Source organism: Ulvibacter sp. 2210JD10-4 (assembly GCF_058148525.1).
Genome location: NZ_JBYVJZ010000001.1, coordinates 978,760 through 1,148,703 on the forward strand (window position 1 = coordinate 978,760; position 169,944 = coordinate 1,148,703).

Genomic DNA, 169,944 nt, shown 5'->3' on the forward strand with positions numbered 1-169,944 from the left:
CAACAGCGGAGCAAAAGCGAATGCAGTACGAAACAGGCAAGCAAATGCTTTTGGAAGCAGGCTATATTGAGATTGGAATGGATCATTTTGCTCTACAAACAGATAGTTTATACCAAGCACTGGAGAACAAAACAATTCACCGTAACTTCATGGGATATACAGATTCAAAAACGCAGGTGATGATTGGATTGGGAGCTTCTGCAATAAGTGATAGTTGGTATAGCTTTGCACAAAACGAAAAAGGAGTAGAAGCATATCAAAGTTTAGTAGAGAACAATATTATCCCCGTATATCGGGGCCATATTTTAACAGAGGAGGATCTCGTTATACGAAAGCATATTCTTAACCTTATGTGTAAATTGAAAACATCCTGGAAGGATAAAAAGTTATATTTTAAGGAAATATCCGGCGTGCTGTCAAATCTTAAAGAATTGGAAAAAGACGGATTGTTAGAAGTTCATCCCGAAGCAATAAAAGTAACAGAAAAAGGGCGGCCTTTTGTTCGTAATATCTGTATGGCTTTCGACCTGCTTTTACAACAAAAGAAGCCAGAAACCCAGTTGTTTTCCATGACAATTTAATTATTTTCATATAATATGATTAATATCATATTTTATAGCGAACGGTAATGCTTATTTTGTTATTTTAAAAGATAAAAAGGTCTTTTTATATTATAAAAAATTATGAGGATAGTCAACCCTAAACAAGTAATCTTATTAATAGTAGTAACCCTTTTTTTTAATGCGACAATAGAAGCACAGCTTACAGTAGATGCACAACTGCGCCCAAGGCTGGAATACAGACATGGTTACAAAACTCTTTTTCCTGACAATACAGATGCTGCCACTTTTATATCGCAACGTACACGACTAAATACACAATATAAAAATGAAAAACTAAACTTTTATCTAAGCCTTCAAGATGTAAGAGTCTGGGGTGATGTACCTCAATTAAATACATCCGATAAGAATGGCTTTAGTGTTCATCAAGCATGGGGAAAGGTCTTATTGAGCTCACAATTTTCATTTAAAATAGGAAGGCAGGAAATTATTTATGACGATCATAGAATTTTTGGAAATGTTGGTTGGGCACAACAAGCACGTAGTCATGACGCGGCACTTTTAAAGTATCGTAAAAACAAATTTAAAATCGATCTGGGATATGCATTTAACCAAGATGGCGAAGCATTGACAGAACATATATTGACTACCAATACATATAAAAGCCTTTTCTATGCCTGGTTGCATAAGGATTGGGAAAATGTTGGTGCTAGTTTTTTATACCTGAACAACGGATTGCAGTTTATAGATGAAGATATACCTGCCAATAATGAAACCCGCTATAGTCATACGGCTGGGTCACATGTCTACTACAAAAAAGGGAAGCTGGGTTTTACTGCTAATCTTTATTACCAGTATGGAAAAGATAAAGCAGATAATGATCTAAATGCCTACCTGTTAGGGCTTGACGCCAATTACATCTTTTCAAAAAATGTTACATCGGGATTAGGTGTAGAATTACAAAGTGGTAATGACAACGGAGCTCCAAATAATGGTGAAAACAATGCTTTTACACCATTTTATGGTACCAATCATAAATTTAATGGACTTATAGATTATTTCTATGTTGGCAATCACATTAACAATGTTGGCCTGATAGACCTAAATGCCCATACAAAAATTAAGATCAATACAAAGAACAATTTAAATATAGCTGTACATAATTTTTTGGCTGCTGCAGATATAACAGGTAGTGATTCAAAGCAGTTAGGAACGGAAGTAGACCTGGTATACACATATGTTTTTTCTAAAGATATCAATTTCAAAGCCGGATATAGTCAAATGTTCGCTTCGGAAGGGATGGAAATTATAAAGAACAATATTGATAATAATACCAATAATTGGGGATGGGTTATGGTAACCATAAGCCCCACCCTATTTCAAACAGAATCTAAATCAAATCAACTATAAATTTAATACTATGAAAACAACTTTCAGAAAAAAAATGTACGCCGGAATATGTATTTTGGGCATCCTCATTATGTTCTCATCTTGCGTGAGCAATACAGAAGGAAAGACGTATGATGATGCTTCCGATATTCCTGTTTCCAGAGAAATGATAGCCGAATTAACTTCTCCTCCTAATGTACCAACTCCCGTTGGAAAAAGAAAAGCTAAAAAGCTCATTATAAATATGGAGATTTTAGAACAAGAAGGAGAAATGACCGATGGTGTAAAATATGTGTATTGGACCTTTGGTGGTTCAGTTCCGGGAAGCTTTATAAGAACCCGTGTTGGAGATGAAGTAGAGTTTCACCTTAAAAATCACCCTGATAATAAATTACCCCATAATATTGATCTGCATGCGGTAACCGGACCTGGTGGAGGTGCTACTTCTTCGTTTGTTGCTCCCGGCCACGAAGCAACATTTTCTTTTAAAGTAATAAATCCCGGATTATATGTTTATCACTGTGCTACCGCTCCTGTGGGAATGCACGTCGCTAATGGTATGTATGGTCTGATTTTGGTTGAACCGGAAGGTGGTTTGCCCGAAGTTGATAAAGAGTATTATATAATGCAAGGCGATTTTTATACTAAAGGAGAGAATGGAGACAGAGGCTTACAGCCTTTCGACATGCAAAAAGCTGTTGATGAAGATGCCGATTATGTTGTATTTAATGGAAAAGTAGGTTCTTTGACGGGAGATAACGCTATTACAGCAAATGTGGGCGAAACCGTACGTCTTTATGTTGGAAATGGAGGACCAAACCTAGTGTCTTCTTTCCACGTTATTGGAGAAATATTTGACAAAGTGCATGTTGAAGGCGGTGACTTTATAAATGAAAATGTACAAACTACCTTAGTTCCTGCAGGTGGTGCTGCCATTGTAGAATTTAGAGTTGACGTTCCGGGAACTTTTATTCTTGTTGATCACTCGATCTTCAGAGCATTTAATAAAGGTGCGTTGGGAATGCTCAAAGTACAAGGTGAAGAAAACAAAACTATCTATTCAGGAAAACAGGAAGAAGGTATTTATCAGCCTGAAGGAGGTGGTATTCAGGAAATGCCATCTGACAATGGAATAGCAGAATCTGAAATTCCGGCAAAATCGTTTGAAGAAATGATGGAATTTGGAAAAGTAACTTATATGCAAACTTGTTTTGCTTGCCACCAGGCAGAAGGCCAGGGTATTCCAAATGTATTTCCTCCTTTGGCAAAGGCAGATTACCTGAATGCAGATGTAAATAGAGCCATAGATATCATATTAAATGGTAAAACCGGAGAAATAACGGTAAACGGGCAAAAGTACAATAGTGTCATGACCCGGCAAGATCTTAATGATGATGAAGTTGCCAATGTACTAACCTATATTTATAATAGTTGGGGGAACTCTAAAAAACAAGTGACTCCGGCAATGGTAAAAAGCAGAAGAAATTCTCACTAATAAACTTAAAATGCCTCCATTAACCAAATTTATATTTCTTGTAAGTTTTTGTATTGGTTCTTTTGGTTTTGCGCAAGAAACACAAATGGTCATGGTTAGTGGAGGTTCTTTTCTACCTCTTTATGGAGTTGACAGCTTAACGGTTAAAGTGGACTCTTTCTATATGGATGTATATCCGGTAACTAATAGTGAATATTTAGTTTTTCTGGAAAAATTTCCAAAATGGAAACGCAGTAAAATAAAACGGCTCTTCGCTGATAAGAATTACTTGATGAATTGGGAAGGTGACGATAATTATGGTTCCCACCTTCTTCCCAATGCCCCGGCAACAAATATTTCCTGGTTTGCCGCCAAAAAATACTGTGAATGCCAGGGCAAAAGATTGCCCACTGTAGACGAATGGGAATATGCAGCTATGGCAGATGAGAATCTGCCGGATGCCAGAAAAAATGAAACATACAATCAATATATCTTGGAATGGTATGAAACTTCAAAATCATATAACAAAGAAGTAGGCTCCACTTTTAAAAATTACTGGGGTGTTTTTGACCTGCATGGTCTGGTCTGGGAATGGACAATGGATTTCAATTCGGTTCTTATCTCCGGTGAGTCCCGTAAGGATGTAGATAAGGATAGTAATCTCTTTTGTGGAAGTGCCGCTGTGGGGGCTTCAGATTTAATGAATTATGCTGCTTTTATGCGCTATGCCTTTAGAGGTAGTATGAAAGCAAATTATTCGGTTAAGAATTTAGGTTTCAGATGTGTAAAAGACATCAAAAACTAATACTAATTTCTTCGGAAAAAAATAGAATATATGCTTAGAACAATCCTTTTAATTTCAAGTATTTCATTGCTTTTTGTATCCTGCAATAACAAAAATACAGAGGCAGTAGCTAAAGTGGTTGAAAATGATGCTGTCATTTCAGAGTTATCAATATACAATCTACCTTCTGTATGGACCACACAAAACAATACAGAAATCGAACTAAAAGACCTTAAAGGAGATGTCCTGGTAATGGTCATGATCTATACTTCATGTAAAGCAGCTTGCCCGAGGTTGGTTGCAGACATGCGGGCAATTGAAGCTCAAATACCCCAAGTAAAAAAGGACAATGTAAAACTGGTTCTGGTCAGTATAGATCCCGAAACAGATACGCCACAGCGATTAAAGTCTTTTTCTATTGAAAACGATATGAAAGGAGAACAATGGGTTTTTCTAAGAGGTTCTGAAGAAGACACCAGAGAATTTGCTGCAGTTTTGGCCGTAAACTATAAAAAAATATCTCCTATGGATTTTTCCCATTCAAATATTATAAGTGTCTTTGACCAAAAAGGGGAACTGGCGCACCAACAAGAAGGTCTGGGTGTAAACAATAAAGAGACCGTTGCAAAAATAATTGAATTGGCACATTAATTTAAGTGCTCTAAAACTATATTCATGAATATTACAAAAGATAGAACAGTCGCAGAAGTAGTAACCGAAAATATTAAAGTTTCTCATATTTTTAAAAAATACAATATAGACTTCTGTTGCGGAGGTGGTGTGACAATAGAGAAAGTTTGTTTGAAAAAGGGAATTGATTATGAGCTTTTAGAAAAAGAGATTCTTGAAATAGATGCTAAGGCTGAAGATTCGAATGATTATAATAATTGGGAGTTGCCTTTTTTAATGGATTATATTGTCAATGTACATCATAAATTTGTTGCTGAGAATATCCCTTTACTAAGTATGTATGCTACAAAAGTGGCAAAAGTACACGGACATTATTACAAAGAAGTTGTTACAATAAATAATCTGTTTCAGGAAGCAGCAAAAGACCTTTCTGCCCACATGATGAAAGAAGAACTTGTCCTCTTTCCGTTCATAAAGCAATTGGCCAGGGCAAAAAAGGAAGGAATAGTCCCTCCACGACCTCATTTTTCTTCTGTCACAAATCCAATTAACATGATGGAAAGTGAACATGAGAATGCTGGAGATATATTTAAGGAAATTTCGAGATTATCCAATAAATATACCCCGCCTGAAGGAGCCTGTAATACCTTTAGAGCTCTTTACGATAAGTTAGAAGAATTTGAAGAGGATTTACACAAACACATCCATCTGGAAAATAACATTTTGCACCCAAAAGCTTTAAACTTAGAAGAAGAAGTGAGGTCATAATTTTGTATTTTAGTTTTGTGGTCGATCTAAAAAAACATATTAAAATAGCCCTTGGTTATTTTTTTATCATTGCGCTTTTAGGGTTTCTTCTTCGGTTAGACCACACAAGCGATTTCTTATCGAATTATAAATATATTGTACATACGCATTCACATATAGCTTTACTGGGATGGGTATATACTGCATTAACGACACTTATTTACCAATTATATTTACACAAAAAAGAGCTTTCAAAAAAGTATGGCATACTATTTCTCTTTACGCAGATCACAATAATTGGTATGTTGATAACATTTCCCATACAAGGGTATGGGTTATTTTCAATTATTTTTTCAACCCTGTTTATTTTTGCTTCATATGGGTTTATGTGGTTTTTCATTAGACACACTTCCAAAGATCAAAAACAAAGCTTTTCATATAAATTAATTCGTGCAGGATTATGGTACTTGGTAATTTCCAGTATAGGTCCCTGGGCTCTGGGAATTATTATGAATACACTTGGTAGTTCATCAAACTGGTATAGAAGCTCTATATACTTTTTTCTTCACTTTCAATACAATGGATGGTTTATAGCAACTCTTTTTGGGGTGTTATTCTATGTACTTGAGAAAAATGAGATATCTATATCTAAAAAGAAATTTCAGCTCTTTTTCCGGCTTTTAAATTTAGGTATCATCTTTTCGTTCTTCACATCTGTTTTATGGTTGGAGCCTCATTCCTTTTTTTATGCAATAGCCCTTTTCGCGGTACTATTGCACGGAATTGCGTTCTATATTTTGTTTAAGAAGGTACGTAACGTCTGGAAAGAACTAAGTGCCAAACTTGAAAACACTACACTGTTACTTTTAAAAACTGCTGGATTATTACTGGTGATCAAATTACTTTTTCAATTTTGTGGGTCACTCCCTTACTTTGCCAATCAGATATCGCAAAATATTGATCTTATAATTGCTTTTTTACATTGGGTCTTTTTAGGTGTAGTAAGCATTTCTATATTTGCTTTTTTAGATCACTTCAAACTACTGATCTATTCTAAGAAAGCCTTTCTTTTGTATATCACAGGGTTTGTATTAACTGAAATACTTTTATTCTATAAAGGAGCAGTTGCCTGGTTGGGATTAGCTTTTTTTGACAATCTGCCAATGCTAATAACAATTTCCAGTGGAGTTCTTCTAATGGCAATAGGAATGCTGTTTCTAAAACAATTTAACTACAGAGGAAACTAAACTGTTTTCTCCGCTACTAATTTCAGGCTATCTATAATAGCTGAAATTTCTTCAATAATAGCTTTCCCCTTATTTTTGTTATACCACATTTGTAGCTCTTTTCTAAATTTGTCATCTATCTTCCCATGAACAGTTTTATAATCCATTACTAGTTTTGTAGCAGCTTTGGATCTTGCCCCCCACAAAGCCAGAACATTATAATTTTCATCAACAATAATGACTTTTGGAATTGATCTTGCTCCATTGGTAAGAAAATTATCCATCAATTCGGGATTTTCATCACGGAGTACTATTTTAAGTTCTATGTTTTCTGAGGTCTGAGCCATCTTGTTTAAATAAGGAAGTGTTTGTGCAGCATCGCCACACCATGCTTCGGTTAAAACAAGCCATATTTGTTTAGAATTAAGTGTTTTGAAGGGTTGAGCTTCAGTTTCAGTAAGAAAAGCCGTTTTGTCTAAACGTTTCATTCTACTTAAATTAAGTTTCGTGAAATTTACTTTGTCCGGACTTTGCTCATTGCCGGTAGTTTTTTGTTCCGAAACCATTTGTTTTACCAGTACGCTATATTCATAATAGCTCATACCTGCTTTACTACTTTCTTTTATTAAGCTTTTCATATTTTTTAATTTTGAGAGGTTGTTAAAACATTGTCATAGTTTAAAAAAACACCTCTGTTTTCTTTTCTTTTAAGTGATTGTTCTATAATCAAATACGCCACGGCAATCATATTCCTCACCTCACAAAGAGATGTAGATATCTCTGCTTTGTTGTATAATTCTTCGATATTTTTACTCATTGCGGTCAAATCCTTCATAGCATCCACTAAATTTGTATTGGCACGTATAATTCCTGCATTATCTCTCATTAATACTTGTAATTGACTTAGGTTTTGCTGGATAAAATTTGGTTCTATTGAGACACGCGTAGTTTCATCAAACCATTCGGGAATTGCAATTTTAGGAGTTTCTACTTCGTGTTCGCTAAGGTATTTATATATGTTATGAGCATAAACCAGTGCTTCTAATAAAGAGTTTGACGCCAGCCTGTTAGCACCATGCAATCCTGTTCTGGAAGATTCTCCACAAGCAAAAAGGTTTTCAACAGATGTTTTTCCATTTTTATCAACCACAATTCCACCACATGAATAATGTGCGGCGGGTACGACAGGAATCCAATCCTTAGTGATATCTATATTATTCTTTACACATTCTTTATAGATGTTTGGGAAGTGAGTTAAAAACCTTCCCTTATCCAAATGTGTACAATCTAAATAAACACAGGAATCTCCGGATTTTTTAAGTTCACTGATAATACTTTGTGAAACAACGTCCCGTGGAGCCAATTCTGCCATTTCATTGTAATCCGGCATAAAGCGGCACCCGTTTTTAGTTCGAAGATATGCTCCAAAACCTCTGACTGCTTCCGAAATTAAAAACGAGACACTCTCTTTATCATCATATAAAACCGTAGGATGAAATTGCACAAACTCCATGTCTTTTATTTGAGCTTTCGCCCTGTATGCCATAGCTATACCATCACCAGTAGCAATAACAGGGTTGGTAGTATGTCCGTATACAACTCCAATCCCACCAGATGCCAGTATGGTGTGGTCTGCTTGTATGGTAAAAATATTTCCTGTTCTCTCATTAAGTACATGTGCTCCATAACAGAGTTTATTTTTTACATGATTACTTTCCAAAAGATGGTCTGTAATTAAATCTATTGCAAAATGATATTGCAAAATCGTAATATTGGAAAGTTCATTTACTTTTCGAAGCAATGCTCTTTCTATTTCATACCCTGTTATATCTTTATAATGAATCACACGATATTCTGAATGCCCCCCTTCTTTTCCCAAATCCAGTTTTCCATCAATATCTGTATCAAAATTAGCACCCCATCGCATAAGTTCTTTCAAGTGGTCAGGGCCTTCTTTTATGACCATCTTTACCACCTCTTCATCACATAATCCGTCTCCGGCCGATAAAGTATCCTGAATATGCTTTTGAAAAGAATCTTCTTCTGAATCTAATACTGCTGCCACTCCTCCTTGGGCATATTTGGTATTGGACTCATCTTCACTAGCTTTCGTAATAATAATACTCTCTTTATGTGGAAACTTTTCGGCAATTTTAATGGCAAAAGTCAGTCCTGCAACACCTGAGCCTATTATAAGAAAGTTTGTATCCTTCATATTATTTTGATAATTCTAACATCCGTTCTATTGGCTGTAGTGCTTGTTTCCTAATATTTTCGGGGATTTCAATTTGTGGAGTTTCATTATAAAGGCAGTCGTATAATTTTTGTAGTGTGTTCACCTTCATAAAACTACATTCACTACATGCACAAGTATTATCTGCTTCTGCCGGCGCAGGAACTAGCATGGTATTGGGAGCTTCCTGTTGCATTTTATGTAATATACCCGCTTCGGTAGCTACAATATACTTTTCTAAAGGATTTTGTTTTACATACTTAATCATACCGGCTGTTGACCCTATATAGGTAGCCGTATTTAAAATATGTTCTTCAGATTCCGGATGTGCTATTATTTTAGAACCCGGATTCTCTTGGTACAATGCAAGTAACTTTTCAATGGAAAATGCTTCATGGACAATACACGACCCATCCCACAATAACATATTTTTTCCGGTTTTTTTATTAATATATTTTCCCAGGTTTTTATCCGGAGCAAATAATATGGGAACTTTTTTTGGAATAGATTTTACAATTTTCAGAGCGTTGGAAGAAGTACATACAATATCACTTAAAGCTTTGATCTCTGCAGAGCAATTAATATAGGTAATAACCACATGTTTTGGATGTTCTTCTATAACTTCACGGAATAATTCCGGTGGGCATGAATCTGCCAGTGAACAACCTGCATTTAGGTCAGGGAGTACTACTTTTTTTGAAGGGTTAAGTATTTTTGCTGTTTCCGCCATAAAATGTACCCCCGCAAAAACAATAATATCGGCATTGGTATCAGATACTTTTTGAGATAGGCCTAAGCTGTCACCTACAAAATCTGCTATTTCCTGTATTTCAGGTTGTTGATAGTAATGTGCAAGAATAATAGCATTTTTATCCTTTTTGAGTTGCAATATTTTGCTAGCTAAACTCATTTGATTACTACAATTATATTTTGATTGCAAAATTATGGGTATATGAAATCAATAAATATGATAAAAATCACTTATAAGACAATATATAGCAGCCTTTTGGCAGTATTTGTTACTGGTCTTTGACAGATGATGACTGAGTACCGGAATATTTTTGTTGGATTCCTGCTAAAAACACTCTTAAAATAGGTATTGAAATCATTACAATAGCTATAAAAATGCCTACTCCAAAAATAAAAAATGAGATAAAAACCAAAGTCAATCCTTCTTGCATTTCTGAAAACAGCCCTTCCTTTACAAAATACATCCAATAACTTTTTTTAATACCAGCTATAAGCAAGGAACACCAAAAAAAGAATAGGGAAATATTGAATATAAGAAACCCCTTTTTTATCAAGAACTGGTCTGTAACAAAGTGTTTATTCACTTTCGATGTAATAAACAACAATGCAGAAAGTAAAATGGTGGTATTTATTCCAATGGTTGTACCCATAGAGTGTGCAACAGTTATATGAGTACCGTGGGTAAAAAAGTTAATTGCCGGAATTGAAAGTAATAAGGCAAGTATTAAATTTAAAAATATCCAAAAGTCTGTGGCTAATAAAAAGCGGTATGCCATAGGGTGATTATCTTTCTCAACCTTTAATAAAGACCGTTTCCAGTTAAAAATAATAGTTCCCAAAACTATCCATTCTGTCATACTAACACCATAAGCTACAAATCGTATCCAGGGATACGTAGGTAATATATAAGTATGATGTGCCCATCCAAACATAAGATTAGTGAGGCCTAGAAAATAAAAGAAAAATGCCATCTTGTTCTTAGCAAAAGAATCGTCTCCTTTAATTTTGGTCATCAAATACATAGAGATTCCATATACCAGCATATTCCATGATCCGGTAAAAGAGCCATAAGACTTCCATTGTACAGACATGTCTTTTATAAAGTGTAGCCTGAAAAAATCAAAAAGCCATAGATGTGCTTCACATAAGTGAAAAATCATAAAGACAATTCCTGTTCCCCACATCCAATAATATACCGGCCAATTTTTAACATTTTTATATAGTGTTTTAAAATAATTGATGCCAAACAGTGCCCAACCTATAAGTATTGGAATAATTAGAACAGGTGTAAAAGACAAATACTCACGCCCTTCTGTCTTGCCAAATAAAAAAGATATGTATATAGCGATACCTGTAAGAAAAAATATCCCCAAATGAATTTTCATCAACGATGTAGAATAGAACTTAAGTTTTTCCACATATATCATAAAAAAATAAATACATCCTGAAGCAGAGAGAATGATCCATGAGATCACTGAAGTAACATGAAAAGGACGTAATATTGAAAATGGAAAATGTTCCTTTAGAAAATCCGGAAGAAGATATTGTATCGACGTACATAATCCAAAAAATACTCCCAGAAGTAATGCGATAATAGAAAAAATTAAAAAATAAAGAGGTGTTTTATTTCTCATTCTTATATTTTATTTTCACCCAACCGTTAGCTTCTATATTTGCCTCGTAGTTTGGATAATAACCTGTACTGTCTACAAATTTTAAGTATTCAACAATTGCTTCTTTTTCCGTTTCAGAAAAGTTAAATTTTGGCATAGCTTTCACACCACTATTTAAAAAGGCTTTTATATATGAAGGTCCTTTATCTTGATGAGAAAAAACATTTGTAAGATCCGGACCCAAATAACCTCCAAGCCCATATATCTGGTGACAGGTCCAACAGTTATTTGTCTGCCATAATCGCTGTCCTTCAATTGCTTTAGGAGTTAATACAACAGATGTAGTATAGCGTTCAGAATTATAAATTACATAATTATAAACTGAAAAAATTACAATCAGTATGGCAAGGATAAGAATGTACTTTTTTGTAATTCCTGACATTATTCAATAGGTGATTGGTGCTTAAATATATTTATATACTTAGTTGTGTAATATGATTTATCTCAGGTTTTAAAATTATCTACCTATAAAAAATTAGTTCACAATCTTTGTAACATCAGACCTTTGAAATTTATCTTTTGCTATCACCTTAACTCTATAAGTTGACAGATTATTTGTAAACTGTTTTTTGTGGTAATGTCTCAAACGATGCTCATTTTGGCGTCCGCTGCTAAAACTTGATACCCGCTTAAGGTATCCTATAACACGTGTAGCATGATCCACATTTGCAGAATCACAATTACTGCATTTGTATAAAGTTTTCTTGTCTATGTATTCACATTCGTTGCATATTGTAATTCTTATATTGAAGCAAAAATAGTTACATCCTGCAGCAGCTGTTGCATGAATTAATTTAACAAAGCCTTCCTGATTTGGTATTTCCTCAAGGTTGAGATGTAAAGCTGAACCTCCATCCAGATATTTTATGATTTCATTTCCATGCAAAATTATCTTATCCAGTGAATTTGTTTCTTCATCTTCTACTATATAGAAGTAAGAATTATAGCATTCTCTGGGTACTAACAATCCATCTGCTCTATCCCATTTTGCATTTTTTACTCCCAGATTTTCAGCCGGAACAAATTCTGTATTGAACATATACCCGTATTTCTGTTTTGCCAACTTGTTTTCATCATAAATGGCTTTGAGATATATGTTTATGAATTTTTTATAGGTTGAATTATTTCCTACTTTAATCCCCAGACTTTCTGCTGCTTCTACCATTCCATTGATCCCAATAGTTAAAAATTGTTTGTCTAATGAAATAAAGTTTGCATCGTAAACAGGCAACAGGCCAGCTTCTTTATACTCCTCAACCAATTTTCTATACGCTACCTGATATTGGTGTATCTTCCTAACCTCTTCAACAATATTTACTCCTTTTTGTATCAACCTGTTCATATTAAGGGTTATTACATTAATGGAACCTGTTGCTACCCCTCCTGCCCCTAAAGAATAACTAAAAGTATTATCGCTGATCTCATTTCTTAAACGACAGCAGGAAGCAAGGCTATCTGCATTTTCAGATTGATATATAAAAAATGAATTTCCTTCGCTTAGTTCCTGTGCGCACATATTTGTAAAATCCATATCGACAGGTTTTCCTTCTTTTACCAGCATAGCTGCTGTTACTACCGGAAATGTTAGTATTGCTTTACTTCGTTCTGTATTGAACCATTTCATGAAATATTTCTGAAGCTTTTTAACACTCTCCCACTGTGGTTTGGTCATATCCGGAAATACAAACGCTCCAAACATACTGTTGAAGTAGGACTCATCATACAAAGAGATATTCCAAAAAACTGACTGATAGCCTCTCGCTGCCGCCGGCTGATTGATAGCATAAACAACGTGTTGTAAATGATTGGCTATCATTTTTTCATTCGTTTTCAAATACTCTTTCCCATAATCTTTACTTGCAAAATGATCAAAGTATAATAAGAATTCGACTGTTGCCAATGCACCTGCAAATTGGGAACTTACCGCAAATACAAGATTGACAAACTCACCACAAAAACTTTCCAAATGTTTAGGGGCTCGACTTTCCCCACCAATTTTAGTAAGTCCGTCAAGTAAAAAAGGGTACATGCTTATAGAAACACAATAAGGTTTTAATGAGGTTTCATCGTGTACATAGATTTCATGTGCTTCAATTTGCCTTATATACTCGTTAGCTGTCTTTTCACCAAACAACAGTTCTATTTTCCGCTTTATCAAAGCTCTGTTCACTTGTATATTGACATCTTTATTAAGTTCTGCTTCCATAGTGGCAATATTCTTTGAAGTAACATTTGCATTGGCATCTACCTTTGAACCATCTGCAGCATTGGTAGATTGAATATAACCATCTATAAATTCAATTTTCTTGGCAACCTGAGTGTCTGTTAGTCTTATCATAAATGTTCGGTTTTTATAAATAAATGATTGAGTATTTTATTTGTTTTTACTTCTATAAATCTTTGATTGGTCTTTTGAGAGTCCAGCCCTCCCAATGATAATTGCCAACGACCCGTTTTGATCCAGTTAAGCTGATCTAAAATTTCCTTATCTACATTTTCTTCGCCTGTGTACAAACATGTTTTATAATTCTCTTTTCTGGATATTTTAAGTAGCTCAATAAGTTTCTTTTTATGCCACTCACCTCCCATAAAAACTATACAACTAGCCAGTCCTTTATAGCGACAAATCATTTGGCAAAAACTCTTTCTGGTCAACTTCTTTCCTTTTCTTTTTTTCCACAAATGTGCTGAATGGCATCCCTCACATCTTAAGGGACAACCAGAAATAGAAAAGCATAAACTTACTTCTCCGGGTACTTCCTGAAGTACTATTTGAAAATCCTGATAATACATTTGATATTAAAAGACCTTTTTATCTTTTATAAAAATATGAAGTAATAGAATTAGTATTTAGGCTCTGACATATGAGTTATTAATAATGTTATGAACACTCATACAAATTCTATTTCGGGAAGGAATTGAAGCTATAACTTGGCATTAAAGAAATTTGACTGATTATACATCGGTATCCGGGCAGTAAACTCTTGTTATTTTATTATTAAAATTACAATTATGAATAGTGTCAAAAAGCTTAGCAAAGCCACTTTCCATAGTATATGAGCTTTCCTGAGTTCCATGAAATAAAAGGATATCCCTACGAATTTAAAAAAGGAAAGTATTAAAATAACGGTCGCCATATATTCAAAGTTTGCCTTGGTAATAAGTGCCGTTGTAATAGTTAATACTACTAATACTACCCAAACTATAAAAAACAGGTCTTTTTTCATTTAAAAAAACAAATAGATTATTGGAAATAAAAGGATCCATATTAGATCACACATATGCCAGAAAGCAGCACTGGTCTCTACGTCTTCCATTTTCAATGAAGGTTTCTTTTTAAGAAGGCTGATCATTAGAGAACCTAAAATAACCAGGCCTACGAGTACATGGATCACATGAAACAATGTAAGCATCCAATAAAACGTAAAGAAGCTATTGTACCCTATTGTCAGGCCCGCATCTATTTTATCACTGTACTCCATAACTTTCAAGAGCAAAAATGCAATCCCACCTAACATTGTCAATACCAGAAATAACTTTGATCTTTTAAAATCTAATCCTCTTTGAAACTTTATAAACTGTGTCATAAAGAATCCACTTGTTAATAAAAACACAGTATTTAATGCTCCATAAGTTGTATTTAGTAAAAGACGGGACTCATGAAATAAAACCGGTTCTTCTTTAGCAGAATAAACCATTATGATCAATGCAATGCCAAAGGTTAGCAGCTCAAGAAAAATTATGATCCACATAAGTAGCCCACCCGGGGGGTAGTATAAATGTTTATATTCGTTCTTTTTTACTTCAATACCGGGATTATCCATTATGCTTAATTTTCTCATACAGCTTTACCAGGGATTGAAGCAATTCTACAGGAGTAGTTAAAATTTGGTAATGATTTTGTCCAAACATTTGTGGCAAATAATATTTAGCCTGAGCTTCAATAGCCAATGCATAAGAATTAATTTGACGTTGATTTAATTCTCTAAGTGCCTGCTTCACATCATTGATACCATATTTTCCTTCATATTTGTCATAATCATTAGGTTTTCCGTCAGATAAGAGAATAACCCATTTATTCTTACTATCCCGTTCATCCAGTAACGCTCCCGAATGCCTCAATGCCGCTCCTATTCGGGTATAGCCGGATGGTTCTACGGCTCCAATTCTGTGTTTTGCTTTATTCCAATCTTCTCCAAAAGATTTTAAACTTAAATACGTTGTGTAATTTCTGGTTTTTGAATAAAAACAATCAATAGAAAAATCCACATTGAACTCTGTCAATATTTCACCGAAAATGATGGAAACCTGCTTCTCTACATCAATTACTCTGTTTCCGGCAGCATAACCGTCACTGGACAGGCTAATATCCAAAAGGATCAATATAGAAAGGTCTTTTTCTTTTTTCCGTTTGGATAAGTATATCTTTTCTGAAGGGGTATGATTGGAATGTATGTCAACATATTGATCTGTAATAGCATCCAGATCAAACTCATCTCCCTGTATTTGCCTTCTCTTTTGTTGGTATTTATTATTAACTGAAGTAAGCATCTTACGCAATCCCATGAGTGTAGAGGCATTTTTTAACAAGGTACTTTTATAGTATGCAATATCTTTTTCTAGTTGCACCTTAGGGTATACTTTGCAAAAATCTGCCTTATAGGTTCGTTTTGAAAAATCCCATTCATCATAAGAAAAATGAAATTCGTGTGTATCGAGTTCGGTACTTTCAGAAATAGTTGTATTCTCCATAAAATCTGCCTGATAGACCGAATGCACAGGATCATCCACTCGTACCGTATGCTTCATATTTAGGTCTTCCAAAGCATTAGAATGATCATTTAAATCATCATCTCCATCAAAATCACGCCATCCTCCCTCCCATTCTTCTGCTGTTTCAACTTTTTCAAAATTATGAGTGAGCACATAATCTTCCTGTGCTTTCTGATCGATCTCCAGTGTTTTAATTTCCTCAACAGCATTGGCCTTTAATATGGTATTAATTTCTTTCTGAATGGCTTTCTGGGCTTTTTCTGAAATATTATTTAACACTTTATCAGAATCTAGTTCAGGATTGTTTCGCATCCATTTTCCATATATAAATGAAAAGTCAGGTTGCTTGTTCTTGCCGGGGTTGGAACTATAGTAATCTTTAAGTTCATTATGAATCTTTTGAGTCACCGGAAACTCATAGAACATCCTTTTTAACACCTTATCTGAATGATCTAAGGCCATGGATCTCGCTTCTTCTATTGAATGCTCCTGATTTCCACTATAGTTAAATTGAAGGTTTTTTTGAACAGAAAGGTATATAATCCTGAATAAATAAAATGATAAATTCTTCTCTTTGGAAATAAATTCTGAATAGCGTTTTGGAAGAAAAAAACTACTGTTTTTATAACCTCCTTCCCGTTCAGCTTCAAATATCTCGATAGGTGAACCAGTGATCGCTCTGGCAAAAATGGTTAATCGAGGTTTAATATCATTTAGTTTTACTGCATGTACCAGTGCTTCCTGAGAGTTTTTTTTACGCCGTTTTAAAAAACCAGCAACTTTACTAAAAAGAAATTCATCCGGCTCGAACATAATTAATATAAGATTTAGATCATTAGATCACACAGGTCTGTCAATGCATCAATTATTTCAAGATCATCGGTTAGTGGTTCTACAACCGCAACTTTTACAGCTAATCGTTTGGGCAATCCCGAATGGATCAGTTTAGCAGCATCAACAAGTAATCGTGTTGACACAGTTTCGGTAAGTCCAAGATCTGTTAAGTTTCTAATTTTATTGGCAATTGTGACCAGTTTTTTAGATACGTTTACATCTAATTGAGTCTCTTTTGAAATGATTTCTGCTTCATCTTTTGACTTAGGATAATGAAATGATAACGCAACAAATCGTTGTCTGGTAGAAGGTTTTAACTCTTTGAATCCCTTTTGGTATCCGGGATTAAATGAAGCTACTAATATAAAATTTTCATGTGCCTTAATACTTTCGCCCAGCTTATCAATATAAAGTTCCTTCCGGTGATCTGTAAGCGAATGAATCGCCACAACAACATCCGGCCTTGCTTCGGCAATCTCATCTAAATATAATATAGCTCCCTCTTTTACTGCTTTTGTTAAGGGTCCGTCCATCCATACTGTTTCGGCTCCTTTAATTATAAAACGACCAATTAAATCTGTAGATGAAGTTTCCTCATGGCATGAGATAGTAATAAGAGGAATACCAAGTTGATAAGATACATACTCTACAAATCTTGTTTTACCGGTTCCGGTAGGTCCTTTTAATAATACAGGTATTTTATTGGAATACGCATGATTAAAGACCTCAACTTCTTTCCCAGTAGGTTTATAAAATGGACAGCTTTGAGAAATGGTCTCAGGTTCATTCTCTATTTTAGATGTGATTTGCTCCAATGATTTCATACGAATAGTAAAAAAAGGTCTAAAAAAGTAAAGGCAGGTAAGCTATGATTATATATTACAAAAATATATAAGCCCTTTTCTAGACCTTATGATTGATTATTATAAAGGTGTTAATTCTCTATTTGTTCCAGCGCCTCGTCATTAGGGCGTCCGTGTTTAATAAAGTCAACTATATAGAATATAATTCCTGCCGTAAATAACGTTGCAAAAATTATCAATACTACAAAATGAATGCTTATCTCATTCTGGACTTCCATGAAATCCATTTTAAATTTACGTTCTAAATAGACCTGAGCAACTCCGGCAACGCCAAAAGCAACTGTCATACCAATCATCCCGATATTTGAAGTCCAAAAAGCAGCCCTGCCCCTAACTCCATCATACAATTTCCTTCCTGTTAAATTGGGTAAGGAATAGCTAATAATAGCTAGAACGATCATGGCATATGCCCCCCAAAATGCTAAGTGACCATGCATTGCCGTAACGAGTGTACCATGAGTATATAAATTGGTTTGCGGCAAAGTGTGGGCAAACCCTAAGAGTCCTGCACCAACAAACGAAACAATTGCAGATCCCAAAGTCCAGAACAAGGCTATTTTATTTGGGTGTCTTTTTTCTCCTTTTCTATACATATTCACAGCAAATAAGGCCATTGCCAAAAATGCAAGCGGTTCTAAAGCAGAGAATATGCCTCCTACAACTAACCAGATTTTATTAACTCCTATGTAGTAATAGTGGTGACCTGTCCCTAAAACACCTGATAAAAATGTGAGTCCTACAATAACATAAAGCCATTTCTCAATAACTTCTCTATCTACACCGGTAAGCTTGATCAATAGAAATGAGAGAATACCTCCCATAATTAATTCCCAAACACCTTCTACCCATAAGTGTACAACCCACCATCTAAAGAAAGAATCCTTTACCTGGCTATCAAAAGGAAGCATTCCCGGCAAGTATAATAATGCTGCAAAGAGTAAACCCATCGAAAGTACTAAAGCGGTTGTAGTTTTCCTTTTGCCCTTAAAAAGGGTAGCTAGTATTAAACCCAGGAACAGTAATACATTTGCCACCACTAAAAAGTCTAATTGTCTTGGTATTTCTAAAAACTTACGTCCTTCCCACCAGTTAAAGTGATAGCCAATTACTGCAGCTACACCCACCAGTGCGAGTGAAATTAATTGTACGTAAGCGAGTTTAACACTTACAAGCTCTCTTTGAGCTTCTTCAGGTATAATATAGTATGCAGCGCCCATAAACCCGGATAACAACCAGACTACCAATAAATTTGTATGAACTGCTCTCGCTGTGTTAAAAGGAATAAATTCATGTAATCCGTCCAGGCCTACTCTGGCAAAGCCCATAATAAACCCGTATGTTAATTGTAAAACTAATAGTAGCATTGAAAGTGCAAAAAACCAATAAGCTACTTTTTGAGATTTGTATTTCATAATAGTAATAGGTTAGTTATTCATTATCTTTTGATAATGGAGATACAACAGTATCAAAGCCATTAAGGTCTATATCGTCTATCCAGTCAAAAAAGGCTATTAAATCAGCCGCTTCTTCATCAGAAAAACCATAAGCCACCATTTTTCTTCCGTTTGGCGCCCAGGGAACAGGTGTTGTCAAAACAGCCTTTACATATCCTTCACCCCTACGGTCCAAAACCTTTGTTAATTCGGGAGCATAATAGGCTCCTTCCCCTAAAATTGTATGACACCCCATACAGTTATTGGTTTCCCATAAATGTTTACCACGAACAACTTGTTCGGTAATGGCTTCATAATTTGATTGATCTTGTTCTGCGCCAAATGAATAAATAGTCAAACCAATAAATACTAAAAAAGTGACTAAGGTACCGCCCAGAAAGAAATTTCGTGCTTGCTTTTTTGATAACATAGTTAGTTAAATTAAATATTAATATTTTAAGACCTTTTTATCTTAAATAACAAAATAAACAATAACTCCTGTATAATAATATGACAAAAATCATATTTTACTACCCATATAAATAAGACCAATAATGAATATTCAGATACATATATACCAGAAAGTGTTTCTCGTATATTTAATTACTTAATAAAGTTACTCACTTTACTTCTTTTTGTCACTTTTCATAAGATTCAAAACAACCAAAATTATAATAACACACACAACACCAAATACGGCTATAAGTGCAGTTCCCATTCCCCAATCTACTAAAGGTATATTATTTAAAATCATAAGTCATAAATTTTACAGTTAGTTAAAATCATTCTAAAATCACAGAAGCAGTATTGTTACAATTGTAATTAGCTTCTACTTTATCCACCATAGGTTTAGGGGATACGTAAGGTATTCCCAATCCCATTCCCCGCATTACAAATAAGCAGCCCATAAGTACTACAAACACAGGGATTGTTTTTCTTATATGTTGTCTTACTTTTCCACTTAAAAAATTTCCGAAGTAAATAGCGGTGGTCATTAAAGGAACAGTCCCCAATCCAAAAATTGCCATATACAAACTTCCTTCCAGTGCATTGCCTGAAGCTATTGCCCCAAATACAGCCATATAAACCAGTCCACAAGGTAAAAACCCATTTAAGAACCCGATCGTAAGGAAAGTATCGGGGGTTTTCTTCTTCAAAGCAGCTCCCAAAGAACTCTTTACCTTTGAAATAAGTTTAAAAATTGGTTTTGAAAAATTATATTTATTGAATGTCTTATACGGAATCAGAACCACTAGAATCATTAAAATTCCAACAACAATGGAAAGCTGTTGTTGCATTCCGAAGAGATAAAATCCTTTCCCCAGTAAACCAAACAACAAACCAATAATACTATATGCAAACAACCTCCCAAAATGGTATAGAAATATTTGCCCTGTTTTTTTTAAATTATTAGTACGGTCTACCGGCAATATAAAGGCTATGGGGCCACACATGCCCACACAGTGGAAACTTCCTAAAAGGCCAAATATGAAAGCCGATATTAACATCTTTAATACGTAATCGATTTTTTATAGAGATACTTTTTCTTTTCGTATTCCCACTCTATGGTAATGTTCCATCGACCGTCTAACAAACGTTTGTCAGGTATGAGCAAATTTGATCCGGATAAGACAATAGGGAAATCAAAATCCAGTTGCTTATTAGACGGTCTGTATAGGAACACTGTTCCTTTAACCTTTGAAGGGTCAATTTCTTCAGGGAACTTTAGCAGCCATCCTTCGGCTATTTTTTTCCCGGTAATGCTTTCAGAAAAATCCTTAAGGTTTTCCTCTGCGTCAATTTCTTCCTGATAAGCCAGTTCCTTTTTGTAATATTCTTCAGTTACCAGATCGTGTCTAAAGTCCTTATTGGCGCTCATTTTTATCACAAAAAACATAATAAACCCAATAAAAAATATCATTCCTATAACCAATCCTGTTCCCCAGTTTATTTTCATCATTCTGTTATTTATAACTACGAGGCCCTAAAAAAGCTGCTGTAGTTGTTTCTATTAATTTGTCTCCGCTATAGACGCCAATCTCCACCCTGTCTTTGTCTCCACTAAGTCCGCTGGCATTAATTTCAATAAATATTGTGCCTTCGGAGATGCCTTGTTTTGGTACAACAAAGTCATCATGCGCTACTAATTTGATCTCTCCTCTATGAGATAATAATTTGAAGTTTACATCATCAATTGCTTTCGTGGTTTTATTAACCAATTTAAATGTATATACGTTACTAATAATATTATCTGCCTTATGTTCATACAATTGACCCGGTAATCTAAGAACTCTGGCTTCTATATCATTTCGTAAAAAGAGCATTCCAATAAATACAGAAGTCAAAATAAATAATACAACCGTATATCCTTTTAATCTTGGGCTAAACGTAAATTTTGCTTTCTTCTCTATATTATCTTCACTAGCATAGCGAATCAACCCTTTTGGAAGGTTTACAGATTCCATCATATGATCACATGCATCGATACAAGCGGTACAGTTTACACATTCCAACTGCGTTCCATTACGAATATCTATTCCTGTTGGACAAACATGAACACATTGAAAACAATCAATGCAGTCTCCTTTTCCTGTTGTTGCCCTGTCTTCATTCTTTCTGAACTTTGCACGTCCAGCTTCTTTTTCACCTCTTTTATGATCATAGGCCACAACGATCGATTTATTATCAAGCAATACACCTTGAAGTCGTCCATAAGGGCAGGCAATAATGCAAACCTGTTCTCTAAACCAGGCAAAGACAAAGTAAAACACCCCTGTAAAGATCAACAAGGAAATTAGAGTACTTATATGATTTAGCGGGCCATCAAGTATATATTGTATAAGCCTGTCACTTCCTATTAAGTAAGCCAGAAAAACATTTGCAATTAGAAATGAGATAATAAAGAAGATGAACCATTTTAAAACTCGCTTTCTAATTTTTTCGGCATTCCAAGGCATTTTATCAAGCCTGATCTGTTTCCCTCTGTCTCCATCGATCCAATACTCAATTCTTCGGAAAACCATTTCCATAAAAATGGTCTGGGGACACATCCACCCGCAAAAAATCCTTCCGAATGCTACTGTAAAAAAGATGACAAAGACCACACCAATTAACATCATTATGACAAACAGGTGAAAATCCTGTGGCCAAAACGGAAATCCAAAAATATTAAATCGACGTTCCAGTACATTGAACATCAAAAACTGGTTTCCTCCAACCTTTATAAATGGTGCCGAAAACAAGATTGCCAGTAATACATAGCTTACATATTTTCGATACTTATAAAACTTTCCCGAAGGTTTCTTAGGAAATAACCATGCCCTTTTTCCTTCCTTATTAATGGTCGCAATACTATCTCTAAAACGCTCGTTATCGGGTGCTTCCAATTTTATTTGATCTTTATACTTTATTGATTCATGCTGATTTTAGCAGCAGTAGAATCTGTAACCTCTTCTTTTACCTCTTCAATAGTTTCACTTTCCGGAGCATCCGGGTCTACCCATATCTCACCTTCGGCTTCTTTAGGCTCTTCAGGTGTTGTTCCTTGGAACGTTAGCAAATAACTGGCAACTTGTGCCATTTCTGCCGGTTTTAAGTCATTCTTCCAGGACACCATTCCTTTTCCGTCCCGACCTCCTTCAGAAATTGTATTAAAAATATTTTTAATACCACCTCCCAAGATCCAATATTCATCTGTTAAATTGGGGCCTATTCCGCCACCGCCATCAGCTTTATGACATGCAATACAATTTACCTCATAAATTACTTTCCCTGCATTTAGGTCTGAAGCATCTGTAAGTAATTCAACTGTGTTTACATCAACCAGATCTTTAGCTGTTCTTTTGTATTCTTCAATGGCAGCTTTGGCTTCGGCAACTTCTATTTCATACTCCTCAGCTTGATTTACATCATCAAATACTTCATAACGAACCAGGTAAACTACAGCAAAAATAATTGTAATATAAAATCCATACACCCACCATGGTGGTAATTTATTGTCCAGCTCCTTTATACCATCATAATTATGATCGAGTATAATTTCACCTTCCTTTTCGATAGGCTTACTACCCAATAACTTTTTATATGCCTTTTTAAACCAACTAAAACGCTTCTCTTTTCTTGTCCCTTCAGCTTGTAAATAACGTTCTTGTGCTTCAGGAGCCAGTCCTCTAAAAAGAATACGTTTTAATGTTTCTGAAACTACTTCAATAGCAATAGCAAATAAAAATAGCATTGCTAATACGGCCCAAATAATGGGGTATTTTTCTATAGCCATTTGTTCTCCGGAATCTATGGTAAGCTCCAGCAGAAAAAATGCAAGGACCATAAATGCTATAACACGTAAATAGGATGCTCCTGTTCTCATAATAAATCTTCGTTTTGGTTGTTGTTTTCTAATGGAATGTTGCTTACTTCAGCAATGTGGTCTTTTTTAGCTGTAAATACCCACCAAAAAAGCACTACAAAAAAGATGAAGAATATCAATAACGATATAATAGGATAGACTTCCACTCCATCTATGTTTTCTAAATTTCCTTTGATAAATCGTAACATAATTATTCGTTTTTGGCTGAAGCATCAGCGTTATTCTCCACTTTAATATCTGTTCCAAGACGTTGCAAATAGGCAATAATAGCAACTACTTCACGGTTTTTCATTTCAATGAAATCCTCTCCGTTTTCCTGTGCATATTTTTTATCTGCTTCATATGTCTTTACAAAATCCGGGTCACTGTATAGGTTTTGTTCAATTTGTGTTCCCTGCTCGGTCATCCACTCTTGTGCCCGTGCTATTTCTTCTTCAGTATAAGGAACACCCAAACTAACCATAGTCTCCATTTTCTTTTCGGTCATAGACTTATCAAGCTCTCTAGTTATCAACCATTTATAAGATGGCATGATAGATCCTGATGAAGTACTTTGTGGGTCATAAAAGTGGTTTAAGTGCCAGTTATCAGTATATTTTCCACCAATACGGTGTAAATCTGGTCCGGTACGTTTACTTCCCCATAGGAATGGGTGGTCATATACATATTCTCCGGCTTTAGAATATTCGCCATAGCGTTCAACTTCACTTCTAAAAGGCCGAATCATTTGTGAGTGACAAGAAACACAACCTTCTCTAATATAGATATCACGTCCTTCCAATTCTAAAGGAGTGTAAGGTTTCACACTTGTAATAGCCGGAACATAATCATCCACCATTAATGACGGTATAATTTGTACCATTCCTCCTATTAGAATAGCTACCGTTGCATATAAGGTGAGTTTTACCGGTCTTCTTTCCAACCAGGTATGGTATCCTTCTTTTGAAGTACGTCTTTTCGTAACACGTTGTAATGGCGCAGCTTCAGCCAGTTCATCGGTTACTTTACTACCTTGTTGAACTGTTTTTACTATATTATACAGTAATATAAATGCTCCTATAATGTAAAGAGTTCCTCCTATAGCTCTCATCCAATACATAGGAATGATCTCACTTACTGTCTCCAGGAAGTTTCCATACATTAAAGTACCGTCCGGGTTAAATTGTTTCCACATAATGGCTTGTGTAAAACCTGCCACATACATGGGCAATGCATACATGATGATACCCAACGTACCAATCCAAAAATGAGCATTTGCCAGCTTGATGGACCACAATCTTGTTTTAAACAATTTTGGCACTAACCAATAGATCATACCAAAGGTTAAGAAACCATTCCATGCAAGTGCTCCTACGTGAACATGCGCAATAATCCAGTCACTAAAGTGTGCAATTGCGTTTACGTTTTTGAGGGAAAGCATTGGTCCTTCAAAAGTTGCCATACCATAACCGGTAATCGCAACCACCATAAATTTTAAAACAGGGTCTGTACGTACTTTATCCCAGGCTCCACGAAGGGTCAATAATCCGTTAATCATACCTCCCCAAGAGGGTGCAATTAACATTACCGAAAATGCAACACCTAAGTTTTGAGCCCAGTCCGGTAGAGCAGAATATAATAAATGGTGAGGTCCTGCCCAGATATAAATAAAGATCAAAGACCAGAAATGGACAATGGACAACCGATAAGAATATACAGGTCTGTTTGCAGCTTTAGGCACAAAATAGTACATCAGCCCCAGAAATGGAGTAGTTAAGAAAAACGCCACCGCATTGTGACCGTACCACCATTGTACCAATGCATCCTGAACACCGGCAAAAGCCGAATAACTTTTTAAAGCACTAACCGGAAGCTCCATACTATTTACAATATGCAGTACTGCAACCGTAACAAATGTTGCCAAGTAGAACCAGATTGCAACATATAAATGTCGTTGCCTTCTTTTGATCATGGTTCCAATTAAGTTAGCTCCAAAAACTACCCAGATAAGTGCAATTGCAATATCAAAGGGCCATTCTAGTTCGGCGTATTCTTTCGAAGTTGTATACCCTAATGGAAGAGTGATAGCAGCTCCCACAATTAATAATTGCCATCCCCAAAAATTGATATTACTTAAAAGGTCACTCCACATCCTCGCTTTTAGCAGGCGTTGTGTAGAATAATATACCCCGGCAAAAATTGCATTCCCCACAAAAGCGAATATAACTGCATTGGTATGCAATGGACGTAACCTTCCAAAGCTCAACCATGAAATTCCATCTGTGATGTTAGGGAATAAAAACATAAAGGCCAATAGCAGCCCGACGGCCATACCTACTATACCCCAAATAATGGTGGCCCAGACAAACTTTTTAACGATCTTGTTATCGTAATAAAACTGCTCTACTTCCATAGTGATTATTGTTTCTCTTGATTATTGATTGGTTTTTTTTCTGAAATTTCTTGTGATGAGGTACTGCTTTCTTTTACAAGTTCATCTTCAAAAAGCATACGTACCGAAGGTGTGTAAGTATCATCATACTGGCCTCTTTTTACTGAAAGAATAAATGCTGCAAAGAAAACTAAAGCCACAATGACACTTATTGTTAGTAATACATAAATAATGCTCATACCTACCTAAATTAAGGTGTAAAAATATTGCTGACAGGTTTTCTAAAATATGACATTAGTCAGCTTTTCTCTATTTAGTTTCATTTTAAATTCCTACTTAGATACTGTGTTGCCAGAGTTGTAAAAACAACGATACTTATCGAGCTCAACGGCATCAAAATAGCAGCTATCACAGGCTTTAAATGTCCGGTCACAGCAAAAGACAACCCAATTAAATTATAGGCCAGCGAAAGGATGAAGCTCCATTTAATCACTTTAATCCCTTTTTTAGAGAGTTTAAAAAACCGAATAAGATCTTTAAATCTTGAAGCATCAAAAATTCCATCACAAGCTGGTGAAAACACATTGATATTTTCTGAAATTGCAATTCCAACATTACTCTGTTTCAAGGCACCGGCATCATTCAAGCCATCCCCTACCATCATCACTGTTCTCTCTCTTTGCTGAAGAGATCTTATAAATTCAAGTTTGTCTTCCGGTTTCTGGTTAAAGTATAATTCTGTGTCCTCCGGAAGCAGTGCTTCCAATCGTTTTCTTTCCCCATCATTATCTCCCGAAAGTACAATTACCTCCCTGTCATCTCCCAGTTCTTCAAATAGAGTAGCAACCCCCTCACGGTATTCATTGTGAAAAATATAGCAACCCTTATATATATTATTACTACTTACATGAACTGTGGTCTTGATAAGGTTTTCTGAAAATTTATTTGTCGATGCAGTAGTTGAGTCTCCAACAAAAGCATAAGACCCGATCTTGATACTATTTTCATTAAGTTTTGCTGAAATTCCTTTTCCGGTCTCTTCTTCAAATTCATCTAATGTTTGAATATTATTCTTATCCAAAATAGCATACAAAGCTCTACTTAAAGGATGATTAGAAGATCGGAGTGTACTGGTTAATAATACTTTTTCTTCAGTAGAAAGAGCCACTCCTTCGTAGGTGATTATATTTTTTTTATTAGTGGTAAGCGTTCCTGTTTTATCAAAGACAACAGTATCTACTTTTGCTATTTGTTCAATAACCGAGGCTTCTTTTAAATACAGTTTATTTCTTCCAAAAATACGTAGCAAATTACCCAGTGTAAAGGGTGAGGCCAATGCAATGGCACAAGGACATGCCACAATAAGCACGGCAGTAAAAACATTAAAAGCTTTAGTGGGGTCATATACCAACCAAAATAATGTAGCAATAAAAGCAATGGAAAGTACAGCAATGGTAAATCGCTTGCTAATACTATCGGTCAATGATTGAAAGATATTTGGTTTTTCTTTGCTAAAAACCTCATTGCTCCAAAGTTGAGTTAAATAACTTTGCGCCACAGGTTTTAGTACTTCCACTTCAAGCACACCTGCTTGTTGCTTTCCTCCAGCAAAGAGCTTATCACCGCTTTTTTTAATAACCGGTTCAGCTTCACCGGTAACAAAACTGTAATCTATAAGCGCATTCCCTTTAATGAGAATTGCATCAACAGGAATTAACTCATTATTACGAATAAGCAATCTATCTCCTTTTTTTATCTTAAAGACCTCAGCTTGTTCTTCAGTTATTTTTTCTTCGGAATAACGAATTAAGCGGGTGACTGCAATTGGAAAATACGATTTGTAATCTCGCTCAAATGATAAGAATGCATAGGTTTTTTGCTGAAAAAATTTCCCGAGTAGCAAAAAGAAGATCAATCCCGTAAGGCTATCAAAAAAACCTGTCCCCCAGTCAAAAACAATATCGATTGTACTTCGTATAAACAATACAGCAATTCCAATGGCTATTGGGACATCGATATTTAAAATACCGCTTCGCAAGCCCTTGTAAGCCGAAGTAAAATAATCACGTCCGGAGTAGAACACTACCGGTAAGGAAAATGTGAACATCAACCAACGAAATACAGATTTAAACTGATCAAGCCAAAATTCCTGGCCTCCTGTTTCGTTTACAGGTAAGTCAAAATATTCCGGAAAGGAAAGGAACATTACATTTCCAAAAGCAAAACCGGCAACACCTAATTTATAGATAAGACTCCTGTTGTAATTTTTTTTCTTCTTTTTTGAATCTTCCAGTGAAATGTATGGTTCGTAGCCTATTCTACTTAAAAGAATCACTAGTTCTTTTAAAGAAATCTCTTCGCCGGAAAATGTTATTCTAACGGTCTTTTCGGGAAAATTAACTTGTGAAGTTTTTACAGCCAGGTTCAATTTATTGAGATTCTCCAGCACCCAAATACAGGAACTACAATGTATAGAAGGAATTAAAAAAGAGACGATACGGGTGGCTTGATCATTAAATTCCAGCAGTTTTTCAACAATGGAAGTATTATCGAGAAAGTCAAATTTTCCGGCAATATTTACCGGTGTGATCCCTGGGTTTTGTTCTAAGGTATAATAATAGCCCAAGTCGTTATCATGTAGAATATCGAAAACCGTCTTACAACCATTACAACAAAAGGATTTTTCTTTATGTTCAATTATAGTCTCTAAGCAGTCGTCTCCGCAATGAAAACACTTTGCCATACAATTTAATTTGCTCATTATACCTTTGGCAAAGGTTGAAATTGTGTTCTGTTTAAAATATGATAAATATCAGTTTACGCCTTTTTAAACCGTTTGAATGCTTCCTCTTCCAGTACAGCTCTATGATCGGGATGCGCAATGGAAATGAGTTCTTTGGCTCGTTGTTCTAAGCTTTTTCCGAATAAGTTTACCACACCATATTCGGTCACAACATAATGTACATGTGCTCTGGTAGTAGTTACACTTGCACCTTGTTTTAAAAAAGGAGTGATCTTAGAAATGCCTTTTGTAGTAACAGAGGGCATCGCTATAATGGGTTTGCCATTTTCAGAAAGGGAAGCACCACGAATAAAGTCCATCTGGCCCCCAACTCCCGAATACTGATAGGCGCCTATAGAGTCTGCACAGACCTGCCCAGTTAGGTCGATTTCAATAGCACTGTTTATAGCAGTTACTTTAGGGTTTTGTCTAATGATTGCAGTATCGTTGGTATAGCCGGCCTCTTTGAAATGTACGATTGGGTTATCGTCCACAAAATCATATAATTCTTTGGTTCCCATTGCAAAACAGGTCACAATTTTACCGGTTTTAATTTCTTTTTCTTCACCGGTAATAATGCCTTGTTCTACTAATGGTAAAAGGCCATCACTGAACATTTCGGTGTGGATACCCAAGCGTTTATGGTTTGTTAGGTTGCTAAGAACTGCATTTGGGATATTTCCAATTCCCATTTGTAATGTAGCACCATCCTCAACCAATCCCGCAACGTTTTTCCCAATTGTAGATTCAATTTGAGAAGGTACTCCTAAAGGAGATTCATGAATAGGTTTATCTACTTCTACTGCATAATCAATACGGCCAATGTGAATAATCCCATCACCATGCGTTCTTGGTACTTGAGGGTTTATTAATGCAACAACTGTTTTTGCTGTTTGTATTGCGGGTAGTGTAATATCTACTGAAACACCTAAAGAACAATAGCCGTGTTTATCTGGTGGAGAAACTTGTATAAATGCTACATCCAGAGGAATAATATTTCTTCTGAAAAGCCAGTGAATCTCACTTAAAAAAACCGGAATATAATCTCCTCTGTTTGTATCTACTCCTGCTCTCACATTATTGCCAACAAAACAACTATATAGCCTAAATGAATTTGAATAAGGAAGCTTTGTATACTTTGCTTCTCCATTGGTATGTATTTCAAATATTTCTACATTACTTAAATCTTCATAGCGTTCGCATAAAGTATCTATTAATAAATTAGGAGTCATGGATGCTCCTTGAAAAAAAACACGGTCATTGGACTTTACAACTGATACGGCTTCTGATGCTGAAACAATTTTTAATCCTGGATTCATAACTACATTCATTGTAAGTTTATTTGTGGCAAAGGTTCGGCTTAATCCATTTTAATCATATGACAATAATCATATATTAAAAATCCTTTTTACCAGCTTTTATTTTAATAAGTAGTGTCGGGATCAAGACCCAAAGTAAGAGCATTGCCGAAGATACTATGATTCCAAAATTAGTTCCAAAGAATTTCTGGAACAGTGCTCCTGTATAACCCAGTAATGCTGAAATATCAAGTTTCAATAAAATTAAAACCCGGGAGAGGTCTATTGGGTTCGCCATCGTACCTACCAATGAAAAAGTATCTAAAGGATACTCTTCAAAAGCTATTAAAGACATTAAAAAAATACCGTCATAAATTACAGCCATAAAGAGCCAAAGTAGAATAGCATATCCAAAGCCTTTAATTTTATTTTCGTTATAAAGTGCAATATTGAAAGCCAGTGCTGTAAAAATGAGTGTTAAAAAAGTCCCGGTAATAAGCAAAAGGGAAAAGTCCCATATTGCTGAAGATTTAAAAATTCCATAGAAGAGAAAAGGGACTCCCAGACCAATAATAAGACTCATAGAAAGCGACAAGGCTACTCCCAGATATTGTCCTAAAAAAATAGAAGACCGTTTAACAGGTTGTGCTAAAAGGAGCTCTGTAAATTCTTTTGAATTATAATAGTACATCACACCAAAAATGGTACCTATGAGCGGTACTAAAATAATAATGACGTTCATTAAAGTAATAACTGCTTTGGAGAGGTCATTATTGAGGAACAGCAAAACGATCCCCAGTAATAGATAGAACGCAAAGTAGACATAACTCCATCTGCTTCGCAATAAGTCGTAACAACTATATTTTAGGATCTTAATCATAACTATTAGATAAAATGGATGCTATGGCATGTTCGAAATCGGGTTGCCCTGTTTTGGATTTTAATTCTAAAATACTTCCTTTAAAATAGATCTTTCCTTCCAGCAGAAAAACAATATTGTTGGTAACTTCTTCTACAAAACTCATAATGTGTGAAGTTATTAAAATGGTTTTCCCCTTTTCTTTTTCTGCCGTTATCAATTCTTTTAACCTAATTAATGAAATTGGGTCTAAGCCAGATGTTGGCTCGTCCAGAATAATAAGAGGACTATCAAACATAAAAGCAAGTACAATGTTTACTTTTTGCTTTGTACCACCAGAGAGATTACCCAGCTTTTTGGTTAAAAACGGTTCCAATTTAAAGAGTTCAATAAGCCTTTCATCATCTGCAGACTTATTAGCCCTAAGGTCTTTGATCATTCGCATCAATTCCTTTACGGTAAGGTTTGCCGGAAAGTTTGCTATTTGCGGTAGGTAGTCAATTTTATTACGGTATTTCCAATCCTTTTTAATTTCTTTTCCTTCGATCTCTATAGTACCGGAATTGGGAATTACCATTCCTAAAATACTTTTTATCAAGGTTGTCTTTCCAGAGCCGTTAGGCCCTAAAATGGCAAATATTCCACCTTGTTCAATTTCCAGATCAACGCCCTTTAGCACATGGTTCTTACCAAATTTTTTATGTAAATCCCTGAGACTAATCATGAGTTATCATTTTCATTTTTGGTTTTCCGTCCAACAAGTTATCAGGTGTAAAGACCGGTGAAACTTTTTCGGAAAAATCGATAATATCTATAAATAAGCTTCTCAATAGAATTATGGCTTCCGGAGTACGGTTCACCACATACGAAAACAATTTTACCGGACGATATGGAATATCTCCCACACCATCTTTATCCAGATCGTAACCTGTGTAATTACTCCAATAATTACTTTCAAATTTATTATCGTTAAGTTTACTGTTATATGCCAGATCAAAAGAATTATACATAAAATTATTGTTTATAAAATGATTGGCATAACATGCTCCACGTGATTTTATGGCCCATCCATTGTTTATGAAATCGTTATTCTTATAATTGATGCGGTTAGAGCCTTCTATGTTGATGCCAATTGTATTGCTTTCAAAAACGTTCCCAATTATTTCAGAATCATTGATCTCTTTCAGTAAAACTCCAAATGAAGCCGAACCCCAATTATCTTTAAAGATATTGTGATACATTTCTATCTTTTTTGAAAACATTACTGCTACTCCAGCACCATTGTTCTGAAATGTATTCCTTTCGTACAAATCGTCATTCGAAAACATAAAATGAAGTCCGTAGCGAATATTATGTGAGCTTATATTATTAGTAATCTTACAGAAATTTGAAAACTCCAAATAGATTCCATCACGTACATGGGTCACTATATTTTTATCGACTTCAATATTTTGACTGTACCATAATTGAATGCCATTACCCGAATTATATTCTTCTTCCGCATCACCGATTATCTTGTTATGGTATACCCTTCCGTCGCTTGCTTTTTCAAGGTAAATTCCGAAGAAAAGTTTTTCCAAAACCAAATTCTGAATCAAAAAATTCTTACTTCTGGTCACCCGTACAGCAGCATAATCCTCAGTATAACTGGTTCCTACATTTATAATGAACAATCCATCTAAGGTTACATTATCTGCAATGACCTTTATTATTTCACCTTTAAATTCGCCATCAATAACAGGGAAATCCTCTCCAAGTATTGTAAGAGGTTTATCAACAATTATATTAAATTCTTTATAAGTGCCTTTTTTAATAAGCAGTGTATCGTGATCTTCTGCCTGGAGTATTCCTTCCTTAATTGAGCTTATATCACAACTTTTACATACCTCCATAACCTGCGAATCAACAGTTGTGCTCAACAAAAATACAATCAAGAAGATACTATGTAGGCGGAAAATTTTCAAATTATCTATTTACGTTTATTACAATACTTCGTACTTAACACCTAAATTTAGTGAAAAGTCTTCATCCATCTGGATTCCATTATAGTTTTCATATACAGGTATCCCTGCTTCAATTCCAAATCGGATTTTTTTCAAGCCCGATGATTCCGGAAATGATATATTCATCCCCAAAAAGGATTTTAGCTTGTCACTACCATAATTATCTGTATTTGCAGTTGTAACCATCATTGGGTTCAACTGAAGGTCCATACCTTCTATTTTGTCCTCGATCACTCCAAGTAATCGTGCAGAAAAACTAAAGTTATGTGACACACTATAAGCACCCCAAACATTTAATTGATATTGGTTCCCAAAACGATAGTCCTGACCATTCTCTCCTATTCTGAAAGTTCCCAGAAACTGTGTCCCCCAAGATGTATTTTGATACATTTCCTTATAGGTTCCTCCTAATGTAATATCAAAAGTTCCACTTCCCAGCTGCATAGCGTAAGGTAATTTTGCATTTTCCATCATTGGTGTGTCGTCTCTTTGCTCTATATCGCCTACAGGAATGTTAAGTCCTCCGTTTAAATGAAGAGAGGACTTTTGGTTATCAAAAATCCCATATAAAGCGTTCACCTTTAAGTCCCCCAAGCCTGAACTATTGGTTGAAAAATCCCGGAACATTACCATTTCATTCATCATCATCCGGGCGGTCAGATCCATATTCTTTGAAACGATGTTTTGCATTGCCATTAAAGTGAGTTTATCCGTTGGTGCATACATGATCCCGATCATGTACATATTCATAACCATTTCTTGCGGTGCTACCATGAAGCTATTGAATATTGCATCATTATTTATATCATCTGTACCAGATCTGTTTCCATCCATTGCCATATTCATATAACGAAAAGAAAGCATTAGTCCTCCTTTTGGGTGTAAATGATCCCCCATAACTCCAATGGGTGCATGTGAATCCGACCTATAATGATTTGCGTGATTATGATGGTCTATAACTCCAAACTTAGGGTTCTTAAAAGCTGCGACCAATTCGGTCCAGTTATACACCTCATCATCTTTTAAAGATTTCTTTGCCAGCACTTCTTTTTTTGTTTTAAAGGCTGAAAGATTTGCTCCCATAGGGCTGGGGATTGCCTTACTTATTAAATAATATGCCTTTTTTGCATCGATCATTTCTCCGGTATTATAATCGCTTACCTTAAGTGAAGAAAAATCATCCGTATTTTCATTTTTAAGATAATTGACAAGACATTCTATTGAACCAAAATAAAGTACATCCTTCTTATTTTCTGCAGTTGCCCGGTGGAGTTCATCTTGCATATTCATATTACAATGTACACATTGCTTCCCTTTTTGTGCCATGGTATTGCTAAAAATTAGGCATAGAAAGAGTGTAAAAAGTATTAAAATACGTTTCATAACAGTTGACTTTTATCTGATGATTAAAAATTTTGAATTTTCTCTAGCAAAGACTTTATGCTTTTTTTCGGCAGGAAATGTAAAGGTTTGGTGCTTTTGTAATGAGTAATCTTTATTGTTTATAGTAAAACTGATGTCACCTTCCAATAGTACCAATAAAGTATCTCTTGGAGAAGTATGTTCGGGAAAAGTATGTGCTTTCTCCAAAACAATTAATAATGTTTCACATCCGTCTTTAGAAGCTAGTTTATCAACTTTCAGGCCTTTGAATTTGCTGGCTTTTATTGTATTCCCTATTTGATACATAACTATTTATTGTTTAGGTGGCTTAATAATTCTTCCCAGGTAAACAACTCCCCACCTTTTTCTTCTTGTAATGAAATGGCATCTTCTCTTGAAGCTAAAGCCGAGAGGTTTGCTTTCATTGGGCTGGGAATATTAGGTGAAATAATGAATGTGGCTTTTTCTGCATCGACCAATGATTCCGGGGTATTATAATCTGTAACCAAATAAATAGCTACTGGTGTTGTGATTTCAGCAAGATGATGGACCATGCATTCTGCTGCATCAAATTTATACACTTTACCTTTATCCGTAACCAATTGTGCTGCGTGTTGCCTGTCTACAATTGTCATACTACAATAATGACAAGTGTCTTCACCGTAATTTATTTCCTGTGGTTTTATATTACACGAAATAAAGAGCATTGAAAAAATAAAAAGAGTGATTAGCTTTTTCATGGTTTCTATTTTAATTTGTAGCTCTTTTTTCTTTTCTTCCTATGAAGAAGGCCAAAAGAGATAGCCCCATTCCCCCTGCCATCAGGTATGCTCCCAATTGTGGGTAGGAGTGCGCTGTAAAGTTTAAAATGTCCTTTGAACCAAATAAAGGAGGCTGAAACCCCATAATACTACCATCCGGATTGGTAAATTTCATAATGGCTTTTGGATCCAGATTATGACCATAATCATACTCCCATAAGTAAAAATCATATATTCCTGCTGCAGCTAATACTGCCATTATAATAAACCATACCAAGAACCATTTATAACCTGCTTTTATTCCTATTAAAAGCCCCAGAATTGACATCGCTATAATTACTATGGGAAAAATTTTAAACTCAGGAATGCTTTCCGGAATGTATTTCATCCCTACGTAATGATTCATTAAGTTGATATTTTTAATATCGTGTGGATGTGTATCTGCAAAATCATTGATATAAATATCCATCCCAAGTGGAATAGGATATTGTGGAGCTTCCAAAGTAATATTCCAAAGAGGAAAAACAAACAACCCTAAAATTAGTAAGGCTCCTAAACTCATTATGATGCGTGACTTTTTCATGATAATTATGCTTTAATTAAAGACGGGAGTAGTCGATAACTCCCGTCTTTTGTGGAAATACTACTAATCACTACTCTACGGTATTTCCAATATTAAAAAATATTAATCTTCTCCTAACGACCAGCTAAGCTCTATATTAGACGACGCTGGAGAAACTCTTACATATCCCTGCATTTCCTGGTGTAATGCTGAACAGAAATCTGTACAATAGAATGGCCATACACCAACCTGCTTTGGTTCCCAGACAAATGTTTCAGTTTGTCCGGGCATAATCAATAATTCTGAGGTATTTGCACCTATTATACTCACACCGTGAGGTACATCGTAATCCTGTTCCAGATTAGTAACGTGGAAATACACTTTATCTCCTACTTTAATACCTTCAATATTATCCGGGTTAAAGTGGCTGCGGATCATGGACATATAAATATGTACTTCTTTTCCGTTTCGTTCTACTCTGGCATCTGCTTCTGTTTTTATAGCATACTTATGTTTGTTCTCTTCAAGTTTGAAGATCTTTTTGGAATTCTTCATTACAATATCCGCTCTAATTCCAGCAGCATAATGGGGTTCTCCCACTGTTGGAAAATCTAATAACAGTTCCATTTTATCGCCTGAGATATCATATAGCTGAGCCGATTGTGTTACTTCAGGGCCTGTAGGTAAATAACGGTCCTTTGTAATCTTATTCATCGCCAATACATAATCTCCGAAAGGTTCTCTTGAATTACCACCAGGAATCATTAAGTGACCTACAGAATAATAACATGGCTGTCTGTCCACTACTTCCCAAGTACCTAATTTCCATTTTACAACTTCTGAAGAAATAAAGAAGGTAGTATACCCGTTTCCTTTTCCGTCAAATTCTGTATGCAAAGGCCCTAATCCTGCTTGTTCTACAACACCGGCCAACACGTCTTCAAATTTTAAGATAGGAATCCCGTACGCATCGCCATCAAAGTTTTCGGCTTCAATTGCTGCAAGCATTTTGGTAAATGAATGAATTGTTAAGTTAGCTGAAAGTTTTCCATTCCCAACAATATATTCTCCGGAAGGATCAACATCACAGCCGTGAGGTGATTTAGGTGTTGGTAACAGATATACCAATCCCGGTAACTCTGATGCGTCCAACATCAATACTTCTTTTTTCATTGTTGAAGTAGCAGTATGTGTTTCTTCATCATACACATTATGTGCATAGTTGGCAGGCATTTTTTTCCCTCTTCCTTCCTTAATATACTCTTCTGCTTTCTTCCAATTTACAGCAGCGATAAAATCTTTATCATTCTGGGAAGCGTTTACTTCAAGAAGTGTGCTGGCTTCTTCAGAATTATATGTAGAGAAGAAGAACCATCCATGAGAGGCACCTCTACCCGGGTGAGCGAGGTCATAATCAAAACCTGGCATCATGATCTGAAAACTCAGGTCCATCCCACCGTCTTCCGGGTCAACACTTATAAAGGATAAAGAACCCTTAAAGTTTCCTTTATACTCCTTTATAGGCATATCCCTTTGTGGAATTGGCACTGAGAAACGCGTACCTGCAACTACATACTCTGTATTTTCAGTAACAAAAGAAGAACTGTGATTTCCTGCACTATTAGGAATCTCAATAATCTCTGTTGTTTCGAATGTAGTAAGGTCGATTTTTGCAATACGCGGCGTATTATTACCATTTATAAATACCCATCTTCCATCTACTACCCCATTGGTTTGTGAAATATCCGGGTGGTGAGAATCATCCCAAGGCACAAAACCGTGAGAGGTATTTAACATAGGCTTGGTTTCTTCGTTATAGCCCCAGGCCTTTTCGGCATCCTGTGAAAATACCGGAATCACTTTAAACAATCTTCCTGATGGTAAACCGTACACAGATAATTGCCCACTAAATCCACCTGAAATAAAAGCATAATACTCGTCATATTCTCCAGGAGCAACATATACTTTTTCGGCAGCATTAGAACCAAGTGCCCCTTTGCTTTGTTTACTGGAAGACTCACTATTGTTACAACTCATCAATCCAATGAGGACTAAGAGTGATAACATAAAATTTAATTGTTTTTTCATGGTTATATTTATTAAGTTGTTTTTTTAATTTTCAGGTAAGATCACTTTATCAACTACGTGAACAATACCATTACCTGCAGGAACACTTCCCAATATCTTGGCACCACCTACATATACATCGTCACCATCTACTTCTACAGTAATGTTTTCATTACTTGCCTGTCCCAATGTTTTAAACTTCTTTAAAAAGTCTTTGCTATAATTTCCGGGAGTTACATGGTGCTTCAGTATAAAAGCCAGTTGTTCTTTGTTTTCCGGTTTTAGCAAATTTTCCACAGTACCTTCCGGAAGTGCTTCAAATGCTGCATTTGTAGGACCAAAGACCATTAAAGGGCCGGCATTTACCAATGCGTTCTCCAATTCGGCTGCTTGTACAGCCGCTACCAAAGTAGTGTGATCTTTAGAGCCAATTGCTATGTGCAAAACTGTTGGTTTGGCTTCATCGTCTTTAAGAAAAGCTTGTCCTTGTTTTTCAGAAGAAGTAGCTTCTTGTACAGTGTCTTCAGATGCAGTTGCTGCATCATTTTTTGTTTCAGATTTACAACTACTAAAGAGTATTAATAATGAAACAAATAGTAGTTTGATCATTGTTTTCATAATTTTGCTTTTTTAGCCATCAACAATTATATATTTATAATGTTGTAGTGGCAATTTTGGTTAATTAAAGTGAACACAAATAGGTATCATTCTTTATAGAGTTCTGAAATATTCCAGAATACTTCGTGCTTCGGGCTCAGTAAGACTTTGATTTGCCATAGGCGAACCATTATATTCTATTAAAAGCTGCTTGGCAACTGGATCGTTCTTTACCATTCCTTCAGGATCCAAGATCATATTCATAACCCATTCCGGGGAACGTCTCTCCAAAACACCTACGGGAGCAGGGCCAATGAATTTTTTCGTTGGCTTGTGACAAGCAGAACATTTTGTTCTAAATAACTCCTCCCCTTCTGCTGCCATAGCTTGATCTATGGTTTCGGGTAGTTCCAGATTTTTTACAGGGCCAACTCCTTTGTTAGAAAGGTCAATTGTTTCTGTATTAGTAGTAGTGCTCTCTGAAGTTTTTTTGGTTTCAGCTTTTTTATAGCTGCCAATTTTAACTTGCTCTTTTTCTTTTTTTTCATCTTTGCCGCCACAACTAATAAGTAATGCAACAAATATGAGAGCCAGCGTTTTAATTAAATATTTCATAGTGTAATTGATTAATATTTTCTAGGTCAAAAATACCAGTGAAAGAGCTCATAAAATATGATAATTATCATAAAAAGATTTTTTTATCTTTTATTATAAATAATTGAATGTATATTTGATGTGTTAAAAAAAAAGCTAGTAAAAAATGTTATCAAATTCTTCAAAATATGCTATTAAAGCTTTGGCATATATTGTAACGGCTTCTTCAGAAGAACATAAATTACTTGTAAAGAATATTGCTGAAGAGACTGATGTCCCAAAACCTTTTTTATCTAAGATCTTACAACAATTGTCTACCAAAAAATACTTGTCCTCTACGAAAGGCCCCAATGGGGGCTTTTTTGTAACCGAAGAACAATTGAAGAACTCTGTATTAGATATCATTATCGAAATTGAAGGGAAAGACAGATTACAGCTATGCGCTCTGAATTTTGAGAACTGCGATGCGGAAAACCCTTGCCCAATTCACAATTTTATTGCACCTGCAAAGGAGGCCCTCAGAAAAAGTTTTGAGACTATTACGCTGGAAGATCTTAAAGGAAAAGGAACTCTTGAAAATTTTGATATGACATAAATCATAGTTATACAAAGCCGTTCCATCTAATTTTGAGTAGTAAAGTAAATGAAAATGAAGAATATTCTCTTACCCACAGACTTTTCTAAAAATTCTATCAATGCCATAACATATGCTCTGGCTTTTTTTAAAAATACTGAAGCGAATTTCTTTGTATTGAATATTCAGAAAACATCTAATTATACAACAAGTGATTTGATGTCCACTTCTGAAACTTCTTCTGTTTATGAAGCTGTTTTGGATGATAATAAAAAAAAGCTTCAGGAATTGACAGACAGGTTGAGAAAAGAGAATGCTTCAGAAAAATATAGTTTTAAGGCATTATTGGATTTTGATGTTTTTACAGATGCCGTGAGACAAGCGGTAAGTTCAAATAAGATAGACCTTATTATTATGGGAACCAATGGTGCCACAGGAGCAGAAGAAGTGATCTTTGGCAGCAATACCCTAAAAGTAATTCGGCAAGTAGATTGTCCGTTGATTACAGTTCCCGAAGGTTATCAATTTAAAAAAATTAAGTCCGTTTTATTCTCGACCAATCATAAAAAATTTCCTTTCAAAAAGTTAAAGCCACTTACAGAGGCTTTAGTAATCCATAATGCTGTTTTAAAAGTTTTGGATATTGAAGAAAAGAGTTCTGAGGTATCTACAACCGAAATTGAATCTTTTTTGGAAAATATTCCCAAAAGTATCGACTATACTATAAATACTATAGTTGGAATAACGCCTATTGATGCTATTAATGCTTTTGAACAACTCTTCCCGGTAGAATTACACGCTATGTTTGTAGAAAAGCAGAGTTTTTTGGATCGGTTCATATTTGGTTCCAAAACTTCTAAAATCAACTACAGTAGTAATGTCCCAATGCTCATAATGCACTACTAATATCTTTAGCAGCTAGTGAATGAGTTCATTTATAGGAGTTGTATTTTGTTTCCAGCATTCAATATTGTAAAAAGTCGTTTCGGCAATTTTCGTTAAAGCGTCCTCTGTTACAAATGCCTGGTGTGGTGTCAATACAATTTTAGGATGACCTATTACTTCCTGAAGCACCTCGTCATTTATTTTATTTTCAGAATGGTCATAGAAAAAAATACCGCTTTCATTTTCATAGACGTCTGTTGCATAACCTTCTATCTTTTTAGAATTTAGTCCTTCCAAAATATCCTTGGTATTTACAATAGCACCTCTGGCAATATTTACCAAAATAGCTTTTGGTTTCATTGTGTCTATTAACTGTTTGTTGATCAGGTAATGTGTTTCAGAAGTTAAAGGGACACATACAAATAGGATATCTGCCTGTTTACAGAGCTCTTTAAGTGTTGTGTATTGAATACTGAATGATGTTTCAAGTTTGGAGTCCTTTTTTAGATCATTTGCCAAAATATTGCATCCAAAACCATGGAGGATTTTTACCAGCACACTTCCTATTTTACCGGTTCCTATTATTCCGGCTGTCTTTTTGTGTACGTTAAAGCCAACCAGATTGTCTAAGGTAAAGTCATATTCTTTTATTTGCTTGTTGGCAAGAATTAGCTTTCTATTTAATGCAAGCATTAATGCTATAGCATGCTCGGCAATTGCATTTGGGGAATATCCCGGGGCATTTGCAACCTTAAACTTTAATTTTTTTGCAATTTTAAGATTGACATTATCATATCCTGCAGAGCGCAACGTAATATATTTTACTCCAAAATCTCTTAACTTTTGAAGTACAACCGGAGAAGCATCATCTGCAGAAAAAATTGAAATAACTTCAAAACCTACTGATAGCATAGCCGTTTTTGAAGTAAGCCTTTCCGAGGTATATGTAATGTCAAATCTGTTTTCATTTGCATTGTCCAGGAAAGGTATTTCAAAATTCTTGGCGCTATAGACCAGTACCTTGTTTTTCATTATTGAACTACTAAAAGCTGTTGATCTTCAAACTCTTTTATTAAAACTTTTACATAATCTGAAATGGACTTTTGAGTCTTTTGCGGGTCAACAATATCAATAGATCCTTTCCATAGCAATTCTCGCTCTTTACCGGGACAGATACAGTATAGTGATGTTTCAGAATGGTATACCTGATAAAATTCCCTTTTTTGCTCTTTGTAATAAACATTTTGATTTTCATAAAAATAGTCTCTGAAACTATCAATGTTATTGCTAAAACTATTGAAAGAATTTACTAAGTTGGTTTTACTTACCGAACCTGTAATCTTTGAAAACAATACTGCATCAAAACCTGCATCAAGTAATTGATTTTCAATTTCATTGAGCTCTTCTTCAGATTTTTCGGCATTTGTAAAAGATTGGTCAAAAAAGTCAATACTTCGTACAGCAATGATGTCTTTCTTTTCTAATTGCGAAGTGAGTGTTTCTTCAAACATTCTTCTTGTATCTTCATTTGCAGACATTCCAATAACCAGCACTTTATTGGCTTCAAAGACCGGAGTATCCGGACTTTTCCATTGATTTACCAACTTAGTGGATGAGCAGCTAAATAGGCTGAATGCAAGGAACAGAAATATAAATTTGATCTTCATAATATGTGGTTTTAAAGTTTTTTGATAAATGAACTGTTTATTTTAATAATCTTCTTTGTTTTCCCTCTTTCATGATTTGTTTGATGAGGTTGAATATTTTTAGTTTTATTTTTTTAAATTTTGAATAGTAGGCTACTACTTCAAACATTAATTTATAGTGGTCTTCTTTATATCCTTCCAGCTCTCCGGGAACCTCTTCTTCATCTAAAAGGATTTGAAGGTTATTACCATGAGCCATTGTTTTTTTAAGCAAGGGTTTTAACTTCTTTTTATGCTGCGATAACATACCGATGGCCACTTTACTTTTTTCAAATACATTACCGGAGATAAGGCCTAAGGTGTGATTTTTAATAAGATCTTCTAAAAATTGCTGTTCATCTTTTATGAAGCGTAATTCCGAAATGCTATTCAATATATCTTCATGCAGGTCTTCTGTACTTCGCCACTCTATCATATTTAATATTTGATTTATTGATTTCCATAATCTTATATTTTAAAAAGCAGAGAATAACTTTTCACTTATTCTCTGCTTCCCGTGACAGGTTAATCTATTTCAATAACTTTCTTTGGAATCATTTTAGCCTCCTCTTTTTTTAGAAGGTTTAGTTTTAATATTCCATTATTGTAAACAGCTTTCACTTTTTCTTTTGGGTCTACACTTTTTGGAAGTTGTAATTTTCTTTCAAATTCATTATAACTAAATTCTTTTCGGTTATATCCTTCTTCAGTGTCCTCTTTTTCTTCGCTCTTTTGAGCGCTTACTTGTAGTAGGTCGTTTTCTAAAACAACTTCTATTTCATTTTTTGAAAAGCCTGGGATGGCTAATTCAATTTCAAAATTGTTTTCGTTTTCTTTCACGTTCATTGCAGGGATATTTCTTTCTTTTAGAAAGAAATCATCAGAAAGAAACTCATCTGCATCAAGCCAGGATGGTGCTCCATCGCTTAGCCACGGAAATCGTCTTCGGTTTAATTTAATTAGTGACATAGCATTTTAGTTTATTGTTATTAACTCCGTTAATTAACATTAAATTTAAGAGTATAATGCTTCATAAAAAATGACTATTATCACTTTTGAGTCTTTTTTAAAAAATAAAAAACTAAACTATAACTTCATGAATATCATATAGTTTAGGAATAGAAATACGCCATTTATATTTGTCCTGAATTTTCATCCGCAAAGCATCCGAAGCAGTGGGTTCTCCATGAATTAAAAAAACATTTTCAGGAATATTCTTAATATCTCCTATCCAATTCAATATACCTTGCTGGTCTGCATGTGCCGACAAACTTTCTATGTGACAGACCTCTGCTTTGACCGGATAATACTTACCAAAAAATTTAATTTCGTGTGCTCCTTCCAGTAATTGCCTTCCCCTGGTTCCTTCGGCCTGATATCCAACTAATAGAATGGTGGTTGTTTCCTCATCAATTAATTGCTTAAGATATGTAAGAACTCTGCCCCCGGTTACCATTCCACTTCCGGCAATTACTACTTTTGGCCTTGGATTGTCTATAGTCTCCCAGGTTTCTTTATACGAAGTAATGATCTGCATTCTGTTGCTCATAGCCCTGAATTGTGATGGAGATAATTTGTGCCATTTTGAAAAGCGTTCGAATACAGAAAGGACATTATTCCCCATAGGGCTGTCAATAAATATTGGAACATTAGGGATTCTGTTTTCATGATACAGTTTCCATAGGATGAACATAAGTGTCTGCAACCGTTCCACGGCAAAAGACGGGATAATCAATGTTCCTCTTTCGTTAATGGTTTTTTTAATGAGTTCAATTAATTTCTCCGAAACACTTTCAGTGGGATGTAATTTATTGCCATAGGTACTTTCTAAGAACAAATAATCTGCCCAACGAGGTTTTTCGGGTGGAAATAGTAACAGGTCATGTTCCTTGCCTATATCTCCCGAAAACACGAATATTTTTCCGAAGATATCTAATTCGATATAGGTGGATCCAATGATATGGCCATTGTAACAAAACCTGTACTTTATATTTTCTGTTAGCTCTATCCAGCTGTCTTTTTCTTTTGGTTGAAAATATTTGATCGTTGTTTCTGCATCTTTTGTAGTGTAAAAAGGAATTGCCGGTTTATGTTTTGAATAGCCTTCCTTATTTGCTTTTTCAGCTTCTTCTTCATGAATTTTAGCACTATCCATTAAAATTATTTCAGTAATCGCTAAAGTAGGTGCAGTTCCAATTATTTTTCCGCGAAAACCCTGTTGTACAAGGCGAGGTAAATAGCCTGTGTGATCCAAATGACCATGTGTAAGTAATATGGTACTAATTGCTGAAGCATCAAAAGGAAAATCTTCCCAATTGCGCTCCCGAAGTTCCTTCAGGCCTTGAAACATTCCACAATCAATCAAGATATTCTGCTCAGGTGTTTCCAATAAAAATTTAGAACCTGTTACCGTTCCCGAAGCTCCCAGAAAATGAATCTTAGTTTTTCGCATGTGTATGGTTTGAACTTTGACACAGCATGTTGATCTCGTCCAGAATATTCTTCTTCCGTTTTTCTGAAATGCCTAAATGGTCTAAATAAAAAACATCATTGATCAGTTCTCTGCATAATACAACATCGCGGCTTAATAAAAACTGTTTTTCCCGTTGTGTAAGCAAAGTAGATACAGTGATTGGATATAGGCCTAACCGGTCTATTCTTTCCTTGAGTCCATTATTTTGCGGATAATCCCAACTTAACAAAAACAGTCCGGAGCAATTACCATATTGCAATGCATCTGCAGTAAAGCGTGTATTTGTTACCACCCAGCCTTGATTGGGAATTTCTTCCTTGGTTTTTGATTTTTCATAGTGGTTGAGGATGTCCCGGTACCGGGAATGGATATATAAAGGGACTTTAACATCACAATTTCTACCTTCTTCGTTATGAAATTTGCATTCTGCAACGATATATTGCCCATTCTTATATGCAATAACATCTACTTCATGTGAAACACATTTGCCATTTAGGAATTGCCCTATTTTTATTTCATATCCTGAATAGTATAAAATTGCTCCTACAAATTTTTCAAATGGAAAACCTGTAGGACCCAATTCATAGATCGCCTTTTTTAATTTGTATTTTGATGCATAAACCCGTTTCTTCTTTTTTAGCAATGCAAAAGCACGATTGTAAATCTCTTTAGTAGAGATCCCTTGATATAGTTCATCTCGGACTATATCTACAATATTTTGCACAACAGAGGCTTCTGCTCCACTACGGTGTAAGGAATTTTTCAGTTTTTCAATAGAAAAATTGGTTTTATGCCCTGATGATTTTATAATTTCAACTTCTTGATCTTCTCGCTTTTTCATATCTGAAAATTAATTTCTGAAGTCATGCAATGCCAATACCGGAACTTTGGAATGCTCACCTAATGTTTTTACCATGGGACGAGAAAATATACTTGCAAAAAAATTGTGCTTTTTGTTGATAAAAGCTATCATATCTATATCCCTGCTCTGTACAAAACAATCCAGCCCGGTTTGTACGTCTGTGTTTCGAAGAGTGTGAAAACTAAACTCTGAACCATCAAAGATTTCTTGAAGCAGTTGCTTATTATCAAGTTGGTCTTGGGATAACTCTTCTGTTTCTGAAACATGAAGGATACGAATGGGGGCATTTGTAATTTTGGAGATCTCAACCAAATAATTCAGTTCTCTTCGTTTGTAATGTGTTTTAAAACTAGTGGGAAACACAATTTCTCTGGGTTCCAGGTAAATAACATCCGGAGGAATAGCTAAAACAGGGCAGTTCCGTACTTTTTCCATTACTGAAACCGTATTGCTGCCAAATACAATATCTATTGCATTGGTAGCTCCTTTGGTTCCCATAACAATTAATTCGATATCCTTTTTTGCGACTATCTCTTTAATGGTTTCAATAAGTGACCCAAATGCAGAAATTGTTTCGTATGTATGTCTGGAATATTCATCCCTAAATGATAGCTTTTTCAATAGTTTATCCAATCCCTCCTGAGAAGCTTTTTTCGAAGCTTCGTACATCATCTCACCGGGCTCTGGCACCATCATATTGTCTGTGACATAACTACTCACCGAGTATACATTAAGCAAGTAGAAATTACAATCTTCATCTTTATAGAGCTCAATCGCATAGCTTAAAGCACTCCAGGCATTTTTGGAAAAGTCCGTAGGTATTAAAATTTTCTTTTTCATGTCTACATCGTATTTTATTTATTTCAAATATAGCTTTGGTAAACAACGACTACCACGATAAAAATCAATTATTATGGGGGATCACTAAATATGGAACCGAGGTATATTTCCCTATTTTTTTCACTACGGATTCTCTAAATATTCTCTGAATGATGTTGTATCTATAATAGATCATTGCCAATAAGTTGATCTCGTGCTGTTTTACAAATTGGTTGATCATTTTAGATTTAGAACCCTTTTCTTCTATAAAATGAACCTCTGTATTAACTCCTTCAAATTTGCGCTCAATCTGTTGTAAATGCTTTAATTGAACATCATTTAATTCATTCTTAGTGCCAAAATGGATAATCTCAATTTGTGCATGATTACGGTTTGCCACAGACAATAAAAAATCTAGTTCCTGATCTTTCACCGTGTGTTTAAGACTTGTTGGATATGCAATCTTATCGAGCTTGGTATAATTAACTTCTTCGGGAATAATAAGTAATGGGCTATTCTTTAATTTTTTTAGGATTTGTATTGTAGTATTGCCTAGAATGACTTCTTCGGCAGCAGTTTTACCTTTTGTACCCATAACAATTAGTTCTGCACCCTCCTTTTTTATCAATCTATTTAAGGCATTAGGCAATCGTTGCGAAGTTATTACCAAAGAATAGGTATGTCCCAATGTTTTGGTATCTGCCGTAATTTTCTTAATCAATGCATCTCCTTCTTTTTGAGATTGGGTATTTAAATCAGCAACTATTTTTTCAGACTTTCCAACGTCAACTCTGCTTGTCAACCCGGAAACCTGTCTTTCAAAAGAATGCAAAATATAAAAAGTGCAGGGTTCAGCACTATATAAGAATGTAGCATACTTTAGAGCTTTGTAAGCGTTCTCTGAAAAATCTGATGGAACTATTATTTTTCTCATTATAATTTTGGATTTATGATTGGATTCGTTCTTTGGAAGGAATTACCAAAAAAGGAATATTGGTATGATACGCCACTTGATTGATTACAGGTTTAAAGAGCATGTTCTCAAAGAATGAATGCTTGTTGTGGATCATTATTAAAAGGTTGATCTTTTTCTTTACCTGAAATTTTTCAATAGCTCCTAATACATCTGTATTTTCAGCTATATGAAATAGGTGGGCGTTCCCTTTAAAATATATATCCAAAAAGTCTTTCATTTCAATTTGGTCTTTGCTCAACGGTTCACCATAATACGCATTAAGAATATTTAACCTGGAAATATGACCGTCACATATTTCCTTGATAAGCGAAAGGTATTTATTGTTTTTATCCAAATGATAATCTGTAGGGAACAGAATTTCCTTGGGTGCTTCATAACTAAATCCGGAGGGAACTGCTATTACAGGACATTTTGCCTTTTTAATTGTAAATGTAGTATGTGTACCTAAAAAAACTTCTTTGGCACCGGTAGCTCCTTTTGTTCCCATAATAATAAGATCGATTCCCTGTGTTTCCACCAAATCAATTATTTCCATCACTAACAAGTTAAAGCTGGCTATTTTTTCAAAGCTGTGCTTTGGATTGTTGAACTCTTTTTTGAGCGATGCTTCGATCTTATCCAGGCTTTCTTCTGAATTGGTCCTAACAATTTCCTGTAGTCGTAATGCAGAATAGCTATCTGCCATTGCTCCAACATTGTAAGCAGCCGGAGTAAAGGTATTTAACAAATAAAATTTACATTCTTCCTTTTCAAAAAGCTTCATTCCATATTGAATGGCATTGTATGCATTCTCTGAAAAATCCGTAGGTACTAATATCTTTTTCATGAGGTATTATTTTAAAATTAATAGCGAGGTAAATTTTGAAGTACCAAAAATGGTATTTGAATGTGCAGCCCTATTTTTTGAATCGTTGACACGTACAAAACATTTTCCAGATAGGAGTGTCTTGAATTTATCATAACCAACATGTCAATTTTGTTTTTTTCAATAGAATCATTGATTGCCGCTGCAATGTCTTTTCCCGATATATTTAAAAAAGTTGTTTTATTTTCAACCATATAACATTCTAATAAAGATTTGTTATCCTGTTGCCTGAAGGAGATGTTTTCGAACTTAGACACATATAAAAAATTGATTTTAGCAACAAAATTTTTGGCGATAGTGCTCAAAAGTTTTAACTCTCTACGTTGATACGGCAATTGATAATCTGTTGGAAAAAGTATCTCTTGCGGATGCACGTCATTATATTTTGACGGAATAGCCAATACAGGGCATTTTACATATTTAATCACCTGTAATGCATTACTACCAAAAGTGATATCCCTGTCATCTGTTTTCCCTCTTGTCCCCATGACTAGGACATCAATATTTTGTTTATCGACAATATCGTTGGCTTCATCGACCAGGCTACCAAAAACAGACAAAAAACTATAATCATGTCTGGGGTTTGGGGAAATCTTCAACATTTCATCCAGTACTTTTTGCAATTCTCCGTCTGATCTTCTTCTTACTTTTTCTTTATACTCTTCAAACAAAGCACGAGACATTTCTATATTGTTTTCATAAACCTCATCTGCAAAAGCATGCATAATAATAAACTCACTTCGCTGATACTTAAAAAGCTCCATGGCATATTTAATAGCATTCATTGCATTTTCAGAAAAATCTGTTGGAATTAGTACTTTTCTCATCACTTTGCTTTCTTTTGGTTGTATTCAAAACTATTATTTCTAAGTGAAAAAAAATATGATAATTGTCAGCTAGCCATTGGTTTTTAAGATAGTTACATTGTTGAGGTACTATAATGGAAATAATTATTCATGCAATACCAAAAAGGGAATTTTGGTATGGTAACTTATTTTTTCAACTGTAGGTTTGAATAATATTCGCTGGAAAAAATTGAGGTTTTTTGCAACCATAGCTATCATATCTACCTGATTCTTTTTTGAAAAACTCTCTACAGCGCTGTCAATATTTTCATCTGTAATATAATAGAAGTTGTGTGGTTTATCCTCCAAATGTTCCTGCAAAAAAGCTCTATTCTTTTTTTGAAGAGGGCTTAGATCGTGAATTTTTTTTGAAATGTATAGAATACTTAAAACCGTTTTTTCAATTTTGAGTATTTCGGAAAGGGTATTTAATATTTTGTTTTTATAAAAAATATTGAAATCTGTAGGAAACACTATATTTTTCAGAGGTCTGTATGCTGCATTTTCAGGAATAACAAAAATCGGGCATTTTACCTTGGTTATCACATCACTTGTATGACTACCTATTGTGGCATTATTATATTGCGATGCGCCTTTTGTACCCATAACTATATAATCGATCTCCTTCTCGATCACATGATTTCTTATTGCCTCGATAAATTGTATATACTCATGAATAGTATAAAAGCTATGATCTTTATTTTTAGAAAAGGTTTTAATTTTTTTTAACTCGGTTTGTAATTTTTCGGAAGGGTCATATACAACTTTTTCATTTAGTGCTGTATCCGAAAATTTATAAAAGCATTCCTGTTCATTTAGCTCATCTACTAATGAAACATGTAATAAATAGAAAGTTGCCACAGTATCTTTAAAAAAAGACACTGCATATTTAATGGCATTTTCGGCATTATCAGAAAAATCTGTTGGGATTAAAATCCTCTTCATTTCAATACATTGTATTAAACAAATGTATCCTGATGATCTTTTCTAAAGAATGACAATAGTCAGTTTTTAAAAAAACTTGCTTAATCTATTAATTGAAGCCTTTGCAGGTCGAGGATTTTTATGTTGCGGCCTTCTATATCAATAAGTCCTTCTTTCTTAAAGCCGGAAAGAGTTCTTATTAAGCTTTCTGTAGCAATACCGGCAACACTTGCGAGATCATTACGAGAAATTTTAATGGTATCCTCTGGCTTTTTATTGAGTATTTCTGCAAATTGAAGTATGGTCTGAGCTGTTTTTTTACGTACCGAACTATATGCCATTTGCAGAAGCTGCTCTTTAACTTCAGAGAGGTTGTCGGTTAAAACATTCATTAGTTCCAGAGATACGTTATTACTTTTCCCAAGTACTTCTTTTAATTCCATTTTCGAAATTGCTGCCAGCTCGACATCTCCTACAGCTGTGGAGGATTCCTGGTAAGGAATGTTTTCTTCAAAAGAAGTAAAACCTAAAAAATCATCTTCTTTATGCAGTGCAGTAGTTAATTCTTTACCGCTCTCATCCATTTTATGGCTTTTTACAACTCCTTTAAGAATAAGAAAAATATTATTAGAATGATCTCCGATCTTATAAATAGTTTCTCCTTTTTTATAAGTAGAAATGATGCCATTATCATCAAAAAAGTTTTTAAGCTCGTTTAGATTTCTCAAGCTATTTCCATCTTCCTCACTTATTGGGATTTGAGGTTGATCCATCATAATTCTTGATAGAATACTGGCTTTAGCTAAACGACTTTCAAGAGCACTCAATAATTCTTCTTCTTCAAAAGGCTTGGTAAGGTAATCATCAGCACCGAGATCCATTCCCTTACGAATCTCTTTATGTTCTGTTTTTGCTGAAAGGAATATAAAAGGAATCTGGTTTACAGAAGGATCATCAGCAAGTGATTCTAAAACACCATATCCATCTACTACAGGCATCATAATATCACATACTATAATATTCGGTTTTTCTTTTTTTGCCTTTTCAATTCCCAATTTTCCGTTAGGAGCAGTAATCACCTTATAATTATTAAGCTCCAGTAATTCAGCGGTGTTTTCACGTAGGGCAGTATCGTCTTCAATTATAAGGACAGTTTTCATGATAATTTGTGGTTCTAAATGAGAGGAAATTCGACTGTAAAAGTACTCCCTTTGTTTTCTTCACTTGTAAAGGTAATTGTCCCGCCCACATTTTCCAAATGACTTTTTACGATATTGAGACCAATACCCGTTCCTTGGTCCAACAGTGCATTTTCTGCCCTGAAATATCGATTGAAGATAAATTTTTGTTCTTTTTTAGGGATACCCATTCCTTCATCTTGTAAACTAATGGAAAGTTTATCTCCTTTTGATGTAACACTTACATCTATAGTGCTATTTTCCGGAGAGTATTTAATTGCATTGTTAATTAGATTGGTAAGAATAAGTTCTAAAATCTTTTCATCAAAATTAACTATTATATCATCTATATCCTGAGGGTAATTAATTTTCTGACCGTCTTTAAGTAGCATATTAGCGTCATAAATAACTTCATTTATAACTTTACTAAGTGGAAATGTACTAAACTTATAGGTTGCCTTACCAGACTCAATACGCTCAATAGATAGAAAATCATTTAAGATATTGTTCAAATACTTAACTTTACTTTGAATGGTTTTAAGATGTTTTTCTCTTTTATCCTGTTGTTCTGTTTGAGTATATTTTCCTGCTAATGTAACTGAGGTTAGAATTCCGCTTAAAGGTGTTTTAAATTCATGAGAAACTAAAGAAAGAAATTTAGTTTTAAGTTCATTAAGCTCCCGTTCTTTCTGCAATGATTCCTTTATTTTATTTTCTGCTTCTTTACGCTTTATCACTTCTTCTTTTAATTCCAGGATAGTACTGTGGAGTTCTTTGGTACGTTTTTCGATCTTCTGTTCCAAGCTCTCATTAAATTCCCTGATTTCCCTTTCCTGATTCTTTCTAACGGTTATATCACTAACCAACGCCATCACGTATTGGGTTTTATAGATCATGAAAGGATTTAACCCGGCCTCTACCGGAAAGACAACTCCATCTTTTCGCAAACCAAAGATATCCCGTCCATGGCCCATTTGCCTTACTCCACTGTGATCGATAAACTCTTCAAAATGCCCTTCATGCTTTTTATGGTATTCCTGTGGAATCAGAAGATTGAGCTGTTTCCCTAATAGTTCATCATTTTTATAACCAAACATTTCATTGGCTGCTCCGTTAGACGCTACAATCACTTGCTTATCATTAACAATAATAATGCCTTCTGAGATCGCTTCAGAAAGTAATTTAAAAATATTTCCTTGTTTTTCTTCAAAAACATTCATGTCCTCAAAAATAGTAATTAATAATAGTTTACCGAACTGATTTTTATCATAAAATAAGGTATTGAAGTTTTCTACTTTTATAAAGTCTTTTTAAAGAAATGCAACTATGAACATGTCGCAAAAACCCGAAATAATATTTTATCAAAAAATAGGAAAACTATTCTATGCGATTGCTGCTGCTGATAAAACTGTACATGAGAAAGAATACGAGGTCCTATTGCAAATTGTAAAATCCCATTGGACAAAGCTTGATGCTTATGAAGATGAATTCCATTCAGATGCTGCATTTCAAATTGAAATTGTGTTTGGCTGGTCAGACTATAAAGAACTTAAAGCCGATGCGTGTTTTGAAGAATTCAAAGATTTTAAAAAAGAGCACGAAAAATTGTTTGGAGCTAAAAAAAAAGAGCTTATCTGGAAAACTGCTAATACAATTGCCAGTGCTTTTGCCGGCAAAAACAAATCGGAATTAATAATGCTCACAAAGCTTAAACTATTATTAGATCAGTAAACCCTTTTCCTATGAAAATTATAGAAAAAAATTTTATCATTTTATTATTTATAGCCCTTGTAGGCTGCAAAAGTGATACAGATAAAAAATCTGTCGAAAAGATTACCAATGACTCCTTAGAAATTGTTGAAGATAGTTTGATCGTTTCAGAAAAAGATATTGAATTAAAAAAACAGCAAACTATTACCATAAAAAGGGAAGAACTCATTAAAAAGGAAGATGAAAGAATAGAATTACAGGACCTGGTAATCTCAAAATCCTTTTTTAAAGAAGAAGACCTGTACGTTCTGGACTTTAAATATCCCTATCTGAATGAAGTAATAAAACCTTCTTATAGTAATTTTAATGAATATCTTCATAAGTATTATATAGATGTTAAAGGGGTAGAAGCTCAGATCTTAGAAGATAAAGAATTGTACTGTGACACCTTAAGAACAAATAGCTACAGAGAAAAAAGAAAAGTAGATTATAAGATCTACAATGTCAATGAGCAGCTTATAAGTGTGCTGTTCTATAAAGAAAATTACTATTCCGGAGCAATGCATCCCTCTTATACTTTTGATTGTCTCAACTTCGATCTTAACAGATCTGTTTTTATGAACTATGAAGACTTTTTTATTGAAGGTTCCGAAGAGGAATTAAGAACTATTTTAAATGAATTACTTTCAGAAAAAATTTCCTCAGGAGAGTTGTTTTACGATTGTTGGGAAATATCGGCAGATGATTTTTTTGAATACAAGAACAATTTTGTAGTGGATGACACTATGGTAGAATATTATTTTGATGATTGTGTTATATGTCCATCATACACAGGAACATATTCTATTAAGATACCTTTAGAAATGTTGCTTCCAGTATTAAAGAAATATAATTTGAATCCATTAACGGGTTAAAGTTCTTTTACAAATTAGCATCTTAGGTTATAAAAACTTAACTTAAACATGAAAAGTAATTTTAGTGCTATTATTAACTCATACAATTAATGGACTTGAACAACTATATAGACCATACCTTATTAAAACCTACTGCAACACCCGCAGATATTGTTAAACTTTGTGATGAAGCTAAAAAGCACAAATTTTATAGTGTGTGTGTTAATAGTTGTTACGTTTTTCTGGCAAGTAATGAGTTGCTTAATTCTAAAGTAAAAATAGTTGCTACTATAGGCTTTCCATTAGGTGCTTCTTCTTCCAAAGCTAAGCGGTCCGAAGCAAAAAGATGCATAAAAGATGGTGCAAATGAAATTGATATGGTTATCAATATTGGTTTTTTAAAACATAATCTTTACAAAAGTGTTCGCGAAGAAATTTCTGCTATCAAAGATATTACAGGCGACAAAATCCTAAAAGTAATTATTGAAACGTGTTATCTCACAGATGAAGAAAAACGTATTGCCTGCCATATTGCAGCGAAATCCGGTGCAGATTATGTAAAAACATCTACAGGTTTTGGTACTGGTGGTGCTACTTTTGAAGATGTAAAATTAATGTTGGAGGAAGTTGGAGACCAATTAAAAGTAAAAGCTTCAGGAGGTATTAAAGATACTGCAACCGCGCAACAGTATATTGATCTGGGGGTAAGCAGAATTGGAACCTCATCCGGAATAACTATAGTTACTTCTACATAATAAAAACAGCTGGCATGAGTATACACATAGAAGCAAAGAAAGGAGAAATTGCAGAGTCTATTTTATTACCCGGTGACCCTATGCGTGCCAAATGGATTGCAGAAACCTTTTTAGAAAACCCTTTTTGTTATAATGATGTTCGTGGAATGTTAGGCTACACCGGCACCTTTAATGGAAAGCCAATTTCGGTGCAGGGAACCGGGATGGGAATTCCATCTGCATTGATCTATTGTCATGAATTGATAAACAATTATGGAGTAAAAAACCTGATCCGGGTGGGTACTGCCGGTTCCTACCAAGCAGATGTAAAATTGAGAGATATCGTAATTGCTATGGCGGCTTCTTCTACCTCAGGAATTAATAATACCAGATTCATTAATGCCGATTATTCTCCTACTGCAAATTTTGAATTATTTATGAAGGCTGCTCAATATGCGCAGCAGCAAAACATCCCAATTAAAGCAGGGAATGTACTTTCTGCAGACGAATTTTACGGAGATGATTCGGAATCATATAAAAAATGGGCGAAATTTGGTGTGCTTTGTGTTGAAATGGAAGCTGCCGGATTATATACAATAGCCGCAAAATTTAATGTAAAAGCCTTAGCTATTTTAACTATTTCTGATTCTTTGGTTACAAAAAAGGAAACATCTGCAGATGAAAGAGAAAGTACTTTTAGAGCCATGATAGATATAGCACTTAACACACTTTCATAAAATAAAAAGGGTTTCAAAATATGAAACCCTTTTTATTCTTATCAACCTTTACTCTTTAAACTGTATTCATTATATTTTGAAAGTAAGCACCGGTATATCCGAATGATTTGCGAGGTCTTCCCCTACACTTCCGAAGAAGAAATGTGCTAATCCACGGCGACCATGCGTAGAGATCGCTATTGCATCTGCATTTATCTTATTGCTATAAGTGAAGACCCCGTCTTCAACTGAATAATCGGATACATATACTACTTTTTCTAAGCTATCCATACTTCCGGAATCTGCTTTATGAATAAACTCACGAACCTTTTCTTCTATTTGTCCAGTACTTCTAAATTTTTCATTTGGAAGGTTTACATACAATAAGTGAACATCTGCATCGAAAATATCAAACAGCTTCTTTGCTTTTTGATATGACGGAATGCTTTCTATTTCAAAATCGCAGGCAAACACAATATTTTTAAAACTGAAACCATTAATTGGGTTCTTAATGACCAGTACCGGAATTTCTGAAGTCCTTACAACTTTCTCTGTATTAGAACCTACAAAAACTTCACTTAAACCACTACTTCCGTGAGATCCCATTACTATAAGGTCTGCTCCCCGATCTTTGGCTACTTCATTAATCTCATTGAAGTGCTTATAGTTATAAACAGAATCTGTTACTTTAATTCCTTCCAGGTACTCTTTGTCCAGGAATTCTTCGAATCTCTTTTCTGCCAATTTTAAATAATACATAGCTTCAAAAGCTTCTTTGGATTCATTTTTATTAATGACTGCTTCAGATAGGCCCATCATATGCAGGGCTATGATTTCGGCGTTTTGCTTTTTTGCAATGATTGCAGCTGCTTTTAAAGCATATTCAGAATGTTCTGAAAAGTCAATAGGTACTAATATCTTTTTCATGTTTTGGTTTTTAATGTGAAGTGAAATTTGCTTTACGCTTTTTTAATTGTTTGTCTAGGTCGGAAATTGTTTCTTTTACTGCCATTTCAAAATTCTTTTCTTTTGAAGTAGCAAACAATCTTGGGCCCGGTGCACTTAATTCAATTTCACAAATCTTTCCTTTTCCAGCAGGGTCCTTTTCAAATTTAAAAAACACCTGTGCCCTAACTAACCAGTCGTATTTTTTTGCCATCTTTTCAAGCTTTTCTGTCACATAAACAGACATGGTCTCACTCGTTGGCATTTTTACATATTGGATTTCTATATTCATAACTCTTTATTTTACTTTATCAAACTTACTGGGGAATTCTCACAAAAAAAATGATATATGTCATTTGCAACTAGCGAAAGTATCTCATTTTTTATTCTGAAAATACAATAATGTGCAACATAATAATTATATGGAAAATATCCTGCCAACTAATATTATAAAAACGTAATTTTAGGATAAATTTAGCAGTTATGGTCATTCACAATTTTGAAGAAGAAGATTCTGTTTTAAATCAATTTATAGCAGAGTTGCGAGATGTTGATATACAAAAAGACATGATGCGTTTTAGAAAGAATATTCAACGCATTGGAGAAATTTTAAGTTATGAGTTAAGTAAGACCTTACAGTATCAACCAAGAGAAATAGAAACTCCTTTAGGAACTAAAAGTATTTCATCTCCTAAAAATGAACTTGTTCTGTGTTCTGTCTTGAGAGCTGGGTTGCCACTACATCAAGGGCTCCTAAACTATTTTGACAAAGCCGAAAATGCCTTTATTTCTGCTTATAGACACCATCCGGAAGGTAATGATGATTTTGATGTTATTGTAAACTACTTGGCCTCTCCGGGTATTGATAATAAAACTTTAATATTGACAGACCCAATGCTGGCTACTGGAAAAACACTGGAGAATGTTTTAAAAGCTTTTAAAGATCATGGCGAACCCGGACAGATCCATATTGTTTCAGTAATTGGTTCAAAAAAAGGGGTTGATCATGTAAATAGTATTTTTCCTGAAGATACGCACCTATGGATTGCCGCAATAGATGATGACCTAAATAGTAAAGGATATATCATCCCCGGATTAGGAGATGCGGGAGATCTGTCTTTCGGGTCTAAACTTTAGCCCTTTCTTTTGCCTCGTCCTTGTCTAAAATGAGCCTCAAACCATTCTGGTTGCTCTATATCATTTTCAAAGATATATTCTGAAATTTTGATAATATCTTCCTCCGAAAACTTCTGAAAAGACATTACTCCAAAACGTTTTACCGCACCCGGCATTTTAGACTTTTCCTCGGAAGGTTCCTTGATCCAGTCCAGCATATCTTTAATAAATTCTTTCTTTGTAGTACCTTCAGTTATATAATGCCTTTTTATTGCGATCATTGGAGGTGCCAGTCTATTCTCCATAGATGCCGAAGGGTCATAACAGGCATTACATTTAGATTCCATTAATCTCTTTCCGGGATGTTCCTGTTCATTTATATAACTAGCACTTTCAGAATTCCCGGAAATCATTTCATAACTACTTTCCGGAACATCATTACATCCAAATGATATCAAAGCAATGCCCAATATGAGTATATTTTTCATAGAAAATACTTATTTCAGTAATAAAAACTTGATATCGGTTTCCGGATATACTCCATGATCTATATCCTTTGGAAGGTTTATCATGTCACCTTTGGTAACAAAGTATTCATTACTACCTATTGTAATCTTAGCACTACCCTCCAAAATTACCAAAGGAGCATCCATTGGGGCTGAATGCGGTTCTAATATCTGGTCTTTCTTTATAGCAAACAGTATCATCTTATAGTTTTCACTTTCAAAAACCACTTTATTTACAATTTTGTCCCCATATTCAACTTTAGAGGCAAGGTCCATTTCACCTGGAGTTTCCATTTTTTCCTGATTAGTACAACTTAAAGTCAGCAAACCGGCCATCACAATCACTAGTATTTTTTCCATCATCTTAGATTTTTAATTTATTTCCAGGCCATATAGCCACCTTTCAGGTCATATATCATTGTAAAGCCCATATCTATAAGTTTTCCGGCAGCTTTCCTGCTCCTGGCGCCGGAACGACAATATAAATAAACAGGTTGACCTCTGTCAAGTTTACTAACTTTTTCGCGAAAAATTGATTGCTGAAAAAAGTCTATGTTAATGGCTTTTTTTATGTGGCCAGATTTGTATTCATTAGGAGTACGAACATCAACTAATTGTACTTTACCGATACTAATGGCTTCTTTAAAATTAGCTGTGTTTAATATTTTAATATTTTCTGAATTCTGAGCTGTAGCGCTAAAAAGTGAACTTAAAAAGGACATAATTACAATTATTTTTTTCATCGTTTTTTAAAAGGAAGCAGTCTGTTAACAGACTGCTTCCTCAATCTAATCAACCAAAACAACTCTCAGGTAAACCTTTAACCTGCCAGAGTTTAATTTTATATTTTTTATAGCATTGTTGTTGGGCAAACATATTCAGACCTTGGCACCTCTGTTTTGGAAATATCTCTGAAGCCTCCAATAACATCTGTAACAGTATTCCAGCCTCTTTGTTTCAGAATGGATGCCGCTATCATACTCCTGTAACCACCTAAACAATGTAGTATAAATGACGTGTTCTTTGGAAACTGAGCCAAATGTGTATTTATTTCATTTAAAGGAATATTTACTGCCCCTATAACATGTTCCGAATCAAATTCGCTCTTCTTTCGTATATCAAATACCAACGAATTATTTAGTTTGTATTCTTTTTCAAAATCCTCAGCAGTAATTCTTTTTATAGTTTCAGTATCTTTTCCTGAATTTTTCCAGGACTCATAACCGTCCTTTAAATATCCTATGGTATGGTCATATCCAACTCTGGATAAACGCGTCATTGCTTCTTCTTCTTTGCCCGGATAGGTAATTAATAGTATTTCTTGTTTTACATCCGGGATCATTTCTCCAACCCACATGGCAAAATTGCCATTGAGTCCAATATTGATGGAATTTGGGATATATCCTTTTGCAAAATCTTCAGGGTCCCGGGTATCGAGCATTAACGCCTGAGTTTCGTTAGCTACTATTTCAAAAGCTTCCGGTGACAAAGGTTTCCCTCCTCTTTCCAAGATAGTATCTAAACTTTCATACCCTTTTATATTCAACAAAACATTTTGAGGAAAATATCCGGGGGGTGGGGTAAGGCCAGTTAATAGTTCTGTAATGAATTCTTCTTTGGTCATGTCAGGTCTCAAAGCATAATTTACTTTTTTCTGATGCCCTAAGGTATCTGTTGTTTCTTTACTCATCATTTTCCCACAAGCAGATCCTGCCCCGTGATTTGGATATACAATCAGGTCGTCGCTCAAAGGCATTATCTTATTTCTAAGAGAATCGTACAAATGTCCGGCCAGTTTTTCTTCTGTAAGTTCAGATATAACATGCTGTGCCAAATCCGGTCTTCCCACATCGCCTATAAATAAGGTATCTCCGGTAATAATGCCATGCTCTTCACCATTTTCATCTATTAGAAGGTATGTAGTACTCTCCATTGTATGGCCGGGTGTATGGATCGCTTTTATTTTATAGTTACCAACTTCAAATAACTGGTTGTCTTTGGCTATAATGGCATCATAACCAGGCTTTGCAGTAGGGCCAAATACAATTTTTGCACCTGTCTTTTTTTGAAGGTCCAAGTGGCCACTTACAAAGTCTGCATGAAAATGAGTTTCAAAAACATATTTGATCTTTGCATTGTCCTTTTGGGCACGGTCTATATAAGGCTGTACTTCTCTAAGAGGATCGAAAATTGCTGCTTCTCCATTATTTTCAATATAATATGCCGCGTGAGCTAAGCAACCGGTATATATTTGTTCTATCTTCATATCAAATCTATTATGATCAATTATGAGAACAAAAATACAACAGTCTCAAGAAGTTTTCAGTAACTTTAGTTACATTAATTTTATTTTGTGAATTCTCTAATAATAATGTAGATACCCATAACTAAAACAAACCATCCAAAGCCTTTTTTCAGCTTTTTCCCATTGATAAATTTGTTTAACCAAACACCTATAAAAATACCCGCTACCGATAAGGAAGAAAAACTTAGAAGGAAAGCCCAGTCAATATCCATATTCTCTATGTCACCAATAAATCCAATTAAAGATTTAATTGCTATAATAAGCAAAGAGGTAGCAATAGCTTTTTTGATAGGTAGTTTTGCCAGGAGAACCAAAGCAGGAATGATTAAAAAGCCTCCTCCCGCACCAACAATACCGGTAAGTAAGCCCACACCCAATCCTTCTATAATAATTAATGGATAGTTGTACGTTACAGCAACTGTTTCTTCAGGGTCCTTAGATTTTGACCAGATCATGGATAAAGAAGCTAAGAGCATAATGATACCAAAAAACACCATAATCCCAACGTTCTTTGTAACCAAATTATCTCCTATAAAAAATAATTCTTCTGGAATTGCAGGAACAATAAATTTTCTGGTAGCATATACTGCGATGAAAGCAGGAATTGAAAATACAATGGCTGTTTTAAAATCTACCAGCCCTTTTTTCATATTCTGAAAGGCACCTACCAAGGCAGAAACACCTACAACAAATAGTGAATATGCAGTTGCCGTTACAGGATTAATATATAAAAGATATACAAAGATTGGTACAGTTAATATGGAACCTCCACCGCCTATAAGTCCTAAAATGACACCTATTATCAAGGCTGCAACGTACCCTAATACTTCTGTTATTTCCACTATCTATTGTTTGCTTTTTCTTTGACAAAAATATTTGGCAAGATACTATAAAGATGTAACTAATGTTACAAAAAAAGAATTATAGAGAAATAATTTTGATATTATTTCTGTGAAGCTCTATTTTTCCTAGTAGTTCAAGTCTTTTCAATAATCGCGAAATCACAACTCTCGAAGTGTGAAGCTCGTATGCGATTTCCTGATGTGTGCTATGAACGGTTGTACTTTTTGTAACATTTACTTTATCGCGAAGGTATTTTAACAGTCGTTCGTCCATATTTAAAAAAGCGATACTGTCTATGATCTCCAACAATTCATTAAAACGATTGTGATAGCTTTCAAAAACAAAGTTTCTCCAACTCTTGTATTTCCCGGTCCATTCTTCCATTTTTTGCACCGGGATCATTATAAGTTCGGTATCTAATTCTGCAACAGCTCTTATCTCACTTTTAGTTTGTCCCATGCAACAAGTCATTGTCATGGCACAAGTATCTCCGCGTTCCAGAAAATAAAGCAGTAATTCATCACCATCATTATCTTCTCTTAATATTTTTATGGCGCCAGAAATTAATAAAGGTACAGACCTCACGTAATCCCCAATTTCTATGAATTTATAGCCTTCAGCAACATTTTTAAAAATACCAACATGGTTTATTTCCTGAAGTAATTCCTCTTCAAAAAGATCTCCGTAGTTTTCCCTAAGTTCTTTAAGCATTAGTGTTATTTGTATAATTCAATTGTGTTATACTTCAAATCCGTTATTTCTACCTTTAGCCAGTTAAAATCTCCTTCTGCCAACTTCCAGGTAACATTACATTTATATGGTAAATTAAAATTTTCAAATTCTTTAAATCCTTTAGCCTCAATGTACCATTTTTCGAGCTTTGCATCTTCACCTCCTCCATAGTAACGATCTGCTTCAAAAGCAATAAATTTTCCTCCTTCAGAAAAAGTATAAACTCCCGAAACACTTTTATCGTTTATCGTTAGTGTTGCCTTTGCTGAAGTTGCATCCAGTTGTTCCCAAACTACATATTCATTTAATGCCGCTGAGGGAAACCAACACATCTCACCTAAAAACCGAAGCATAGTTCCCGAATTTACCTTTTCATTTGGTTTTTCATCAGCCACTGGAATTACCGAAGCCAATTTAATAAGCATTTCTCCTTCTCCACCTTTAAATTTATCACGCCCTTTTAATTTAAACAACAGATTAGAACTGACAGTAGTACTCCAAACAAAGGAAGGAGCATTAATATCAAAATACTGTTGTGCGGTAAAAGACATCCATGTACTTTCCGGCTTGGTTCTCATTTCTCCTTTTTGTTTCAACCGGGCCGAAACCACTTTATTATTGCCAACTACATTTGAATATAGCATCCATTTCTGAATTATTATTGGTAAACCGGAAATATCTTCCATTTCTAAAGTTTCAAAATCTTCAATTCTTATCTGGTGCAACAATTCACTGGATTCTTCTTGGATTATTTTAGTAAATCTATGATCTGCAAAGGCCTGTATTGCAACTACTAAGATAATTATATTTGCAAAAGTTCCATATTTTGCATCTTGCCAAAACAGCGTTATCAATACTTGCGAAATAATCACCGAAATTACTGCAAGCAAAGGCCATTTTTCCACTTTTAAAAGAAACAGAAGAATAGTAACCAGAAATAGAAGTGTTGCAAACAACCAAACCAACCCCAAAGGTTTTGTAATATTCTTTGTAAGCTGGCTTATCTGGGTTATTTTAAACGCTTTTACAAAACCCATCAAATGGATCGATCCATGAAATAATAGTAAAAGGACAAATAGGTATTTCATTTTTGTAATATCTAGAACCTGACAGATAGTCCAACCCCAAAACCAATATAGCTAAGTGATATCTTTTTATTAATATTTTCTATTTCTATATCCGTTGAAAGATATCTGTAACGAACTTCCGGGCGTAAATTCCAATTATCTACAAACTCATAGGATATACCTCCTCCCAATTGCCAGCCAAAACCGTGATCTGTGTCTAAAACTGTGCTATTGGCGTTATTTTCTAACTCTATATGATTATAAACAGCTCCGACATTTAAGAAATAGGATATTGGAGGTTCACTTATTGGTAGTTTAAGCTCGGCACCAAAAGTGTAACCTGCTTCCTGAACATCAATTTTAGGGTCATTTGGAGATATTTCTTTTATGTTGAATTGATTCCAACTCCAACCTGCATAAGCAGAAAGGTGTGGCATCACATAATAAGATACCTTCACTTCAAAGCCAAATCCAGCTGTTAGGTCTGAACCGTCTATAGCTTTGGTTGGAAAATTAATTCCGGGTCTGAATTCTGCAGACCATTTCTCCTGGGAAAACATAGTTGTAGTGAATAATATAGCAACTAAAAGCCTTGTAGTCATCTTAAGTGTTTTCATAATAAGAGTTTAGCAAACACCTAAAGTATTGAAGAATTACGCAGATAAAAATGATAATCATCAGCTTTCAGAAAGATCTCAAAATATGATAAATCTCATTTTACATTTAATCTTTAAATAGTACTTTCCAGCCTAATCAAAATATGTTCTTTATGTAACATAAGTTGCTGAAAAAGAATAGAATTACAGTTAGTTTTGCTGAGAAATAAACAATAAAACAAAAGTTATGGAAACTATAGATAATGAGATGAATATAATGCCGAGAATTGGCGATGATGCTCCGGACTTTACTGCAGTCACTACACATGGTAAACTAAATTTTTCTGAATTTGCCAATGGAAAGTGGGTTGTTCTGTTTTCACATCCGGCAGACTTTACACCTGTATGCACTACCGAGTTAAGTGGTTTTGCTGAAAGAAAAAATGAGTTTGAAATACTTAATACAAAGCTAATGGGCTTGAGTATTGATAGTATACATTCACATTTGGCCTGGGTAAATAATGTAAAAGAAAAGACCAATGTATATCTGGACTTTCCCATCATAGCGGATATAGATATGAAGGTTGCCAAATTATATGGTATGTTGCAACCTAATGAAAGTGAAACTACAGCCGTAAGAGCTGTGTTTTTTATAGATCCTTTTTTAAAAATCAGGTTGATCATGTATTACCCGCTAAATGTTGGGCGTAATATGGATGAAATCCTTAGAGCTTTAGAAGCACTGCAAACCTCAGATAAGCATAAGGTGGCATTACCTCTAAATTGGAAAAAAGGAAATAAAGTAATTGTACCTCCTCCTAAAACTTTAACCGAAATGGAGGACATAATAGAAAATACTACTTATGAGAAGGTAGATTTCTACCTCGCTAAAAAAGAACTGGAATTAGATTAATTCCAGCTTATATTAGTTGTTTTTTAGTGGCTGGCAGTTATTAAATAGCTGCCAGCTTTCTATTTTAGTAAGGAACTACCTGATAACCAATATTCAGCAAGAAGACTCCTACTAAAAACAAAAGAACATAAATAACTTGTACCAGTTTTATATTGATAAACTCAAGCCACTTGGTTATTAGTTTGGGGAATGTAAACAACATCAACCCCTCACCTAATGCCATCCAGCCAATGAGCGTTATAATGAGCCTCCAATCTGATTCCCAGACATTATGAAAAAGAATGTTGAGTAATCCTATGATAATAGCCATAAAAGCTGCCAGTATCACAAATTTTTGATCTTTTAAATCTTCAAAAATTTGTTTGATGCGATTTGGGTTATAACTTAATATGAAAAAAAAGATCAGTAAGTACCAGCCCCAGAACTTAGCTAAAAAAATAGAGATGTCCATTCTATAAATGTTTTTAGGATTTACCTCTCAAATTTAAAGGTGTTAAGCTTCTATAAATATGATATTTATCATTAAACGAGATTCGATTTTAGCAGAAATTTGAATCAAAAGAAAAACGATGTATAAGATTATCATTTTTGTGTTTCTTTTTTTCATTTTAGTTTCTTGTAACAATAATGAAGAAAAAATACAGCCTAATATTACTTCTATTACAGAATCTGTCTATTCTTCAGTAACTATACAACCAGATAGTTTGTATCAAGCATTCGCTGGTGTAAATGGTATTTTGGATAAAAATCTTGTGGAAGAAGGTGATCTAGTTTCTAAGGAAGAGCCATTATTACAAATTATTAACAGCAACCCAAAACTAAATGCAGAAAACGCAAGGCTTGCATATGAGCTTGCACAAAAAAACTATGCAGGAAGTGCAACCATTCTGGGAAATATTAAAGAGGAGATCAATGCGGCAAAGCTTAAATCAATAAACGATTCCATTAATTATTTTCGACAAAAAAGTCTTTGGGAGCAACAAATTGGGTCTGAAGTAGCATATGATACCAAAAAACTTACTTACGAGCTTTCTTTAAATACATTAAACCTCTTAGAAAGTAAATACACGCTAACCAAAAACGAGTTGCAGACTCAATTACAACAAGCTGAAAATAATTATAAAACCTCAATAATTACTACAAAAGATTTTACTGTTAACAGTAAGATCAATGGCAAAGTATATGCATTATTAAAAAACCCGGGAGAGGTCGTCAATACTATAGAACCTTTAGCTTCTGTAGGAAGCGCAAATGTTTTTATAGTTGAAATGCTTGTAGATGAAGTGGATATTGTAAAAATTAAGGTGGGGCAAGAAGTTGTTATTCATCTGGATGCTTACAATGGCCAAATTTTTACAGCCAATGTAAGTAAGATTTATCCAAAAAAAGATGAAAGAAATCAAACTTTCAAAGTAGAAGCTCTTTTTTATAAAAGCCCGGAAATTTTATATCCGGGATTATCAGGTGAAGCAAATATTGTCGTCCAAACTAAAAATGAAGCACTTACAATTCCGAAACAATATTTAATTGATGATACCAAAATTCGGACTGACGAAGGTATCATTGAGATCGTCATTGGCCTTCAAAGTATGGATACAGTAGAAGTACTTTCGGGAATTACCAAAGAAACCTGGATTTATAAGCCTGAAGAATGATCAACTGGAAAGTCATATTAAGCATAGCAAAAACACATTTGCTTACTAAAATCAAACAAACTTCTATTGCAGCTTTAGGAGTTACCTTTGGTATTGGGTCTTATATTACTCTGGTGGGATTCATGACAGGGCTAAATGGCATGTTGGATGATCTTATCCTAAACCAAACACCTCACGTACATATTTTCAATGAGATTGAACCGTCAAAAGAGCAACCTGTCGATCTATATAAAGAATTTGAAAACTCTATCAATATTGTTCAATCTGTCAAACCAAAACAAAGTCAGAAAAGAATTCACAATGCACTTCCAATCATAAAGTATTTAAATGAAGATGAAACGGTGCGCGGTGCTATTCCACAAATAAAAGCACAAATTTTTTATATCGCCGGCTCCATAGAATTGGGTGGTAATTTAACAGGAATTGACATTTTAAAGGAGGTAGAATTCTTCAATTTTAAAGATTATATAGTTGAAGGAACTCCGCAAGCACTTCAAAATAACGATAATGGAATCTTGTTAGGTGCAGGAGTTGCCAAAAAGATGTCGCTACACATAGGTGACAGAGTACAAATAAGTACTATAAAAGGAGATATATTCCCACTTAAGATCGTGGGAATCTACCAAAGCGGAATTGCAGATCTGGACAATATTCAAAGTTTTGCCAATATCAAGACAGTACAACGTATTCTTGGCGAAGCCGAAAATTATATTACAGATATTAATTTGAAATTATATGACATAGATAATGCACTTCCTCTATCGCAAAAAATTGAACAACAGTTTAAGCTGAAAGCCATAGATATTAATACCGCCAATGCCCAGTTTGAAACAGGAACCACCATTAGAAATCTCATTACATATGCTGTTTCCATAACATTGTTAATAGTTGCTGGTTTTGGCATCTACAACATTTTAAATATGCTCATCTACGAAAAGATGAATGATATAGCAATTTTAAAAGCCACCGGATTTTCCGGAAAAGACGTGCAAATGATCTTTATGAGTCAGGCAATTATCATAGGTATTGTAGGAGGGATTTTGGGGTTGGTCATCGGATATGCACTATCATCTGCCATAGATAGAATTCCTTTTGAAACCGAGGCATTACCAACTATAACCACCTACCCTATAAATTATAACCCATGGTTCTACCTTATAGGAATTATGTTTGCAATGGTTTCAACATTTTTGGCTGGTTATTTGCCATCACTTAAAGCAAAAAAAATTGACCCGATTCGTATTATTAGAGGACAATAACAAAAAATATGAAAACAGTTCTCGAAGCAAAAAATATTAACAAATACTTTAAAGAACCTGTTCTTTTTCATGTACTTAAAGACATTAATTTTAAAGTACAACAGGGAGAATTTGTCTCTATCATGGGGAAATCGGGCTGTGGAAAGTCTACTTTGCTATATATCTTATCCACTATGGACACCGACTATGAAGGTGGGTTGTATTTAAATAATGAATTGATCACCGGGCAAGACCGGGACAAATTATCATACATAAGAAACAAACACATTGGTTTTGTATTTCAGTTTCATTATTTACTTTCAGAATTTTCAGTGTTGGAAAATGTAATGCTTCCGGCAAAGAAATTGGCTGAAAAATCGCTTCAGGAAATTGAACATGATGCCATTGAAAAACTTCGTATCCTGGGAATTGATCAGCTTGCAAAAAAAAGAGCTGCTCGTATTTCAGGAGGCGAAAAACAGCGTGTCGCCATTGCCAGATCATTAATTAATGAGCCCTCAATAATAATGGGGGACGAACCAACAGGAAATCTGGATAGCTACAATGCAGAAAATGTTTTTAATATCTTCAAACAATTGAGTGATGAACAAGGATTATCATTTCTGGTAGTTACTCACGATAAAGATTTTGCCAATAAAACAGATAGGATCATTGAAATGGGAGATGGAAGAATTATACGGTAATTACTTTTCAAAAAAATGAAATAGCTGACAATTATCATTTTCCATTTTATAACAATCCGGTAAATTAATCCTTCATTATTCCTAGCTTATTTACAATGAATATCGGTCTTACTTTATCGGGTGGTGGTATAAGGGGCGTTGCTCACATTGGAGTTATAAAAGCGCTGGAAGAGCACGGCATTTTTCCAACACATATTTCAGGAACAAGTTCTGGTGCTGTAGTCGGTGCATTGTACGCTGGAGGCTATTCATGGCAGGAAATACTTACATTTTTTAAAGATATCCCCATATTTCATATAAAAAGATACGCCTATAACAAACCGGGGTTTATAGATACCACTAAGTTTTATGACGACCTTAAAGAATTTTTTCCGGAAGATGATTTTAGCGCTTTAAAGAAACATCTCTTCATCACCGCAACCAATGTCTTAGATGGAAGGTTAACGATTTTTCACGAAGGTCAATTAATTAAACCCATACTGGCATCAGCTTCTTTCCCGGGAGTATTCACTCCTGTAGAAATTGAAAATACTCATTATATCGACGGAGGTCTAATCAATGATTTTCCAACAGATCTTTTAAAAAAAGATTGTGACAAAATTATTGGCGTATACGTCAATCCTCTTAAAAAAATAAAGATCGAACAGTTAAAACATTCATATCAGGTTGCCAACAGGGCGTATCAAATAGGAATGATCCGTGAAGCTCTTTCAAAATTCAAGGATTGTGACCTGTTGATCGTACCAAACAAGCTGGTAGATTATGGAACTTTTAGCATGAATCACATCGATACTATTTTTAATATAGGATATAATGCTGCCATCATTGCTTTAAAAAAGCAAAAAAATGTCTTGGAACAAGGTATGTTATTCTCATAAATTCTTCATAGAATCTTTTTCCCGCTTTTGTTTCTCTCTTTCCAATTTTCTGAAATACCCTCTAAATAAGAAGTTATGTTTCAGGGCTTCCATATTTTCATTTAATCGGTATGTTGACTCCTTAATATTGATCATCGTTGTATCCAGATTCTTAACAAAGATTGTATCCGTTGTTAAATAGTTCAATGCACCCTTTCCACTTTTGATCTCTTTTAAATAATCATCTAAGCTCTTAGTAACAGTCCCTATTTGATCACTGGATCTTTCCAAATTATCAATAATAGTTTTCATTTTTTGGCCCGAAATACTATCACTCAACAATACGCCGGCTACACTTTCATTGTAGTTCACAGCAGAAATGATCTCATTGAGCTCTCCTATGGCTTTTGAAGCACCTGTACTCGTTCTCTTTAGCTGAAAAATACTTTGTTTCAGGTCTTGTGCCATAACTGAGTCATTAATAAGCATTCCCAACGTCCCCTTTCCTTCAAGTACCTGAGTAGTGATTCTTAGCAGGTCCGAAGTCAATAAGGCAGCATTCTCATTGGTAACATTAAGAGTTGTTAGTATATCATCCGTGCCTATTTTACTGTACGAACTAATAGTATCTCCTGAAACAATGGGCAAAAAATCGCCTTCTTGCGGAAGAATATTAACGATCATGCTACCCACCAGGCCATCTGACCCAATGGTAGCTACAGCATTTTTTTTAATGCGGGTTCCGATCTTTTCTTCGATGACCATTTCAACAATTATTTCTGATTCGCCAATCATTTCAATACCACTAACTGTTCCTACGTTGATTCCTGAATAACGGACATTATTTCCAAGCTGCAATCCATTCACATTTGTAAATTGCGCATTCAACTTTATGTTTTTCCCAAAAAGGTTTTGCCTGTTGCCTATAAAATAGAGAGCAGAAACAAGAAGGGCTGTTCCCAAGATAACAAAGACTCCTAATCTTATTTTTTGTGATGTGGATTGTTGCATAACATTAATGTTTAAAAAAGGCTTTTACTTTTGGATCTTCAGATTGTATCAATTCCTGATAGGTCCCTTCTATGTAATTGATCCCATCGACCAGTAAAATAATTCGGTTTGATATTACCCGGGCACAATCTACATCGTGTGTAATAATAAGAGACGAGGTTCCGTATTTTTTCTGAATGCTCCTCATTAGCTGAATGATTTCTTTGGATGTAATAGGATCAAGGCCTGTTGTTGGTTCATCATACAAAATGATCTTTGGTTTTAGAATAAGTGCTCTGGCAAGAGCCACTCTTCTTTTCATTCCGCCTGAAAGTTCTGCCGGCATCAGATCGATAGCATCTGCCAAGCCTACATTCTCTAAGGCTTCTTGTACCAAAGTTTCATTGCTTTCTTTTATCTTCAGTTTTACTTTATGTCTCCGCAAGGGAAATTCCAGATTCTCACGAACCGTCATAGAATCGTACAAGGCACTCCCCTGAAATAAGAAACCTATTTCGGTACGCAATATATCTAATTCATTCTGTCCCAGCACCGTAATATCCTGCTCCTTAATGCGGATGCTTCCGCTGTCGGCCTGCATTAAACCTACCAGGCATTTTATCATTACCGATTTTCCCGAACCCGATTTTCCCATCACGACCAGATTTTCACCTTCAAACAATTGCAGGTTGAAACCTCTGAGTACATGATTTTCACCAAAACTTTTTTTAAGCTCTTTTAACTCCAGAACAGGTCTTATTTCTTTTTCAGAATTCATTATACTTCAAAAAATATATCGGTTACAAAAACAGCTATAAAATCAATTATAAATAACAACATGGAAGTATATACAACGGCAGCGTTGGATGCTTCCCCAACACCAACGGTTCCTTTTTTACAATGGTATCCTTTGTAACAACCTACAAGTCCGATAACGAAACCAAAAAAGAAGGATTTTACTGTTGCAGGAATGATATCGCTATACTCTAAAGCGTCAAACACCTGATTAAAATATAATTGATAAGAAACTTCTCCTTTTAAATTTTCAACGATAGCCGAACCCACCAATGCAATGGTATCTCCAAATACAATAAGTAAAGGAAGCATTAAGGTAGTAGCGACGATACGAGTAACCACTAGATATTTAAATGGATTGGTCCCTGAAACTTCCATAGCGTCAATTTGTTCGGTTACACGCATGGAACCCAGTTCTGCACCTATCCCCGATCCTATCCTTCCTGCACAGATAAGGGCAATGATCACCGGCCCTATCTCTCTTACTATCGAAATACTTACCATGGAAGGCATCCAGGATTCTGCGCCAAATTCCATTAAAGTGGGACGGGATTGTAAGGTAAACACCAATCCCAGAATAAAGCCGGTAACACCTACCAGTAATAAGGATCTGTTGCCCATGTTAAAACACTGCCGCAGTAATTCTTTAAATTCAAAAGGCCTCGTAAAGACTTCTTTAAAAAAACGAATGGCGAAAAAAGACATATCCCCCATTTCAATAAAGAATGCCTTTACTTTTCTTAGTATAAGTGGTGATCCTTCCATAAAGTATCCTTCAACATATACTACCAAAGATAGACGTGAGATCTTCCATTAAAAATGATATAAATCAGATAAAATCTTTGGATCACACATTATAGATTAAAGACAATACTATCTATCCAAATTTTTCCAGAAGGATTTTATTTATTTTTCTTTGGCAAGGTGCTACACAATTTATAGCTTTGCTACATAAAATGTAGTAAATTTAAAATTATGTCACAACCTATACCGGGAAAACCCGTAAGAGGCTCAAAATCAGGCCAACCCATAATGGCGCTCTTCGATCTGCTGGGCAGAAGTTGGGCTATGGGAATTATCTGGCACTTGAATAACGGCCCCAGTACCTTTAGAAAATTACAGGAGTACTGTGAAACTATTTCCCCTACCAGCCTGAATAAAAGATTAAAAGAACTAACTGCAGCATGTTTAATTGAGCGGACACTAAATGGTTATACGCTTACCGAACAAGGAAAAGAACTCTTTGAGTTACTATTACCACTTGGGACATGGGCAAAGGAATGGTCACTGAACTTCAATGAAAAGTAATATGAGATATATAGGAAAACCCAAACCAGATGAATACCCTCCATATTCACACATTTATATGGACCTGTTGGAAGATGATGGAAAAATACTCGAACATTTAAAGCAGAACCTGAAAGACATAAAAGAATTTGTTTACAGTCTGCCTGAAGAAAAATTATATTATAGATATGATAAAGGAAAATGGACCATTAAGGAGATATTGGTTCACAACATTGATGACGAACGTATTTTTTCGTACAGGGCACTTCGGTATGCGCGTAATGATGCTAGCCCTTTACACGGGTTTGAACAAGATGATTATGCTTTTTATTCTAAAGCAAATGAAAGAAGTCTGGACAGTATTTTTAGTGAATATGAAGCCGTTAGAAATGCAACGATAGCTCTTTTTGAAAACCTTCCTGAGGAAGCCTTGATGAGGAGCGGAATGGCAGTAGGCAATATCAACAACCGAACTGTCAGGGCCCTGGCTTACCATTTAGCAGGCCATGAATTGAGACATTTCAATATTATTAAAGAAAGATATTTATAATATAGCACTTCCAGGAAACTCCGGAAAAATATATCTCCAACTCTGTTTCTTCTATTCTTTTGTTTTCTGAATTAAAAAACCTGCAATAAAAATTACAGGTTTTGTAAAAGTGACAGAAGAGGTTTTACACCTCAATAGTTATCGTGTTAATATTCAATGTTTTTATGCTTCATTCTTTAGGCAATGTTGCTTTTAACAATTGGATCTTTTCTTCTATCTCATCAACCAATACCCTTGATGTTGATCCTCTAACATAATCCCCCGGATCCTCAGAAACTTCTGTAACTGTCTCTCGTAACAACCAATTAAGGTCCAGCTTCGGAAAATATAATGCTACATTCCTCAGCATTTCATAAGAAGGGGATCTATCTTCGTTTAGAACTTTATTTAATTGAGATGGGTTTACGCCGATAGATTCAGCAAATTCCAATTGCTTCAACCGATTTTCCCTAAGATATAATTTTAGTTTCTTTCCAAAACCCATATTAGAATCAATATAAATAATACTTATATGACAATTTTATTTGTAATTATGACTTATAAGTCAATATATTTGTATACAATAAAATATGTAATACTTGGAAACAAATTTAAACAAAAAACAGAAGCAAAAGGATAGTCATTCCTATAATAAACGATTAAAGGCCTTTCAAACCAATTACAACCTTACCGAAGAAGAAGCTTTATCTGCAATAACCCTGCTGGATGAATATCTTCCTTATGGATATACAAAGGACATTGTCATTATGGCGTTAAAAAATAAAATAACCATTACCAAACAGGTGGTACGATTGGTAAAATTTGGAAAAACCAAGAACACCATAATCTTTAATTACCTCATTAGACTCGCATCCGAAAACAAAGCAAATGAAATGACAGTCCGCAGGAAAATAAAAGAAGACTTGGCAGGCTAATCTAACTGCATAGCCTAAAAACAAAAGAATCCAAAATTTCACAATAAAAGAAAAGGGTAATGTACTCCTCGATAAAAGTTGAGCGAAGAATGGGATAGGATTCCTCAGCTGTCAAGGGAAATCTGTCTGTAGGGCACCACTGCTCCTTATTGGGGTAAATGTCCTGCAGTAGATCTCCTGACCTAATTACAAAGAGTCTACATGAGAAACCAGCTGTATCAGGTCCTTCTCCTTATTGAGGTTCAATTTATTTTCTTTGGTATAATTTTTCACCTCTTTGTTCAAAGCTCCAAAGGCTTTTATTTTCTTGCTTTTAGATGATGACAATTCTGTAAATACATCATTATCATTCACAAGATATAGAACTTCCTTTTCGCGGTACATGGCTTCAATATCTTTACCCATCGAATTGACCGCTTTTTGAGATGGTATGTACTTTTTAGTTATTTTCTTGAACAAGGAATAATTTTCACCCTTAAACAAAGTAATGAAATATCCTCTAAGACTATTCTTTGAAGAAGAGATATATTCAAAAGTGAGGTCTCCAATTTTTATTTCAAAATCCTTACTTCTGATCAATGTCTTTACAATTTTACTTTGCTTATTAGTTGGATCCTTAATTTCGAACTCTTCTTTACTTACATTATATCTTAGCTCTTGATTAAAGACAATAGTTTTACCGTTCATTAAAATACTCCCTTTTAAAAAGTCTTTATTATAATACGGTGACCCTGTATAATCGTTGGGGTCGTCCATTAAATTGACTGTTCTACCCGAAATGTATTCTACTGTAGTTGATTCCTGAGCTGCCGGTTGTGCAATCGTGATTGAAGAAACTAATAATGCTAAAAAAACGTAATAAATAGTGTTGAAATTTTTCATATAAATAAATTGCTTAATGTTGTAGAACAGTTCAATTCTCAATTACCCTACGCTTCTTTCTTAAATAATGTTCTTTTAATATGAAATAACCTTTTACAAAGTTCAAAAAGGAACTCTTTTTTCTTTGAAGGAATATTTGTCATCGATCCCAACTGCACTCCCTTTGCAAATACAAACCCGCATTGCCCAACAATACTATTTGTTGTTTTCAAAAAAAACGAAGTGAGACTTCAGGATTTTTTGAAAACAACAAACCCTGCAATTTTATTGCAGGGTTTGTGCTTGTAGTGACCGCGGAGGGATTCAAACCCCCAACCCTCAGAGCCGAAATCTGATGCGCTATTCAGTTGCGCCACGCGGCCTCAAATCTCTGCGAAAACAGAGATCTATATCATCTAACTTGACAGTCTCTGTTTCACTATTGTCGATATGGTCTTCCCATCTGCTTTTCCGGCTAATTTGCTATTTGCCATTCCCATGACCTTTCCCATATCTTTCATAGAAGAAGCTCCGGTCTGAGCAATAATTTCGTCAACCACTTTTGCCACTTCCTCTTCGCCTAATTGTTCCGGTAAAAATTGTTCTATCACAGCCGCTTCTGCCAATTCAGGTTCTGCCAGGTCACTACGTCCCTGTTGATTGAAAATAGCGGCACTATCCTTTCGTTGTTTTACCAACTTTTGCAATAGCTTTATTTCTTCAGCCTCTGCTAATTCTTCTTTGGCCCCACTCTCGGTTTGAGCCAATAGAATTGCCGATTTTACCGCACGTAAAGATTGTAATGCTACAGCATTCTTTTCTTTCATCGCCACTTTCATGGCATCCATGACCAGCTTTTGTAAGCTCATAACTCAATTTTTAAAATAGATTGCGAAGATAGGCAATATACTATAATTGAAAAAGAGGTTATCGCGTAAAAAAAATCCGAATGCCTTTCAGAAAAGCATCCGGATTAAAAAAGTGTTACAGTTAGGATTTAATCTACATTATCGTGTAAAAAAGAGTTGTTGGAACGCAGTTCAATATCATCATCGTCTGTATTTACAGAAGTACGTGAAATATTAGTTTCATCTTCTGTAGTGTCATCCAAGTCAATTCCCATACGTTTATAAGCAGGCTGTTTTTCAATATCATCTATTTTTGAAGCACTGTTCCTGAATTTATAATTAAACTCTTTCATTTTCTTTTTACGTTCTTCTGACCGATCACGTAAAATTTTTGATATGGGTGAGTTCAAAGGATCTGCAGGTTCGCTTGCATCTTTCTCAGGAGCTTCCGGAGCATCAATAGTCTTTTTCTCAAAAACTATTTCCTCATCAGTAACTTCCTTTTCGGTTGTAGTAGGTTTTGCTTCGTTCAACATTGTTTCCATTTCCTGATAGTCATCCAAACTGTAGCGTTTCACTCCTTCACCAGAGACTTCTGTAATAGGAACTACTTCAATATGATCTTTAACTTCGATCTCTTCAATATTAGAAGTCAGTATTTCTGGCGCTTCTTCAACTTTCTTCTGCTGTACTTTTTCTTCTGAAGTATCATGAACTACTGGCAGGTCAAACATCAGTATTTGTTCCTCGCTTTCTGAAAGTGCCTCAGAATCTGCTTCTATCTCTTTTCCCTCTACTTCCTCTGCTTCAGAAATAACAAACGTCTCCTCTTTAGCTTCAGCTTGAGGTTTTACAACAACAAAATCATTTACATCAATCTCATTAATGAAGACTTGTTCAAATTCGGCCAAATGATGAATGTCTATCTCTTCAAATGAAACATCCATATTTTTGATTAGTTGTGAAGTTTCAACATATCCTTCAAATGGTAATTTCATTTGCGGTGGTTGCTCTTCGTCTTCAAACAAATTGTGCCGTATAACTGGCCCTTCAGCTTCTTCTTTGGTGGCATCTTCTATTTCCTGTACAGGTAGTTCTACCGGTGTTGCTGTAGGCTCTGTAGTTAAAATTTGCTCCGCACGTTGTTCTTCTTCCAGAGTATGGATAATCTTCTTGGATTCGGTATTCACAATTTCATGCTGCTGCTCCGCATTGAATCCGGTTGCAATAACAGTGATCGAAATAGCTCCTTCCAACGTTTCATCTTCTCCCACACCCATGATGATATTAGCACTATGTCCTGCTTCATCCTGAATGTAATCACTAATTTCTCCTATTTCATCGATGGTGATCTCTTCACTACCCGAAACAATTAACAGCAATACATTCTTTGCACCCCGAATTTTATTATCGTTTAACAATGGTGAGTCCAAAGCTTTACTAATAGCTTCCTGCGCCCTATGGGCTCCTGATGCATTTGCACTTCCCATGATCGCAGTTCCACTATTGGACAATACCGTTTTGGCATCGCGTAAATCAATATTTTGCGTGTAGTGATGTGTAATTACTTCTGCAATTCCACGCGCAGCAGTTGCCAGAACTTCGTCTGCTTTAGAAAATCCGGCTTTAAAGCCAAGATTACCATATACTTCACGTAGTTTATTATTGTTAATGACAACCAAAGAATCTACATTCTGGCGCAGGTTTTCAACTCCTATATGCGCCTGGTCATTGCGTATTTTTCCTTCAAACTGAAACGGAATGGTCACAATACCCACCGTTAGGATATCCATCTCTTTGGCCATTTTTGCAATGATAGGTGCTGCTCCCGTACCTGTACCGCCACCCATACCTGCCGTAATAAATATCATTTTGGTATTGGTAGACAGCATGGATTTAATTTCTTCAAAACTTTCTACCGCAGATTGTTCTCCAATTTTTGGGTTTGCACCTGCTCCCAGTCCTTCGGTAAGGGAAACTCCTAATTGGATCTTAATAGGTACCGGACTATTTTCCAAAGCCTGGGCATCGGTATTGCATATAACAAAGTCAACCCCTTTTATTCCCTGGCTGAACATGTGGTTAATAGCATTGCTACCTCCCCCTCCAACGCCTATGACCTTGATCACGTTGGATTGATTTTTTGGCAGATCGAAAGAAATGTTGTCAAATTCTGTGTTGCTGCTCATATGATTAGTTTTGTGAGATTTTATAATTATTCTTTACTATGTTTTAGCCACAAATTCTTTACAAAATTTATGGGTCAGCCCGCTTCAGGCCTATTCTGCGTTATCTAAAAATTCTTTGAACTTTTCAGCCCATTTATCAAAAAAGCGTTTACGCTCCTTTGGTGTTTCATCTGTTTCATCTTCAACTTCAGAAATAGTTTCATTTTCTCCTTCAGAAGCTTCCATATCTGCGAACGATTTTGTGGTTGAAAAACTTGCTCTGCTTTGCAAACTATTCAACACCAAACCAACTGCTGTGGCATACATAGGGCTGGTTGTTTCAGCATCGGTATCTCCTGCTAAATGTTCATTAGGATACCCAATACGAGTATCCATCCCGGTAATATATTCCACTAATTGCTTTAAATGCTGCAACTGCGCACCACCTCCGGTTAATACAATTCCGGCAATTAATTTTTTCTTTTGTTCTTCGTGGCCGTAATTCTTAATCTCCAAATATACCTGCTCAACAATTTCGACTACCCGTGCATGAATTATCTTTGAAAGGTTTTTCAAAGTGATTTCTTTGGGCTCTCTTCCACGTAATCCGGGAATAGATACAATCTCATTATCCTTATTTTCTCCGGGCCAGGCTGAACCAAATTTTATTTTCAATAATTCTGCCTGCTTTTCAATGATTGAACATCCTTCCTTGATGTCTTCGGTTATTACATTTCCTCCAAACGGAATAACTGCTGTATGCCTGATGATGCCGTCCTTAAAAATTGCCAAATCCGTAGTACCTCCTCCTATATCTATCAAAGCAACTCCTGCTTCCTTCTCTTCCTGACTTAAAACCGCATTCGCTGAAGCCAATGGTTCCAGGGTGATTCCGGAAAGTTCCAAACCGGCACTTTTCACACATCTGCCAATATTTCTTATTGAAGAGACCTGTCCTACCACTACATGGAAGTTCGCCTCTAATCTTCCGCCATACATTCCAATAGGTTCTTTTATCTCTGCCTGCCCGTCCACCTTGAAATCCTGAGGTAGCACGTGGATTATTTCTTCTCCCGGAAGCATTACAAGTTTATGAACTTGATTACATAAACGGTCAATATCTTCTTCATCTATCACCTCATCACTGTTATTCCGGGTAATATAATCACTATGCTGAAGGCTTCTAATGTGTTGTCCCGCAATACCTACCACCACATCTTTAATCTTTAAACCCGAAGACGTTTCAGCATCCTGAACCGCTTGTTGGATAGACTGGATGGTTTGCGTAATATTATTTACCACACCCCGGTGAACTCCCAGACTTTTGGATTTACCAATACCCAAAATTTCCATTTTGCCATATTCGTTCTCTTTACCGATCATGGCAACAATTTTGGTAGTTCCAATATCTAATCCTACAGCAATGTTGTCGTTTTCCATTCCCTTATTTTTTTGTGGCTACTACCTGATCGTCAAATTGTAAATTCACCAAGCTGTATCCTGTAAGCGTATTGTCTTGTTTTGTTCTTTTGTAAAAAGCTTTAAAATTTTGAAACTTTTTATTTATCATTTCCGGTTTCCCAAACCGAATTCTAAAATCGTGTTTTCGCAATTTTAGATCTATAGTACCATCCCTTCCCACATGTAATCCCACAACACTGCTTTTCATAAAAGCATCTTCATTAATTTTTAAAAGTAGGGGCGTTACTTCTTTAAAATTGGCAGCCGATGTTCCGGTGATCAAAGGCACTCTTGCTGAGTAAACTGATGACAAAGGCATTTTTTTTCCGTCGTCATCAAGATAATAATTGGGTGAAGCCGCAATCCTGGCGATAGGATTACGTTGTTCTATTTTTGCGCCCAATATACCGTCAACCGTTACAAACACTTCTGCATCGCGGATCATAGGATTTTTCAAGAGCCTATCCTCCATCTCTTTCAAAACTAAAGTTTCTTTATCGATGCTCGTAACCTTATCATTATTTTGTATTAACAATTTATTAACCGTATTCAACGTAATAAACGGATCATTCTCATCTAAAAATTCGACCTCGATCTTAGTTAGTTTTCGTTTTTCATTTCGCTCTTTTGTAAAGCCAAAAAGAAACACGATTAACCCGCTTAGTGTTAAAAATTTTATGAATCCCCAATTAATCTTCATGACCCAAAAATTTAGTTATTGTATGTACTTCTGCTCCAATGTCTCCGGCTCCTACTATCAATTTAATACGACAATCGGAATTTTTTATGGCAACAGCTAATTCGCTTTTTGAAACTAATTTCTTTTTGTCTTCTGAGACCTGGCCCAATAACCACTGTGAAGTGATTCCTTCAATAGGTTCCTCTCTCGCGGGATAAATATCCAATAATAACACTTCATCAAAACGAGACAGGCTTTCAGCAAACCCTTTTCCAAAGTCCCTTGTTCTACTAAATAAATGGGGTTGGAAAACGATCAATTTCTCATCATTTGGGTACATTTCACTCACTGCTTGATATAATGCGTTTATTTCGGTGGGGTGGTGCGCATAATCATCGATCAAAATCAGGTCATTTCGTCTAATTCTGTATGAAAATCGCCTTTGAACACCTTTAAAAGTTTGTAAAGCTTTGGGCAGGTCGGGTGTTGGGATACCGGAAAGAATAGCCATGCCCAAAGCAGTTACAGCATTATGTAGGTTATGATGTCCAGGGAGATGAAAAACAAGGTCTTTTATAGTTTCATGAGGTGTTTTTAAGTCAAATAAATAACTGCCGTCTTCTATACGTACGTTTTGCGCTTCAAAATCTGCAACTTCTTCCACTGCAACGGTCTGCCCTTCCAAAGGCAATCCTTTTTTAAAAAGTAAGTTTTCTTTATTTGGAAGCAGTTTTGAAAAACTTCTGAAAGCATCTTCAATTGTAGACGTATCGCCATAAATATCCAAATGGTCAGCATCCATGGAGGTTACACAGGCAATGTCCGGACTTAGTGTTAGAAACGAACGATCAAACTCGTCTGCTTCTACTACAGTGATCTCGGTACCTTTGCTAATAAAATTGGAATTATAGTTCTCTGCTATTCCCCCCAGGAAAGCAGTAACCGGCATATTACATTCAGACAGCAAGTGGCCTAAAATTGCCGAAGTAGTTGTCTTCCCATGTGTTCCCGCAACAGCAAGACAGGTAGTGTTTTTTGTAACTTCACCCAATAAAGTGGCTCGTTTTACCACTACATAGTTTTCAGAGAAGAAATAAGACAAGATCGTATTTGACTTTGGAATTGCCGGAGTATAAACAACTAATGAGTTTTCTTTATCATGAACAGCTTCAGGTAATGCTGAAACTGCATCTGTATAAGTAACTTCAATTCCTTCGTTTTTTAAGGTTTCTGTCAATTCACTTGGCGTCTTATCGTAACCAAAAACATCTTTTCCTAATAGCTTACAATAACGCGCTAATGCACTCATACCTATTCCACCAATACCGATGAAATAAAAAGTTTGTATGTTCTTTATTTGTTCCATTAACTTACTTTCAACAACTTTTCGATCTCCATTACAATGTCTCTGGTAGCGTTAGGCTTCGCCAGTTTTTTTATATTTTCTGAAAGTGTTTGTTGCTGTTCTTGAGAAGCTAATAATGCTGAAAAATCAGTTTCAAACTTTGCTTCCAGTTCACTCTCCTTGATTAATAACGCTGCATTTTTTTCTGAAATTGCCAAAGCGTTCTTTGTTTGATGATCTTCGGTCACATTGGGCGAGGGAATAAAAATCACAGGTTTACCCACCAAACATAACTCTGAAACGGACAATGCGCCTGCCCTCGAAATGATAATATCCGCTGCTGCATAGGCAAGATCCATCCGGTTTAAAAAGGTGTGTACCTGTACCAGATCAGTTCCCATATTGCTATAGGTTTCTTCATAATATTTTCCACATTGCCAAATCACTTGCAGTTCTTTTTCAGTAAAAAACGGAAGGGACCTTTTAATTAGTTCATTGATCTTTTCGGCACCAAGACTTCCTCCTAAAACCAAAAGTGTTTTTTTGTTATCTTTTAAATTAAAGAACTGAAGTGCTTGTCCTTTTTTTGAAGCTATTTCCAGTAAGTCCTGCCGTACGGGATTCCCCGTTAATATTATTTTTGCAGATGGAAAAAAGCGTTCCATCTTCTCATATGCCACACAGATCTTCTGCACTTTGTTAGCAAGCCATTTATTGGTAATTCCTGCGTGGCTATTTTGTTCCTGAATCAAGCATGGAATACCTTTATTTGAAGCAACTTTTAATAAAGGGGCGCTTGCATATCCGCCTGTACCTATAGCGGCATCCGGTTTAAACTTTTTAATGATATTTCGTGAACGCATTAAACTCGAAACCAGTTTAAAAGGAAACATTAAATTTTTAAAACTCAAACTACGTTGCAATCCTGAAATCCAAAGGCCTTCGATCTTGTATCCGGCTTGAGGGATTTTTTCCATTTCCATTCGGTCTTTTGCCCCTACAAAAAGAAATTTGGCATCGGGATAGCGAAGTTTTAATTCATTTGCAATCGCTACTGCCGGGTAAATATGACCTCCGGTTCCTCCTCCTGATATGATAAATCTATAAGGCTTCACTTAAAATATCTAATGGGTTTTCTTCTTTATCTTCATTCTTTATCACTTCTCTTTTAGCACTTACACTTAACACCATTCCCAATGCTAAACACGTCATCCAGATAGAGGTTCCTCCACTGCTAATTAAGGGTAATGTCTGCCCTGTGACCGGAAATAGTTCCACTGCTACTGCCATATTTATGAGTGCCTGAAATACAATTGGGAGTCCCACCCCAATGACCAGTAATTTACCAAATACCGAAGTTGATTTATGCGCTACGATTATCAAACGAAACAACAGAAATAAGTACAGGAACATTAAGGTTAAAGCTCCCAGCAATCCAAATTCTTCTACAATAATTGCATAAATAAAATCTGAAGAAGATTGTGGTAAAAAGTTTTTCTGAATACTTTTCCCGGGGCCCAGTCCTGTTACGCTACCGGAAGCAATCGCAATTTTAGCTTTTTCAATTTGATAATCAGCCTCCGTATCTTCATTATTGGTAAAATTTTCAATACGACTCATCCATGTATCTACACGGTTGGGAAATACACCGGGAAATGCTTTTGCTGTTAACACAAAAAGAGTCAACATTATAAGGCCGGCTCCTAATATAACCATCAAGTATTTCCATGGGTAACCTCCTACAAACACTACCATTATAACCATTGCAAAAATGATCGCTGTCGTTGAGAAATTAGCAGGTAAGATCAAAGCCAATACCAGAAAGACCGGTACCCAAAGCGGCAATAAGGTTTCCTTAAAGGTTACTGTTTTATCCTTGATTCTGGAGAGGTATCTCGCTACATAAGTTAACAACACTACTGCTGCCAAAGTTGAAGTTTGAAAGGTCACGCCAACAAAAGGTACACGGATCCAGCGACTCGCATTAGCACCATCAATTGTAGTCCCTTCGGCTAAGGTAACCAACAATAGAATAATAATGACCGGTAATGCAATAATGGACAATCCTCTAAAATAGTGATAGGGAATTTTATGAACTCCGTACAAAATGGCAAAGCCTAGTAACAAGTGTGCAAAATGTTTCAACAAAAAGGGAAGTGTACTTCCATCTCCATACAAATATGCCAAATTACTACTGGCACTGTATACAGGTAAAAAAGAGAATAACGCCAACAACCCGGCTACTGCCCAGATTGCTTTGTCTCCTTTTATATGTTGAAAAACACTACGCATTGATCATTTACATTTTTATAATTTTCTCACTGCAGCTTTAAATTGGCGGCCTCGGTCTTCATAGTTTTCAAAAAGGTCGAAACTTGCGCAAGCCGGTGACAGCAACACATTATCTCCACGGTCTGCCAATCTATATGCAACTTGCACAGCATCCTGCATCGATTGAGTTTCTACCATAATATCTACCACATTGCCAAAAGCATTAATTATTTTTTGGTTATCAACTCCCAGACAAATAATAGCTTTTACTTTTTCATTGACCAGTGGAAGCAATTCGCTATAGTCGTTGCCCTTATCTTCTCCACCAACAATCCAAACTGTGGATGACTCCATACTATCCAAGGCATAGAACGTTGCATTAACATTGGTGGCTTTCGAGTCGTTGATGTACATCACCTTGTTGATCTTTAGAACTTTTTCTAGCCGATGTTCCACCCCTTGAAAATTCTCTAAGCATTCTCGAATGGTCGATTTTCTAATTTTTAATAATGTGGCTACCGTAGAAGCGGCCATTGCATTTTTTAAATTGTGTTGTCCTTGTAATCCTAGTGTTGCTATTGGCATGGTGAGGTTTGTGTTATCTATTGTTAGTACTATGTTTTTATCTTTTATATATGCTCCTTTTTTAAGTTCTTTTTTTACTGAAAAAGGCAGTAATTGAGGTTTGATAGGGTGTTGTTGAAGCCATCTGGAAATTTCCATGTCATCCGCGTCATAAATAAAAAAATCGTCTTTGGTCTGATTCATTACGATCCTGAATTTTGAAGCTATATAGTTTTCATATTTGTTATCGTATCGATCCAGGTGATCCGGACTTAAATTTGTTAAAACCGAAATATACGGTCTAAACGTTTCTATCCCATCCAGCTGAAAACTACTAAGTTCCAATACATAGTTCTCATAAGGTGCTTCAGATATCTGTTCAGCAAAACTTTTCCCTATGTTTCCACCTAAGGCCACATTCAATCCACCTTGCTTAAGTAACTCATAGGTAAGAGTTGCTGTGGTGGTCTTTCCATTGCTTCCGGTAATTCCCACAATAGTTGCTTCAGTATATTTAGAAGCGAATTCTATTTCAGAGATCACCTTTACACCGGTTGCTTTTAGCTGTTGCACAATAGGTGCTTTTTCACTAATTCCCGGGCTTTTCATTACTACAGTTGCTGTAAGTATCTTCGCTTCGGTATGACCAGCTTCTTCCCAATCTATCTCATGATGTATAAGAACTTGTTTGTATTTTTCTTTTATTTTTCCGAAGTCTGAAACAAACACTTCAAACCCCTTCTGTTTTCCTAATATGGCCGTTCCCACTCCACTTTCTCCAGCTCCTAATATGACCAGTTGTCCTGCCACCTTTATCTAATTTTTAAGGTCACAATGGTTAGAATAGCGAGGAATATCCCCACGATCCAAAACCGTGTTACTATCTTGCTTTCATGAAATCCTTTTATTTGATAATGATGGTGTAGCGGTGACATTCTAAAAATTCTACGCCCCTCTCCAAACTTCTTCTTGGTATACTTAAACCAACTTACCTGCATCACTACTGAAAGGTTTTCCATTAAGAAAATTCCACATAGAATTGGTATGAGCCATTCTTTTCTGATTGCTATAGCAATAACAGCAATGAGTCCTCCAATAGTAAGACTTCCTGTATCTCCCATGAACACCTGTGCAGGATAGGCATTGTACCACAAAAATCCTATGAGTGCTCCTGTAAAAGCTGTAATAAAAATGGTCATCTCACCTGTATTTGGGATGTACATTATATTGAGGTAATCTGAAAAGATCACATTACCGGATACCCAAGCGAATATGGCTAAAGTGATGGCTATTATTGCAGAAGTTCCGGCAGCAAGGCCGTCAATACCATCTGTGAGATTTGCACCATTAGAAACTGCCGTAATTATAAATATCACTATTGGGATGAAAATTAGCCAGGCATATTTTTTATAGTCATCACCGGCCCAAGAGATCAATCTTTCATAATTAAATTCATTTTCTTTTACAAAAGGAATAGTAGTTAAAAGGGTTTTCTCTTCGGGGTAAAATTCTTTAGCAGAGTTCTGTGTAATAAGCTCGGTTCCGTTCGCGGGATTTAATTTTTCTCGTTTTACCGTAATATCAGGATGAAAAAACATGGTAGCTCCAACAATAATCCCCAATCCTACTTGCCCAACGACTTTATATCTGCCTGCTAAACCTCCTTTATCGTTTTTAAACTTTTTTATGTAGTCGTCGATAAAACCAATCGTCCCCATCCAAATTGTGGTTACTAATAATAGAATCACATAGATGTTGTCCAACTTTGCGAAGAGCAGAACCGGAATAACAGTCGCCAGAATAATAATAACACCTCCCATTGTTGGCGTTCCGGCTTTTTCTTTCTGTCCTTCCAGACCTAAATCCCGAATGGTCTCTCCTAACTGTTTCTTTTGTAAGAACCTGATGATCTTTTTTCCGTATACAGTTGCAATGAAGAGCGACAGTATCACTGCCAACGAAGCTCTAAAAGTTATAAACTGAAAGAGACTTGCTCCCGGCAATTGATATGTCTTTTCTAAATATTCAAATAAATAATACAGCATATGCTATTTATTTAGTGTATTTAAAAATTGATTCACAATTTTAAAGTCATCAAAGTCAAACCGTTTTCCATTAATTTCTTGATAATTTTCATGGCCTTTTCCGGCTACCAGAATAATATCACCTCCATCTGCAATTTGACAGGCGGTTTTTATGGCTTGTTTTCTATTGGTTACGGACAAGGTCTTTTTAAAATGTTCCGGCGATACACCTGCTTCAATCTGCTCAATGATGACTTCAGGGTCTTCATTTCGCGGATTGTCACTGGTAAAAATCACTTTTGTACTAAGTGCTGCCGCTATGTTTCCCATTTTTGGGCGTTTTTTAACATCACGATCTCCTCCGCACCCCACTACAGTTATTAATTCCTCATTTCCCGTACGGATGCTATTGATTGTTTCCAGTACATTTTTAAGAGCATCGGGAGTATGTGCATAATCTACAATTGCAGTGATATTTGTAGCAGAAACAAAATATTGAAACCTTCCATCTACACTTTCCAAAGTGCTCATTAGTTGAAGGGTTTCCAATATTTCAAGCCCAAACAATTCTGCAGTTGCATAAATTGCCAATAGGTTATAAGCGTTAAAACTACCTATAAGCTTTACCCATAACTCATTGTTATTAATTTTAAGCAGTAAACCGGTAAATTGATTTTCAAGGATCTGTGCCTTATAATCTGCGAAAGATTTCAGTGCATATGTATATTTTTTGGCAGCTGTGTTTTGAAGCATGACCTGTCCATTCTTGTCATCAATATTTACTAAAGCAAAAGCTGTCTTCGGCAATTGATCAAAAAATACTTTTTTCACATCCCGATATGTTGCAAAGTCTTTGTGGTAATCTAAATGGTCATGTGATAAATTGGTGAAAATTCCTCCCGCAAATTTCAGCCCTTCCGTACGTTTTTGATGAATTCCATGCGAGCTTACCTCCATAAAACAAAACTCAACTCCAGCTGTTACCATTTCCCGTAAATATTTATTGATCGTAAGAGAATCCGGAGTAGTATGTGTGGCTTCGTATTGAGTATCTCCTACCATTACTTTTACGGTAGACAATAACCCGGCTTCATAGCCTGCAGACTTAAATAAATTATACAACAATGAAGTAACTGTAGTTTTTCCGTTAGTTCCGGTAACACCTACCAGTTTTATTTCTTCGGAAGGATTCTCATAATAGTTAGCAGCCATAAATGCCAGCGCTCTATGCGAATCTTCTACCTGTATATAAGTAATCCCATTGATGATGATTTCCGGCAATGTTTCACAAATAATAGCTATTGCTCCTTTGTCACATGCCATTTTTATATATTCATGCCCATCTGAAACTGCCCCCTTAATTGCTACAAAAGCATCATTTAAACTCACTTTCCGAGAGTCAAATTTTAAATTTGTTATAGCTACAGAAGTATTTCCTATCACTTTTTCGATAGTTACTTTGTATAGTATGTCTTTTAATAAGTTCACAATAAATTCAAAACAATTCGGGTTCCTTCTTTAAGTAGCTCACCAGGTTCAATGGATTGATCTTTAACAGTTCCATTTCCTACTACTTTTACCTTCAATCCTAAGTTTTCCAGTAATGAAACAGCATCCATCCCCGCCATTCCTTTTACGTTCGGTATTTTTTCAAAATGAGTTTGCGCTTTAGCATAATAGTCTTCAAAATCTTTTTTAACGGAAGGGTCTTCAGCATCTACATTGGCAACTTCAGCTATCAAAGGAGAATCTGTAAATATTTTTTGTGCGATGCGCTTAAATACCGGACCGGTTACATCGGCTCCATAGTATCCTTTCTTTGTACTTGGTTTGTGGATTACCACGATGCAGGAAAATTTTGGATTCTCGGCAGGAAAATAACCGGCAAATGAAGAAATATACTTTTTATCTTCTTCCCATCCTGCAGTACCATACTCTGTTCGTGCTGTCCCTGTTTTCCCCGCCATGGAAAAATATTCAGAATACAAGGTCTTACCTGTACCTCTCTTTACAACGTTCTTTAAAATTTCCTGAATTTGATCTATGGTCGCTTTCGAAGCTATTTTACTGTTGGTAACTTCGGTCTTATAAGTTTCTACTATTCGGTTCCAGGCTCTTATCTCTTTAATGAACCGGGGCTTCACCATCACACCATTATTTGCTATGGCATTATAAAAAGTGAGTGTTTGCAAAGGTGTTAACTGTAAATTATAGCCATAGGCCATAGACGGTAATGCATTTCGGCTCCATATATCATCTCCCGGCTCCGGGATAATTGGCTTGCCTTCTCCTTTGATAGGAATACCTATAGTTTTGTGTAGATCCCAGGACCTAAGACGTTCTATAAATTTCTTTGGATTGGCAGAATAATTATCATCAATTAAGGACGCCAGGCCAATATTAGATGAAACTTCCAGTGCTTTTGCTGCTGAAATTTCTCCATAACCACCTCTTTTAGAATCGTGTATTTTTCTTCCATAGAAAAATTTCGAACCCTTCTTAGTATCGACCACCGTGGCAGTATCAATCACCTTGTCTTCAAGTGCTGCCATAAAAGCCATCACTTTAAAAGTAGATCCGGGTTCATGAGATTCACCTACCGCATAATTAAGTCTTTCGTAATAAGTTCCGTTTTTGGTTCGTCCCAAATTTGAAACTGCTTTTATTTCACCCGTTTTTACTTCCATTACGATCACAGAACCGTGATCTGCTTCGTAATACTCCATTTGTTTTAACAGAGCGTGATGAGCAATGTCCTGAATATTTACATTAATAGTAGATATAACATCGTAGCCATCCTGCGGTTCTACTTCATTATCATCGTACACAGGCTTCCATTGGCCTTTGGCAATTTTTTGTTTTAACCTGCGCCCTTCTTTTCCACGTAAAAACTCATCAAAAGCACCTTCCAGTCCCACCGAATAATATCCGGGCTTATCTTTGCGCTGATTACCAACGGTACGCTCTGCAATACTACCCATTGGATGCTCACGTACCGTACGTTGCGTAACAATGATACCGCCTTTATAAGGCCCTAAATTAAAGAGCGGCATGTTTTTTACTTTTATATAATCCGAATAGCCAAGGTTTTTAACCACCAACATATAGCGATTCTTGTTTGCCCGGGCTTTTCTAAATATATTTTGATAGTACGAGGTAGACTTACCAAACATTTTGGAGAGTTCTTTGGAAAGTGGAACTAGATGTTCCTTGAAATTTTCTGAAGAAACAGTCACCGCATCAAAACGAATGTCGTATTTAGGCACTGAAGTTGCCAATAGGCTTCCATCATCCGCATAAAGATTACCACGATTCGCAGGAATCACAAAATTTTTAGTAGTGTTTTTAAGGGCAAGATCACGGTACTTTTCACCTTCAACAAACTGGATATTGATTAATTGAACGGTAACAGCAATCGCGAAGATGAACATACATCCGGCGACAAAATACAAGCGGTTTAATATGTTCTTTTCTTCTATGGCCACCGCGCTAGTCTTTTATTGTTATTTTAATTTTTTGGGGTGGCATAACCGAAGGTTGCAATCCCCGCTTAGCCATTGCCGTAATTATTTTACTTTCCATTTTAGTTTGCATGAGACGCATCCGTACATCTACATATTCGCTTTTCAGCTCTTTTACATCATTACTTAATTGAGCGATGCGATGTACTTTTTTATCTGCACTATGTGAGCTTGCAATCATTATTAGGGCGAGTACAGAAAGAAAAATGATAAATCGCCAGTTTTTAAAAGCATCATCACTTACTAAAAACTTCCCTTTTACTATATTGTAAAAATTCTTCTTCATTATAATTTTTCGGCTACCCTTAATTTTGCACTTCGTGCCCTGTTGTTTGTAATTATTTCATCTTCAGAAGGAATTATAAATTTTCCTACCGGTTTAAAAGGAACTTCAACTCTGCCAAAAACATCTTTTTCGGGTTCGCCTTCAAACAATCCATTTCGCATAAAACGTTTTACCAACCTATCTTCCAAAGAGTGATAGGATATTAAACTCAGCCTTCCGCCTGGTTTTAAAACTTCCTGTGTTTGCAATAAAAATTCTTTCAGGGCTTCCAGTTCCTGGTTCACTTCAATACGAATGGCCTGATATACCTGTGCCAGTATTTTATTCTCTTTATGTCTGGGAAGAAACCTCCCTAATGCTTTTTTTAATTGTTCGCTTGACTTGATAAGTTCGTTAGTACGTGCTTCAACAATTACCCGGGCCATTCCGGCTGCCGCACGTAATTCACCATACTGAAACAACACATTTCGTAATTGTGATTCTTCATATTTGTTTACCACATCGAAAGCAGAAAATGAACTGTTTTGGTTCATTCGCATATCCAGATCAGCTTCAAAACGAGTTGAAAAACCTCGTTCTGCCACATCAAATTGATGTGATGATACCCCAAAGTCTCCCAAAATACCATCTACTTCTTTATATCCGTAAAAACGCAAGAAGCGCTTAAGAAATCTGAAGTTTTCACTAACCAATAAAAACCTAGAGTCGTCGATAGTATTCCTAAGCGCATCTTTATCCTGGTCAAAGGCAATCAATTTTCCATTTTCACCAAGCCGTTTTAAAATTTCCCGGGAGTGGCCTCCTCCGCCAAAAGTTACATCCACATAAACCCCATCAGGCTTAATGTTTAAACCGTCCACCGTTTCTTTTAATAATACCGGATTATGATATTCCATTAGCTGCATTGCTTGCATCTCCCATTACTTCTTCAGCCAGATCTGCAAAATCATTGGCAGCATCATTAATGGCTTGTTCATATTTAGTTTTATCCCATATCTCTACAATATTTATTGCTGAAGAGATCACAATTTCTTTAGTAATTCCTGCAAAGGATATCAAGTCTTTTGGAATGAGCAACCTCCCTGTTGTATCTAATTCTACAGTCTTCACCCCGGCCGTAAACCGTCTAATGAAATCGTTGTTCTTTCTATTAAAACGGTTGAGTTGCCCCATCTTTTGCATGAGGGTCTTCCACTCCTCCATTGGGTACATTTCTAAACATGGTTGAAATACCGCACGCTTAACCACAAAACCTTCGGTTGTTACCGGACTCAATTGTTTCTTTAAAGGAGCAGGCATCATTAGCCTTCCTTTAACATCTGCTTTACACTCGTATGTCCCTATTAAATTGAGCATGTGGGTATTTTCTACTGGTAAATCTTAAATTCAAATATATAGAATATTTACCACATTTTACCACATTTTACCACATTGTTAATAAGTTTTACAGCTCGATTTATCTTTTGTCATTCGTTTTGAATTTTTTGAAGCATATTATAAATTGAGTCCGTGAAATAAATTTATGTACTTTTGCGGTTGTTAATTGCATTGACCATAATGACAAATCAACTTAAGAAAGAAGGAAAATTTAGTTATCTGGAATTAGGTGAAGGCACTCCAATTATTGTACTTCACGGGCTTATGGGTGGCTTAAGCAATTTTGATGGTGTCACGGAGTTTTTTCCTCCAAAGGGTTACAAAATCTTAATTCCCGAATTACCTATTTACACAATGACATTGTTAAAAACCAATGTTAAGAATTTCGCCAAATATGTTTCGGAATTCATTGACCATAAAGGCTTTAAAGATGTTATTCTCTTAGGAAATTCTCTAGGGGGGCATATCGGTTTGTTATGCACAAAATTATATCCTGAAAAAATAAAAGCATTGGTCATTACAGGAAGTTCCGGTTTATATGAAAGCGCCATGGGTGAAAGTTATCCCAAACGTGGTGACCGTGATTATATTCAGAAAAAGGCAGAAAATGTTTTTTACGATCCAAAAGTAGCTACCAAAGAGATTGTAGATGAAGTATATGCTACCGTTAACGACCGTAATAAATTGATACGTACTTTGGCTATTGCCAAAAGTGCCATTAGGCATAATATGTCTAAGGATCTCCCAAATATGAATACTCCTATCTGTATTATTTGGGGTGAAGATGATAATGTTACACCACCGGAAGTTGCTAAAGAATTCCACGAATTACTTCCGGATTCGGACTTGTTTTGGATCAAGGAATGTGGTCACGCCGCTATGATGGAACACCCGGACGAGTTTAATGACCTTCTCTACGCCTGGTTGCAAAAAAGAAACTTTTAATTTTATTCGATGTTGATCAAATCGGCAGAATTTGTAATGAGCAACAGCGATGTTGCTAAATGTCCTAAGGATAGATTTCCGGAGTATGCTTTTATTGGGCGTTCTAACGTTGGAAAATCCTCCCTCATCAATATGTTGATGCAACGTAAAAGTTTAGCTAAAACCAGTGGAAGACCGGGAAAAACACAATTGATCAATCATTTCATAGTTAATAAAAAATGGTATCTGGTAGATTTGCCGGGCTATGGCTATGCACGTGTTTCAAAAAGTGCAAAAAAGACCTTTCAAAAATTTATAACAAATTATTTCAGTAAAAGAGAACAATTGGTTCTGGCTTTTGTTTTGGTAGATTGCAGGCATGAGCCTCAACCTATTGACCTTGAATTTATGCAGTGGATGGGCGAAAACCAAATTCCGTTTTCCATTATTTTTACGAAAGCAGATAAATTGAAACCAAATGCCCTTTCACGAAATATTGAGGCCTATACTCAAAAAATGTTGGAAACTTGGGAAGAAATGCCTACCCACTTTGTGACTTCGGCCAGTAATAGCAGTGGCCGCGATGATGTCTTAAATTACATTGACAGCATTAATCAAGAGTTGAACGCTTGATGATTGCTGCTATCAATTCTTCAGAAGAAGAGAGTTTATTTAGTTCTTCGGCAGAAAGGAATAGTTCCAATTCCCCTTTATTTTTAGAAAGAATTACCGGAAAACTATAATCTGGAAGCCATTTGGATTTAAATGATTTTAAGAATTCATCTTTGTGATAAAATTCCATTTCATTATCTGAATTTTCCCGAAATGTCTTCCATAATTCATCTTCGGTAAAAACACCATATGTAATAGCACATAAGTTGCAATTGTAGGTTGATGGATTTGTTATTTTATGAAAGCTATCTAAAATTGCATTTACTTTTCCCGAGCTTGCATTGTATACAAATATGAGGTGCTTCATTACTTTCTTAACTCTAATTTTTCAGCAAAATAGTCACAAAAGTCGCGCATGGTTGCACTCATTTTTTCATCACTGGTAGCGCGTTGAAAAGTATCTGCCATTGCACTCAGTGTTTGATGAAAAAAGATTTTCATTTCATCGAGTGGCATATCTTTTGTCCAAAGATCGATACGCAAAGCTTCTTTATTGTTGTGGTCCCAGACTGAAAGAAAAATTGCTTTTGCTTCTTCATTTGAAATTCCTCCATCTTGGGCAGACCACTTTAATTTTTCAGGGATCTTATTTTCATCAAGATCCACTTTTATATTAATATCTGAAGTATGTTTTGCCATTATTTTTTGTTTGGTTTGTATTTTGAGTTCTTAAAAATTTCGTCTGCATCCATAAGCATCAATTGCCGGACATTTATCGGATTGTTTTCCATATAAGCGCGTACAATTTGCCATCCTAAATAGCGTCCTGTCATTCCCGGAGATTCGTTATCGATTTCCAAATAAAATTTAGAGAACGGGGCCGCATTAATAAAACGCGGAGGTAATTTGGGGTCTGTGCTAAAAAGTAATTCGTTTTCCACAAAATAACGCCACATTTCCACTTCATTTTCCTGAGTCCAAGTATATTCGGCTTCGGTATAGCCCATTTTTTCGGCATCTGTAGTTTCGGGCAACCACAGTTCTTTTAAATACATTTCCTTTCCGAAATAGATCATTTGGGCTAAGAGTGAACGGTTTCGTGGTTTTGGAATAAGCTGTTTTGTGTATGCTACAGCCACATCCTGAGTAATTTGTGAGGGTTTTAAATTTTTAACAATATACTTTTGAATACCTTGATAAAAGGGATGTTCGGCACCTAAATAGGTGTCTAAAGCAATTACCAGTAAACTATCTGTGAGGATTACTTTGTTTTTGTAGTCAACATCTGATGTCGTTGTAAACACTTTAGGCGTTTTGAATTGCGGAAAATAATATTTTATATGCCGAAAAAGGCTGGAAAGATCATCTTCCAAAATGCTTTCGTCCGAAAATTGTTTAATTACTTCGCGATGTAACTGTTGCTGAAGCGTATCCTGAATTCGTTGCACCCAAATACTATCTGCATATTGTTGAGGGAAAAAAATGGGATACTGCCTTTTAAGCTCAGGTAAATCTTTAACCGTGGCTTCAGCAAAAGTTTTGTCGAATCTTTCAATAGTAATATCGACAGAGATTGCCTCAATTTTTTTTTCGGTCTTATTCTTAGAATCACACCCAAAAAGCATTAAAACAATAACCAATAAATAGCAATACCTCATAACTACAATTGTTTGGCAAGTGTTTAACGCCATTCTCTTTTTTAAATTTTACTTTTAGCTTACTTTTGTTTTGCAAAGGTATGAGTATAAAAGTTTAAAAAATATAAAATGCAGACTGAAAAAGTTATTGATCATATAGTAAATTGGTTAAAAGAATATGCTGTAAATGCAAAAATGGAAGGTTTTGTTATAGGTATTAGTGGGGGAATTGATTCAGCTGTAACCTCAACGCTATGTGCCAAAACCGGATTGAAGTTATTGTGTCTGGAGATGCCTATTCATCAAGCAAAATCTCAAGTAAGTCGTGCATTAAACCATATTGATTGGCTTAAAGATAATTTTTCGGGGGTTTCAATGACGCAAGTAAACTTGACATCGGTATTTGACAGTTTTATAGAAACGCTTCCCAGTGTTGAAAATGAAGAATCAAGGTTTATGTCTCTGGCAAATACAAGAGCCCGTTTTAGAATGACAACACTCTATTATTTTGCGGCCTTACATAAATATTTAGTAGCCGGAACCGGTAATAAGGTGGAAGATTTTGGAGTAGGGTTTTATACAAAATATGGAGATGGAGGTGTAGATTTAAGTCCTATTGCCGACTTATTGAAGAGTGAAGTGTATGAAATTGCCCGTTATTTGGGTATAAATCAAGAAATTATTGATGCTGCTCCAACAGATGGCCTTTGGGGAGATAATAGAACTGATGAAGATCAGATTGGTGCTAGCTACGACGAACTGGAATGGGCCATGCAAATGCAGGCAGAAGGTAGGGAAAGCAGTGATTTTTTTGGAAGGGAAAAGGCAGTATTCGATATCTACATCAGGTTAAATCGTGCCAATCAGCATAAAATGAATCCTATCCCCGTTTGCGAAATTCCCCAGTCTATTAAAGAATAACCGTTATTTAACGAGTTTTCTTGAATTTGGACGAAATTAATCTTAAGTGATTTATCTTTTTTTTAGATTTGATTTGTAGTATTAATATTACAAAAACCTCACACTTTTAGCATTTGGTTTGTTTTAAGTGTCTTTTGTAAAGAAAAAGACTATAGAATGAAGAAAATCTTTATTGCAGATCATCATCCGGTTACCCGCAAAGGTATTGCCTGTATGCTGAAAAAAAATAACAATTATACCATTATTGGAAAAGCTAATAATGGAGATGAACTATATAAAAGTTTACAAGAGGACGAACCCGATATTCTTATCATGGAAATTGATATGCCTCATATAAACGGCATAAATGCTTTACGAAGTATTAAAACCGAGTTTCCACAAATGCGTGTACTGATTTTTTCTACACATCCGGAAGAAATTTATGCGTTGCGTTCCATTAAATCCGGTGCGGCAGGATATGTTCCTAAAACCGCATCCACTAAGGTCTTCCTTAAGGCATTAAAACAAATTGCAAAAGGAGGTATTTTCCTGAACGAAGAACTAACTTCTACATTCACAAGCCGTAATGTTGGAGAAACCAGTGCAATTAGCCGTTATAAAAAGCTTTCTTCCAGAGAGATTGAAGTATTGAACTTATTATCCAGCGGAAAACGCAATAAGGATATTGCAAATGCACTCAACATTAATGAAAAAACAGTGAGCACCTACAAAACCAGACTGCTTAAAAAACTAAAAGTAGATAATCTGGCAGATCTCATTCACCAGTCCAGAATGTTTCAGTTTGGGTAATTAAAGAACTCTGTTTAATTTCTCTGAAAGTACTTTTTTAAGTGAAATATAATCTACGATGTTTTGCAGATTATTTTCTTCATTTATATTATTCTTTTCTTTCATTTCATCAGACAATTCATTGATTTTTTGAGCTACCAAATGACGTCGAAGATTTAAAATTGTTTCGCTTACCACTTGAGCAATGGTAACCTTTTTATCTTTTACATATATATCTTTTCCTTCCCAATTGTGTAGATGGTACTTCTCTTCTTCCATTAAAATATGGGTAATCGTTGAAGCTTTTTCAGGATCTAATTCGTTAACCAGATTATTTATTTGAAAGTCTTGTTCCTGATTTAATTTATTAATGATCTCATAATAAACTTCTTTAAAATCTTTATTCGCAAACTCAATTTCATCTTCCTGTAAATCGAGATAAATTTTTTCGAAAACCTTCGCCTTGACAACTTCTGGCTTAAATGCAACTTCTCCTTTTTCGTCTGCTTCCAAAATTAGTTCTTCAAACTCTTCTTCTTTATTTCCGTAAAGCAGAAGCAATTCAATGATCTTTCGTTCCAGTTCAAATTGAACATCTACTTTTTTGACCGACTGCTTTTCCGAAGGAATCACTTCAAGATCCTTCGTGGTTTTTTGAGGTTTCCTTGAAGCATCTCTCCTGTCTTTCTGAAGAATTTGCGCCAATGTATTGAACAAAACTTCTTCGCTTATATCCATGATGCGAGAGCATTCCTGAATATAGACCTCGCGTTTAATTACATCCGGAATCTTAGAAATACTTACTACCATATCACGAATAGTATCCGCCTTTTTTACCGGATCATTTTTAGCTTCATCTGCTAATAAAGACGCTTTATAATTGATGAAATCATGGGCATTCTCTTCCAAATAAAGGGTTACTTCTTCCAGAGAATTATTCTTCGCAAAACTATCAGGATCCTCGCCTTCCGGAAAAGTACATATCTTTACATTCATCCCTTGTTCCAGAATAAGATCCACCCCTCGTAATGAAGCACGGACCCCGGCCGCATCTCCATCAAAAAGCAAGGTTATATTCTTTGTTAACCTGTTGATCAGCCTAATTTGCTCCGGTGTTAATGCCGTTCCGGAAGAAGAAACCACATTGTGAATTCCCGCCTGGTAAAATTGTATCACATCTGTATAGCCTTCTACCAAATAACAATTATCCTCTTTTGCAATACTTTGCTTAGCATGATAAATACCATAAAGTACTTTACTTTTATGATAAATATCACTCTCCGGAGAATTGAGATATTTCGCCGCTTTTTTGTCACTGGTCAAAATACGGCCTCCAAAGCCCAGTGTGCGACCACTTAGACTTAAAATAGGAAATAGTACACGCCCTTTAAATCTGTCAAATTGCTTTTCCTCTTTAACAATGGTAAGTCCGGTCTTTTCTAAAAACTCAATTTTGTAACCCTTTTTAATTGCGTGACTTGTAAAAGCATCCCATGAATTTGGGGAATATCCAAGTTCAAATTTTTGAATGGTTTCTTCCGTGAAACCACGCTCTTTGAAATAAGAGAGCCCGATAGCTTTGCCCTCTTCTGTCTTTAGAAGTGTTGTATGGAAATATTCTTTGGCAAACTCACTTACCAGATATAAACTTTCACGTTCGTTGGCTTGCTCTTTTTGTTCATTGGTCTGTTCGGTCTCTTCAACTTCAATACCATATTTTTTCGCGAGGTATTTAATTGCTTCAGGATAGGTGAAATGTTCGTGTTCCATTAAAAAAGCAACGACATTACCTCCCTTTCCACTGGAAAAATCTTTCCATATTTGTTTGACCGGAGACACCATAAAACTGGGAGTTCGTTCATCACTAAAAGGGCTAAGTCCCTTAAAATTACTCCCTGCTTTCTTCAATTGTACAAAATCCCCTATCACCTCCTCTACGCGAGCAGTTTCAAATACATTATCTATGGTGGTTTTTGAAATCAAGCTGAATATTTTTCAGAAAAAAAAGATACACAAATTTAAGGGTTTACCTATTCAGAAAACAAAAAAAGGCTTCATTTCTGAAACCTTTTTAATATGAAACAAATGAAAGGGCATTAATCCATATCAAATCGTAGTCCCAGGGAAATATTACGCATATCCACAGGATTGTCTTTAAATATTGGGTTGAGGTCATATTTAACATATAATGCAGCTTCACGCCAACCTATGTAACCGCTAAGGCCATATATAAAACTATTGACATTGTAATTTCCTTTCAGTTTTTGTTTTACATCTTCGCCTTCTTCGGTAAATTTTAACTTTTGGCGTGCTCCCAGATTAAACCCTGCATACCCCCCTAAACCAATCTTTATTTGGTTCTTGGTAGAATATCTGAAATATTCTTCTTTTTCAATCTTTTTTGAAGGGCCAAATTCAAAATGAACCGGAAATACTAAATTGTCCATTCTAAATTTAGATTTGTCCAGATCCATAGGAAACTCCATAAGTTCTGTCTCCTTACCGGTATCAACGAAGTAACGATTGTCTGTAGGTTTTAATCCATTGAACTGAAATGAAAGTCCGTATTTTATACGCAGCCAGTTAGTTTCCTTAAATACTCGTGTTTTCCATGCCCAGCCAATTTCGGCAAAACGGCTTCCTCCAACCTTAAAATCGCTGTCGTTTAACGACTGTCCGTCAACTATCACATTGTTTAGCCCAAATGCCAGTACAAAGTCACTATATGTCCGGCGGTCGTATTTTGGGGTATGGTCATCATCAAAAATGATATTAAAAATATCTCCGTTTCCAAAAAAAGAGATCGTTAATCTGTCGTTTTGGTCTATTAGTGTATCATTCTGGTTTCGTTCCAATAAAGCTACTTTATTGTCTATAATCGCTATCCTGTTTTCAATATTTAAAGCCCGTTTTTCTGCGACTTCTTTTTTTAATTGTTCAGCTTCGGCACTGGTGATCTGGTTGCTCTCCAAGCGTTCATTAATTGCTTCAACTTCTTTCCTTAGGGCCTCTTTCTCTTCATTGATGATTTGTTCTTTGGAGGTTTCTAGAACTTCAATTTTACTGTCTTGGCACGTTTCCTGAGCCATTCCAAAAGACATAGCGATAGCCCATAGCACCACTGCGATGCAAAACGTAAATATTTTCATAGTGTTCGTGATTTTTGAGATTCCTGCTTTAACAGGAACTAATTGATGAATGATTAAACTTTATATGGATGAGCTTCCCGTTTTTACAGGAATTAATTATTTCTTTCCGTGATTGCTGTATGTATTACTTTATAACCGTCTCCTAAAGCGTCAAAGACTTTATCTCTAAAACTTCGCTCCAATGCCTGTTCTACATCCATGAGCAATGCAGCAGCATCAACTTTTTGAGAGCTTTCATTTAAGATTCTTTGTGTTTGAATTTCGAGCTGTGCTTTTTCCAGTAGGGCGTCTACTTCTTCTGCAGTTATGGTCGTTTTTGTTTTTTCCAGTTCTTTTACCTGAGCGACCACTTCTTCTACTTTTGTATTAAGAAATGAAGACTCATCGTCAATTTCTACTTTAGTTACTGTAGTTTGTTCTTCTACTTTTTGTATTTCCACAGCCGAAATAGCATCAGCATTCGTGCTTTTCTGTATATTAATTCGTGAAATTGTTTCTTTCTTAGGTTCTATTGCTTCGGTTTTAATTGGTTTTTCTGAAATGATTTCTTTAACAGTAATCTCATCTTCATTTATTTCCTGTAGAACAAATTCAGGTTTCTTTTCGATCGTATTCTTTTCCTGAGTGTTTTTTTCAACAACAACTTCATTTGGTACATTTTCTGAAGGTTTAAAAAGCAACGACCCTATAATTAAAATTGCTGCAATGCTAGCCGCAATTGAAAACCAAAATGTTTTGTTGCTTGTTTTTTCATCTTTTTCAGTAAGCCGGGCTTCCAGTTTACCCCAGGCTTCTTTTGAAGGTTGCAGCTCTCTTTCCTGCAGCTTCTCCCTAATATTTTCTTCTAACTTAATGGGTGCCATAACTAATATTATTTTGTTTCACTTTTGATTGCAGTATTTTACGTGCTTTGAACAATTGGGACTTTGAAGTACTCTCACTAATTTGTAATAGCTCTGCAATCTCACTGTGTTTATAGCCCTCTACGGCATATAAAATAAAAACCGTTTTGTAGCCATCAGAAAGAGAATCGATCATTTTTTGGATCTCTTCTACTTCCAATTCTGTTTCTATATAGGCAACATGTTCTATAGAATTTTCAATCTCTTTTTCGTCTTTAAAGTCAAGTTTTTTGTCTCTTCGTAATTGTGAGATTGATTCGTTGATCATGATCCTACGCATCCATCCTTCAAAACTTCCTTGAGCTTTATAAGATTGTAAATGAGTAAAGACTTTTAAAAACCCTGTGAGCATTACCTCTTCAGCGATATCATTGTTTTTTATGTATTGACGACAAATACTTTGCATTTTAGGCGAGAACAGTTCAAAAAGATCGTGCTGTGCCCTTCGGTTGCCTTTGCTTGCCTTTGCAATTAGTTTTGAGTAATTTTTATGTAATGATATAATTTTCAAAATACGTTACGCTTTTCAAAAGCTTCTATTTACAAAGACGCAAGATCTTTTAAAAAGGTTGCCTGTGAATTAATGTTCAATAATAAAAATCCGGCAATGAATCCATCCGGCAGATATTCAGGACCTATTACTTTTTTCTATCGATCACGTAATTTACCATTAACTCTAAGGATTCTTTATAAGGAGATGGAGGATACTGCTGAAGTAATTCTAAGGCTTGCGTCTGATATTCTTTCATTTTAGAAATTGCATATTCTAAACCTCCAATTTCTTTTACAAATTTAATGACTTCTTTGACGCGTCTTTTGTCTTTATTGTGATTCTTGACCGAATTGATTAGCCAACGGTTGTCCTTTTCGGATGCGTGTGTTAATGCATAGATTAAAGGCAGTGTCATTTTCTGTTCTTTGATATCTATTCCGGTAGGTTTGCCAATTTGTTCTTCACCATAATCGAAAAGATCGTCCTTAATCTGGAAAGCGGTTCCAATCAATTCTCCAAATCTGCGCATGGTCTCAACTTCGGCCTTAGGTGCGTTAACAGATTGCGCTCCCATGGCACAACAGGCGGCGATAAGTGTCGCCGTTTTTTGACGGATGATCTCAAAATAGACTTCTTCGGTTATATCGAGTTTTCGCGCTTTTTCAATCTGTAATAATTCTCCTTCACTCATTTCACGTACCGCAACCGAAATAATCTTGAGCAGGTCAAAATCATTATTATCAATAGAGAGTAAGAGTCCTTTTGACAGCAAATAATCTCCTACAAGTACTGCAATCTTATTTTTCCACAAGGCGTTTATACTAAAAAAGCCACGGCGCCTGTTACTATCATCCACAACATCATCGTGTACCAATGTAGCGGTATGTATCAACTCAATCACTGATGCCCCACGATATGTACGTTCATTAAGCTCTCCATTATTGGTCATTTTAGCAATAAGAAAAACAAACATAGGCCGCATTTGTTTTCCTTTTCGGTTTACGACATAATGAGTAATTCTATTGAGAAGAGATACTTTTGAAGACATCGCCACGGAAAATTTTTTTTCAAAAAGTTCCATTTCGTACTCAATAGGCAATTTTATTTGAGATACTATCTTCATGTGTTGTTCTCAAAAATACATTATTTTAATCTATCGATCCACAAATGTTTTTCATTAAAAAAAATCTTAATGTATTGAAGAAATTTCCTATATTTTAATTTGAAATTAATCTAATATTAAATTTTTCTAACATTATATTTAAGATGTATAAAACTTATTTAATAGGCGATTTTTTGGATATTGATTCAATTCGGTTTCTGTAAAGAGATTTGTCTACACAACTTTCCATATCCTTAATATTTAATTCTTTGCCAATAAAAGCCGCCACTTTTTTAGAAACTTCGCTTGTATTATTTAGGACATCCTTATAATCAATATAAATTAATTCAACTCCTGGTTCCTTCTCTTTCCATATTTCTATGTTGTTTAATTGATCTTTATATGCATTTAATAAAGAAATGGGCAGTACATCAGTGCTTTTGCCAATCATTTTTTGTTGTGACTTTATTACTTCATCAATATCTCTTTTCATAAAAATAATTTTATAGCGAAACTGAGGATCAATGTGCTTTAATAGGGGAGCTACAATTTTTATTGATTTATTTTGAGCTCTTTCCATCCAAGAATTATCTTTATGTAAAGACATAACAGGTTCATACTCATAATACCCTTTTGGATTAGACTCATCTGCCTTTCTTTTTCCATCAATTAAAGATTTAAGCCCTCCTTTATCCAGCATTTGCATCATTACAGAAGTTCCTGACCTTGGCAATCCTGATACTAATACAATTTGATTTTCTTTATACTTATTTGTTGATTTATCGTTTAACTCTAAAGAACTTGAAATTTTTTCTTCAATATTCTCGATTGCTTTTTCCGCTCTATGATATGTTTTTGGCTTAAGCATTTTTGCCGTCTCGTAGGCTTTCTTAGCATTCTCTAAATCCCCCAATTTTTCTAGTGCTTCTCCCAAGGTATAGTGTGCTGTGGGATAATACTTCACAAGTTCAATCGCTGTTAGAGCAGTTTCTGCAGCTTCCTCATACTCACCAAGTCTCAATAAAACTTCTGCCAAAGCACTATGGTACTTTGCCTTATCGGTCTCTATTTCAATTGCTTTTTCAAATGCATTTCTAGCCTCTTTAAATTGACTTATTCTTCTATGAACTTTACCAATCTGAAAACAAATCTCAGGACTGTGTTTTCGCTTCAAAGCAGCATTTAAAATTCCTAATGCTTTATTATAATCACCTTTCCCTAATGCTATTTGAGACTCTGCAAAGTAAGCAGTTGATTTAAACTCATCATCAAGGCTAACAAGTTTACCTAAATATTCCTGTGCTTTTTCAAAATTTGAAAATTTTAGCTCGATTGTTAATAAGTCCATATAAAATGGAATAGGGTCAATAGGCTCTCTTTCTTCAATGAGTTCTAATAAAATTTCTTTTGCTTTATCGTAATCTTTTTTACCTAAATAAACTCTTGCCAAATTATGTTTTAAATCACAGCTTGTTTTTTTAATAGCATCTTCAACCTTTTCCTCTGGCCTTTCGATATAACCTAATTCAATGAGCTGCTCCATGGTTTCATTATCTGTAAACTGATCCGCTTTTTGATCTTTATTTAATTCCCCAAAATCGCCTTCAACTTTATCCCAGCTTTCTATATATTCTACTTCCTGAGATTTTACAAAAATATCCAGTGCAACTTTACCATCCATATCTTTTCCTACAGGCAGGCCAAATGAATGCAAAATTGTGGGAGCAATATCAATAAGTCCAAGTCCAAAAACCTTTTGGTTTTTTTTAATATTAGGACCATAGGCAGCGAACATACCAAACTGTCTATGTTCTAATGCAGGTGCCGCCGGATACTTTGGCATTTTAATAATTCTATTTACATCAGATTCATACCCGTGATCCGACATTATAATTACGGTTGTATCATCATCCACCAAGTCCAAAGCTCTTTCTAGCATCATATCCTGAAATTTATAAGCTCCTTTTACTACGTCCTTATATACTTCATAATGCCATTGCGGTATACCTTTCATTTTTGGAGGATGATATTTCATAAAGGCATGGCAGAAATGATCGATAAGATCATAATATATTGCCATAAAATCCCATTCGGTGTTCCTCATAGTGTATGTTGAGGCAGCGTGAACAGAAACATTTTCAGCAAATAATTTAGCAAAAGTTGAAAGTGCTTGATCTTTGTCCTGATTTACTTCTTTTGCCCGTGGAATAAATGGTAAAACATGTTGACCCGTCACCTCATATGGTCGCATTCTTAAATCTAATACTTTTCCAAGAAAATTCTTAGGATGAACTGTTCCTACCTGAACAGGGTTCGCCTTTTTAGGGTCTTTATGGATTTTTTGAAATTTTTCTGAAATAACAACTCCATTTATTGGCTCTGCTGGAAAGCTAGGCCACCACCCTACAAGATTACTCTTATATCCCTGATTATGTAATATATTCCATATTGCTCTTGTTTTTCTTGAATTTGTAGTGACCGGCCTAACGCCCTTTAAATCTGGTGCAAGTTCAATAAACCCTAATACACCATGCTTATCCGGAGTTTTTCCGGTTGCAACTGACGTCCACAACATCGGGGAGTAAGGAGGGTTCATTGTTGCCATATTACCATAAACTCCTTTATCAATTACCCTTTTTAATGCAGGCATCTCACCCTTCGCTAATAATGGTCCTATTATTTTCCAGTCTGCCGCATCCCAACCTATTAACAGAATCTTATTCTTCTTCATTTACAATCGTTTTTGTGTATTCATTTCTTACTTTTCTCCATTCTCTTAATCCAATATCTCCAAAAGCTAGCAATCCTAGGGAACCTTCTTGAGTTATTTTAAAAGAAACAATCTTTTTTTCTTTTTTATTTTTCTTCATTATTCTTGCATGATATTTTATAAATCATTAGTTTTAACAAACATAAGCTTATAATCTTGCAATTAAAAGCTAACAATTTAACATTTTAATTATTTTATTCATGAAAAAGAAAATTACTTCAAAGAAATTAAATACCAGGCTAACGCAATATGGCGCGCTTGCTGTTGCAATTGCCGGTGTTTCTGATGCTACTGGGCAGATTCTATATACCGATGTAGATCCAGACGAAACAATTACGAACGCACTTTATATGTTAGATCTTAATGGAGATAGCATTGATGATTTCACGATTAGTAATACTGGAAGTCAAGGTACACCTCCACCTGGCACAACTGTTCGAGTATATACAGACAACTCGAATTCAATATTAGGGTTTAATGCAGGTGGAAATTATAATTACCCTTATGCTTTAAGTTCTGGAGCACCCATAGATGATGCCCAAGCTACTTGGATCACCGCACCTGTTTTTCAAACACTAAATTGGCAAGGATGCGCATACACTAATAGTCAATGGTGTGACGGACAAGTAGATAAATATCTTGGTTTAAGAATTAATGTTGGAACTGATGTACATTACGGATGGGTAAGACTTGATATTCCTGCTGATGCAACAAGTTTTACTGTTAAAGACTATGCACTTAATCTTACTCCTGGAGAAGGTCTTGAAGCAGGTCAAACCGCTATCTTAGGTCTTGAAGATGAAACTTTCAATGGATTTAGTCATTTTGTAAATGCTGAAGGTTTGAACCTAAAAGCAAACAGTCCACTACAAAATGTAGATCTTTACAATATACTAGGTCAGCAAGTTATTTCTCAAAAACTTTCTAGTATAAACGAAACAGTAGACATTTCTCGTTTGAACGCTGGTGTGTATATTGCTGCTGTTACTATTGAAGGACAAACAAAGTCATTCAAAATCGTTAAAAAATAATTATTTACAGAGAAACATCAATAATCAAAAAGCGGCTTTCGAGTCGCTTTTTTAGTTGCATATTAGTCAGCTGCTTTTAAGTAGCATCTATATTTTTCCAGGGAGTGACTACCACACACTGTTACCAGCATTACGATCATCCTTAAAGCACACAAACAGTTAAACCATTAGCATAAGTCTATAACTATCAGTGACTTAATAGAAAATAGTGTTTTTCGAACAGTTTTTTTATTTTAAATACTGTTGTACTTCTTCCCTATTTAATAGCATTTCATACGATTGGTTGCAACAAACCTGAATTGTTTAACCTAATATTTATATTATGAAAAATGTATTTATAATTATTGCTATGCTGATTGTGGGGATGGCAACGTATCGTTTTGCCACAAAAGACAAATGCCCAGACACAATATTTTGAGAAAGTAATTGCTATTTATAAGGCAGATTACTTAAAAATCACTTAATTATTTAATATTTTTCCTCCTCTTTTACTATCTTTGGAGCTTACTAATTTTAATTAAAAAATAGATCATGAAAAAAATTACTTTATTAGCAGTTCTTTTTGCTGCTTTTGTTATGAATGCACAAACTGTTCTTTGGGAAGAGAACTTCGAAACCCAAGCTGTCGGGGATAATGTTGGTGAAGATACCGATATTCCTGCTACATTTCTATCGTATGATGTAGATGGAGACGGGTTCAACTGGGGATTAACAAATCCTGTAAACTATACACAGCCTTTTGGAGATATTTATGTAGGCAATAACTTTATTATTTCTGCTTCATTTATCACTACTGGTGCTGGAGGTAATGGAGGTAATGGAGCTTTATCTCCTAATAATATTCTTGTAACGCCAATGGTTAGTATCCCTGCTGGTGCTTCCGGAGTAGATTTAACTTATTTTGTTGGTTCTGGTACAGACCCTAACTTCTTTAGCGAAACTTATTCTGTAACTGTAACAACTTCAAGTGACCAAGCTGATATTTTAGCAGCTACTCCAGTATATACCACAACTCTATCTTTTCAAGGTGGAGAAGTAAATACTGTAAACCTTGATGCTTTTGCCGGACAAGATGTGTATATTGCTTTCAGACACCATGACACTACAGATCAGTGGGTTATAGGTATTGATGACCTTAAAGTAGAAGCTGCTACATTAAGTGTTGGTGATAATGTATTTGAAGGTTTCAAATATTTTGTTGATGCTGATAGCCAATTGCGTTTAAGCGCTAACCTTCCTTTGGAAAGCCTAAAATTATACAACGTTCTTGGTCAGGAAGTTATCTCTCAAAAATTATCTGATATCAACGAAACTATTAGTCTTTCATCGCTTAATACCGGTGTTTATATAGCTTCTGTTGCAATCAATGGAGTTAACAAAACTTTCAAAATCGTAAAAAAATAAAAAAATATTTTTTGAAGTAAAAAAAGAGCGGCTTATAGTCGCTCTTTTTTGTTAATGCTTATTTGCCAATTGCCCGCAGGCAGCATCAATATCTTTCCCCCGGCTTCGTCTTACCGTAACCGGAATCCTGTTCTTTTCTAACGCTTCTATATATTGATTGATTGCAGTATCTGAAGCTTGTTGAAATTCGCCATCGTCAATAGGATTGTACTCAATGATATTTACTTTTGAAGGTGCATATTTACAAAAACGCACTAAGGCATCAATATCTTCCTTACTGTCATTGATACCTTCCCAAACCACATACTCATACGTAATTCTTCGATTGGTTTTGGCATACCAATATTCAAGGGATTCCTGTAGGTCTTCCAAATTAAAACTTTTTGCAAAGGGCATAATTTGTTCTCGTGTTTCCTGTATTCCGGAATGCAGGGAAACTGCCAGATTGAACTTCACTTCATCATCTGCCAGCTTCTTGATCATTTTTGGAACTCCTGAGGTAGAAAGTGTAATTCGCTTGGGAGACATACCCAGGCCTTCATTAGAAGTTATTTTATCTATTGCTTCCAGTACATTCTTATAATTCATCAAAGGCTCTCCCATTCCCATAAAAACAATATTAGATAAGGGCCTGTCATGATATAACCTACTTTCTTTATCAATGGCAACCACTTGATCATAAATTTCATCAGGATTGAGGTTTCTCATTCTTTTTAAGCGGGCAGTAGCACAAAATTTACAATCCAGGCTACATCCCACCTGAGAAGAAACACAAGCTGTCGTTCTTTTTTCAGTAGGAATTAAAACAGATTCCACAATAAGGCCATCGTGTAATTTCACGGCATTTTTTACCGTACCGTCGTTACTTTTCTGAAGGCTATCAACCTCAATATGGTTGATAACAAAATTAGCTTCTAAATGAGCTCGTGTTTCTTTGGAAATATTGGTCATATCCTCAAAACTGTGGATCCCTTTACTCCAAAGCCATTCGTATACTTGATTGCCACGAAAAGCCTTCTCGCCAATACTCTCAAAAAAACTCCGTAGTTCTTCTTTGGATAATGCGCGTATGTCCTTTTTTTCTGAAACCATTTGGTTGCAAAAATACTGTTTACTTAGCAGTCGGCATTACCTCTTTACAGTTTTTTAAAGTCTTTCCGGAAAATGATAAGAAGAAGTGTGATTACCGTCTAATGATAATCTTTTTGGTAATTTCAGAACTGCTCTCTCCATCAACAAGTCGCAGAAAATAAATTCCTTCAGAAAAACGATCTATAAGTATGGTATTCATCGTATTTGATACAGAACCTGAAATTAATTGCTGGCCAATAACATTGTATAGGCTATAGGACAAGCTTGGGTAGCGGCTATTCATAACAGTAATGTAGGTACTAGCGGGATTTGGATATATCTCTAAAGTACCGTTTATTTGAATATCCGGAACATTTAAGATGTTTTGCAATGTTTCTACTGTGGACTGCCCCGTATTCAAAGGATCTAACCAGTCTTTTAACCGGGTTTCCGGGGTAATACCGGCGTCCCAGGAAATACCAAACCTTCCATAGATATCATAATCGCCATTATTACTTGTTCCATCGCAAAAGGATTGCCCCGCATATAGTTGGCCTATTATTCTTCCATCCTGATTAAATAGCGGAGATCCAGAGGAACCGCTTTCGGTAGTACCAATTTCCCAGCCATTACCAGTTCCGACAGAAGTACCTCCAATGAGCCAAACATCTGTACCGGACGCAATCTCTTTAACAGCTCCACTATCATCACGGCATATCTTCATTATATCTCCATTAGGGTGATGGATACCTACTTCAAATTCCGGTAATGCATCAGAATTATCCCAACCAGCAAAGGCGATATCCCATGAATCCGGTATTCTGTTAAATAACTCTACCAATGCAAAATCACTTTGTGCATTATTGGCACGTACTTCTGCACCGCTCATTGTGAAATTGGTTTGCAGGTCCGCACTTTCTTCTTCTATGGCACATACAGGATTAGGACTAATCCAATTAAAACGAATTGACCAAAATGCAGGATCACTATTCTCCAAACAGTGATTTGCCGTTAAGAGGTAAGGTGTTTTATCTCCAGCTGTATTATTTATCAAAGAAGCAGAGCATAAAAATCCGTTTCCAAGATTGAGTATGTTCACAGCTTTTTTTACAATATCTTTTTTATCATCGAAATCTTCACCAATGGAGCAATTAACATCATAATTACAATCTCCTGAGTCATTCAATCCTCTTATAGAATCTACCAATGTGTCTACTTTACCCATACGATATCCATGGATAATACTTCCTATTTCCAATTCTACATCCTCTGAAACCGATGAAGGTTCATAATACTCCAGCCAAATAATCTCTCCGTTTATAAACCAAGACCCTAATTGATTGCTGGCCCTGTTATTACTTTTGGTGTATGGCTTAGAAGTTTCAGTACGTTCATCATTATACAAAAAGAATCGTGCTCCATCCGGCAGATAAAAATCGTTAAAATTTACACTTATGTTAATGGCATCAGTAGATTTAATAGCAACCTGCCATAACCTACCTGCATTATGAGGTAAAGTAGTCCAAATCCCATCTTCATTCACATCCAATCTAAGAGGTCTGCTAATTCCGTAACGCCAGGGAAGGCTTTTATCAAGGTCATTGATACTATCTTCTGCATGAATAGCTTCCAAATCCAAAGGCGGTAGCTCAACAGTTGGTGCCATTCTGTTATTTATATTAAGTGCCCAGCTCACAGGAATATCATTATCGAACTCCTGAGAATAAGACGCAAATAAAAATGCGAATAAAAAAAAGAAAAGTAGTGTTCTTTTCATTTAATCACCTAACTGGTTAGACTATAAGTATACTAAGGTACTTCTTTATTTTGATATTTGAAAACCAAATCATTAGAAAACCAAAAGTCCTGATATTTTATCAGGACTTTTGGCAACTAGATTTTAATGTAAAAAGCTATATTATTAACATTGCATCGCCATAAGTATAAAAGCGGTATTTTTCTTTAATAGCTTCTGCATATGCTTCTTTAATGAATTCATGACCTGCAAAGGCTGAAACCATCATTAACAGGGTCGATTTTGGTGTATGGAAATTAGTTACCATCGTATTGGCAATACTGAAATCATAAGGAGGAAAGATAAACTTATTGGTCCATCCTGTATAATCGTTCAAGGTTCTGTCTGAAGATACCGAACTTTCCAAAGCGCGCATTACTGTAGTTCCCACAGCACAAATACGTCTTTTCTGCTCAATCCCGTTGTTTATAATTTTAACAGCTTCTTTGCTAATAATGATCTCTTCTGAATCCATTTTATGTTTAGAAAGATCTTCTACCTCAACAGGGCTAAATGTACCTAAGCCTACATGCAATGTAACTTCAGCAAAATCTACTCCTTTAATTTCAAGCCGCTTTAAAAGGTGTTTTGAAAAGTGTAACCCGGCGGTTGGTGCAGCAACAGCTCCTTCTGTTTTAGCAAAAATTGTTTGATAACGTTCTGCATCTTCGGGTTCAACATCTCTTTTAATATACTTTGGAAGTGGGGTCTCTCCTAATTCTGTCAATTTATTTCGGAACTCTTCATACGAACCATCAAATAAGAACCGAAGTGTTCTCCCACGAGAAGTAGTATTGTCAATAACTTCAGCAACTAAAGATTCATCATCACCGAAATATAACTTATTTCCAATTCTAATTTTACGTGCAGGATCTACCAAAACGTCCCATAGGCGAGTTTCAGAATTTAGTTCACGCAATAAAAACACTTCAATACGGGCACCTGTTTTTTCTTTATTACCAAACAATCTGGCAGGAAAAACCTTGGTGTTGTTAAGTACCAATACATCATCTTCCTGAAAGTAATCAATAAGATCTTTAAACATCTTGTGTTCAATGGTCTTATCTTTACGGTTTAACACCATTAAACGTGCTTCATCCCTATTTGCTGCAGGATATTCAGCTAATAATTCTTGTGGAAGGTTAAAGTTAAAATTGGATAATTTCATTCCCATAGCAGAAAGTGGTTTTGTATTTAAAAAGTGGCAAATATACAACCTCAACATAGGGGTTGTCAAGTAAAAGCTGATTTATTATTGATAATTGACTGTTACACCCATTTTTTGAAGGGAGGACCAAAAAGCAGGAAAAGATTTTGAAACTACCTCCGGGTCATTAATCTGTATCGGAATTTTTAATGCCAAAGGAGCAAAAGCCATAGCCATACGGTGATCATTATACGTATTAATAGTTATATTTTCTTTTATTTTTTTTAAAGGAAGTAGTTCTAAGCTATCCTCTTTAATGTTAACTTTGGCTCCCAGTTTTTCCAATTCGGTTTTTAATGCTAAAAGGCGATCGGTTTCTTTGATCTTTAAGGTGTGAAGCCCTGTTAATTTACAGCTTATGTTTAAGCCAAAACAAGTTACGGCTATGGTTTGTGCAATATCCGGTGTATTTACCAAATACAATTCTATATGCTTTGGCAACTCCATATTATTTTTTGAAAGTGTAATAGATGCTTCAAAAGGGTCAAAAGCTGTGGAAACTCCAAAAGATTTGAAGAATGAAACTAATTCTGAATCTCCTTGCAAACTATCCTTGTGGAAGCTTTTTAAAGTGACCGAAAGACCTTCAGACAAAGCAATCAAGCTATAAAAATAAGAAGCAGAGCTCCAATCCGATTCTACAACAATTGTTGTGTCTTTTATTTTTTTTAGAGGTTTTATTTCAATTCTATTTTCAGAAAACCAGCACAAAACACCTATTTTCTTCAGCAAAGAGAGTGTCATTTTTATATAAGGAACTGAAGTTGCTTTGCCTTCCAGATAAATTGTCAATCCATCAGGAAGTGATGGTGCTATAAGCATTAATGCAGAAATATACTGACTGCTAATGGTGGCTTCTACTGTAACTGTTTTTTTGGTAAGCTCTTTCCCTGCAATACTTAGTGGCGGAAAACCTTTTTCATTGAGATACGTTATATCTGCTCCCAGGCTGCGAAGGGCCTCCACTAAAACAGCAATTGGCCTTTGTTTCATTCGTTCACTCCCTGTAAGCAGTATCTTTTTCCCTTTTTGTGATGCAAAATAAGCAGTAAGAAAACGCATTGCCGTACCGGCATGTCCAATATCGATTGTTCCGTCATCTACTTTGAGGCCTCTTTTTAGAACTTTGGTATCGTTACTTTCCGAAAGGTTTTCAAGTATAAGGTTTGGATAAATCGCTTTTAATATAAGCAGCCTGTTGGATTCACTTTTGGAGCCGGTAATTTCATCTTTTGGCTTTTTTTCAAAGCTTCGACCATTTTGCAGTAAGACCTTCATTCCAGAGGTTCTTTATTTTTAAGCTTTTTTCTAAACTTTCCGTAAGTAACAAAAAACCCATAAACAAAACCGGCAGCAGTTATCCCCAATAAGAAAAGAAGTGGATCCTGCTCTGTAAAAAACGCCGTATCAAATCCTTCTATAGCCCATTTTATAAGTATGAAAAGTAGAATAAAAGCTAATCCTAATGACAGGACAGATTTCCAAAATCCTTTATGTGACACAATTTGTTTGAACATCTATTTAAGTTTTTTGTTTCCATGATGGCGATCGTGATCTCTTTTGGTTTTCAATTCTAGTTTTTTATCAAAAGCCTTCTGCAGGTCAACTCCCGTCTGATTTGCTAAGCACAAAATTACAAAAACTACATCTGCCAGTTCTTCACCAAGGTTTTTATTTTTGTCGCTATCTTTTTCACTTTGTTCTCCATAGCGTCTTGCAATAATACGGGCCACCTCACCTACTTCTTCGGTGAGTTGTGCCATATTGGTTAGTTCATTGAAGTAACGCACTCCGTGTTCTTTAATCCAATTATCTACTGCGATTTGAGCGTTTTGAATATTCATTTTCTAGATTTTTGATAGTACCACTTTTTCATTTTCTTTATCAATTAAAAGCTGGTAGAATTTTTTAATATCTTTATACAAAGTTGGGAAAATTACAGGCTCATTTATAGCAAATTCAACAGATAATTGAATTTTATCCGATGTATTTGAAACCGAATAACGAAAACTTCCTATATTTTTTTCTGTTACTAATTGTATTTTTTCCGGTAAGGATTCAACCTGATAACCTTCCGGAATATCGATCGAAACAAGAATTCGGTCCTTGACTGAATAACCATAGTCAATTGGATATTGCCTGTCTTCCATTTTAAATGGATTCTCATTGATTGCTAAAAATAATAGTGGCGAGAAATATAGTTTGCCATTAATATCTTCTACCAGATCATATGCTTCAAAATTATACTTAAGTTTTATAGGTTTGTATAGTTTATCAAGATTTTCAAATTCAATTTCAGAAACTTCAACTTCTCCAATTTCTTGTTCAATATTTTTGCGTTTGTCATCATCGGTTAGATTAACAAATGTATTTCTATATCTCAATGAATAATGCCCGGTATATCTATTTTGAGAGGTGCCTTTCACCGAAAAATCTTCAGAAATGGAAGCTTTTATCATAGTATTGGTTACTGCCGGATTTTTTGGATTAAGAGGCACCCAGGTGGAGTTACCTTCTTTACTAATAATTCTCCCTTGCCAGTTTAACAGTTTTGATTCGAGGATATCCATTTCACCATTTTTATTGGTAGCATCAAATAAATGAACCGTGTTTTCTCCTTCTATAACACTTGCAATTACATAATTAAACCCATTAATTGTTGGATATACAGGAATTCCATGAGACTTTGTACTTACCAATACCGGATTTGCATTCAAGCCGGCATACCTAAACATGGCTGTTAACATCAGGTTAATATCTGCAACATTCCCTTCTCCTTCTTTATATGCACTTCTAGCTCCTTGATCGACAAACATTCCATTTACAGAGTTCCATGTCATCTTTGATTTTACGAAATCAAAAATTTGTATCATTTTCTCATTTTCATTACTTATCCCTTCCAACAATTTGTCTATGTCCTTTTCAAAATAACCTGTCTTTTTTAATTCGGCACCAAATGAAGGAGAGTCGAAAACGGTTCTTGATACATCATCCCAGGTAGCAGTATATGTATTATATGCTGAGCCGGGATATTTTGTATATGATAGTTCAAATTTAAGCGCTGAAATATAATTTTCAATGTTCCCAGAATAACTTTCTTCTTTGATTGCCGGAACATTAACCATTGTAACTTCAGAAATATCCTCTCTAAAAGTAATATCTGTACTTATGGTTTTATCTACCACAACATTTCTTGTTGTACCTGCAGACTGAGTATACTTGTAATTCATGGTCCGTTCTCTGCCATCTTTATTGATCTTAATAGGAAGCCAACCTTTTTGATGGGTCTTATAAGCCAAATACTCTGGAGCTGAAAATCTTAGATAAGCATTATCAACCGGTATGGCCTCTTGAAATCTGTATTCATCTATATTGCTTCTAAAAGGTGATGTAATTTTATACTTATATTCAATTATGGCACCTTCTTTTAAAGCAGGCATCGTAAACTTTTTTATATGTCTGTATTTACTGCTCTTTTCATTAAATATCCCGTCGCTTTTAAGTTTGACATCTTCAATTTTACCATCGTCTCCCAAGTAATAGGTATAGCCTTTAAGCCCTGACAATTGTTCTTTTCTACCTCCATTCCCCTGGTATAAACTTATCATTTTTGTTGCCCATTCAAAACCTTCTTTATTATAGATCTTGATCCTTTCAAATACTTCAGTAACTACATAAAAACCGTCTTCTTGAGAATGTTCGAAATGAGTCTTATGTTCTCGGTACAAAATAGCTGCATTTGCAGAAGGCTCTGAAGGATGGTTCTCCTGAGTTATTTCTTCTTTTGAAACTTTCCCGAATTTGTAGTTCTGAGAAAATGAAAATTGAAATACTAATAATGTAATTAGTATAGTGATGGTTTTGGTATTCATGATTTATTCAATAAGATGGTTACTATAATTTTCGCTTTAAGAGGATTTTTGTTTTATCCAGTTTAGCTATTTTTCTTCTAAAGCTTCGGTAATTATCATATTCTGAAGCTGGAAAAATTCCCTTTTTAATACTTAGGTTTCGTTTATATCGAATGGTATTTTCTGAAGTCTTCTCAAACTCAATACTATAATTTCCAAACTTACTTACAATATTTTTATTTTCCGGAAGTACTTCAAGGTTATATCCTTCAGGCAAGGTAATTTCTAAAGTATCAAAATCTTCAAACCCCTCTCTTAAATGCAGTTTTTGCTTCCGTTCTTTTATACGTGGAGGAATGTATTGTAATTGATTAAAAACATTAGGGCAGAATAATAGGTCTTCACCAACTTTAGACATATAATTTTGAATGACAAGCGATAATTTTTCAGAGAAAATGATCTCTTCTTTGTTATTCTCCAGCTTAATATCATCAATGCTAAAACCGTTAATATAATCCCATCTTTCTTTATAATGTTCTTCTAAACCGTCTTTCTCTTTGTTCTTCAGAAGATATTTATCATCGTATTGAAGACCTTTTGATGTCCCTTCAAAATTGGCTCTAAGTGTTCCGGAAGATTCTATAAAAATAGTTGCTTTGTTTTCCTGTAAATTCTCTTCATAAGGATATATCTTTGTATGTACTATTTCCCCACCTTCTGGGGTAATTATTAATACATCCCTATCATCTGTAAAATTACCTCCAAAACCAAAAGGCTTATCTTGACTAGTACATTCCAGCCATACAATATCATCTTCATGTGGAATGCCTAAAATAACATGATTTCCTTGCATCGCTACAAAATCTTTTGAAATGTTTAGTTCTTCGTTTCCAGCATACAAGACTGTATAATAGGAAGGGACATTTACTGCTTCCAACAAAGCTTTAGTGTAATTAGTGAGTGCCTTACAATCACCGTAACTCAACTTATCAACGTCTTTAGCCAACATGGGTTTCCAACCTCCAACTCCTATTTGGATACTTATGTACCTAACTTTATTCTGGAGATATTCATATATTTTTTTAGCCTTTGAAAGATTATCCTCTTCATTATTTACCAGATTTCTTACAGTTGCAATAGTCCCTTCTGGCAGATCGCTTACATTGGTTAGCAGGTTTCTATTATACCAATCACCAAATTCTTTCCAGTTTCTACCATATCCCTCAACTCCTTTCAGATAGAATCTATCTAAAGCAAAAGAAACTCGAGGTGCTATATCTTGAAAAGACAAACTATGTTCTTCCCATCTTATCGCTTCTACATTTTTGGCCCTACAAATAATTTCTGTAGGATTTTCAGAAATTGAAATATCAAAACCATCCAAATTCAATAATTTAAACCTGGGTTTATTGGATGGGTCAAATTTTAAAGTATAAGTACTCTGCATAGTACTTCTCGAATAATTTCTTATAGGAAGCCAGTGTGGGATAAATGCAGTGGTCTTACTTTCAATTTTATATGTAAACTCAATAATATAAGGATACTCTGAAGGTGTATAATTAATATACTTTGCCCTGTCATCTTCATACAAAGAACTTCCTGCCGCACTAACATCATGAAAATCTCTTTTTTTAAAATGTTTCAATTCATTACCATTACCATCGTACACAAATGCCTCCAAATTGGTAACTTTAGTGTCTTCATCATAATTCACATAGGTTTTTACATGATTGTTCCCTTTTTTATTCAATACTGCTCTTACAGTATGGTGGGAATACTTTAAGGTCTCTTCTTTTGAAACATCTATTTCAATAACTTCATCCATCAGCACACTATTGGTATTAGTGATTAAGCCTTTAGGAATATCGGAAATTGTATAATTAGATTGGGAAAATAGAGAACTTGAAATTAATAATAGAAGTGCTGTGAAGTAAGAATGCATACAATAATTTTCATGGGGAGTTTTATGGCTTTCAAGATAACAAGATATTTTAACACACAATAATATTGTAACTAATTTTTACTTTCAAAACTTAAGGTCTCAAACAAAGCCTATTATTCTTTTTTATATTTTTTTTGAAAGAACAATCTTTGATTTTGAAATTTTAAAGTGCTCTGCATATAATGCTTTTAATCCTTTGTAGTAACTGGCTGGAATTAAAGCATGGTTAATTTGAATTGTAAATGATATTTGAATCATATTATCAGCAGAAAGGACATTATATTTTAAGAACCCAATGTTATTTTCAATAACAATATTTTTTGCTTCGGGTAAATTTTTTACAGTATATCCCTCAGGTATTTGATAATTGATTATATAATTTTTTGAGAAAGGATATTCATAATCTATTGTGAATTTTCTATCCTCTTCTTTAAAAATGTTCTCGGTAACACCAAAGTACAATAAAGGTTCAAAATAAAGATCACCGTTTATTACTTCAATGGAATCATCAAGTTCAAAACTATATGAGTAACTAATTGGCTTTTCGACATCTTCAAAATTCTTTTTTTCTAAACCTGAAACCGTCAAAAGCTTATAGGTTTTCTCTAATGTTTCTTTATAAGATTTTCCTCCGGAAACATCATATTTATTTCTAAAATTCCATGCAAAATGATTATTAATTCTAGTAGCTACATCTCCGTTTACTGATAACTCATCTGCATTAATCGATGCTTTAACTATAGTAGTATTCTTCGAAGTTGGCATCTCGTTTGTCAACACTATTTTAAAAGTATCATCCTTATAGACAATCAATCCATTTCCACTAATTAGATTTTCAGGTAACAATCCAAATGGAGCCTTTTTCTGAGAAGCATCCAATAAATAAATTTTGTCATCTATCTCTACAGTTGCTATAAGATTATTAAATCCCTTAATGGTAGGAAACAAAATATATCCCCGGTTTTTTGAAGCAATTAATGCCGGGTTTGCTTTTAAACCAGCTTTTCGTAACATAGAAGTAAGCAAAAGGTTAATATCTCCTGTATCTCCTTCTTTATCAATATATATTTTTCGCATATTATTACAACCTCTGCTATAATAATTATCCCAGGTCATTCGTTTTTGCACGAAGTAATATATTCTTTTTGAAATTTCTAAGGGGTCAGTTTCTACTCCTATAAGGTTTTTTAAGTCTTTTTTGTAAATACCTCCGTCTTTTTTAAGTTCACCTCCAAACCAACTATAATCATTATAGCTTTTGGCTACATCTGCCCATGTATTTAGCCATCTGTCACTACTTAACCAAACTTTTTCAATAAAGATTCTACCTCTATAATTGTTTATATTACTAACATATTTTTCATTTTTTAAAGGTTCAATGTTCTTCCCAAGAAATATAAACTCAGAGTTTTTCTCATTTCTAGTTAAGAAAACCTTACTTAAAGGATTCTCTGTAACCTTAAGTCGAAAATGATTTGGATTCCTAATCGAAATTTTCAACCTCTTTGTAGGGATAAAAGCTTGAGTATTAATGTAACGCATCCCAATATACTCTACCTTATAACGAAGTTCTAAAATTGAGCCTTCTTTTACATTAGGAAAAGCAATTTTTGTGATCTCGGTATCATTATCTACTTTTTCTTTAAAAATATTTTCTTTGCCAACTCTGGTCTGAACCACTTGTCCATTTTCAAGATTATAGATATAAGCCCGCAAAGATTCTATATCATCAAACTGAGTTTCCCAATTAGAATATTCAAAGCCTTCCTTATTGTATATTTTAATCCGTTCTGAAACATATAAAACTTTGCCATATTCAAACGTAATATCTCTATGTAAGATTGCTGCAGGTGCATCTGGAAAGTCATCATCTTGAGTTTTTGAGAGTTCTTGAACGGTCACATCGTCAAATTTATAATGCTGCCCATAGAATTCAGAAATAAATAATAACAGTAAAAGCGTGATTGTGTATTTCATAATTTTTAGAGTTCCATAAATTTATACTATAAAAGTATTACTCCTTGTTTTTTGAATCGATCATAATAGTAACAGGGCCATCATTTATAACGGTTACACTCATCAAAGCACCAAAGACTCCTGTTTGTATTTTTTTATTTAGCTCCTTCTCTAACCGGGTTACAAATGCTTCGTATAATGGGACTGCAATTTCCGGACGAGCAGCTTTTATAAAAGAAGGTCTATTTCCCTTTTTGGTACTTGCATGCAAGGTAAACTGGCTTACAACGATCACGTCTCCGTTAATTTCCAATATTGAATTATTCATCGCCCCGTTTTCGTCTGAGAAAACACGAAGGCGGGCAATTTTCCCTGCCAGCCAATTAATATCTTCTTGTAGATCTTCTGCTTCTATACCTAATAGAATGAGAAAGCCCTTTTCAATCTTAGATACAATTTCGCCTTCAACAGCAACCGAAGCCTCTTTTACTCTTTGTACTACAGCTCTCATTGATTATAAGTATCTTTTCGATAGTTTTCTTCTTTACCTTCCATGATCTGAAGATAACTTTTGTAACGTGACCAAGCAATTTCTTCTTTTTCCAAAGCTTCTTTAATCGCACATTTTGGTTCTTCCAAGTGTAAGCAATTGTTGAATTTGCAGTATCCCTTTAGTTTAAAAAACTCGGGGAAATAATCTCCCAATTCTTCTTTTTCCATCTCCACAATTCCGAATCCTTTAATACCCGGTGTATCAATTATTTGAGCTCCAAAAGAAAGGTCGAACATTTCTGCAAAAGTGGTGGTATGCTGTCCTTGTTGGTGTTGTTCGGAAATTTCAGAAGTTTTTAAATTCAGTTCTTTTTCTATATGATTGATCAAAGTAGATTTACCAACACCACTGTGCCCCGAAAACATTGAAACTTTATTAGCCATTAAGGCTTTTACTTTATCAATATTCTTTCCTGTTTTTGCAGAAATACCTATACATTCATATCCTATATTTCGATACAAGGCTGCTAAAAATTTAATTTCCTGTAATTCATCCTCATTATAGGTGTCTATTTTATTAAAAAGTAAAACAGCTTCAATATGATAGGCTTCCGCAGTCACTAAAAATCGATCAATGAAAGTTGTGAATGTAGTCGGGTTATTTAAAGTGATTAACAAAAAAGCAATATCGATATTTGCAGCTATAATATGGGTCTGTTTCGAAAGGTTTACAGATTTCCGGATAATATAATTCTCTCGTTCTTCAATTCTCGAAATGATCCCGATGGTTTCATCTCCTTTTGTCTCCACTTGAAATTCTACTATATCTCCTACGGCCACAGGGTTAGTACTTTTTATGCCTCCAATACGAAATTTTCCCTTGATACGACATTCATAAAAATCACCTTGTTTCGATTTTACCGTATACCAACTTCCCGTAGATTTATAGACAACACCTTTCATTACTGCAAAATTCAGAAAATAAAAACAAATGGCACCATAATTGGTTACTTTTACGGTAGAAAAAACTTTAAATTTTATAATTATGAAAAAAATAGTGGCAGTATTTGTATTGCTTGCTGTATTCACTTTTGATATGAATGCGCAACAGTATGAAGTAAAAGTAATTACGAGTGTAGAATCAATTGTTCCTAACGGACTGGGCAGGTCCAGAATTATATCTGCTAATGCAGAAAGGGACTATACAGAATTCACTTCAGAACAAACTGAAGATGATAATACCCGTAATAAGTCAAAAAGAAAAAATATTCGTGTAAAAGATTTCGAAGAAACCAAACTTTTAAATTTCTATAACTTGGGCGGAATCCGTTTTCAAAATATTGCTGCTAATGATGCTTTAATCACTTCAAAAATAAATACAATGCTTGCTGAAGGATGGGATTTAGCATTTGTAGCGAGTGCTGTTGAGAGTGATGCAGGTAAAGAAGACAATCAAGGGATCTTCATTACAAGATATATTTTTAAAAGAATAAAACAGTAGTTTACGATATTCTTAAAAAAAGGCCCTCTTTCAAGGGCCTTTTTTAACTACATTTATTTATTTATTTGTAATTACTTTCTTTTGGTGATTTATAGATTCCTGATGAATTGCTTTATAGATTCTTAAAATAAACTCTTCACTTAGATTATTGTTTTCTCCTTCTAAGATCATTTTTCCTAAAATTTCATTCCATCTTTTGGTCTGAAGGATCGCAACATTATTTTTCTTCTTTAAGCCTCCGATCTCATCTGCAATTTTCATTCGTTTTCCCAAAATTTCCAGAAGTTTATGGTCTACTACATCGATCTTAGTACGCAGTGTTGCCAACTTATTTTTAAACTCGATCGCATCTCCTTCTTCCTTTCTAATACGAAGATCGATCGTCATTTGATGCAAGGTTTCGGGTGTAATCTGTTGCTTGGCATCACTCCATGCATTATCCGGGTCGTGATGCGTTTCAATCATTAATCCGTCATAATTTAGGTCTAATGCTGTTTGACACAGGTCGAAAATAATCTCTCTTCGTCCAGCAATATGTGAAGGATCCAAAATAAGTGGTAAGTCCGGAAAACGATTTTGCAGATCTATGGGGATTTGCCATTCGGGATTATTTCTGTAACGTGTTTTTTCGTAGGTAGAGAAACCTCTATGAATTACTCCCAGTCTCTTTACATTAGCTTCATGAAAACGCTCTACAGCTCCCAGCCAAAGGGCCAAATCCGGATTAACAGGGTTTTTTATTAAAACAACTTTATCTGTCCCTTCTAATGCCTCTGCAATTTCCTGAACAATAAAAGGAGACACTGTTGTACGGGCACCAACCCATAAAATATCGATATCGTGTTTTAATGCCAGATCTACGTGATCTGCATTGGCGACTTCGGTAGCCGTTAGCATTCCCGTTTCTTCTTTAGCTTGTTGCAACCATTTTAATCCCAATGCACCCACTCCTTCAAAATTTCCCGGGCGGGTACGTGGTTTCCAGATACCGGCTCGTAATACGGTTGCGTCAGTATCTTTTAACTGATGCGCAATTTTAAGTACTTGTTCTTCAGTCTCTGCACTGCAAGGACCAGCAATTACAAGAGGATGCTCTAATCCAAAAGCATTTAACCAATTTTTTAAATTTTTACTATTCTCCATTTACTGTTACATTAGTTAAGGCGCTGGGCATCCTATTTAGGTTTTGCCTGTATGTCCCCAGAATCTTTAATTCTTTCACTGCTTTTTCAAGTATTGCTGTTACCTCGCTAAATAATGCGTAATCTGCAAACAGCACATCAACAAAAAATGCATATTGCCAAGGTTTCCCTATGATTGGTAATGATTGTATTTTAGTTAAATTGATGTCAAAGGTACTTAACAATTGTAAAACATTTGACAAACTTCCTACGTGGTGATTCAACTCAAATTTTAAGGTAGCTTTGTTCGCTTCAACAACACCTGTCTGAGTTTTCCTGCCAATAACAATGAAACGTGTTTGGTTTTTCTTTATATTCTGAATTTTACTATCCAAAATTTTCAATCCGAATTTTTCTGCTACCTGTTTCCCGGCAATGGCGGCAACCCCTTTTAAATTTTTCTCTTTAATTCGTCTTGCTTCCGAAGCAGTATCTCTTCCTTCAATTATCTTGCAATGTGGGGGAAATCTTTGCAAATAATCCTTGCATTGTAGCAATGCCACAGGATGCGAATGAATTTCTTCAATATCATGTATAGATTCACTTTCCAGAGCCATCACATACATATCAATATTTAAAAAAGTTTCGTCAACAATCTTGAAGTTCCCCGAATCAATTAAATTGTAATTGGGCAATATAGAACCCGCTATGGAATTTTCTATAGCAAGAACTCCTAGATCTGCGTTAAAGTTTGATACTTCCTGTGTTACCTTTTCAAAGGAGTCGCACATAATTAATTGTACATCGGTATTCGGGAAAAGTTGTTGCACTGCCATATCATGAAAAGAACTTTCTATTCCCTGTATTGCAATTTTCATACTCATAATTTTTAATTTTAGTGTATAAAAAAAGTCCCGGAAAAAATTCCGAGACTTTCATAATAATTAATATGTTTATTAACTACATAACAATCCCGGATCTTTCCGTAAAATAGAAAAACCAAAAATTGAAATATGTACTTAATCTGTTCATTGTTCGTTTATGTATAGCTAAAGTAGCTAAAACTTTAAAAGGACAAAATCTTTTTTCAACTTTTTTATTTGTGTAGCTTTGAAAAACTAATTTCATGTCGATAAGTGTACAAAATATTACTAAAGACTACAATGGCCAAAAAGCATTAAGCAATGTCTCTTTTTCAATTGAAAAAGGAGAGATTGTAGGTTTTTTGGGGCCTAATGGTGCCGGAAAGTCTACAATGATGAAGATTCTTACTACCTTTTTGAATGCAACGGAAGGAACTGCAACTGTAAATAATTTTACAGTTTCTGAAGAAGCCCTTAACGTACAAAAGAGCGTTGGCTATTTAGCAGAGCACAATCCATTATACTTAGATATGTACGTTCGGGAATACCTGTGTTTTAATGCAGAAATTTATGGTACTTCCAAAACTGAAGTTGAAAAAATAATCGAGCGTACCGGACTCACTCCCGAAGCACATAAAAAAATCGGGCAACTTTCCAAAGGGTATCGGCAACGTGTAGGACTTGCTAATGCGCTATTGCACGATCCGGAGGTATTAATACTTGACGAACCCACAACAGGACTGGACCCAAATCAATTAATTGAAATTCGTGAACTTATTAAAAGTATTGGCAAAGAAAAAACGGTATTACTTTCCACACATATCATGCAAGAAGTGGAAGCTATTTGTGACCGGGTAATCATCATCAATAAAGGAGAAATAGTACTTGACAAAAAATTAAGCAACCTCAAAAACAGTAATGAACAAATTATTGAAGTTGAATTTGATTATCGTGTAGAAGAAGTAGCTTTACAACAGCTGCCTAAAATTTCAAAAGTAGATAACATATCGGGTTTTGTATATCAGCTTCATTTTAATACAGATCAGGATATGCGCGGTAAGGTCTTTGATTATGCGCACGATAATGGATTGAAAATACTTCAATTGCATCAAAAGAATACTACTCTCGAAAAATTATTTATTGAGTTAACTACTCAAAAATAAGTTGCCCTTGAAAAAATTCTTCTACTTCTACAATTGGGGGGTGGTTTTTAGATATTACATCACCTAAGCCCCATATTTTTCCCCGAATGGCTTCTTGTGGGTTAACAATCATTTTGTTAGTACTTCTATGAAAGAACCTGAGTTGTTGAATTTCTAATTCAGCAGCTTCTACTCTCACATCACCATCATATAATCCAAAAAAACCACCCCAAGCCTTACCTTCTAAATAAAATTTTGAAAGACCATTTGCATTGATATTCAACCAATCAACATCTAGATTTAATCTAAAATCACCATCAATGTGATACACATCTTCAATTACTCGATCTTCAGATACCAGATCCAAAAAAGGAAACCGAAGAACACCTATGCTTTCTACTGTTAGCCCGGAACTATTTCTAATTTGTTTTATGTTTGGAGAGGTCACAAATACCTTAGTAACATCATAACCTCTAACAAAGTTGCAACTGTTTCTATTGCTTACTGTAAGTAAACTATCTTCTACTTTTACTTTTATCTCATTCAAAAGGTTCTTCCCTGTTTCCACCCGAACGGTTTGTACATCTCCTTGAGATATTATTAATTGTACCCGCTCCCATACTTGTATTCTGTTAAATTCTTCTACAACAAATTCTTGTTCTACAATTTCTCCAGGGGCTTGTATGCAATCTAGCGCATATTCAGAATCACAGCCTAAAAGAATAACCAAACTTAATATGTATATTACTTTTTTCATTTCAAAAACTATAATCGGGTTCCTATACTAAATTCAACGGCTTCGGCCTTAGCCCAATGAGCTTTTACTGTTATTCCTGCAAATAGTTTGTCTTTATAAAAATACCTTTTTAAACCCAATCTATTATAAACTTGATTCTCAAATTCATAAGGCCAATATACATAATATCCTAATTGAGATACAAAGGCGACCCTGTTAAATCGTAATTCGTGGCCGATAAAAACACCTATTCGCCTGTAATCTTCATCGCCGGTTAATCCATCTTCAGGGAAAGCTATTGAACGATACCTGATAAGTTCCTCCAAGAATCCGGAAAAATAAAAATCTACTCCAGCTTGAAACGTACTTTTGTAATTTATACGCTTATCTGCAAAAACCGAAACTGTGAGAAAAGGGAATTGGCCAAGACCATTTACATCGGCTTCATTTACACCTGTTCGAAGAGCTGCGTTAAATTTTATTCGTTCAGCATAATTAGAACTTCGCCACGACCCCAAAGGGATACGATTTGGAAAACTTAAGGGGTCAAATTGGTAGCTCATTCCGGCATTGAAAAACAATGTATTTGTACTATTATTTGGTGCTTTAAAATTTGCATTTGAATAATGTATAATCCCAAATCCTGCATGAAAGCCCAATCCTTTATAAAGGTTCTCTTTCACATAATTTACCTTCAAAAAACTAGAGCTTAAAAAACGACTTCCATATGCATTATTCTGAAAGTTCGTCTCAGGATGATAAGGATTTGTAGTATAGGCAATTCCCTGACCCATTCTAATAGTTAGGTTTCGGTTCAAAAAATACCAGTTAAAGTGACCATATACAGAATAATTTTCTCCTAAATAAATATTCTGCATATCCTGATAGGCAAATGTAAAACCCCAATCCGGAAAGTTATAACGGCTCTCCCATTCATTAAATCCATATGTTTTACGATTATAACTAAGAATTATCCCTGTTGGATGATCTGTTATTAAATGTGAAATATCCGGATTATGCTCCATGATACTTCCATAAAAATAATCGGCTTCGATGGAATGAAATTTTAATTCATTCTGTTGAGCAATGGTAAATTGAAGAGAAAGAATTACGGTTAACAAGTAAAAAGTATTCTTCATGTCTTTTAAAGAGCCGTAAATATACACTAATCCTAAAAATTGGAAAGAGAAATAAAATTCATTTTAAACTCAAAATGGCAGGCAAGAAACATCCACATTACCCCCAGAGACAATAATACCAATCTTTTTGTCTTTAAATCTTTCTTTTTCACAAAGTAATGCTGCAAATGGAACGGCACTCGAAGGTTCAACAATAATTTTTACTCGCTCCCATATATAACGCATTGCCAAAATGATTTCTTCTTCATTAACCCTGATAATATCATTTACCAATTGCTTAATAATAGGAAAGTTAATAGTCCCCAAATTGGTTTTTAACCCATCCGCAATGGTATTAACAGATCTATTGATTTCAATTTTTCCGCTTTTTAGAGATCGGTAGGCATCATCCGCCTCAAGTGGTTCTCCTCCAATAGTCTTACAATTATTCCCAAAATGGTGAACAGCCAATGAGGTTCCTGCTATCAATCCCCCGCCTCCTATTGGTGTAAAAACAAAATCCAGATCCGGGTACTCTTCCAGTAATTCTACAGTAGCTGTTGCATTTCCCAATATTACATCGATATTATCGGAAGGGTGTAAAAAAGTTGCCCCTTTTTCTTCCTGTATTTTTTTTGCTTCAGTTTCACGAGCTGCCAAGCTCGCTTCAGATTCGGTAATTATCCCTCCATACCCCTCCACAGCATCCTTTTTAACCTGTGGTGCATTAAAAGGCATTACTACATAAGCTTTTACCCCAAGATTTTTTGCTGCTAAAGAGATCGCTTGTCCAAAGTTTCCTGAAGAATGTGTTACTACCCCAGCCTTCTTCTGCTTTTCGGTTAATTGAAGAATGGCATTTGCGGCACCACGCATTTTAAAAGCACCCATTTTTTGAAAATTCTCACATTTAAAGTAAACATCTGCTCCAGAGAGTTCGTTTAAAAATAACGAAGTAAAAACCGGAGTTCTATGTAAATAAGGTCTGGTAATTCTAGATACGTGAGTAAGGGTCTCCTTTGATGGAAGTGCATTGTTCATATTGTAAAAATAGCAAAATTGCACTACAGTTAAATCGTAGATTTTCTAGACTTCAGACGACTTATAGTAATTGAATTTTGAAAGAAGTTATCTTCTCTGAAGATATAGTATGGGTTATCAATTAATCTTTTATGAGATCGGCTAAACTTGTATTCTCAAAAATTTGTAATGTATTATCCCGTACGCGTAGCATTAGATTATGAACACTACATTTTTCTTCATCCGGACAATCATCACATTTCTTATAAAAATTTAGACTTACGCACGGCACCATTGCTATGGGGCCTTCTAAAACTCTATAGACTCCTGAAATTGGAATATCTTTAGCCTCTTTCAATAGGTAATAACCTCCTCCCTTTCCTTTTTTAGATTCAAGATAACCGGCTTTGCGAAGTAGCAATAATATGCTTTCCAAAAATTTTTGAGAGATGTTTTCAGATTCAGAAATCACAGAAATCTGTACAGGATCTTGCACCTTTTGTTTTGCAAGAAAGGTCAATGCTTTAAGTCCGTATTTTGTTTTTCGAGATAACATGCTAACAAAAATATTAATTAAACATACAATATTTTAAAATAATTGCGATGCAATTGCTTTAATATTGTCACTTTTACCCATAGAATAGTAATGTAAAAAAGGAATATCCTTTGTCATTAACTCCTTACTCTGCATTGTACACCAAGTAATTCCCACTTCTCGAACTTCTTCGTTATTTTTACACTTTAAAACTTCTTTAATCAGATCTTCCGGCAGGTCTGCATTAAATCGTTGCGGAATAATATTCAACTGTTTTTTTGAAGACAAAGGTTTAAGCCCCGGGATTATTGGGACTGTAATTCCCGCTTCCCTGCATTTAGCCACAAAACGAAAAAACTTTTCGTTATCAAAGAACATTTGTGTTACAATATAAGATGCTCCATTTTTAATTTTCCTTTTTAAAAAATGAATATCACTTTCCAGATTAGGGGCCTCCACATGTTTTTCGGGATAGCCAGCTACACCAATACAAAAATCTGTTTGTGCCTGATTTAATATTTCAGCATCCAGATATTTTCCTTTGTTAAGCGCTTCTACTTGTTTTACTAATTCTTCAGCATAGGTATGCCCTTCTTTTTCCGGGGAGAAATAAGTTTCATTTTTAACAGCATCTCCTCGTAAAGTCATTACGTTATCAATTCCTAAAAAGTCCAGATCAATTAGAAAATTCTCTGTGTCTTCTTTTGTAAAACCTCCACATAAAATATGAGGAATCGCATCTACTTGATATTTATTTTGAATAGCCGCACAAATTCCCACAGTACCCGGTCTTTTTCTCACAATTTTCTTTTCCAAAAGTCCATTTTCACGTTCCTTATACACATATTCTTCCCTATGGTACGTTACATCGATAAAAGGAGGGTTGAATTCCATTAAAGGATCTATACTATCAAAAATAGACTGAATATTCTGTCCCTTTAAAGGAGGTAAAATCTCAAAAGAGAATTGTGTTTTCCCATTGGCATTTTTTATGTGTTCTATTACTTTCATTAATCTGCGATGTTAGTTTTTAGCCATTTTTCAGCTATTTTAAAATCAATTTTTTTTCGTTTTGCAAAATCTGCTACCTGATCTTCCTTTATTTTACCTACTCCAAAATAACGTGCTTCCGGATTACCAAAATAGTACCCGGAAACTGATGCTGCCGGCCACATCGCTAAACTTTCTGTAAGCTCTACCTCAATGTGTTCTTTTACTTGCAATATTTCCCAAATAGTCTCTTTTTCAAGATGATCCGGACAAGCCGGATACCCTGGAGCCGGGCGAATTCCTTTGTAATTTTCTTCGATTAATTCCCGATTCGAAAGACCTTCCTGAGATGCATAACCCCAATGAATCTTACGCACTCTTTCATGTAAATATTCAGCAAAAGCTTCGGCCAAACGGTCTGCCAGAGCTTTTACCATAATGGCATTATAATCATCATGCTGAGCTTCATAGATTGAAGCCAACTCTTTGCACCCAAATCCTGTAGAAACACAAAAACAGCCTATATAATCTTGAATTCCTGATGCTCTGGGGGCTATAAAATCGGACAACGCAATGTTGGGCCTCCCTTCTGCTTTTTTACTTTGTTGACGCAGAGTTCTGAAATATTTTTTTTCTGATTCTCCTTCAGAAGCAACTGTCACTTCAATATCATCATCATTAACCGTATTTGCTTCAAATAATCCAAAGACTGCTTTTGCTTCAAGTAATTTTTCAGAAATAATTTTATGAAGCATCTCTTGCGCATCTCTAAATAATTCTGAAGCCTGCACACCGACCACTTCATCTTTCAATATTTTGGGATATTTGCCATGTAGGTCCCAGCTTCTAAAAAAAGGACTCCAATCAATATAACTTTCTAAGATTTTCAAATCAAAATCTTTCAGTACCTGAATCCCAATTTCCTTAGGTTTTATAACTTCTGAAGCCTTCCAATCTATGTTATACTTATTTGCACGGGCTAGTTCAATTGAAAGGTAGTTTTTAGCAGTTTGACGTTCTAAAAAACGATTCCGAAATACCGCATAATCATCTTTTAAACTTTCCTTGAAATATTGTGAGTTTTCCTTTTGCAATAAATCCCCAACAATTGTCACTGCTCTTGAGGCATCATTGACATGAACTACAGCATTTTCATATTGAGGGTCGATCTTTACAGCTGTATGTGCTTTACTGGTAGTAGCACCCCCAATTAATAGAGGGACCTTGAAGTCTTGCCGCTGCATTTCCTTGGCCAAAAAGACCATCTCGTCCAAAGAGGGAGTGATCAATCCGCTAAGGCCAATAATATCTACTTTTTGTTGTTTTGCTTCTTCTATAATTTTTTCCGGTGGAACCATCACGCCCAAGTCAATGATATCATAATTATTACACCCCAAAACAACTCCTACAATGTTTTTTCCTATATCGTGAACATCCCCTTTAACGGTTGCCATTAATATTTTTCCATTCGAAGAGGTTTCTCCATCTTTTTCCGCTTCAATAAAAGGCAATAAATAGGCAACCGCTTTTTTCATAACCCGAGCCGATTTAACTACTTGCGGCAAAAACATCTTTCCACTTCCAAAAAGATCTCCTACTACATTCATCCCAATCATTAAATGTCCTTCAATTACTTCAATTGGTTTGGTTACATTCTGTCGTGCTTCTTCTACGTCTTCTATTATAAATTCATCTATTCCTTTTACCAAAGCCCTGGTAATTCTATTTTGAAGTGGTTCTTTTCGCCATGAATCGTCAACTGTTTTCTCTCTGGTTGTTTGTTTGACAGATTCGGCAAAATCAAGTAAACGTTCTGTTGCATCGTCCCTTCGGTCCAACATTACATCTTCCACATATTCCAACAGGTCTTTTGGAATATCATCGTATACTTCCAGCATTGTCGGGTTTACAATACCCATATTCATGCCCGCCTGAATAGCATGATATAAAAAAACAGAATGCATGGCTTCACGTACGGTATCATTACCTCTAAAACTAAAAGAAACATTACTCACACCACCACTTACACTACAGTAAGGTAGGTTTTTACGTACCCAGCGAGTGGCTTCAATAAAATCGACAGCATTTTTACGGTGTTCTTCCATTCCTGTAGCGACAGGAAATATATTCAGGTCGAAGATGATGTCCTCTGGAGGAAAATTAACCTGATTTACTAAAATATCGTAACTGCGTTTTGCTATTTCAATACGGCGTTCATAATTATCTGCTTGTCCTACTTCATCAAACGCCATAATGATAACAGCAGCGCCATAGCGTTTAATAAGTTTTGCCTGACGTATAAATTCTGGTTCACCTTCCTTTAAACTGATAGAATTTACAACACACTTTCCTTGTACTACCTGCAATCCTGCTTCAATAATATCCCACTTAGAACTATCGATCATGATGGGAACTCTTGCAATATCCGGCTCGGCAATAACCAGATTTAAGAATTTAACCATGGCTTCTTTTCCATCTATCAAACCATCATCCATATTAATGTCAATGATCTGTGCTCCGCCTTCTACCTGATGCCGTGCAATGGATAGTGCTTCTTCAAAATTTCCCTCTTTAATGAGTCTTAAAAATTTTCTGGAACCTGCAACATTGGTTCGCTCCCCTACATTTATGAAGTTACTCTCCGGAGTAATTATTAAAGGTTCTAATCCGGAAAGTTTCAGGTATCTGTTATTCTCAATATGTGCCGGGATTTGTTCTACCATTATGCGGTGATTGATTGTTCATTAATTTGAAAAGCCCTCGGTTTATATTCCGAAGCAATCTTAGCTATAGCCTTAATATGTTCAGGGGTGGTTCCGCAACAACCTCCGATAATATTAATTAGCTTTTTATCCAGATATTCCTTGATCTGTGAAGCCATTTGCTCCGGGGTTTCATCATATGCTCCAAATGCATTTGGTAGTCCGGCGTTTGGATAGGCAGAAACTGCCAATTGGGTTCGCCTTGAAATGACTTCCAGATGAGGAGTTAGTTGTTTAGCCCCAAGCGCACAATTAAAACCCACACTCAATAATGGAATGTGCGAAATTGAAATCAAAAATGCTTCTGCCGTTTGTCCGGAAAGAGTTCTCCCCGAAGCATCAGTGATCGTACCGCTAATCATTACCGGGATATCTAAACTTCTTTCCTCTTTAATCTCTTCAATAGCAAACAAAGCTGCTTTTGCATTGAGAGTATCAAATACTGTTTCTACTAGTAAAATATCAACCCCTCCGTCAATAAGTGCTTCAGCTTGCTGTTTATATGCAATTCGTAATTGGTCAAAGGAAATTGCTCTAAACCCCGGGTCATTTACATCCGGAGACATACTGGCCGTTTTATTGGTAGGCCCCATTGCCCCAGCAACAAATCTTGGTTTATTAGGTTCTTTTTGGGTAAACTCTAAAGCGACTTGTTTTGCGATTCTGGCAGATTCAAAATTCAATTCATACACCAGGTCCTCCATATCATAATCTGCCATTGCTATGGTTGTTCCGGAAAATGTATTGGTTTCCACAATATCTGCCCCAGCTTCAAAATACTTATAATGTACCTCGCCAATTGCCTGTGGCTGGGTAATGGATAGCAGATCGTTATTCCCTTTCACATCGGTATGAAAATCTTTAAAACGATCTCCTCTGAAATCTTCCTCAGAAAAATTATAGCGCTGCAACATGGTACCCATGGCTCCATCGAGAATGAGAATTCTTTCTTGCAACGCTTTTTTTAATACACTCATATTGTCTTTCCGTTTAACACTATTTGATATGTAACTTCAACAGATCCCTCTAAGGTGATGGATACCGAACAATATTTTTCAAAGCTCAAAGCAGCAGCCCGCTTCGCTTTTTCTTCTGCAATGACACCTTCCAACTCAATAATTACGTGAATAGCTTCAAAAGGTTTAGCTTCTTTCACTTCTTTGCGTTTCCCCGCTACTTCTATTTTATAAGAAGTGACCTCTTGCCTTTGTTTTTTAAGGATCGAAATAATATCAATGGCATTACAACCGCCAACTGCCATGAGTAATAGTTCCATGGGGCTGGCACCCTTTACGGTATCTTCAGTTTTATTATCAATAAAAACTGAAACATCATTGGGACCTTTGGCTTCAAAAAGGTAATCTTCGTTAATTCTGTTTAGGGTTACATTCATATACTTTTAATTTAATTTATCACTTAAGCGTAAAATATCTCCAAAAACACCTCTTGCAGTTACCGCGGCTCCGGCTCCGGCTCCCTGAATTACAATAGGGTTTTCGCCATAGCTTTCTGTATATATTTCGAAGATAGAGTCGCTACCTTTTACCTGACCTAACATACTGTTTTTTGGGACTGAAACCAACTTAACCTCCAAAATAGCCCCATTATTATTTGAAAGGTCTCCGCGTAGATCACCAACATACCTCAATACATAACCAGGTTTTTGACTGGCTTTGATATCATGATATAAGCTATCTAATTGCTGGAGATTACCTAAAAACACATCATCACTAACATATTGAAGGTTTTTTGGAATCAGGTTTTCAATTTGAACATCTTTAAACTCATTATGTAAATCCAACTCTCTGGCCAGTATCAGCAATTTTCTTCCCACATCGTTTCCACATAGATCTTCACGGGGATCAGGTTCGGTATAGCCTTCATTGATAGCTTCCTGAAGTATACAGCTAAATGGTTTTTCTTTTTCTGAAAAATGATTAAACAAATAACTCAGAGAGCCGGAAAAGATCCCTTTTATTCTCGTAATGTTTTCACCGGAAAGGTGTAATAGCTTAATAGTATCTATTAAGGGTAATCCTGCTCCAACATTGGTCTCATATAAATACTCTTTATTGTTTTCTGAAAGCAATCCTCTCAATTCATTATAAAAATTAAAATCCAGAGTATTGCCGATCTTATTTGAAGAAACCAAACTAAAACCCTGTTCTATCAGAGATTTGTAATTAGAAACAAAATTCTGGTTTGCGGTATTATCTATTGCTATAAGGTTTTCCAGATTATTGGCTTTTGCAAAAGCAATAACATCTTCTACAGCATAAGAAACTCCTTTTCTGTTTTTTGTTTCATTCCAATTAGAGGCAGCTCCGTTTTTTTCTAACAAAACAGAAGTGGAATTAGCAATCGCAAAGATCTTTAGTTCAATATCCCTTCTTTTGGAAATATCTTTACTTGATGCGATTATTTGATCAATTAAAATACTTCCAACATTTCCATGTCCAAAAATGGCAAGGTTGACCTTTTTCTTTTTTATCTGTTCCAAATCTATCAAGGATTTAGATTTATCTTTTAATAAAACACTCATAGGTTTAGGTTTTAGACAAAAAGGATATCTCTTGTATTATTAATCTTTTTAAAAACCTGAGACAGGTCAGATATAAGGTCCTCTGCCTTTTCAATACCACATGAAAGACGTATTAAAGAATCCTTAATTCCGGATTTCAATCGCACCTCTCTTGGAATAGAAGCATGTGTCATTTGTGCAGGATGGCACAACAAACTTTTAACCCCTCCAAGGCTTTCGGCCAATTTGAAATATTTTGTGCTCGTTACAAATTGATTGGCAGCTTCTTGAGTATCATTAGATAAGCTAAAGGAAACAATCCCTCCAAATAAGCCGTTTTGTTGAGCTTTTGCGATTTCATGATTTTTGTGAGTCTCTAAGCCCGGGTAATATACCTCCTGAACAGCTTCCTGATCTTTCAGAAAAGCTGCAACTTTATAGGCATTTTCGCATTGTTTTTTGTACCGAATATCAAGTGTTTCTATTCCTCTGATCGTTAAAAAACAATCCCATGGACCCAAGATCCCTCCTGAAGCATTTTGGATAAACTTTAGTTTTTCTGAAAGTGATTGGGTTTTTGTAACAACCAGGCCAGCTACCAGATCCGAGTGTCCGCCAATGTATTTTGTTCCACTATGAATTATAATATCTGCACCCAGAGAAATAGGTTTTTGCGCAATAGGGGAAGCAAATGTATTATCGACTACCAAAAGAGCATTCACACTTTTTGCAATATTTGCAATCGTTGCAATATCTGAAACCTTTAACGTGGGATTTGTAGGAGACTCGATCCAGATTAACTTTGTTTTACTTGTTACAGCTTCGGCTACATTGTCAACTTCTGTAGTATCTACATAGTTTACAGTAATTCCAAGTTTTTGGTACACATGTGTAAAGAGGCGATATGCCCCACCGTAAATATCATCTACCGCTACTATTTCATCTCCTTTAGATAGTAGTTTTAGAACAGCATCAATAGCTGCCAATCCGGTTGAAAATGCAAAACCGGAATGGCCATTTTCCAGTTTAGCAACAACGTCTTCCAGTGTTTTTCTGGTTGGATTATTGCTTCTGGCATAATCAAAGCCTTTGTTAACACCGGGAGCCTCCTGTATAAAGGTTGATGTTTGGTAAACAGGCACGGAAATGGCACCTGTCAACGGATCGCTTGGGATCGAATGGATAATTTTTGTTGCACTCATTTTTCTTTCTTTTTGAGTTAATAAATAATTAAAACAAAAGTCAAAATGCACCCTAAGGTGTACTTTACCAGAAAAATGTTAAAAAGAATGATTAGACAATATAAAAAAATGTCGTGTCGTTATCTATCACTAATTTTCCTATATCCGGAAAATTATTGTAGAATGTAGCACCTTCTTTCAAGAGAAAGGGTTGCTAAGGTTTCACAGGGTCTAATCCCTCCACCTTTCTTGATAACATTTCAATAAAGTTTTGAACTTTGTGAACACAAATATTCAGTTAGAAAAAGTTATAAACCAAATTTTTTTTAAACTTTTTTCATTCTACAAGCTATTGTTTTTCTTTTTGAGCCAAATATTTATCTCTAATAACTTGATTCACAGGCTTATTTTCAATTTTACTTTCTAACCAGGAAATTATATCCAGATATAGAAAAGCTCTACGTTCATAGGGGTGGTCCTCAAAAGGTTTCAGTTTTTCATGTAAATTTTTAAAAGCTCTTTTAATATCATGAGGATAAATATCCTGAAGTCCTTTTATAAATTTTATCATCTCTTTTTGTACTTCATGCAGATCATTCATTTTAATTAGGAACTGATATGTGCTTTTTATAAGAGTTTCCAAATGATAGTCCAGTCCTGCTTCATAATGTGAAACCAGATTTAAGACCCTCGAAAAACAAAGTAAGTCTTCTCGCATGGAAAGGGACTTATTTGAGATGATCTTTCCTAAATATTCAATAGTTTTTCTATAGTTTCCGGAGCCAAAGTGAATACACGCAAACTTATAATATAAAGTCATAATGTGATGTTCGTCTATCCGATTCTTATAAATGGCCAGTTTTGATTCTATTTCCGGAATCAAGGTCAATCCTTCTGTGAAGGTTCCATCCATAAAATGTACATTCACTTTATTAGTACTTAAATACAAAAAGGACAAAGCTTCAACATTTTCATCCTTCGGAAAGGATTCTTCAGCTACAATCGATTCAAATTTAGTGAGGGCCGCCAAAAATTTTTCCGGATTTTGAAGAAAAAATAAAGACTCCAGTAAATAGTTGTTTCCTTTTAAGAAAAAAACAGGATTCAGGCTGATCATTTTTGGATTCAGATAAAACAGATCTACCCATTTCATTGAATATCTATAGCAATTCAAAAAATCCTGAAGCAAAAAACTATACCACAAATACGCTTTGTACAACCATAATTTTTCCCTAAAACCAAGTACTTCTATATCATATTCAGGTAAGTGCTCTATAAAATAACCGGAAATAGATTTGCTCTCATCTTCACTCTTCACATAACCGGTTTTTAAAAAAATTCCATACAGTTGTAATGATAGATTTGACAGTTTACTGGCAATCGTATTTGCAGCACTAAGCTCTTTTGCCTGAATTGTCAACTCATCTGCCCGGCCATTTATACTTCTTGTAATATATTGAGATTCAATTATTTTTTCAAATTCAACTATTTCATAGGCCAGATTCTTTTCTTCATTCTGAATAGCTACCTCCTTTGCTTTTCCAAGGAGTTTTAAACTCTGCTTATAAAGCCCTTTGTGGTATAAAATAGAAGCAAAGTCGAGCTGTTCCCTAATCTGGGACCTAATATTCTGATGAGAAGGATTTAGTGTTAAGCTTATAAGTATTTGTTTATATAAATGTGCCTTCACATTTGCGAGTTGTTGTTTCTTAAAAATTCCACTTTTTAAAATTTGAGCCTCATCATATACATTTAACTTTTCAAGAACACTAAATAAATTCAAAAATTTAGAGTCATTATTAACTCCCAAACGACCTACATAAAGTTTGAATTGGCGTTTTTCAGATTTCGTTAGTGACTTCACCAACATAAATAAATTATCTTTTTGATCTTTAGTCATAATAATATGATCTTTTTCAACTTGTTATATTTCAGATACATACGTAAAATATTTATGTTTTAAACATCGTAAAAACGAAACTGAAATATACTCTTTAGAGATTTCCAAAATATACATTCGTATCACAATAAGAAAATATATTTTGATAAATGTCAAGTACCAACGTCCAAATCTTTGACACTACGCTACGCGATGGCGAACAAGCTCCAGGCTGTAAATTGAATACCCGACAAAAGTTGGTTATCGCGGAGAAACTGGATGATTTAGGTGTGGATATTATTGAGGCTGGATTTCCGGTATCAAGCCCCGGTGATTTCAAGTCTGTAGAAGAGATCTCTAAAATTGTAAAAAACGCTACGGTTTGTGGTCTTACACGGGCCGTTCAGAATGATATAAAAGTAGCAGCCGAGGCATTAACACATGCCAAAAAACCAAGAATCCATACAGGTATTGGAACTTCAGATTCTCATATAAAATATAAGTTCAAACTAACGCGTGATGAAATTATTACACGTGCTTACCAATCTGTAAGCTACGCAAAAACGTTTGTTGAAGACGTGGAATTTTATGCGGAAGATGCCGGTAGAACCGAAAATTGGTATCTGGCTAAAGTTTGTGAAGCTGCTATAAAAGCGGGTGCCACGGTTTTAAATATCCCGGACACTACAGGTTATTGTTTACCCAATGAATATGGTGAAAAGATTAAATACCTAAAAGAAAATGTAAAAGGAATTGAAAAAGCGACCCTATCCTGTCATTGCCATAACGATCTGGGGCTGGCAACTGCCAACTCTATTGAAGGTGTTATCAATGGAGCACGCCAAATAGAATGTACCATTAACGGTATTGGAGAACGAGCAGGAAATACAGCTCTGGAAGAGGTCGTTATGATCTTAAAGCAACATCCTTATCTCAACCTTGATACAAATATTAAAACACAAGAATTATTTGGTATAAGTCAGTTAGTTTCTGAACATATGGGAATCTATACACAACCAAATAAAGCAATTGTAGGAGCAAATGCCTTTGCGCACAGTTCCGGAATTCATCAGGATGGAGTTATAAAGAAACGTGACACCTATGAAATCATTGACCCCAAAGAAGTTGGAGTTACCCAGTCTGCTATCGTTCTCACAGCTCGTAGCGGGCGAGCCGCATTGGCATACAGGGCTAAGAAAGTTGGTTACGAATTGACCAAGCTTCAGCTAGATGAGGTTTATACGAATTTTCTCCGTTTTGCGGATCGGAAAAAAGAAGTGGAAGACCGGGATATTCATGAAATCATTGAAACAAGTAAGGTATACCAGCAAATTATTTCAGCTTAAATGAAGAAGACACTATTTGATAAAGTATGGGATGCACATGTGGTTGATTCAATAAAAGACGGGCCACAGGTTCTATATATAGATAAACACCTGATACATGAAGTTACAAGTCCGCAAGCTTTTCAGGAATTGGAAGAACGTGAGATTTCAATATTCCGTCCGGACCAGATCATAGCCACAGCAGACCATAATACACCAACTGTCAACCAGCACTTACCTGTAAAGGATTCATTATCCCGTAAGCAATTAAAACAGTTATCTGTTAATTGTAAAAAGAATGGAATCACTTTATACGAATTAGGACACAAATATAATGGCATTGTCCATGTCATTGCCCCTGAATTAGGATTTACACAACCGGGAACGACCATTGTTTGTGGCGATAGTCATACCTCAACACATGGAGCATTTGGAGCCATTGCCTTTGGAATTGGCACCAGTCAGGTTGCCCAGGTTTTTGCCAGTCAATGCTTATTACTGAAAAAACCAAAAAAAATGCGGATCACCGTTAATGGAAAACTAAAAAAAGGAGTACTTCCTAAAGACATCATCCTTTATATCATCTCCCAGATCGGAACCAATGCAGGCACCGGTTATTTTTGCGAATATGCTGGGGAAGTGTTTGAAAATATGAGCATGGAAGGCCGTATGACCGTTTGCAATATGAGTATTGAAATGGGAGCTCGGGGTGGCATGATCGCTCCGGATGAAACTACTTTTACATATATAAAAGGGAGAAAATTTGCTCCTAAAGGAAAGGATTTTAAAGCAAAAGTAGCATATTGGAAAACACTTTCTACCGATAAAGATGCTGTATTCGACAAAGAATATAGTTTTAATGCATCAGCTATAGAACCTATGCTTACCTATGGAACCAATCCCGGGATGGGGATTAAGATTTCAGAAAACATTCCGATGCTCAATGACAACTCTTTTAAAAAAGCACTTGACTATATGGGCTTTGAAGCCGGAGAGAGTTTACTCGAAAAAACTATTAATTATGTGTTTATCGGAAGTTGTACAAATTCCAGAATTGAAGATTTCCGCATAGCAGCAAATTTTGTAAAAGGAAAACAAAAAGCAGAACACGTGACTGCTTGGCTTGTCCCAGGTAGTAAACAAGTGGAAGCACAAATCGTTGAAGAAGGACTACAAGACATTTTTGAAGCAGCAGGGTTTCAGTTAAGACAACCGGGATGCTCTGCCTGCCTGGCAATGAACGAAGACAAAATTCCACAAGGAGAATACTGCATCTCTACTTCAAACAGAAACTTTGAAGGCCGTCAAGGGCAAGGTGCTCGTACCCTATTAGCTAGTCCGTTGGTAGCAGCAGCCACTGCAATAGAAGGAAAGATCATTGATATTACAAAACACCTCAATTAATGGAAAAATTCGAGCAGTTACAGTCCACAGCCATTCCTTTGGAAATAGAAAATGTTGATACAGACCAGGTCATTCCGGATCGCTTTCTAAAAGCAACCGATAAGAAAGGGTTTGGGGACAATTTATTTCGGGACTGGCGGTATGATAAAAACGGAAATGTGAATGATTCCTTTATTCTAAACAACAAAGATTTTAACGGTAGCATTCTTGTTGCAGGAAATAATTTTGGCTGCGGTTCCAGTAGAGAACATGCTGCCTGGGCACTAAAAGCATATGGATTCAAAGTAATTGTATCCAGTTACTTTGCCGATATTTTTAAAGGTAATTCATTGAACAATAGCTTATTGCCCATTCAAGTTTCTGAAATATTTCTGAAAAAAATGATGCAGCTGTTGAAAAATGACCCAAAAACAGAAATTGAAGTAAATCTGGAAGCTCAAACCATTTCAGTGATAGGTAACAACTTATCTGAAACTTTTGAAATCGATCCCTATAAAAAAATGTGTATGGTCAATGGGTATGATGATATTGATTTTTTGTTGAGCAAACGAAAGAAGATTGAAACCTTTGAATTAAATAATTGTTTATAAAAAAAATGAAATTAAATATTGCTGTATTACCTGGTGATGGAATTGGCCCGGAAGTAATTCAACAGTCCATTAAAGTATTGAAAGCTATTGCTATGGAATTTGGCCATACCTTCAACTTTAAATCAGCTCTTGTTGGAGCCGTAGCAATTAACAAAACCGGAAATCCACTCCCTGAAGAAACTTTAGATTTGTGTAAGGCCAGTGATGCCATTTTATTTGGCGCTATTGGTGACCCAAAATATGACAATGACCCTTCAGCTAAAGTACGTCCCGAACAAGGATTATTGGCACTACGTAAAATCTTAGGCCTGTATGCAAATATTCGCCCTGTAAAAGCATATGAGACGTTATTGGACAGATCGCCTTTAAAAGAAGGGAACATTAGAGGAACAAACATAAGTATCTACCGGGAGTTGACTGGTGGAATTTATTTTGGAGAAAAGAAACTAAACAAAGAAGGGACAGAGGCATCCGACCTTTGTTTATATACACAAGAGGAGATCGAGCGTATTACTCATTTGGCTTTTAAAGCAGCCCGGTCCAGACGTAAAAAGGTAACACTTGTCGATAAAGCCAATGTATTGGAAAGTTCACGCCTATGGCGTAAAGTAGTAAAAGAAATAGCATTGGATTATGAAGATGTGGAGCTGGATTTTCTATTTGTAGATAATGCTGCAATGCAATTGATCTTAAATCCAAAACAATTCGATGTTATCCTTACCGAAAATATGTTTGGAGATATCATTAGCGATGAAGCGAGTGTGATAGGCGGGTCCATTGGATTATTGGCTTCTGCCTCCATTGGAGGAAAAATTGGATTGTTTGAACCTATTCATGGTTCTTTTCCGCAAGGTAAAGGTAAGGGTGTTGCTAATCCAATAGCTTCTATTCTGTCCGCTGCTATGCTGTTGGAACATTTCGGGCTTCATGAAGAGGCCTCTCGCATAGAGGATGCTGTAGACAAGTCTCTGGAATTAAATATTACTACTCCGGATCTACGTTCAGAAAAAGTAGGCATTACAACAGAAAAAGTAGGTGACTTTATTGAAGACTATATTCTAAACCCAGAAGATACCAATATAAATTTTGCGAATATTCACTTGGGACAATCTACCATTATATAAGTGCATATGATAGGTTTATAAAAATAAACACCTGAAGATTAGTTAATTAAATAGTTCTTTAATTGTAAATAGGTCGAGATCTTCTCGGCCTTTTTCTCTTTATCAAGTATAGACCGAACAGTTTCCGGAATTTCAATAGCATTAGAAATATTTTTAGGGATGACATCCATAAACTTTACCGGATGAGCCGTTTCCAGAAAAACTCCGAGGCAGTTTTCCTGATCCTCTAAATATTCTTTTAAAGCCAGGTACCCAATCGCTCCATGCGGATCTGCAATGTATTTTTTTTCTGAAAAGAGCTGTTGCATAGCGAATCTTGTCTCTTCATCTGTATAACTATATCCGGACAGGTTAGTACGTAGTTTTTCAATATCATTAGCATACAATTGTTGAATACGAATAAAGTTACTAGGCGCTCCAACATCCATTGCATTGGAGATGGTAGCTATAGAAGGTCTTGGATTGTAATTTCCTGTTTTTAGGTAATCTGGCACAATAGCATTTACATTTGTTCCGGTTACAAAATGGTAAACAGGTAAGCCTAATTTTTGTGCCATCATTCCGGCACAGATATTTCCGAAGTTTCCACTGGGCACACTAAAAACCAGTTTTTTTCCTACTCCTTTTAGTCTTTTATAAGCAAAAAAGTAATAGAACATTTGTGGTAACCATCGCGCCACATTTATTGAATTGGCTGAAGTTAGTTTTCTCTTTCCAAAAAGGTCCTCGTCTAAAAAAGCTTTCTTGACCATTGTCTGGCAATCGTCAAATGTTCCATTTACTTCCAACGCAGAAATGTTCTTTCCTAAAGTTGTCAATTGTTTCTCCTGGATATCACTCACTTTACCACCGGGATATAAGATCACTACCTCTACACCTTCTACTTCATAAAAACCACTTGCTACGGCACCTCCCGTATCGCCGGAAGTTGCTACCAGCACAGTTACATTCTCCTGAGATGTTTCTTTACTGTTGAAATAGCCCAGACACCTTGCCATAAAACGGGCTCCTACATCTTTAAATGCCAGGGTTGGTCCATGATATAATTCTAATGCATATATATCTTTTTCCACTTCCACCATTGGAAAATCAAAGGAAAGTACTTCATTGACGATCTGTTTTAGATCAGTTTCAGGAATATCGCTTGATACAAACTGTTTGATTACTTCAAAGGCTATTGCAACATTATCGAGGTTTTCGATAGTGTCAAAAAAAGATTGGGGCAATGGGGTAATTTCAGAAGGAAAATACAGCCCCCTATCGGGTGCTAATCCTTGTATTACTGCCTCTCTGAAAGAAACTTTAGGTGCGTTATGATGTAAACTAAAATAATCCATTATCTAAGTATTCTTGTACCTTGATCTCCAATTTTTGATACATATATATTGTATTCTATTCCTTTATTTTTATAAGTCTCATCCATAGTTTTTGCTACTATTTCAGCCAGATTCTTTCCTTTAGACAAAGCAAAAACAGAAGGCCCCGAACCCGAAATCCCGGCTCCAAGTGCCCCGCTTTTTAATACGCTTTCTTTTACCAGATCAAAGTGTGGTATAAATAATTTTCGTGCAGGTTCTATAATACCATCTTTCAACGACCTTCCTATTAGATTATAATCACTGCTATGTAAACCACTGATCAACCCACCTACATTGGCCCATTGTGCTACTGCCTTTTTTAAAGGTACTTCCTTAGGAAGTACCTTTCTCCCGTCTTCCGTTTTGACCTCGATTTGAGGATGTAAAACGGATACATATAGATCTTCCGGAGTTGGAATAGATATAATATCTAATGGGTTGTAGCTTCGTATCAATACAAAGCCACCATACAATGCTGCCGAAACATTATCTGCTATCTGCGAACCACATGCAGCCTCTTCACCCAGCATGGCAAACTTCACTAACTCCAGATTAGAGTATTTTTGTCCTAAGAGTTCATTTACTGCAAAAGCTGACCCTGAACTACTTGCCGCACTACTACCCAGACCGCTTCCCGGCTTGTATTTTTTGAAGATCTGGATATCGACTCCAAAATCTGCTCCTGAATCTAACAGCATTTTTTGAGCAACAATACCTGCTGCATTTTTTTCGGGTTCAAAAGGCAAAGTGGCGCCCTCTATTTTAGAGATGGTTACTTTAAGTGAGTTATTCTTTTTAAAGATCATTTCGTCTCCCAAAGTATCTAAAGCAAAACCCATTGCATCAAAACCACAAGAAACATTTGCAACCGTGGCAGGAGAAAAAATATGAAGTAGATTCATCATCTATTTTTTACCTAAACTAATAATATCACCAAATAAACCTGATGCCGTTACTTCTGCCCCTGCCCCGGCTCCTTTTACAATTAAAGGTTGATCTGCATATCTGGAAGTGTAAAATAAGACAATATTATCTTTTCCATCCAAATTATAGAAGGGATGTTCCCGATTTACTTCCTGTAAGCTCACTTTTGCTTTGTTGTTACTGAATGTGGCAACATATTTAAGGCGGCTATCATTCTTTTGTGCGTTTTCATATAGGGCATTAAAATGAGGAGCTTCCTTTTTAAGTGTTTCATAGAAATCAGATATAGTATTTGCTTCTAAAGAAGGTTTCGGTAAAAATGAAATATTTTCAATGTCTTCAAGATTCAACTCATTTCCACTTTCACGCGCAAGGATCAAAATTTTACGGGCTACATCTACCCCACTTAGATCAATTCTAGGGTCGGGCTCAGTATAACCCTCCTCTTGTGCTTGTTGTACAACATCGAAAAAGGATCTTTTACGGCTAAAATTGTTAAATATAAAATTGAGACTTCCGGAAAGAACAGCTTCAATAGATATAACTTTATCTCCGGAATTGATTAAATTATTAAGGGTATTTATTATTGGTAATCCTGCTCCTACATTGGTCTCGAACAAGAATGGGACATTGTATTTTTTTGAAAGCTTTTTAAGTTCCTGATATTTTGACAACTGTGCTGAACAAGCAATTTTATTACAAGCTACAACGGCCATACTTTCACGCAAATATTGGCTGTAAGTATCAGCTACTTTTGCATTGGCTGTAACATCTACAAATACACTATTTTGCAGATTGAGTTCTTTTATGGTCTGAAACCAATGTCCCGGAACATTTTCAAGTCCATTGTTCAAAGCATCGAGCCAATTATCAAGCTTGATCCCATCTTCTTTAAAAATCATTTTTTTTGAATTGCTCAATCCAACAACTTTAATATTTAAAAGTAGGTTTTCATGCAAGTATTCCTGTTGTTGCTGTATTTGATCAAGTAACCTACGTCCCACATTTCCAACACCTACAATAAATAAATGAAGTGTTCTTACCTGGCGTTCAAAGAAGCGGTAATGCAATGTATTTAAGGCCTTTTTTACATCTTTTCTGGCAATAACAGCAGAGATATTACGTTCGGAAGCTCCTTGTGCAATAGCACGAATATTCACATTGTTTTTGCCAAGTGAACTAAACATTTTTCCACTCACCCCCTGATGATTTTTCATATTATCGCCAATCACGGCAATAATGGCTAAGTTATCCTCTACCAATACAGGATCTATCTTTCCAAGAGATATCTCGTAGGCAAAAGCAGCATTAATAGCGGATTCAGCATTTGGAATATCTCCAGACTGCACAGCTACGCAAATAGAATGCTCTGAAGAAGCCTGTGTGATCAAGATCACATTTATATTTTCAGAAGAAAGTGTTTCGAATAGTCGTTTTGAAAATCCAGGAATTCCAACCATTCCGTTACCTTCCAAAGTAAGCAATGCAATATCCGGCAAATGACTAATTCCTTTTACCGGTCCCTGTTCGTTATTTACTTCTCTATGAACATAGGTACCTGCAGCTTTCGGCTTGAAGGTGTTCTTTATAGCAATAAGAATATTCTTTTCAAGTACCGGACGAATGGTAGGAGGGTATAACACTTTAGCACCAAAATGAGAAAGCTCCATAGCTTCCTGATATGATAATTCTTTGACAGGAAAAGCTTGTTTTACCAATTTTGGATTGGCAGTATACATCCCGCTTACATCTGTCCATATCTCCAGAACAGAAGCATCTAATGCAGCTGCAAGAATCGCAGCGGTAAAGTCTGATCCTCCCCTTCCTAACGTCGTTGTGTCTCCTTCTACATTTCTGGACACAAAGCCTGGCATTATGGTTACTTTTGCCGGGTTTGAATTGAAATAGGTTTGTATATTTTTTTCTGTTGCTTCAGAAAGCAGCTGTGCTTGGGTATAGCTAGAGTCAGTTAAAATAAGATCACGACTGTCTTTTAACCAGGCATCATTCATTTTAACTTTTAGCTTTTCAGAAATAATAAAAGAAGATAATAACTCTCCAAAACTTAGTACTTTGTCTTTTGTTTTTGCTGAAAACTCATTGATTAAGTAAACCCCCTGAAAAATACTCTTCAGATTTGCTAATTGATCTTCAATCTGTAACAATGCTGTTTCTTTTAGTCCTAACTGACCTGCGGTTTCTAAATGCCGTTCCTTAATTGAATCAAACAAATTGAGGTATTTTGCATCTTTTAAATTTGCCAGTTCTCCTGCTTGTTGTAAAGTATCCGTCATTCCACCTAAAGCAGATACTACTGCAATGACAGAATCTTCTTTAGACTTAGATTGAAGTATGTCTACAACTTTTGAAATGTTTTCTGAATTCGCTACGGATGTCCCCCCGAATTTAAGTACTTGCACAGGTATTTTCTTTAAATAATTTGGTATTGTAATTATACTAAAAACTGAAATAATTCAGGCTTATCGTTGAGATAATCTTCATAAAAATTATATTTTTTCATCCGGGCGGTCAATGGTTGTAAATCTAAATAAGATTTTAATTCTAAACCTACCACTGCAGCACCATTTTCGCGATTGGTTTTTTTGGTGTACTCGAAGTGGGTAATATCATCATCCGGGCCTAAAACTTCGGCAACAAATTGACGCAATGCACCCACCCGCTGCGGAAACTTAACAATAAAATAATGCTTTAAATTAGAATACAATAAAGCACGTTCCTTGATCTCGGCAGTTCTTGTAATATCATTATTACCACCACTTATTATACAGGCTATATTTTTTCCTTTAATCTCTTCGGTATAGAAATCCAACGCAGCAATACTCAAAGCTCCTGCCGGCTCAACAATTATTGCATCTTTATTATATAATTCAAGTAAGGTTTGACAAGCTTTACCTTCCGGAACAGTAACTACGGCGTCTAATGTTTCTCTACAGATCGAAAAGTTTAAATCGCCTACACGATGTACAGCTGCACCGTCCACAAACTTTTCGATGTTTTTTAGCGTCGTGTTCACTCCTTTTTCTATAGATACTTTCATTGCCGGAGCTCCCTGCGGTTCTACTCCAATAATTTTGGTTTTGGGTGATACTTGTTTAAAAACACTGCTAAGTCCCGATGATAATCCACCTCCTCCCACAGGGACAAAAACATAATCTAAAGGTTGCTGAGTTTGCTCTAACAGTTCCAATCCAACTGTAGCCTGCCCTTCAATAACTTTTATATCATTGAAAGGATGTACAAAGATCTTTTTAAGATGATTGCATTCAGCCATAGCGAGTTCATGGGAATCATCAAAAGTATCACCTTCCAGCTTTACCTTTACCACATCTCCTCCAAACATTTTCACCTGTTCAATTTTTTGAACAGGTGTTGTCGCAGGCATATAAACAGTCCCTTTAATTTTTAACAGTTTACATGACAAAGCTACTCCTTGTGCATGATTTCCGGCACTGGCACAAACAATACCCTGTTGTCTTTCTGAAGCAGACAGAGAAGAAATTTTATTGTACGCTCCGCGTATTTTATAGGAACGCACTACTTGCAGATCTTCACGTTTAAAAAAAACATTACTGTTAAATGCTTTCGAATAACGTTCGCTCCGGGACAAAGGAGTCTTAGTAATAACTTCTTTAAGCTTTACCGCTGCTTGTTCCACACTTTGCAGTGTTGGAAAATAGGTAGCAATTGTTTCCATATGCTATACTAAAACTGGTTCTTGCCGTGTTTTCACATTGATAGATTTCATTGCCTTCATTGCATTACGGAGCTTTTTTCCTACGCTTTCAATTTTTTGTGATTCTATTGCAGCATTGACTTTTATCAATTTTACATTGTCTGTTGCTTTAGCAGGATAATTTCTTCCTATATCTTTAGGTTGTATGGTTTTCATAAAATTTACCAACAGTGGCTTTGCAGCATGATAAAACAAATAGCAGCCATATTCTGCGGTATCTGAGATGATTCGATTCATTTCAAAAAGTTTCTTTCTGGCAATAGTATTTGCAATAAGAGGCAGTTCGTGCAGTGACTCATAATAAGCAGATTCTTCAACTATTCCGGAAGCGACCATGGTTTCAAAAGCCAGTTCAACACCTGCTTTGACAAAAGCAACCAATAAGGTTCCATGATCAAAATAGGTTTGTTCGTTTATATGTCCCGGTATTGGATCAGTCATTTCGAAAGGTGTTTTGCCGGTTGCTGCGCGCCAGTTCAACAAATTAGTATCATTATTTGCCCAATCCTGTATCATTCCTTCAGAAAAATGCCCGCTCATGATATCATCCATATGTTTTTCGAACAAGGGTTTCATAATTTCCTTTAGCTCTTCGGAAAGTTGAAACGCCCTTAGTTTTGCAGGATTTGACAGGCGATTCATCATATTGGTAATTCCACCATGTTTCAACGCTTCAGTGATGGTTTCCCAACCGTACTGAATTAATTTTGAAGCATACATAGGTTCAACTCCTTGTTCCACCATTTTATCAAAGCTCAAAATAGATCCTGTTTGTAATACCCCACAAAGAATGGTTTGTTCACCCATTAAATCGCTTTTCACTTCGGCAACAAAAGAAGATGCCAACACACCTGCCCTGTGTCCGCCCGTAGCATATACATAGGCTTTAGCTTGGTCCCAACCTTTGTTTTCCGGATCGTTCTTGGGGTGTACTGCAATTAGAGTAGGTACTCCAAAACCTCGTTTATATTCTTCCCTAACTTCAGTTCCGGGGCATTTAGGAGCAACCATGATCACTGTGATATCTTCCCGTATTTGCATTCCTTCTTCCACAATATTAAAACCATGTGAGTAAGATAATGTCGCACCTTTTTTCATTAAGGGCATCACAGTTGTTACAACATTTGTATGTTGTTTATCTGGTGTAAGATTTAAAACCAGATCGGCTGTTGGGATTAATACTTCATAAGTTCCAACATTAAAATCATTAGCAATAGCATTTTTGTATGATTCCCGTTGCTCATCTATAGCGGCTTGACGTAACGCATACGAAATATCAAGGCCGGAGTCTCTCATATTTAATCCTTGGTTCAGGCCTTGTGCACCGCAACCAATGATAACTATTCTTTTACCTTCCAAAACCTTTATACCACTATTAAATTCTGAAGGTTCCATAAATCGGCATTTGCCTAATTGTTCTAATTTTTCTCTAAGAGATAATGTGTTAAAATAATTTTCCATTGTACATAATTTTAAGCGTTAAAAGCTTCTAAGAGTGTTGAAATTTTTAGTTGGTCTTTTGTTACTGCAATACGCCCCGAACGGACAAATTGCATAATACCAAAGGGTTTTAATTGGTGATATAGAAGTTCTACTTCATTTTTTCGCCCTGATTTTTCGAGAACAAAGAATTCCTGATTCACCATAACAATCCGAGCATGGCTTTTTTTGATAATATCCTGAATTTGTAAGTCTTCAAAAAGCAGATCGCTCTTAATCTTAAGGAGACATGATTCTTGGTAAATTGTTTCTTCATCTGTATGATAGTAGGCCCTAATGACTTCTACCTGCTTCTCGATCTGGCCGATGATCTTTCGGATCTGTTCTTTGGAAACCTCCACAATAATAGACCAACGGGAAACACCATCTATTTCTGAAACAGAAGAATTAATACTTTCAATATTTATTTTTCTACGTTGAAATATTGCTGAAATACGATTTAGTAATCCTACGTTGTTTTCGGTATAAATAGATACCGTATACAATTGTTTTTTATTTTCCATAATTAACTCAACCTAATTTCTGAAACCGATGCTCCCGAAGGAATCATTGGAAACACATTATCTTCTTTTTCTACAGATACTTCAAGAAAATACGGCCCTTCATACTCCATCATTTCTTTTACTGAAGTAGATAATTCTTTGCGTTCTGTCACTCGTTTGGCTTTTATAAAATATCCCTTGGCAATATTTACGAAATCCGGATTAACCAACTCTGTTGAAGCATAGCGCTTGTCAAAAAACAACTGTTGCCATTGTCGTACCATGCCCAAAAATTCATTGTTTAAAACCACAATCTTAACGGCTACTTTGGTTTGTAAGATCGTTCCCAATTCCTGAATGGTCATTTGATAACCTCCATCTCCAATTATTGCTACTACATCCCGTTCCGGAGCAGCCATTTTTGCTCCAACTGCAGCCGGAAGTGCAAAACCCATAGTTCCCAATCCTCCGGAGGTTATATTGCTTTTAGTTTCATTAAATTGAGCATAACGGCAAGCGATCATTTGGTGTTGCCCTACATCACTTACTATAGCAGCTTTTCCTTTGCTCCGGGTATTTATCTCCTTTAATACCTCGCCCATAGTAAGTCTTTCTTTAACGGGATTGAGATCTTTATCAATGACTTTTTCAAATTCAATTTTATACAGCTCTTTGAATTGCTGGTGCCATTTTGGATAGCTTTTTTCAGTAAGCAATGGCAATAATTTCCGAAGGCTTTCCTTAGCATTTCCCAATACTGCGACATGAGTCTTTACATTTTTATCAATTTCGGACGGATCGATCTCAAAATGGATGACCTTAGCTTGTTTGGCATAGGTTGCTAAATCTCCTGTAACCCGATCATCGAAACGCATTCCTATTGCGATCAACACATCGCATTCATTAGTCAATTTATTGGGTGCATAATTTCCATGCATTCCTACCATACCTACATTCAAAGGATGTGAAGTTGGTATGGCCGAGGCTCCTAAAATGGTCCAGGCAGCCGGAATACCTGTTTTTTCAATAACTGCTTTCAGCTCTTCTTCGGCTTCGCCCAGAATCACACCCTGTCCCCAGATAATCATAGGATTTTTAGCATCATTGATAAGCTGAGCTGCTTTTTGTATGGCTGTTGTAACGATTTCAGGAACAGGATTATAACTACGTATGCCTGTACACTTTTTATACTCAAAATCAAATTCTTCAAACTGCGCATCCTTGGTAATATCGATAAGTACCGGCCCCGGACGGCCGCTTTTAGCTATGTAGAATGCTTTGGCAATAACCTCAGGAATCTCTGAAGCTTTTGTTATCTGATGATTCCATTTAGTGACCGGTGTAGAAATACTTACAATATCTGTTTCCTGAAATGCATCACTCCCTAATAAGTGTGAAGCTACCTGTCCGGTAATGCAAACCATTGGTGTGGAATCTATATGAGCATCCGCAATGCCTGTCACTAAGTTAGTGGCTCCGGGCCCCGAAGTTGCTATCGCAACACCTATTTTTCCGGAGATTCGCGCATAACCTTGTGCCGCATGCGCTGCTCCTTGTTCATGGCGCGTTAAAACATGCCTGATTTCATCTTGATATCTATGCAACACATCGTAAACCGGCATGATAGTTCCTCCGGGATATCCGTAAAGAACATCTACTCCTTCTACCAATAAGCATTTTACAATAGCTTCGCACCCTGTGATCCGTTCTGTGATTTTGTGTACTGTATGTTTTTCTTTTAATATTTGTGTCTCCATAATGACATTTTAAAATTCGTCTGTTACACATCCTTTGGATGCAGATGCAACTGTTTTTGCATATTTATACAGGGCACCTCGGCTTACCTTTAATTTTGGCGGTGACCATTGTAGTCTTCTTTTTTGTAATTCTTCTTCAGAAACCTCTAATATGATACTGTTTGTTACCGCATCGATTGTAATAATATCTCCTTGTTCAACAAGAGCAATTGTCCCCCCTTCTTGTGCTTCAGGTGTAATATGTCCAACCACAAAACCATGTGTTCCACCAGAAAACCGGCCATCTGTTATTAGTGCTACATCATTTCCCAGGCCTGCTCCCATTATTGCTGCCGTTGGTTTTAGCATTTCTGGCATTCCGGGGCCACCTTTAGGACCTTCATAGCGAATAACAATTACATCTCCTTTTTCAACTTTACCGTCACGAATACCGTTATTTGCATCATATTCGCTCTCAAATACTTTTGCTTTTCCTGTAAAGCTCAATCCTTCCTTTCCGGTTATTTTCGCAACACATCCTTCTTTGGCTAAGTTTCCGTAGAGTATTCGCAAATGTCCCGTTGTTTTAATAGGTTTTTCTATAGTTTTTATAACATCCTGTCCTTCCTCCAGGTCTTCTATGCTCAATAAATTTTCGGCTACCGTTTTTCCGGTTACTGTTAAGCATTCTCCATGAAGTAGTCCTTTCCGAAGTAAATATTTTAATACAGCCGGGATTCCTCCTATTGCATGTATATCTTCCATGAGGTACTTCCCACTTGGTTTTAGATCGGCTAAAAAAGGGGTCGTATCGCTTATTTTCTGAAAATCTTTAAGCGAAAAATCTATATTCGCAGCTCTGGCAATAGCCAAAAAATGAAGAACTGCATTTGTAGAACCTCCAAGGACAGTTACAAGCCTTATTGCATTTTCCATGGATTTACGTGTTATAATGTCTGAAGGCTTTATATCTTTTTCCAATAAATCTCTTATAGCTTCACCTGCTTGTACGGATTCTTGCTTTTTCTCATCGCTCAATGCGGGATTGGAAGCATTAAAAGGGAGTGCCATTCCTAGCGCTTCTATTGCTGAAGCCATTGTATTGGCTGTATACATCCCTCCACAAGCTCCTGCTCCCGGGCAAGCTTTTTCAACAATATTTTGATATTCGACCTCCGTCATGGTACCAGCAACTTTACTTCCCCAGGCTTCAAAAGCAGATACTACATCCAGCTTTTTTCCATTATGACAACCAGAATCTATAGTTCCTCCATATACTAAAATTGATGGCCGGTCCAAACGAATCATTGCCATTAATGCGCCCGGCATATTTTTATCGCAACCTACTACTGTTATTAAACCGTCATAGCTCATTGCCTGTACAACAGTTTCCATAGAATCTGCAATTAGGTCTCGGGAAGGCAAAGAGTAACGCATTCCCGGAGTCCCCATGGAAATACCGTCACTTACACCTATTGTATTAAAAATAAGCCCAACAACATCTTCTTCCTGAGTTCCTTGTTTCACCAACTTTGCCAAATCATTGAGATGCATATTACATGGATTTCCTTCATAGCCGGTACTGGCAATTCCCACCATAGGTTTTAATAGATCAAGATTTGTCAGACCAACCGCATGCAACATTGCCTGTGCGGCAGGCTGGGTTGGGTCCTGGGTTACTGTTTGGCTGTATTTATTTAGTTTCATTAGTATGCGGGTTGAAAAAAGTTTATAGAATTACGTCTCACCAGATCCTGATACTGACCGGAAAGTTTATAGCCAATAGTATTTTCCCATGGTTTATTGAATGAATGACCGTCCAGTGACTTAATAGGAGCAACTTCTGCAGCTGTTCCAGTAAAAAAAGCACCATCAGCTTTATACACATCACTAGGGGTAAATTTTTTTTCTATGATAACATAGTCAAGGTTTTTGGCCAATTCAAAAATGGTTTGACGGGTGATTCCTGATAAGATATTTCCTAAAGGACAGGTATATAAGACACCGTTCTTTTCATAAAAAAAGTTAGCACCGGGGCCTTCTGCCACATATCCCTGGGCATCTAACAAAAGGGCTTCATCGTATCCCGCTGCTTTAGCTTCGGTAGTGGCCAATATTGAATTGGTGTAATGGCCAACAATTTTTGCCTGAATATGTGTTGATCTTGGATTAGGGCGCTGATAACTGGATGTCATTACACGCACCTGTTTTTCTCCTAGATATTTATCCCATTCCCATGCACAGAGTAACAGATGTGATGTTGGTGCGGGTTGCAACGCCATGTTTTCAGCCTGAAAGACCAAAGGACGGATGTAGGCATCTTGAAGGTTATTTTTCTTTAGTAGCTCATAGCTTAAAACAGTTAGCTCGTGGACTGTATATGAAAGAGGAATATGCATTGCTTTTGCCGAATACAACAATCTTTCATAATGTTCCTTTGGTTTAAATATCTGTGGGCCATCCGGTGTTCCATAGGAACGTATTCCTTCAAAAACACCATTGCCATAATGAAGTGTTTGTGCAAAAAGCCCTGTGGTAGCTTCAGAAGCTTTTTTCCAGGCACCATCCAGGTATATTATGGTTTCATTATTATAATACATTACAATTATTTATTGGTTCGAAATTATATTTTTACAATCTTTAAGAAATTTTACTTTGGTATTACTATTTAAACTCATTTTCTACTTATATTTTTTAATATGTTGATTATTAGCTTATTACATTTGTTGCTTTATGATGTCCAATTGCTTTTAAAAATCAAAAAAGCCTGTATCAAAATTGATACAGGCTTTACGTTTTTACTATAATAGCGATCTGTACCAACTCTAGGAAGAGTTAATAATGACTATTGTAATCACGACTGTAATAGATGTATACATTTGTTTCTTATATTAGGATATGACCCAATTAAAAAAGCCTTCCGTTTTGGAAAGGCTTTTAAAAATATTTTTAATTTTCTATACCATTCCTTATCTCCGTAAAATAATTACAGTGACAATAATTGAAAAGGTATTTAAAATTTGTGTTCTCATTTGTTGTTTCAAATATTCATAAAAATATTTTTGTAATCCTAATAATTTCAAAAAATAAATATTTTTTCACTCTTTCCAATTGTATTTTTTTACTTTTGCTGCAAATCTATAAGAGGAAAGATTTGACTGATTGCAACCTCTATAAAAAATGCTAAAGGCAGTGTAAACTACCTTGGGCGTATACGTCAAATCATCACAAAATATTAATTTAAAATAATTGTAATGGCATACTTATTTACTTCAGAAAGTGTTTCTGAAGGTCACCCGGATAAAGTTTCAGATCAAATTAGTGATGCTTTGTTGGACCATTTTTTAGCCTTCGATCCCAATTCTAAAGTGGCATGTGAAACATTGGTAACGACAGGACAGGTAGTTTTAGCAGGAGAAGTAAAAAGCAATACGTATCTCGATGTGCAAACCATCGCAAGGGATGTGGTCAATAAAATTGGGTATACAAAAGGAGCCTATCAATTTAGTGGTGATTCCTGTGGTGTAATTTCTCTCATACATGAACAATCTCAGGATATCAATCAAGGAGTAGACCGCTCCAGTAAAGAAGAACAGGGTGCTGGAGATCAGGGAATGATGTTTGGTTATGCTACTAAAGAAACTTCCAATTATATGCCTTTGGCGTTGGATATTTCGCATAAGATATTATTAGAATTAGCAGCGCTTCGCCGTGAAAATAATGAAATTAAGTATTTGCGTCCGGATTCTAAAAGCCAGGTTACCATAGAATACAGTGATGATAATGTTCCTCAAAAGATCGTAGCTATTGTAGTTTCCACACAGCATGATGATTTTGACGAAGATGAAGTAATGCTGGCAAAAATTAAAAAGGACATTATTGAAATCCTTATTCCGCGGGTTAAAGCAAAATTACCTCAATATGTACAAGAGTTGTTTAACGATAATATCACCTACCACATTAACCCTACAGGGAAATTTGTAATTGGAGGCCCACACGGAGATACCGGTCTTACCGGACGTAAGATCATTGTAGATACCTATGGAGGTAAAGGTGCCCATGGGGGTGGAGCTTTTAGTGGTAAGGACCCTAGTAAAGTGGATAGAAGTGCTGCTTATGCCGCTCGCCATATTGCCAAAAATCTGGTAGCAGCCGGTGTTGCAGATGAAGTACTGGTACAAGTATCTTATGCCATAGGTGTGGTTGAACCAACTTCCATTTTGGTGAATACGCATGGAACATCTCATGTTGCTATAACTGATGGCGAAATTGCAAAAATTACTGCTGAATTATTCGATATGCGACCAGCCGCAATTGAAGACAGATTAAAACTTCGCAACCCTATCTATTTGGAAACAGCTGCCTATGGCCATATGGGCAGAGACCCGGAAATAGTAACTAAGATTTTTGAAAGCCCTTACAATGGTAGTGTGACAAAAGAGGTAGAATTGTTTACCTGGGAGAAATTGGATTATGTAGATAAAGTTCGCAAGGCCTTTGGATTGTAGACTTTAAAGTATTCGATAGTAGTCCGCAACTATAATACAACCCCAAAAGTATTTTTTGAATTTCAGAAAAAACCACTCACAATATCAGAGTGGTTTTTTACATTTATAGAAATTTAAAGGTCATGAAAAAATTACTTTATATTGTTAGTATTGCCCTTATTACAGTAGCCACTCTATTTTCCTGTAAAAATAAAACCGAGGAAGCCGAAACTGTAATCTTATGGGAACCTTATGATGAAACCGAAGAAATTGCTATACAGCAGGATCACGAAAAAGATAGGATGAAATTTAAATTGATCCAGTCTAAGTTTTTAGACAAAAGCGAGGTGTTTAAGTATTTCTACGATGAAGTTAGTAGTTTTTCAGAAGAACGCTACCAACAATTAAGGCCCCTCGTTATTGAGCAGGATATTCCAACTATTCAAAACCATATTGACAATGGGAACTTTACATATGAAGAACTAACACTTTTCTATTTAAAACGTATTTACAAATACGAACTTGACCCTGAAAAAACACTCCATACCATCATCGCCTTAAATCCCCGGGTTCTTGATCAGGCAAGGGATAGGGACAAATTCAAAAATAGTAGAGCTCAACATCCTATTTACGGAATGCCTGTTTTATTGAAAGATAATATTAATGCTGAAAACATGGGAGCTACTGCCGGAGCTGTGGTTATGGAAAATACTAATCATCCTAAAGGTGCTTTTCTTGTTTCACAATTGGATAAAAATGGCGCCCTTATTTTGGGAAAAGTAAACCTAAGTGAATGGGCCTATTATTTTTGCTCCGGATGCCCATTAGGTTATAGTGCTATAGGTGGGCAAACACTTAATCCTTATGGCAGAAAAATCTTTGAAACCGGTGGAAGCAGTGCAGGTAGTGGCACAGCAACTGCTGCAAATTATGCCGTAGCAGCTATCGGAACCGAAACAGCCGGTTCCATTATTTCTCCTTCCAGTCAAAACTCTTTGGTAGGGTTAAAACCTACCATTGGTGTGCTTAGCAGGTCTGGTATCGTACCCATTTCCCATACTTTGGACACACCGGGGCCCATGACCAAGAATGTCATTGACAATGCTATTCTTTTAGATGCAATGGCTGGAAAAGACCCGGAAGACGACGTGACAATTACCAAAACACAATCGTATGTGCTTGAAAATAAAATAAACCATTTAAAAGGAAAAAGACTTGGTATTATAAAGGAGTTACTCGATGATTCCATTTATAGGGTTACTGTAAAAAAACTGGAAGCCGAAGGGGCAATTATAATAGAATATAACCCTCCGGAATTATCACTCGAAGGTTTCTTAACTCTTCTGAATCTCGAAATGAAAGAAGACCTTCCATTGTATCTTAAAAAGTATACTACAAGCATTGGAGAAATAAAAACAATGGAAGATATAATGGCATTCAATAAAAAAGATAGTATGTCACGTATGCCTTATCATCAGGGGGTTTTTGATGGAATTATGGAAGATACAACTTCGGTGGCCAATTTTCAAAACATTCGTAATAGGCTTCTTGAAAATGGCAATGCTTTTTTTCAAGAACCAATGAAAATACACAAATTAGATGCTATTCTTTCCATTAATAATTACCATTCGGCATATGCAGCGGTCGGTTTGCATCCCTGTCTGGCGATTCCTATGGGATATAAAGATTCCGGCGAACCAATTGCAATTACATTGATCGCATCTCCTTTTCAGGAGAAAGAACTTCTTTATTTAGGATATTCAGTAGAAAATATTTTGGATGCAAGGCAGCTTCCAAAAGGATATGAAGATTAAATAATATTATAGTTTTTGGCTTTTTGAACGGCTTCAATTTTACTGTGAACCTGTAATTTTTTATAGATATTCTCAATATGCTTTCTCACTGTACTGGGAGATAGAAATAAATTTTTGGCAATTGCTGTATAACTCAGTCCCTTACTCAATTGTTCCAAAACCTCAACTTCCCGTTTAGAAAGTGAAATTTCTTCCTGGTCATTCGGATTTTGAATATTGATAGGGTTTCTCAACAATTTAAGGGTTTTTAATGCAATAGAAGGGTTCATTGCAGCACCTCCATTAATTGTTTCCCGAATTCCGTTATGGAGATCCTCAGGGTTGATCTCTTTTAGTAAATAACCGTCCGCACCTGCTTTTATAGCATTGAAGATATTCTCATCATTATCAAAAACCGTAAGCATGATGATCTTAATCTGAGGATATTTTTGCTTTACCATCTGTGTGGTCTCAATGCCATTTAGAACCGGCATCTCTATATCCATTAAAATTACATCAAGGTTATGATTTTCCTCTAGTTTGGTAAGCAGTTCACTACCGTTTAGAGCAGTATGTTTTATAGAAATATCATCAAAAAAGGAAAGCTTTTCCTTAATGGCGTGGATCAAGAAACTATTATCATCTACTATTGCGACTTTTAAACTCATGGGCAACCTGTTTTATAAATATAATTAAAATTATGAAGACTGCCATCATATTAAAATAAGGCAATTGCCCTATTTTAATGATTTAAAAGGTATGTATAATACAACAGAAGTCCCTTTTGTAAGGTCCGAACTAATATCAATGGTTCCACCTACTTCGCGAGTACGCTTTTGTATGTTATTAAGACCATTGCCTCGTTCAACATTAGCAGCATCAAAACCTTTCCCATTGTCCCTTATTTCAATTTTGAATTGATTGTTCTCTTCTGAAATGCCTACCGAGATCAACGAAGCTTCAGCGTACTTTAAGCTATTATTTACAGCTTCCTGAATAATACGATAAATATTCATCCCCTCTACCGAAGTAAAAGTATATTCTTCACTAATTTCCGGAGCAATATAGAATTCAAAATTTGCATTCTCTGAAGCTTGTTTGGCTTTTTCAATAAAGTTAGTAATACGGGATTTGAGGTCTTCAACTGAGATATTACTTTTATTCATTGCCCAAATAGTATCACGTAACTCATAAATAGTTTGTGAAGTAAAACCGCTGATATTGGAAAGTTTATTAGAAAGTTTATCGCTTATTTCGGTAAAACCATATTTTAAATTATCTATACTGGAGATAATAAATGTAAGCTGTGCTCCAATATTATCGTGTAAATCTCTGGAAATTCTTAATCGTTGTTCCTGTAGCCTATTCTGAGTTTCAATTCTGGCCAAAGCTTCTTTTAATTCGCTTTCCTTTTGTAACTGACGGTTTTTCAGCTTTTGTTGATTGTAAAATAAATAACCTATCAACCCCAATATTAAAGCTAACCCCAAACTACCAAAGAACATTGTGTTTTTACGTTTTACTTCCAGTTCTTTTTCAATTAATTGTGCTCGTTGCTTAAGTATTTCTTTTTCCTTTTTTTCGGTCTCATATTTGGCTTCCGTTTCAGTGATGATCTGTGCATTTTTTTCATTTAGAATGGAATCTTTTACAGCAATATATTTATAGAGGTATTCATTTGCTTTTTCATGGTTATTTTTTTGTTTTTCCAATTTGGAAAGGCTGTGATATATTTCTCTGGCAGAAAGCTTAATATTATTTTCTTCTGCTAGTTCCAGTCCTTTTTTTAAATATATTTCGGCTTTTTGAAATTGATCCTGGGTTCGTAAACTTTCTCCAAAATTTGCATAGGTACTGGTAAGACCATTATAATCTTTAACTTCTTCTCTTTGCTGAAGAGATCTGGTAAAATAATCCTCAGCATTACTATAATCTCCTTTTTTTGAATAGGAAAGTGCAATGTTTGACAGATTAGAGGCTTGTTGTTTCTTATCGCCTAGTTTCAGACTTATATTATAGGCTTTTGTATAGGATCTTATAGCTTCATCGTATTTTTTTTGGTAATCAAATATGGCTCCAACGTTATTATATCCATTTTGTAAACCTGAAAAATTTCCTAATTGTTCCTGAATTTCTAATGCCCGTGTTAAATAGTCTGTCGTCTTATCAAAGTCTTGCATATAGTAATACACCACACCAATATTATTGTAGGCCTGAGCTATACCGTTCTCGTTTCCAAGCTTCTCCTCTGCTTTAAGAGCATCAAAAAGCAATGGTAGTGCTATTTGATAGTCTCCTTTTCTGATATGGACAGTTGCAATATTATTGAGCACTACGGCAAAACCTTTGGTGCTATTGGTTTTCTCGGCTATATCCAGTGCTTTGTTGTAATACAACATAGCATTCTTATAATCTGTTTTTCTCTCGTAATAATTCCCCAATACATTTAAATTCATCAGCTTTCCAAAGGGGAATTTTATTTCGTCTGCCAGTTGAATTCCTTTTTCGGCAAACACCTTTGCGCTATCCAGATGCACAATATTGTAATGACCTGCAATTCTTTGATAGAGCATCACTTTTGAAGTATCCTCCGGTGCTTCCTTTAGAACGGCTAAAACACTATCCGGATTTTTCAATGTTTCCTGTGAAAAAGACAGTGATACTACACATAAAAAACTCAAGATGATGATGCTATTTTTTAAAGTCATTTTTAAATGTTTGTTTCTTAATACTACAATTGTATTTCCGGTTGTATCACTAATGCTTCAGTAAGGTTATATCTTAAAAAATTGTATTTATCTAAACCCTTGCTTCTGATATGAATTTGAGATTGGTGCATCTCTACATTTTCAGTTAGAACTTGTAATCGTTTACTATGTAATTCTTTTATAGTTCTGTTTTTTATAAAAAAATTGAACAATAAACCAACTACTATAGAAATTACAACAAATAAAATGATAAGTTGTACAGATATCATAAGATACTATTTTAATTAAGATTAGAAATAAGTTTTCAAAAAATAACCTGTTTATAAAGGTATTATAATGATTTCATAAAAGTACCATTGCTCCATGTTCCAATTTTATCATCGCTTGCAGTATTACCCAGATAATAGCCTCTGCCATGATATTTTCCATATTGCCATTCACCTCCGTAGTATTCTCCACTTTTAAAGAAAAAACGGCCTTGCCCGTGAAATTGATTGCTATTATTAAACTGTCCGGTGTATTTGTCGCCATTAGCAAATAGGTAGGTTCCTAAATACATATTTCCGTTTTTAAAAAACCCAGTAAAGGAATCTCCATTATCCCATTTATAACGACCATATTTATTTTGACAATCTCCTGCAGTACATCCCGTTGTAATCTCATTGTCAAAAAATGTATAAGCATCTACCAACTGACTACTATCATATTCTCCCTGCTCCCATTTCTCACCTTCTACAATGTATCCAAGCCCTTGAATAAACCCATTCTGATATTCTCCAACCATGTCCTTTTTAACTCCTAGATATACTCCATAGCCGGTCATTTTATCATCAACCCAAAACCCTATATATTTTCCAGAGTCTTTCCAATCAAACAATCCATAGCCATTCCGCTTACCGTTTTGCCAGAATCCATGGTAATGACCATGATCAAAATTTTTCTTTCCCCAACCATTTTGGCAATCGCCACTTACACAACCGAGGCTTATAGTGGAATCTGTTGTTGAGGGAACACTAGGGGTTCCCTGTGCAGTTAGTGTTAAACTTGTAAAGATAAAAGCAACTAAAACTGCTATCTTTTTTAATTTCATAATACTTTGGTTTTTAGTGTTATTCAAATTTATGAAAGATTTATTCAAAAAAAATACGGCAGCTACCGTATTTAATTAATTGTTAATAGATTATCTGTCACATTTTAGTAACTAAAACTCCATTAGACCATTCTCCAACTTGCCTTACGAGGTCTTTATCATGATAATATCCTCTACCGTTATATTGGTTGTTTTTCCAATCACCTCCATAATAACCGCCGGTTTTATAAAAATAGCGTCCTGTACCGTGAAATTGATTTTTATCATTGAACATTCCACTATACTTATCACCATTTGCAAAAGTATAGGAGCCTATGTATAGATTTCCTTTTTTAAAGAACCCTATGTAGGTATCACCATTGCTCCATACCATTTTTCCATATTTATTTTGACAGTCTCCCGCTGTACAGCCGGTTTCTATATCATTTGTATAAAACGTATAAGGAGTGGATAAAACACCATTACTATAGATGCCCTGTTTCCAATCGCCTCCTGTAACCGTATAGCCTACTCCATTTAATTTCCCGTTACCATACTCTCCTACAATATTATCATCATTATCAGCTATATAAGCTCCATAACCTGTCATAGTATCATTTTGCCAATTCCCTATATATTTTCCTATCCCTTCCCACTTATAAAGGCCATAACCATGTTTTAAACCATTTTTCCAAAACCCGTCATAATATGCATCTTCATATTGCCATTTTCCCCAACCATTATTACAATCTCCCGATATACAACCTGTAGTCCCGGTACTTGTTGAACTTGTGGTTGTTGAGCTACTTCCCGTATACAATGCCACAGGGTTAAATACAAAAGATGCCATTGTCTTATATCCCGGAAGGACATATGTTTTAACATTATCTATTTTTACTATAAGATCATTGCCATCCGTTTCTGTTGAAGCTTTAGAATAATCGATAACTTTCCCGTTTTTAATGACTCCATACTGCCCTTTGTCTACATCCCGATACCAGTAAGTATTATCTGGTGCTGTCGCCAATTTATTCATGCTTTTAACCCCCCAGTTAGAAAAACTTCGGATTCCATCTAAATAATAAGTAGCATCAAAATCCTTAATATAATGAATATAGCTCCCTTTTACATTACTGAATGACCCCATATAAGATTTATCATTAACATAAGTGATGAACGAATACGGGTTCGTGAGATAAAAATCCTTTCCAATATTTTTTGCAAGGACCGGAGCACTTCCAACTGTTCCTTGAGAAGCATTTTTAAAATCTGCCAATAAATATACTGTACGTGAGCTTTTATCCAGAACAGCCAGCGTATCTGTTTTCAAATATACCATGTCCATTACATTTGTAAGTGTTTTTCCGTTGGCATCCCGTAATACATAATCCAGGTCGTTGATCTTTGTCCATGACGACCCTGAAATATTAGTAGGTGTTGAAGTAGGCATAGGAAGTGGCACCTGTGCATTTACACTACAGATTAAACCTACAAATACAAAAATAAAAAAGTGAAGAGATTTCATAATCAAATGGTTTTTAATGATATACAAATTACCAAAAAAAATTGAACATTAAAAATAGGGCAATTGTCCTATTTTAAAGATAAAGCCCCGTACAATATGTACGGGGCTTTAAGGTTGCAGATACTCCTCAATGATCTACAACTAACGTAACCTGGCTAGTTAGTTACTTCTTCAGGTCATATGCAAAAATTGAATTGTTATCCGCCTTATAATATAGCATCCCACCTATCTCATCTACTTCGTATTGAGGTTTTTTATCTTTTAGTACAATTTCTTTTTCTTTGTTTCCAGTGTCTTTATTAAGTTTAACCAATCCTACACCTTCGTCTAACTTTGTCAATACAAATTGTGAATTCTCAGTTGCTGCGGTTGCGGTAAATCTTCTCAACATTTCTGCGATCGAAGCTCCGGTTGCTGCAGCCATACCATCACCGAAATCTGCATAGGCCTGGCCTCTTGTGGTATATTGCCCTAATCTATTTCTATTATTATTAGCTTCTGCATAGGCTGCCGTTGCAGTTGCTGCCGAAGCTACAGCTGCTACGCCTGCCAAAATAGCTCCCATTGCACTCTTTCCTGGCGCACGATAATATTCATGCCATTCTTTACTTCCATCCCAATTGAGCATCATCATATTTTGGTCACTACTTAGCAAGATACCTGCATCACGAATCTCAACACCTGTCGGGTCTTCTTTTCCTTCAAATTTAGATTCTGCCAAAGTAGAAACATCACCCGTATTGGCATCCACAGCAAACAACTCATCATCAACACTTATTAAATAACGCGAATTTTTACTATCGTATGTAGATGCAACAGCGTCTGCTCTTTTGTATTTCAATGATTTTTTCCAAACCTGATCCCCTGTTGAAAGATTTACAATATTAGCGTCTTCACTGGTTATATAGATAAGGCCTTGTGGTGTATTAGCCATAGTTAGGATATTCTCCCCGGTTTTTAAAGGCTTTTTGAAAAGAGTTTTTCCGTCAAAGGAAATTTTATTAATCCCTCCTTCATATATTCCAAAAAGGATACCATCATCCATGATATAAAAGTGTTGTACATATCCCTTTGTTTTTGGTGCCTTTTCCCAAAGATCCTCTCCATTGGTTGCGCTTAAAAAAGCAATTTTAGATTCAGCTCTACTAGAGGCAAGTTTTGCTAGCTTAGACTTACCGGAATTATCCACATTGCTCACAACAGCAAGTCCTTGGGGTAATATTTCGAAGTTTGCAATAGTTCCTTTTACCTTTCGCTCGTCCTTCCACAATTGCGCTCCATTAGTTCCGACTTTGTGAATCTTAGTATTCTTGCCATTGTTTACACCTACAAATGCATAAAGTTCTTTTTCGGTCTCATCCGCCACCATCCAGTTTACATTTTTAATCTTGTTTTCCCACAAAACTTCACCTGTTTGTGCTTTTTTAGCGATCATACCCTGACTTGTTGGTACAATTAGATGATTTTTAAGCAATAACGGACGACCCGTTACAGTATATACTTTAGCAATTCCCACTCTGTTGGGATCTCCCAGATTAAATCTATAGTCTTCTCCTCCAGTATTAAGATCATAAACAGCTACTTGTATAGCGAATTTTTCTTTTGACCTACGTTGTCCGCTTACAACTAACTTATTTTGAGGCATCATTACATCGCAGCTGAACACTGTTTTCCATCCATTATCTTCGGTACTAAATAGTTTTTTACCCGACATATAGTCAATAACTGCTTTCTTTGTAGATATACTGGCAAAACCTGTTTGGCCAATGATCACATAAGGTGCATTGGGTACATAAAATAGTTCTTCAGGCTTTACCCGCCCATAGTCCTGAAAGTTAAAAAGCAATTGGTTTGTCCCGGGTTTAATACCTACAAGGCCATCATTGGTAGCTACTACCATAGTACCTCCCTGTGTAAGTGTCATTTCATTAATCTTCCCGCCTACATCATATCGGTAGTCGGGTTCTTCTGCACGTTGTGCGATCACTGTTGTTGCCATAAATAATACTATACAGGCAAACATCTTTACTGTTGTTGAAATTTTCATAATCGTGGTTTTAGTAATTGATAATCCAAAGGTGACATATAAAAAAGCTCAGTTCAATACGGCAATTGTCGTATTCTTTTTAGAAGGCAATTCGGGAAATAAAAAACCGGGAGTGAAACAAATTGTTCCGCTCCCGGTCCACGTAAAAACCTCAACATAGAGATTTTCTTTATGACTGCTAGTTGTCTACTTTTACTTTAAAACTTCCCTCAGTTATATTCTTTGTAGACGTATTATCAGCATTATAACCTTCGAAAGAAAATGTACCTTCTAAGATCCCATCGGCATCCACAGTAATATTGATCTTTCCGGCGGTAAGGCCTCCCACAGCCGAACTTGCAAGATTTGACCCCCAAACTTGTGCAGTCTGCCCATTCACTTCACCATACTGTATCATATTTGGATTTGTAAGATTATCACCTGTAGTATAGGTCCCGGTACCATTGTAACTGAAAATACTGAAATTGATAAAATCCCCTTCATTGGTACTTCCCTGACCCGTTACAACAGTGATTCCATTATTAGTAGTTTTTGTAGCGCCAATTAAAGTGGCTATATCTGTTGATGCCGCAAAGGAAGCTCCATCTACTTTTGCAGTGAAAAATTCACCCCCACCACCATTACTTCCATTATCACCCCCATCATCATCTTTATTGCATCCCGTAAATACCAAAGCGAGGCCGGCAAAGGCAATGAGTATTGCTTTTTTGATTGTTTTCATAATTGTTGAGTTTTAGTTATTTGAATGAAACAAAGATGTTCCAATACCCAACGTATTACAATACGGCAATTGCCTTATTCTTAAAAAGTGATGTGAGGAAGCTTCTTCTGAAGTGTAATTATTTGTTGCTGAAGTGCTGCCTGAAAATCTTGATGCGCTAGTCCTGAAGGATTAAAAGGTTTGTGCTGTAATCCTTTTTGAATGTGATCTATTTCTTTTTGAAGAGACTCCGTTTCGGAAGCTATCCAGACGTACTTAAACCGTTCCCAAATAATGGAAATAGCTGTAGGATTAGGATGTAACATATCTGCATTATAAAAACGATAATCACGCAACTCGTCCATCATAATTTCATAAGACGGAAAGTAATATACACAATCCTCATACTCTGAAGCTTTGTGTAGTCCGGCGATCAAATGTGCCTTACTCTGTGTATTTCCAATAAAACCATCTTTTATATGCCGAATGGGAGATACGGTAGTTATAAAAACTACATTTTGGTTTTCTGCCTTTATAATTGTAATCGCGTCCTCTATACTTTTTGAAACTGCCTCAACACTTAAAAGTTCTTTTGAAAATTGCTGCTGCGGGATCTTATGGCAATTTGCTACAATCTTTTTGCTTTCTTTATAACGATATACCCAAGCTGTACCATACGTAAAAATAATATGTGAGGCAGAAAGTAAATACTCTTTAAATTCCTTAAGTTTTTGATTGAGTGTTTCTAAAAAATCATCTTTATCAGAACTACTTAATAACGAATGTACCGCAAAGCAATGCCATTGTTCATTATGAAAAAAGACATCATCTTCAGTAAAAAAAACTCCATGAATAGCTCGTGAAACTAATCCTGAAATTGCAACCGGATGAAAAATGATCCCAAAGGGGTTTTGTAAATTCTGAAATTTTAAATATTCCAGTTTCTTACCTATATTTTCAGCAAAACAAGAACCCATTAGCAACACTTTCGAGTTGTAGTCTATTTGCTTCTCCTCGGGCCTTAATGCTATGTTTGTTTGTAGTATCAAGTTTACAAAATGTAGTCTTTGGCTTTTTCTAATGCTTCAGCAATTCCGTCCGGGTTTTTACCTCCTGCGGTTGCAAAGAAAGGTTGTCCTCCCCCTCCTCCTTGTATAAAGGCACCTAATTCACGAACGATCTGTCCTGCGTTTAAATTACGTGCTGTTACCAGATCTTTTGAAATATAACAGGTTAGCAATGCTTTACCACCACTCTTAGAACCAAACAAAATAAATAAATTGTCTATTTCGCCTCCAATTTCAAAAGCCAGGTCTTTTAATCCCGAAGCGTCCAGATCCAGTTCTTTAGCAAGAAAATGTATCCCATTGATCTCGGTAATTTCAGTTTTTAGATCGTTCTTTATATTTTTTGCCTTATCCTTCAATAATTGCTGAACCTGTTTCTGCAATTGATTGTTTTCTTCTTGTAAACCAGTGACTGCTTTTAATGGGTCCTTTGTATTATTTAATGCTTTTTGTAAAGCTGAAAAAGAATCACTCCTATCTACAAAATATTGCTTTGCAGCATCTCCGGTAATCGCTTCAATACGTCTAATTCCTGAAGCAATTGCAGCCTCACTTGTAATAATAAAATGCCATATATCTACCGTACAATCAACGTGTGTCCCTCCACATAACTCCATGGATTTTCCAAATTTTATAGCGCGGACATTATCTCCATATTTTTCACCAAACAAAGCAATTGCACCTTCATCAATAGCCGACTGATAAGGAATATTACGTCTTTCTTCCAATAAAATTCCTTCTCTAATACGTGCATTTACAAACTCTTCAACCTGTTTTAATTCTTCATCTGTTACTTTAGCAAAATGAGAAAAATCAAAACGCAGGTTTCGGCTATGTACCATGGATCCTTTTTGAGTTACATGTTCTCCCAAAATATTTCGCAGAGCCTGGTGTAGCAAATGTGTTGCCGTATGATTACACGCTGTTCTAAATCGTTGTTTTTTATCGACGACCGCTTTAAAAGTATCTTCTACATTACGAGGAAGGTTCTTTGCAAAATGAATGATCAGGTTATTTTCTTTCTTGGTATCAATAATATAAACAACTTCACCATTAGAAGCCTCCAGATATCCTTTGTCTCCAACCTGCCCGCCACCTTCAGGATAAAAAGGAGTCAGGCTAAAAACCAACTGGTATAACTCTCCTTCTTTTTTGCTTTCTACTTTACGATACCGGGTAATCTTAATATTGGTTTCGAGAAAATCATATCCAATAAATTCTTCTTCAGCATCCTGAGAAAGAACGATCCAGTCTCCGGTCTCTACCTTTGTAGCTGCCCGGGAACGGTCCTTTTGTTTTTGAAGTTCGGCCTCAAATTCAGCTTCATTTAGTTCATACCCTCTTTCCCGTAAGATCAAGGCAGTAAGATCTATTGGGAATCCAAATGTGTCGTACAATTCAAAAGCCTTTGTTCCGGAAATTGTTTTAGAATTCGCCTCTCCAATCACATTTTCCAACAATACTAATCCCTGGTCCAATGTTCTTAAAAAAGAGCGTTCTTCTTCTAAAATCACATTGATGATCAGGTTTTTTTCTGAAATCAATTCAGGGAACGCATCTCCCATTTGCTTAGTCAAAGTCGCAACTAATTTATGAATAAACGGTTCTTTTTTATTTAAAAAAGTAAACCCGTAGCGAATACCTCTACGTAAAATTCGACGTATCACATATCCGGCACCGGTATTACTAGGCAACTGCCCATCTGCAATACTGAAAGCTACAGCGCGTACATGGTCTGCGATCACACGTATAGCAATATCTACTGCTTCATCTTTACCATACGTAGTATAGGTAATAGCCTCAATTTCCCGGATGAGTGGCGTAAACACATCTGTGTCGTAGTTACTCTGCTTATTTTGCAGCACCATGCACAAACGCTCAAAACCCATCCCTGTATCTACATGTTGCGCCGGTAATTTTTCAAGGCTACCATTAGCTTTCCGGTTAAATTGCATAAATACCAAATTCCAAATTTCAACCACTTGCGGATGGTCCCGATTTACCAGATCCGCGCCGGACTGTTTCGCTTTTTCTTCCGCAGACCGAATATCCACATGAATTTCACTGGATGGACCACACGGCCCTTGTTCACCCATTTCCCAGAAATTATCCTTTTTATCTCCATTTAAAATGCGCTCTTCCGGTATAAATTTTTTCCAGCATTCATAAGCTTCGGTATCACGCTCTAATCCTTCAGCTTTATCCCCTTCAAAAATGGTTACATATAAAATGTCCTTATCAATTCCGTAGACTTCGGTCAATAATTCCCAGGCCCATTCAATGGCTTCCTTCTTAAAATAATCGCCAAAACTCCAGTTTCCCAACATTTCGAACATGGTGTGGTGATAGGTATCCATCCCCACTTCTTCCAGATCGTTGTGTTTTCCACTTACCCGCAGGCATTTTTGAGTATCTGCGATCCGGTTATTTTTTGGGTCGCTGTTGCCTAGAAAATATTCCTTGAATTGATTCATCCCCGCATTGGTGAACATGAGCGTGGGATCATTCTTGATCACCATTGGTGCTGAGGGCACAATGGCATGTGATTTCGATTTAAAAAAATCTAAAAACCTGGAACGTATTTCCTTAGACTTCATAGGGTGTTTTTTATGCTAAAAATATCAGATAGGCTATGCGCAAAACAATTTCTATATTTGCAAAACGTTACGTAAACAATAACACAACCTATCAACGAGCAAAAATAAGTTTTTTTAACGTATGTCGAAGGTTAAATATTATTATGATAGTGAAACCCTTTCCTATCGAAAAATTGAAAAGAAAAAAGGGCGAAGGCTAGGCATCTTTCTGTTGAGCCTTACCGGGATGCTATTAAGTGGTTTTTTGTTGTTATTGGTATACCTCAATCTCCCATATGTTGAAACCCCAAAAGAGAAATCTTTAAAGCGTGAATTGGCCAATATGCAGCTACAATTTGAGCTACTCAATAAAAAAATGGGTGAAGCAGAGGCTGTTTTAACCGAAGTTGCCGAAAGAGATAACAATTTATACCGTGTTTATTTTGAAGCCAACCCTATTCCTCAGGAACAGCGTAAAGCAGGTTTTGGAGGAGTAAATCGTTATAAGGATCTGGAAGGTTTTGATAATTCCAAATTGATCATTGCATCCAGTAAACGATTGGATGTATTGACAAAGCAAATCGTAGTACAATCAAAATCTTTGGATGAAGTTGCTCAGTTGGCAGAAGAAAAAGAAAAATTTTTATTAGCTATACCGGCAATACAACCTGTTAAAAATGAAGACTTAACCCGTATGGCCTCTGGTTTTGGATATCGTACCGATCCTTTTACCAAGACAAGTAAATTTCACTTCGGAATGGATTTTACCGCACCACGGGGTACACCTGTATATGCTTCCGGAGATGGTAGAGTGTCACGGGCAGATAATACTGCATCCGGTTATGGAAGGCATATTCGTATTGATCACGGATATGGTTATGAAAGCTTATATGCGCATTTATATAAATACAATGTACGTAACGGACAGCATGTAAAACGTGGAGATTTAATAGGATTTGTAGGAAGTACAGGGCGGTCTGAAGCACCTCACCTACATTATGAAATATTTAAAGACGGTGAACGTATCAATCCTATTAATTTTTATTACGGAAACTTAACCCCCGAAGAGTTTGCCGAAATGCTTAAAAAATCACAGGAAGAAAACCAATCGCTGGACTAATGCATATCGAGCTACCGGAAAAACTATATTATAGTATTGGCGAAGTCGCCAATGCATTTGATGTGAATACATCACTCATACGTTTTTGGGAAAAAGAGTTCGACGTACTTCAGCCAAAAAAAAACGCAAAAGGAAACCGGAAGTTTACTCCTAAGGACATTAAGAATCTGGAATTGATCTACCACCTGGTCAAAGAGCGCGGCTTTACGCTGGAAGGCGCCAAAATTCACTTAAAAGAAAACAAACAAAAAACCCTGGACCGATTTGAGATCATTCGTAAATTGGAAACCATTAAAGCCGAACTTCAAAAAATTAAGGACCAATTATAAAGGTCCTTTTTACTGCAAATCAGCCAAAGTATCATTCTTTTCATCGAAAATAGATATATCGATGTACCACCCTGTCACATTTCGTTTAAAATAAAAAAAATAGCTTTGAACTCTCCCCTTTTAATTGACCATCAGGCCTGTTTTTTGGCATGATGAAATACAATTTTAAAACATGATCTATGTCATATGATATGGAAAAGAAAGCGGTAGATTTGCCTTTTTCTAAAAACCTTATTTGTCAAGTAGCAGGAAGGTATGTTCTACTTTTTTATGATGTAAAAAAGTGGACTTGCAACAAAAAGTCGGACAAATTTTCTAAGACCTATGCCACATTTTTGATTTGATAAAATTCTAATTCCAT

General features: G+C 35.7%; 164 protein-coding genes, 1 tRNA gene, 1 pseudogene and 1 riboswitch (1 of these 167 only partly in view). Of the genes and pseudogenes, 38 read left to right on the forward strand and 128 right to left on the reverse strand.

Annotation, left to right across the window (positions count from 1 at the left end):
- The 7 genes from hemN to ACY2RT_RS04890 all read left to right on the forward strand — a co-directional run.
- A protein-coding gene (gene hemN / locus ACY2RT_RS04860; RefSeq protein WP_490154754.1) for an oxygen-independent coproporphyrinogen III oxidase crosses the window boundary here: on the forward strand, nucleotides 1–581 show its 3' end. The gene continues 784 nt to the left of window position 1, outside the view; the window shows 581 of its 1,365 coding nt (coding positions 785–1,365); its start codon lies beyond the left edge, outside the window; it ends in the stop codon at nucleotides 579–581.
- 102 nt (nucleotides 582–683) lie between these two features.
- On the forward strand, nucleotides 684–1,970 hold the full coding sequence (locus ACY2RT_RS04865; protein ID WP_490154755.1) for an alginate export family protein: 1,287 nt from the start codon (nucleotides 684–686) through the stop codon (nucleotides 1,968–1,970).
- 10 nt (nucleotides 1,971–1,980) lie between these two features.
- Nucleotides 1,981–3,444 carry a copper-containing nitrite reductase gene (gene nirK / locus ACY2RT_RS04870; RefSeq protein ID WP_490154756.1) on the forward strand — a complete coding sequence of 488 codons (1,464 nt, stop codon included), beginning with the start codon at nucleotides 1,981–1,983 and terminating at the stop codon, nucleotides 3,442–3,444.
- A gap of 10 nt (nucleotides 3,445–3,454) precedes the next feature.
- On the forward strand, nucleotides 3,455–4,228 hold the full coding sequence (locus tag ACY2RT_RS04875; RefSeq protein ID WP_490154757.1) for a formylglycine-generating enzyme family protein: 774 nt from the start codon (nucleotides 3,455–3,457) through the stop codon (nucleotides 4,226–4,228).
- 30 nt (nucleotides 4,229–4,258) lie between these two features.
- Nucleotides 4,259–4,858 (forward strand): SCO family protein, encoded by a 600-nt coding sequence (locus ACY2RT_RS04880; RefSeq protein WP_490154758.1) that lies wholly within the window; start codon nucleotides 4,259–4,261, stop codon nucleotides 4,856–4,858.
- 24 nt (nucleotides 4,859–4,882) lie between these two features.
- Nucleotides 4,883–5,605: an iron-sulfur cluster repair di-iron protein gene (gene ric, locus ACY2RT_RS04885; protein WP_490154759.1), complete on the forward strand. Its 723-nt coding sequence runs from the start codon at nucleotides 4,883–4,885 to the stop codon at nucleotides 5,603–5,605.
- Nucleotides 5,606–5,622: 17 nt separating this feature from the next.
- Nucleotides 5,623–6,831: a hypothetical protein gene (locus ACY2RT_RS04890; protein WP_490154760.1), complete on the forward strand. Its 1,209-nt coding sequence runs from the start codon at nucleotides 5,623–5,625 to the stop codon at nucleotides 6,829–6,831.
- Here ACY2RT_RS04890 and ACY2RT_RS04895 read toward each other — a convergent pair.
- The 32 genes from ACY2RT_RS04895 to ACY2RT_RS05050 all read right to left on the reverse strand — a co-directional run bounded on the left by ACY2RT_RS04895 (nucleotide 6,828) and on the right by ACY2RT_RS05050 (nucleotide 39,033).
- Nucleotides 6,828–7,448: a thioredoxin family protein gene (locus ACY2RT_RS04895; protein ID WP_490154761.1), complete on the reverse strand. Its 621-nt coding sequence runs from the start codon at nucleotides 7,446–7,448 to the stop codon at nucleotides 6,828–6,830. The genes ACY2RT_RS04890 and ACY2RT_RS04895 overlap by 4 nt on opposite strands.
- A gap of 5 nt (nucleotides 7,449–7,453) precedes the next feature.
- Complete coding sequence (gene nadB / locus ACY2RT_RS04900; protein WP_490154762.1) at nucleotides 7,454–9,025, reverse strand: L-aspartate oxidase; 1,572 nt, start codon at nucleotides 9,023–9,025, stop codon at nucleotides 7,454–7,456.
- Nucleotide 9,026: 1 nt separating this feature from the next.
- Nucleotides 9,027–9,953 (reverse strand): quinolinate synthase NadA, encoded by a 927-nt coding sequence (gene nadA / locus ACY2RT_RS04905; RefSeq protein WP_490154763.1) that lies wholly within the window; start codon nucleotides 9,951–9,953, stop codon nucleotides 9,027–9,029.
- A gap of 109 nt (nucleotides 9,954–10,062) precedes the next feature.
- The gene (locus tag ACY2RT_RS04910; RefSeq protein ID WP_490154764.1) at nucleotides 10,063–11,427 is read right to left on the reverse strand and encodes a cbb3-type cytochrome c oxidase subunit I; all 1,365 of its coding nucleotides are present in this window, start codon (nucleotides 11,425–11,427) and stop codon (nucleotides 10,063–10,065) included.
- Nucleotides 11,417–11,848 carry a c-type cytochrome gene (locus ACY2RT_RS04915; RefSeq protein WP_490154765.1) on the reverse strand — a complete coding sequence of 144 codons (432 nt, stop codon included), beginning with the start codon at nucleotides 11,846–11,848 and terminating at the stop codon, nucleotides 11,417–11,419. Before ACY2RT_RS04915 ends, ACY2RT_RS04910 begins: the two co-directional genes overlap by 11 nt.
- 93 nt (nucleotides 11,849–11,941) lie before the next feature.
- On the reverse strand, nucleotides 11,942–13,804 hold the full coding sequence (gene nrdD, locus ACY2RT_RS04920) for an anaerobic ribonucleoside-triphosphate reductase (protein WP_490154766.1): 1,863 nt from the start codon (nucleotides 13,802–13,804) through the stop codon (nucleotides 11,942–11,944).
- Nucleotides 13,801–14,259: an anaerobic ribonucleoside-triphosphate reductase activating protein gene (gene nrdG, locus ACY2RT_RS04925; RefSeq protein WP_490154767.1), complete on the reverse strand. Its 459-nt coding sequence runs from the start codon at nucleotides 14,257–14,259 to the stop codon at nucleotides 13,801–13,803. The genes nrdD and nrdG overlap by 4 nt, the downstream gene beginning before the upstream one ends.
- Before the next feature lie 194 nt (nucleotides 14,260–14,453).
- Entirely contained in the window at nucleotides 14,454–14,693 is a 240-nt protein-coding gene (locus ACY2RT_RS04930) for a cytochrome C oxidase subunit IV family protein (protein WP_490154768.1), read from the reverse strand.
- Nucleotides 14,694–15,308: a cytochrome c oxidase subunit 3 gene (locus ACY2RT_RS04935; RefSeq protein ID WP_490154769.1), complete on the reverse strand. Its 615-nt coding sequence runs from the start codon at nucleotides 15,306–15,308 to the stop codon at nucleotides 14,694–14,696.
- Complete coding sequence (locus tag ACY2RT_RS04940; RefSeq protein ID WP_490154770.1) at nucleotides 15,283–17,052, reverse strand: nitric oxide reductase activation protein NorD; 1,770 nt, start codon at nucleotides 17,050–17,052, stop codon at nucleotides 15,283–15,285. Before ACY2RT_RS04940 ends, ACY2RT_RS04935 begins: the two co-directional genes overlap by 26 nt.
- Before the next feature lie 14 nt (nucleotides 17,053–17,066).
- Complete coding sequence (locus tag ACY2RT_RS04945; protein WP_490154771.1) at nucleotides 17,067–17,897, reverse strand: CbbQ/NirQ/NorQ/GpvN family protein; 831 nt, start codon at nucleotides 17,895–17,897, stop codon at nucleotides 17,067–17,069.
- A 110-nt stretch (nucleotides 17,898–18,007) separates the two neighbouring features.
- The gene (locus ACY2RT_RS04950) at nucleotides 18,008–19,348 is read right to left on the reverse strand and encodes a cbb3-type cytochrome c oxidase subunit I (protein WP_490154772.1); all 1,341 of its coding nucleotides are present in this window, start codon (nucleotides 19,346–19,348) and stop codon (nucleotides 18,008–18,010) included.
- 16 nt (nucleotides 19,349–19,364) lie between these two features.
- Nucleotides 19,365–19,799, reverse strand: coding sequence for a c-type cytochrome (locus ACY2RT_RS04955; protein WP_490154773.1), 435 nt, complete (start codon nucleotides 19,797–19,799; stop codon nucleotides 19,365–19,367).
- A gap of 352 nt (nucleotides 19,800–20,151) precedes the next feature.
- Nucleotides 20,152–20,877, reverse strand: coding sequence for a sulfite exporter TauE/SafE family protein (locus tag ACY2RT_RS04960; protein ID WP_490154774.1), 726 nt, complete (start codon nucleotides 20,875–20,877; stop codon nucleotides 20,152–20,154).
- Between the two features lie 2 nt (nucleotides 20,878–20,879).
- Nucleotides 20,880–21,326 (reverse strand): FixH family protein, encoded by a 447-nt coding sequence (locus ACY2RT_RS04965; RefSeq protein ID WP_490154929.1) that lies wholly within the window; start codon nucleotides 21,324–21,326, stop codon nucleotides 20,880–20,882.
- Nucleotides 21,327–21,333: 7 nt separating this feature from the next.
- On the reverse strand, nucleotides 21,334–22,755 hold the full coding sequence (ccoG, locus tag ACY2RT_RS04970; RefSeq protein WP_490154775.1) for a cytochrome c oxidase accessory protein CcoG: 1,422 nt from the start codon (nucleotides 22,753–22,755) through the stop codon (nucleotides 21,334–21,336).
- 20 nt (nucleotides 22,756–22,775) lie between these two features.
- Nucleotides 22,776–23,735: a cbb3-type cytochrome c oxidase N-terminal domain-containing protein gene (locus ACY2RT_RS04975; RefSeq protein WP_490154776.1), complete on the reverse strand. Its 960-nt coding sequence runs from the start codon at nucleotides 23,733–23,735 to the stop codon at nucleotides 22,776–22,778.
- Nucleotides 23,732–23,923 carry a CcoQ/FixQ family Cbb3-type cytochrome c oxidase assembly chaperone gene (locus ACY2RT_RS04980; RefSeq protein ID WP_490154777.1) on the reverse strand — a complete coding sequence of 64 codons (192 nt, stop codon included), beginning with the start codon at nucleotides 23,921–23,923 and terminating at the stop codon, nucleotides 23,732–23,734. Before ACY2RT_RS04980 ends, ACY2RT_RS04975 begins: the two co-directional genes overlap by 4 nt.
- A 2-nt stretch (nucleotides 23,924–23,925) precedes the next feature.
- Nucleotides 23,926–26,127 (reverse strand): cytochrome-c oxidase, cbb3-type subunit I, encoded by a 2,202-nt coding sequence (gene ccoN / locus ACY2RT_RS04985; protein WP_490154778.1) that lies wholly within the window; start codon nucleotides 26,125–26,127, stop codon nucleotides 23,926–23,928.
- Between the two features lie 5 nt (nucleotides 26,128–26,132).
- On the reverse strand, nucleotides 26,133–26,345 hold the full coding sequence (gene ccoS, locus ACY2RT_RS04990) for a cbb3-type cytochrome oxidase assembly protein CcoS (protein ID WP_490154779.1): 213 nt from the start codon (nucleotides 26,343–26,345) through the stop codon (nucleotides 26,133–26,135).
- A gap of 80 nt (nucleotides 26,346–26,425) precedes the next feature.
- Nucleotides 26,426–28,849 (reverse strand): heavy metal translocating P-type ATPase, encoded by a 2,424-nt coding sequence (locus ACY2RT_RS04995; protein ID WP_490154780.1) that lies wholly within the window; start codon nucleotides 28,847–28,849, stop codon nucleotides 26,426–26,428.
- A 74-nt stretch (nucleotides 28,850–28,923) separates the two neighbouring features.
- Nucleotides 28,924–30,207, reverse strand: coding sequence for an acetyl-CoA hydrolase/transferase family protein (locus ACY2RT_RS05000; protein ID WP_490154930.1), 1,284 nt, complete (start codon nucleotides 30,205–30,207; stop codon nucleotides 28,924–28,926).
- Between the two features lie 76 nt (nucleotides 30,208–30,283).
- Entirely contained in the window at nucleotides 30,284–31,066 is a 783-nt protein-coding gene (locus ACY2RT_RS05005) for an ABC transporter permease (protein WP_490154781.1), read from the reverse strand.
- Nucleotides 31,059–31,769, reverse strand: a complete 711-nt coding sequence (locus ACY2RT_RS05010) for an ABC transporter ATP-binding protein (protein WP_490154782.1) — start codon at nucleotides 31,767–31,769, stop codon at nucleotides 31,059–31,061. The genes ACY2RT_RS05005 and ACY2RT_RS05010 overlap by 8 nt, the downstream gene beginning before the upstream one ends.
- Nucleotides 31,762–32,937 (reverse strand): nitrous oxide reductase family maturation protein NosD, encoded by a 1,176-nt coding sequence (locus tag ACY2RT_RS05015; RefSeq protein WP_490154931.1) that lies wholly within the window; start codon nucleotides 32,935–32,937, stop codon nucleotides 31,762–31,764. The genes ACY2RT_RS05010 and ACY2RT_RS05015 overlap by 8 nt, the downstream gene beginning before the upstream one ends.
- 90 nt (nucleotides 32,938–33,027) lie before the next feature.
- On the reverse strand, nucleotides 33,028–34,431 hold the full coding sequence (locus tag ACY2RT_RS05020; protein WP_490154783.1) for a nitrous oxide reductase accessory protein NosL: 1,404 nt from the start codon (nucleotides 34,429–34,431) through the stop codon (nucleotides 33,028–33,030).
- Nucleotides 34,432–34,443: 12 nt separating this feature from the next.
- Nucleotides 34,444–34,737, reverse strand: coding sequence for a cupin domain-containing protein (locus ACY2RT_RS05025; protein WP_490154784.1), 294 nt, complete (start codon nucleotides 34,735–34,737; stop codon nucleotides 34,444–34,446).
- Between the two features lie 2 nt (nucleotides 34,738–34,739).
- Nucleotides 34,740–35,171 carry a nitrous oxide reductase accessory protein NosL gene (locus tag ACY2RT_RS05030; protein WP_490154785.1) on the reverse strand — a complete coding sequence of 144 codons (432 nt, stop codon included), beginning with the start codon at nucleotides 35,169–35,171 and terminating at the stop codon, nucleotides 34,740–34,742.
- Between the two features lie 10 nt (nucleotides 35,172–35,181).
- Nucleotides 35,182–35,775, reverse strand: coding sequence for a hypothetical protein (locus ACY2RT_RS05035; protein WP_490154786.1), 594 nt, complete (start codon nucleotides 35,773–35,775; stop codon nucleotides 35,182–35,184).
- Nucleotides 35,776–35,877: 102 nt separating this feature from the next.
- On the reverse strand, nucleotides 35,878–37,842 hold the full coding sequence (nosZ, locus tag ACY2RT_RS05040) for a Sec-dependent nitrous-oxide reductase (protein WP_490154787.1): 1,965 nt from the start codon (nucleotides 37,840–37,842) through the stop codon (nucleotides 35,878–35,880).
- A gap of 24 nt (nucleotides 37,843–37,866) precedes the next feature.
- The gene (locus ACY2RT_RS05045; RefSeq protein ID WP_490154788.1) at nucleotides 37,867–38,439 is read right to left on the reverse strand and encodes a fasciclin domain-containing protein; all 573 of its coding nucleotides are present in this window, start codon (nucleotides 38,437–38,439) and stop codon (nucleotides 37,867–37,869) included.
- A gap of 93 nt (nucleotides 38,440–38,532) precedes the next feature.
- A complete protein-coding gene (locus tag ACY2RT_RS05050; protein ID WP_490154789.1) occupies nucleotides 38,533–39,033 on the reverse strand; it encodes a c-type cytochrome in 501 nt (166 codons plus the stop codon).
- A 145-nt stretch (nucleotides 39,034–39,178) separates the two neighbouring features.
- Here ACY2RT_RS05050 and ACY2RT_RS05055 point away from each other — a divergent pair, with 145 nt between their 5' ends.
- Nucleotides 39,179–39,607: an RrF2 family transcriptional regulator gene (locus ACY2RT_RS05055; RefSeq protein WP_490154790.1), complete on the forward strand. Its 429-nt coding sequence runs from the start codon at nucleotides 39,179–39,181 to the stop codon at nucleotides 39,605–39,607.
- A 54-nt stretch (nucleotides 39,608–39,661) separates the two neighbouring features.
- The gene (locus ACY2RT_RS05060; protein WP_490154791.1) at nucleotides 39,662–40,492 is read left to right on the forward strand and encodes a universal stress protein; all 831 of its coding nucleotides are present in this window, start codon (nucleotides 39,662–39,664) and stop codon (nucleotides 40,490–40,492) included.
- Nucleotides 40,493–40,504: 12 nt separating this feature from the next.
- On the opposite strand, the gene ACY2RT_RS05065 is transcribed toward ACY2RT_RS05060, so the two are convergent.
- From ACY2RT_RS05065 to ACY2RT_RS05125, 13 genes are all read right to left on the reverse strand, one after another.
- Nucleotides 40,505–41,503 carry a 2-hydroxyacid dehydrogenase gene (locus ACY2RT_RS05065; RefSeq protein WP_490154792.1) on the reverse strand — a complete coding sequence of 333 codons (999 nt, stop codon included), beginning with the start codon at nucleotides 41,501–41,503 and terminating at the stop codon, nucleotides 40,505–40,507.
- On the reverse strand, nucleotides 41,503–42,138 hold the full coding sequence (locus ACY2RT_RS05070) for a hypothetical protein (RefSeq protein WP_490154793.1): 636 nt from the start codon (nucleotides 42,136–42,138) through the stop codon (nucleotides 41,503–41,505). Before ACY2RT_RS05070 ends, ACY2RT_RS05065 begins: the two co-directional genes overlap by 1 nt.
- Before the next feature lie 37 nt (nucleotides 42,139–42,175).
- Entirely contained in the window at nucleotides 42,176–42,592 is a 417-nt protein-coding gene (locus tag ACY2RT_RS05075) for a hypothetical protein (protein WP_490154794.1), read from the reverse strand.
- 89 nt (nucleotides 42,593–42,681) lie between these two features.
- Nucleotides 42,682–43,125 (reverse strand): Hsp20/alpha crystallin family protein, encoded by a 444-nt coding sequence (locus ACY2RT_RS05080; RefSeq protein ID WP_490154795.1) that lies wholly within the window; start codon nucleotides 43,123–43,125, stop codon nucleotides 42,682–42,684.
- Between the two features lie 112 nt (nucleotides 43,126–43,237).
- Nucleotides 43,238–44,608, reverse strand: a complete 1,371-nt coding sequence (locus ACY2RT_RS05085) for an MBL fold metallo-hydrolase RNA specificity domain-containing protein (RefSeq protein ID WP_490154796.1) — start codon at nucleotides 44,606–44,608, stop codon at nucleotides 43,238–43,240.
- The gene (locus tag ACY2RT_RS05090) at nucleotides 44,595–45,470 is read right to left on the reverse strand and encodes an ATP cone domain-containing protein (protein WP_490154797.1); all 876 of its coding nucleotides are present in this window, start codon (nucleotides 45,468–45,470) and stop codon (nucleotides 44,595–44,597) included. Before ACY2RT_RS05090 ends, ACY2RT_RS05085 begins: the two co-directional genes overlap by 14 nt.
- A gap of 9 nt (nucleotides 45,471–45,479) precedes the next feature.
- On the reverse strand, nucleotides 45,480–46,331 hold the full coding sequence (locus tag ACY2RT_RS05095; protein ID WP_490154798.1) for a universal stress protein: 852 nt from the start codon (nucleotides 46,329–46,331) through the stop codon (nucleotides 45,480–45,482).
- Between the two features lie 64 nt (nucleotides 46,332–46,395).
- Nucleotides 46,396–47,244, reverse strand: a complete 849-nt coding sequence (locus tag ACY2RT_RS05100; protein ID WP_490154799.1) for a universal stress protein — start codon at nucleotides 47,242–47,244, stop codon at nucleotides 46,396–46,398.
- Between the two features lie 13 nt (nucleotides 47,245–47,257).
- A complete protein-coding gene (locus ACY2RT_RS05105; RefSeq protein ID WP_490154800.1) occupies nucleotides 47,258–48,112 on the reverse strand; it encodes a universal stress protein in 855 nt (284 codons plus the stop codon).
- 17 nt (nucleotides 48,113–48,129) lie between these two features.
- Nucleotides 48,130–48,978 carry a universal stress protein gene (locus ACY2RT_RS05110; RefSeq protein ID WP_490154801.1) on the reverse strand — a complete coding sequence of 283 codons (849 nt, stop codon included), beginning with the start codon at nucleotides 48,976–48,978 and terminating at the stop codon, nucleotides 48,130–48,132.
- 123 nt (nucleotides 48,979–49,101) lie between these two features.
- On the reverse strand, nucleotides 49,102–49,941 hold the full coding sequence (locus ACY2RT_RS05115) for a universal stress protein (protein WP_490154802.1): 840 nt from the start codon (nucleotides 49,939–49,941) through the stop codon (nucleotides 49,102–49,104).
- 80 nt (nucleotides 49,942–50,021) lie between these two features.
- Nucleotides 50,022–51,080, reverse strand: a complete 1,059-nt coding sequence (locus tag ACY2RT_RS05120; RefSeq protein WP_490154803.1) for a response regulator — start codon at nucleotides 51,078–51,080, stop codon at nucleotides 50,022–50,024.
- Nucleotides 51,081–51,094: 14 nt separating this feature from the next.
- Nucleotides 51,095–52,318 carry a PAS domain-containing sensor histidine kinase gene (locus ACY2RT_RS05125; RefSeq protein WP_490154804.1) on the reverse strand — a complete coding sequence of 408 codons (1,224 nt, stop codon included), beginning with the start codon at nucleotides 52,316–52,318 and terminating at the stop codon, nucleotides 51,095–51,097.
- Nucleotides 52,319–52,424: 106 nt separating this feature from the next.
- Here ACY2RT_RS05125 and ACY2RT_RS05130 point away from each other — a divergent pair, with 106 nt between their 5' ends.
- The 4 genes from ACY2RT_RS05130 to deoD all read left to right on the forward strand — a co-directional run bounded on the left by ACY2RT_RS05130 (nucleotide 52,425) and on the right by deoD (nucleotide 55,172).
- A complete protein-coding gene (locus ACY2RT_RS05130) occupies nucleotides 52,425–52,829 on the forward strand; it encodes a hypothetical protein (protein WP_490154805.1) in 405 nt (134 codons plus the stop codon).
- 11 nt (nucleotides 52,830–52,840) lie between these two features.
- Nucleotides 52,841–53,722, forward strand: a complete 882-nt coding sequence (locus ACY2RT_RS05135) for an RsiV family protein (protein WP_490154806.1) — start codon at nucleotides 52,841–52,843, stop codon at nucleotides 53,720–53,722.
- Between the two features lie 89 nt (nucleotides 53,723–53,811).
- On the forward strand, nucleotides 53,812–54,456 hold the full coding sequence (gene deoC / locus ACY2RT_RS05140; RefSeq protein WP_490154807.1) for a deoxyribose-phosphate aldolase: 645 nt from the start codon (nucleotides 53,812–53,814) through the stop codon (nucleotides 54,454–54,456).
- Nucleotides 54,457–54,470: 14 nt separating this feature from the next.
- A complete protein-coding gene (deoD, locus tag ACY2RT_RS05145) occupies nucleotides 54,471–55,172 on the forward strand; it encodes a purine-nucleoside phosphorylase (protein ID WP_490154808.1) in 702 nt (233 codons plus the stop codon).
- A gap of 69 nt (nucleotides 55,173–55,241) precedes the next feature.
- On the opposite strand, the gene ACY2RT_RS05150 is transcribed toward deoD, so the two are convergent.
- Together ACY2RT_RS05150 and hpf are read right to left on the reverse strand one after the other, a co-directional pair.
- Nucleotides 55,242–56,078, reverse strand: a complete 837-nt coding sequence (locus ACY2RT_RS05150) for a universal stress protein (protein WP_490154809.1) — start codon at nucleotides 56,076–56,078, stop codon at nucleotides 55,242–55,244.
- A 10-nt stretch (nucleotides 56,079–56,088) separates the two neighbouring features.
- Complete coding sequence (gene hpf, locus ACY2RT_RS05155; protein ID WP_490154810.1) at nucleotides 56,089–56,388, reverse strand: ribosome hibernation-promoting factor, HPF/YfiA family; 300 nt, start codon at nucleotides 56,386–56,388, stop codon at nucleotides 56,089–56,091.
- Nucleotides 56,389–56,579: 191 nt separating this feature from the next.
- Here hpf and upp point away from each other — a divergent pair, with 191 nt between their 5' ends.
- Entirely contained in the window at nucleotides 56,580–57,233 is a 654-nt protein-coding gene (gene upp / locus ACY2RT_RS05160; protein WP_490154811.1) for a uracil phosphoribosyltransferase, read from the forward strand.
- Here upp and ACY2RT_RS05165 read toward each other — a convergent pair.
- The 8 genes from ACY2RT_RS05165 to ACY2RT_RS05200 all read right to left on the reverse strand — a co-directional run bounded on the left by ACY2RT_RS05165 (nucleotide 57,230) and on the right by ACY2RT_RS05200 (nucleotide 63,282).
- Nucleotides 57,230–57,700 (reverse strand): hypothetical protein, encoded by a 471-nt coding sequence (locus ACY2RT_RS05165; protein WP_490154812.1) that lies wholly within the window; start codon nucleotides 57,698–57,700, stop codon nucleotides 57,230–57,232. The genes upp and ACY2RT_RS05165 overlap by 4 nt on opposite strands.
- Before the next feature lie 9 nt (nucleotides 57,701–57,709).
- The gene (locus tag ACY2RT_RS05170; RefSeq protein ID WP_490154813.1) at nucleotides 57,710–58,078 is read right to left on the reverse strand and encodes a cupin domain-containing protein; all 369 of its coding nucleotides are present in this window, start codon (nucleotides 58,076–58,078) and stop codon (nucleotides 57,710–57,712) included.
- Between the two features lie 17 nt (nucleotides 58,079–58,095).
- Complete coding sequence (locus ACY2RT_RS05175; protein ID WP_490154814.1) at nucleotides 58,096–58,461, reverse strand: rhodanese-like domain-containing protein; 366 nt, start codon at nucleotides 58,459–58,461, stop codon at nucleotides 58,096–58,098.
- A 107-nt stretch (nucleotides 58,462–58,568) separates the two neighbouring features.
- A complete protein-coding gene (locus ACY2RT_RS05180; RefSeq protein ID WP_490154815.1) occupies nucleotides 58,569–59,984 on the reverse strand; it encodes an MBL fold metallo-hydrolase in 1,416 nt (471 codons plus the stop codon).
- Nucleotides 59,985–60,064: 80 nt separating this feature from the next.
- Entirely contained in the window at nucleotides 60,065–60,865 is an 801-nt protein-coding gene (locus tag ACY2RT_RS05185; protein WP_490154816.1) for a sulfite exporter TauE/SafE family protein, read from the reverse strand.
- Between the two features lie 79 nt (nucleotides 60,866–60,944).
- Entirely contained in the window at nucleotides 60,945–61,577 is a 633-nt protein-coding gene (locus ACY2RT_RS05190) for a Crp/Fnr family transcriptional regulator (protein WP_490154817.1), read from the reverse strand.
- A gap of 5 nt (nucleotides 61,578–61,582) precedes the next feature.
- Nucleotides 61,583–62,686: a DUF6920 family protein gene (locus ACY2RT_RS05195; protein WP_490154818.1), complete on the reverse strand. Its 1,104-nt coding sequence runs from the start codon at nucleotides 62,684–62,686 to the stop codon at nucleotides 61,583–61,585.
- Nucleotides 62,687–62,697: 11 nt separating this feature from the next.
- Nucleotides 62,698–63,282 (reverse strand): porin family protein, encoded by a 585-nt coding sequence (locus ACY2RT_RS05200; protein ID WP_490154819.1) that lies wholly within the window; start codon nucleotides 63,280–63,282, stop codon nucleotides 62,698–62,700.
- Between the two features lie 226 nt (nucleotides 63,283–63,508).
- Between ACY2RT_RS05200 and ACY2RT_RS05205 the strand changes: the two genes are divergently transcribed.
- The gene (locus ACY2RT_RS05205) at nucleotides 63,509–64,174 is read left to right on the forward strand and encodes a peroxiredoxin (protein WP_490154820.1); all 666 of its coding nucleotides are present in this window, start codon (nucleotides 63,509–63,511) and stop codon (nucleotides 64,172–64,174) included.
- A gap of 64 nt (nucleotides 64,175–64,238) precedes the next feature.
- On the opposite strand, the gene ACY2RT_RS05210 is transcribed toward ACY2RT_RS05205, so the two are convergent.
- Nucleotides 64,239–64,625: a hypothetical protein gene (locus ACY2RT_RS05210; protein WP_490154821.1), complete on the reverse strand. Its 387-nt coding sequence runs from the start codon at nucleotides 64,623–64,625 to the stop codon at nucleotides 64,239–64,241.
- A gap of 118 nt (nucleotides 64,626–64,743) precedes the next feature.
- On the opposite strand from ACY2RT_RS05210, the gene ACY2RT_RS05215 reads away from it, so the two are divergent.
- The 4 genes from ACY2RT_RS05215 (at nucleotide 64,744) to ACY2RT_RS05230 (ending at nucleotide 68,649) form a co-directional block, all read left to right on the forward strand.
- Nucleotides 64,744–65,829, forward strand: a complete 1,086-nt coding sequence (locus tag ACY2RT_RS05215) for an efflux RND transporter periplasmic adaptor subunit (RefSeq protein ID WP_490154822.1) — start codon at nucleotides 64,744–64,746, stop codon at nucleotides 65,827–65,829.
- Nucleotides 65,826–67,088: an ABC transporter permease gene (locus ACY2RT_RS05220; protein WP_490154823.1), complete on the forward strand. Its 1,263-nt coding sequence runs from the start codon at nucleotides 65,826–65,828 to the stop codon at nucleotides 67,086–67,088. The genes ACY2RT_RS05215 and ACY2RT_RS05220 overlap by 4 nt, the downstream gene beginning before the upstream one ends.
- 8 nt (nucleotides 67,089–67,096) lie before the next feature.
- The gene (locus ACY2RT_RS05225; protein WP_490154824.1) at nucleotides 67,097–67,771 is read left to right on the forward strand and encodes an ABC transporter ATP-binding protein; all 675 of its coding nucleotides are present in this window, start codon (nucleotides 67,097–67,099) and stop codon (nucleotides 67,769–67,771) included.
- A gap of 95 nt (nucleotides 67,772–67,866) precedes the next feature.
- The gene (locus ACY2RT_RS05230) at nucleotides 67,867–68,649 is read left to right on the forward strand and encodes a patatin-like phospholipase family protein (protein WP_490154825.1); all 783 of its coding nucleotides are present in this window, start codon (nucleotides 67,867–67,869) and stop codon (nucleotides 68,647–68,649) included.
- On the opposite strand, the gene ACY2RT_RS05235 is transcribed toward ACY2RT_RS05230, so the two are convergent.
- The 3 genes from ACY2RT_RS05235 to ACY2RT_RS05245 are packed head-to-tail and all read right to left on the reverse strand — an operon-like array spanning nucleotide 68,644 to nucleotide 71,178.
- On the reverse strand, nucleotides 68,644–69,639 hold the full coding sequence (locus ACY2RT_RS05235; protein WP_490154826.1) for an MlaD family protein: 996 nt from the start codon (nucleotides 69,637–69,639) through the stop codon (nucleotides 68,644–68,646). The two genes, ACY2RT_RS05230 and ACY2RT_RS05235, sit on opposite strands and share 6 nt — an antisense overlap.
- Nucleotides 69,640–69,643: 4 nt before the next feature.
- On the reverse strand, nucleotides 69,644–70,396 hold the full coding sequence (locus tag ACY2RT_RS05240) for an ABC transporter ATP-binding protein (RefSeq protein ID WP_490154827.1): 753 nt from the start codon (nucleotides 70,394–70,396) through the stop codon (nucleotides 69,644–69,646).
- The gene (locus ACY2RT_RS05245) at nucleotides 70,396–71,178 is read right to left on the reverse strand and encodes an MlaE family ABC transporter permease (RefSeq protein ID WP_490154828.1); all 783 of its coding nucleotides are present in this window, start codon (nucleotides 71,176–71,178) and stop codon (nucleotides 70,396–70,398) included. Before ACY2RT_RS05245 ends, ACY2RT_RS05240 begins: the two co-directional genes overlap by 1 nt.
- A gap of 210 nt (nucleotides 71,179–71,388) precedes the next feature.
- Here ACY2RT_RS05245 and ACY2RT_RS05250 point away from each other — a divergent pair, with 210 nt between their 5' ends.
- Both ACY2RT_RS05250 and ACY2RT_RS05255 read left to right on the forward strand, forming a co-directional pair.
- Nucleotides 71,389–71,721 carry a winged helix-turn-helix transcriptional regulator gene (locus ACY2RT_RS05250; RefSeq protein ID WP_490154829.1) on the forward strand — a complete coding sequence of 111 codons (333 nt, stop codon included), beginning with the start codon at nucleotides 71,389–71,391 and terminating at the stop codon, nucleotides 71,719–71,721.
- A 1-nt stretch (nucleotide 71,722) separates the two neighbouring features.
- A complete protein-coding gene (locus ACY2RT_RS05255) occupies nucleotides 71,723–72,250 on the forward strand; it encodes a DinB family protein (protein ID WP_490154830.1) in 528 nt (175 codons plus the stop codon).
- A gap of 169 nt (nucleotides 72,251–72,419) precedes the next feature.
- Here ACY2RT_RS05255 and ACY2RT_RS05260 read toward each other — a convergent pair whose 3' ends face one another.
- Nucleotides 72,420–72,734 carry a helix-turn-helix domain-containing protein gene (locus ACY2RT_RS05260; RefSeq protein WP_490154831.1) on the reverse strand — a complete coding sequence of 105 codons (315 nt, stop codon included), beginning with the start codon at nucleotides 72,732–72,734 and terminating at the stop codon, nucleotides 72,420–72,422.
- A 94-nt stretch (nucleotides 72,735–72,828) separates the two neighbouring features.
- On the opposite strand from ACY2RT_RS05260, the gene ACY2RT_RS05265 reads away from it, so the two are divergent.
- Entirely contained in the window at nucleotides 72,829–73,164 is a 336-nt protein-coding gene (locus tag ACY2RT_RS05265) for a hypothetical protein (RefSeq protein WP_490154832.1), read from the forward strand.
- A gap of 186 nt (nucleotides 73,165–73,350) precedes the next feature.
- Here ACY2RT_RS05265 and ACY2RT_RS05270 read toward each other — a convergent pair whose 3' ends face one another.
- The 16 genes from ACY2RT_RS05270 to mraZ form a co-directional block, all read right to left on the reverse strand.
- A complete protein-coding gene (locus ACY2RT_RS05270; RefSeq protein ID WP_490154833.1) occupies nucleotides 73,351–74,046 on the reverse strand; it encodes a hypothetical protein in 696 nt (231 codons plus the stop codon).
- A gap of 288 nt (nucleotides 74,047–74,334) precedes the next feature.
- A tRNA-Arg gene (locus ACY2RT_RS05275) sits at nucleotides 74,335–74,408 on the reverse strand.
- A gap of 33 nt (nucleotides 74,409–74,441) precedes the next feature.
- Entirely contained in the window at nucleotides 74,442–74,894 is a 453-nt protein-coding gene (locus ACY2RT_RS05280; RefSeq protein WP_490154834.1) for a GatB/YqeY domain-containing protein, read from the reverse strand.
- A gap of 128 nt (nucleotides 74,895–75,022) precedes the next feature.
- Complete coding sequence (gene ftsZ / locus ACY2RT_RS05285; protein ID WP_490154835.1) at nucleotides 75,023–77,062, reverse strand: cell division protein FtsZ; 2,040 nt, start codon at nucleotides 77,060–77,062, stop codon at nucleotides 75,023–75,025.
- 90 nt (nucleotides 77,063–77,152) lie between these two features.
- On the reverse strand, nucleotides 77,153–78,481 hold the full coding sequence (ftsA, locus tag ACY2RT_RS05290; protein WP_490154836.1) for a cell division protein FtsA: 1,329 nt from the start codon (nucleotides 78,479–78,481) through the stop codon (nucleotides 77,153–77,155).
- Nucleotides 78,482–78,485: 4 nt separating this feature from the next.
- The gene (locus tag ACY2RT_RS05295; RefSeq protein ID WP_490154837.1) at nucleotides 78,486–79,202 is read right to left on the reverse strand and encodes a cell division protein FtsQ/DivIB; all 717 of its coding nucleotides are present in this window, start codon (nucleotides 79,200–79,202) and stop codon (nucleotides 78,486–78,488) included.
- Nucleotides 79,192–80,547 carry a UDP-N-acetylmuramate--L-alanine ligase gene (locus tag ACY2RT_RS05300; protein ID WP_490154838.1) on the reverse strand — a complete coding sequence of 452 codons (1,356 nt, stop codon included), beginning with the start codon at nucleotides 80,545–80,547 and terminating at the stop codon, nucleotides 79,192–79,194. The genes ACY2RT_RS05295 and ACY2RT_RS05300 overlap by 11 nt, the downstream gene beginning before the upstream one ends.
- Nucleotides 80,547–81,641 (reverse strand): undecaprenyldiphospho-muramoylpentapeptide beta-N-acetylglucosaminyltransferase, encoded by a 1,095-nt coding sequence (gene murG / locus ACY2RT_RS05305; protein ID WP_490154839.1) that lies wholly within the window; start codon nucleotides 81,639–81,641, stop codon nucleotides 80,547–80,549. Before murG ends, ACY2RT_RS05300 begins: the two co-directional genes overlap by 1 nt.
- On the reverse strand, nucleotides 81,628–82,818 hold the full coding sequence (locus tag ACY2RT_RS05310) for an FtsW/RodA/SpoVE family cell cycle protein (protein WP_490154840.1): 1,191 nt from the start codon (nucleotides 82,816–82,818) through the stop codon (nucleotides 81,628–81,630). The genes murG and ACY2RT_RS05310 overlap by 14 nt, the downstream gene beginning before the upstream one ends.
- Before the next feature lie 15 nt (nucleotides 82,819–82,833).
- On the reverse strand, nucleotides 82,834–84,171 hold the full coding sequence (gene murD, locus ACY2RT_RS05315) for a UDP-N-acetylmuramoyl-L-alanine--D-glutamate ligase (RefSeq protein ID WP_490154841.1): 1,338 nt from the start codon (nucleotides 84,169–84,171) through the stop codon (nucleotides 82,834–82,836).
- A gap of 2 nt (nucleotides 84,172–84,173) precedes the next feature.
- The gene (gene mraY / locus ACY2RT_RS05320) at nucleotides 84,174–85,406 is read right to left on the reverse strand and encodes a phospho-N-acetylmuramoyl-pentapeptide-transferase (protein WP_490154842.1); all 1,233 of its coding nucleotides are present in this window, start codon (nucleotides 85,404–85,406) and stop codon (nucleotides 84,174–84,176) included.
- Nucleotides 85,407–85,409: 3 nt separating this feature from the next.
- Nucleotides 85,410–86,873, reverse strand: coding sequence for a UDP-N-acetylmuramoyl-L-alanyl-D-glutamate--2,6-diaminopimelate ligase (locus ACY2RT_RS05325; protein ID WP_490154843.1), 1,464 nt, complete (start codon nucleotides 86,871–86,873; stop codon nucleotides 85,410–85,412).
- The gene (locus ACY2RT_RS05330; protein ID WP_490154844.1) at nucleotides 86,870–88,870 is read right to left on the reverse strand and encodes a penicillin-binding protein; all 2,001 of its coding nucleotides are present in this window, start codon (nucleotides 88,868–88,870) and stop codon (nucleotides 86,870–86,872) included. The genes ACY2RT_RS05325 and ACY2RT_RS05330 overlap by 4 nt, the downstream gene beginning before the upstream one ends.
- Before the next feature lie 4 nt (nucleotides 88,871–88,874).
- On the reverse strand, nucleotides 88,875–89,192 hold the full coding sequence (locus ACY2RT_RS05335; protein ID WP_490154845.1) for an FtsL-like putative cell division protein: 318 nt from the start codon (nucleotides 89,190–89,192) through the stop codon (nucleotides 88,875–88,877).
- Nucleotides 89,192–90,088: a 16S rRNA (cytosine(1402)-N(4))-methyltransferase RsmH gene (gene rsmH, locus ACY2RT_RS05340; RefSeq protein WP_490154846.1), complete on the reverse strand. Its 897-nt coding sequence runs from the start codon at nucleotides 90,086–90,088 to the stop codon at nucleotides 89,192–89,194. Before rsmH ends, ACY2RT_RS05335 begins: the two co-directional genes overlap by 1 nt.
- On the reverse strand, nucleotides 90,075–90,548 hold the full coding sequence (mraZ, locus tag ACY2RT_RS05345; RefSeq protein WP_490154847.1) for a division/cell wall cluster transcriptional repressor MraZ: 474 nt from the start codon (nucleotides 90,546–90,548) through the stop codon (nucleotides 90,075–90,077). The genes rsmH and mraZ overlap by 14 nt, the downstream gene beginning before the upstream one ends.
- Before the next feature lie 201 nt (nucleotides 90,549–90,749).
- On the opposite strand from mraZ, the gene ACY2RT_RS05350 reads away from it, so the two are divergent.
- Together ACY2RT_RS05350 and yihA are read left to right on the forward strand one after the other, a co-directional pair.
- Nucleotides 90,750–91,514 (forward strand): alpha/beta fold hydrolase, encoded by a 765-nt coding sequence (locus ACY2RT_RS05350; protein ID WP_490154932.1) that lies wholly within the window; start codon nucleotides 90,750–90,752, stop codon nucleotides 91,512–91,514.
- A gap of 9 nt (nucleotides 91,515–91,523) precedes the next feature.
- Entirely contained in the window at nucleotides 91,524–92,126 is a 603-nt protein-coding gene (gene yihA / locus ACY2RT_RS05355) for a ribosome biogenesis GTP-binding protein YihA/YsxC (protein ID WP_490154848.1), read from the forward strand.
- Here the strand turns inward: yihA and ACY2RT_RS05360 are convergent.
- From ACY2RT_RS05360 to gldB, 3 genes are read right to left on the reverse strand one after another with little or no spacing between them, the layout of a single operon-like run.
- Nucleotides 92,104–92,472 (reverse strand): GTPase, encoded by a 369-nt coding sequence (locus ACY2RT_RS05360; protein WP_490154849.1) that lies wholly within the window; start codon nucleotides 92,470–92,472, stop codon nucleotides 92,104–92,106. The two genes, yihA and ACY2RT_RS05360, sit on opposite strands and share 23 nt — an antisense overlap.
- The gene (gene gldC / locus ACY2RT_RS05365) at nucleotides 92,472–92,804 is read right to left on the reverse strand and encodes a gliding motility protein GldC (RefSeq protein WP_490154850.1); all 333 of its coding nucleotides are present in this window, start codon (nucleotides 92,802–92,804) and stop codon (nucleotides 92,472–92,474) included. Before gldC ends, ACY2RT_RS05360 begins: the two co-directional genes overlap by 1 nt.
- The gene (gldB, locus tag ACY2RT_RS05370) at nucleotides 92,804–93,763 is read right to left on the reverse strand and encodes a gliding motility lipoprotein GldB (RefSeq protein ID WP_490154851.1); all 960 of its coding nucleotides are present in this window, start codon (nucleotides 93,761–93,763) and stop codon (nucleotides 92,804–92,806) included. The genes gldC and gldB overlap by 1 nt, the downstream gene beginning before the upstream one ends.
- 108 nt (nucleotides 93,764–93,871) lie before the next feature.
- On the opposite strand from gldB, the gene nadE reads away from it, so the two are divergent.
- Together nadE and ACY2RT_RS05380 are read left to right on the forward strand one after the other, a co-directional pair.
- Nucleotides 93,872–94,663 carry an NAD(+) synthase gene (nadE, locus tag ACY2RT_RS05375; RefSeq protein WP_490154852.1) on the forward strand — a complete coding sequence of 264 codons (792 nt, stop codon included), beginning with the start codon at nucleotides 93,872–93,874 and terminating at the stop codon, nucleotides 94,661–94,663.
- Nucleotides 94,664–94,819: 156 nt separating this feature from the next.
- Entirely contained in the window at nucleotides 94,820–95,452 is a 633-nt protein-coding gene (locus ACY2RT_RS05380) for a response regulator (RefSeq protein WP_490154853.1), read from the forward strand.
- On the opposite strand, the gene dnaG is transcribed toward ACY2RT_RS05380, so the two are convergent.
- From dnaG to ACY2RT_RS05415, 7 genes are all read right to left on the reverse strand, one after another.
- Nucleotides 95,453–97,414 (reverse strand): DNA primase, encoded by a 1,962-nt coding sequence (gene dnaG / locus ACY2RT_RS05385; protein WP_490154854.1) that lies wholly within the window; start codon nucleotides 97,412–97,414, stop codon nucleotides 95,453–95,455.
- Nucleotides 97,415–97,527: 113 nt separating this feature from the next.
- The gene (locus ACY2RT_RS05390; protein WP_490154855.1) at nucleotides 97,528–98,580 is read right to left on the reverse strand and encodes a porin family protein; all 1,053 of its coding nucleotides are present in this window, start codon (nucleotides 98,578–98,580) and stop codon (nucleotides 97,528–97,530) included.
- A gap of 92 nt (nucleotides 98,581–98,672) precedes the next feature.
- Entirely contained in the window at nucleotides 98,673–99,443 is a 771-nt protein-coding gene (locus ACY2RT_RS05395) for a hypothetical protein (protein ID WP_490154856.1), read from the reverse strand.
- The gene (locus ACY2RT_RS05400) at nucleotides 99,430–99,993 is read right to left on the reverse strand and encodes an RNA polymerase sigma factor (RefSeq protein WP_490154857.1); all 564 of its coding nucleotides are present in this window, start codon (nucleotides 99,991–99,993) and stop codon (nucleotides 99,430–99,432) included. Before ACY2RT_RS05400 ends, ACY2RT_RS05395 begins: the two co-directional genes overlap by 14 nt.
- A gap of 127 nt (nucleotides 99,994–100,120) precedes the next feature.
- The gene (locus ACY2RT_RS05405) at nucleotides 100,121–101,098 is read right to left on the reverse strand and encodes a polyprenyl synthetase family protein (RefSeq protein ID WP_490154858.1); all 978 of its coding nucleotides are present in this window, start codon (nucleotides 101,096–101,098) and stop codon (nucleotides 100,121–100,123) included.
- A gap of 154 nt (nucleotides 101,099–101,252) precedes the next feature.
- Nucleotides 101,253–103,808 carry an alkaline phosphatase family protein gene (locus tag ACY2RT_RS05410; RefSeq protein WP_490154859.1) on the reverse strand — a complete coding sequence of 852 codons (2,556 nt, stop codon included), beginning with the start codon at nucleotides 103,806–103,808 and terminating at the stop codon, nucleotides 101,253–101,255.
- The gene (locus tag ACY2RT_RS05415) at nucleotides 103,795–103,947 is read right to left on the reverse strand and encodes a hypothetical protein (RefSeq protein WP_490154860.1); all 153 of its coding nucleotides are present in this window, start codon (nucleotides 103,945–103,947) and stop codon (nucleotides 103,795–103,797) included. The genes ACY2RT_RS05410 and ACY2RT_RS05415 overlap by 14 nt, the downstream gene beginning before the upstream one ends.
- 100 nt (nucleotides 103,948–104,047) lie before the next feature.
- On the opposite strand from ACY2RT_RS05415, the gene ACY2RT_RS05420 reads away from it, so the two are divergent.
- Entirely contained in the window at nucleotides 104,048–104,878 is an 831-nt protein-coding gene (locus ACY2RT_RS05420; RefSeq protein WP_490154861.1) for a T9SS type A sorting domain-containing protein, read from the forward strand.
- 531 nt (nucleotides 104,879–105,409) lie between these two features.
- The gene (locus ACY2RT_RS05425; RefSeq protein ID WP_490154862.1) at nucleotides 105,410–106,282 is read left to right on the forward strand and encodes a choice-of-anchor J domain-containing protein; all 873 of its coding nucleotides are present in this window, start codon (nucleotides 105,410–105,412) and stop codon (nucleotides 106,280–106,282) included.
- A 51-nt stretch (nucleotides 106,283–106,333) separates the two neighbouring features.
- On the opposite strand, the gene rlmN is transcribed toward ACY2RT_RS05425, so the two are convergent.
- The 11 genes from rlmN to rsgA all read right to left on the reverse strand — a co-directional run bounded on the left by rlmN (nucleotide 106,334) and on the right by rsgA (nucleotide 119,559).
- A complete protein-coding gene (gene rlmN / locus ACY2RT_RS05430) occupies nucleotides 106,334–107,374 on the reverse strand; it encodes a dual-specificity RNA methyltransferase RlmN (RefSeq protein ID WP_490154863.1) in 1,041 nt (346 codons plus the stop codon).
- A gap of 91 nt (nucleotides 107,375–107,465) precedes the next feature.
- On the reverse strand, nucleotides 107,466–109,130 hold the full coding sequence (locus ACY2RT_RS05435) for a T9SS type A sorting domain-containing protein (RefSeq protein WP_490154864.1): 1,665 nt from the start codon (nucleotides 109,128–109,130) through the stop codon (nucleotides 107,466–107,468).
- A gap of 136 nt (nucleotides 109,131–109,266) precedes the next feature.
- Nucleotides 109,267–110,316, reverse strand: a complete 1,050-nt coding sequence (gene queA / locus ACY2RT_RS05440; protein ID WP_490154933.1) for a tRNA preQ1(34) S-adenosylmethionine ribosyltransferase-isomerase QueA — start codon at nucleotides 110,314–110,316, stop codon at nucleotides 109,267–109,269.
- An 84-nt stretch (nucleotides 110,317–110,400) separates the two neighbouring features.
- On the reverse strand, nucleotides 110,401–111,633 hold the full coding sequence (aroA, locus tag ACY2RT_RS05445) for a 3-phosphoshikimate 1-carboxyvinyltransferase (protein WP_490154865.1): 1,233 nt from the start codon (nucleotides 111,631–111,633) through the stop codon (nucleotides 110,401–110,403).
- The gene (locus ACY2RT_RS05450) at nucleotides 111,630–111,872 is read right to left on the reverse strand and encodes a hypothetical protein (RefSeq protein WP_490154866.1); all 243 of its coding nucleotides are present in this window, start codon (nucleotides 111,870–111,872) and stop codon (nucleotides 111,630–111,632) included. Before ACY2RT_RS05450 ends, aroA begins: the two co-directional genes overlap by 4 nt.
- Nucleotides 111,873–112,199, reverse strand: coding sequence for a nucleotide pyrophosphohydrolase (locus ACY2RT_RS05455; RefSeq protein WP_490154867.1), 327 nt, complete (start codon nucleotides 112,197–112,199; stop codon nucleotides 111,873–111,875).
- 3 nt (nucleotides 112,200–112,202) lie between these two features.
- Nucleotides 112,203–114,227, reverse strand: coding sequence for a DUF3858 domain-containing protein (locus ACY2RT_RS05460; protein ID WP_490154868.1), 2,025 nt, complete (start codon nucleotides 114,225–114,227; stop codon nucleotides 112,203–112,205).
- Between the two features lie 22 nt (nucleotides 114,228–114,249).
- A complete protein-coding gene (locus tag ACY2RT_RS05465; RefSeq protein ID WP_490154869.1) occupies nucleotides 114,250–116,148 on the reverse strand; it encodes a DUF3858 domain-containing protein in 1,899 nt (632 codons plus the stop codon).
- 123 nt (nucleotides 116,149–116,271) lie between these two features.
- A complete protein-coding gene (locus tag ACY2RT_RS05470; RefSeq protein ID WP_490154870.1) occupies nucleotides 116,272–118,125 on the reverse strand; it encodes a DUF3858 domain-containing protein in 1,854 nt (617 codons plus the stop codon).
- A gap of 37 nt (nucleotides 118,126–118,162) precedes the next feature.
- A complete protein-coding gene (gene dtd, locus ACY2RT_RS05475; RefSeq protein ID WP_490154871.1) occupies nucleotides 118,163–118,615 on the reverse strand; it encodes a D-aminoacyl-tRNA deacylase in 453 nt (150 codons plus the stop codon).
- Nucleotides 118,612–119,559, reverse strand: coding sequence for a ribosome small subunit-dependent GTPase A (rsgA, locus tag ACY2RT_RS05480; protein WP_490154872.1), 948 nt, complete (start codon nucleotides 119,557–119,559; stop codon nucleotides 118,612–118,614). The genes dtd and rsgA overlap by 4 nt, the downstream gene beginning before the upstream one ends.
- Nucleotides 119,560–119,641: 82 nt before the next feature.
- Between rsgA and ACY2RT_RS05485 the strand changes: the two genes are divergently transcribed.
- Nucleotides 119,642–120,097, forward strand: a complete 456-nt coding sequence (locus tag ACY2RT_RS05485; RefSeq protein ID WP_490154873.1) for a hypothetical protein — start codon at nucleotides 119,642–119,644, stop codon at nucleotides 120,095–120,097.
- Between the two features lie 57 nt (nucleotides 120,098–120,154).
- On the opposite strand, the gene ACY2RT_RS05490 is transcribed toward ACY2RT_RS05485, so the two are convergent.
- Nucleotides 120,155–121,240: a chorismate mutase gene (locus ACY2RT_RS05490; protein WP_490154874.1), complete on the reverse strand. Its 1,086-nt coding sequence runs from the start codon at nucleotides 121,238–121,240 to the stop codon at nucleotides 120,155–120,157.
- On the reverse strand, nucleotides 121,230–122,096 hold the full coding sequence (locus ACY2RT_RS05495) for a prephenate dehydratase (protein WP_490154875.1): 867 nt from the start codon (nucleotides 122,094–122,096) through the stop codon (nucleotides 121,230–121,232). Before ACY2RT_RS05495 ends, ACY2RT_RS05490 begins: the two co-directional genes overlap by 11 nt.
- Before the next feature lie 248 nt (nucleotides 122,097–122,344).
- On the opposite strand from ACY2RT_RS05495, the gene gldA reads away from it, so the two are divergent.
- On the forward strand, nucleotides 122,345–123,244 hold the full coding sequence (gene gldA, locus ACY2RT_RS05500) for a gliding motility-associated ABC transporter ATP-binding subunit GldA (RefSeq protein ID WP_490154876.1): 900 nt from the start codon (nucleotides 122,345–122,347) through the stop codon (nucleotides 123,242–123,244).
- Here gldA and ACY2RT_RS05505 read toward each other — a convergent pair.
- The 11 genes and pseudogenes from ACY2RT_RS05505 to ACY2RT_RS05555 all read right to left on the reverse strand — a co-directional run bounded on the left by ACY2RT_RS05505 (nucleotide 123,231) and on the right by ACY2RT_RS05555 (nucleotide 135,986).
- A complete protein-coding gene (locus tag ACY2RT_RS05505; protein WP_490154877.1) occupies nucleotides 123,231–123,980 on the reverse strand; it encodes a head GIN domain-containing protein in 750 nt (249 codons plus the stop codon). The two genes, gldA and ACY2RT_RS05505, sit on opposite strands and share 14 nt — an antisense overlap.
- An 8-nt stretch (nucleotides 123,981–123,988) precedes the next feature.
- A complete protein-coding gene (locus ACY2RT_RS05510; protein WP_490154878.1) occupies nucleotides 123,989–125,098 on the reverse strand; it encodes an acyloxyacyl hydrolase in 1,110 nt (369 codons plus the stop codon).
- A 69-nt stretch (nucleotides 125,099–125,167) separates the two neighbouring features.
- On the reverse strand, nucleotides 125,168–126,118 hold the full coding sequence (locus ACY2RT_RS05515; protein WP_490154879.1) for a threonine ammonia-lyase: 951 nt from the start codon (nucleotides 126,116–126,118) through the stop codon (nucleotides 125,168–125,170).
- Between the two features lie 121 nt (nucleotides 126,119–126,239).
- Complete coding sequence (locus ACY2RT_RS05520) at nucleotides 126,240–126,653, reverse strand: RrF2 family transcriptional regulator (RefSeq protein ID WP_490154880.1); 414 nt, start codon at nucleotides 126,651–126,653, stop codon at nucleotides 126,240–126,242.
- Nucleotides 126,654–126,686: 33 nt separating this feature from the next.
- The gene (metF, locus tag ACY2RT_RS05525) at nucleotides 126,687–127,643 is read right to left on the reverse strand and encodes a methylenetetrahydrofolate reductase [NAD(P)H] (protein WP_490154881.1); all 957 of its coding nucleotides are present in this window, start codon (nucleotides 127,641–127,643) and stop codon (nucleotides 126,687–126,689) included.
- Nucleotides 127,643–130,345, reverse strand: a complete 2,703-nt coding sequence (metH, locus tag ACY2RT_RS05530) for a methionine synthase (RefSeq protein ID WP_490154882.1) — start codon at nucleotides 130,343–130,345, stop codon at nucleotides 127,643–127,645. Before metH ends, metF begins: the two co-directional genes overlap by 1 nt.
- Complete coding sequence (locus ACY2RT_RS05535; protein ID WP_490154883.1) at nucleotides 130,345–131,361, reverse strand: homocysteine S-methyltransferase family protein; 1,017 nt, start codon at nucleotides 131,359–131,361, stop codon at nucleotides 130,345–130,347. Before ACY2RT_RS05535 ends, metH begins: the two co-directional genes overlap by 1 nt.
- Complete coding sequence (locus ACY2RT_RS05540) at nucleotides 131,358–131,777, reverse strand: OsmC family protein (RefSeq protein ID WP_490154884.1); 420 nt, start codon at nucleotides 131,775–131,777, stop codon at nucleotides 131,358–131,360. The genes ACY2RT_RS05535 and ACY2RT_RS05540 overlap by 4 nt, the downstream gene beginning before the upstream one ends.
- 6 nt (nucleotides 131,778–131,783) lie before the next feature.
- A pseudogene (locus ACY2RT_RS05545) lies at nucleotides 131,784–132,866 on the reverse strand (homoserine dehydrogenase family protein); the annotation flags it as partial.
- Nucleotides 132,867–132,937: 71 nt separating this feature from the next.
- The gene (locus ACY2RT_RS05550; RefSeq protein ID WP_490154885.1) at nucleotides 132,938–134,107 is read right to left on the reverse strand and encodes a trans-sulfuration enzyme family protein; all 1,170 of its coding nucleotides are present in this window, start codon (nucleotides 134,105–134,107) and stop codon (nucleotides 132,938–132,940) included.
- A 116-nt stretch (nucleotides 134,108–134,223) separates the two neighbouring features.
- Nucleotides 134,224–134,345: riboswitch (SAM riboswitch) on the reverse strand.
- 90 nt (nucleotides 134,346–134,435) lie between these two features.
- Entirely contained in the window at nucleotides 134,436–135,986 is a 1,551-nt protein-coding gene (locus tag ACY2RT_RS05555; protein ID WP_490154886.1) for a hypothetical protein, read from the reverse strand.
- Nucleotides 135,987–136,135: 149 nt separating this feature from the next.
- Between ACY2RT_RS05555 and ACY2RT_RS05560 the strand changes: the two genes are divergently transcribed.
- From ACY2RT_RS05560 to leuB, 4 genes are read left to right on the forward strand one after another with little or no spacing between them, the layout of a single operon-like run.
- A complete protein-coding gene (locus ACY2RT_RS05560; protein WP_490154887.1) occupies nucleotides 136,136–137,311 on the forward strand; it encodes a 2-isopropylmalate synthase in 1,176 nt (391 codons plus the stop codon).
- Complete coding sequence (leuC, locus tag ACY2RT_RS05565) at nucleotides 137,312–138,694, forward strand: 3-isopropylmalate dehydratase large subunit (protein ID WP_490154888.1); 1,383 nt, start codon at nucleotides 137,312–137,314, stop codon at nucleotides 138,692–138,694.
- Nucleotides 138,694–139,284 (forward strand): 3-isopropylmalate dehydratase small subunit, encoded by a 591-nt coding sequence (leuD, locus tag ACY2RT_RS05570; protein ID WP_490154889.1) that lies wholly within the window; start codon nucleotides 138,694–138,696, stop codon nucleotides 139,282–139,284. The genes leuC and leuD overlap by 1 nt, the downstream gene beginning before the upstream one ends.
- Nucleotides 139,285–139,289: 5 nt before the next feature.
- Nucleotides 139,290–140,408 (forward strand): 3-isopropylmalate dehydrogenase, encoded by a 1,119-nt coding sequence (gene leuB / locus ACY2RT_RS05575; protein WP_490154890.1) that lies wholly within the window; start codon nucleotides 139,290–139,292, stop codon nucleotides 140,406–140,408.
- A gap of 38 nt (nucleotides 140,409–140,446) precedes the next feature.
- On the opposite strand, the gene thrC is transcribed toward leuB, so the two are convergent.
- Genes thrC through ACY2RT_RS05620 form a run of 9 tightly spaced genes read right to left on the reverse strand, consistent with a single transcriptional unit; the run spans nucleotide 140,447 to nucleotide 152,762 of the window.
- Complete coding sequence (gene thrC, locus ACY2RT_RS05580; RefSeq protein ID WP_490154891.1) at nucleotides 140,447–141,745, reverse strand: threonine synthase; 1,299 nt, start codon at nucleotides 141,743–141,745, stop codon at nucleotides 140,447–140,449.
- Nucleotides 141,745–142,668, reverse strand: a complete 924-nt coding sequence (locus ACY2RT_RS05585; protein ID WP_490154892.1) for a homoserine kinase — start codon at nucleotides 142,666–142,668, stop codon at nucleotides 141,745–141,747. Before ACY2RT_RS05585 ends, thrC begins: the two co-directional genes overlap by 1 nt.
- 3 nt (nucleotides 142,669–142,671) lie before the next feature.
- Complete coding sequence (gene thrA, locus ACY2RT_RS05590; protein ID WP_490154893.1) at nucleotides 142,672–145,110, reverse strand: bifunctional aspartate kinase/homoserine dehydrogenase I; 2,439 nt, start codon at nucleotides 145,108–145,110, stop codon at nucleotides 142,672–142,674.
- 32 nt (nucleotides 145,111–145,142) lie between these two features.
- A complete protein-coding gene (gene ilvA, locus ACY2RT_RS05595) occupies nucleotides 145,143–146,405 on the reverse strand; it encodes a threonine ammonia-lyase IlvA (RefSeq protein ID WP_490154894.1) in 1,263 nt (420 codons plus the stop codon).
- 3 nt (nucleotides 146,406–146,408) lie between these two features.
- Nucleotides 146,409–147,905, reverse strand: coding sequence for a ketol-acid reductoisomerase (ilvC, locus tag ACY2RT_RS05600; RefSeq protein WP_490154895.1), 1,497 nt, complete (start codon nucleotides 147,903–147,905; stop codon nucleotides 146,409–146,411).
- An 11-nt stretch (nucleotides 147,906–147,916) separates the two neighbouring features.
- The gene (ilvN, locus tag ACY2RT_RS05605) at nucleotides 147,917–148,447 is read right to left on the reverse strand and encodes an acetolactate synthase small subunit (protein WP_490154896.1); all 531 of its coding nucleotides are present in this window, start codon (nucleotides 148,445–148,447) and stop codon (nucleotides 147,917–147,919) included.
- A 2-nt stretch (nucleotides 148,448–148,449) separates the two neighbouring features.
- Nucleotides 148,450–150,183: a biosynthetic-type acetolactate synthase large subunit gene (gene ilvB / locus ACY2RT_RS05610; RefSeq protein ID WP_490154897.1), complete on the reverse strand. Its 1,734-nt coding sequence runs from the start codon at nucleotides 150,181–150,183 to the stop codon at nucleotides 148,450–148,452.
- Between the two features lie 9 nt (nucleotides 150,184–150,192).
- On the reverse strand, nucleotides 150,193–151,869 hold the full coding sequence (ilvD, locus tag ACY2RT_RS05615) for a dihydroxy-acid dehydratase (RefSeq protein WP_490154898.1): 1,677 nt from the start codon (nucleotides 151,867–151,869) through the stop codon (nucleotides 150,193–150,195).
- Entirely contained in the window at nucleotides 151,869–152,762 is an 894-nt protein-coding gene (locus ACY2RT_RS05620; RefSeq protein WP_490154899.1) for a branched-chain amino acid transaminase, read from the reverse strand. Before ACY2RT_RS05620 ends, ilvD begins: the two co-directional genes overlap by 1 nt.
- A 654-nt stretch (nucleotides 152,763–153,416) precedes the next feature.
- Between ACY2RT_RS05620 and metK the strand changes: the two genes are divergently transcribed.
- Together metK and ACY2RT_RS05630 are read left to right on the forward strand one after the other, a co-directional pair.
- Nucleotides 153,417–154,670, forward strand: a complete 1,254-nt coding sequence (metK, locus tag ACY2RT_RS05625; protein ID WP_490154900.1) for a methionine adenosyltransferase — start codon at nucleotides 153,417–153,419, stop codon at nucleotides 154,668–154,670.
- A 122-nt stretch (nucleotides 154,671–154,792) separates the two neighbouring features.
- A complete protein-coding gene (locus ACY2RT_RS05630; RefSeq protein ID WP_490154901.1) occupies nucleotides 154,793–156,463 on the forward strand; it encodes an amidase family protein in 1,671 nt (556 codons plus the stop codon).
- Here ACY2RT_RS05630 and ACY2RT_RS05635 read toward each other — a convergent pair.
- The 9 genes from ACY2RT_RS05635 to alaS all read right to left on the reverse strand — a co-directional run bounded on the left by ACY2RT_RS05635 (nucleotide 156,460) and on the right by alaS (nucleotide 168,155).
- Nucleotides 156,460–157,110 carry a response regulator gene (locus ACY2RT_RS05635; RefSeq protein WP_490154902.1) on the reverse strand — a complete coding sequence of 217 codons (651 nt, stop codon included), beginning with the start codon at nucleotides 157,108–157,110 and terminating at the stop codon, nucleotides 156,460–156,462. The two genes, ACY2RT_RS05630 and ACY2RT_RS05635, sit on opposite strands and share 4 nt — an antisense overlap.
- A 69-nt stretch (nucleotides 157,111–157,179) precedes the next feature.
- Nucleotides 157,180–159,150, reverse strand: a complete 1,971-nt coding sequence (locus ACY2RT_RS05640) for a tetratricopeptide repeat-containing sensor histidine kinase (protein WP_490154903.1) — start codon at nucleotides 159,148–159,150, stop codon at nucleotides 157,180–157,182.
- A gap of 23 nt (nucleotides 159,151–159,173) precedes the next feature.
- Nucleotides 159,174–159,419, reverse strand: a complete 246-nt coding sequence (locus ACY2RT_RS05645) for a hypothetical protein (RefSeq protein WP_490154904.1) — start codon at nucleotides 159,417–159,419, stop codon at nucleotides 159,174–159,176.
- Between the two features lie 62 nt (nucleotides 159,420–159,481).
- Nucleotides 159,482–160,240, reverse strand: a complete 759-nt coding sequence (locus ACY2RT_RS05650; protein WP_490154905.1) for an MORN repeat-containing protein — start codon at nucleotides 160,238–160,240, stop codon at nucleotides 159,482–159,484.
- A gap of 97 nt (nucleotides 160,241–160,337) precedes the next feature.
- Nucleotides 160,338–161,744 (reverse strand): MORN repeat-containing protein, encoded by a 1,407-nt coding sequence (locus ACY2RT_RS05655; RefSeq protein ID WP_490154906.1) that lies wholly within the window; start codon nucleotides 161,742–161,744, stop codon nucleotides 160,338–160,340.
- A 163-nt stretch (nucleotides 161,745–161,907) separates the two neighbouring features.
- Nucleotides 161,908–163,791, reverse strand: a complete 1,884-nt coding sequence (locus ACY2RT_RS05660) for an outer membrane protein assembly factor BamB family protein (RefSeq protein ID WP_490154907.1) — start codon at nucleotides 163,789–163,791, stop codon at nucleotides 161,908–161,910.
- Between the two features lie 178 nt (nucleotides 163,792–163,969).
- Nucleotides 163,970–164,512, reverse strand: coding sequence for a DUF6252 domain-containing protein (locus ACY2RT_RS05665; RefSeq protein WP_490154908.1), 543 nt, complete (start codon nucleotides 164,510–164,512; stop codon nucleotides 163,970–163,972).
- A gap of 80 nt (nucleotides 164,513–164,592) precedes the next feature.
- On the reverse strand, nucleotides 164,593–165,540 hold the full coding sequence (locus tag ACY2RT_RS05670) for a GSCFA domain-containing protein (RefSeq protein WP_490154909.1): 948 nt from the start codon (nucleotides 165,538–165,540) through the stop codon (nucleotides 164,593–164,595).
- Nucleotides 165,541–165,542: 2 nt separating this feature from the next.
- A complete protein-coding gene (gene alaS, locus ACY2RT_RS05675; protein ID WP_490154910.1) occupies nucleotides 165,543–168,155 on the reverse strand; it encodes an alanine--tRNA ligase in 2,613 nt (870 codons plus the stop codon).
- A gap of 121 nt (nucleotides 168,156–168,276) precedes the next feature.
- On the opposite strand from alaS, the gene ACY2RT_RS05680 reads away from it, so the two are divergent.
- Both ACY2RT_RS05680 and ACY2RT_RS05685 read left to right on the forward strand, forming a co-directional pair.
- Nucleotides 168,277–169,254, forward strand: a complete 978-nt coding sequence (locus ACY2RT_RS05680) for a M23 family metallopeptidase (RefSeq protein WP_490154911.1) — start codon at nucleotides 168,277–168,279, stop codon at nucleotides 169,252–169,254.
- Nucleotides 169,254–169,583, forward strand: a complete 330-nt coding sequence (locus ACY2RT_RS05685) for a MerR family transcriptional regulator (protein WP_490154912.1) — start codon at nucleotides 169,254–169,256, stop codon at nucleotides 169,581–169,583. Before ACY2RT_RS05680 ends, ACY2RT_RS05685 begins: the two co-directional genes overlap by 1 nt.
- Nucleotides 169,584–169,944 lie beyond the last annotated feature (361 nt).

Excerpts from the sequence above, each read along its gene's own strand:
- ACY2RT_RS04865 (WP_490154755.1), top strand. The coding sequence starts at position 684 with ATGAGGATAGTCAACCCTAAACAAGTAATCTTATTAATAGTAGTAACC.
- nirK (WP_490154756.1), top strand. The coding sequence starts at position 1,981 with ATGAAAACAACTTTCAGAAAAAAAATGTACGCCGGAATATGTATTTTG.
- ACY2RT_RS04875 (WP_490154757.1), top strand. The coding sequence starts at position 3,455 with ATGCCTCCATTAACCAAATTTATATTTCTTGTAAGTTTTTGTATTGGT.
- ACY2RT_RS04880 (WP_490154758.1), top strand. The coding sequence starts at position 4,259 with ATGCTTAGAACAATCCTTTTAATTTCAAGTATTTCATTGCTTTTTGTA.
- ric (WP_490154759.1), top strand. The coding sequence starts at position 4,883 with ATGAATATTACAAAAGATAGAACAGTCGCAGAAGTAGTAACCGAAAAT.
- ACY2RT_RS04895 (WP_490154761.1), bottom strand. The coding sequence starts at position 7,448 with ATGAAAAGCTTAATAAAAGAAAGTAGTAAAGCAGGTATGAGCTATTAT.
- nadB (WP_490154762.1), bottom strand. The coding sequence starts at position 9,025 with ATGAAGGATACAAACTTTCTTATAATAGGCTCAGGTGTTGCAGGACTG.
- nadA (WP_490154763.1), bottom strand. The coding sequence starts at position 9,953 with ATGAGTTTAGCTAGCAAAATATTGCAACTCAAAAAGGATAAAAATGCT.
- ACY2RT_RS04910 (WP_490154764.1), bottom strand. The coding sequence starts at position 11,427 with ATGAGAAATAAAACACCTCTTTATTTTTTAATTTTTTCTATTATCGCA.
- ACY2RT_RS04915 (WP_490154765.1), bottom strand. The coding sequence starts at position 11,848 with ATGTCAGGAATTACAAAAAAGTACATTCTTATCCTTGCCATACTGATT.
- nrdD (WP_490154766.1), bottom strand. The coding sequence starts at position 13,804 with ATGATAAGACTAACAGACACTCAGGTTGCCAAGAAAATTGAATTTATA.
- nrdG (WP_490154767.1), bottom strand. The coding sequence starts at position 14,259 with ATGTATTATCAGGATTTTCAAATAGTACTTCAGGAAGTACCCGGAGAA.
- ACY2RT_RS04930 (WP_490154768.1), bottom strand. The coding sequence starts at position 14,693 with ATGAAAAAAGACCTGTTTTTTATAGTTTGGGTAGTATTAGTAGTATTA.
- ACY2RT_RS04935 (WP_490154769.1), bottom strand. The coding sequence starts at position 15,308 with ATGAGAAAATTAAGCATAATGGATAATCCCGGTATTGAAGTAAAAAAG.
- ACY2RT_RS04940 (WP_490154770.1), bottom strand. The coding sequence starts at position 17,052 with ATGTTCGAGCCGGATGAATTTCTTTTTAGTAAAGTTGCTGGTTTTTTA.
- ACY2RT_RS04945 (WP_490154771.1), bottom strand. The coding sequence starts at position 17,897 with ATGAAATCATTGGAGCAAATCACATCTAAAATAGAGAATGAACCTGAG.
- ACY2RT_RS04950 (WP_490154772.1), bottom strand. The coding sequence starts at position 19,348 with ATGAAATACAAATCTCAAAAAGTAGCTTATTGGTTTTTTGCACTTTCA.
- ACY2RT_RS04955 (WP_490154773.1), bottom strand. The coding sequence starts at position 19,799 with ATGTTATCAAAAAAGCAAGCACGAAATTTCTTTCTGGGCGGTACCTTA.
- ACY2RT_RS04960 (WP_490154774.1), bottom strand. The coding sequence starts at position 20,877 with ATGTTAATATCGGCTTTCATATTTGGCCTTTTAGGAAGTTTCCACTGT.
- ACY2RT_RS04965 (WP_490154929.1), bottom strand. The coding sequence starts at position 21,326 with ATGAAAATAAACTGGGGAACAGGATTGGTTATAGGAATGATATTTTTT.
- ACY2RT_RS04975 (WP_490154776.1), bottom strand. The coding sequence starts at position 23,735 with ATGAGAACAGGAGCATCCTATTTACGTGTTATAGCATTTATGGTCCTT.
- ACY2RT_RS04980 (WP_490154777.1), bottom strand. The coding sequence starts at position 23,923 with ATGTTACGATTTATCAAAGGAAATTTAGAAAACATAGATGGAGTGGAA.
- ccoN (WP_490154778.1), bottom strand. The coding sequence starts at position 26,127 with ATGGAAGTAGAGCAGTTTTATTACGATAACAAGATCGTTAAAAAGTTT.
- ccoS (WP_490154779.1), bottom strand. The coding sequence starts at position 26,345 with ATGAGCATTATTTATGTATTACTAACAATAAGTGTCATTGTGGCTTTA.
- ACY2RT_RS04995 (WP_490154780.1), bottom strand. The coding sequence starts at position 28,849 with ATGGCAAAGTGTTTTCATTGCGGAGACGACTGCTTAGAGACTATAATT.
- ACY2RT_RS05000 (WP_490154930.1), bottom strand. The coding sequence starts at position 30,207 with ATGAATCCAGGATTAAAAATTGTTTCAGCATCAGAAGCCGTATCAGTT.
- ACY2RT_RS05005 (WP_490154781.1), bottom strand. The coding sequence starts at position 31,066 with ATGATTAAGATCCTAAAATATAGTTGTTACGACTTATTGCGAAGCAGA.
- ACY2RT_RS05010 (WP_490154782.1), bottom strand. The coding sequence starts at position 31,769 with ATGATTAGTCTCAGGGATTTACATAAAAAATTTGGTAAGAACCATGTG.
- ACY2RT_RS05015 (WP_490154931.1), bottom strand. The coding sequence starts at position 32,937 with ATGGAGGTATGTAAAAGTTGTGATATAAGCTCAATTAAGGAAGGAATA.
- ACY2RT_RS05020 (WP_490154783.1), bottom strand. The coding sequence starts at position 34,431 with ATGAAACGTATTTTAATACTTTTTACACTCTTTCTATGCCTAATTTTT.
- ACY2RT_RS05025 (WP_490154784.1), bottom strand. The coding sequence starts at position 34,737 with ATGTATCAAATAGGGAATACAATAAAAGCCAGCAAATTCAAAGGCCTG.
- ACY2RT_RS05030 (WP_490154785.1), bottom strand. The coding sequence starts at position 35,171 with ATGAAAAAGCTAATCACTCTTTTTATTTTTTCAATGCTCTTTATTTCG.
- ACY2RT_RS05035 (WP_490154786.1), bottom strand. The coding sequence starts at position 35,775 with ATGAAAAAGTCACGCATCATAATGAGTTTAGGAGCCTTACTAATTTTA.
- nosZ (WP_490154787.1), bottom strand. The coding sequence starts at position 37,842 with ATGAAAAAACAATTAAATTTTATGTTATCACTCTTAGTCCTCATTGGA.
- ACY2RT_RS05045 (WP_490154788.1), bottom strand. The coding sequence starts at position 38,439 with ATGAAAACAATGATCAAACTACTATTTGTTTCATTATTAATACTCTTT.
- ACY2RT_RS05050 (WP_490154789.1), bottom strand. The coding sequence starts at position 39,033 with ATGAAATATTTAATTAAAACGCTGGCTCTCATATTTGTTGCATTACTT.
- ACY2RT_RS05055 (WP_490154790.1), top strand. The coding sequence starts at position 39,179 with ATGTTATCAAATTCTTCAAAATATGCTATTAAAGCTTTGGCATATATT.
- ACY2RT_RS05060 (WP_490154791.1), top strand. The coding sequence starts at position 39,662 with ATGAAGAATATTCTCTTACCCACAGACTTTTCTAAAAATTCTATCAAT.
- ACY2RT_RS05065 (WP_490154792.1), bottom strand. The coding sequence starts at position 41,503 with ATGAAAAACAAGGTACTGGTCTATAGCGCCAAGAATTTTGAAATACCT.
- ACY2RT_RS05070 (WP_490154793.1), bottom strand. The coding sequence starts at position 42,138 with ATGAAGATCAAATTTATATTTCTGTTCCTTGCATTCAGCCTATTTAGC.
- ACY2RT_RS05075 (WP_490154794.1), bottom strand. The coding sequence starts at position 42,592 with ATGATAGAGTGGCGAAGTACAGAAGACCTGCATGAAGATATATTGAAT.
- ACY2RT_RS05080 (WP_490154795.1), bottom strand. The coding sequence starts at position 43,125 with ATGTCACTAATTAAATTAAACCGAAGACGATTTCCGTGGCTAAGCGAT.
- ACY2RT_RS05085 (WP_490154796.1), bottom strand. The coding sequence starts at position 44,608 with ATGCGAAAAACTAAGATTCATTTTCTGGGAGCTTCGGGAACGGTAACA.
- ACY2RT_RS05090 (WP_490154797.1), bottom strand. The coding sequence starts at position 45,470 with ATGAAAAAGCGAGAAGATCAAGAAGTTGAAATTATAAAATCATCAGGG.
- ACY2RT_RS05095 (WP_490154798.1), bottom strand. The coding sequence starts at position 46,331 with ATGAAAAAGAAAATTTTAATACCTACGGACTTTTCCAAAAATGCCTGG.
- ACY2RT_RS05100 (WP_490154799.1), bottom strand. The coding sequence starts at position 47,244 with ATGAGAAAAATAATAGTTCCATCAGATTTTTCAGAGAACGCTTACAAA.
- ACY2RT_RS05105 (WP_490154800.1), bottom strand. The coding sequence starts at position 48,112 with ATGAAAAAGATATTAGTACCTACGGATTTTTCAGAGAATGCATACAAT.
- ACY2RT_RS05110 (WP_490154801.1), bottom strand. The coding sequence starts at position 48,978 with ATGAGAAAAGTACTAATTCCAACAGATTTTTCTGAAAATGCAATGAAT.
- ACY2RT_RS05115 (WP_490154802.1), bottom strand. The coding sequence starts at position 49,941 with ATGAAGAGGATTTTAATCCCAACAGATTTTTCTGATAATGCCGAAAAT.
- ACY2RT_RS05120 (WP_490154803.1), bottom strand. The coding sequence starts at position 51,080 with ATGAAAACTGTCCTTATAATTGAAGACGATACTGCCCTACGTGAAAAC.
- ACY2RT_RS05125 (WP_490154804.1), bottom strand. The coding sequence starts at position 52,318 with ATGAATGTTTTTGAAGAAAAACAAGGAAATATTTTTAAATTACTTTCT.
- ACY2RT_RS05130 (WP_490154805.1), top strand. The coding sequence starts at position 52,425 with ATGAACATGTCGCAAAAACCCGAAATAATATTTTATCAAAAAATAGGA.
- ACY2RT_RS05135 (WP_490154806.1), top strand. The coding sequence starts at position 52,841 with ATGAAAATTATAGAAAAAAATTTTATCATTTTATTATTTATAGCCCTT.
- deoC (WP_490154807.1), top strand. The coding sequence starts at position 53,812 with ATGGACTTGAACAACTATATAGACCATACCTTATTAAAACCTACTGCA.
- deoD (WP_490154808.1), top strand. The coding sequence starts at position 54,471 with ATGAGTATACACATAGAAGCAAAGAAAGGAGAAATTGCAGAGTCTATT.
- ACY2RT_RS05150 (WP_490154809.1), bottom strand. The coding sequence starts at position 56,078 with ATGAAAAAGATATTAGTACCTATTGACTTTTCAGAACATTCTGAATAT.
- hpf (WP_490154810.1), bottom strand. The coding sequence starts at position 56,388 with ATGAATATAGAAATCCAATATGTAAAAATGCCAACGAGTGAGACCATG.
- upp (WP_490154811.1), top strand. The coding sequence starts at position 56,580 with ATGGTCATTCACAATTTTGAAGAAGAAGATTCTGTTTTAAATCAATTT.
- ACY2RT_RS05165 (WP_490154812.1), bottom strand. The coding sequence starts at position 57,700 with ATGAAAAATATACTCATATTGGGCATTGCTTTGATATCATTTGGATGT.
- ACY2RT_RS05170 (WP_490154813.1), bottom strand. The coding sequence starts at position 58,078 with ATGGAAAAAATACTAGTGATTGTGATGGCCGGTTTGCTGACTTTAAGT.
- ACY2RT_RS05175 (WP_490154814.1), bottom strand. The coding sequence starts at position 58,461 with ATGAAAAAAATAATTGTAATTATGTCCTTTTTAAGTTCACTTTTTAGC.
- ACY2RT_RS05180 (WP_490154815.1), bottom strand. The coding sequence starts at position 59,984 with ATGAAGATAGAACAAATATATACCGGTTGCTTAGCTCACGCGGCATAT.
- ACY2RT_RS05190 (WP_490154817.1), bottom strand. The coding sequence starts at position 61,577 with ATGCTTAAAGAACTTAGGGAAAACTACGGAGATCTTTTTGAAGAGGAA.
- ACY2RT_RS05195 (WP_490154818.1), bottom strand. The coding sequence starts at position 62,686 with ATGAAATACCTATTTGTCCTTTTACTATTATTTCATGGATCGATCCAT.
- ACY2RT_RS05200 (WP_490154819.1), bottom strand. The coding sequence starts at position 63,282 with ATGAAAACACTTAAGATGACTACAAGGCTTTTAGTTGCTATATTATTC.
- ACY2RT_RS05205 (WP_490154820.1), top strand. The coding sequence starts at position 63,509 with ATGGAAACTATAGATAATGAGATGAATATAATGCCGAGAATTGGCGAT.
- ACY2RT_RS05210 (WP_490154821.1), bottom strand. The coding sequence starts at position 64,625 with ATGGACATCTCTATTTTTTTAGCTAAGTTCTGGGGCTGGTACTTACTG.
- ACY2RT_RS05215 (WP_490154822.1), top strand. The coding sequence starts at position 64,744 with ATGTATAAGATTATCATTTTTGTGTTTCTTTTTTTCATTTTAGTTTCT.
- ACY2RT_RS05220 (WP_490154823.1), top strand. The coding sequence starts at position 65,826 with ATGATCAACTGGAAAGTCATATTAAGCATAGCAAAAACACATTTGCTT.
- ACY2RT_RS05225 (WP_490154824.1), top strand. The coding sequence starts at position 67,097 with ATGAAAACAGTTCTCGAAGCAAAAAATATTAACAAATACTTTAAAGAA.
- ACY2RT_RS05230 (WP_490154825.1), top strand. The coding sequence starts at position 67,867 with ATGAATATCGGTCTTACTTTATCGGGTGGTGGTATAAGGGGCGTTGCT.
- ACY2RT_RS05235 (WP_490154826.1), bottom strand. The coding sequence starts at position 69,639 with ATGCAACAATCCACATCACAAAAAATAAGATTAGGAGTCTTTGTTATC.
- ACY2RT_RS05240 (WP_490154827.1), bottom strand. The coding sequence starts at position 70,396 with ATGAATTCTGAAAAAGAAATAAGACCTGTTCTGGAGTTAAAAGAGCTT.
- ACY2RT_RS05245 (WP_490154828.1), bottom strand. The coding sequence starts at position 71,178 with ATGGAAGGATCACCACTTATACTAAGAAAAGTAAAGGCATTCTTTATT.
- ACY2RT_RS05250 (WP_490154829.1), top strand. The coding sequence starts at position 71,389 with ATGTCACAACCTATACCGGGAAAACCCGTAAGAGGCTCAAAATCAGGC.
- ACY2RT_RS05255 (WP_490154830.1), top strand. The coding sequence starts at position 71,723 with ATGAGATATATAGGAAAACCCAAACCAGATGAATACCCTCCATATTCA.
- ACY2RT_RS05260 (WP_490154831.1), bottom strand. The coding sequence starts at position 72,734 with ATGGGTTTTGGAAAGAAACTAAAATTATATCTTAGGGAAAATCGGTTG.
- ACY2RT_RS05270 (WP_490154833.1), bottom strand. The coding sequence starts at position 74,046 with ATGAAAAATTTCAACACTATTTATTACGTTTTTTTAGCATTATTAGTT.
- ACY2RT_RS05280 (WP_490154834.1), bottom strand. The coding sequence starts at position 74,894 with ATGAGCTTACAAAAGCTGGTCATGGATGCCATGAAAGTGGCGATGAAA.
- ftsZ (WP_490154835.1), bottom strand. The coding sequence starts at position 77,062 with ATGAGCAGCAACACAGAATTTGACAACATTTCTTTCGATCTGCCAAAA.
- ftsA (WP_490154836.1), bottom strand. The coding sequence starts at position 78,481 with ATGGAAAACGACAACATTGCTGTAGGATTAGATATTGGAACTACCAAA.
- ACY2RT_RS05295 (WP_490154837.1), bottom strand. The coding sequence starts at position 79,202 with ATGAAGATTAATTGGGGATTCATAAAATTTTTAACACTAAGCGGGTTA.
- ACY2RT_RS05300 (WP_490154838.1), bottom strand. The coding sequence starts at position 80,547 with ATGGAACAAATAAAGAACATACAAACTTTTTATTTCATCGGTATTGGT.
- ACY2RT_RS05310 (WP_490154840.1), bottom strand. The coding sequence starts at position 82,818 with ATGCGTAGTGTTTTTCAACATATAAAAGGAGACAAAGCAATCTGGGCA.
- mraY (WP_490154842.1), bottom strand. The coding sequence starts at position 85,406 with ATGCTGTATTATTTATTTGAATATTTAGAAAAGACATATCAATTGCCG.
- ACY2RT_RS05335 (WP_490154845.1), bottom strand. The coding sequence starts at position 89,192 with ATGAAGAAGAATTTTTACAATATAGTAAAAGGGAAGTTTTTAGTAAGT.
- rsmH (WP_490154846.1), bottom strand. The coding sequence starts at position 90,088 with ATGGAATATCATAATCCGGTATTATTAAAAGAAACGGTGGACGGTTTA.
- mraZ (WP_490154847.1), bottom strand. The coding sequence starts at position 90,548 with ATGCTCAATTTAATAGGGACATACGAGTGTAAAGCAGATGTTAAAGGA.
- ACY2RT_RS05350 (WP_490154932.1), top strand. The coding sequence starts at position 90,750 with ATGACAAATCAACTTAAGAAAGAAGGAAAATTTAGTTATCTGGAATTA.
- yihA (WP_490154848.1), top strand. The coding sequence starts at position 91,524 with ATGTTGATCAAATCGGCAGAATTTGTAATGAGCAACAGCGATGTTGCT.
- ACY2RT_RS05360 (WP_490154849.1), bottom strand. The coding sequence starts at position 92,472 with ATGAAGCACCTCATATTTGTATACAATGCAAGCTCGGGAAAAGTAAAT.
- gldC (WP_490154850.1), bottom strand. The coding sequence starts at position 92,804 with ATGGCAAAACATACTTCAGATATTAATATAAAAGTGGATCTTGATGAA.
- gldB (WP_490154851.1), bottom strand. The coding sequence starts at position 93,763 with ATGAGGTATTGCTATTTATTGGTTATTGTTTTAATGCTTTTTGGGTGT.
- nadE (WP_490154852.1), top strand. The coding sequence starts at position 93,872 with ATGCAGACTGAAAAAGTTATTGATCATATAGTAAATTGGTTAAAAGAA.
- ACY2RT_RS05380 (WP_490154853.1), top strand. The coding sequence starts at position 94,820 with ATGAAGAAAATCTTTATTGCAGATCATCATCCGGTTACCCGCAAAGGT.
- ACY2RT_RS05390 (WP_490154855.1), bottom strand. The coding sequence starts at position 98,580 with ATGAAAATATTTACGTTTTGCATCGCAGTGGTGCTATGGGCTATCGCT.
- ACY2RT_RS05395 (WP_490154856.1), bottom strand. The coding sequence starts at position 99,443 with ATGGCACCCATTAAGTTAGAAGAAAATATTAGGGAGAAGCTGCAGGAA.
- ACY2RT_RS05405 (WP_490154858.1), bottom strand. The coding sequence starts at position 101,098 with ATGAAGATAGTATCTCAAATAAAATTGCCTATTGAGTACGAAATGGAA.
- ACY2RT_RS05410 (WP_490154859.1), bottom strand. The coding sequence starts at position 103,808 with ATGAAGAAGAATAAGATTCTGTTAATAGGTTGGGATGCGGCAGACTGG.
- ACY2RT_RS05415 (WP_490154860.1), bottom strand. The coding sequence starts at position 103,947 with ATGAAGAAAAATAAAAAAGAAAAAAAGATTGTTTCTTTTAAAATAACT.
- ACY2RT_RS05420 (WP_490154861.1), top strand. The coding sequence starts at position 104,048 with ATGAAAAAGAAAATTACTTCAAAGAAATTAAATACCAGGCTAACGCAA.
- ACY2RT_RS05425 (WP_490154862.1), top strand. The coding sequence starts at position 105,410 with ATGAAAAAAATTACTTTATTAGCAGTTCTTTTTGCTGCTTTTGTTATG.
- rlmN (WP_490154863.1), bottom strand. The coding sequence starts at position 107,374 with ATGGTTTCAGAAAAAAAGGACATACGCGCATTATCCAAAGAAGAACTA.
- ACY2RT_RS05435 (WP_490154864.1), bottom strand. The coding sequence starts at position 109,130 with ATGAAAAGAACACTACTTTTCTTTTTTTTATTCGCATTTTTATTTGCG.
- queA (WP_490154933.1), bottom strand. The coding sequence starts at position 110,316 with ATGAAATTATCCAATTTTAACTTTAACCTTCCACAAGAATTATTAGCT.
- aroA (WP_490154865.1), bottom strand. The coding sequence starts at position 111,633 with ATGAAGGTCTTACTGCAAAATGGTCGAAGCTTTGAAAAAAAGCCAAAA.
- ACY2RT_RS05450 (WP_490154866.1), bottom strand. The coding sequence starts at position 111,872 with ATGTTCAAACAAATTGTGTCACATAAAGGATTTTGGAAATCTGTCCTG.
- ACY2RT_RS05455 (WP_490154867.1), bottom strand. The coding sequence starts at position 112,199 with ATGAATATTCAAAACGCTCAAATCGCAGTAGATAATTGGATTAAAGAA.
- ACY2RT_RS05460 (WP_490154868.1), bottom strand. The coding sequence starts at position 114,227 with ATGAATACCAAAACCATCACTATACTAATTACATTATTAGTATTTCAA.
- ACY2RT_RS05465 (WP_490154869.1), bottom strand. The coding sequence starts at position 116,148 with ATGCATTCTTACTTCACAGCACTTCTATTATTAATTTCAAGTTCTCTA.
- ACY2RT_RS05470 (WP_490154870.1), bottom strand. The coding sequence starts at position 118,125 with ATGAAATACACAATCACGCTTTTACTGTTATTATTTATTTCTGAATTC.
- dtd (WP_490154871.1), bottom strand. The coding sequence starts at position 118,615 with ATGAGAGCTGTAGTACAAAGAGTAAAAGAGGCTTCGGTTGCTGTTGAA.
- rsgA (WP_490154872.1), bottom strand. The coding sequence starts at position 119,559 with ATGAAAGGTGTTGTCTATAAATCTACGGGAAGTTGGTATACGGTAAAA.
- ACY2RT_RS05485 (WP_490154873.1), top strand. The coding sequence starts at position 119,642 with ATGAAAAAAATAGTGGCAGTATTTGTATTGCTTGCTGTATTCACTTTT.
- ACY2RT_RS05490 (WP_490154874.1), bottom strand. The coding sequence starts at position 121,240 with ATGGAGAATAGTAAAAATTTAAAAAATTGGTTAAATGCTTTTGGATTA.
- ACY2RT_RS05495 (WP_490154875.1), bottom strand. The coding sequence starts at position 122,096 with ATGAAAATTGCAATACAGGGAATAGAAAGTTCTTTTCATGATATGGCA.
- gldA (WP_490154876.1), top strand. The coding sequence starts at position 122,345 with ATGTCGATAAGTGTACAAAATATTACTAAAGACTACAATGGCCAAAAA.
- ACY2RT_RS05505 (WP_490154877.1), bottom strand. The coding sequence starts at position 123,980 with ATGAAAAAAGTAATATACATATTAAGTTTGGTTATTCTTTTAGGCTGT.
- ACY2RT_RS05510 (WP_490154878.1), bottom strand. The coding sequence starts at position 125,098 with ATGAAGAATACTTTTTACTTGTTAACCGTAATTCTTTCTCTTCAATTT.
- ACY2RT_RS05515 (WP_490154879.1), bottom strand. The coding sequence starts at position 126,118 with ATGAACAATGCACTTCCATCAAAGGAGACCCTTACTCACGTATCTAGA.
- ACY2RT_RS05520 (WP_490154880.1), bottom strand. The coding sequence starts at position 126,653 with ATGTTATCTCGAAAAACAAAATACGGACTTAAAGCATTGACCTTTCTT.
- metF (WP_490154881.1), bottom strand. The coding sequence starts at position 127,643 with ATGAAAGTAATAGAACACATAAAAAATGCCAATGGGAAAACACAATTC.
- metH (WP_490154882.1), bottom strand. The coding sequence starts at position 130,345 with ATGGTAGAACAAATCCCGGCACATATTGAGAATAACAGATACCTGAAA.
- ACY2RT_RS05535 (WP_490154883.1), bottom strand. The coding sequence starts at position 131,361 with ATGAGTGTATTAAAAAAAGCGTTGCAAGAAAGAATTCTCATTCTCGAT.
- ACY2RT_RS05540 (WP_490154884.1), bottom strand. The coding sequence starts at position 131,777 with ATGAATGTAACCCTAAACAGAATTAACGAAGATTACCTTTTTGAAGCC.
- ACY2RT_RS05550 (WP_490154885.1), bottom strand. The coding sequence starts at position 134,107 with ATGAGTGCAACAAAAATTATCCATTCGATCCCAAGCGATCCGTTGACA.
- ACY2RT_RS05555 (WP_490154886.1), bottom strand. The coding sequence starts at position 135,986 with ATGACTAAAGATCAAAAAGATAATTTATTTATGTTGGTGAAGTCACTA.
- ACY2RT_RS05560 (WP_490154887.1), top strand. The coding sequence starts at position 136,136 with ATGTCAAGTACCAACGTCCAAATCTTTGACACTACGCTACGCGATGGC.
- leuC (WP_490154888.1), top strand. The coding sequence starts at position 137,312 with ATGAAGAAGACACTATTTGATAAAGTATGGGATGCACATGTGGTTGAT.
- leuD (WP_490154889.1), top strand. The coding sequence starts at position 138,694 with ATGGAAAAATTCGAGCAGTTACAGTCCACAGCCATTCCTTTGGAAATA.
- leuB (WP_490154890.1), top strand. The coding sequence starts at position 139,290 with ATGAAATTAAATATTGCTGTATTACCTGGTGATGGAATTGGCCCGGAA.
- thrC (WP_490154891.1), bottom strand. The coding sequence starts at position 141,745 with ATGGATTATTTTAGTTTACATCATAACGCACCTAAAGTTTCTTTCAGA.
- ACY2RT_RS05585 (WP_490154892.1), bottom strand. The coding sequence starts at position 142,668 with ATGAATCTACTTCATATTTTTTCTCCTGCCACGGTTGCAAATGTTTCT.
- ilvA (WP_490154894.1), bottom strand. The coding sequence starts at position 146,405 with ATGGAAACAATTGCTACCTATTTTCCAACACTGCAAAGTGTGGAACAA.
- ilvC (WP_490154895.1), bottom strand. The coding sequence starts at position 147,905 with ATGGAAAATTATTTTAACACATTATCTCTTAGAGAAAAATTAGAACAA.
- ilvN (WP_490154896.1), bottom strand. The coding sequence starts at position 148,447 with ATGGAAAATAAAAAACAATTGTATACGGTATCTATTTATACCGAAAAC.
- ilvB (WP_490154897.1), bottom strand. The coding sequence starts at position 150,183 with ATGGAGACACAAATATTAAAAGAAAAACATACAGTACACAAAATCACA.
- ilvD (WP_490154898.1), bottom strand. The coding sequence starts at position 151,869 with ATGAAACTAAATAAATACAGCCAAACAGTAACCCAGGACCCAACCCAG.
- ACY2RT_RS05620 (WP_490154899.1), bottom strand. The coding sequence starts at position 152,762 with ATGTATTATAATAATGAAACCATAATATACCTGGATGGTGCCTGGAAA.
- metK (WP_490154900.1), top strand. The coding sequence starts at position 153,417 with ATGGCATACTTATTTACTTCAGAAAGTGTTTCTGAAGGTCACCCGGAT.
- ACY2RT_RS05630 (WP_490154901.1), top strand. The coding sequence starts at position 154,793 with ATGAAAAAATTACTTTATATTGTTAGTATTGCCCTTATTACAGTAGCC.
- ACY2RT_RS05635 (WP_490154902.1), bottom strand. The coding sequence starts at position 157,110 with ATGAGTTTAAAAGTCGCAATAGTAGATGATAATAGTTTCTTGATCCAC.
- ACY2RT_RS05640 (WP_490154903.1), bottom strand. The coding sequence starts at position 159,150 with ATGACTTTAAAAAATAGCATCATCATCTTGAGTTTTTTATGTGTAGTA.
- ACY2RT_RS05645 (WP_490154904.1), bottom strand. The coding sequence starts at position 159,419 with ATGATATCTGTACAACTTATCATTTTATTTGTTGTAATTTCTATAGTA.
- ACY2RT_RS05650 (WP_490154905.1), bottom strand. The coding sequence starts at position 160,240 with ATGAAATTAAAAAAGATAGCAGTTTTAGTTGCTTTTATCTTTACAAGT.
- ACY2RT_RS05655 (WP_490154906.1), bottom strand. The coding sequence starts at position 161,744 with ATGAAATCTCTTCACTTTTTTATTTTTGTATTTGTAGGTTTAATCTGT.
- ACY2RT_RS05660 (WP_490154907.1), bottom strand. The coding sequence starts at position 163,791 with ATGAAAATTTCAACAACAGTAAAGATGTTTGCCTGTATAGTATTATTT.
- ACY2RT_RS05665 (WP_490154908.1), bottom strand. The coding sequence starts at position 164,512 with ATGAAAACAATCAAAAAAGCAATACTCATTGCCTTTGCCGGCCTCGCT.
- alaS (WP_490154910.1), bottom strand. The coding sequence starts at position 168,155 with ATGAAGTCTAAGGAAATACGTTCCAGGTTTTTAGATTTTTTTAAATCG.
- ACY2RT_RS05680 (WP_490154911.1), top strand. The coding sequence starts at position 168,277 with ATGTCGAAGGTTAAATATTATTATGATAGTGAAACCCTTTCCTATCGA.
- ACY2RT_RS05685 (WP_490154912.1), top strand. The coding sequence starts at position 169,254 with ATGCATATCGAGCTACCGGAAAAACTATATTATAGTATTGGCGAAGTC.